Origin of the sequence: Shewanella electrodiphila (assembly GCF_023283985.1) — a bacterium.
In the GTDB taxonomy this organism is placed as follows: Bacteria; Pseudomonadota; Gammaproteobacteria; order Enterobacterales; family Shewanellaceae; genus Shewanella; species Shewanella electrodiphila.
Genome location: NZ_JAKIKU010000001.1, coordinates 634,384 through 838,309, shown reverse-complemented (window position 1 = coordinate 838,309; position 203,926 = coordinate 634,384). Strand labels below are relative to the sequence as shown.

The window sequence follows — 203,926 nt, the reverse complement described above, 5'->3', positions numbered from 1 at the left end:
CGTCAGCAAAGAAAGCAAGCTTTCTTTCTGTTACCGCTCGACTTGCATGTGTTAGGCCTGCCGCCAGCGTTCAATCTGAGCCATGATCAAACTCTTCAATTAAAGTTTTTTGAAACATTCGAAAATGCTTCGGCTCAATGAATTCTGATTACATTATGTAGACTCGGAAGAATCTACATCCTGTTTGTTACATATTGCTATGAACACTCATCATTTACGTGATTCAGAAAATATTGATAATAATTTTGATTGCCACCTAAGTGACAATTTCGATTAACTCAACACCTGTGAGTGTCCACACAGATTACTTGATAAATTGTTAAAGAGCGGACTCGGTAACTAGCGTTAGACGCCTTGTTCCGTGTCAGTGGTTGCGCATTATAGGGAAAACATTTTTTCCCGCAAGTGCTTTTATTAAATAATTTAAAAAAAACCGACCAAAAGCGTACTTTTTGAACGTTTCGAGTTAAAAACCATCATTAAACGTTCATTTTGCATTTTTATGACAGTTTTAAGAGCAAACTTTCACTACTTGGTTAGCTCAGTAAGGTAATTAGGTACATCCGCAATGCTATCTACAACTACTGTCGCAAGCTCAATTCCTGCTTCATCGACAATTTTGCCGCTTCGTACCAATATAGCGGTATTAATACCAGCAGCTTTTGCTGCGCGAATATCGTCAGCTTTATCACCAACCATAATAGAGTTAGCCATATCAATTTTTAAAAACTTTGCTGCATCTAATAACATGCCAGGTTTAGGTTTACGACAATCACAATCTTGTTTGTAATCCCCTATGCCTTTAACTGGATGATGTGGACAATAGTAGATACCATCTAAATCGACACCTTTATCTGCAAAGTTCCAATCCATCCATTCTGTTAAATGGTGAAAATCATCTTCTGAATACATTCCACGCGCAATACCTGACTGATTAGTGACAACAACTATCTTGTAGCCCATTTCTTTAAATGCTAAACAAGCTTCGAAAACGCCCTCTATATACTCAAAGTCATCGACAAGGTGAACATATCCCTTATCAACATTAATGACTCCGTCACGATCTAAAAAAACGGCTTTATCCACGATACCACTCCAAAATTCTTTATTATTACGATTATCCCATTACTGAGAAAATTATGCACTTGTATTATAAAAGGAACATTTTTTACTGTTGTACTTTATAATGCGTGCAGTAAAGGTTACCCTTCCGTAGATATTTTGTGACACTTATATAAGAAGTAATGAGTCAAATAAAACCAATAATTCATAAAACACGCACTCAGGCGGTTGTTGAAGTACTTAGAGAACGCATTTTGTCTGGTTATATAAAAGCAGGCGAACCTCTAAGACAATCAGCTATTGCTGAGCAGCTCAATGTAAGCCGTATTCCGGTACGTGAAGCATTAGTTCAGCTAGAAGCCGAGGGCTTAGTTAAATTTGAAGCGCATAAAGGTGCAACTGCGACTGAACTTTCTGTAGAGCAAGTCACAGAATTATTTGAATTAAGGGTTATGATTGAAACTGACTTACTTGCAAAGGCTATTCCTAACTTGCAAGAAGAAGACTTCGATAAAGCTAACAAAGTACTAGCTCAATTAGAGTCGGCATTAAAGTTACAAGACTCCGTGGCAACATGGAGCGAACTCAATACTCAGTTTCATACCTGTTTATACGAAGCCGCGAACAAACCACATACACTCGAAGTCGTCCATGGATTGAACACTAATTGCGATCGTTATATTCGTTTGCAGCTATTATTAACCGGTGGGATCCCAACTGCGGAAAAACAACACCGCGAATTATTCGAGTTATGCAAAAACAAAGATATCGATAAAGCGACCCAGCTTTTGCGAGAGCATATTTTACATGCCGCAAAAGCGATAAAAAAATTAGTTATTCAACAAATCGATGAATAACATTATTTTAGTGTCGTTTTAGAAACAATTTAATTTTTATTTGAGAGATAAACACATGCAGTATGCTCATATTACCGGGTGGGGAAAATGTGTCCCACCAGCAAAGTTGACCAATGACGACTTAGCCACCTTTATGGAAACGTCAGATGAGTGGATTAAAACTCGTACTGGCATCAGTGAAAGACATATCAGTCATGTGAACACATCTGAACTTGCCACTGTTGCTGCGCAAAATGCATTATTAGCTGCAGGCATTGATGGTAGTGAATTAGATTTAATCATTCTTGCTACTGCAAGTCCTGATACGCTTATTCCAAATATTGCTTCTACTGTCCAAGCTAATGTTGGCGCAACCTGTGGCGCATTTGATATCAATGCTGCATGTAGTGGTTTCTTATATGCCCTTGGTATGGGTAGCTCTATGATAAAAAGCGGCCAAAACAAGAAAATTTTGGTGATTGGCGCTGAACGCTTATCTTTTTATTTAGATTGGTCTCGACGTGAAACTGCAGTCTTATTTGGTGACGGTGCAGGCGCGGTTGTGATTGAAGCAAGTAATGAACCTGGTGGCGTATTAGGCTATGAGCTGAATAATGACCCAGCTGCACGTGACATTTTGTCTTCGGGTTTTGGTACTCAGATGGATCGATTTGACTCATCTTCTTTAGATTTCTTTATCAACTTAAATGGCCAAGAAGTCTTTAAGCGTGCTATTCACGGCATGGGCGGACTCAGTACTAAGGTGCTGGAAAACTGCAACATGAGCAAAGAAGATGTTGACCTTGTGATTCCACATCAAGCTAACGAACGTATTATTGATACCTTAATTAGCCGCATGAAAATTCCAAAAGAAAAAGCTTTTGTTAACATCGCTAATTATGGCAACACATCTGCAGCGACGATTCCAATCGCGATTTGTGATGCATTAGAACAAGGTCGAATGACCTCTGGTCAAACAATTTTATCTTGTGCATTTGGCGCTGGACTTACATCAGCTGCGTTACTACTAAAATGGGGCGAACGCACAACCCCAATCAATGCGCCAACAGCTGAGCTTCCACCATGTGAAGTGTCGGCATTAGAGTTGATTAAACCTGCTGTGGATTTCTTTACTAATCGTAAGTAGTCGCTACAGCGGTTTTCAATAATAAGAAACCAGCTTAATGCTGGTTTTTTTATACCCAAAAACCTTCAACTTCTTATTAGAAAATGCACTCATATTGATATAAATTCTGCAGCTGACAACGTATTAATGTCGCCAATGGAATTAACTTGTGCAACAAACAATTCAGCACAAGCCAATGCGTCTGTCAGTGCATCATGTCCTGAATATGTCGGTAAACCATAGCGCTGCCTACAGGCATCTAAACGCAAACTCCCCTCTTTCAATACATCATGTTGACGCAGTAATCGCTGTTTCTCTAGTGCCAGCGTATCGATAAAAGGAAGCTTTATAGCTCTACCGTTGGTTTTATATAAATGGGATTGTAAAAAACCAATATCCATGGGCGCATGATGTGCCACGAGTATATGTCCTTTAGTTTTCTCAACAAACCATTCCATGGCTTGGGATAATGTTAACGCGCTAGATAAATGATGATCAACAATACCGTGTACCGCAGCACTTTGACCGACACTGCCGTCAATATTAATCATGATCTGCTGCGCTTTGGCTAATGGAATCGATAATGGCATTAAGCTTGGCTCAATGGGAACGATACCAATACTGATGATTTGGTCTTGTTGAGGATCGAGTCCTGTCATCTCAAGATCGATAGCCATTAATGGTGCTGATGTTATTGGCTTATTAATCACACTCAAGTAAGCCTGTTGGTATTCAGATAACAGATCACTTTGGCCAAATATTTCATAATACAATCGCGCTTTTAGCCATAATTCATTCACAGATTAATAGCTCCGCATAAATTTCATTCGCAAACCAGATTGCGCGTCATGAACCACTTTAAAGGCATCCCGTAGTTGGTGCCGTATAAGCGAAGACATCTGTTGAGGCTTTAAGTAATTCGTCACATCTTGCTGACTGGTATATTGTTCGCCCTGATTAGCAAGGCGCATATGTGCAATAAATTCATGCGCATCTGCAAGGTTTAACGCATCTTTACGATTAATAATATTCGCGTCCATCAAAGCCCGAATACGCTTTGGGGTATTCACTTCAGTTATCCCAGCACTTAATGCATACACGCGAGCAATATCATTAATTAACGCTACGCCTTTATGCTTTAAGTCCATCCCTTTTACTTCACTACCATCACGCTCAAGTACGAATTTTCTAAAGAAGCCTAATGGCGGCGATTCAACCAAAGAGTTACCCGCCATTCCAGCAAGGAAAATGTCATTATCTTTAGTGCGCTCAAGCACATGGTTTTGCAATTGCTCGAATAAGTTTTGAGGGCCATACACCGCGCGCATATCAAAAAAGATACTTGCATGCATCAATGCCTTAGGCTCAGGTGCATTTAACCAACTTTCAAAATGACGCTGCCATTTATCAAGTGATAATCGCCATTTCGGGTTTTGCGCCATAATATCGCCTGGGCAATAAATATAGCCACACTTATCAAGGCCTTCACACACAGCATGGGATAAAGCATTGAAATAACCTTTAGCATGTTCATCGGGTTCATGAGCAAGCAGTAAACCATTATCTTGGTCGCTACATGCAGCTTGATCTTGTCTACCTTGAGAACCAAAAGCTAACCAACAAAAAGCCATTGGCGCTGCTCCTAGTATTTGTTGATTTAGAATGATCAAACGTCGAGTTAACGCATCCGTTACCGACGTTAATACTCGGCCAACTTCTTCAGCCCTTGCATCGGCACTGATCAGGTTTTGCAGTAATACTGGGATTTGTTTACTGACATTAATCAAACTATCAATATCTTGCTGTCTTTCAATTTCCCCAATGAGCAATAAAGGTTGCGAGCTTTGGCCACGCAGAATATCGGTACTGGTCAGCATCCCAACTGCAGGCGCTTCAGTGTTATCATCAATGGGGGTTTCAGCCATGATAGGTAAATGGTGTATTCCATGCTCACTCATTAAAAGCATCGCTTCAAACACTAATGCGTTTGCCGATAGCCTTTTAGGATTAGTTGTCATTGCTTGATGCACTGCTAAATTGCCATCGAAACCTTCAGCTAATACACGGTTACGTAAATCTCTATCAGTTAAAATGCCAATTAATTTATGATTATCTATCACTAGTACAGATGACACTCTTGCCAGACGCATTTTTTTAGCTGCATCACTTACACTGGCATGGCAATCAATCGTTAAGGGATCAACTGACATCAGGCTATTAACCCGATTGGTGGTGGTTAAGTCTTTGGCTTTAAACCTCGCTTGGTGACGCATTCTTTTTGCAAATGCACGATTAAAAAACCGATCGAAGACTCTACTTTCATTTCTTAAATAATTGAATGTGTCTGGATCAAGGTGATAAACAAGACTATCTTCTAGGATTTGCACCTGATTACTGACTTTTTCACCTGACAACAATGATGGAAAACCAAAGTAATCACCTTCGCCTAACCTATCAAGCAATTCCCCCTGCTCATCTCTGACCTCAAAGGCACCACTTCTGACGATGTATAATTGCGGGTGACTTTCATCTAAAGGTACGACTTTGCTCGTTTTACTGTAATAGCCGATGGTTAATTGCTGGCAACACCTGACTAAACTTGAATCGGAGAGTGAATCAAATGGCACTAATGCGGAAATAAACTGTTGTATTGGTTGAAGCTCGCTATCATCTTTCATATTAGCCTCATCAGAAAACTCAATTTGTCAGGGTGTTGATAGACCTTGTTATATTGAACTATACGGAATTGTTTAATTGAGCACTATTCGACTTAAGGTTAGTGATAAGGTTAGTGATAAGGTTAGTGATAAGGTTAGAGATAACGAGTGCGATGTTATGAATAATCAACAAGTTTTCAAAAACAAAAAGAGCGCCGAGGCGCTCTTTTTAATGAGTGAGTATTATCAACTCATGCATCATGATTAATGATCTTGTGCTTCACCTGATCCTTTAGGGAAACGAATAGATTCAACCATTGCAACCACATCATCAGGAATTTTCTTAGTCACTTTAGTCACTGCAAATGCAACACCAAAGTTAATGAACATACCGACCAAACCAAAACCTTCAGGTGAGATACCTAAGAACCAGTTATCGCTAACGTTGGCGCTTGGATTAACAAACTTAAAGTAAACAATATAAGCCGCGGTACAAAATAGACCAGACAACATACCGGCAATCGCGCCTTCCTTATTCACTGTTTTAGAGAAGATACCCATGATAATCGCTGGGAACAGTGATGATGCAGCAAGACCGAATGCAATCGCCACCACCGCAGCCACAAATCCTGGAGGATTAATCCCAAAGTAACCCGCCATTACAACACCTAAACCTGCAGCAATTCGAGCGTATTTGAGCTCTTCTTTGTCGGAAATATCTGGCATTAAATTCTTCTTCAATAAATCATGTGAGACTGAAGTTGAAATAACCAATAACAAACCTGCTGAAGTTGAAAGTGCAGCTGCTAAACCACCCGCTGCAACCAGTGCTATAACCCATGCTGGTAAAGAGGCAATCTCAGGCGTCGCGAGTACCATGATATCGCGGTCAATCTTCATTTCATTGGCATCACCATTGGTGTAATAGATGTTACCGTCACCGTTTTTATCATCCCAAGTAATTAAACCTGTTTTTTCCCAGTTCTTAATCCACTCAGGCGCAGCCTTATAAGATACACCCGTAGAGTCTGGTCCATTAATGGTTTCAATCATATTTACACGAGAGAATGCCGCTAGAGCAGGAACAGTAGTATACATAATCGCGATAAAGACTAAGGCCCAACCCGCTGATACACGTGCATCTTTCACACGAGGTACAGTAAAGAAGCGAACAATAACGTGAGGCAAACCAGCCGTACCGAACATTAATGCACCCGTGATAAAGAACACATCAATCATGCTCTTTGAGCCTTCGGTATACTGGGCAAATCCAAGCTCTGCCGACAATCCGTCGAGCTTATCAAGTAAGTACACCCCCGTGCCATTACCTGCGGCATCCACCATTTCAGCACCAAAGCCGATTTGAGGTAAAATATGACCTGTCATCATCACTGAGATGAAAATGGCTGGCACCATGAAGGCGAAAATCAGCACACAATATTGAGCAACCTGCGTGTAGGTAATTCCTTTCATACCGCCTAGTACCGCATAGAAGAACACCACAGCCATACCTATGTATACGCCGGTTTCTACATCTACCTCTAAGAAGCGGGAGAACACCACACCTACGCCACGCATTTGACCTGCAATATAAGTAAAACAGATAAAGATGGCACACATGACAGCAACTGTACGTGCAGCTTGTGAGTAGTAACGGTCACCGATAAAGTCTGGCACAGTAAACTTACCAAACTTACGAAGATAAGGAGCCATACATAGCGCTAGCAGAACATAACCCCCCGTCCAACCCATTAAATAAACTGAGCCGTCATAACCTGTAAAAGACACAATACCTGCAAGCGAGATAAATGATGCCGCTGACATCCAATCGGCTGCAGTTGCCATACCATTCATTACTGGTGGAACCCCACCACCAGCAACATAGAATTCTTTAGTTGAACCAGCACGAGACCAAATGGCAATACCGATATATAGGGCAAATGTGACCCCAACAATGAGATAAGTTAACGTTTGAACATCCATGATTTATTCCTTAGTCTTCGTGTACGTTATATTTTTTATCTAAAGCATTCGCTTTCGCTACATACACAAAAATTAGTGCAACAAACACGTACATGGCACCTTGTTGTGCAAACCAAAATCCTAATTTAAACCCCATAAAGGTAATTTCGTTTAGTACGTCCACTAATAAAATGCCGCACCCAAAAGATACAAACGCCCAAATTGCGAGTAGTTTTAAAACTAGTCGTAAGTTTTCGCTCCAATATCCATTTGCCTTGTCTTCATTTTCAAAAGCCATTGTGACTCCCCTGTGCTAATTATTTTTAAAGTCGATAGTTAATCTAGCAACTCAAAATGTGACGACAATCACGACCTTAGTCTATAGCGGCAAATGCCACTTAAAACTGAATCTCACATAGTGCAATCTATTCAATACCTTACACAGGGTTAACCAATAGTTTACAAATGTAATGACTTAGCTCGGTTTAGACCAAGGTCGAATTAGAAAAGTGATAAAAAGAAGGCAAACAGCCAACTATTGAATGAATCAGATGCCCTGCCTAAACAGGTTTATAGCCTGAGGTCACTGTAAAGTACGGTACGGAAATGGATGCTAGTATTAGGTTTTCATAGTTAAAGATGGGAAAGGAGTATGTTAAGTCATCACAACTGTGAGTTGGAAAATTTCAAATGAACGTAATGACTCGCTCATCATAATGTCTCTTTCAGCGATGAATAAGTGGGAGTAACCCATGTCACTCTCACTCATTTTGAGCTAAATTAAGAAAAGCATTCGTTAATCTGAGCGTTGACCTAAGCGTTAACCTAAGTGTTAACTTAAGCGTTGACCTAAGCGTTGGCCTACGACTTAGTCAGTGAGTGGTCAGTCAGTGAAATAATCAGCGAGTTATTCGAATTCGAATTTCGCTGATATCTTGTTTGAGTATGAGTATGAGTTTGAGTTTGAGTTTGAGACTCAATTTCCAGATACTCATTTTATATTCAATCTTAAGTGTAATTACTAGATACAAACTTTTAAGTATCTATGATTAAAATCAGGCTTTATAGCTCGCTTATACATTCTCCTTTTTGGCTAAGCCTCTGCACTCGAACCCTTCTATTAGCCAGCGACGTTTCATACAATTGAAGCAACTTATTAGCTCATCATCAATCATCTCATCTTCATCATCTTCCATGAATTGATCGCAGTGCTTTGCGGCTTGTTGAGCGTGATGGTCATCTTCGTTGGTAAATCGAAATAGCCATTTTCCCTGCTGTTGATAAAACCAGTTTTCTTTATCCGAAAAGCCTTCCACTTTTTCTGACATGACATTCTCACTGTTAATAGTTTTTCAATTGCTGTTTTAATGCATTGCGCCAACTCGGCTCGCCTGTCAATTCATCTCGGTGCTGATACACAAGCAGTGCAAACTGGTTATTTTGCAGCACAGCTTTAATTTTTCCGCTCACCAATACTGATTCTTCATCGTTTAACAAAAAACCATTAAGCTCAATGACCGCATCTAACCCTGTGAGTTTTTTGATTTGATGTACTGATAACATTAGCTCTTTGGTGGAATTTGTTAACCCCACATCAAGTTGGCCTTTTACCCGGCCATCTCGACCAGATAAACGTAGACCAATACCTGCAATAGCACCGATAACGCCTTGACCTGTTCCTCCGTGCTCCGATAAATCGATCCCTAGATTAGCCGCTAATTCATAAGCATCAGATTTAGTTTTTACTTGCCTCTTTGTTTCAAAGCCAAAGGCCATCAAACGTTGAATTGCACTCGTAGTTAATAAACTTTTTTCTATAATAGCCAGCCCAGGATCGGCAGCTAATGCACTTTCAGCTTTTAAATGAATAACACAAATATCTTTTATTTCTGCAAGTGTTAGCGAAGATAAGATTTCAAAACACATCGCACTATTATGAGATGTATAAGGAATATCTGGATGCACAAACAACTGATGACGAGTCACCCATGCTGATGATGAAGTTAACCTCACTTTACCTTCAACATGATCACCTAAGGCCTTTGAGTTCAGTAAATCCATTATTTCTTCAGCAATTTCACCCGTGCCTTTAGTACCAATATCATCGGTATCATCGATACAAATTAACCAAGACTTGATCATTTGTGTGCCGCCTTATTCGTTGTTAATAAATCATGGGCATCTAAGCGATTAATAATAACTGGCACCAGCAAAGCACCTGCTATTGCAAATACACCGCCTTTAACACTACTTAACCCAAATTGAATAAATGCCACTTGCGGATCCATTCCAACCAGTAAATTTTGAATCCAAGATTTGCTCGCCCATGCAATGCTGCCGATAATGGCAAGTAAAATACATCGCCAGCGCAAAGTGAACATATTGGCCATAAAGATTAAGACTAAATCCATTGCTAATGCTGGCAATGCAAACTTGAGTAATATAAAAGGCCCACCTTTTCCTACACCCAAAATCATCGCCAACATCCCTGTAAGTAAGCCGCATAAGGTCATGCTGCCGACTTTATTTGTCGCACCATAGCAAACGAGATAAAACAAGCTGATTAAGAACATTGAATGACCGGTTAACCCCAGCTTCATTCGCATCATGCTTTTTATGGCCACCAATAATGTGGCGCAGAAGCCTATGAATAATGCATTGTGTAACGTGAAGCCTTGCTTCATTGATTAATCCTCTTGAGTGGTAGTAATTAACTTAATGGCCAATGTGTATGTTTACTGTGCTTATCAAAATGTCTTTGTTGTGCTGATTTAGCGATATGTTTTGACAAGCTCAGCAGTTGAATGAGTAAAGGAAATAACACGCAGCGAACTAGCTCGATCCAATTAATAGGATTAATTAATTCTTTAGGCATGATTCGAGCGCCGCGTAAGCACTGAATATGATAAATATCTCTCACTTCTTGTGTGATAAACGGTAATAATTTAATCGATGTCGTGATAACAAATGCCCACTTACTGGGCAGGAATAAGCACAAAACTTGACTCATATGGTGCGCTTTTTGTGTACTCGCAAGCCACCAGCTTGGCAGCATGACAAGGATAATCCTTAGCACCACAATTAAGGCTTCAAGTACTCTTTCGCTGCCATAAAACAAAGCATACAAACTGACCGTGATGACAGATTGAATAGCAAATAATTTAACAAGGGGCTTTAATCGCGCTTTACAAATCCAAGCATGTATCATTAAGCCCAAATTAATCACAGCCAAATAACCCAGCTGCTCTGTGGTGACTAAAAAAGCGCTACTGGACAAAACAATACTGAAAATAATCGCAACGCCACAAAGCCAACGTTTTCTTTTAGACTCGGTTAATCTAGCCTTGTAGCTTGATGCATTAGGTGATGTATTAGTTGATGCATTACTTAGTGTATTAATCGATTTTTTACCTAAATTCTTGTTCATTGTGATATCAAGGTTGTTGACATCAGAATCGTCGCTTTTAAGGCAAACCCGTTTACTCATAACAGTGCCTTTGTTGTTAATTGACCGTTCTCGATTTGCCAATATTGAGTCAATAGCGCCTCTAAAATCGGTCGATGACTGGTAATTATGATTGTGCCACCGTGCCTAGCAAAAGCCGTTAACATGCTAATGATATTGGTAAAATATTGTTCATCTAGCCCTGCAAATGGATCATCGAGTAGCAATACTTTGGGCTTTACACACAGCACTGAAGCCAACGCCACTAAATGTTGCTGGCCATAAGAAAGTTTGTGCGGAGACTGAGTCTCTAAATGGCTTATTTCTAATTGTTCTAGTATTTCATTCACTCTCGATAGCGGAAGGTGAAAACGTTTTAAGCTGAACTCTAACTCTTGTCGAACCGTTACCTCAAACAACTGCCTTGATGGCCGCTGCATCAGTAAGCCCAAGTCTTTATTAAAACGGCCAAATTTAGCAGGCTTACCAAAGAGCAAAATATCCGCTTGATTGCTGTCATCAATGCCAGCAATCTGATTAAGCAGGCTCGACTTACCGCTTCCGTTTTCACCAAACAGACCAACTATATCTCCTGCATTTAGATGCAAGATTTTTCTAATCTCTACCACTGGAGTTTGGTTTTCAAACTGAACTTTTAAGGGGAAAATACTTAACCTGTTTTCGGTTGCACATACTTCATCAGTAATTAAAGACTGAGTATTTGCAGCGGAGTTAGTATTTGGAACTGAAAAATCTAAGTCAGGTTCACAACATTGGTCCTTGAGAATTGAAGATGCGCTTACCACATTAATTGAATTAGCTTCGACGTGAGTCAATTGACCTTGTGCTAATAGCCAATAAGTCTGAATGACTTCAGCAAAAGCGTCAGCATGATGTTCTGTCATGATCACACTCACTCCTGAATCGACTAACCGCTGAAGCACCAGGTTTAACTCGCTAACCCCAGAGTTATCTAGTTGTGCCCAAGGTTCATCGAGCAAGAGTAAATTAGGATTAAGTACCAATTGCGCAGCCAACATCAAGCGATACTTTTGTCCTAAGGACAGATGGCTAACTAAGGTATCTAATGGTAAATCAAGCCCAACAATGGCTAATGCATGTTCCACTAAGCTAAACATCTCATTGACTGAATATGCTAAGTTTTCTAATCCAAAAGCTACTTCAGCGCCAATAGATTCACGAATAAGCTGAATGTTGGGATCTTGCATCACCAAACCTAAACGAAGGTTTGGGTGATGGATGATTTGACCGTCAAAGTCGACATCATTTGGCATTGCTATTAACTGTAACAAGGTCGACTTACCCGCTCCGGTGACGCCCAAAATACAGTGGCACTCACCAGCAGCGACCGTAAGGTCTAGCTGGTTAAACAAGTCAATTGAGGATGAGTGGTGTCGATAACTCACCCCATGCAATGCCAATAGCGACATGAGCTACAGCTGCCAGTTAATACCAACAAAGATCTGTCTTCCTGCTTGAGGCAAGGCTTCACTTTGGTAGTAGTTCACATCGAGTAAGTTTGTCGCACGGATATACGCTTCTAAATTATCTACCATCAACGGTTGCACAATATTGATATCAACTAACGTGTAGTTATCAACTTCATTTCGTACGGATATGGTTTCGTCAGCGACCTTTTCACTGGTGTAGTAAATTTGATCTGCAATATACTCAACATTAAAATTTACATTTAAACCAAAATCAAATTGGTATGCGCCCTGAAATCTAAACTGATGTTTTGGGCGGTATTCTAATTCGCTCATGACATCATTATCTGAATCTTCTGAGTCTAAGTAGCTATAAGAGACCGTTAGATCTAGATCATCGAAGTATTCATTTTTAACTGAAAAATCCACCCCTTTAAAAGCGTAGTTACTGATGTTTTGATAAACGCCATCAGTATCTTTAGCAATGTAATTCTCAGCGTCAGTATAGTAACCAGTGATATCCATACTGGTGTTATAGGCAAAACCTTGATTTAGGCCTAATTCAAAATGGGCTGATTCTTCTGGTTCAAGGTCGCTATTACCAGATGATTGAGAATAGAGGTTTCTCAATGAAGCGAAACGTACTTTACGGGCAATACCTGCGTGTAATTTGCTATCTTCTGCTACTCGCCAATAACTAGAAATTTGGGCTGAGTAGTTGGTGTCGTCACCTTCGTCACGTTCCTGACTATGAGCAGCACCACCAATAGTCACACCATAGTGATCATTATGTTGATACTGATACTCAACAGCTAAAGTATTCAGCCAGCCATCTTTATTAAAGTCATCACTTGAGCCAGAACCTGAACCGCCACCAGAGCCACCTCCCGAACCCGAGCCTGAACCCGAACCTGAGCCTGAACCAGAACCAGAACCAGAACCACTAGATGCTGTATTAGTGTCGCTTTCAGCTTCAAAGTTTACCGACTCCCAGCTTTGTTTTTCACTGATAATTGAGCCTGTTAATAAACCCGCAGTGTCAAAATCTGCAATCAGTTGTAAATTACCACCTTGAACAGTGGATATGCCGTCTTGAGTTGAAGAAATATCGCTGTAATCACTGCTGGTATATGCGGTTTCAAAGACCTGACTCTCATTGTGGTAGCCGTAGCCACGTAACGCTAAAGTATCCGAAAATTTATGGGCGAAACCTAACTGCATGATAGTGCTTTCAAAGTCATCAACACGTTCATATTTTGATTTATTCGTGCCAGAGCCATCGACACTCGGTTTGCCCCAGCTTCCAGATTTATAGTTTAGATTAGCGGTTAACATAGTATCGTCAGAGACAAAATAGCTGCCTTGGGCATAGAAATTATCCAAGGTTTTATCTGAATTTAAGCGAGTATCACCAGATTGTTCATCTGTGTCTTCTAAATCTGACGACACAGGGAAACCATCTGTTTGCTGACGGTTGTAACTCATAAATCCTTGCCACTTTTCGCCGCTGCCCGCTAAATTGATGTTGCCATTAAAGGTGTCATTTTCAGCAAACTCAATATTGCCAGACACACTCGGCGCACTATCACCTTGTCTGGTGATAATGTTGATCACACCTCCTGCGCCACCAGGACCATACAAGACTGATGAAGGGCCGACTGAAACTTCAACAGACTCTATTTGTGAGGCAGGAATGACACTGGGATCAAACTGACCATCTTCAGCATCATTTGCAGGCACTCCGTTGATAAGATAAATAACATGACGCGCTTTAAATCCACGAATATCTACTCTCGGGGTGCCTTGACCGCCAACTCGTACGTATATTCCGGGTACATTAGCTAACAGCAAATCAAGACTTTGCACACCAGATGCTTCAATCTCTTCTCGGGAAATATTCCAGTGAGTCATAGATGCTTCTGCAGCTGTTGGTCCTTCTCCCTTCACAACAATCACTTCTTGGATTTTTAATAAAGGATCTCTTTCAAAGCTTTCAGCATGAAGGGTAAAGCTCGCTAAAACAGCTAGGGAAAGTATCGAAAAGTGCAGTGGTTTATGCGCAGACTTGATCATATTCATTGTGTAACAACGTCCTAATTGTGCAATCTCATTTGATTGCGAACATTGTTACGTCCACTCAGATAAAGCTCAACAAAGAGGCATTAAAACTACTACAGACACGACAAAAGCTAATAAAATGGAAATTAAAAAACCAAAAAAGGACAAAATGTCCTTTAATCATGTTCAAAAAATAACAAATGCTTTAATAAAGATAATGTGACCCAGACTAGTGCATCACTTCATCAGTCCATTCCGTTATCTTTCTATCGATGGTTTTACGAGATATGCTTAAATGTTTTGCCGCAAGTTGTCTATTACCCTGGTAAAGTTTCATAACACGTAATATATGGGCTTTTTCTATTTGCTTAACGTCCCATTCAATAGGGAAAAAGTGTTGATTCGCATTATTCGGTTCATCACTGGCTTTGGCTTCTGTTTGCTGACAATCCGTTTGGGCGCTTTGCTTAAAATATTCATTGGGTAATAAATCCATCAATAAGCATTGTTCTACCGCATTCTTAAGTTGTTGAATGTTTCCCGGCCAGCCATATTCCGTCAGGCTTTGGAAATCTGTCACTCGCCAGCTTTGATAACGATTGAGTAAATCTACTCGACAGCTTTCACTATTAGTCATCAATTGATTGGCAAATAACTTGACCAATAGGACAATATCTTCACTACGCTGGTGTAGTAATGGGATTTCTATGGTTAACCCTGCAAGTTTAAAATACAACTCTGATGAAAAGGCACCATTTTGAACGCGCTTTAACAAGGAAGTACAGCTTAAACTCACCAATCTTACTTTGGATTGATTCAGCGGTATCGTGTCTAACCATTGCATCAAGGCAATTTGGCCTTCAATTGAAATCTCGTCTAAATGGCCCAGTACAATGAAAGTAATCTCATTATTGCCGCAAATAAGTTCATCATTTAACTTATGTAATAACTCACCTCGACAATCTATATTCACTCGTCTGCTTGGGGTTTGAGATAATAACAGTAGCTGCCTAACAGCCAATTTTTTACCTGTACCTGATTGACCCTCAATCAATAAAGGACTGCGACTTAAGCTTGCATGGTACAAGTTTGCCTTTAAATCTTGCGCCGCTTTGCTGTCACCGATGCATAAAGACAGTTCAACATTAGGCAGACTTGCGCTAGTTTGTTTCGAGGTAAAACAATCTGAATTTGATAAGGTATTAGGCTGAGTAAGCGCCCAACGTGATAACACACGCTCAAGTTGCGACGTCTGAACGGGTTTATTAATCCAATCTCTTGCACCAACCTGCATCATGGCCAGCAAGTTCTCTGCTTCAAATGTACGGCTTAACACCATGAAGTTTTGGGGATAGATAGGCTCTAATTCGATAGGGGCTGGTTCTATAGACTTTGGTTCTAAAGACTTTGGTTCTAAAAACTCTGATTCTATAAAATCTGGTTCTATAAAATCTGGTTCGCTTGAATAAGCAACATATGGTGGTTGATGTCTACTTGCTAACACTTTGGCAAATGTGTCAACTTGCTTAATATCAATAATAGTTAAATGAAAATTAAATCGTCTATAACAGACTACCGCTAATTCTACCGTTCTAGCATGTTGAACTAAGCCAAAATACTGAGACAAGGTGGGGGCCATTTTTTGCCATACACTTAAATCCGGCTCTATCACTAAGACTGCTGCATCTAACTTTGCACTTATCACATCTGAAACATTAGCACCAAAGCTATGGTCAGTTAAGTTTGCCTTATTCATTAGCTGGTACCATAAGCATAAGTCATTAAATGAGATCTATTATCAAAAAAAGTTTATGCAAGTATCATCTCAAAGCATAGGCTAAATACAAGTAGCAAAAATCCAACATTGCCCACAAATATTAACTTTTGCTGATAAGTTCATTTGCAAGTTAAACGGCAATAATTACACTAACTTATGTCGACCCCATGCCTAACTTCCTAGGAATATTATGCCGATTGATTCCAACATCATCTATATGAGCACTAAGCAAGTTGCTGAATATTTGGATTTAAACGAGAAAAAAGTTTACTCGATGGCAAATCATCGTATTTTACCAGCGACAAAAGTCACTGGTAAGTGGTTATTTCCTAAAGTATTAATCGATAGATGGTTAATGGACTCATGCCATAGCGGTATGTTGTCAGATAGAATGCATATCACTGGCAGTGATGATCCTCTACTGTCTATGTTAGTTGCGCAGTTAATGTCTGAGGGCGACCATCAAGAAATCATCAGTTACAGCTCCACAGGTTCTAAATCAGGTTTAGAGTTACTTTCTCGCGGATATGCCGATGTGTGCAGTATTCATTGGGAAAGCCAACAGGGAAACCGAGACAGTTTATTCAAACTATTAAAAAGTTACCCAAATCATCAGCAATGGATACTCGTCAGTGGTTATGAAAGACATCAAGGTTTGATGGTTCGTAAAGAAATGGCATCACTTTTTGACAGCAATATTGCCGTGCCTGAGCAGCCACTTAGATGGGTTTCTCGTCAAAAAGGTGCTGGTAGTCAACGTCATTTGGAGCATTGGTTAACGCAGCAAAATGTGAATATCGAGACCTTGTTATATACCGCCACCGCGCAATCTGAACGTGAATTAGCGGGATATATTGCTCGAGAGAATGCCGATATCGGTTTTGGCTGTCAGGCTGTAGCAGCAGAAAGTGGTTTACACTTTATCCCCAAGCTCACTGAATCATTTGATTTTGTTATGTCACAGAGCATCTTTTTTAGACGACAGCTACAAGCCTTGCTGGGATTACTAAACCAGCCACAAACTGCACAACTTGCAAATTTACTATCGGGTTATCAATTAAATAAAAGTGGCGAGCTGCTTTGGCGTGGTCAATAATCAATCGACATCATCAGGTACATAAATAGCATCACAAACTAAATCATCCTCAAATACTTCAAAGGCTTGTACATGCTGAATAAGGCAGGTAATATTTTTTAGAATAATGAAAAGGATGACTCATTGAATAACAAAAGCTTCAACTCTCAACACCTCGTATTTGCACTTGTTTTAGGTGTGATTGGTTTTATTATCAATTGTTACCCCATTCCTATTTTTGCCAATGTCCAATTGGTGCTTGGTAACACCTTTACAATTATCTCTGCTGTAATTTTAGGTCCTGGATACGCCCTAATTACCGCACTCTTGAGTGCTTCAGGGTTAATGTTCACCTGGGACAGCCCGCACGTCTATTTAATTTTTGGTGTCGAAGCCCTGTTTATCGGCTATTCCCGCAGAAAAGGGGTATATCCATTATATGGTAGCGCTTTATATTGGCTAACCATTGGCATGCCATTAACATATCTTTATATGACAACCTTCAGTGACCTTCCCGACAGTCATATGTTGTTTGCCATCATCAAACAAAGTATTAATGGGCTCATCTACGCGAGTTTAGGTTCATTATTGATTGTGTTAATCCCTAAGCTTTGGTCAATCAACGGTCAAGGCACTCCCAAAGCACGTCGCTCTTTTAATGGCCAAGTCACCTACTTCATGACTTTGATGTTGACCCTATGTTTACTTATTTCTGCTTTAACCTTTAACTATTTATTTTTAGCAAAGCAGCAAACCTTATTGCAGCGTAACTTAACCGATACCACAGTGCATCTAAGCTCTGCTACCGAGCAGTATATTGAAAATCACAAGAAGGTCATTGAAAACGCGGCAAACTTCCTTAGTTTGGCTAATAGCAATGCCGACTCTTGGCAACCAATGATAAGTAAGTTACACAGTAATTATCCGAGCTTTATCACCATGTTGATTGCAAATAATGATGCAAAGGTCGTTGCAGGCAGTCCAGGTGCGATGATGTTGGACGAAAATAACCAACTCAAAGATATGTCGATAAAGGATAGAGATTATTTTATTGAATCATTCCACAATCGTCGTTTGTTTGTCTCATCAGTTTTTCAAGGACGCGGATTTGGTAACGATTCCATTGTCGCAATTAGCGCACCGTTTTATAGCGATAATAATAAAATCCATGTTACAGGTATTATCGAAGGCTCATTAGATTTACGTTTCTTCTCCAGTATTGATAATAAGAATACCTTTGGAGATAAAGAGATGCTGATATTGGTGGATGAAAATAATCACATTATTTATGCTACTCCAGAACTTGAATTAACAGAACATCAAGAGTTTCAGTATTCTGATGATAAAGGTAACTATCACACAGCCTTAGACGTGATAAAAATTAGTAATTTCGAATCGACATCACCCGATCATGTCTATGCTAAAAAGCAGTTAAAAAATGGCTGGCAGCTTTATGTACTTCAACCTTTATCTCCACTGTTAAAAACGGCAGAAACCCAAATGCTGGGGACATTTATCCTGCTCATTATCTCAATTATATTAACTTCACTCATTTCGAGGAAGGTATGTAAGCTACTGACAGCCCCATTAGAAATCGTCGCCAATCAATTTGGTGAAATGAGTAATGAGGAATTAAAAAGCCAAGTTGTCGATGAGAACTCATCGAAAGAAGTGTTTAACTTATATCAACGCTTAACCTCAAGTAAACGAGCCTTGTTAAAGCATCAACTTGAGCTTGAAGAAACCGTTGCTATCCGCACTGATGAATTAGAACAAGCCAATCAAAAGTTACTCGCTTTAGTTGAGGAAGATCCACTAACAGGTTTGAAAAACCGCCGTTATGCTGAAGATAAATTTGATGCATTATTGGACTTTTGTTTACGCGGCGAGCATGCAATAACTATCGTTATTCTTGATTTGGACTTCTTCAAAAAAGTGAATGATACTTATGGTCACCTTGCTGGTGATGAGTGTTTACGTGTCGTCTCTACATTACTTCAAAATGAATTTAAGCGTGATACCGATATTGTATCCCGTTACGGTGGAGAAGAGTTTTTACTTATCTTGCCACTGTCTAACGCACTTAAAATTGAGCAACATTTAAATAATTTCAAACAAAAATTATCTGAGTTGGTTATTACCTCCCCTACAGATAACCAGCAGTTTTCAGTCACGACCAGTATTGGTGCGATTACAGCTAATGCGAGTTTTTCCGCTGACATCGATGTCTGGATAAAAGTTGCCGATGACAACCTTTATGCAGCTAAAGAGCAAGGCAGGAATAAAGTTATCATTAATGTCGTGAACGATGACACTATTGAGCAGAAGGTTTAATAAACTGTTCCATTTGTTCAATCATATAAGGGTAAAAAGGGTTCCATTTTTGCCTTAACATTTCAGCAGCGGGGATCCCAAATAGGCCTCGCTCCCCCTTAAATATGGCTTGGCCAATTTGAATATGAGGGTTTTGCTTTTGATAATGTGGTCCATATAAAGGATCTAATTCAGGAATCGGCAAAGCCACATGTGATAATGAATAAACGCCTAATGGCCATGTTAATGGCATCCCATTTTCAGCTTTAACTTCTCCTCCTACGAAGATCCGCTCCTGAACATAATGATCGCGTTCATGATCATTCTCAATCATATTCAGCTGATAATTCATCGGCAAATCAGCCCAAAGTGATGCCATTTCATTAAGTGGATCATTAGTGATTAACTGATGGTTATTGGGGTTACGGTTAATATCAAATACAACTAAACGATGTTTGTTTTCTGGCAGGTATTGATATAAATTCTGGATCACTGCAGCTGAAGAAACCGTATCATCAGCGATAGATTGAAAGGTCAATACAGGCGGGATATGTTGCTTCTGTTCTTGCGTTAGTAATTGGACAATATCAAGGTTACGCTGGGCTAATTGATAAACCACATCACCCGCATTAACTGCAAATGAAGTATATTTAAACGGGTCATATTCAACCGATATACTATTCCAAAATAGCTTTTCATAACCTAATACATTTCCAAGCAATGCTTGCCATTTTGCTCCAGCAGCAATTGGTGCAAGCCCTATCGCTGGCGAGATAAACACCATACCTTGGTAATCGGCTGACTTATTCGATGCAATGCGTTCGAGCTCTAGGTTTAACGCCAGCGCTGCTCCCGTTGAAAAGCCCACGACATATAAAGGTTTACCATTCAGTTTAGCCTTCATATGACTGGTTGCTAGTGCTACTGCGCTCACAAGATCTGGCCAAGTGATTTCAGCCAATCCAGCAGGAATAGTGCCATGTCCAGGCAAGCGTAAACCTAGTACATGCGCAGATTGTTTAAACTCTTTTGCCAAATGCGATATAGCATAAGGTGAGTCAGACATACCGTGAATGAATAACACACCAAACTCGGCTTGTTCATTTTGCCATTCAAAAGAACGGTTCCAATTAATGTCCCAAATATTAGGATCTGACAAACTCCCCGACTCATAACGGTTAATCACTGAAGGTATCTCGGGAATATATTGTTGATAAATTTTGCTATCAAGCTCTGCAAAGAGTTTGTCTTCTAGAGTGAGGTACTCTGTAAAAGTGTTTATACCAGATTGCTGATGAAACTCTTGTGTTAAATGGGTGGTATGCCAAGGGTCTAATTCTGCGCGAGCATTCAGTAACCAAACGATGGCAACCAATAAAGCGATGACACTGCCTATAAAACCGTAAATAGCAAAAAATAATGCATGTTTTGTTGAGCCTATAACAATGGCTTTCATCAATCTGTCCTTGATACTATTTACAATTAAACAACTAAAAATTGAGCTTACTGATATGGCTAATAGTGAGTTATAGTCTAGCTTATATTAATGATAATCTAAGAAAATGATTGAATTAACAGACAATAATATGACATCAAACCTCTCGTTAGAAAATACCCAATCGACTTGTATCGGTAATAAAAATACTGACATCGCATTTTACTTACCTAACCCACCGACTCTACCAGCCAATATTCACTATGATAACCCGCACTTTATCAAACAAATTATTGAGCTAAACGGCAATCATTGGCGAAAAATTGTCACTATTATGGCTAAAATTATTGCCCACTCTGATTCTGCGGATGCGTGGCGAGAATGCCGAGAAGAACTATTTTTACCATCAACCCAAAAGTTTACCGTTAAATTATTAATCAACCACACCACGCTTAATCCTGATGCAAAAGTGCATATCATTTGTGGTCAACAGGCGTTAGAGGAGTTGCAACAGCACGCTTTGTCAAAGGCTGAGTCATTAAACAATTTCGATATAAATCAAGCTATATTGCACGCTAAGCCAATAGATGAAAAACAAAAAATAATGGCGCATAAGCAGGTGCTTATTACGCCATATTTAGATTATCGTCAATTTTCGAATCAACAAATAAGTGTCGTCAGAGATTACATTAACAAGCTGCTTTAAAGGATACTCGTTTAGTCAGTCGCCACAAATGTTAATCATAAATCGTTGGGATCGGCTGACGTTTATGCTGAGTGCGTTTATAGATGCCAATTAATTTGTCTTCTACGCTCGAATCAACGGTTTTACCTTCTAAAAAGTCATCGATTTGATCATATGAAAGCCCAAGGGCGACTTCATCTTCAAGTTGCGGTTTATCATCTTCTAAATCCGCTGTTGGTGCTTTCTTAACAAGTACATCTGGCGCACCTAAAAAGCTCGCTAGCTGGCGTACTTGGCGTTTATTTAAACCAAATAATGGCGCTAAATCACAAGCGCCGTCACCAAATTTGGTGTAAAAACCAGTAATATTTTCAGCGCTATGATCGGTACCAACCACTAGACCACCAGTAAGGCCAGCAATATGATACTGAGCAATCATTCGCATACGGGCTTTAACGTTACCACGAACAAAATCGAGATTGTCATTTTCAGCTACCGCGATCCCAGCATCCTCAAGCCCGGATACTGTAGCGTTATGCACACCAACCACACCATCAGCAATATTGACGGTCACTTGCTTTGAAGGCTGGATAAATTGACACGCCAATTGCGCTTCATCTTCATCTTTTTGAACTTGATAAGGCAAGCGCACTGCTACGAATTGATAAACTTGCTCTGAATTTGATTCATTTAAGCTATCAACCGCTAATTGACATAATCTTCCCGTGACAGATGAGTCAACACCACCACTGATACCTAACACTAAACAGCGAGCGTGCGCTTCAACTAATTTAGTTTTAAGAAAAGCCACTCGGCGCTCAACTTCATAAGCTGGTTCAATAGCCTTAAGTACTTTCATCTCTCTTAAGATTTGTCCCTTCACAATGCTCTCCAATTAGCTATTAGAATTTGATTTAGTTGCCATTTTTATTAGCAGTTGTTCACTGGCCAATAATTCTACTTACTACGAGGTAGTTGCCAGTTACCTCAACATCCTACTGAACTTTGTCTCATCAACCAAGTACATCTTGTGCTTATTTACTTATTATCAATGCCAATAAAAAAGGCGACCATACTGCTATGGTCGCCTTTTAAACAAATTTAAAAACATTGTAAAACTGCAGAAATATTATCTTTCCCAGTATGACTCTTCTAAGCTATCTTCTCGTTCTGGAAGACCGCGAGACAATCTTGGGCTATGTTGTGCTAATACTTCATAAGCCACACGGTTAGCGTATTTACATACTTGCGAGAATGACGAATAACACAAACCATCACGCTGATGTTTACTTGAACCAGGTACATTGGTTTTATGGAAGGTATTCGCCGATAAATCATGCAGTAATGCAGCTAATGCGCCATCGCCTGCACCATTGGTATTTCTGATTAATTCAGGTCCGCCCATATAAGGAGAAATATGCGCAAATACTTTTATCGGCGTTTCACAATCTGCTTTTAATTTAGGACGTGAGAACTCGAAACGGTTAAATTCTGGAATGGCGCCCGGCAATAAAGTATGGCTCGTTGCACGTTTTTCAGAATCTTCAGTATAACCTGCAGTGTATAAGCCTAACGGACCTGCTGTACAAAGTACCATATCAGCCCACTCTAGTGCTGCATCGCTCGCTAGTAACGGGTCACTAAAGCCTGTTAACGCTTCGCCTTCATCTTCATTCATCGCCAAAATAGTCACATTGTCACGAATGAAATCCTGCCACCATTTTGGATCTTCTTGAATTAAAAAGCGCGTACCTAATGTAAGCACTACTGGCACATCTGCCGCTTTAGCATACTCGATCGCTTGCATCGCAGCTGATGTCATGCCATCGCCTTCACTTGCTCGCATTAAATACGCCGTGATCACTAAAGCTGAACTGTTTTGTACCACGTCCTTATCGATATACTCAGGGGTGAGTTTATCCATTGAACCTTTACTAATCGCAAATGTTCTTTCGCCATCTTCAGAGATAAGGGTAAAACAACGGCCAATAGGGCCATCAACGGGTTGCAGGTAGTTTAAATCAACTTTCGAAGAAGTATTACATAGATAACGATATGCATAGCTACCAACCATGATATTTTGGCTCATCACGCCGAACAATACTGAACGGTCATCAGCCAATATGGAGTAGTTGTGAACTGTATTGCCAATGGTGCCACCAGCAAACTCGTCACTGATCATCTCATTGTTTTTTAGCTCATGATAAAGCTCATGGGCTTGTTGGTCATCAATCAGGGTTGAATTCCCTTTTGGCAGACCATAACGGCTTAATAGCTCGTCTTCTACTTTAGCTTCAATATCTACCAAGGTTTGGTCGATACCACAAATATAAGTCGATACTGACTGCTCTTGTTGGGTTAACTGAGCCAGTAACGGATCTCTGTTATTTACCGGAAAATAATGCTTAGATTTGCGTTGACCAGGAAACTTCATCTTAAACTCTCTGAGTAGGCATCCGTGCTATAAAGGATAATGGATTGAAACGGCATTTTGCTTATTACCAAACGCTAATTTTAACACAAAAACAATCAACACCAAGATAGATATCTATCTTTGTTATATTTTGTGATGTTGATTTTATTTATGCCATAAAAAAGCCTGCAATGCAGGCTTTTTTATGAACAACAGCAATTGGATACCGTTGTTTAACACATAACGTAGGCGATTAACCTAGTAACTGTTTAACTTGCTCGCTTACAGCGGCAACAGTTTGTGTTCCATCATACTTAGTGTACTGAGTATTACCTTCAGCAGCCACTTTACCGTAGTACTCTACTAACGGTTTAGTTTGCTCGTGGTAAATACCTAAACGCTTACGTACTGTGGTTTCTTCGTCATCAGGACGGATAGCTAAATCATCACCCGTCACATCATCTTTACCTTCCACTTTTGGTGGGTTGTAAACGAGGTGATAAACACGACCAGAACCAGAGTGAACACGACGGCCACTCATACGTTTAACGATTTCTTCGTCTGGTACATCAATTTCGATAACGTGATCAATTTCGATACCATTAGCAACCATCGCATCTGCTTGAGGAATTGTGCGTGGGAAACCGTCTAATAAGAAACCTTTAACACAATCATCTTGTGCAATGCGTTCTTTAACTAAACCAATAATTAGATCATCTGATACTAACTGGCCCGCATCCATCACTGATTTGGCTTCTAAGCCTAATGCTGTGCCAGCTTTAATTGCTGCACGAAGCATGTCACCAGTTGAGATCTGTGGGATACCGTACTGCTCCATAATAAACTGAGCTTGTGTACCTTTACCGGCACCAGGGGCACCCAATAGTATAATGCGCATCTCAAAAGTCCTCTTTATTGCTTTCATATTTTTAGGCCGCGATTCTCGCACATTTAACCTCTGTTTAGAAGGTTAAAAGCGAAAGAGTTAGACCAATATCTAATACGTCATGACGTACATAAAAGGGTTGCGTTTAATACAGTAAGCTATATAAACGACGGCGATACTGATTAGCTAAGGTGTTGCCTTGGCCTAACGCTGTAAGTATTTCCATAAACACTTGTTTGACTTTGCCATCAGCTGCCGACAAATCTTTTTGTAAAATCACAAATAAACTGTCTAGTGCTTCTTCACCGCGATTAGCTTGATTAAGCGCTTTGGCTAAATCAATTGAAAGTTCAGCATTGTCTGGTTGCTGCTCAAGGGCTTGTTGTAACTGACGAATTTCTGGAGTGTCAGCGGCATCTTCAGCCAAAGTCAGTTTAGCTTTAAGATTTTGATAATAACTGTCTTGATCGGCAAGGCCTATGGTTGCTAGCAGTGTTTTGGCTTCAGCTAATACCCCCAGTTGTAAATAGGTATCAACAAGATATAACCCAACCTCAGCTTTTTCACCTGAATCGGCGTAACCGCTTTTTAGTAGTGCTAACGCTTCTTCTAACTTTTCTTTAGTGACATTTTCGTCAGCTAAAATGGCTTTAGCGGCGTTCACATCTTGAACCCACAGTGCGGGTAAATGCTTATTCAATAGTTCATTAACTTGCTCGGCACTTTGAGTACCAGCAAAACCATCTATCGGCTGGCCTTTATTTAACACAAGGTGCGTCGGTAAACTTTGAATTTGAAAGTAGTTGGCAATTTCTAACTCAGCTTCGCAGTTCACTTTAGCGAGAATAAAGCGACCCGCTTGCTCGTTGGCAATTTGCTCCATCAGCTGCAGCATTTGTACACTTTCAGGCTGTTGCTGCGCCCAAAAAGACATAACAACAAAGTTATCCATTGAGGCATCAACAACCTGCTGAATGTTCTCTTTGGTTAAATTAATAATATGTTCCATCGTGGATCCTTGTTAGCTATCCTTCAAACCAGTATCACACTGGCTATAAATGAATGCTAATAAAAAGCGGACACTCGGTCCGCTTTTTTATAATGAAGAATGTTTACTTCAAGCTAGCAACTAGCATTTCATTGGTTAGCTTAATGAATGCAGATGGATCCGCTAAGCTGCCTTTTTCAGAAAGTTGTGCTTGCTGAAGCAACAAGTCAGCCCAGTTAGCAAATAACTGCTCATCTTGCTCATTGTTCAAACGCTCAACAAGAGGATGATGCGGGTTAATTTCAAACGTTGGCTTAGACTCAGGTACTGGCTGACCAGCTGATTGCATCAACTTGATCATTTGCGATGACATTTCACCTTCACCAGCAACAACACACGCAGGCGTATCAGTTAAACGAGACGTCACTTTAACGTCTGCAACTTTAGCGCCCAACGCTGTTTTCATACGCTCAACTAGCCCTTCAGCTTCACCAGCCAATTTTTCTTGAGCTTCTTTTTCAGCTGCATCTTCAAGTTCGCCAAGTTCTAAATCACCACGGGTTACTGAATGCAGTTTCTTATCTTTAAATTCAGTTAAATGGTTAATTAACCACTCATCGATACGCTCTGACATTAACAGTACTTCAATGTCTTTCTTACGCAGCAATTCAAGGTGTGGGCTGTTTGCTGCCGCTTCATGGCTGTCTGCAACGATGTAATAAATCTTGTCTTGACCTTCTTTCATACGGCTAATGTAGTCATCTAGCGATACGTCAGTGGCTGCTGTGTCATTGTGCGTTGAAGCAAAACGAAGTAAACCAGAGATGCGTTCGCGGTTCGCGAAGTCTTCTGCTGGGCCTTCTTTCAACACTTGACCAAATTCAGCCCAAAATGTTTGATACTTCTCAGCATCATTTTTAGCCATTTTTTCAAGCATGCCTAATACACGCTTAGTCACGCCACCACGAAGTGCTTTGGTTACGCTGTTGTCTTGTAAAATTTCACGTGACACGTTTAATGGTAAATCGTTTGAGTCGATTAACCCTTTAACGAAACGTAAGTAAGTCGGCATGAATTGTTCTGCGTCATCCATGATGAATACACGTTGAACAAATAATTTAAGACCGTTTTTCGCATCACGGTTAAACATATCCCACGGCGCTTTACTTGGGATATACAATAAGCTTGTGTACTCTTGCTTACCTTCAACGCGGTTATGAGACCAACTAGCAGCATCACCATAATCGTGCGAAATATGCTTGTAGAATTCTTGATACTCTTCATCAGAAATATCTGACTTGCTACGAGTCCAAAGCGCAGTGGCTTTGTTCATTGGCTTCCACTGACCTTCAGTGGCAGGAATCGCTTCACCGCCCTCTTCAGTCGCTTCAACCGCAGGTGTGCCTTCTTCAAACATTTCTACTGGTACTGAGATATGATCAGAGTACTTAGTAATGATTGAACGTAAACGTGTATCGTCTGCGTATTCTTTTTCTTCATCACGTAAATGTAGAGTGATTTCAGTACCACGGCTGTTTTTAGTAATGGTATCGACAGTAAAGTCGCCTTCACCTTCTGATTCCCACACAACACCTTGGTTAACATCGGCGCCTGCTGCACGAGTACGAACCGTTACTTTGTCTGCAACGATAAATGCAGAGTAGAAACCCACACCGAACTGACCAATAAGTTGCGAATCTTTTGATTCTTCACCTGACAAGTTTTTGAAGAAATCAGCCGTACCTGATTTTGCAATCGTCCCTAAATGTTCAATTACACCATCACGTGTCATACCGATACCATTATCTTCAATCGTAACGGTGCCTTTTTCTTTATCGGTACTGATACGAACACGCAGTTCAGTATCGTCTTCAAATAAGGTGTTGTCGGTTAATGCAAGGTAACGCAACTTATCAGCCGCATCGGCCGCATTTGAAACTAGTTCACGTAAGAAAATTTCTTTATTTGAATATAAAGAATGGATCATCAGATGAAGAAGTTGTTTTACTTCGGTTTGAAAGCCATGTGTTTCTTGTTGAGACATGAAAATTTCCCTTGGTTTAACGTTAATACTGCAATTGCACTGAAACCGGTTAAGTTTTCAATACAATTAAAATTCTTTGTTACCTAGGAAATGGGGCGTGAAAATGAGTTTTCAAGGGGATTTTTTTCTGATGCCTAAAAAAAACGCAAAAAGGGCTAAATTAGCCCTTTAATATTCAATTTTGCTACGAAGATGATAATTAGACCATTCTTTAGGTAAGTATTAACTCTAGATTCGGGACATATTCACAGTTTTGAATTCAAACAATCAGCTTAGAAGTGTTAAATCAAAAGCATCAGTTTATAGCGGAATACGACCATTAAATGATAAAGCCAGTGTGGTGCTGTCGACATACTCAAGCTCTCCACCCACAGGAACACCATGGGCAATGCGGCTAATCACCACATTATGACGACGAGCAATATCAGCGATAAAGTGCGCAGTTGCGTCGCCTTCGACTGTTGGGTTAGTCGCTAAAATAAGTTCGGTCACATCTTCTGATGATAAATGCTTTTCAAGTAAAGCCAGACCTAACTCTTCTGGTCCGACGCCATCAAGGGGCGACAAATGGCCTAACAGAACAAAGTAACGCCCCATAAAGTGGCCGCCAGCTTCGATAGCCAACACATCAGCAGGGGTTTCTACCACACAAATGGTTCCTGCAGTACCGCGTTTAGGGCTACTGCAAATAGGACATAAATCTTGTTCTGTAAAGGTTCTACAAGCCTGACAATGGCCAACTTCACTCATCGAACGCTCTAGCGCAGTGGCAAGCTTTTGCCCAACTTTGCGGTTACGCTCTAATAATTGAAACGCCATACGTTGAGCAGACTTAGGCCCAACACCAGGTAAACAACGTAACGATTCAATTAACTCATCGACAAGAGGACTAAATTTCATAACCTAAAAACTGCCTTAGCAGTGCAAGTGCACTAAAAAATGGTATCAGCATCGATAATAAACATCGGCTGAAGAATGGGTGAATTATTATCGTAAGCGTTAAAGATTGCAAAGAGTATCTTGGCTATTGGCTTTAGAATTCGCCTTTATAAGACTCATTAATAAACTCACAGCCTGTTAATCAGCGGTTGAGCGATACCGAAAAACCTCCTCTAAGGGCAAATTAAACACCTCTGCAATTTTAAAGGCGACTTCCAGCGTGGGTGAATACTTATTTGACTCTATGGCCATCACGGTTTGTCTTGTAACACCAATTAATTCAGCTAATTGTTTCTGTGTCATTTCATCATGTAAAAAGCGTAAGGTGCGAATAGAGTTAGATATCCCTACCCCTGCATCATTTTTACCCATAAATATCACCCGTACGCCCTTTATATAATTGTACGCCATAATGAGCGAGTTCTGCGGTTAAAAAAGCCACCAGTAAGATATGCAGCGGCAAATGAGGAATCGTTTCAAACAGTATCGTCTCAGCCTGTTGTTCAATACCATATTGTACCATTGCCAGTACAACACCAACTTGTAAGATCATCGCAGAGTATTTATAACCGACTAAATTAATTTGCTTTTCACGTACATCCATAGGTTGATTAAGTTCATCATCGCTCACAAACGCTAAGGCGATATAACTGATGACCATCAGTACAACCGAATAAATGATCACCTCCAATAACACTCCAGAAATCCATACGGTTGAGGCCAATTCTTCAGCTGATGCATAATACATTCTGCTTAAATAAATATAAAAAATATAACCCGTCACAATTAAATCCACTGACAGCGTCACTTCTCTAAAACTGGTTTCTTGCAACCACTGATGTACCTTTTGCAAATTACTCATGTTAACTATACCCCACTCCATGTAAAAAATATTTAACCTGCATATAATTTATGCTTACTTTTTAGACGTGTCAAATATTTTTAACCTGAGGTACAGTATTGAATACTTAAGTTGGATCTCATATGACCTCAGTAGCCTGCCATACCTCAATGAGATTTCATCGATGAATGACATATTAAATCATTAAATTTTAAGACAAATATTTTAAAAAATATAATGTAAAACAAATAAAACAGATGGGTAAAAACGAATAAAGGGAATGATGGTGAGTAAATCTTATTGAGTGGCGAGATGGCTTACGTCACAGAAGACAGAGAACCCAGATGGCAAAATCACAGGGGCTAAAACCACAGGGCTAGCATCACAGAGCATATTAAGTAGAGAGTCCCGCTGCAGGGGCTCTCTGCTTCAAGCACTTAGCACTTAGCACTTAGCACTTAGCACTTAGCACTTAGCACTTAGCACTTAGCACTTAGCACTTAATAAAATCAGTTAAACGAGTTTTATGAGTGAAATGACTTACGCTAGTGCGACATTATTCGTAGATTGGGGCATCATACTCATAGCCTTCATCGGTGTATGCAGTAACGATAGCATCGTCAACCAACCCCGTTTCAGCCTTAACTTGAGTTTCAAAGAAATGTTGAATTTGCTTCCTACGACCATGTGCGGACCATGAATCTGCATTATCCCAAATTTCATTAAAAACGATTGGGTATTCATTTCGACTTGCACTTGAATGATCGATTTGTCGAGTAAGCATGTATTGAATACAACCTTCTTCACGATATGAGTCAGGCTCAAGCGCTTTCAGTATTTCAAATAATTCAGCTTCCTTACCCGCTTTCGGCTTAAACTGAGCCAATACATATACACGACTTGTCATTATATTCCCCTACTTTCCAATTGGTTACTTCCGATGCTAGTACAGTACCTTACAATGCATTATTAACACAACTCGCTATAAGTCATCGCACACTAGCACATATAAAAAATGTATATAAAAGTACAATGATATTTGTGAAGATTTATACATATAACCGACCGCTGCACACCTCAAAGACAACCAAGGGTTTCTTTATATTATAAATTTAATCGTCTGCTATGTTTTAACTTTAGTTGTTAAACCAAACTTCAATGGGGAACGTATTAGAAATAAACAATGAATCATCAGGTGAACCACATGTTGTCAATATTCAAACGTGACCCATTAAAGAAGCTCAAGAAAGCCTATGAAATCAAGCTTGAACAAGCGATGCATGCCCAAAGGAAGGGAGATATTAAATCCTATTCAATGATCACAGCTGAAGCTGAATTAATTGCAGATGAAATACAGGCGCTTGAGAACACATCGAACACTTAACGCCGCTTTAAGCGAAAATGCCCAAGTTATTATCCTTTTATGTAAACACCTATTATCTAAACACTTATTATCTAAACTTATTAAAATGGGCAACCATTATGCTGGCGCTCAACGTCCGCTGGGGGCATTGTAAAAGATGGTTGAAATCAGCTTCTAACAAAAAGCCCAAGTCGATGACTTGGGCTTTTAATTGATTCAACAATCTAGCTTAGCTAAATGCTTAGCCAGTAATTTGTTGTCTTAGAATGGCATTTTCATTCCTGGCGGTAATTGCATACCACCGGTGACTTCTGCCATTTTAGTCTTTTGATTTTCTTCGATGCGACGTGCTGCGTCGTTGAATGCTGCAGCAATAAGGTCTTCCAACATCTCTTTGTCATCTTCCATCAAGCTTGGATCGATATCCACTTTACGGATGTTGTGTGCACCTGTCATAGTGACTTTAACTAAACCTGCACCCGCTTCACCAGTCATTTCTGATTGAGCGATCTCTTCTTGCATTTTAGCCATTTTGTCTTGCATCTGTTGGGCTTGTTTCATTAAGTTGCCCATACCGCCTTTTCCAAACATAGTCTTTTCTCTTAATTAGGTTATTAGCAAGCAGCCAAAGTGGGGCTAATCTTACTGAAAAAAAATAAATTGGCAATAAATCTCAGTTTATTGCTATCAAACTTTTGAAGCTGCTACCGCTTTAGCCCATTTAATGTGCAACTAAAGCTGGAATTTGTTGACCAATGGCCTGTAATTTCTCTGCGGGATACACCAGGGTATCCGGATTTAACTGCGCAGCCAATCGTGTGAACATCCATTGTACTTTGTCATCATTAATTAAAGCGTAATTTGCATTAGCTAATAATTCACGATGGAATCTTTTTCTTAATTCTAGGGGCGTTTCATGTTTTCTGTCTAAACCGACTGTCACTTCAACAGTTGTTGGCTCACCAAAATGCTCTGTTAACGCAATCTGTAATTGGTCAATAGCCACATCTGCTGCTAGATGCTTCTGATCAGGCTTTAACAATAACGGAATGGGATTATCTAAGCGCTGACAAACAGAATTGACCGCTAATTGTCTTACACGACCGCCAATACTCAGCGATGCCATCACTTTATACCAATGTAAGTCTAGCTCATCACCAGATATATCGTGCTCACCGTTTACCGCCAGTGCCGTTGAAGGCTGTGTTTCCTTCGTGGCAGTTGGTACTAATGATTGAGGTGCTAATGACTGAGGTGCTAATGACTGAGGTGCTGCAGTCGTTGCAGAAACTGTCTCAGATTGACCATGTCCTACCGGTTCGACGTAATTCGTAGCAGAATGTGCCTCACCACTCGAACTTGTATCACTATTAAGGGCAACTTTCTCAGTATCTTGAGCATTGTCAGTGATGCTTTCTTTTGTTAATAAGGCTTGAGCCATAGGCGGCTCAATCGCCCCTTCTGGTTTAACCCACGGCGCTTTATCGTTTTCATTATTAACAGAGTCAACAGCACTATCAACCGACGTTTTTGCCTGATTGCTGTCACCTATATCAGATGACTCAATTGTTGCATTTCCTTCTGCGGCATTTTTACTGCGTGGTGCGGGTACCTTTATACTAGGACTCGCTGCCGCCTGTTGCTTTTTTGCTTGCTCACCTTCTGTTGCCAGTGAGTTTACGTCAGCTTTTAATGAATCATTGGTGGCCAACACGGCATCAAGCAAAGCATCTAAATCTGCCGTTTCTTCCGCCGTTGGCTCTGGTGTAGGGTTTGGTGTTGCTTCAGATGCTGTTTCTGAAATAACGGCCGCGTTAGTTTCAACAGCTCGCGTTTGTTGCGAGTTCGCTGTTAATGGAGCATCGGTATACTGACTGTCAGAGAAAGCACTCATATCATCATGCTGATAATCATCCATTGAGCCTTCAGCGCTTGCTTGCGCAAATTGCTCATAAGCATCCATCGGCATGCCATCATGCTCATTTGATGGTAACTGAGGCTGCGACTCTGGTGTTTGCACCTCTTGTACCGGTACTTGATTTGTTACTTGTTCAGTCTTCGACTCTACTTCTTGCTCGGGCTTTTGTTCGGGCTTTTGCTCAAGCTTTTGTTGAGTGACTGCTTGTTGCTCAAAGCCTAAACTGCTGGCTTGGCTTAACAATATGGCTTGTTCAGCCGCAAGCGCTGCATCAGACTTATCTTCTGTTGCAGGAGCATCAGCTGATTGAGCCATTAACTCAGGTTTGGGTTTAAGTTCTGGTTTAAGTTCCTGTTTAAGCTCTGGTTTAAACTCTGGTTTAAGCTCTGGTTTTGGTGTTAGTTCTGGTTCTGACTTTGGTTTAAGTTCAGGCTTAACTTCCGCTGTCGCAACTGATTTAATCGCTGATGCAGCAATTGTTTCGGCGCTAGGTGCTGCAGGCAAACTTATTTGCGCGGCATCATCTGTATGCCAACGCTTTACTGGTTTTTCAGGTACAAAGGCAATTGCGCGCAGCAATGCCATTTCTAACCCTGATTTAGGATCAGGTGCAAACGCCAGTTCTTTGCGGCCAGTTAACAATAACTGATAGTAGAGTTGAACTTGCTCAGGCGTTAGTTGCTCAGCAAAAGCTAAAATATGTTCGCTGTATAATGATTGCTGCGCTGCAGCGGGGGCGAACTGGCTCAAGGTTATCTGATGCAATAGCTCTAATAAGCTGCGTAACACTTCGTCGGCATCTGCGCCAAAACTTAGAACCTGTTGAATGGTCTGCATCAAATTGGCGACATCTGCATCACATAGCGCTTTTAATAGTGCCAGCACTTGCTGCGCATCAATACTGCCCAACATAGATTGAACTTGTTGATGCATTACTTGGCCACTGCCAAATGCGATTGCTTGATCCGTTAGGCTTAATGCATCTCGCATACTGCCGTTCGCAGCTTTAGCCAGTAAGTCTAGTGCTTGAGGTTCGTACTCTAATTGCTCTTGAGTCAATATGAAGTCTAATTGCTTAGCAATTTCATCTTGAGAAAGGCTTTTTAAATTAAACTGCAAACAGCGAGATAATACCGTAACTGGTAGTTTTTGCGGGTCAGTTGTAGCAAGCAGGAATTTAACATGCTCAGGCGGCTCTTCAAGCGTTTTAAGCAAAGCATTAAAACTACTGCGAGAGAGCATGTGCACTTCATCGATAAGGTACACTTTAAAGCGACCACGTGATGGCTTGTACTGTACATTGTCCAGTAATTCACGGGTGTCATCCACTTTGGTGCGCGACGCCGCATCGACTTCAATTAAGTCGACAAAACGCCCTTGGGCAATTTCAACACAACTAGAACATACACCACAAGGCGTTGATGTTACGCCTTGTTCACAGTTTAATCCTTTAGCAAATAGCCGAGCTAAACTGGTTTTACCGACACCTCGAGTGCCGGTAAATAAGTATGCGTGATGTAAGCGCTGCTGAGTTAATGCATTTGTTAGAGCTAATAAGACGTGTGATTGTCCTACCATTTCTTCAAATTTTGCAGGGCGCCACTTACGGGCTAACACCTGATAAGACATGGAATTCCCCAAGCTTTAATAAAACGGGATGATTACGATTAATTTTACCCGAAAATAAAAATAACAATAACATGCAAGTGATTCTGGCGCTATTGATACACTATTTGCTGGGTGGGTTTGGCGAAGTATTATACCAATTCCATCAAATCGAATCGGAACCTTGAACAGCGTGATGGGTTTAATCTGAAGAGTTTCAACTTATTCGTTAATCGTTGCGATAGTCAATGCCATAACCGATGTAACAAATAGAGCAAGCAGAGCAATGTTCAACACTGCCCTGCCCAGTAGAGTGTTAAAGAGGTTTACTCGCCCTCAAACTCACATAAGGTTAGGATATCGATACCTAACGCTTCGATACGCTTCTCGCCGCCAATATCAGGCAGTGAGATAACAAATGCAGCATGAGCAACATCGCCACCGAGTTCACGAATTAACTTTACAGTAGCTTCGATAGTGCCGCCAGTTGCAAGCAAATCATCAACTACAAGTACTTTATCACCTGGTTTGATGGCATCAACGTGGATTTCTAATGTGTCTTTGCCGTATTCAAGATCATAGGTTTGCGAAATCGTCTTTCTTGGTAGTTTGCCTGGCTTACGTACAGGAACGAAGCCAATACCCAGTTCCAATGCTAATGGTGCACCAAATAAGAAGCCACGCGCTTCAGTGCCAACCACTTTGGTAAATCCAAGCGACTTATAGTGTTCAACAAATAATGCGATGGTCGCTTTATAAGCCTCTGCATCTTCTAATAAGCTGGTGACATCGCGAAACATAATGCCTGGAATTGGATAATCAGGAATGGCTTTAATGCTGTCTTTGATTAACGCTAAGCTGGTTGGATTCATAGTCATATTGATTCGTCTATTTAAAAAGGAATGGATTAATAGCCATGGTGCAATTCTGATTAAACTGAATTTGCAAATATAGTATCTGGCATATCACTCGATTTGGCTGATAGTAAGCATGTTTGAGAAGAGTTGCAACTAACGAGCAAAATACCAGCAACTTTTAATCTAACTCTGGGATCTGCCACATAAAAAGCAATAGCACACATAACATACAAACCAACATGATTTGTACCCACAATAATGGCACGATAGCAATACTGACGACGAAACTTAACGTTGTCATAATCATGGCTTTGCGCTTTAACTTTTTATTTATTGATCGTTTGTTTTGCCAGTCATTCAAACCTTGAGAAAACCATGGATGGGTCATTAACCAATGATGAAGTCTGTCACTTGAGCGTGCAAAACAATATGCCGCAAGCAAGATAAAAGGCACTGTGGGTAGCAATGGCACGACAATACCAATTGTACCGAGCGTTACGCTGGTTAAACCAACAATCACAAAAAAGCCGCGCTTTAACGACATATCTCTCCAGGGCCAAATCAAAAAAACCATTCAATAGAATGGTTTTTGGGTAACCGATACTATCAAAAATAGTCCGATATAATAACTGAGATTGGCAGTTAAATTAAGCCTGCAAGTCTCAAAGCTGAAATAGAAGCTGGTAATGTTGGTAATAGCAAAACAAGGATAAAACCAATAAAATACAAAATGTTAAATGGGTCTTTAAACGGCTGACTCATGTTATTAGATTCCTAAGAGTATTGTTAACCACCTTCTGGCAGCGTGAACTGGATCACAAAATTCGCGCTATTGTAAGTAAAAAGGTCGTCAATAAAAACCATAAAATAACTGTGCCATTTATTCTGCTTTATCTAGATTATTTATCGTGCAAATAATGCCCTTCTCTGCCAATTGCTGCAGCATCTGCAAGCAACCATTTGATAAGGCTTCACTGCTCATTTGCGGGTAGGAAGTTTGTAACCAACCAATAATATCACTCAAGTAGCAATTATCGGTTTGACTGATAAAACCGAGGACTTGGGCCGTAAGCGGGTTTAATTGTAAAAACACCACTTCATCATCAACATCTCGATATACGCAAAAACTGTATGCTTGTTCACTAGGCTCTGTTGGTTGATAATCAACACTAATATGCTGCACTTCATAGTGATACTGAGTCACAGTAGCCTTAGAAGATAAGCTTAGGGGCAACTCCGTTATCATTTCAGCTGATAGAGGCTGTTCGTTTTCATTATCAAATACGGTGGCAATGTATAACTCTAACCATTCATAATGCGCCAACTCCACCATAAAAGCTGGATCGTAATCTACCGTTTGATAACTGGTTTGTAGGAACGCAATAAACTCTTGAGATATTTCGATGAATATCGGTGTTTTACAATCAAAACTAACAAAAAATGCCTGTATAAGCTTACGCCATGCGTCATCAGTATAAAGTGACTTTAAAACTGGAAACGCACCAGAGACAAAGCCATCAACATTATTGAAAAAAAGTTCTCTGTATACTGTCATCCGCTCTAACGTCAACCCATCTGGTAATGGGTTACTAGGGTCGCGAATGTAATCCATAAAGGATTGTTGAGTGTCAATAAAGTTCATTAAGCACTCCTGATCTTTGTTGCAGTTAACGCTTGCTGCTGATATTGATGGATTTGATTAATCTCAAGCAATAACTCTGGTGTTTTAGGAATGTTAAAGTCTCGCTCTAATAATGTCGGAAATACCCCATGCAATTGGTAACTTTGTTGTAAAAGGGCCCATACAGGATCGATAACATCTGCGCCGTGAGTATCTACCATCAATTCAGGTGTTTCTTCATAATGACCTGCAATGTGCATGTATTCGATACGATCAGTTGGCATTGACGCTAAAAATTGTGCAGCGTCATATTGGTGATTAATTGAGTTCACATAGATGTTATTGACATCGAGTAGTAATTTACAGTCAGCCTCAGTAAGCACCGCATTAACAAACTCTTGTTCAGTCATCTGCGCACCAGGCGCTGCATAAAAAGAAACATTTTCAAGAATAAAAGGCCGTTCTAAAATATCTTCAACTTGCTTAATTCTTTTGGCTACGTAACTGACCGCTTCTTCTGTAAACGGGATTGGCATCAAATCATACATATGGCCCGTACCAGAACAGTAGCTAAGATGTTCTGAGTAAATATTGATTTGATGTAAGTCGAGAAAGGCTTTGATGTTTTTAACGAAATCAGTATCAAGCTTTTCAGGGCTACCAATTGATAAAGAAAGTCCATGACAAAAAAACTCGTGCTGTTCAGTTAACTGCCTAAACTGTTTGCCAAATTTGCCACCCAGAGTCATCCAATTTTCAGGTGCGACTTCAAAGAAGTCGATTTCATCAGGTACTTGCTGACAAAACTCATCAAGCATCTCTCGGCGTAAACCCAGTCCCACTGTTGCTTGCTTTGCCATTACAACACTCCATTTATGACTTTTTATCAATTAAAAAGGCCTGCATAACAGGCCTTATCATGACGTACTTTACGCTGACAATAAACACTCAATGGGGTAAAAAAATGTTTATCCGCTAAAGTAAATAAATAAGCAAACTAATTACTTAGCACCGCCACATTTACCTTCACCACACTTACCTTCTTTAGCTTTACCTTCAGCAGCTTTTTTCATATCGCCGCCGCATTTACCTTCACCACATTTGCCTTCTTTGGCTTTTTTCATGTCGCCGCCGCACTTACCTTCACCACATTTACCTTCTTTGGCTTTTTTCATGTCACCGCCGCACTTACCTTCACCGCATTTACCTTCTGCAGCTTTTTTCATATCGCCGCCACACTTACCTTCACCACATTTACCTTCTGTGGCTTTTTTCATGTCGCCGCCACATTTGCCTTCACCGCACTTACCTTCTTTAGATTTGCTTTCGCCACCATCAAGTTGGTAACCGGCATTCATTTGCTCAAAACCAAATGGGTTCGCTTCAACAGAAGTTGATACACCTGCAGTTAATACCACTGCGCCTAAAGCCATTGCTACTGTAGTTTGTTTTACTGAGTTCATAATAATCTTCCTTATATTCAAACTTTATAATGGTGACCAACAACTAACAGTGCTGGCTTACACTTTAATAGACCTACAACCGTTTACTTTTATTTCACAAAAATTGATCTAAATCATAATTATTTTCAAAAATTCTTGCTAGAAAGCCCAGACTATTTGTAATCATAGTGTAAATTTATGATGTATCAACCTGATATTTAAGATTAATATTACTTTTTCAACTTATTTGTATTTTTTCACTGTATTGAAATGAATTTGTATATAAAGCTAAAGTCGCTAGAATGGCGCTCCTTTAATTGACAACAGGTTGAACCGTGCGCGTAGTATTAGCTCCGATGGAAGGCGTCATTGATGATTTGATGCGAGAAATATTGTCTGAAATTAATCCATATGACTTAGTGGTCACTGAGTTTGTGCGAGTAATCAGCCAATTGCTTCCTGAAAAAGTGTATTACAAACTTTGCCCTGAACTCCATAACGGCGGGTTTACCGCATCAGGTACCCCTGTTCGTATCCAATTATTGGGGCAACATCCAAGTGTAATGGCTGAAAATGCCCAACGAGCCGTTGAGTTAGGCTCACAAGGTGTTGATGCTAACTTTGGTTGCCCTGCAAAAATGGTCAACCGCAGTAATGGCGGCGCGGTATTACTGCAATACCCAGATACCATCCACGATATAGTAAAAGCCATGCGAGATGCTGTACCTGCTGAGCAACCTGTTACCGCAAAAATCCGTCTAGGCTTTGAAGATAAGTCTTTGTTTATGGAAAATGCGTTAGCTGTATATGAAGCTGGCGCCACAGAGTTAGCAATTCATGCACGCAGTAAAGTCGACGGTTATAAACCTCCTGCTTATTGGGAATACATAACCGAAGTACGTGAGCGCTTACCGATTCCAGTGATTGCTAATGGTGAGATTTGGAATGCTGATGATGCCAAGCGCTGTATGGAAGTGACAGGCTGTGACAACATCATGCTTGGTCGCGGGGCTATGTCGCTACCAAACTTAGCGGCAACCATTAAAGATGGCGTAGCACCTTATACCTGGTCACAAACCTTAAGTTTACTGCTGAGCTACACCCAAAAACAGCTTATTGGCAAAAAATCTGATTATTATCCAGCACGGGTGAAGCAATGGTTCACCTATCTTAATAAGCAATACCCAGAAGCAGACATATTGTTTAGAGAGTTAAGAGTGATGAAAACAACAGATGATATTGTGGCGATTTTAGAAAAAGCATACGAGCAAAATAATAAATAATGGAATTAGTTATTTGGTTACCTGCACTTTATATGAATAAAGCTTAATATTAGATAACATAAATGAAGCCTTGATTTGATCTCCATCATAACAATACTGCTGTATAGCGTTAGACTACATACCCAGTAAAATGATTAAGTAATTAGGCCCTTTTGTGAGTACTCAAGAGATACAACAAACATTAATGCAAAAAGAAGCACAGCTTAAATACGAGCTAGTGCATCACCTGAATCAGCAGGTTAATGTAAATAGTGCAGCTCAAATTCATTTTAATATGAGTTTGACAGAGCTGATTGAGTTAATGAGTAGCCAAAATTTAACAGACAGCCCTCTTTTCAGCCAACTGACTCGCCTTGATGCTGCTCTTTGCCAACTAGAATTAGGTCTGTATGGTTTGTGCTCTGATTGCGAATCTGAAATAGAACCAGATAGATTAGCAATCGATCCTACTGAGCAGCGCTGCGCTCATTGTGATGCAAAACACCGTCAAGAACACCGCCAAGAACTTCGTTTAAGTCACTAACCTTTTTTATTTCTATTCTTCTTTATTCTCTCATTTACGTTCTTTGTTGAATTAAAACCAATCAAAAAACCTCCGACTCGCGGAGGTTTTTTAGCTTTAAACTTTAGAAAAGTTTAGAAACGTTGGCTTAAGCGAATGTAATAAGTACGACCTAATACATCATATAAACCTACGTTTACATCGCGGTAATCAGCGTAGTCATAATATGTTGGTGCTTCTTCATCAAGTATGTTGTTAACACCTACTGTGATAGAACCATTCATTGAGTGATTGTAAGCAAACTGCACATTATGTTTGAAGTAAGTATCATAGTCTGTGTAGTTGTCATACTCTTCTAGTTCACGCCAGTATTCAGCTGATTGGCTACCAATATATACTGTAGTCCATGCTGCACTGAAGTCATCGTAACTCCAACCTACTGCAAAGTTACCACGTAAATCTGGATAATCAGTAGAGCCTGAATAATCAATCATTGCAGATTCTGCATTATCCTGTTTCTTGAAATCAAGTACTTTTGATAGGTCAAGTTTGAAGTTCCAGTCACCAACACTACTTTCTAAGTTATACGCTGTGACAAAATCAATACCTGAAGTCTCAACGGTTGCAATGTTACGCACACCTGATTCAATGTACTCAATTTTTCCGTCAGCACCACGAGTAACGAAGTCAGATGTACCTTCACGTAACTCATCACGTAAGATGTCATCTACACCCACTGATTCAATCTTATTGTCATAAGTAATTGAATAGTAAGAAACCTCTACATTCCAATCATCATTAACATTCCAAACACCACCGACAGTAAACGAATTACCCTCTTCAGCTTCTAGATTTGGATTGCCACCGAACCAAGTTTTATGTTGTTGGTTAGGATCACAATATGTATCGTCATCATTACCTGCAGTATTACACCATAAGTTATCAAGTGACGACTCAAAGCTTAATGCTTGTGAAGAGAACATCTCACCCATGTTTGGTGCACGGAACGAGTCGCCATAACTTGCACGTAGTAATAATGAATCAACTGGACGCCAGCTTAAACCAAGCTTAGGCACTACAGCATCAAAGGTTGAAGAATTGACAATATCACCCGTTGCACCAGTAAGCTTACCTTCTTGCTCGTAACGTTCATAACGAACAGCAGCTGAAACTTCAAAGTTCGCAGGTAAGCCCATTTGGAATTCTAAGTAACCAGCTGTACGATCACGAGTTGCGTTAACATCGTCACCACCAGAACCACCAGAAATAATTCCTGCAGCAGACTCAGGATCTGAAGTTTGTTTAAAATCAATCATTTCATACTCAGCACCCGCAACCATTGCTAAGCTAAAATCACCTTCATCAATAAGTAAAGTAGAGACTAAACCATCAATTTGGGTACTTTCAAATTTACCTTGATAAACCCCTGTATGCGCAGCAGCGCCATACAGTTCAGACATTTGGCCATTCCACTCTTCATAGCTCATGCCTGAAGTGTTGAAAATATCATAATTACCAGTATCAATTTCACGCTGAATGATACTGTCATTAATCAAGTTATAGCCAAATGAGTTAGTTGTAGAAGATGAGCTTTGTACATTAAACTCCCAATCTAAGCCGTTACCTACATCAGCAAAACCAACAAAACCTGCTAAGATATCGAAATTATTCGTTTCAGTTAAAGTGTCACGTTCACCGATTTGAACTGAGCGCATGTAAACAGTAACGTCTTCTCCACCCGTTGAAGCATAAGGGTTATAAGGGTTATCTGCTGACATTACTGGATAGTTAGTTGATACTGGCGTACCCGCATAACGCGTTTCTGTTTCAGCTAAAGAAGCGGTTGCACGTCCACGGAATTGAATATCATCTGTAATATCGTAACTGAAATTAGTTAAGAATGAGTTACGGGTCGAATCACCAAATAATTTTGTCACTTCTCCATAACTGTATAAACAGCGTCCATCAGAGTTTAATACTGTATTATCTACTTGATCACAAAACTCTGAATTGTCTACCCAGCCAGAATCTGAAATACCATTAGGAACTGAACTAAATGTACTGTATGCACCATAAGATGGATCGTCTAACTTCCAAACATCACGATCCATAACAGCTTTAGTATCATAATACTCATAGGTAAAAGTGATATTCCCTTTATCAGTATTGTAACCAGTCGCTATTGATAAACGCTCTGCATCACCGCCTTCTACATCAGGCATCTCATAGCTGTAATCAAGTTGTACGCCATCAAATTCTTTCTTGGTAATAATGTTAATTACACCAGCTACAGCATCTGAACCATAAACAGCAGATGCGCCATCACGTAAAATTTCAATTCTTTCTACGATAGACATAGGAATTGAAGATGTATCTGCTACTGCGCCAGAACTTGAACTGGTTCCAGGCATACGACGACCATCCAGCAGTACTAATGTTGCAGAAGCACCAAGACCACGTAAGTTAACACTACTAGTTGAACTTGCGCCTGAGCCATAACCCGACACACCACGCCATGAGCCAAAGCTGTTAATAGCTGAGTTATTTAAAACATCTGCTACTGTTTTTTCACCGGTCATTGCGATTGCTGCTGCATCGATTACTGTGACAGGCGAAACGGTTTCCATATCGACTTGCTTAATACGTGAACCTGTTACTTCAATTCTTTCTACTTTCTCTGGTGCATCTTCAGCAAATGCAACACCTGAGAAAGCAACTGATGCTGCTGTCGCAGCTAGAATACTGCGACGAATCGCCTTAGCTGTTAACGTTAATGAACTCATGTAAATCTCCCTGGATGTTAGTTTTACTAACACATTGACTTTTTATTGTTTTATTTGGTTAAACCGAGGTTATAACCTCAGCTCGATACTGTTAAAACAACGTAAATCATTCAATGAGGGATACATTAATTTAACGATTTAGGTACAAATTGATACACGAAATAGTGAGCTAAATCACCATAGGTCGGCAAATAACCTTGAAAAACATGTGGTTGATTTTCACCAAGATATTACACCTTAAAAGCTGAGGCTGAAGATACAAAAAGAAACACCTGATACATGAAAGTAAAAACAACTTAACATACTGATACAACTGTAAATAATAAGAATAAAATCGACAGATACACCTTACATATGTTTAGGAAAAGTTAACTGGTTATTTTGTTTTAAAAACAAAAAATCCCAGCCGACATCTCGACTGGGATTTTATTAACAAGATTTCTTAAAAATTAAGACTTCTTGATTAGAACTTCACGCTAGCACGAACGAAGAAGTAACGACCTAATACATCATAAGTGTACGGATCGGTATTCGAATCGTTATTACCTGTGTAGTAAGGAGGCTCTTCATCTAATACGTTATTCACACCACCTGACAATCTAACTGTTTCGTTGATGTCGTAAGATGCTGAGATATCGTGGTAAACAATTGAGTCAACAGAAGGCGCGTAACACTCACTTGGATCATCTTTACAAGCGAATGAATCCATACCGTCAATGTAACGAGCTTCATAAGTCGCTGACCAATCGTCACCTGATGCAGTTAAGTTAAAGTTAGTTTTTAACTCAGCATATGCACCTACACCACCAGTGATGTAGCCAGTGTAATCAACTGCATTGCCATCTTGGTCAAATTCTTCGTATGTATCTAAGATAGAAGTATCAAGACCTGCTTTCCAATCTAAACCTAAGCCTTCGAAAGTATAAGCAAGGTTGATATCAAAACCAGAAGTGTTGGTTTCACCAATGTTTTGCAAACCATTATCAAATGCAATACGACCTGTGTTATCAATCGAGATATTCGCTGACTGACAAAGAGCAGTACCTTCATTGATCTTATTGCCATTAGCATCTAAACACTGGTTAGCAACATAGTTTGAATCAACTGAAGTAATTGTATTTGTAATAGCAATATCGTAGTAATCAACAGTTAACGATAAGCCTTCAACATAGCTTGGAGAATAAACTAAACCAAGAGTTGTGATATCAGCTTCTTCAGGAGTAAGGTTAGGATTACCACCTACTGTGACTTCTGCCTGAGTTTGCTCTGTAGCTGGATGAACAATTTGATCGAAAGATGGAGACTTACCACCGTATAATTCATCTACAGTTGGTGCACGGAAAGCGGTAGATTGAACACCACGAACCATCAAGTCATCAAATAAACGCCAAGTTAGACCTAATTTCCAAGTGCTGTCATCACCAAATGTGCTGTAATCGAAGTAACGAATTGCAGCGCTCATATCAACTTGTTGAGCTAGTGGTAAGTCACTTAATAAAGGAATCGCTAATTCAGCGTAAAACTCACTAACATCAAATGAACCCGATGTAGCTTCTACACGTGGGTCATTAGCAAGACCTTGAGCAGTTAATGAATCAGGAGTGAAGTATGCAGATTCTTTACGGAATTCATAACCCGCAGCAAAACCCATGGTACCAGCTGGTAAATCTACGATGTCGCCTGAAAGTGACAAAGCTGCGATATCCAGTTCACTACCACCTGCGTTAACTTCTGTATAAACAAATGGAGAGATACTATCACCCATCCAAGAAGACTGTAGGAATGGGTCAAAATCACCAGCTTGAACAGCATCATTGATAGAGCCGATGTTGTGTAGGTTTGCTAATGTGTCAACTGAATCATTCTTACCTTTGTTGTAAGAAGCATCCCAAGTCCAACCATTTTCGAACTCTCCTTCAAGGCCAACAACTAAACGAATAGTGTCAACAACCTGAGAAAAGTTACGAGTACCAGATTCAACCATACGACGACCATAGCTTACTTCTTCGCCAGCTTGAACCCAAGGTAATAAATCGTCAGTCATGAAACCGCCAGCTGACATTGGCTTGTATTCCCAAGCTGCTGCGTTCCAAATAGGCTGAGGTGCCATTTGTTGATCAGACCAACGCTTAGAGTACATCGCTTCAGAGAAGAACATAATGTTGTCTGACAGTTCGTAAGTACCTGCCATGCTTAGATTCAAACGCTCCATTGGCGTTGAAAGGAAGCTGTCTGCAGAATAGTTATAACGGTCATCATTTGTGAAGTCATGGTATTCACCATCACGACCACTTAAGTCAGCTGCTGATTTTCCATCAAAATACTGGAATTTAGCCTTGCCTTCACCATCATCAACATATTCACCGTAAAATCCAGAATCACCGATAGCATAAGCGCCATCAACACCAGTGCCTACGATGTTAAAGTTTTTATCACCCCAAACGTGTCCACCTTGTGAGTATGAAGAACCGGCACAATATAGGCCGTCAGCACCTTCAGCGATAGGACATTCTGAGAAATCACGATCTGCTTGGCTCGCGTCACCACGTTTGGTGTACTGAGCGTTGATGACAACGTTACCTTTATCGAAGGTATTACCCATAGTGAAATCAATGCTTGATTCGTCAGCGTCGCCTTGACCTGACATACCTGTTTGAACATTCAGTTCAAAACCATCAAAATCACGCTTTAAAATGACGTTAACAACACCAGCAATTGCATCAGTACCATAAACAGCTGAAGCGCCATCTTTAAGTACTTCTACACGTTGGATCATTGAAACAGGAATAGTGTTCAAATCAACTGAAGATGCAGCGCCTGTACCTGAAGCGATCATACGACGGCCGTTAACAAGAACTAGAGTACGATTAGCACCTAAACCACGTAAATTTACATTTGTGTTACCGCCAGAGCCATTATTGATACCAGCATTTGTCATAGCGCCACCAGAAGAAGTCATCTTCTGTAATACATCATCAATAGATGTAGCGCCTGATGCTATAATTGCTGACGCATCGATCACTGTAACTGGGCTAGCCGTTTCCATATCGGTACGTTTAATACGTGAACCAGTTACCGCAATTCTTTCTACTTTTTCAGCTTGTGCTTCTTCAGCAATTACACTGCCTGAAAAAACTGAACCTGTTGCAACGGTTGTTGCTGCTATTGTCAAAAAGCCACGGCGGATTGCCTTAGCTGTCAAAGATAATGAACTCATTATTAAACTCCCTTCGTCATAATCAAACATAAAGTCATGACGTTATATTTTTTTATTTTTAGGTTAATTATTTAATCAACCGAGAGCATTATTGTTAAATAAAATGACAATAGTCAACATCTATTACAAATTAATAACCAAGTATCATTACATTGATACAGACTTAATATTAACATGTGTTAAATTATTGTTAAATCGAGATATAACAAGCACTTATCGAATTTCAAGCTCACCAGGTTAAATATAATATTATTTTTTGTTAATTTTAAGTTATTAAAAAGATTAAATCAGATCAAATATTAGCCAATCAACCCAACCCCAATATTAATAAGTTAAATTATAGATCTTAAAGCCACGAATTAATTAACAAAAAATTAACTTAAGTAACAATTATTATTAAAAAAATAATTTTAAAATCACAATAAAATTAATAATTAGAAGTTTAATTTGCTTATTATTTAACAAATAAGCGACATTCAGCCAGATTAAAAAAGAGTAATTACTCAAGCTGATTAGAATAGGATTGCAACAATTGAATTTTTAGCAGGTAGAAAAGCAATACTTATTCACATATTTGGTAATAAGAAAGCCTCGATGTCGATTGGAAGTACAAAGAAAACCAATCTATAAATCACCTACAAGCTCGGAACTGGGGCTAGAGTAGAAGATCGAAAAGTTATCAGCAATTTTTAGACACAAAAAAGGAGCCATATGGCTCCTTTTAATCTAATTCAATTAAGAATTAACGAGTACGTGCACATAACTCTTCAGCACTGAAGAAGTAAGCAACTTCACGTTCAGCAGATGCTACAGAATCAGAACCGTGAGCAGCGTTCTCATCGATGCTTTCTGCGAAATCTGCACGGATAGTTCCTTCAGCAGCTTCAGCTGGGTTAGTAGCACCTAAGATTTCACGGTGAGCTAGAACAGCGTTTTCGCCTTCAAGCGTTTGAACCATGATAGGACCAGAAGTCATGAATGCAACTAAAGCACCAAAGAAAGGACGTTCGCTGTGCTCAGCGTAGAAGCCTTCAGCTTGTTCTTTGCTTAGGTGAACCATTTTAGAAGCGATGATTTTCAGGCCAGCAGTTTCAAAACGGTTGTAGATAGCGCCAATGTGGTTTTTTGCAACAGCATCAGGCTTAATGATAGAAAAAGTACGTTCGATAGCCATGAAAAGCTTCCTTCTTAATATAGGGTTTTTAAATTCGCGCGGATTATACGAAATTTACGCCTAGATGCATAGGGCTAATGGTGTCACATAATCAAAATGTCATCATGTGACTTAGCTTCTAGTCAAATTGTGATTCAACTCAAGTGATTCAACTCAAGCAAATCAACTATACAAAAGTAGCTGCAGCACCGCTTTATCGAAAACGAGGAAAACAGCAGATTAATCTTTAACCTGGATTAACAATTGGCTGTAAGTAGTTAAGTAACATCTTAGGTAATTGCTGCACGAATTGCATCTGTGTCATTGAGCAAGCGATTGCTGGTGTCAGGTTTGGATACAGAATTTTATCAAGCAGGCCATTGATCATCATATATATCGCCATATCTGCAGCTTGCTGCTTTATTGATGTAATATTAGCAGCCTCGTTGCTATCAACAGATTGTAATAGCAAATGAGACAAGCGGCTATACGCTTCATTTCTGTCTAAAGTAGGATTTGCAAACATGGTGTCAGGATGTAACCGCGCATTTAGGTGAATGGTCCTAAATACACTTTTTCTATCGTCAAGGAATGTATAAGTGGACTCGCATAGTGATATCACTCGCTCCTCGAGCGTGTCGCACTCAATTGCTTCCATTTCCTCAATCCACTGCCCAAGCTCTTTCCCAAATGCATCATATAGAAGTGGTAGTAATGCTTCTTTGTTCTCAAATCGACGATAAAACGTCCCTACCGACACCCCCGCGCCTTCAGCTAATTCTTTAATACTGATATGTTCAAAGTACTTAACCTTTAATGCATCTTGTAAAGACTGCAGAAATTTATCATGAGTCACTTGGCTACGTTTTTGTTTTGGGCGTAAATCTATGGCTGACATGCATTTTTCCAGTTCGAAATCAGGGAGGAAACCAAGGTAACAATTCCAGTGTATTGTCACCTTAAGCATCATACAATTTCTACTGGCTAAACTCTAATTCAACAGGTCATTTACTGCGCTGTTAAGTTAATGTAACCCTACTATCGCTTTATTATCAGCAACGATTTTTTTAGTGTCATAGCCAATGCCATTTTTAAATACCACTGGCATGTCTTGAATTCGACTAATATCAACACTCAAATCACCATTTATTAATACGAGATCAGCATTCTTACCGACCTCAACTGAGCCAATAGTTTGCTGCTTATTAAGATAGTTTGCTGCATTCAAGGTGGCGATTTTAATCACTTCTTCTACACTAAAGCCTGCTTCATAAAGTAGCTCAATCATACGTTGATTTGAAAATCCAGCAACGACCCCGCCATAGCCGGTAGGGTCCGTTCCGGCCATCAACAAGCCGCCAGCTGCAACAAACTTCTTTTCTAATTGCATCATTTTATTAAACACGACTGGCCAAGTAGCGTCTTCTTGCTGAGAAATAGTGAGCCAACGATTTTGATACTGCTCTCTAACTTGTGGAATGAGCGCTTCTAATGCTAAAGGGTAAGCTTGTGGTCGCCCTTTTGTGAACGTTTCATAAATAGTTAGCGTAGAAGTAATAGCGACTTTCTTTTCGACTAAATAGGCAATGAGATCATTGACCTCAGGTGAATCAATATCTAAATCAACTAATGACTGATGTGCCCCTTCTGGGCACATATCTTTCTGTTTGTCTTTAACAAAATCAGTTGCGGCAAAGAAACCATGTTCAAGGTTATCGATTCCCATCTCAGCGGCTTCTCGATAAGTTATAGAGCAAAGATGTGCTGTCACTTTATGATCCCGCAAATGCGCTTGCTCTATGACTGTTTCAAGCTCTTTTGTACGAATATTAATATAGGCTTTATATGACGTTACCCCTTCAGAAACCCAGTAATCTATCATCGCCTTAGCATTTTCTGCATCCCGCAGCGCTTTGAGTTTTAGAATTGGCAGCCCAGGACCATTTAAATACGGTGCAGTAACATCCATAGCAGGCCCAATAGTATCACCTGAGTTAATGGCATCTCTTACATTTAAATCCCCATAAGGTGAAGTGGTGCCAGCAGTCCTTACCGTGGTTGCACCGCCAGCTAGGTATAGTTTGGGAAAGCTATGGAGCATTTCGGTGTAATGGGCTTTTCCGGTGGGATAAAACATATGCTCATGCATCATTATCAGGCCTGGAATTAAGGTTTTCCCCTTACCATCGATGATAGTGACGTCCTCTGCAATCGTTGTCGAAGCAGAAGCCATTATCGTTTTAATTTTCCCAGCCTCAATAACAACAGTTTGCGCTTCCTTAATTTTATTGCCAGTGCCATCGATGATATTGACATTGGTAATTGCAATTTTAGGTTGATCATAAGATATATAACCACTCGCCACAGCACTTAAAGAAATACTGTAAAGCAGCATACCTAGTGTGCAAAACAATTTAGATTGATTCATCCTTAACCTTATTCAAATATATTTTGAACAAGATGATATAGTGCAAACAGATTTATGTAAATCTAGATTCACATTAAGGGTGATTTTTAATGTTATTTTGCAGCAATACATTCAATTTCAATGCTGGCACCAAGAGCGAGACCTTTGACTGCCATAGTACTTCTTGCGGGATAAGGGGAACTAAAATGCTGCTTATATACCTGATTAAATGCTGAGAAATCTTCAATATCCGTAAGCATCACAGTGCACTTAACCACATCTTTCATTTCATAACCCATTCGACCTAAAGACCCTTTAATGCCTAATAATGTCGATTGAGTTTCCGCAACGATGCCACCTTTAACTAAGGTCTTAGTCTCAGGGTTAAATCCTATTTGACCAGATAAATAGACAGTCCCGCCGACTTTCACCCCTTCAGAAAATGGCAAGGTCATGTCACCTTGCTGGGTATTTAAAAAACTAACTTCACCCTCTGAATAGCTACCAAGATTTACTGGCAGCACTTTCTGTTCAGAACTCTGCACAGCATTAACATAAAAACTCGCTAAAATAGATAAACTGACCATCAATTTCATTGTCATCCCTTAATATTATGGTGTTGTTGAAAATGTGCTTATGCCATGTAAAGTATTCAACCAAGGTTGTGCTGAACGATGCCAGATTTGCATAACCGGCGTTAATTCATTTCTTTGATCCACAACGCCTAAACGAATTCCATACACCCTCGACTTATCACCAACGGAAGTGGCGTACATTGCTGAGCCACATTGCTGACAAAAACCTTGGGCTCGTTGATTGCCACTTTCGGCAATTTTGATGTATTCCTTTGGCGTGCCTTTGATAAAATTCATACCGTCAACTTCTGACATCACTACCGTCCTAAAAGCACTAGCCGATAGTAATTGGCAATCAGTGCAATGACAGATGACAACTTTTTCTGGTAAAACCTTGGCAGTAAAAACTAACTCACCACAATGGCAATGTCCGGTGATGTTCATATAGTCCTCTAGATAAAATGGTGCCAACTTAATTTGCGAACTTAGGTTCACAAATAAGGTAGTTACATCGATCCAACATTGCAACTTAATATCGTGTCAATGGATAAATAAGTAAATTGCTTGGAGATAAATAGAATAACCAACTTAAAAATAACGATCGAAGGGGTTATGAATGAAGGGGGACTATGAATTAAGGCGGTTTTGAATGAAGGCGGTTATGAATAATGACGTAAAGAATAGTAAAAAAATTCCAAAAAAAAGCAACGACTATGAAAACACATACACCGTTGCTCAATGAAACTGTCCTATTGAATAACGATAGGACGTTGCCAGTACCTGAAACTAGTTTAGTGCCCTTCAGACACCATGTTGACAGTGTACTTAGGGATATCAATCACTAAATCACAATCAACCACTTTAGCCTGGCAAGAAAGACGGCTTTCAGGCTCTAAGCCCCATGCTTTATCTAGCATGTCATCTTCTAACTCATCACTTTCTTCAAGTTGGTCGAAGCCTTCACGCACAATACAGTGACAAGTAGTACATGCATTCGACTTTTCACATGCATGCTCAATGTGGATGCCATTTTTTAGCGCGACGTCTAAAATGGTTTCACCGACTTCGGCTTCAACAACTGCGCCATCTGGACACAGCTCTTCATGTGGTAAAAAAACTAACTGTGGCATTTCATCACCTATATATTTTCAACAGACTGACCTTTCAGTGCTGCTCGAATTGAATTATCCATACGACGATTAGCAAACTCTTGAGTTTGTGCATCTAATGCTTCAATCGCTTTTTCAATGGCGTCAGTATCATCACCTTGAGCAGTCAATTGTAACTGTTCAATTGCAGCGTTGATATCAGCAAGTTCTTGTGGGTTTAATAAATCAGCATCTTTAGCAAGTGCTGCACTTAAGGTTTCAACAACTCTTGAAGCCTCAACTTGCTGCTCAGCTAACATGCGACGAGTAATATCATCTTTCGCATGCTTCATTGAGTCTTTTAGCATTGTAGCAATTTCAGTATCAGATAAACCGAATGACGGTTTAACCTGAATCGTTGTTTTCACTTCAGTGGACTTTTCCATTGCTGTCACACTCAGTAACCCATCCGCATCGACCTGGAATGTGACTCGAATGTGCGCTGCGCCAGCCGCTAATGCAGGAATACCATTTAAGGTAAAGCGAGCTAATGAACGACAATCATCAACTAGCTCACGTTCGCCCTGCACTACATGAAATGCCATTGCCGTTTGGCCATCTTTAAATGTTGTGAACTCTTGCGCACGGGCCACTGGAATTGTGGTATTGCGCGTCACCACTTTTTCAATTAAGCCACCCATGGTTTCAATACCAAGGGACAGTGGAATAACATCCAATAATAATAAATCTGACTCAGGCTTATTACCTACCAAAATATCAGCTTGGATTGCCGCGCCAATGGCAACGACACGATCAGGGTCAATTGACGTTAGTGGAGTCTTTTTAAAGAAGGTTTCTACTTGCTCACGCACTAATGGTACACGAGTCGAACCACCGACCATGACTGTCTCAATGATGTCATCTGCAGTCACTTCGGCATCACGTAATGTACGGCGACAACTTGCAATCGTCTTTTTAACAAGCGATGCAATTAACGATTCAAATTCAGCTTTCGATACTTCCGCATTAACTGTATCGCCATTTTCTAGCGTAACAGATGCAATACAAGTATCTGCATTGGTTAACTGCTCTTTGACACGACGAGACTCAATTAAAAGCTGACGAGACAAAGAAGCTGAAAGCTCAGTCAGTCCAAAAGCTCGTTGTAAGTGCGCTTGCAACAGGTGGTCAAAATCATCACCGCCTAGCGCAGAGTCGCCACCTGTGGCTAATACTTCAAATACACCACGATTCAGACGTAAAATTGAAATATCAAATGTACCGCCACCTAAATCATAGATAGCAATCACACCTTCTTGTTTGGTGTCTAAGCCATAAGCAATCGCTGCTGCAGTAGGCTCATTCAATAAGCGTAATACTTTTACACCCAAAAGCTCTGCTGCATCTTTAGTACCTTGACGCTGAGCGTCATCAAAATAAGCTGGTACGGTAATGACAACCCCTTCTAAATCTCCGCCTAATGTTTTTTCAGCGCGGCTAATAAGAGGTTTAAGTATTTCAGCGGAAACTTGCACAGGGTTAACAGCGCCCTGAGCAGTATTAAAAATAGGTAGACCATTATCACTAGCAGTCAGCGAATATGGGAGTTGTTGCTCGCCAGATTGAATATCAGCAAGACTGCGTCCCATAAAGCGTTTAACAGAAACGATGGTATTTTGCGGATCTTTTACAGATAGTGCTTGGGCTGCTAAACCTGTTTCGATGCTGTCGACACTATAATGTACAACTGAAGGTAAAGAATGTTGATTACTGTCATCAGGTAAAGTCAGTGCTTCACCACTTCTGACAGCCGCAACTAATGAATTTGTTGTACCTAGATCGATACCCACAGCAAGGCGGTGCTGATGAGGCGCGGCGCTTTGACCGGGCTCAGCGATTTGAAAGAGGGCCATAGTATTCCAATTATTTATTAGTCTGGACTCAATTAGAGACAATTTAAAGGCGCTGTTATATTAACAGCGCGAAATTAATCTAATAATGAATCTTCGACTCTTGCGAGTTCATCCTGCAATTTTGCCATAAATTTTAGCTTTCTTATTTGATCCGCTGCAGATAAATTATTTTCATCTGATTCGGTTGCTAATAATGTGGCAAGTAATTGCGAAAGTGTCTTTTCAAAGCCAGCAAATGACTGATATAAATCATCGATTAATTCATCAGCTTGTTGACTATCTTTAATATCTTCTAGGGATTCACGCCATTCCATTTGCTGCATCAAAAAAGCAGTATCTTTGACTGTCGTCGTTTCATGGCTTATATCAATGCCACGTAAACTTAACATGTGCTCTGCACGTCTTAATGGATTTTTTAGCGTTTGATAACCGTCATTTACCTGCGCAGTGCGTTGCACAGACAACAACTTTTGTTGTTCTGACTCGTTAGCAAATTTATCGGGATGAACCGCCCTTTGCAGCTCGCGGTAGCGCTCTGCAAGGTTGGCGGTGTCGATATCAAAGGAAGGTGTTATTTGAAATAATTCAAAGTAATTCATTGGCAGATATCATGCTCTTAGTTGGTAAATTAGAGTGAAGCTTCACAATTAAACAGTAAAGCTTTCACCACAACCACATTCACCTTTGGCATTAGGGTTGTTAAATTGAAAACCTTCATTAAGGCCTTCTTTAACAAAATCTAATTCAATGCCTTGAAGATAGATAAAGCTTTTAGCATCAATGATGATATTAACGCCTTCAATCTCAAAAACGTCATCATCATCATTTGCTTCATCAACAAACTCAAGCACGTAAGCCATACCAGAACAGCCAGATGTTCTTAACCCTAGGCGTAAACCCAAGCCTTTTCCTCGATTAACTAGGAAAGATTTCACTCGTTCAGCCGCAGCTGGGGTCATTGTTATTGCCATCTTAACTCCGGTATTACTTGTCTTGCTTTGATTTGTACTCATCTAATGCTGCTTTAATAGCGTCTTCGGCTAAAATAGAGCAATGGATTTTAACTGGTGGTAATGCAAGCTCTTCAGCAATGTCAGCATTCTTAATCGTCGCTGCTTCATCTACACTTTTACCTTTAACCCACTCTGTTACCAGTGAGCTAGAAGCGATTGCGCTGCCACAACCATAAGTTTTGAATTTAGCATCTTCAATGATACCGTCTTCGCCAATTTTTAGTTGAAGCTTCATCACGTCACCACATGCTGGTGCGCCAACCATACCTGTTACCACTGAAGGGTCATTCTTATCAAATGAACCTACGTTACGTGGATTTTCATAATGTTCGATTACTTTTTCGCTGTAAGCCATAACAATTCTGCTCCGTTTATCGCTATCGATAATAATGTATTAGTGATGTGCCCACTGAACTTGGTCCAGATCGATACCATCTTTGAACATCTCCCAAAGTGGAGACATTTCACGTAACTTACCGATAGAATCATCAATTACTTTAATTGCATGCTCGATATCTTCATCAGTGGTAAAACGACCAATTGAGAAGCGAATTGAGCTGTGTGCCATTTCATCATTTAAGCCTAATGCACGAAGTACATAGCTAGGCTCTAAACTTGCAGAAGTACAAGCTGAACCTGATGATACGGCTAAATCTTTAAGGGCCATCATTAATGACTCACCTTCAACAAAATTGAAGCTCACATTAAAGATACCGCAGTAGCGTTGTTCCATATCGCCATTGATATAGGTTTCTTCGATATGCTTAATGCCAGCCCATAATTTGTCACGTAGACGAAGTATGCGAGCATTATCTTCAATCATATCTTGCTTAGCGATAGCAGCGGCTTCGCCTAGGCCAACAATTTGATGAGTTGCTAATGTACCACTACGCATACCACGTTCATGGCCACCACCATGCATTTGCGACTCTAAACGAATACGAGGTTTACGACGCACGTATAATGCACCAATCCCTTTTGGTCCATACATTTTATGGCCAGAGATAGAAATCAGATCAACTTTAGTGGTTTTCACGTCAATCGGTAATTTACCTGCACTTTGTGCAGCATCCATATGGAAGAAAATACCTTTTGAGCGACATAACTCACCAATTGCATTAATGTCTTGAATAACACCAATTTCATTGTTCACATGCATGATGCTCACTAAAATTGTGTCATCGCGCATTGCACCTTCAATCACTGATAATGGAATAAGTCCATTGTCACTTGGTTCAAGGTAAGTCACTTCAAAGCCTTCACGCTCTAATTGGCGACAAGCATCAAGTGTGGCTTTATGTTCTGTCTTGCTCGTGATGACATGCTTGCCTTTCTTGTTATAGAAATGCGCAATACCTTTAATAGCAAGGTTGCTTGATTCAGTCGCACCCGATGTGAATACGATTTCGCGGTGATCCGCGTTGATTAAATCAGCCACTTGATTACGAGCAATATCAACTGCTTCTTCGGCTTGCCAACCATAACGGTGAGAACGAGATGCAGGGTTACCAAACACACCGTCCATTGTCATAAATTGGACCATTTTGTCGGCAACACGTTTGTCGACTGGGGTTGTTGCGGCATAATCTAAATAGATAGGAAGCTTCATCATACACTCCGTACTGAGCAGCCATCTTTGTGACCACTTACAACGTACATATAATTGTTATCGATACAACTACATAAAATTACAATGTAACTCTATGCTCATTCTGCATTTCGTCTTGCTTTAACGAGATAAATTGAACATCTCTTTTATCCATTAATCCAGCAAGCGTAATGCCATCTAAAAATTCTGAAATTTGTTTACTTAAATCTCCCCATAATGAATGGGTGAGACAACGGGAGCCACTTTGGCAATTCCCTTTTCCCTGACAACGAGTCGCATCAACTGACTCGTCTACAGCATGCACGACCATGCCAACAGAGATGTCATTCGCTTCTTGTCCAAGACGATATCCGCCTCCAGGACCACGAACACTAGATACAAGACCATGTTTACGAAGCTTAGCGAAGAGTTGCTCAAGATAGGAAAGCGATATTCCCTGTCTTTCAGAGATATCCGCTAAGGGAACTGGCCCGGTGGCTGAGTGAATAGCAACGTCCAGCATAGCTGTCACTGCGTAGCGACCTTTTGATGTCAGTTTCATAACGTTATTTGCTCCCATATACTATAGGGCAATTTCACCATACCCGAGTAAATTAGTCAAGTATTTAACCTAGTAAATCACTCAAGTATTATCTCTCGTTCGCTGCTAACAATTTAGGTCTACAATTTTGCACAGGTATTTAACCTTTTTATACAACAAGATTCAATGCTAGTACGGCATTAATTGAGCGAATATGTGATAAAACTGCAGTAAGTCAAAAAAAACAGGTTAATGTGAAAAGCTCACGACTCAAAAATAAAAAAGTCGATACCTTTAAGTGGGTATCGACTGGATATTTTTCAAGTCTAATGATTAAATTATCGGATCAAACTTATCAATTTCTTGAATTCGCTTTTCTGCAGCTTCTTGCTCTGCTTCATTAAAGTCACCCACATTCAACTCTGGTAACTTTTCAGTGCAAACTTCACCGCCCATAGTTTGTACAGCTTGACAAATCTCTTGCACTTTAGAATCCATCAAATGCATATGATCAAGCATTTGACCAATCGCACTGGCAACTGGATCTGGATTATCAGGAGATACTGCATAAGCATCAAACCCATATTTCTTCGCCATCGCACTGCGACGTTCAGTTTGTTCTTTCGATTGCGCCGAAGGCTTAGCAACTACCCTTGCAGGAATACCCACAACAGTCGTTTCTTTGGCGACATCTTTAACTACAACAGAATTTGAACCGACTCTAGCACCGTCATGCATGGTGATTGGGCCAAGAATTTGAGCGCCTGCACCAATAACCACATTATTTTCTAATGTTGGGTGACGCTTACCTGCTTGCCATGTTGTGCCACCTAAGGTCACGCCGTGGTAAAGAGTACAATCATCACCAATTTCAGCAGTTTCACCAATAACAATGCCCATGCCATGGTCGATAAAAAATCGGCGACCTATTGTAGCCCCAGGGTGGATCTCAACCCCAGTGAACCAACGAGAAAAAGTAGACAAACATCGCGCTAACAGATGCCATTTAGCATTCCAAAGCTTATTACTGATGCGATGAATCCAAATCGCATGCATGCCTGGATAATTGACTAAAATCTCAAAGCTATTATTCGCCGCTGGATCTCGGTGATAAATAGATTCAATATCTTCCTTTATTCGCGCTATCACGCCCATGTCACAGTCCTTCTTTCTACCACTATAAAATTATGACTTTTTTACTAAAAAATAAGTTATGACTCTTTATCGTTGCTGCTTTCTTCTTTCGGCATTTTTTTATCTATTGAGGTCAAAATACCTCGAAGAATATTCATTTCAGCCGTTTCAACACGAGCACGGCTAAATAAGCGTTTAAGCTTGGTCATGATCTGACCTGGGTGATTTTTAATAATGAAATTTGTCTTAGTTAGTGTCGACTCAAGATGAACATAAAAGCGTTGTAAGTCTTCTGAGAGTGGGTATTCTTCTTCAAAAGTCGCCTTTTCATCTAATGCTAAATGCGCCATACGAGTTTCATAACAAATGATCTGCACCGCTTGCGCTAAATTAAGCGAGCTATATTCAGGGTTTGCAGGTATAGACACGTGATATGTACACTCTTGCAGCTCTTCATTACTTAAACCGTGGTTTTCACGACCAAATACAATAGCTACAGGCCCTTTAATACTTTCCAGAGCCAACTTTTCGCCCGCTTCTTTCGGGACTAAGATAGGCCAATCTAGTGTTCTGCTACGTGCACTCGTTGCAATCACTAAGCTACAGCCAGCAATCGCTTCTGAAAGTGAGTCAACAATCGTCACGTCTCTAATCAAATCGGCTGCACCTGCAGCGAGTGCAATAGACTGTCCATCAGGCTGCACTCTAGGTTCAGCAAGGTATAAGTTTGATAAGCCCATGGTTTTCATGGCTCTAGCGGTAGAACCGATATTTCCGGGATGCGATGTCCCAACTAAAACAACACGTATATTACTCAGCATGAAACTACTTTAATCGTCTAAAAATCTATTTGCGGATAGTAACACAAGCTGCAAATAATTCCTTATATGAAAATCTGCATTTGATAAACCTGTCAAAATGCGTATAATTACGCGGCTGATTTATTCGTTCTTTAACATCCAGGGGATTGCTATGCATCCGATGCTGACTATTGCCACGCGCGCTGCACGCGCTGCGGGCCAAACTATTATGCGCGCCTATACTGAACTCGACAAAGTTGAAGTTGATTCAAAAGGTCTAAATGACTTTGTTACAAGTGTAGACAAGGAAGCAGAAGCTACCATTACATACCAAATTCGTAAATCTTACCCAGATCATACGATTGTTGGCGAAGAAGACGGTGAGAACCGTGGTTCAAATAAAGATTATGTATGGATAGTCGATCCTTTGGATGGGACCAACAATTTCGTTCGTGGTATCCCTCATTTCGCAGTATCTATCGCAGTTCAATATAAAGGCAAAATTGAAGTTGCCGTTATTTACGATCCTGTTCGTGAAGAATTATTCTCTGCTGTTCGCGGTCAAGGTGCTAAAGTAAATGACTTCCGCCTACGTGTAACTGGTGTAAATGAACTCGCTCATACCATGATTGGTACTGGTTTCCCGTTCAAATCTCGTCAACACACTGAAACTTACATGAACATCTTAGGTGAAGTATTCCCTGTATGTGCTGACATACGTCGCGCAGGTTCAGCGGCACTTGACTTAGCTTATGTTGCTGCAGGCCGTTTAGACGGTTTCTTCGAAATCGGTCTTAAGCCTTGGGATATCGCAGCAGGCGACTTAATCTGTCGTGAAGCAGGCGGTACCGTAACAGATTTCACTGGTAACCATAATTACCTAACTTCAGGTAACGTTGTTGCAGGTTCGCCTAAAGTGACTTCAGAATTAGTTAAAATTATGCGTCCTTTACTCAATGATGGCCTTAAGCGCTAATCATTAATCTGACCAATAACGGTTAGAACAATTAAAACCGCCTGACTTAAACGTCATTGGCGGTTTTTTTATGCCTGAAATTCCTAAACCGTCTATTAAGGCGCTAGAAAGTGATGATATTAGAATAAATTTATAATTTTTGACCTAGATCACTCAGTAAAACACGACCTAGCAGAATATACTGAATTATCAATTAAATTAATAATAAGAGATGTAATAATCATGCCGCTTCCAATACTCCGTCAAATAGGTGTTAAAAGCCTAAAAAGCGTCGAACATGTCGTTTTATTCATTATTTCTCTTGCGACGGTCTTCGCCATTGGCGAGGAAGTGTTGCACATGTTTCACATCAAAACGGTAGAACTTGCTGATCTGCTATTACTGTTTATTTATCTCGAAGTCTTAGCCATGGTGGTCAATTACCTTGAGTCAGGTAAATTGCCCATCCGTATGCCTTTATATATCGCGATTGTGGCACTCGCCCGTTACTTAATTCTTGATATGAAGGATATGGATGATTGGCGCATACTGGCTATATCACTATCAACAATCGTGCTAGCAGCAACGGTCATTGTCATTCGATGGGGCCAACTAAAACTCCCATATCCAAAAAATAAAGATATGGAACATTAAAAATTGATGAGTAACTATTCTTAAGAATTGATATTTTAATTTGAATAATTAAGCGATAAGTGACTAACTTATCGCTTTTTTTATAGATGTTGATTAGTATGAATTAGCGGATAAATTATGCTCATTAATAAAAGTAAATACGGAGTAAGGCGGTTATGTCTAACGAACCCACAGGATTTGAAGAAAAAAGAAACTCATTACGAGTGGATATGGAAGCCGAGCGCATTTTATTGCATTGGATAGATTCATCTGGCGAGTCTTGTGAAGATTATGGTGTATGTATTGATTTGGCGCGCAAAGGTATCCTGATTGACTATAAGAGTGCGTTCAATCTTGGAGATTTAGTCGCTATCACTTTTAATCACAATACTGAAAAACAAAACACGATTAAAGGACAAGTCTGCCGCTGTACCGAAGCTAAGCCGCAAAGCTTTCATATTGCCTTACAGCTTGTTTAATACCGTATAAATTCTCACACAGTAAACGTATTTAATGGATAGCAGACTTGAATAGAAATTGATTTCAAAACTTATGATTTAATGAGTTATTTTGAACTATGATTAATTTAAGGTGGTAGAAATCTCATAAAATAAGGTTGCGCTATGATAATACTGGTCGGTGGTGAAAAAGGTGGCAGTGGTAAAAGTTGTTTAGCTCAAAACCTTGCTGTATATGTTACCGAAACCTTCAAAGCCAATGTATTAATGGTGGACTGCGATCCACAACGCACCACATCTGATTGGATCCAAGCGCGCAATAACCAAACCGACTTAAAGCCAATAAACTGTATTCAGCTCTACGGTAAAATTCGTAATGACCTATTAAGTTTGGGTGAGCGCTTTGACTATGTCATTGTTGATTGTGGTGGTCAGGATAACTTAGCGATGCGCGCAGCGATGTCAGTTGCCAGTTACGTTGTTATTCCATTAAGACCAAAACGCCGCGACTTAAAAACACTCCCCCACATGGAAGATATGCTCAGTACCTGTAAAATGGTGAATCCAAAAATGGTGGCTACTGTGGTTATCAGTCAATGCCCAGCCCTTCCCTCGCAATTTAAACGCATACTTGAAGCCAAAGATGTCGTCAAATCGTTTGGACTCACCGCTTTGAATGCTGTCACTTTTAATCGCAATATTTATGATGACAGTGAAGAAAGTGGTTCATCAGTACTAGAAATAGATCCTCAAGGTAAAGCCGCCCAAGAAATCACAAATATTGCTGAAGAGTTATTTGCGATACCGCCCGATGACAGTTTTGAATTTTAAACTCAAATTCATACTCGCTTATTAGCAATAACGGCAATCAGTAACGCCAAAATGTGATCATGACTCATAAATGAACTAAAAATCGTTGCCCATTTCAGCTTGGTGCGCCAAGATCACAGCAGCATTTAACCGTGCACTAAATTACCCTTCGCTGAGATAACAGCTCTTTATCCAATAGGTTAACCTCTATGGCACTAATCCTCCTCTTAACCCAACAGATGTGCCTTTACCTCGTCATCGTTTATCTGTTCAGCAAAACGCCCTTATTCAAAATGTTTGCCGAAACATCAACTCGCTTGCCTCATAAGGTTTTCATTTATGTGGTTTTTTCAGGTTTTTGTATTATGGCAACCTACTTTGGTGAACAAACCACAGGCGCCATTGCTAATACCCGAGCAATGGGAGCTGTACTTGGCGGATTGTTAGGTGGGCCAGTAACAGGATTCTTTATCGGATTAACGGGAGGGTTACACCGCTACAGTTTAGGTGGGTTTACTGATTTAGCTTGCGCCATTTCAACCACCCTAGAGGGCCTATCGGCGGGCATGGTCAGTTATTACCTCAAACGCAGCGGTAATCTAGAACTGATTTTTAATCCTTTACTGGTATTTTTAGTGACTTTTTGCGCCGAGTTAATGCAGATGAGCATCATCTTGCTAGTAGCAAAACCATTTGATCATTCCTTTGAATTAGTTTCAGAAATCGCTATGCCGATGCTATTGGTCAACGCCATTGGCGCTGCATTGTTTATGAGCATGATTCTGGATCAAAAAACCATGTTCGATAAACTTTCTTCCGCCTTCTCGACTAAAGCCCTCAAAATTGCAGAACGCAGTGTCGGGCTACTTTCCAAAGGGTTCAATCAACAATCCACCAGCAAAGTAGCGCAAATTATTATCGAAGAAACCCAGGTGGGCGCTGTGGCAATTACTGACAGAGAAAAGTTATTAGCTTTTATTGGTATAGGTGATGATCATCATATTCCAAATACACCTATTTCGTCGCAAATTACCTTAGATGCCATTGCTCAAAATAAAGTTATGTTTGCTGATGGCGTGGAAAGCAGTTATTGCTGCTCCATAGACCATAAGAACTGCCGCTTAGGTTCTAGTTTAGTGATACCGCTCCGCAGCGATAATGAAGTTATCGGTACGATTAAATTGTATGAGCCAAAAAACAAATTATTCCTCAATATCAATCGTACTTTAGGTGAAGGAATAGCTAAGTTACTTTCAAACCAAATATTATTTGGACGATATGAGCAACAGCAAAACTTGCTCACTCAATCAGAGCTTAAATTATTGCAAGCACAGGTTAATCCACACTTTTTATTTAATGCGTTAAACACTATCAGTGCTATTATCAAACGCGATCCACAAATGGCAAAGCAGCTACTTCAGCAACTGTCACAATTTTTACGCATCAATTTAAAGCGCACCACAGGCCTTGTGAGCCTTAGTGATGAACTTGAACATATTGACGCTTATTTAGCGATTGAACGAGCAAGGTTTATCGATAAGTTACAATTAGATATCGATATACCAGCTAGCTTACATCACTACCGTCTGCCTGCATTTACGTTACAACCCATCATTGAAAACGCAGTTAAGCACGGCACCTCACATTTAATTGAGCAAGGTATTATTTCTGTCACAGCATACGTCACTGACGATGAGTTAGTATTGAAAGTCACCGACAATGCCGGATTATATAACCCGCCTGAACGCTCGGAAGGTTTAGGAATGAACATAGTGCATAAGCGTATTCAAAACCAATTTGGCGAACAATATGGCGTTAAAGTGGATTGTAAGCAGGATAAAGTTACCTGTGTTTCGATTCACCTCCCTTACTCTGGAGATAAACCATGATTAGCTGTTTAATCATTGACGATGAACCCTTTGCTCGGCAGCAATTAGCTGACCTGCTAGCAACTGAAACTGACTTCAACATTATAGAAGAATGCAGTAATGCCATTGACGGACTCCACGCCATTAATAAACATCAGCCACAAGTAATATTTCTCGATATTCAAATGCCGAGAATTACCGGTATTGAGCTGGTTGGGATGTTAAATCCACAGAAGATGCCCAGAGTGGTATTTGTCACAGCTTTTGATGAGTATGCGGTAAAGGCATTTGATAACAATGCCTTTGATTACTTACTTAAGCCAATCGAAGAAAATCGATTCAAAAGAACAATTGATAAAGTCAGAAACGATTTAGCTCCACAAGCAATTGAAACTATTGCTCCAGAGCAAATTGAGCATTTACCTTGTTATTGTGGCAATAAATTAAAAGTGGTGGCGACAGAAGATGTTGAATACATTTTTAGTGATGTAGGCGGAATACATGTTAATGCGACTAACAGCTATTGCCATACCCAACTCACACTAAAAGTTTTAGAGGAAAAAACCCCTCTCGTGCGCTGTCATAAGTAATATCTACTTGCACCTCGTGCGATTTCAGAAATTGAATTGCTCGACACAGGCGCTGAAGTGACCACCCATAGTGGTAAAAAAGTACCCGTTTCTCGTCGCTACCTTAAGCAGTTAAAACAAGTCTTAGGCTTTCAGTAGCCGCCTCCCAAAGCTTGCGACACCTGCAACATTGAGTAATTAATCCTCTTAAAGGTAAATCTGTGTGAATATTAAATGTTGAGCTAGCGCCGCTTAATCCCAGATAATACCGCTTACCCTCCTAAATCGACCTATTAGTCAGTTTACGCTTTTTTATTGTCTTCAGCGCGATAAAGTCGCACCATTGAAAATGGGAGATATTTAAAATGACTTGGTTTTTACTTTGTGTAGGCTTGCTAATTGGCGGCTACTTTATTTACGGTGCTTTTGTTGAAAAGGTATTTGGGGTTAATGCCCAAAGACAAACCCCAGCATTCACTAAAACTGACGGCGTGGATTACGTGCCAATGTCTAAAGGTAAGGTGTACTTAATCCAGCTCTTGAATATTGCAGGTGTCGGCCCTATCTTCGGTCCAATTTTAGGTGCCCTTTATGGCCCTGCTGCCATGTTATGGATTGTATTTGGGTGTATTTTTGCAGGTGCCGTCCACGATTATTTTTCTGGCATGTTATCGGTAAGAAATAACGGTCAATCAGTGCCTAACCTTGCTGGCAAATACTTAGGTAAACCTGCTAAACACTTTATGAATGTGTTTGCCATAGTCTTACTATTGTTAGTTGGTGTGGTATTCATTTCAGCCCCAGCAGGCTTATTAAGTAAGCTAACTGGCTACGACATGGCAATTTTTGTTGGCATCATCTTCAGCTATTATCTTATCGCAACATTGGTTCCTGTAGATAAAATCATCGGCCGCCTATACCCATTTTTTGGCGCGCTACTGATGTTCATGTCAGTTGGCTTAACCTTAGCGATTATTGTATCAAGTGAGCACACTTTATTGCCTGGCTTTGAAGCTAAGGACTTCTTAACTAACTTGAATCCAAATGACATGCCATTATGGCCTGCCTTATTTATTACCATTGCATGTGGTGCGGTATCGGGTTTCCATGCAACACAATCACCACTTATGGCACGTTGTGTTGAAAATGAGTCAAATGGTCGCTTTGTATTTTTTGGCGCTATGATTGGTGAAGGTGTTATCGCCCTAATTTGGTGTGCTATCGCATTATCATTCTTTGGTGGCATCGAAGGCCTTAACGCAGGTATGGACGGCAACCCAGCTAATGTGGTTTATGCTGCTTCAAACGGTTTATTAGGTGCTGTAGGTGGTTTCTTAGCTATCTTAGGTGTGATTGTTTTACCGATTACATCTGGTGACACAGCATTTCGTTCTGCACGATTAATCTTGTCAGAGTTTTTCAAGATGCCGCAAACTCAAATATCTAAACGCTTACTATTAGCGATTCCATTATTCGCTATTGGCGCAATATTGACTCAAGTTGATTTCGGTATTATCTGGCGCTATTTCGGCGTAGCCAACCAAACAACGGCTGTATTAATGTTATGGACGGCATCAGCTTATTTGCTACGTCATAATAAACTGCACTGGATTTGTACCCTACCAGCGATGTTTATGACCTGTGTTGTGATTAGCTTTTTACTCAGCTCGCCAACTTTAGGTGCAGGACTAAACATGACGGTATCAACCATCGCAGGTCTGGTTTCTACTCTAGTTATTACCGCTTTGATTATGGTTAAAACTAAGGGTAAAGCAGTCGAAGATGAAGCTGAGTTAAATGTTGAATTAGCCAATAAAGCCTCTACTGAAGCTTAATCACTGGCATTGGTTGTATTTCAAAATAAAACAATGTAGATAGAGCAAATAAATCAGAATATCCAAAGGCCGATAACCCTGTTATCGGCTTTTTTATGGGCCTTTTTATGGGCAGAACAGCCTACTTTTAATCTCTCATCAAAAGGAAACTCAATGGAATACTTAATTCCGTCCTTTAGATTTCAGCTTTTCTGATAACATTTGTTATAATAACCGCAAATTAGTTAATCAAGCCTGAGTAATGACACAAGCAAACAACCCGCTACATGGTATAAAACTTGAAACCATCGTTAATGATCTCGTCGATAAGTATGGCTGGGAAGAGTTAGGTAGCCGTATTAATATTCGCTGTTTTAACGATAACCCTAGCGTTAAGTCGAGCTTAAAGTTTTTACGTAAAACCGAGTGGGCGAGAGACAAGGTCGAATACTTGTGGCTTAAAATGAATAAACTTCCCTTGCCTGCACCAAAGCCTTATGTTGAAAAAGAGCAAGAACCTTCAACGAGCAACGCAAAGTCAGGTCACAGTAATAAAAGCACTGAAGGCGTCAACGCGAGTATTTGGGGAAAGTAAGCTTTAAAATTAAAGCTAAACAAAACAGGCATGAATATTCATGCCTTTTTTATTGATAAAATTTGATTCAACATCTTAGCAATGCATACTCGATAATCAATGTTATAACCATCAGGGTTAATTACATTGGAAACTCAAATATCAAACGCCACACTTGCAGTTCACCATCAGTTTGATAACTCACCCCAAATCTATCGGTACTGAACCAGCCCCAACCTAATGGCTTGGATAAAGCTAAGGTTGCACCCACTTCATAAGTACTCGAAGTATGAATATCATCTTCTAACGGTGTAATAAACTTAAGCTTGTTAAAGTACCAACGCCCAGCCACAAACAATCTAGGTTCAATAGTATAATCACCCCAATCCCACTGCTGTCCAACACCGAAATCAATGCCAGATTGCAGTACTGAATAGCTTTCTGAGCTGTCGTTTATACTGCTTTTATAACCTGCGTAGTAAACTCGATTAACCCAAATGGGTGTATATTTAGGTTGCGCTAACCCGTATAACGCAGATATACCCGTAGAGACAATTCCCACGTTACTACTATTAGAAAAATTGTGACCGTAGCCTAAATCTAAATAGCTTTGAAAAGTCAGTTGTTCATCATAAAGCCATTTGTATTCAATTCCAGGTGTGATGGTCATAGTGCCAACATTATCTGGGATATCGCCTTCTGGTAAGTCACTAAACGAGTAATCAAAGAAACCTAATGAAATGGGTAATCTTAAGGTGAGAATATGATCGTCTGACTCTTCAATATCAAAAGCAAAGGGAATATTAACTACAGCAGCATTCTGCCCAGAGGTGCGATATATACCGCTGCCAATGTAATTTGCAAAAGCATAATGAGAGAGATCGGGATTTTTCGACTCACCAGCATAGCTTTGAGACGGGGTAAAAAAACTAACAAAAAGCGCTGCAAGAATAGTTGCAACGCTTTTAGGATGAATAAAGCGACACGCTTTCAATGTTGATAACCCATATGTTTTAAGCAACTCTTATCATGTCTCTAATAAGCGACGAAAGAGGTCTAGGCTAAAGCATCAACCGTTATTTATCTTCTTCGATAAAATGATGTTCTGTCATCATATGACCTAACTGGGTTGATTTAGTTTTTAAATAATCTTCATTATAACGGTTTTTACCCACTTGCAAAGGCACTCTTTCAGCAACTTCAATGCCCATCGATTGCATCGCTTTGACTTTACGTGGATTATTCGTCATAAGCTTAACCTTGCTTACGCTAATTTGCGCTAACATAGGCTCGACCATATCGTACTTACGCATGTCAGCTTCAAAGCCTAAACGCTCATTCGCTTCAACCGTGTTAGCACCTTGGTCTTGTAACTCATAAGCACGGATTTTGTTAAGTAACCCAATACCACGTCCTTCTTGACGTAGGTAAAGAATAAACCCTTGACCATTTTCAGCGATATTTTGCATTGCTGTTTGCAGTTGGAAACCACAATCGCAACGTAAACTAAATAAGGCATCACCAGTTAGACATTCTGAATGAATTCGGCCTAACATAGGCTCGGTGGCATTAAGCTCACCATAAGTTAACGCCACATGCTCTTTGCCAGTTTCTGTATCTTCAAAACCATGCATAGCAAATACGCCCCAAGGCGTAGGTAACTTAGAAGTGGCGATATATTTAATCGACATGGATAAACCTTTAAGACAACGCTCAATCCTTGAGACTTTTCATCCTTGAACTGACTTTTATGTCATGACTATTTCGAATACTGGACTAGAATTTTGCTGGAGCAAATCCTGTGACAACAGTGATATTCATTTCGCGGCCCATAGCAGTCATTGGGTGAACAACTACAAGTCCTTTTACTGATTTTTTAAGCTTGCCCATATCAGCTTGTTCAGCTTTAGTCAGTGCACGGTTGAATTTTAAGCCTTTAACTTCTTGGCCTTGCTTATTCAATTGACGTGATTGCTGATTTTTCAAGCTCGCAATACGTTTAGTGACTGTGGCAATTTCTTTCTTAAACTGCATGATAATAACTTTGTCTTCACGCGCTTCTGCGGCAGCAAGCTTACGACGAAACTTCTCTGCTTTATCATTTAATGCTTGCAGTTCTTCTTTTAAATTCATTTCTTTACCTTAAATTCTTTCATGTTATCGATAGCAATGAGTTGTTTTGATATCGAACAACACTTTTTCGAACGCAAATTATATACCTAAAGGGGTTAAATTAGCTAACTTGAAAACTTGTTACAGCGCATAAATTTATCATTTCATCACTGCTATGGGAGTTTCGTTGTCTGATGGCTATAAATTGAACTTTGATTACTATACTGTTTTTATAACATTCAAGTTGAAGCGAGGCTAAACAACAACGTAATTATTGGCGAGGACAACTCTGATTGTTCGTGTCGCAGTTATTGAAGTTGTTAAATAAGAGCATTATAAATGAGTTTTAAAAGCTCGCTCATGACAATTAACAAGCCAATACCAAAAGTTAACCAACAGCAATAAGCGAACTCATGTCATGGATAACTTGGTTTGAACTACCCCGCCATTTAAGGCTTGGATCAGCTAAATCTTGTTCAAATTTTCCATCAACCAATACGTCAACATACGACAATATTTGTTGTTGCTTAAGTGACATCTCATCCAGTTTATAACCACTCCAAAGCCAAATATCTTTATCAGGGCATTCAGCTTTAACTCGTTTAACCAAAGACAAGATAGCGGTTAAGTTTGCAGGGAATAATGGGTCGCCGCCTGACAAAGATAATCCACGACGTTTGATTCTCGTGTCATTTAAATCAGCAATGATTTGATCTTCCATTGGCTTATCCACTTTATGACCTGAACGCGGATCCCAAGTCGATTGGTTATAACAACCACGACATTGATGTTCGCAACCCGATACAAACAAAGTGCAGCGCGTTCCGGGACCGTTTATCACATCGACTGGATAATACTGATGAAAATTCATAACACTTACCTTTCAAATAAATAAGGCGCTAATCAGCGCCTTATTTGATTCTATGTTAACTCAATGACGCGACTAGATATGCTTAACGCGGCGCTTCACTTCTTCTTGCTTACCATAGTTAAACGGTCTTGCATCAGGACTACCTAAATAACCACATACACGACGTGTTACAGATACACGGCTTGGTTCATGGTTGCCACATTTAGGACACACAAACCCTTTACTAGTACAATTAAACTCGCCTACAAAACCACAGTCATAACACTCATCAATCGGTGTGTTAGTGCCGTAATATGGCACACGGCTATAGCTGTAATCCCAAACGTTCTCTAATGCTTCAATGTTGTGTTGCATGTTAGGGAACTCACCGTAACAAATAAAGCCACCGTTAGTGATTTCTGGGTACGGTAATTCAAAATCAATTTTATCGTATGGGTTAACTTTCTTTTCTACATCTAAATGGAAGCTATTGGTGTAATAACCTTTATCAGTCACACCTTCAACCACACCAAACTGTTTTGCATCTAACTGACAGAAACGGCTACACAAGTTCTCACTTGGTGTACTGTATAAGCTAAAGCCATAACCTGTTTCAGCTTTCCATGATTCTGTAGCACGCTTCATCACATTGATAATTTCAACAGCTTTAGTGCGTAAAAGCTCACTGTCGAATACATGCTCTTCTGTGCCATATAATGCATTAATCGTTTCATGAAGACCGATGTAGCCTAATGAAATAGACGCACGGCCATTTTTGAAAATTTCAGAAATATCATCATCCGCTTTTAAGCGAACACCACAAGCACCTTCCATATAAAGAATTGGCGCAACCCGTGCTTTAACTCCAACAAGACGAGCAATGCGGGTATCTAATGCTTTACGAGCCAATATCATTCTTTCATCAAGTAAGGCGAAGAATGCTTTTTCATCGCCTTTAGCTTCTATGGCAATTCTTGGTAGGTTAAGACTAACCACACCTAAGTTGTTACGGCCTTCATGGATAAGCTCGCCATTTTCTTCGTAAGTGCCTAAGAAAGAACGACAACCCATAGGAGTTTTGAATGATCCCGTAACACGCTCTACTTGTTCATAGTTAAGAATGTCCGGATACATGCGCATTGTTGCGCATTCTAAAGCCAGCTTCTTCACATCGTAATTACTATCAGTCGCTTTATGGTTAACACCATCACGAATAGCGAACACAAGCTTAGGGAATACAGCGGTTTTACGGTTTTTACCTAAACCTGCCATACGCACAGTAAGAATCGACTTTTGAATTAAACGTGATTCCCAGCTTGTGCCTAAACCAAAGCCAAAAGTTACGAATGGCGTTTGACCATTTGCAGTATGCAATGTGTTCACTTCATACTCTAAAGACTGGAATGCGTCATGACATTCTTTCTCAGTTTGCGCCATGGCAAAAGCTTCAACATCGCTTACGCCCCACTCTTTACCTATCACTAATTGTTTTTGGTAACTTTTTTGCACAAACTCAGCTAACACTTCGTCAATGCGGTTAATCGTGGTGCCGCCATAGATGTGGCTAGCCACTTGAGCAATAATTTGCGCTGTCACAGCGGTCGCTGTTGAAATAGATTTTGGTGTATCAATCTCAGCATTACCCATTTTAAAGCCATGGGTCATCATGCCCGCTAAATCAATCAGCATGCAGTTAAACATTGGGAAGAAAGGTGCGTAATCTAAATCATGGTAATGCAGTTGGCCTGATTCATGAGCAGCCACAATATCTTTTGGTAATAGGTGCGATTTAGCATAATGCTTAGCTACAATACCGGCTAATAAGTCACGTTGTGTTGGAATCACTTTTGCGTCTTTATTGGCGTTTTCATTTAGAATAGAGCTGTCGCTTTGTTCAACTAAGCCACGAATTTCGCAGTTAAGTTTACTTTTTGCTTCACGACAAATATCGCGATCATGGCGATACTCAATATAATGACGAGCCACTTCTTTGTGAGGCCCTTCCATTAATAAGTTTTCTACCAGACCTTGTAGGTGGTGAATGTCAACTTCTTGCTTGTCGGAGACTTGATCTCTAATCACACAAGCAACAGTTTCAGCGTAATCACTATCAGCACTACCTGTAGCAGTTTCCATCGCAGCAACAATGGCATCCTTAATTCTAGACTCATCAAATAAAGTCCGACAACCGTCCCTTTTAATTACTACAGGCATTACTTTCACTCCATTTATGCACAGGATATAAACACTATATATCCACAACAAAAAACCAATAAACACTAGATATGGTGTATTAAGCAATAATGGAGACTAGAAATCTATGATCTAGATCATATTTAACTGACGAGGTGAGAAATGAAAAATATTACTGCCAAGCTCTGCACTGTTTAGACAGACAAAGCTTGACCATACAATTGAAAACCGTTATCGGCCTAATGCAGAGTTGATTAAATGCGCAGTTTGACGAACAGATTGTCTGCCAGCTTCTATCGCTTCAGCTGCACGGTGAAACTCCATCGTACCGATATCTGCTAACTGTGGCACTAAACACACATCGGGGGGATCGCCCATTAACCGTGCGCGTTTATGGCGTTGTTCTAAAATGTCCATTGATTGAGACATCACAGCAATCATCCCAGGGTGTGATTTAGTCGACATAGAAAACTTTTCAGACAAACCTGCGATGTACTCTTTACCCTTACCTAAAATATCCATAAAAGCGGACTCTGGTTCAGCGCCTTCTTGCTGCTGCTTTTCTAGTGCAGTCGGAGCCCGGCTTTTCATCTGCTGTGGCAACATGTGCATGCTATTACGGCGGTGACCATTTAAATCAACGGCAATCACCACATCAACATCCATTGCACGGCACATTGATACAGGAACAGGATTCACTACAGCACCATCAACTAACCAGCGATCTTGTAATTGCACTGGCGGTAAAAAGCCTGGCATTGAACAAGAAGCTCTGACAGCGTGGCGTAAATCACCTTCTTTAAACCAAATTTCTTGACCTGAATATAAATCAGTCGCTACCGCCGAAAAAGGTTTTTTCAATTGCTCAATACTTAGCTCACCAATACGACCAGCCAAAACATCAAACACCTTTTCACCACTAATTAAACCGCCTTTGCGCCAGCTTAAATCCATTAGACCAAGTACATCCCAGCTTGAAAAACCTCGAACCCAACCTTCTAACTCATCGAGATGATCATTGGCGTACGCAGCACCGACCAATGCCCCTACTGAACAACCGGCCACTTTATCTGGATGCACACCCATTTCAGCAAGTTCTTTTAATACCCCAATGTGGGCCCAACCTTTAGCCGCACCACTGCCTAACGCTACACCAATTCGTAATTGTTTAGTGTTAGGCGGATCCTTGGGTACATCTGACATGTTTGTTTACATCCTTAAAAATACATTGAAATTAAAATGCTAATACTCAGCATAACTGAGGCTTAAGCTGTTGGCTATCTCAGGCTTACACGTTATAATATCTGGCTATCATTTTTTAGGGGATTTACCTTTGTTATTTACCGATTTTTCTTTAGACAAACGCTTACTTGAAAGTCTAAAGCATATGGGCATTTCTGAGCCAACTGAAATTCAGCAGCAAGCCCTGCCGATTGCCCTAGCGGGTAAAGATTTAATGGCATCTTCAAAAACCGGTTCAGGTAAAACCCTGGCATTTTTATTACCTGCTTTGCAGCGCGTAATATCAACAAAGGCCTTATCTAAAAAAGATCCGCGTGTGCTCATTTTACTGCCGACTCGAGAACTTGCCCAACAAGTTTATGGTCAACTGCGTTTATTGGTGGCAAACACCCAATATAAAGCAGTGAGCATTTTAGGCGGCGAAAACTTTAACGATCAAGCAAAGTCATTATCTCGTGACCCACATTTTATTGTGGCAACGCCTGGTCGTATTGCGGATCATCTAGCACAACGTCACCTGTACCTTAATGGACTAGAATTGCTAATTCTTGATGAAGCCGATCGCATGCTTGATTTAGGTTTTGCGCCGCAATTAAAAGCCATCAATGAAGCTGCCGATCACAAACGCAGACAAACACTGATGTTTTCAGCAACGCTTGATCACGATCATATCAATGATATCGCGGCAACCTTATTGAAAACACCAAGTCATGTCGCTATTGGTGCATCACATAACGAACATAAAGACATTAACCAGCGCGTATTCTTAGTTGATCACTTAGATCATAAACAAGCGCTACTACAACATGTGTTGAAAAATGAACAACACAAGCAGGTGATAATTTTCACTGCGACCCGCTCTGATACCGATAGATTAGCTAAACTGCTTGCAGAAGAAGGCTTAGAAACGGCGGCATTAAGTGGTGACTTAAATCAATCTGCCCGTAATCAGATTATGGATAAGTTCAGCCGTGGCCAACAAAAGATTTTGGTAACCACTGACGTTGCATCGCGCGGGTTAGATTTATTAAACGTGTCATTAGTGATTAACTTTGACATGCCAAAATTTGCCGAAGAGTATGTTCACCGTATTGGCCGAACTGGCCGAGCTGGCGCTAAAGGTGATGCGATCTCATTAGTTGGCCCTAAAGACTGGGAAAGCTTTAAAAAGATCCAAGTATTCTTACGTAAGAATTTTGACTTCTCGACCATTGAAGGTCTACAAGGCAAATTCAAAGGCTTAAAAGACAAGCCAAAAGCTGGCAGTAACAATGCGAAAACTGCCGATGTTAAAGCATCTAACAAAAAGCGCAGCACAGCGAATAAACCTAAAACAGCACCCAAACGCGATAAGCGTTTTATTACAGGTGTTGATATTGGTGACGCGCCAATGCGACGTAAGGCAAAGCCAGCCAAAATTTTAGAAAACGATAACTCAATTGTTCAAGATGATGAACAAGAGCTTGGCGAAGATTAAACCCATTTAAGCCTAATGAAGCATATGCTCTGTTAGGCAAAACAAACTAGTTCAAAAGTAAGGTGAAACATGAAAATTTGTGGCGTGGAATTAAAAGGTGGCGAAGCCATCATTAGCTTATTAACTTACGAAGTTGAAACATTCAATGTACCTGAATGTCGTCAAATCTCTTTCAGCATTTCTAAATCTGCTGAAACAGAATCTATTCGTGAGTTTCACTTTGCTTTCCACAAGTTAATGGAAGACTACAAAGTTGACGAAATCGTCATCATTGAACGTGAACAAAAAGGTAAATTTGCAGGTTCTGCTACCAGCTTTAAATTAGAATCAGCGATTCAAATCACTGAATTACCAGTAAGCATTATTAGCCCTGTTATTATTAAAGAAGAGTTAAAACGTAACCCGCCTCAAGCGGATTTAGAAACTCTTGGTCTTAAGCGCGTGCAAATGGCTGCATTTGATGCTGCATACGCACAGCAAAACCGTCGTATGTACGGTAAAGTTTAAGTCAAATACCGACTTAAGCTTACGTAAACAATAAGCCTATCGATTTCCTTAATCATCAATTTGATGAAAACATTAAGATGAATTGGTAGGCTTAGTTTTATCCGCTAATTAACCATATTCCATTGGGCAAACTAACAAGCTATGAGCTCAAAAAAAGCACCCAAAAATCTAGCAGACAAACCCGCTCGTAAAGCGCCGCCTAAAATGGCTGTAAAAAACAGCTCGGCTAAAGTTGCAGCCGCAAAAGATACCTTAGCAGGCCTTGTAACCAGTAAAGATGTGCAAGCAAAACAAAAACAGCAAGCCCAGTTAAAATACCTTAATGGTTATTCAGCCAGCACCATTGAACAAGTTAAACGTCATATTGAAAATGACACCCTCGAAAACCTGCTACTAAGTCGATATCCAACTATCCATGACATACGTACCGATAAAGCCTTATATGACTATGCCATGGAGTTTAAACAGCAATTTTTAAAGCAGTCTGACCCTATATCGAAAGTCATTTTTGATGAAAAAATCAGTTTAAGTCATCAAGCTTTGGGACTTCACACCTATGCTAATCGCGTTCAAGGTAATAAGGTCAAAGCCAAAAACGAGATTAGAATATCTTCTAGACTGCGCCATGTACCCGAACCATTATTAAGAATGGTTGTTGTGCATGAACTGGCTCACCTTAAAGAAAAAGACCATAACAAAGCTTTTTATCAACTGTGCAAATATATGACTGCTGATTATCATCAGCTCGAACTCGATTTACGCTTATTGCTCACATGTATTGAATTGGGTAAGTCGCCATATTAGTCTGAATGAATCATAAAGTATTGGAGCCTTATCATGTACGTAGCAACCTATAGAGGCGAAGGGCGTAGAACCAAACATTATAAATCAGAAAAAGCAGCTTTAAAGTCTATTCGCAATTGGCTAAAAGATAATCTAGATAAAGGTTACTCTGTAGGATAAATGGGGCCAGACATTCCTCCTACTGAATACAATGACTGGGAACTGATCCCATTTGAAGAGCCAAAAGCTGCTTCCTTCTACTCTAGTAAAGAATGGAGCAATCTAAAGGCTGAAGCATTTGAAAAGTATGGAAACAAGTGTGCATGTTGTGGGCGTAGTCCATTACATAATGTCATCATGCATGTTGATCATATTAAACCACGCTCAAAATACCCAGCACTCGCTTTAGACATTAACAACCTTCAAATCCTTTGCGATATTTGTAATATCGGTAAACCCGATAAGTTCGAAACACAATGGCGTGAATAAAAAACTCGTATAAACAAAAAAGCCACGTTTTAACAACGTGGCCTTGTTCAATATAATGGCTGACTAACCTAAATCCATCATCATTTGTTTACTACTGACTAATTGTTTGAATTCTGCCATTTGCTTCTTAGGCAATACCGAAGCCTCCACTATGCTAACTTTCATTGGGTTCGCTGGGCGGCCGTTTACATGGAATTCATAGTGTAAATGCGGGCCTGTAACTCGGCCTGTATTACCGGTTAAGCCAATCACTTGACCACGCTTAACTCGCTGACCTTTTCGCACTAAAAACTTTGATAAATGCAAATAACGGGTTCTGATATTGTTATCGTGTTCAATAACAATATATTTCCCTGCAAAGCGATGGTTAGTGATCATCGACACTACACCATCACCAGGTGCCACAACACGAGTACCAATTGGTGTCGCAAAGTCAGTGCCGTTATGGGGTGATACTCGACCTGTTACAGGGTGCTTACGATGAGGGTTAAAATGCGACGATAAGCGGAACTGACGTTCTAACGGAATACGTTGGAATGCACTGGCTAAGCCTTGGCCACGATCATCATAATAATTGCCATCAACATTTTGAAATGCATTGACGTTATTTCTACGGGAATTAATCCTAACGGCTTGTAGTTGCGAGATCCCAGTTGACTCACCTTCAATATATTGATCATTCATCAATACGTTAAAGGTGTCACCGGCACGTAAATCGCGAGAAAAATCTAATTTGCTCGAAAGTAGCGTTTCAATGGTTTGAATATTTGCCGCACTAAGGCCTGCTCGTTGCGCAGATAAATAGAATGAACCATTAATCTCACCGCTAATAATACGGTTTTGCCAAATGCCTTCGATATTAATTTCTTCAACGCCATAACTACCATCATCAAAGCGAGTAAAAATGACCTGATAAGCGGGGTTAAAGTACAATTCAAGTTTAGTGAGATTTTGTCGTTCGTCCTGGAAGAACTGAATTCTGTTACCCAAAGACAATGTATCTAATGCAAGCACGTTCAAATCGGCTTCAAGCACTTTATACATGGTTTGCTGACCAATACCCGCTAACTCGAATAAATGACCTAAGGTATCGCCATTTTGAATCACACGTTCAAAGTTAGGTTTTATAGGTTCTACAATTTCAAATGTTGAAGCACTCGTCCCATTGGGTAAAAAGGACTCAATGTCCAATGCCACTGGGATGCGCTGCGATGAAAACTCTTGCGGCGTTGGCCATAGCAAAGCCGCAGCAACAACAAATACGCTGGCAAGTAATAATTTTCGATGTAATACAGGTAAGTTAGGCACTTTATTCAAGCGCGCCTGTAACTGACCCCTTTTAGCTGAAAGCAATCTGGGTACCGCCATAAATACGTAAAAAAGTAATACCTTTTAGCTAAGTCGAGTCAACAATAAGATGACCTAAAGAATGCGTACTTAAGCACTAGAAGATATAGTAACGACCCGTTATACCAAATAAATAGCCTAAAAAAAATATAATCTATCATTTAAACTGCATAAATTTGAACTCAGTATAAACCGATTGGACACTCTAGCGGCACTCGATAACTGAACGTAATCAGCTTGAGTTAACTCTGTTATCAAGATTTAACGGCCTATTATATATTGAATTTTCAAATGGCTAAGAGCGAGTAAAATATATATTCACCTGCAATTGCTTTGCTATTAAGTCCTGTTTATTTTGGTTTTAAAAGAGCGAAACCGTCCAATGCTCTGCCCCCTAAAATTTAAACTCTAAACTCTAAACTCTAAACTCTAAACTCTAAACTCTAAACTCTAAACTCTAAACTCTAAACTCTAAAACAAATTAAACATTAACAGTCTTTTTTAAAGGTATTGGGGTGATTATCGAATTAGCAGCTTTCAATGCAGTAACCCCCAGTTAAACAAAAAGTACTCTCGACATACAAGGGCGGGAAGTTCCACACTGAACCGCCCTTCTAAGCTGCAAATTTGCTTTTACTCAGCAGCAGTCTCAACTTTGTATTCAGTTTGTAAACGGCTCACCCCAAGCCCGTTCATTTTATTCACTTTGATTTGCACGCTTATCCGCTCTTTCATCGCTTCAATATGACTAATGACGCCAATCATTTTACCTGATGCATTTAAGTTATCTAGCGCATCTAACGCAGTGTCTAATGTTTGGCTATCTAAGGTGCCAAATCCTTCATCTAAGAATAATGAATCAATACTGGTTTTATGACTGACTAAATCCGATAGTGCCAGTGCTAAAGCCAAACTCACCAAAAAGCTTTCACCGCCTGATAAAGTCCGCGTGTCGCGCACAGCATCGCCTTGCCAGGTATCTAAAACTTGTAACTCAAGCGCTTCCGATTGTTTTCTTTCCAGCAAATAACGACCTTGAAGCCTATCTAACTGACGATTAGCGAGGGTCACTAAATGATCTAATGTCAGTCCTTGAGCGAATTTTCGGAATTTATCGCCTTTTTGCGAGCCAATCAGCGAATGCAAATAAGCGATGTCATCATAATCTTGTTTTGCTTGATTGAGCTGCTCAACCAGCTGTTGCTGACCTTGACGTTTACTTTCATCTTCTTTAAGCAAATGCGCAATTTGCCATAGCTGTTGTTTAACTTCCGCCAATGCCGTTTCAGCTTGTTTGCTCAATTCACTGACTTCTGTAATTACCTGTTCACTAAGACTTGCAATTGTTTGCTCAGTTAACTTCTCCGAGTCGTTTTGGCTAAAGCCGAGTTCCTTAGCTTGGATAATCAATTGCGCCAGTTGTGTTTTCGCTTGTTCAACTAAGGTGCTGGCTTTAACCATGCTTTGATCTAATTGCTGCTTGAGTTGCTTAAGTGCTTCTCGTTGCTCGCTTGGCATCACAGCTTGTTCAAACTCAGCTTGGCTGGTAAATGGACTGGTTAATAACGCCTGTTCAAATGCGCTACCAGCCTCGTTTAACTCAATGGTTAATCGCTGAACTTGTTGCTCATTGGCTTGACGCTGCGCAACTAACTTGTCCAGTTGCTGCTGCATATTGACTCGAATATCATTTGCTTGGCTTAACCTAAGTTCAGCTTGCTGCAGTGACTGGTGACTGGCTTGTTTCTCTTGAGGACATTGTTTGTCGGCAAATAGCGCAAAACGCTGCTTGCTGGTGTTGTTCTGCTCAGCTGTCAGTTGTTCAAGCTGAGAGTCAAGGACACTGTTTTTAGCAGTCATGTCTTGATGCTGGGTCATTAACGCTGCAATCTTTTGTGAGCATAACTGATGCTCTTGCTCTAATACTCCTTGCTGCTCAAACGCTTTTTGCCATTGGGTAATTTGAATGTCTAATTCAACCAACCACGACTCAAATAGGCTAATTTCAGGCATGGTTATGCCTGCTTGAGAGACACTGGTTTGGCTATCACCCAATAAGTCAGCAATCTGCTGCTGAGCTTCAGTCTGATGTTGTTTAAGCTCTTGTAATTTTTGCATCTGAGTTTGCGATTGCTGCTTCGTTAACATCAGTTGACTTTGCAGCTGCTCAGCATGAGCCTGTGCTTGCTGGTATTGCTCATTACATTGCTGGTGCGAAGTAGATTGCTGCCTAATAGTTGCAAGTTGCTGGTGTAATTGCTGTTGCTGCTGCGTTGCTTGTCGAATAAATTCAGCTAGCGATAGCGCATCAATCTCGCTCTCATTTGATGCTAAATGCCCAATCAACAATTGCTCAGTAATCTGTTGATACTCTGATAAATATTGAGTAATTTGATGTTGGTTTTTTTCTTGCTGTGCTGTTAATAATTCAACTTGATGTTGGCGCTGTTTCTTTTCAAGGCTTAACTGCTCACCTTGAGTTTTAATCAGTTGCAATGCGTCAGACTCGCTTTGAAAACGCACTTCGGTGTCACTCACATCAATGGCTTGATAATGGTCAACTAAAGGGTGCTCTTTAGCGCCGCATAAAGCACAAGGTTCACCCTGGATCAATTTAGCCCGCTCAGCGGTTAAGTTTACAATTTGCTGTTCTTGTTTAAGTAACGATTGTAAATCTTTAACCTGTTGGTTCTTTGATTGCCATTCCGTGCGCACTTGGTGAAGCTGCTGGTCAATTTGCCCTAGCTGCTCAGACAATTGCTGTGCCTGTTTTAGCTCATTATTCAGTTCTTGCTGACTTTCAAGATGCAGTTGTTGCAATTGCTGTAATCGGCTGCGAGAAACCTGCTGATCAATTAATTGTTGATACTGAGCCTGCAGTTGCCCTTCTGTGCTGCCAGCAAGTAATTGGGCAAGTTGATGCTCGCTAGCATTTAGCGCAGTTAATTTATGCTGTACTTCAACTTGCTGCGATTCAACGTTTTTCTGGTACTGCTCAAGCTGCTCTGTATGCTGTATACCTTGCACCGATTGAGCTTCGATTGCCTTGACCAGCTCAGCATCTTTTTGGCTTAACCTAGCATAGTTGCTTGCTTGTTGTTTCCACACGGCAATATGACTTTGGATCAACTGGCCTTGTGGGAAACGTTCAATTAACTGCTGGTTGGTTAACTTAGCTTGATTATTTTCAGTTAACTGTTGATTGAGTTGATGCTGCTCACGCTCTACTTGTTGTAATTGCGTTTGCTGTTGCTGCTTGGATTTTTGCAGCTCGGACAATTGAAAATTTAACTTTTCTATTTGCTTATCTAAAGGTTCAACCTGCTGCTCAACTAACTCGATTAATTGTTGATGACTTTGCTTAAGTTGTAAATTCTCTTGTTGTTTATTCTCATGCTCAATAACAGCATCATTAAATGTCACTTGCGCATCTTGCCCAGCTTGTTTTAGCTCTTCTTGTTGCTCATCAAGTTGGCTTTTTTGTTCATTTAACTTATTAAGCGAAGTGAATAAAGGCGTAATGATCTGCGCAGGCTCGCTGGCATTTAATTTTGCTAATGCTGGGGCTTGTGCTGAAATATCAGCTTCAGCTGCCGCTAACGTTTGCTGGCTATCAGTAAGCTGCTGGCTAGTTTTAACGCATTGCTGCGCCCAAGTTAAGTGCTGCTGAAATTGTTGCGTTTTAGCTTGCAATTGCGTCTCTTGCTGCTCTAATTGTAATGCTTCAGCACGCTTATCTACTATCGCTTCGTCCGTTAGCAGCTCAACACTGTCTGTTTTGGCCTCTAACAGTTTTAATGCTTGCTTGGCTTCACTAAAATTCAGATGGACTTGCTCTGAGATCAAGCCATAAATTTCTGTACCTGTTAGTTCTTCGAGTAACTCAGCGCGATCATTGGCATCGGCATTTAAAAAAGCCGCGAATTGCCCTTGAGATAGCATCATTGATTTAGTAAAACGCGCAAAGTCTAGGCCAGTAACGGCTTCGGTTAACTCGGTTTTTTGTTTCACTTGGCTGGCGAGTATTTTGCCTGAATCAAGTTCGGCAAGCTCTACTTGCGCATCTTGCAAATTGCCATCAATTTGACCCCGTGAGCGACGTTGGCTCCAAAAAGCGCGATAGCCTTTACCTTTTACTTCAAACTCAACTTCAGCCAAACAATCACTGGTACCACGAGTCATTAACTCATTAGTGGTTTTCGAGATAACCTTTAATCGCGGCGTTCGATGATATAGGGCTAAACAAATGGCATCTAATATGGTGGTTTTACCTGATCCTGTCGGGCCAGTAATCGCGAATAAACCATTTTCTTTAAACGGCGATTGGGTGAAATCGATTTTCCATTCATTTTTTAACGAGTTGATGTTTTTAAAACGTAAGCTGAGGATTTTCATGCTTTAGCCTCCTCAGTTGTACTTGTTTCAACTTGGGCACCTTGCTCAACAACCTGTTCAACGACTTGATTGAATTGCAGTTTGATCCTTTCTAGCCTTTGTTGCTGTGCGAGCTCTGAAAAATCCTCTTGGGCTAAACGCCGCTCAAACACATCATTCACAGAAAGCTCTGATAAAGTTTCATTATCAAGCTGCGCTATTTGTTGCTGACGTTGACTGCGAGCACGCTTAAGTTGCAACACCTCAACCGCTAAAGGTTCTGTGATATCAGCAATACGACTCTGTAAATCACTCAAAAAGTCTTGCTGTGCAACTTCAATACTCAGCCAAGTCGTTTCTGGCTCGGCATCAGTCGATTTCACTGTAAATTCAGCCAAGCTTGCCTCAATATCAATTAAACTGCCTTTTAAGCTTGCCATAGCCTGAAATCGAGGCACGTCAATAGCGTTTACTTCAGCTAATTTATCTTGCTTAAATTCAACCAGAAAGACACTTTTTTGCCCAGTCAATTCATCAAAGCTTAATGGGATCGGTGAACCGCTATAACGAATGTGCTCAGTCTTAGCGATTTTTTGTGGCCTGTGAATATGACCTAAGGCAATGTAGTCCGCTGCGGGAAACAGAGATGCATTAAATGCATCAAGACTGCCGATGTAAATATCCCTGACAGATTCACTGGTGCTAGCTCCAACCGTGGTTAAGTGCCCTGTAGCAATAATAGGTAATGGCTTATCCTGTTGCTGATTAAGCAGTTGTGCACGCTCAAAACATTGTTCATACAAAGAGGCGATTTCATTACCCAGCTTGCGTTGTTTATCAGTACTAGACTCACCAGATTGACTTAGCACCAAATCCCTAGGGCGCAAATATGGCAATGCGCAGATAATGGCACAAGGTTGTTGATGTTTATCCTTTATCACTAATACATGCTCATCAACATTGTTGAGTGCCCCTGGAATAACAGTGGCATTAAGACATGCAAGCAATTGCTTGGACTCACCTAAGGTGGCTACAGAATCATGGTTTCCGCCCAATACGATGAGCTGACAACCTGTCTGTTGAATATCGACAATAAATTGATTGTAAAGGCTACGAGCATAACTTGGCGGCGTTCCAGTATCGAAAATATCACCCGCAACAATTAACGCATCAACATCATGTAATTTGATCTGCTCAAGCAACCACTGCATGAATAATTGATGTTCGTTGGCACGGCTTTTTCCGTAAAAATTCTGCCCTAAATGCCAATCTGATGTATGAATAATGCGCATAGCAACCTATAAAACTGAATGTGGTAGTTAACCTCAGCACAAATGAGCTGAGTTAATGTATTTGGACAACGCCAACCATACTAATTTACCGTAATCGTTAACCGTATTAGTTAACCGTATTGGGCCCATAATAATTTAAAGCTCATTAAAAACGACATTGTTACAACAAGAGGCTTAATAATCTTCACGCCTTTCGACATCACTAAACGTGAACCTAACGTTGCGCCAATGGCTTGGCCAACCAGCATAATCAAACCTAAAACAATGAAGACTTGCCCGCCAATCAGAAAGAAAATCAATGACGATATGTTAGTGGCAAAATTCAGGATTTTTGCATGGGCCGTTGCTTTAGCAAGCCCGTATCCTGCTAGTGATACAAATGCCAAAGCAAAAAAACTGCCTGTACCTGGGCCAAAGAAACCATCATAAAAACCTACCCCAAGCGCTGCGGTAAAAGCAAACATGGTAGGGGTTAATACTTGTTGTTTATCTTCTTCAGATATCTTTTTTGAAAATAAAAAGTAACAACCAATCGCTAATATCAGAAATGGCAAAACCAGCTGTAAAATACTGACATCAATCATTTGTACTATGATGGTGCCCACTGCAGCGCCAACGAATGCGCAAATGATAGATAGCTTTGCCTGTTTTAGATTAATCATCCCTTTGCGAATAAAATATAAACTGGCAAAAAAGCTGCCACCACAAGCTTGAAGCTTATTGGTTCCTAATGCTGCAGCTGGGGGCAATCCAGCCCACATCAATGCTGGGATGGTCAAAAGACCTCCACCACCAGCTATGGCATCAATAAAACCTGCAAGAATGGCAACAAAAAATAATATGATGGCGAGTTGTAGGGTCAGTTCGAACATGAGGTGTGTCTTTAATTATTATTTATAGGCCATTAGACCTGCTTTACATATAAATTTCAAAAGCTATCTAAAACAAATGTGTTTTTGTGTTTTGAAAGCTCAAACTTGTATAAAACCTTTAACGTTTATGCTGTTAAATTGTTCTTTTTCGATGAAAAAGATAATAAAAAAGGCAACCTAAGTTGCCTTTCTTGCTATCCGAGTATCTTGTGACTTACTCGTTTAAAAACCCCAAAAGAAGTTGGTTATTAAAAACAGTATCAACATACTAATAAAGTTAATAATCAAGCCTGCTCGCATCATTTCAGATTGTTTGATATAGCCAGAGCCGAAGACAATGGCATTTGGCGGTGTGGCAACCGGCAGCATAAACGCACACGATGCCGCGATACCAATCACCACAGAAATCATCACAGGTGATAGACCTAAAGGTTCAGCAATTGCGGCAAAAACGGGTACGAGTAATGCGGCACTCGCGGTATTACTTGCAAACTCAGTCAGCATTACGACAAAAGCAATCACGGCAATCACAAATAAAGCCATATGTGCGTTACCAAAAATGTCGGTAACAAAGTGAGCTAAAAATACACTGGTGCCAGTCGCTTTTAGTACTGCACTTAGTGTTAAGCCACCACCAAATAAGATGAGTACGCCCCAGTCTGTAGTTGACTCAATCTTCTTCCAATCAACTAATTTAAGGCCTGCAAGCACCACCACTGCGCCAAGTGCGACAATAGTATCAAACTTACTGATCCCGCCTAATGCCTGAGCTAGAGGTTTACTGAATATCCAGCAACATACTGTGGCTAAAAAGATGACTAAGGTCAGTTTGCCACTCATAGACAGTGATTCTGTTTCAGCCTTTATTTCACATTTCGCAGATAAGCCTGGCTTTAAATACAAGTACAATGCAATCAACATGGCTGGTAACATTAACGCCACAGTTGGCAAACCAAACGCTAACCAGTCACTGAAAGTCAGTCCGACTTGCGCAGCGGCTATGGCATTAGGTGGACTACCGACTAATGTTCCTATTCCACCGATATTAGCCGAATAAGCGATACCCAGAAGCACAAACAAGTAAGTGGTTTTATGATCTTTAAATTCAAGTTGATGCAATATCCCTAAGGCAAGCGGCAACATCATTGCTGCAGTAGCAGTATTACTGATCCACATTGATAAGACGGCAGTTACTGCAAAAAGTAAAAAACACGCGATACTGAGCTTACCTTTAGAAAGTTGTAATACCTTCTGAGCAATCAATTTATCTATACCCTGATGATTTAGCGCTGCTGCTAAAACAAAACCACCAAAGAATAAATAAATGATCGGGTTAGCAAAGTTACTCATTGCCGTTTGAGTATCAAACACCCCTAAAAAAACCGCGATAATAGGAATTAAAATCGCAGTAATACTGATATGAATGGCTTCGGTTAGCCATAGAACTGCCGCAAAAATTAGCAACGACAAGCCTGTATTGACCCCTGGTTCAAACGGTAAAAATTGATAAAGCAAAGCGAATAATGCAATGTTGCTAAACAAGATAATAAAATCTTTTTTGTTCTTCGCTGTTGTTGATGACTTATTCGGTATGTTTTCCATTAAAGCGCCCTCCTTTTGTTTTTTATGGAGAACAATGTAAAGCACACCGATGACTAAGATAAAGTTCTGTTTTATGGTTGCTTTATTACACCCCAAAGAACCATTTGTGTGATACAAGCAACAAGCAACAACTCATTTGTGACTCAACCGTACAACCATATGACTAAATATGTGGTTATTAAGTGTCAAAACAACAAATCTATTCATATAATGTGATTATTGTGAATGTTTATTAGCATCCAAATTTGTGATGTAGATCTAAATAGCCGCTAGAAAGTTGGGTGTAGAGCAAAGTTAACAACATTTACGTGAACCCAAACAAGCTTAGAAAATTAGCATATCTCAGTTCAATTAGAGTTTTAGTTCTGTGGCGAAAGTCCACAACAGCAATATACCTACACAGAAATTACCTATTAATTCATTGAAAATATTGAATAAATTCCTAACACCGTTTCCTGAGTTAAACATTGGACAACATAATTGCTCATACTTACCTTTCATTCTCTCTTAACCTATTGAATTAAAATATAATTATGTTAGGTTATTGAAACTTTAATGAGTTGTTCACTAGAGTGCACATTCAATAAAGTACTACGTCAATGCAGTACTAAATTAATGAAGTGCTTAATCAATGAAGTGCTTAATCAATGAAGTGCTTTTACAGTGAACAGCTACTTGCAAGAAGTTCTAATCTAGTTAAAACCCGAAAAAGGATTTTCATGAAAACATCTTTACTTGCTCTATCGTTTGTTACCTTAATGTGCTCCCCAGGATTAAGTTCTGCAGGCGAATTTGAGCCCGCCGTTGGCTTAGGTCATCAATTTGGTGGTGTTTTAGGGGGACAATTTGCCTATAAAACCGCATCAACCAAATATTATGCTTCTGTAGGCTTAGTCGGCTTTGCTGCTGGCTTGCAAACCACTTTTAGTGAAAACTCAAAGCATGCTTACGGAATTGTTGTAGGTAGAGAGGAATTACAAAGTGAAGATGGCTTTGCCTTCATCACCTATGATTACCATTTTGATGGCTTTGCACAAAAAGGCTTTGTCATTGGTACCGGTATTGGTGTTACACGAGAAGATGAAGGTGGCTTATATGCAGATAAAGGCGACACTGACACATCAACCTCTATTACATTAAATTTTGGCTATAAGTTTTAATAAACACAGAAATAAACTCTGATATGAAAATTGCGATATAAAGTCGCTAAACTCATGTAACATGTGCCCCATAAATAACGTCTCCATATTGAGGCGTTTACCTCTTCCGGAGCTCAATTACATGCCTCATGTAGAAATCAAATATTCAGATAATGTCGATATTGATACCGATAAGATATTTGATGTCGTAGAGAAAATAATTAACGGCCATGATGCGAGTGCTGGCGTATGTAAATCTAGGGCTTATCCCTGCTCACAGTATAAATACTCCCACATGCTGATAACCGTGTCTCTATTAACCAAACCTCACCGAGATAGTGCCTTTACGCATCAGCTCAGTGTCGACATTGAACAAGCCATTAAGGCTCATCTTAAGCAAAGCGTTTATTTCTCTTTAAATATTGAATATAGCTTGGCTTACTACACGACCAATACTCATATTGTCGAAGGTGATGAATTACTCGGATTATCAGATTAACGGTGCTAATGATAGAAAGAGTATTGTTAAGGGTGGATATCGATTTAATAATAAACCTGCCAAATAGCAGGTTTATTTAATCAGAAGTCAGCACCTAGCGCTTATGGCAACAAGGTTTACGTTTTATTTAGGCTAAGCTTGAATCAAATATTCCAAGCCACTACAAATCGCTGCGACTTGCGCCAAAATACAGTTTTCAGCATCAGATAAAGGACTATCAGGATATACTTCTGTCGTGGTTTTGTACTGGGCTTGAGTTAAGCCTGCACATAGACCTAGTTCACCACATGGATAGTTTATTACTCCAAATTGAGCTAATTCAACGCCGATTAATTTGCCGTCATCGTCAGCGGGGGCGATATGAGTAACTTCCTCTACGCCTTTAATAATGGCTCGTTGAAACTCTGCTTGAGGGTTTTCAGTATCGCCTACTAAATAAAAACCATCAGGAATATTCCAGTTATTATTCACGATGCCATCTCTGGCAGCTAAAGCTGGTCTAAATTCTGAATTATCAGTGTCAGTAGTTTCATGCAAGTCAATATGAGCAAGCACATCGACATTGAGCTCTGCCATCACTTTGAGCAAGGCTGCGGACTCTTCTGCAGGACTATTAGTATAGAACGAGCGATTAGGATCGACTGCATTTGGGTTCCAGCGGTTAATGGTTTCGTATCCCCAAGGACTGACACAAGGTGCTACGATAATATTAAATTGCTCTGCATACTGCTTTGCTTTGGTTTCTACAAAGCGAATAGCGCCTTGAACGCCGCTGGTCTCGTAACCATGCACACCACCTGTGATTAAAACCACTGGTTTACTCTCGTCCCATGCACTTCGGATCAAGAGTAAAGGATACTTGTTAGCATCATATGACAGTGCGCCATATTGAGAAACGCTAAATTGTTCACGCAAAGCATCAATCTTGTTGACGACCTCTTGCTGATAACTGCGTTTAACCTGTTGCTGTGACAACCAATGCTGCTTATGTTCATCAGACCATTTTTGGCCAGTGACACCAATGCTATAAGGCTCGTTAGTTTGCATATCCATCCTAGTATTGTTTTTATTTTGATGTAATTAACCGTTTTGCTAGTTTACCCTAGCTCATTAAACAAAGGTTTTATCACTTAACAAGCCCCTGTTACAAGAACTTAGGCAACGGGAGAATGATCCTTCACTGATAAGCTGTAAGAAAAAAAGCGCGTGTCTTTAACAAATCCTATTTTTTCATACACTGACTGAGCAGGAAAGTTAACTTTAGCAGTCCCTAAATCCACCCGCACAGCACCTATACCTCTGGCAAGTTCAATTGAACATTCAATCAGTTTGTTCGCAACGCCTTGATTTCTTGAATCAACATCAACAAACAAATCATTTAGCACTAATACCTTTCCTAACTCTACTGAAGAAAACGTCTGATAATTAAGTACAAAGCCAACAACTTGGTTTTTATCGTTATAAGCTGCAAAGATGAATGCTTCCTGATTTTTTAAACGATCTGATAAATAACCTACATACTCACTTTCTGGCGAATTAACACTGTAAAACGCCATATATTGGCTAAATAAAGGCAAAATATCATTAAAGTCGGTCAAAGTTATACGGTTAATAATCATCGTTTCCCTCGTTGATTGTTTTACGTTATTGCCTCTTGATTGTGGTTAGTATTTATCCTTAAGACTCTAACCACATCATTGTTTATCAGCCGCACTGAATAAGGCATTTTATAAATTTAAGTGTTATAAACCTGAGTTCTCTAGTTCTAATTCATCTAACCCTAACTGCTTGGCATAACTCATGTTAGCCACAATTCTGAGCTCAAATCTCAAAATCTTATGGCAAGCCTCATAAAACGCTTCACCAAGCCATTGCTTATCATATTGTTCCAGCGCCCTTAATATCGCATCAGCCCCAGAGCCTTGCTTAATCGAGTCAGGCGCCATTGCATCAATAAAACTTGCCACTAAACCATACAAATCTTTTTCTGCATCACCTTCCACCGACCATAAATTAGGATCCGCGTATTGAGCAGCATAATGGCTTGCAGCAATATCAGAACCAATACCAAAATTAACCAAAGTGGCTTTTTCATCACGGCAGATTATATTTTTAGGACAAATTGCTCCGTGGTGGATATCAAGACTGTGAAGGTACTGTAATGCCGTAAGTAGTTGCACGAACCACAAACGTGGTTGGCCAACTTCAATCGATGGTACTTCATCAAGACCGACACCTTGTACCCAATCCCTTGCAATAAATAAATCATCTGATTGCGGTAATTGTCCGAAAGCTAAAACACGCTCAACATGCGGGTGATAGATTTTAGCTAAACTGCGGTACATATTACTTAAAGTGTGCCATTGATTATCAACATCTTGGTAAACGCTCACACAACATGGATAATTACCTTGAAGGTGCATAGCACGCCAGAGTTGGCTTCGTGATGTTGCTGAAATGAATTTGTCTAAGCGGTAATGATGGTCAACCACTGCGCCTTGTTCAACGTCGATTTTTTGCGGCAAAGTATCACACACACCTAAATCAATTAGGGCAGATAAATCGCAACGAATTGCATCTAAATCGATTGTGCTGCCTTTGGCAGCTGCGCGATACCATTGATAAATACGTGGTTGGAGCGTTTTCTCGGCCAGTTCCAGAAATGCTTTGGCATAAGCTTTAATATCTTCACTGGTATTAAGAGAGTCTTTAATATCAATAAATTCTACATCTGCATCTTCTGAGATAAAAATACAGTTTTCAGCCCAACCACCAATGGTGTATCCACGGCGATGGATTTGCTGAAGTCCCGTGACACTGCGTCGTAAGATTTCTAATAATTGATAAGTGGTTTGTTGCTCAATATCGAAAATATTAAGTGGTACGCCTCGCGGCATTCTAATCGGTAGCACCACTTGCTCACCGTCTTGAATTAATGGCGCACAAAATGGCACACAGCTACAGCCTGACAACGACTGAATGCGCTTAAATTCATCACGCAATTTCTGCTCATGGGAGTTCGCTTCAATAGCATCTTCAAACTGGCTTGTTACTAATATCTTCAATAACCAGGGTGCAGTCCAACCACCTGGATTATATTCTGACTGCCAGACCTCTAAGCCTTGCTGTAAGAATAAACATTTGAGTTTAATAAAGTCCTGAATTTTATTATTTCGCTGCTCAACTAATGCCACCTGGCCTATGGTATCTAACACCATTTCTTTTTGGGTTTCAGTAACAGGATGAATATGAGGCGCTGTTAAGCCCCATTCTTTGGTTAGCGCTGCGATAATTTTTGCAGGGGTGTAAATACTCAGTTTACCAGTGTCTTTCTCTACAAGGATTTCTTCGCCTTTTCGGCCAGTGACAAATACCATCCCCTGACACCAAGGCGCATATACACCAACAGGAATTTTGTTCTTTAATTTTCCGGCTAAAACCCGTGCAACATAATTGGCTTTCGATAAGCTATTGTCCACATGGCGACCATCTAAAGACCACGCATGAAGTCCGGCATTTAAGCGACCAATATAGCCTTTCACATCGACAACATAGACGCCAAATTCACCGACAACGAGCGCATCGACTTCCATAGCTTGACCGGTATGAGTAGGGATCTCTACATTGGTTAGGAGTAAATAATCTTCTGGGAGTTCGTCGGATAAAAGAGAAAATGCCCAACGTTCGGCGTCGTTGACTGGGGTACCAAAACTAATATGTCTTGCCATTGAGAATGCGACTCCATTAATAATTATTGTTATCTATCTTCTGCATATGGCTACATCCTATAATAGAAAGACACAAAAAAACCACCTAAAAGGTGGTTTTTGTTTTCATTAACTTAACAGTCATTAATTGGTTAAATGATGAATCAATTATCTAACTGAATAATCTTCATATTTCTTGCAGTATTTTCTGCAGAAAATGATATTACCATCTGTTAGTTTGACGATATTAATGAGTGTGTGAACAATGACCACTTTCATGATCATCGTCAGCAAATTCATCATCACCTTCTTGATGTTGCATTACGCCCCACCCGTCAGTCATGCCATCAAACTCTTGTGCAAACGTGTTTAGCTCTATTTCTTTTGCGACTAAATCATCATAAGTAGGCACCATGTTTAAACAAACAATCAGCTCCCACTTTTCGATTTCTTCACTGAAGTTAAGCTCAAGCTCACCGTTAACATCTTTTTGAGCTAACGCTTCAAGTGCAGACTCTGCATCGCGTTGGTCATCAAAAATAAGAAAGAAGTCAACATCCAAGGCTACCGATAAATCGATGCCAGATTCAGCCATTGCGGCTAACATTTTACCATTATCATCATCAGGGAATTGCATTATTCTGTCCTTATGCACTAGCAACAATTTTAATGAACTCGCCATTGAATTCAATGACATCGCCCACAACACATTTCTTACGCTTGCGAGTATCTATTTCGTTATTTACTTTAACGAAACCTTCAGAGATAACGTGCTTAGCTGCGCCGCCGCCATCTACTAAACCTTGTACTTTTAATACTTTATATAACTCTACAAACTCATCACCACTTAATAGTGGGAATTCTGCAACTTCGCTGCTCATTGGATATTGGCCTTTGCTCATAAATATGTCGGCTATTATACCTGAACATGAATTAATACCAATCTTAAAACCCACCGACTCATGTAAAGGCTAACTCAATTCCTATTAGCAGGCGTCGAGCATACTGACAGGATCCGGATGAATATAGTTGAAACCAAGCTGCTTGCAAATTAAATCGCCGATTATTGTTTTACTCGGTAATGTTTGTTGATTGAATTCAGGAGCGCTCAAACTTAAATGAATCGCTGCAGCCCGATAAAACTCCGCTCTTGTTGGGTGATGAGGTGCTGCTAAATTATATATGCTCGCAACTGGTTTACCTTGCTCAGTCGCAGATAGAATGGCTTTAATAGCCTGAATACAATCATCAAGATGAACAAGGTTTACCGCTACATTCCCACCTGCAATATCTTGCCTTCCAGCAAAAAACTTACCAGGATGCCTTTTAGGGCCTATTAAACCTGAAAAGCGAATAATGCAGCTATTATTCATCGCAGTAAAATAAGACTCAGCCTTGAGCAAAACTGCACTTTTATCGTCATAAGCTTGAGCATCGCTTTCATGCATATGTTGATCACTAGAAGGGTACACCCCCGTCGTACTGATAAATATTACCCGCTTATAATTTCGGCCATCAATGAGTTGATGTAGGCGATCAATATGATTTAGATATTGGTTCTCACCCCGCCTAAGACCTGGTGGAATATTCACAATCAGCACTTCTGCGTCCAATAAAGGGGTTAAGCGAATACAATCTTGAGCGAGAGTTTGTTGGTTAACCAGGCTCAAATCCAGTTCAAAAGGCGTAATGCCATTCAGGGAAAGTTCATCGCAACCCTCTGGGCTTCTTTTAGTACCAGCAACGGGTATTCCAGCACTCACTAACGCTTTAGCTAAAGGCAGACCAAACCAACCACAACCGACAATTGCAACTTTATTCATGATTTTTCCGTGTTTAAAATGGTGAGATGAGCGAGGCGATGAATTTAAAGTAAATTTATTTAGCGATTCAATAAACCATTAAATCGCTCACTCAATGATATGACTTGGATAAAAACACACAGGACTTTGCACTTGCAAGGTGCTAACAACTTTCTCTGACAAAGAGTCGGCTTTAACCGTTTCTACAACACTGACATCTTCATCAGTTAAACAACGAAACACGGCTTGGCTGCCGCGATCATTACAGCTATAAACATGAGGTTGTTTTGAATCTCTTGACGTCATCATGACTTTAGCAATAGAACCGTCTGATAATTTCACAATCGAACCCGGAGGGTAAATGCCCAACACTTTTACCAACACTTGAATAAGGTCTTTTCCATGCTTACCCACACGTGTTTTAAAGAGAGTACCAAGGGCAACTTGCGGCGAGCCTGTTTTAAGCAACAAGCCTGCATAGTCATTTGCCAGTGCCGCTATTTGAGTCAGTTTAGGAATCATGACTTCATTCAGCTTATTCGGATAACCGCTGCCATCAAGACACTCGTGGTGATGCAATACAATGTCTAACATTGGCGCTGGAAATAGCCCACTTCTGTCTAGCATTTCATAACCAAGATTAGGGTGGGTTTTCATATAGTTTAATTCGACAGTGGTTAAATCCTTGCGTTTACGTCTAATTGCGTCTGGGATTTTAAGTTTGCCAATATCGTGGAACACGCAACCCAAGGCTAAATCACGAAGTTCACTGTGACTAAGACCAAGACTATTAGCCATCATCATAGATAGCACAGCCACTGACACACTGTGCTGAGTTAGGCTGGGCTCTTTATCCACACTGGTAACAAAAACAATTTCAGGTTGCTTGCTTTCCAAAAGGTGGGTCATCAATTGCTCAACAACACTCGCCGATTCACGATAAGACAATTGCGGATCGCTGACGACCTTACTGAAAGCTGGCCTGAGATCACTTGCTGCTTGGTTAAACCTTTTCTGACCTGAATGAACGGATTTCTTTATTGCACCTTGGATATCAAATTCTGGAACAGCATCTTCTACAACAACGTCTTTTATCTCTTCATCATTAGCCAGTAAATGCATGCCATCAATCACGGTGACATATGTAATATCTAAACTGTTTATCAATTCGATTTCGGCTTGAGAGGTCACTGGGACTTTGTTTCTAAAGAAGGGGTTATTGAACCACGAAAGGGGCAGTTTGACTGTTAAGCCAACCACTAGTTGTGACAAAGGTATGTTAATTGATTCCGTTTTTGACACTATTGCTTACCTTCGAAATATCCATTTAATCCATTGGGTAATTGCACTGAGTAGGGTTAGCGCCCTACTCTTTAAGCTTATTTGCTATCAGTCTTCTCATCAGTACTTTCAATATTTGCTGTTAATGGCTGTGACGATTGCTGTGACGATGATTGTGCTAATGGTTGCGTTAACTCACTGCTGTTTCTTGGTCGATTATAATGTTTAATATGATGATCATCGACCGCTTGTTCTAACAGCTGTTTATCATTATCCGTATCAAGCGCAGAAGTTGGCTCTTGTGTTGGCTCTTGTGTTTGCTCTTTTAAGCTTTCTGCTTGCTGATAGTTTGTCTCTTGTTGCCAATCATTAAAATAATAGTTCAATCGTTTTGATTTAAGTAAATAAATACAAGACCAAAAGATAAATAACGCATCTAATGCAAAGCTCACTCGAAACAAAAAGTCATCATGCATAAGCCGTTGATTTAATATTATGGCATCGACGGCTAATAATAGCCAAAGTCCATATTTAATCTTATTAAATAATGGCCTAGCAAACTGAGGGGCTCGTTTTCTTTCTGCGATAACCAATGCATATATAATAACGGCACCGACACCTGCCCCTAACGCCATTAAGAAATCGATTTTGTCAGGGTAAAATAATCTGACTAATCCTGTTCGGTCGTTGAACTGCGTTAACGAGGCAGCAAAGACACACCAACCACGAGCAAGAAATATCAGTATCAAATACAAAAAAATGGGCGGTTTAATGTGGCCTTTGTCATCTAGCCAAGTGATATTACTGAAATTCACTGAATACCTATTGTTAGCTTATTAACGATTAAGATTTTCAAATCTTTTACTTATCTAGTAAACATGAGGGCAAATCCTCATAAAACAAGCAATGGGTTAAATCTACACCGCAAAACCAGTGTAAACCAAAAGTATAAGCTTACTGAATTTAATTTAATGACATTTGAGACTTTTGCAGAGCACAACCCACCATCGCGAGTTGAGCTCACATCAATAATTAGTTAACCGTTTAGTAATGCCAGTAGTTGATCTTCATCCATGACTTTAATGCCTAAATCCTGTGCTTTAGCAAGTTTAGAACCTGCCGCTTCACCAGCAACTAAACAATCAGTATTTTTTGAGACACTCCCAGCCACTTTGGCGCCCATTGCCTGTAATTGCGCTTTAGCATCATTTCGATTTAACTGAGTTAACGTACCCGTTAATACCCATGTTTGACCTTTAAGGCTTAACTCAGCTTCATCGACAGCTTCTATTGCAGGCCAATTGACCCCTGCTTCAATGAGCTTATCTATTACTTCAAGGTTATGTGGCTGAGCAAAAAAGTGACTAATATGTTTTGCCACGATAGCACCTACATCGTCCACTTCCATCAACTCATCTACATTCGCAGCTTTTACTGCATCTAAGGTTTTATAATGACTTGCAAGATTAGCCGCTGTTGCTTCACCTACTTCACGAATACCTAATGCATAAATAAAGCGCGACAAGGTCGTTGTTTTAGCATCATCTATTGCGGCAATTAATTTAGTGGCTGATTTCATTGCCATTCGCTCAAGCATAGTGACCATTGATGCGGTAATGGTGAACAGCTCTGCTGGGCTTTGCACCAGTTCTTTATCAATCAGCTGCTCAACCACTTTATCACCCATACCATCAATATTAAGCGCTTTACGTGAGGCAAAATGTTTGATGGCTTCTTTTCGTTGCGCTTCACAAAAAAGTCCGCCACTACATCGAGCAACAGCCTCGCCTTCAAGACGTTCAACTAAACTCTGACAAACTGGGCACTGGGTTGGAAATGTAATATCTTTAGCATCTTCAGGCCGCTTTTCAGGCACGATTGCAACAATTTGCGGAATCACATCTCCCGCGCGCCGAATAATCACAGTATCACCCACTTTTACGCCTAAACGAGCGATCTCATCGGCATTATGTAATGTGGCATTCGATACAGTGACGCCGCCAACGAATACAGGCTTAAGGCGAGCTACAGGCGTGACCGCACCTGTACGGCCCACCTGAAAATCGACCTCTTCAAGTAAGGTCATTTCTTCTTGCGCGGGGAATTTATAAGCAATTGCCCAGCGCGGAGCACGAGCAACAAAGCCCAAAGTCGTTTGCTTGGCAATGTCATTGACCTTAATCACCACACCATCAATTTCATAAGACAGTGCGCTTCTTCTGGTCATAATATCAGCGTAGTAGGCAAAGACTTCAGGCAGTGTGCTGCACACTTTAACTTCTTGGCTTAAAGGTAACCCCCAGTCTTTTAACTGGTTCAGTTGGCCAAAATGGCTATCAGCTAAAGAAGCAACTTCACCTTCAACGACACCCAGTGCGTATGCATAAAAGCCTAATGCTCGGGTCGCGGTGATTTTGCTGTCTAATTGACGCAAGCTACCTGCAGCAGCATTACGCGGATTAACAAATGCCTTATCCCCTTTACTTAATTGACGCTCGTTTAATGCATCAAATGCGGCTTTGGGCATAATCACTTCACCGCGCACTTCTAGTAATTCAGGAAAGTTATCACCACGGAGTTTAAGTGGCACAGAATTAATCGTACGGACATTGTCAGTAATATCTTCACCCACTGCACCATCGCCACGGGTCGCTGCACGCTCTAATATGCCATTACGGTATAAAATACTGACGGCTAAGCCATCAAGCTTTGGCTCACAGCAATAACTTACCGTATCCACTTTGTCGGTAATACGCTTATTAAATGCTTCAAAATCTGCCTCTTCAAAGGCGTTATCTAAACTCAGCATCGGTTTTAAATGAGTGATTTGATCAAACTTAGCCAGTGGTGCGCCGCCAACACGTTGTGTCGGAGAATCACTACTGATTAATTCAGGGTGAGCGGTTTCAATGGCGATTAAGCGCTGCATTAACCTATCGTATTCTGCATCTGGAATGCTTGGCGCATCATCAACATAATAACGAATGTTATGACCATGAAGTTCACTGCTGATTTGCTGTAGTTCGTTTTTAATGTCTTGCATAAAATCACTCATCTAAAGACAAATAAGGCCGCAAGTGCGGCCTCATTTAAAAAGGTTAAATCTAATTAGGGGTTAAGATACAGCCCTAATTCTAGCTAAATATTGTTGTTTGTTGGTTTCAGTCCAGGCTAAACGTTTATCGTCCATCACTTCTGCGCCTAAATCATCAGCCAGTTGCTGTGCTGAATTAAGCATAATGGAGAAGTTCATTAATGGATCACCATGACAAGGAAGCGTCATAAATAACACCACACCTTGAGTAACAAACTGCTCCATATTATCAGGATCAAATACGCCCGGCTTTAGCATGTTCGCCATAGAAAATAGTACTTTACCATTGCCAGCGTTATCTAGATGACGATGGAATATGTCCATATCGCCGAACTTAAAGTTCAATGATAATAAGCAAGGTAATAGCTCTGCACCGTGAAGTTGCTCGCCATCACGTGCGATAACGTGTAGCACTAATACATCTTGTGGGTCGCCTAATGGCTCTTCTGTTTCGGCCACAGGTTGCGAAATAGCAGGCTCTACTGGTGCTGGCTGTGCAATAACTTGTTCTGCTTGAGGTTCGGCGCCAAAATCAGCCGAAGTTTCATCTACATAGGTATCTTCAACATAGGTATCTTCAACATAGGCGTTATCATGGGTTTGGTAATTTTCAGCGGTGAGATCAAGTTTAACGGTATTCTCTGTTGTCGTCACTTTTGTACTGGTTGAGGCACCAACAACTTGCTGTGCAGGTTCAAAGCTGTCTTCAGCAAATAACGCCTGTTGAGTTGGAACATGCGTTTCAACCTCTTGGGCTGCAGTTACATTGATTGTTTCAGCAGAAATTTGTGGCTCTACAGCGGCGGTTTTTAATACCGGTTCTTTGCGGCCAGGATTATAACTTGGTGCTTGAGCATTTACAGCCGATTGATTTTGTAACCCAATGCCCTTTTTAGAGCCCGCTTCATTGACTTCAACATCGTTATGCGAAGTCCCTGTTTGCATTAGTGGCGGAGTGATATTTGCAGTGTCGTTTGCAGTGAAAGTATCATCGTCATCGTCACTTTTAACACGTCTTACTTCACCAATACCATCGGCATCAAAACCTTGTGAGTCACGTTGCTGTGATTGATCTTTATAAAACCCAGTCATTGGGTTGTCTTTTAGTGTTTTAGGTTGTTGTTTACGAATTGACCAAAAACCATGAACTAGTACTGCGATAATTGCTATTGCACCTAGTACAAACAAAACCAGTTGAAAATCTTCCATTGGTGACCCTGTAATCCTGTTTATTCCGCGTCGGCTAGTGCCACCGCTTCATCGATATCTACTGCGACTATACGTGAAACGCCCGGTTCATGCATAGTGACACCTATTAATTGATCAGCCATTTCCATCGTTATTTTATTGTGGCTGATATAAATAAATTGCACACTTTGTGACATCTCTTTTAGTAAGCGACAAAAACGCTCAACATTGGCATCATCTAAAGGTGCATCAACTTCATCCAACATGCAAAAAGGTGCTGGATTGAGTCTAAATATGGCGAATACTAATGATAAAGCGGTTAGCGCTTTTTCTCCACCACTAAGAAGGTGAATTGTACTATTCTTCTTACCTGGTGGTTGCGCCATAATGGTCACCCCCGTTTCAAGTAAGTCATCATCAGTTAATGCAAGGTAAGCTTTACCGCCTCCAAACACTTTCGGGAACAATTTTGATAAGTCAGCATTAACCGCATCATAAGTCGTTTTAAATCGACTGCGGGTTTCCTTGTCTATTTTTCGAATAGCTTCTTCAAGGCTAGCTAAGCCTTTATTTAAATCATCATCCTGATTATCTAAATAGGCTTTACGCTCACTTTGCTGCTCAAATTCTTCAATAGCGGCAAGGTTAATTGCCCCTAAATGGCTAATTCTAGCTCTAACTTTATCTAGATCTTTCTGCCAAGCACTGACTTTAGCTGCTTCAGGGATCTGTTTTAGCACCGCCTGAATATTTATTTGTTGCTCTTCAAGCAATTGGTATTGGCCATTGGCCTGACCTTTTAAACCTTCACGACGTAACTTTAACCCGCTGAGCGTTTGAGTCAAGTTTTGAAGCCCACCAAGCTGTTGTTTTTGAATCAATACCGCACTATCTAGCCGAGATTGTAGCTCAGCCTGTTGAGTACGGTTTGAATTTAACAATTGTTGCTTTGATTGCTGAATATCAAGCTGCTGAGCAAGCTGTTGCTGAAGTTGTTCCAGCTGTTTATCACCTAAACTTTCACTGCTTTGTTGTTGAGTCAAGCTCAACTGGCTAGCTTGTTCTACCAATACATCACATTGCTGCTGTTGTTTAGTGAGCTGTGCTTGCGTCACCGCAGCTTGAGTTTGCAATTTTTGCAATTGCTGACGCAAAAGCGAGACCTCTCGATCATGCTGGCTTCGTTTAGTTTTATACTCACGCAATTGATGACTTGTGGTTTGCCAGTCTTCATTAGCTTTTTGCTGTTCAGTCACCTGCTGTTGATGTAACTGGCTAAGTCGCTCAGTTTCTGCGGTTAACTGTTCTACATTGCGTTTACCAAGAGCAATTTGTTTGATGCAGTTTGCTACCTGTTCATCCAGGTTTGCTCGCCTACGTTGATTATCATGTTGCTGCTTAAGCAGGCTTTGACGTTGAGCATCAAACTTACTGCAATCAAGCTGCAATTGATGACATTTTGCTTGCGCCGCACTCATTTGAGCATGAACATCGGCAACTTGCTGTGTTAACTCACTTACAGACACTTGCTCATTGAACAATTGTTCTTGTAATTGTTCAATTTGAGTCAACAGTTGCTGACGTTCATTTTTCAGTGCAAGCTCTGACTGTTTACCTTCAGACTTTGTGATAACAAAGCCATGACCAATTAGATTGCCATCTTTACTAGCGATTAATGCGTGTTCATTGGTTGCTTCACTCGTCGTCAATAATTGTTTCGCATGACCGATACTGTCAGCCCAAATCACTTGTTCTAACCATGGGCTTAAATTAACTGGTGCGCTTAATTGCTCAGTTATATAGGCAGATTCACGTAGATTAAAACCTAAATCATCTTTCACACCTACATCAGTATTTAATGACTCTTTTTGCACTGAAGCAGCAAGTACACCTTGAAGAACTAAGTCAACCGCTTGCTCCCAACCTTGGGTCACCTCAACAACTTGCCATAGTGCTTGACGATCTTCGGGTTCATTATTGCTAAGCCACTGATCAATTAACTCATGACGGGCAACCACCGAGGTTAAGTGTTGTTTGTTTTGCTGATACTGCTCACTGATCTGCTGTAAACTTGCTTGCTTAATCGCCAGCTCTTCAAAGAGCTGATGTTTTACTTCATCTTCTATTTCAAGCTGCTGGGTAAATGCTTTTATTTGCCTATCGAGTTCAGTTAACTCAGCTTGATTATTCTCATCATTATTGTGTTGCAGCTCTGTATTGAGCTCAATCAATTGCTGCTGTTGCTGAGATAAACTCAATTGCTGATGCTGTAATTTGTTTTGAGTCAGTGCAGCTTCCATTTTTGCATTAGATACCGTATCCGATAACACGCTTAAATGTTGTTGAAGATCAGAAGCTTTTTCATCAACATCTTGTAACTGCTCGTCAATGATTTGCAATTCATTTTCGCCAAGCTCTAGAGCAGGCATCAGCTCTGCAACATGATGAGTAAGCTGCTTTTCTTGTACAGTCAGAGCCTGCAGCTCTTGTGCTGCAACCCCTTGTTGATTGATTATGTCTTTTAATTGTTTTTCAAGCTGAGAGTCTTGTTGCTGTTGATGCTTTAATTGCTGCTCAAGCTTAGCAAGCTCGGTTCCAGCTTGATAAAACTGCGCAACAAGGTTTTGCTCCGAATCTGATAAATCAGCTAACTGAGATGTTAATTGTGTAACGGTGAGTTCAGTGCTTTCGCCATCAGCATTGGCGGCTGCAATGCTAACATCAAGCTGCTGCATTTCTTTGGCTAAGCCATCGGTTTGATTTTGCAGTTCTTGATAACGCATGACTAACAGCTGAGCATGTAAGTCACGCTCTTGTTGTTTGAGCTCTCGATATTGTTTTGCAGCTTGTGCTTGCTGATCTAATTTTTCTAACTGGCTGCCAAGTTCTAGTCGTATATCGTTTAAACGCTCAAGGTTTTCACGGGTATGTCGAATGCGGTTTTCTGTTTCACGACGACGTTCTTTGTAACGAGATATTCCTGCCGCTTCTTCTATGAAGACTCTTAATTCTTGAGGTTTAGACTCAATCAGTCTTGAAATGGTCCCTTGCTCAATAATGGCATAGCTGCGCGGTCCAAGACCTGTTCCCATAAATAGATCAGTAATATCTTTGCGACGACATTTTTGACCATTGAGAAAATAATTCGAATCGCCTTCACGACTCACTTGGCGCTTAACAGAGATTTCTTGATAACTGGCATATTGGCCCGACAATCTGCCATCTAGGTTTTCAAAACTGAGCTCGATACTGGCGACAGATACGGGTTTACGGGCACTGGAACCGTTAAAAATAACGTCCATCATTGAGTCGCCACGTAAATGTTTGGCACTGCTTTCCCCAAGTACCCAACGCACAGCATCAATCACATTGGACTTGCCGCAGCCGTTCGGGCCAATAATCGCCGTAAGGGGTTGGTTAAAGGGAATTTTTGTTGGGTCAACAAACGACTTAAAGCCAGCAAGTTTTATTTGTTTTAATCGCATTGTGCTTGTTTGGTCGTCCGTAAGGATGAAAAGTATTATTTTATAAGAAAGACTTATATGACTAACTTTACCAATCGCGCTGCATTTTGTAACGATTTTTATGACTTAAACACACTTTAAGGCTTGTTTTCCGACCAATGCGTCACCACAATCAGTAATAAGCAGTTTTTTCAAGGACGTATTAGATGGCAATCCAACCCGTAAAAAGTGGCGTTAACTATTTTCTAGATGGCTTTAAGCTGATTAAACAGCCAGGTCTTCGTACATTTGTATTCATTCCATTAATGGTTAACTTAATCTTGTTTTCAACCGCGATCTATTTTGCCGTAGGTAAACTAGACGATCTTTTTGGCTGGATGAATAGCCAAATTCCTGAGTATCTTACTTGGCTCAACTTTTTCTTGTGGCCTCTAGCGATTATTAGTTTACTGGTGGTGATGTCATTTGTATTTAGCTCAGTGATGAACTGGATTGCTGCGCCATTTAATGGGTTGTTAGCTGAAAAAGTGGAAATGCACTTGACTGGTAAGTCATTAAACTCGGGTACTACAATTGATTTAATTAAAGATTTACCACGTATTCTCGGACGCGAATGGATAAAACTTAAATACTATTTGCCACGAGCATTAATCTTTTTAGTTTTATTTATCGTTCCAGTGGTTGGCCAAACCGCTGCGCCAATTTTATGGTTTTTGTTTAGTGCTTGGATGATGGCCATTCAATATTGTGATTTTCCATTTGATAACCACAAAGTGCCATTTAACGATATGAAGTTCGCCCTCAGCCAAACCAAAGGAACCAGTTATACCTTTGGCGCTACCGTAACGTTATTCTCAATGATCCCTATTGTGAACTTTATCGTGATGCCTGTGGCAATATGCGGTGCAACCGCTATGTGGGTCGACAAATATCGAGAAGCATATAAGCACCCAGAAATAGCACCAGAATAAAGCTGAACTAATAAGGCTAAGTAACAAATACCTCAGTTTTAGAAGCCTTGTTTATCAAAAAAACAAATGAAAGCCTCAGCGCAATGTTGGGGCTTTTTAGTGTTTTTACTTCGAGTGATTTAAGCTTTTGATACGCCAACTCTCTTTCTTTGTAAAGCGCTGTAACAATTTGAAACTATTAAGCTACAAATAATTAACGATATTTGACGGCGTTTTTGCGACAATTGCGCAAACTAATTTTAAATCAGCGTGACTTGTGAATAAAACCTTTACGATTCAGACTCTTTGTTATGCAATTTTATTGGCGAGTAGCGCCATATCAACACCTGCTTCGGCCGGTGATCCCAGCCAATTTACAGTTAACATTCCCACTTTATCTCAAGGTGTTGAGATTGATGGCGACTTATCAGAGCCTCAATGGCAACAAGCGACAACAGTCCAGCTCAATTACGAAACCTCACCAGGTGAAAACATCCCTGCGCCAGTGAGCACTGATGCGAAAATTTTCGCCACTGAAACCAGCTTATTTGTTGCCTTTATAGCCCATGATGTTGACCCATCAAAAATAAGAGCCAATTTACGCGACCGAGATAACTCTTGGGGTGATGACCAAGTAGGGATCAAACTGGATACGTTTAATAACGCCCGCCTTGCCTATCAGTTTTTTATTAACCCTTATGGCGTACAAAATGACTCTATAGAAAATGAATTAACGGGTGAAGAAAGCGATGCATGGGATGGTATTTGGTACAGCAGCGGCAAGCTGACTGACCAAGGCTATCAAGTCGAAGTAGAATTGCCACTGCGGCTGTTCAATTTTGATGACAATAAAGATATTCAAACTTGGGGAATAGAACTAGTACGTTTTTACCCGCGTAACGAAACCCATAGAATTTCAAGCCACAAGATTGACCGTAATGTATCTTGTCAGTTATGTCAGCTAGGTACCGCTACTGGTCTTGCTGGGGCCCAGCAAGGACAAGATATTCAAATTACTCCTTCTGTTGTGGGCTCTCGTAATAGTCAGCGAGAGCTTAACCCTAATCAACCTTGGGAAGATGAAGATAACGTTGAAGTCGGCCTCGACTTACGTTGGGGAATTACGCCAACAACCTTATTAAATGCCACCATTAATCCAGACTTTTCACAGGTTGAAGCCGATTCGGGTCAGTTAGATGTAAATAATAATTTCGCTCTTTTTTACCCAGAAAAACGTGCTTTCTTCTTAGATAATAAAGACTATTTCGATACTCAGTTAAGTTTACTACACACCCGTAATATCAGCTCTCCTGATTACGGAGTAAAACTCACCAGCAAAACCGATGATCACACCCTTGCTGTGCTGGCTGCTAACGATGAGAAAACGCAGTTTTTAGTGCCTGGCAACTTAAGCTCTGATGTGGCCACCATTGATGAAGAAAGCTATAACCTTGCTGCTCGTTATCGTTTCGACCCCAGTAAAGAACTCTCATTTGGCGGCTTAGTCACGGCAAAGCAATCTGAGAATTATCATAACTATGTGGCCAGTCTTGATACTAAGTGGCAGCCAACCGACCAAGACACCTTTACCGCACAGTATGTGTTTTCAGATACTGAGTATCCTGAGGATTTCTTTCAGCAGTTTTGTAACGGTGATGATTGCTCAACTCCGCCACAGGACTGTGAGCTTGGTAATTGTGATTACAATGAGCGAGTACTGCGTACAAAAAAACAAGATAACTTTTCTGACAATATGTACCGTGTTAGCTATGAGCATGAAAAACGCAATTGGCGCGCTTTCTCTCGTTATGAATCAATTGGAGAGGACTTTAGAGCGGATTTAGGTTTTATTGAACGTATAGATGCAAGCAAGTTTGTCGCTGGCGGTAATTATTATTGGTACCCAACTGACAGTTTCTTTAACAAAATTGAATTTGGTGGTGATTGGGATATTACCCATAACCAAAACAATGAAAAAATTGAACAAGAAGCAGAAGCGGCCATCAGACTGAATGGCGGCTGGCAAAGTTATATCGCCAGTGGTTTTGTCCATAAAGACCGTGTTGGTCGTCGTCAAGACAGCTCATCATTGGCCATTGACGATAACACCACAATGTATACGTTAGATTTAATGTGGTTTTATACCAACTTTGTGCCAATTGAATCACTTAAGCTCGAGTTTGATATGAACTACGGTGATGACATTGATTATGCCAACGATCGCCCTGCGACTCTAACCATGTTCAACCCAGGTGTTGAGTGGAAAATCACTGAATCAATCATCTTAGACGTTAATCACAAATACCAAGCATTGGATGTAGATGAAGGCCGTTTATTTACCGCAAATTTAACTGACCTTCGCCTTAACTGGCAAATTACACTAAATAGTTTTTTACGTTTAACCAGTGTCTATACCGACATTGAACGTGATACTGATTTATATTTACATCAGTCGCCTAATGAACAATACCAAAATCTAGGTAATGAAATTTTATACGGTTATAAACTTAATCCACAAAGTGTGTTTTATTTGGGGTACTCAGACGGTTTAATTGCCAATGATGATATCGACTCTTTAACCCAAAAAGACAAAACCTACTTTATGAAAGTCAGCTACGCGTGGTTGCTTTAATCGATAAAATAATTAAATTATAAGTAGTAGACTGGAATGAAAAAACAAAAAGGACTGCCATGGCAGTCCTTTTTATCTGTGTCTAATTCATGAATTAAACATCATTAATTCACACTAAAAAATCACTCTATTACGGCCCGCTTCTTTCGCTTCATATAAGCCTAAATCCGCACGATGAAGTAAAGTATCTAAATTACTATCAGTGCTTTCAGCACTTGCAATACCGCAACTAAAATTAATCTTTAGCTCACCCGCATCAGTAATAAAAAGCTGCTCGTCAATTTGTTGTCTGAACTTATCCATGACAGTGAATGCACGATCGCCATCTAAGCCTTTAAATGCAACAACAAACTCTTCACCACCAAATCGGGCTACGGTAAAATGTTGGCCAAAGGCATTTTTTAATCGCTTAGCGAACTCAAATAACACTTGATCGCCGACATCATGGCCATAGGTGTCATTCACATTTTTAAAGAAGTCAATATCGATTAAACCTAAAGCAAACTGCCCTGCTTCATTGACATCTTTTTCATGTTGCTTGAAAAAATAACGACGCGTATACGCCTTTGTCAGATAATCTCGGTTGGCTTGCTCCCATAAACTGCGCAGCATATCGAGCGAGTCTAAGGTATTTAATACACGGCAATGAAACTCCTCATGCACAAATGGTTTTTGCAAAAAGTCATTGGCGCCATTTTTAATAAAACGTGCAGATAAACTTTCATCAGTATCATTCGACAAACCAATAATCGCCAAATCTTCACGGCTGAATTTTTCACGCACTTTAAGAATTAATTCAAAGCCATCAACATTCGGCATATTGTAGTCAGTAATAAGTAACTGAATATCTGGCGTGTCGTTCAGCACTTGAATCGCTTCTGCGCCATCGCAGGCCTCTAATACAGTAAATAATTGCTGTTCTAAAAGGACTTTAACGAATTTACGGCTCACGACTGAATCATCTGCTACCAGTACTTTTACATGCTGATTTTGATCTAATCTGGCCACCAGCTTCACCACATACTCATAGCTAAAGCGGTTTTCTTTTAATACATAGTCCGCAATACCGAGCTTCAGTAATTTCTTACGCTGACGAGAATCAAGGTTAGATGACAAGACAATACAAGGGGTTTGATAAGACATCAGCACCAGTTGAGCAATTTCGCCATCTGGTGCATCTGGTAAGTTTAACTCTGCTACAACGACAAAGTATTTGTGCTGTTCTAATAAGGCATTCGCTGAAGCGACATCAGCGGCAACATCTACCTCACAATGCAGGTCTTGCATTAATAGATGCCGAAGTACCTTCGATACCGCTTCATTATCTTCAACAATCAGAATTCGCAATTAATTCACCCATTTACTATTAGGTCTTTTCTAAAATGATGCTCCCAATAGAGTAGCCAGCACCAAATGAACACAATAGCCCTAAATCACCAGTTTTAAAGTCTTGATTATACTTATGAAAAGCAATAATAGACCCGGCAGAAGCAGTGTTAGCATATTCATCTAGCACCACAGGAGCTTTACTTTTTGTAACATTATCACCGAGAAGTTTACGAACTACAAACATATTCATATTTATATTCGCTTGGTGCAACCATAGTCGTTTAAATTCATTAGCTTGGATCTGCTCTTCCGACAACTGTTTATCTAAATGTTGATAAATCATTGGCAGTAATTCTTTAAACACTTTACGGCCTTGTTGATGAAACAACTTGTCACTATCGTTACTTGCTACTGGGTCGCAGCGATTAAGGTGACCAAAGTTACTGCGAATATTATTTGAGTAGTCGGTAAAACACTGACTCGATAGCACATTAAAAGCATGTTCTGACTGTGCAATGGATGCTTTCTCTACAACCACTGCTGTTGCCACATCACCAAAAATGAAGTGACTATCACGATCTCGGTAATTCACTTGTGGGGAACAAATCTCAGGATTAATCACCAATACCCGTGATGCTGTACCAGATTGAACCGCATTAACCGCATTAACAATGGCAAAAGTCGCCGATGAACAAGCCACTAGCATGTCGTAAGCAAAACCTTTTGTGCCCATGGCTTGCTGAATTTCAATCGCAATAGCAGGATAAGAACGCTGAGTATATGCACAGGCAACAATCACTAAATCAATATCTTCAGCATTCACTTTTGCTTGCGCTAATGCTTGCTTTGCTGCAGCAATGCCGATTTCAGCTTGCATTGATAACGCATCTGATGGCCTATCTTTAATTAATGGCATCATCACTTTAGGGTCTAAAATGCCCTCTTTGACCATCACGTAACGGCTTTTGATGCCAGATGCCTTTTCAATGAACTCTGCTGATGAGTGAGCTAATGCATCAACGTCACCAGCAGCAATCGCTGTTTCATTTAGCTGATTATGTTCATTAACGTAAGTATTATAACTTTCAACCAACTCTTCATTACTGACACTGTGCGGCGGTGTATATAAACCACTTCCTGAAATAACCACTTTATTCATATTATGTCTGCCGTATCTATATAAAGGAAAACAACAACTTATCTAAAAACACTCAAAAAAATGAAGCTGATAACTCAATGACCAATAGATATCTATAATCAATATAAGCCAGCAGGAATGAGGATAAATTGCGCTTTTGTAACCTCAGTCTATTACCTTCTAAACCAATCACTAAGCATTAATTACTGCTTTAACCGATGGTCAGACCATCAATGTTCATTAAGGGTGTATAACTAAGACACTGTTATATAAGAAAATGCTTTATTAATATATTTGGCTATAACCTAATAACTAAAAGGCATAACGAATAACAAACTATCACTGTTAAAGCACCTTAAACCGATTATCATTAGACAATGCAAACATAGGAGCAAACCATGAGCAACATCTACGAAGACAATTCATATACGCTAGGTAATACCCCACTAGTGCGCCTTAATCGAGTAAGCAATGGTAAAGTGTTAGCCAAAGTTGAAGCTCGCAACCCAAGTTTCAGTGTTAAGTGTCGTATCGGCGCAAATATGATTTGGGATGCTGAAAAGAAAGGCACCCTAACTAAAGAAGTAGAGCTAGTCGAGCCAACTTCAGGCAATACAGGTATTGCACTTGCGTATGTAGCAGCTGCTCGTGGTTATAAGCTAACCCTAACCATGCCTAATACTATGAGCCTTGAGCGTCGTAAACTGTTAAAAGCGTTAGGTGCAAACCTCGTGTTAACTGAAGGCGCTAAAGGAATGAAAGGTGCGATTGATAAAGCTGAAGAGATCCGTCAATCAGATCCTGCTAAGTACCTTATCTTAGGTCAATTTAGCAACCCTGCTAACCCTGAAATCCACGAAAAAACTACCGGCCCAGAAATCTGGAATGATACTGATGGTGAAGTCGCTGCATTTGTTGCAGGTGTCGGTACGGGTGGGACGATTACTGGTGTTAGTCGTTATTTAAAAAGTAAAAACAAAGACCTTGTGTCTGTTGCAGTAGAGCCAGTTGACTCACCTGTTATTGCACAAGCTAAAGCAGGTCAGGAATTAACTCCTGGACCTCATAAAATTCAAGGTATTGGCGCAGGTTTCATCCCAGGTAACTTAGATTTAGATTTAGTTGACCTTGTTGAAGCGGTCAGCAATGACGATGCTATTGCAATGGCACGTCGTTTAATGGAAGAAGAAGGTATCTTAGTGGGTATTTCTTCTGGTGCTGCTGTCGTCGCTGCAAACCGTATTGCTGAGAAGCCAGAATTTGCGGGTAAAAACATCGTTGTCATTCTGCCATCTGCAGCAGAGCGTTACTTATCATCTGCGTTATTTGCGGGTGAGTTCGGTGATAGCGAAAACGTTCAATAAACGATTCACCACATAATCGTCTTTGACTGTTTTTGGTAAATGTAAGCCCAGCAATTGCTGGGCTTTATCGTGAGTGATAGTGCTTAATAGTACATGGTATTAATGGCTCATTGATTAAGCTAAATACCGCCCAATCACCCTTGCTTAAATAAAATCAAGCAGGTTATTCATCTCATTTATCACTACTGATCTCAACAGAACTGAATTCGTGCGTGCTCATTAGTAATGTCGGTTCTTGCTCATCACCCCATAAGATTTGTTGCTGATACAGCAAACCAAGCTTTGTTAATAAGTTAATCGATGCGGTGTTTTGTAGGTTGGTTATAGCCCATATAGGCGAAAGAGATAATGTTTCATTGGCATAATTCATGACAGCCCTCGCCGACTCATATCCGTAGCCCATCCCCATATATTGGGGTAAAAAGCCAAAACCGATATCAGTGTGCTCAAGCCCATCTCGATTCACTAAGCCACACATACCGACCAACGCCTTATCTTCATTGCGAATAACTGCGTATAAACCGTAACCGTGAAGCTGATAACTTGGAATGAGCTTAGTCGATAAAAAAGTCTTAGCATCATCTCGATTTTTGATATTTCTATCACCGATGAACTTGATATACAGTGGTGAATTCATTAGCTGATAAATGAATTCAGCATCTTCTAGCGTAAACTCTCTGAGTGTCAGTCTCTGCGTGGTAATCATTAACAATCCCTATTGCATTCCCTTTGAAAGAATAATCCTATTTACATGATTAAATCATGACAGAATGACAGAATGAGGTCTTATTTCAACACATGAGCTGGATCAATTTCTTATTTCATCGCGTTTGTTAACATCGCCACACTTAATTACAATGCAAGAAATTGACTCACTTTATGTCTTTTTACCAATCCCCTAAAAAAATCTCCGCTTTTGAGGCAAAATTTGAAGCACAAAAAATTGCTTTTGCCCCTGTCAGCTTTCAAGTTGCTCGTTGTCTTAGCCAGTTTGGCATTCTAAAACAAGTTGATGATGCGGGTGAAAATGGCATTTCGTTACCACAACTTATGGATTGTAATGAATTATCAGAATATGCCATCCACGTATTACTGGATATGGGACTCAGTATGGGACTATTTTGGTGTAAAGATGACCATTATCACCTAGATAAAACGGGCCATTTTCTACTGCATGATGACATGGCATCTAAAAATTTAAATTTCATTCATGATGTCTGTTATCAAGGTTTGTTTGAGCTTGAAGCGTCCTTGAAACAAGGAAAAGCAGCCGGTTTGAAACACTTGGGTGATTGGGAAACCATTTACCCTGGATTAAGCCAATTGCCAGAGCAAATCAAGCGGAGTTGGTTTGAGTTTGATCATTATTATTCTGATCACGCTTTTGACAGTTTACTGCCAATGATTTTTAAATCTAAGCCTGAGCATATCGTTGATGTTGGCGGTAATACCGGCAAATGGGCATTTGCTTGTACCAGTTTTGACAGCAAAGTTAATGTCACCATTATGGATTTACCAGGGCAACTCGCCGTCGCAATGGAAAACGCGCGTAATAATAACGTTGCGGATCGTGTGTTGCCATTTGAAACTGACTTGTTAGATGAAACTAAACCTTTTTGTCAGCATGCAGACTTGTACTGGATGAGCCAATTTCTAGACTGTTTTTCTAAACCGCAAATCATCACAATATTAAAACGCACAGTGGCTGCAATGAAGCCCAATAGTGAACTGTGTATTTTAGAAACCTATTGGGATAGACAGCCTTATGAAGCTGGTGCTTATTGCGTTAATGCAACCTCGCTATACTTTACTGCTATTGCTAATGGCTACAGTCGAATGTATCACAGCAAAGATATGCTCAAAATGATCAATGAAGCTGGGCTTTACGTCGATGAGGATATCGACAATATTGGATTAGGCCATACATTACTGCGATGCAAAATAAAGCCCATCTAAACTTTCTTTAACATGTTAACTTATCCAAAAGCCCTTCAAGGGCTTTTTTTAACATTTAACACCCACCATTTTTAAACAAGACTCCAGCTAACAGCCGTTTCAACGGCGATGACAGCACATGTTAAATAGTGATTAACTTCACAAATCCAATTGCGCAACATTAAATTTCCAATGTAAAAATGATGCATATTGTAACAATTGATAGTTCGGTTGAATTAAACCGGCCTCAGTCACATCACAAATAAATCAACAAACAGGCAACCAATTAAACACATATTTATTAAGTTTGCTTACACAAATCTCTTAACTTATTCAGCAAAGCCCCCCATCAAGCCCAAAATCAATATCAGCACTCAAAACCACGTTAATCAAATGATCACAAAAAACAACCTGACACATAACAATTACAACATCTAACACATGTAATCAGTCCGTTGTTTATGTTGAATAAGTATGGTTTTATCCGTTTTCCGCAAACTCCCGTTAACGCAATTCACAAGTTAGCAATGAGATCTACTAAATAAAAACGCGGTTTAAATAAAAGTTATAAGGAAGAGATGAGATGCAGCTTAATACAAGATTGGCCAACGCAATTCGCATTGCATTGGTAGGCGGTGCTTTTACCGCTGCCATTAGTTCGCCAGTAGTTCTTGCAGCTGAAGAAGGCGCTGATGTAGAACGAATTCAAATTACCGGTTCACGTATTAAAAGAACCGACCTAGAAACAGCAACGCCTGTCACGGTGTTGAGTGCTGATGATATGGCAAAGCAAGGCTTTACCACTATTCAAGATGCCCTTCAAAATCTCACCTCAACTACGGGTGCGATGACCACACAAGAAGTACATGGTTTTACCCCTGCAGCTTCATCAATCAGTTTACGTAATGCTGGTGCAAGTCGTACTCTGACGCTTATTGATGGTAAGCGTTTGAACCAGTACCCAAAACCAGCTGGCGGTACTGATAACTTCGTCGATACAGCAAACCTACCAATGGAAGCTGTAGAGCGCATCGAAGTATTACAATCTGGCGGCTCAGCGATTTACGGTGCTGATGCAGTGGGTGGTGTGATTAACATTATCCTTAAAAAAGATTTTGATGGCGTTGCACTTAAATATCGTCATGGTGATACCACTGAAGGCGGTGGTATGAATGACCGCATCGCATTATCACTGGGCTCTTCAAACGATAAGGGTAATGTCTCAACCTTTATCGAATTCAGTAATAACGAAGCGTTAAAAGCAACAGATCGTGAGAATTTTGGTCTCCATACCGATAAAGTGCCGCACAGTGATTACTCAGCGTATAGCTCATACGGCGCTAGAATTGCAGGAGTTAAAGATCAAGATACAGGAGTAACACCGAGCGGTCAGCGCCAGTTAAGCCCAGAACAATGTGATGCTCGTGGATTTCTATGGACTGGAAGTTTATGTGGATTTGATCGTTCAGAATGGCGCGATCTAGAGCCTGAAAGCTACCGCTTTATCAGTACCACCAATTTTAATTACGAAATCGCAGACGATATTACCTTTTTAGGTCGTCTTGATTTCGCTAATGCCAAATCAACAACAAACTTTGAACCGATGGCCATTAATGACTACGATATCAAGGTTGCGGGTGATGACTTAACGGTCAGTTACGGCGATAGCATGAGCAAGACATTCAACAAGTCAACAGGACTTGGCGGTGACTTTGCCAACGCTACTGATGGTGATTATTACTATGCTCGTCGTTTACACGAGTTCAGTAACCGAAGCGGTGAAACCAACACCAGTAACTACTTCTTCTCTGCTGGCCTTCAGGGCGTATTAGTTGATGAGTATGACTGGGATATGTCAGTAAACTACGGCCGTACTAACGTCGATGTTTACCGTAGTGGTTTTGCCACTGTAGGCGGTATGTTCGATTACATCACAGCTGGTGAGAATGGTAATTCGTTACTTGAGAACATGTCAGATGCTGATGTAGAAGCCGCATCTTACTCTCCATTTGAACGCGCTCAATCTACTCAAAAGAACATCCAAGCTAACATCACTGGTATGGCGTTTGAAATGCCTGAAGGCGATGCCATGTTTGCATTTGGTGCTGAGTATACTGAACAGGATTATGAAACAGAGTCTGATACCGAAACCCAAAATGGATCAGTATTAACAACTGGTGGTTCATCTGGTGCTGGCGAACGTGACTTCTGGGCAACTTATGCTGAAATCAGTGTTCCGGTACTTGACGAGTTAACTGTTGCTGCAGCGCTACGTTACGATCATTACAGCGACTTTGGCGGTAACTTATCACCACAAGTAACGGTAGAATACCGTCCAGTTGATGAGTTATTGATTCGTGGTGCTTGGAGCAGTGTATTCCGTGCACCAGACATGCACCGCGTGTATGGTGATGCCACAAATGGTTTCACTCAAGTCATCGATTACAAGCAATGTCAGGCTATGGGCGGACAACCTGGTATTAAAACCGGTAATGAAACCCTTGATGAAATCTGTAATGAATTACACATTGATACGACCACTGGTGCTAACAAAGAACTTGAAGCTGAAACAGGTTATACCGCTAACATTGGTGCGGTTTGGGGCGGCGATAGCTTAGAAGCCTCTGTTGATTTATGGGAATGGAAACTTGACGACATGGTAAGCGATATTAGCGCTTCTACTGCCGCACAAGAATACGATACCTATGAAGATATGATTACCCGTGACGCAAGTGGCACTATTACCCACATCAATACAGTGGCACAAAACTTAGCATATCAAAAAGTACGTGGTATTGATTTAACAGCTGGTTATAGCTGGGATTTCAATGACATGGGTGAACTAAGAGTAAACTTCAACGGTACTTATATCCTACTATCTGAAGGTCAGTTAAACCCGACCTCAGGTGTGGATGATGACATTGAAGATGGTGGTTTACCTCAGTACCGCGCTAATATGATCTTTAGCTATTTTATCAATGATTTTGAAACCACATTAGGTGCTTATCATACTGCTCGTATGCATGGTTCATCTTACAGTTCATTCATTGATGAAGACGGCTTTAATGAAGAAGATTTAGAAGTCGCCTCACAAACTAAGTGGAACCTAACAGGTGCGTACAACTTCTCTGACAACATGAAGTTAACTGCAGGTATTGTAAATCTATTTGATGCTGGTCCTAACTTTGACCCAACCAATACATCATGGCCTCACTACCCTCGTGGTGTTTATAACGCTCGTGGACAAGAGTGGTTTATTGAAGGTGAAGTGAAATTCTAATCAAACATTAGCTTCTGATTAGACAATTAAAAAAGCGGCATCTTTCGATGCCGCTTTTATTAGAATAATTTTAATATCACAACTTGTCGCATAACTTTTGCCATTAACAAACTCGTTTAGCTAAACCCTAAGTAGTGCGCTAACACCACGATAATGCTCGAAATAACAAATAAACCCAGCATAAAGCGCCAGATAAACTTAATCCAATTTCCCCAATCAACACGGCACACACCTAATGTCGCCATTAATGAAGCTGATGTCGGTACTAATACGTTGGTAAAACCATCACCAAGTTGAAACGCTAATACCGCCACTTGGCGAGTCACACCGACAATGTCAGCCAAAGGTGCCATGAGTGGCATGGTTAACGCCGCTTGTCCTGAACCTGAAGTCACAAAAAAGTTGAACACTGATTGAAATAACAACATAAACCAAGCTGATAATGCCGTCGGCAATTGACCAATCACATTACCAGCGCTGTGTAAGATGGTATTTAATACGCTCGGCTCTGTCGCCCCCGCACCACCAAGTAACAATAAAATACCTGAAGCACACCCCACTAAAACCGCTGGTTCTAACATGGTGCCTGCACCTTGCTTAAAGCTAACCGCGACTTTGTTCATGTCCATTTCATTAAGCTTAAATACCACCCCAATGATGCCAACAATGATCCCCATGGTAAAAAACTGACTGGCAATTTCAGGGATAAACCAAGCATGAGCAATCACGCCCCAAATAACCCAAGCAATAGTAGCTACAATGGTAAGCAGTACTAAAATATCGCCGAGATTAAAACGACTATCTTTGACATTACCTTGCTGATTATCGCGAAAGAATTGATCCGTTTGATAACTAAAGGATGCACTTGGATTACGTTGAATTTTACTCGCATAGCGCATGGTAAAACCAATACCTATTAAGGTAAAACCAAGCCACATAATAGAACGTACACCCGCACCTGAAAGCACTGGTACACCAGCAATACCTTGGGCAATAGCAACACTAAACGGGTTCATCCAAGAACTGGCAAAACCGATTTGGGTCGCCACATAAGTGACCATCACTGTACAAATAGAGTCATAACCTAATCGAATCATTAACGGACAAATGATAATGGCAAAGGCTATGGCTTCCTCCCCCATCCCAAATACCGCACCACCCAACGAGAACAAACTGAATATGACAGGAATAAACAGCTTTTCATTGCCTTGAGTTTTATCTATTAACCGTAATATGCCGTTATCAATCGTGCCCGTGGCCATGACGACGCCAAAAGAGCCGCCAATGACCAACATAAACATGATAACGCCAATCGCACTGCCCCATTTAGAGCCAGAAACCATCCCCTCAAAAGCAAAATTGAAAAAGCCGATTTCGCCATTTCCTTTAAATAATGAAATGGGATCAAGTTTTGGCTCACCCGCTTCATTCAAGGCATATTGAAAAGAGGTTGGATCGATTACACTGCGTGTTTTCTCAACCCCATCGATAACATAATGCGCATCTTGGGTTGAAAATGAGCCTATGGGAACGACAAAGGTCAATAATGCGGCAGCAAGAGCAACAAAGAAAATGATCACTAAGGTATCGGGCATTTGCCGCGCGGTGGCACTCGATTGTGCAGAAGAAGGGCTTGGGTGTGGAGAATTCATTAACAGTCCATTTATAAGTTATTGTTTTATGGATTGATGCCTAACGCCTTATACGTATTGGCAGCCAATGGCATACTACAATAGCTAATGGAAAATTCCCATCACCCTAACTGTCTTATCTATCTTAATTAAGGTAGCAAGTAAGGTTAACTGACTGCAGTTGATGGTAAAGATATTATCGATTCGAAGTGAGCATGGTTTTACTGCCTGCAAATTGCTCAAATAGTCTTTCATGCGCAACTTTAGAGAAGGTATCAATACGACTATCATACTGCGCAATCCAACCGATTAGCATAGTTAAATTTTCATCTTGAGCTTGTTTACTGGCATATTTATGAGGTTCCCAAGGACGGTTTTTAGCATTTTCAATACACGCTGAAATGGGTAAATTGAGAAAGATAACCTCATCGGTTTGTGGAAAGACTAATTCAAGCAAGTCGCTGTAACAGCCTTCAATAACCCATGATTGATTAAGGTTTAAAAACTCATCAATTAAAGTTTTTGAATCCGCTATTGGCATTCTTTGAGGAGGATTAACTGGCAACCAAGCAATAGTATCTAAATCTAGGTGTGCCAGCTTTTTGTTAGCTGCAAGTTGTTTTGCTAGTGTCGATTTACCCGAGCCTGAATTACCAAAAATGACCACTTTACTCACAATAACTCCTCACAAAAGCACCTCATAAAATCACTTAATTAAGCAACCTATCTCAACAGGTATTTTAGAGTAACATATTCAATTTGGCTGATTAACTTAATGCAAAGTGGAAATTAAAAGGCTTCATTTACGTTAAAGTAAAAGCCAGTATCACCGTCGCCAAAGGCTAAATCTAATCTTAGGTTTACGCGTGGTTTAACTTCGAATCTATAGCCTATACCCGTATTGGGTAGTACACTCGCCGAAGTCAGTTCACTGAATTTTTCCGAAATTACCCCAGCACCAACCCAGTAAACCATCCCATGACGGCCAGATAAGTTCTGTCGATATTCCACTTGTGCTAACAACATTTGCTTGTCGCGGTAACGACCTGAAGTATACCCTCTAAGTAAATCTCCGCCACCCGCTTTTGACAGCTGATCCCAAGGCACATCACCGTGAGAAAAACGGCCACGAATTTGCCACGCTAAAACATCATCATCTGCAACCTGATAATAGGTACTGTAGAGTGCATTAACAATTTCAAAGTCGGTCTTACTGCCTAATTCTTTGCGATATATCCCCGTATCAATTTGGGCAATTCTCCCTTGTTCAGGATTAAGTACATTATCTCGACTATCGTAGTTGATTAAAAAATTCACCCCGACACTGCGTGATGTCTCTAACAAAGGGTTGAGCTCGACATCTGAATCTAGCATATCAATACTGCTGGCTTTAGCGTAATTAAAATCAAAGCCTGCACCAATAAAAACGTTGGATGATAATCGGTTCAAGAACATTGGGTTTACACGGACAGTTCGACCATTAAAATCAACTCGGTTATCGTCTTGATGGTTTTCATCATAGCCAACGCCATAGAACACATCAGGAATATCAAACATCTCTGCAGTTAGATAAAAACGCTGTTGATCTTCATTCAAAAACGTTTTATTTTCAATTGATACACCAAGTGCACCATTAATGGAAGCTAAACCGTTAATCACTAATGACGATAATTGACTGACTTCATCAGTAGGATCCACTTGATATAAACCTACGGCTGAAATGCCTACACCTAAGTCCATTTCGGGATTATAAAAAGGCCCAGGAAGATAACTAAAATCAATCAATTTATCAGCGTCAAACTCACCATCTGCACCAAGCTTTTGTAAAAAGCTTTCCATCCAACTCAACTCTTCATCAGAAGCTAGCGTCTCAGTTGTTTGCTCAACACTCGCTTTTTCTGAAGCAAATGACGCTGCACAAGCCAATAACCCTATCGAGAAAAAGCCGATTCTCATGCCGTGGAATAAGCTCATTTCAACTCACCTTGTGATGTTTGTTCTATCGCTAACGGTAAGTGAGAATGTTGAGATAAATGCTCACTCAATAATGTCTCATCCAATTTTTCGTTATATCGAGTTAACGCTAAAAATGATTGCTGAGTAAAACCATCACGCCATAAAGACTCAGGTACATGTTCAAAATGCGATTCAAATTTTGCATCTACATGTAACCATTGCTTAGCGACATTATCGATAGTAATTCCGTGGACGTGATTGGCTAAACTTAAGTCGTGAGCGACGTTAGGTGTTTCATAAACACCTACAACATCGGACCAAGTATCACTGTTTTTCGCCATATCCATCGGCACTAAATAAGGGGATTGATGCTCGCCCAGATCATAATGGCGTTTAAGTAACATAAATTTGTTAGGCATAGGTTCATTTGAGTCCCACCAATAGCCATCAATAACATCAAAAAGTGCATCCGTTTCTGCTGCAGTGACAGGCTCTAACCAATCTAATGTTGCGGCAATCCATGACGTCATATGATAATTATATTGCTGTCGAGTCATGGCCAAATTATTGGTCAGTACTGCAAGCGCAATTTTTGCACCTAGCATATTGGAGTAAAGATCTTCTGGTGAGTATGCCGAAACATCTTCGGTCCACGGTCCAAAACTACGATAACCGTGGTACTGAGCAATTTCATGAGCTTCAGCCATCGAATAGGCAAGACGCACAGCCATTGCCGCTGCCAACTCCCAACGTTGAGTTGCGGTTAAAAGCTTTACTTCAAAACGATCAATTTCAATAGTTCGAGGACCAATTTCAAATGGCAATGCAATGGATTGCTTTTCACCAAGGTTTGGGTGGATTTGGTAAAATAGCGCCACCGCGTTGTCTGCAGTGTCTCTTACATGAGCTAAATCAATAAAGCCGCCCTTTCTGGTATAAATAATACCGTTGTTCTCGCCACTGCGGCCTTCATCAGGTGCCGACTTTTGATGACTAAAACTGCCTGCTTCATAAGCATGAGCACCTAAATCTTCTAACGAGATAGTATTGGCATGACGATAAAAAGGGATGGTCATAGCACCAAGCTTTACCTTCTGACCATTACCAAATGCACAACATGGTCGAACACTTGTCGGTAAAGTCATAGCCGCTTGTTGAGGTAATGCAATATCACGTAAAAGAGCAGGATCGGGTTGATTATCTAACGCCGCAGATACAGCGGAGTCAGATGGGGTTGCACTCACCTGCCATTCGCTACTTGAGCATGCTGACACTAGCGAAACCATTAAACCTACACTCAATAAGATGACGCGCTTTTGAGAATGAAACATCATTGAATAAAGTCTCTTATCATTTGGCTAATTGACTCAGGAAAATCATTACTTAGGCCATGGGATGCATCAGGGATAATTATGATTGGAGCATTTAAAAATTCAGAAAATTCAATGCCTTTTTCAAGTGGGAACACACTGTCATTTTCGCCCCAAATTAATAATGAAGGCGGAAGCTTACCTTTAAATTCTGCAGGGTTAAGTTGATCTCGATATGCAGGTAAAGTGGTAATCAATGATTTTTTCTGTACATGAAAATCTGCAAAGTAGCTTTGATAGATTTGCTCATCGATAAAACTTGGGTACCAAGGGTGATCAACAAACGTATGCTCAAGTAAATGTCTTACACCTTCTTTATTCTCAGGCACAAACACAGCTTCTGGCACACTTTGTCCAAAACGTTGACTCATGGCATCCATGTCTTCATCGCTAAACACAATACCTGGACTTGCCAACATAATAGCTTTATTGACGGTAGGTTCTTTGATCATTAGGTCAAACGTAATAAACCCGCCAAACGAAATACCCACCACATTGACATTTTCAAGCGCGAGCTCTTCAATCAAATGTTGAATAGCTTGGGTTTCGCTACTGATAGTTGCTGGAGCGTTACTGAAAGATGCACCAAACCAAAGTAAATCAGGCACGATAACGTGATAATCAGACGCAAGCTGTTGCATAATCTCATACCAGCTAGTTAAGCCCGTACCGCCAAAACCATGAAGCAAGATAACAGTGGGAGCACTCGTATCTCCACCTTGCCAGTAGTGCAATTCGCCTTGACTCTCTAGCGACAACTGATGCAGTTCAAAACCCGCTTTCATTAATTGGTTTTGCTGATAATTATCCACCATAGAAACTGCTGAGCAGCCACCTAGGAAGAAAATAAATACACTAACAATCATTAGTCGCATCATGGTTAGAACCTATAGCCAATGCCAGCCATAAAGCTTGTGCGTGTGCCAAAACCACCTTCAAGTAACAAATCAAACCCCTTACCTAAGTTGATTTGACCACCAATCAAGCTATTCCACTTATCTTCGAGGTGTTGGGTAACTTCAAATTTACCATTACCTAAAGGAATGCCGATATCTTTAAGGTAACCACTAAAAGTTTGCTCAACATTTTGATACATAGCACCGACCCAGAACTGGCTTTCATGGCCATAAACAGTGGTGCGGTAACCTACACGCGGTGAAACAACAATTGAACTGATCTCACCATCAAGAATATCAAGATCAGTATTAGTGTAATTAACATCTAATAAAGCAAACCAATTGCCTATGCCACCCACGATTGTGCCGCCCGCACCGTATGTAGTACCTTTAAAATTCAGCTCAAAATCAAATGGGTCAGAAACCACTGGCGGCAAAGGCCATGGCATTTCTACTTCAACTTGAACATTGGCGACACTACTGCCTTTTGTTTGGCCAATCACGCCATAAAGGTTTAGAAATGGTAGTACCCACATATCAGCTCTTAAAGTAATGGTTTCTGAATCTTGCATCGCTTCACTACCATTAATACTCACTCTGTCATCAATAATATTACCAAGACCTGAAAAGGTGACACCATCAACCACTAACGGTTGTTCCATCGACATATAGTTAACAGTAAAACCATATGGCTTAGGTAATTCATGGCCTAAATCCATCGCTTCTTGTGCCCAAATAGGAAATGCGCGTTGATATTTTTGCGATACTTCTATGGCTTCATCAGCCACTACAAACTGACTGTATAGAGTGAAAATAGATAACAGAATAACGGAGGAATTTCTTAGCATTCGAACAGGTAATCCTTATACAACTCAACAATAAGCTTTAAGTTGCTCTCAATATTAATTGCTCCGCATGTCATCAACTCTGAGGCAGTTCCTGTAACAAGGTTGTAGATAATTTAAACAGCGGAAATCTGGGAGGAAGGATAATAGAGATAGAATATTAATTTAAACTTAAAAGAATTGAATATGAATTATTTCTAATGAGGCACATATGTTATCTGGTTAACCCGATAACAGTCGTGGTTAAAGACTTAACACTCAACACGTGCGCTCACCTACGAGTAACAGCTGTATCCAAGGTGATACATAAAGTTGATAAAGCTACGAGCAGTTGAATAAACCACTACACTATAATAATAAAGGTTTTTACTCTAGCACTTAAACTTTACCAGATTTGATTAGCCAAACATTTTCAGTCAAAGTTGTAATCAAGGTGCCAAGGTGCAGTGTATTGGCTTAGCTTTATGATTTAATGACAAGCCAAAAACACCACGCTATTATTGATTAAAAGAATAAAGCGAAGATTAAAATTGACAGCTAATTTCACCAATATCATTCAAAACAAGCACTACCCGCTTATTAATTTCAAAATTAGTGATATAACCACAAGTTCCTTCGAGTAAATCGCCACTATCAAGCAGCAAATGGTACTCATATTGTCCATCTAGCTGAGCTAAATCATAATAAATGGTATTGTCCTGTGATGTATGAATCTCGCCAAAATCAAGTCGACTCAAAGGCAAATTTATAATCGCTGACTCAATAACAAACTCTGAACGATTTTCAACCGTGACACTTGGGCTCGCATAAAAGTAACTTAAATACATCAACACTATGACTGCTGAGATACCTGCAGCGACTTTGATAAAAATACTGCCCCAACGATTGGTCACATCCAGTTTTTGTTGTGATTCAAATAGCATTAACACTTAGTTCCTTTGATGGAAAAAACCAACGGAATGGGTTGCCCCTTCACAATGGATTGAAATTGTTTAGGCTGTTTTTCTATTAGGTTTTCAAAGCAATTGTAAGGGCTGAATGGAAATTCGTTAACCGCATCAATTCGAATCCCCGCTTGAATTAACGCATTAATCACTTCGCTTAATGAATGCGCCCACGTCACCATAGTCTGCTCATGGTCTGAATTATTACCCGCTTGTGTATAACTCCCCTCAACGACCACATCAGGCTCAGCTTGATGAAAGTATGGGTAACCATCTAGGACGTCCTGAACTGGATGAAACTCAGCCATATAAAATGTACCGCCTTGGTTCAAGCTGTCACTAATGACCTGCGCCCACTTAGTTAAACAAGGTAACCAACAAATTGCGCCAAAAGACGTGAACACAATGTCGAAACTTTTCGAGCGCTTATTTGCAAATTCATAGACATCAGCACAAACGAACTCAGCCTCAATATTACACTGAGTCGCGAGTTCACGTGCCTTATCAATCGCTTCATCAGATAAATCAACACCAGTGACATTCGCGCCCAGCCTTGCCCATGACAAAGTATCTAAACCAAAGTGGCATTGAAGGTGCAGCAAAGACTTACCCGCTACATCGGTGAGTTCCGCGGTTTCAATTTCTGTTAATGAAGAATTACCTGCAAGAAAGCTCGGCACATCATAAAAAGATGAATCAAAATGTACTTTTGCTCGTTCATTCCAAGCTTGTTTATTGATGTTGAGGTAATCCATTACTCGTCCTTTATTTATCGGCAATCGTTTATCGACAATAGTTTATCGACAATTGTGTATCGACAATAGTTAATCGGTTTCTAATTTAGGCGTCATGTTAGCAAAGTATAATTAAGATTCACATTTTGTCGCATAAGTTTACTTTTTCTTGTCCATAAAAAAACCGACGTAAATCACGTCGGCTTTAAAATACTGATAAAAAATACTGATTATAAATCAATTATTTCTATTTCATTTTTCTCATTGGTTAACGATTGCTCAATGTAAACTTCTGCACTTGCTCAGACATTGCTGCGGCATCTTCTAGTAAGCTGTCATTTAGTAGGCTCAGCGATTCGGCAATTCTTTGAGTTTGGCTATATATTTCACTGATCCTCATCGCGTTTTGATTCACTTCTTCCGCGACTGCAGCTTGCTCATGAGTTGCAGAAGCAATTTGCTGATTCATGTTGTCAATAATATCGACATCGGCAACAATCTGTTGTAACTCTTTACCAGCATGCTCTACTTCATTGACACTTTCTTCAGCACTGACCATGCCTCGTTGCATGGTTTTAACCGCCAACTGCGCACCTGACTTTAATCTTTCTGTCATGCGCTTAATGTCATCAGTTGAAGACTGAGTGCGTTGAGCAAGCGTTCTGACTTCATCAGCGACCACAGCAAATCCTCTACCTTGCTCGCCTGCCCTTGCCGCCTCAATAGCCGCATTTAATGCCAGCAAATTGGTTTGCTCTGAAATGGCACTGATCACATCTAAAATGGTGGCAATAGACTGCACATCTTGATCTAATGTTTCAATGGCATTTGACGCTTCATTAATTTCTGATGCAAGGTGCTTGATTGATACGGTGGTTTTTGACACCCCTTTGTTACCAATGTGCGCTTCTTTATTGGCTGAAGTTGAAGCGTCAGAAGCTTGTACTGCATTGGCTGCAATTTGCGTCACTGTCGCACTCATTTCTGTCATTGCTGATGCAACTTGCTCAGCTTCAAGGTAACCGGTTTCAACATCTTTTTGCATAGTATGAGCATGACCATTCACTTCTTCTACGACCTTAACCACCTGCGTTGCACTTTGACGAACCTGCAAGATAATGGTTTCAAAGTCATTCATCATGGCGTTAAATGCATCAGAAAGTTGCCCAAATTCATCTGCTGATTGATGTTCAATCCGGGTGCTTAAATCAAAGTTATTTCCCGCATGAGTGACCTTACTGAATAAATGACTCAGACTGCGATTAAGGTATTTCGATACAGATAAGCTTAACCAACCTAATAATACAATTGATATGGTTAAGGTTAGCAAAGATAACCACATATGTTGGTTAGCTGAATTTAAACGTGTTTTGGTCAATAGAATTAAATCATCCACAAGAAAGTGCTCGAAATCAGTGAGTACGTTAATTCTCGCAGTCGAAGTTTTAAACCACTCTTCTGGATTTTGCGCACTGATGTCACTGGCAACTTGCGCTAAAGCTATTTGACGCATCTGCTCTACTTCACTCACTTCCCGTGAGCGAGCCACTTGTGAAAATCGAGATAACCAATCTGCTGTCGCTAAGGCATTAAAGCGTTCGGCATAGGTATTTTGCTCTGACATTAACGTAACAAAGCGCGCATACACGCCATCTTTGAAGCCTTCTTGTCCAAAGGTGGTACTTAACACTGCTCGCTCAATGCCTGCACGCTCTTTTAACTGTAAAAATGCGCCAAAGGATGCAAGCTTTAAAGATAATTCGCTATCAGGGCTTTGCATGGCTGCTTCATCAACCACAGACAATAAAGCCGTATTCAACCCCGTGTAATATTTCACTTCTTCAGCCACAGAAATGGTTAAGTTATCGACAGAACGTCTAATGGATTGTAATTGCTGTAACTGATTGTGAATTTGCTGCAAGGTTGAGCTGATTTGTACTGGGAAAGCATTGATATCAGGAATATTGTTAAACTGGCTGATTTGTCTATCGGCTGCAACTCTCTGATTAGGTAGCAAACTTGCAAACGATTTACCTTGTGAACCAATAAAACCTGCACTCATACCACGCTCAATTTGTAATTCATGCACCAAGGCACTATTGATTACGGCCAGCTCGCTTAATGAAAGTACTGTGGTCAATTCCGATTTGGTTTCATATTTATTATGAACAAACATGCCACCATATATGAGGCAAATAACCAAGGGTGGAATAATCAGTAAAAGAAGTTTATGTAGCGTTTTGAGATCGGTAATCCATTTCATTATATCTTTACCCTTAGAGTAAGTGCTCCATGCAATTTTGCGATAAATTGCATGCTTTGATGCAAATAAGGCGACTTAATTCTAGAACAAAAAAAGTTGCTGAGTATCGTTCACGCAAAAAAAAACCTGTATCAGCTAAATAACTAGCCTTACAGGTTTCTTATCGGCGATTAAAGTAAAAGCTTTAAGCTTATCCTTCAACACCTTTGCTTGCTAAGAACTCATCATAAGTTCCTTTGAAATCGTTAATGCCGTTTGGTGTCACTTCTAAAATACGTGTAGCAAGTGATGATACAAACGCACGGTCGTGAGAAACGAATAACAAAGTACCTTCATACATTTCTAAGGCATTGTTCAATGATTCAATTGATTCCATATCCATGTGGTTTGTTGGTTCATCAAGAAGTAGGATATTTGGCTTTTGCATAATCAGCTTACCAAAGTACATACGGCCTTTTTCACCACCAGAAAGGACTTTGACAGATTTTTTAATATCGTCAGAACCGAATAGCATACGCCCTAAAATACCACGAACAGATTGATCATCATCTTCTGGTTTGCGCCACTGGCTCATCCAATCAAATAACGTCATGTCGTTAGCAAAATCTGCTTCATGATCCTGAGCATAGTAACCAATGTTTGAATTTTCAGACCATTGGATAGTACCAGCATCTTGAGGCAAGTCATGTACTAAGGTACGTAATAGTGTCGTTTTACCCACACCGTTTTCACCTAAGATAGCAATACGCTCGCCTACTTCAGCCATCATATCGAAGTTGCTGAATAATGGTTTTTCATCAAAGCCTTTAGCGAGTTGCTCAACCACTAATGCGTTACGGAACAATTTCTTTTCTTGTTCAAAACGAATGAATGGGTTAACACGGCTAGATGCTTTGATTTCTTCAATTTTAATCTTATCGATTTGCTTAGCACGTGACGTTGCTTGCTTTGCTTTAGACGCGTTAGCAGAGAAACGAGCCACGAAGCCTTGAAGTTCAGCAATTTGTGCTTTCTTCTTAGCATTGTCAGACTGCAGACGCTCACGAGACTGCTGCGCAGCCATCATGTATTCATCGTAGTTACCTGGGTAAACACGTAATTCAGCGTAATCGATATCAGCCATGTGAGTACAAACAGAGTTTAGGAAATATCTATCGTGCGAGATAATAACCATGGTGCTGTTACGCTGGTTCAACATTTCTTGTAACCAACGAATAGTGTCGATGTCCAAGTTGTTGGTTGGTTCATCAAGTAACAAAACATCTGGATCGGAGAACAATGCTTGTGCAAGTAGTACACGTAACTTGAAACCTGGTGCGATTTCGCTCATCAGACCGAAGTGTTGGTCTACACCAATCCCGACGCCCATCAGTAAGTCACCTGCACGAGATTCGGCAGTGTAGCCGTCCATTTCAGCAAATTCCATTTCAAGCTCAGAAACTTTGATACCGTCTTCTTCACTCATTTCTGGTAAAGAATAAATACGGTCACGTTCCTGCTTCACTTCCCATAGCTCTTTGTGACCCATGATCACAGTGTCTACGACAGAATAGGCTTCATAAGCGAACTGATCTTGATTCAGCTTACCCATGCGCTCACCTGGATCAATCGACACATTACCGCTTGTCGGTTCAAGGTCGCCAGTTAAGATTTTCATGAAAGTGGATTTACCACAGCCATTGGCTCCGATAAGACCGTAGCGATTACCGCCACCGAATTTAACTGAGATATTTTCAAACAGTGGCTTTGAACCAAACTGCATGGTGATGTTAGCTGTAGTAATCAAAATGAGATTCCAAAATTCAAGTTATGACAAAAACAAAAAACCAGCGCTGACTTTATTAGCTGCTTTGTTAAACAAGTCAGTGTTCATTGACGAGTATAGCGGCTGTACGTAAATAGCACTGGTTTTAAACCACCCTTAAAACAATAAGCATGGTCACAATAATTAGGCGGCGTACTATAGCATTTCAGCTTATTTTTTCAACTTAACTTAACAGAAGTAGAGGATAATTCGAGGGAGATTTGATGAATTTAATGTGTCTGTTAACACCAAAGACAAAATAGCCGACACACTCGGCCATTTTTACAACAATGAACAGCAACTAAGGGGTTACTTTTTAGCTGTGAACTTTTTGAAGGAAAACTTTTTCGTGAACCACGCAAGCGTGTCGATTTGCTGTTGTTGGTTCAAGCCAAAATAAACACAAATCCAAGGTGACAGCAAAAAGTACCAAGGCATAGTCATCCCCAGTTGGTCATTGAATTGCAGATAGAAAAAACCAAAATAGATCACTGCGATGCCTGCAATTCCTACAGTCATCATCGTCATCCTCATTGCCTTTTCTAGCCTATCCATCTGTTATTCCTGTTTATCATGTCTTTTTATTAGTTTTATTGTGACGACTTTTATGAAAATATGCATCTTGGTTAATGCTGCCAAGATGGTAGCAATAAATCCACCAATAAAAAAGCCAACCTTTAACAGGTTGGCTTTCATTTAATAACAGAGAACTGACACTAGCATCAATCCACCATTATCACCGCCAGCAGATTACATGCTTAAGCCGCCATCAATTTCAAATACACGGCCATTAACGTAATCGTTTTCAACGATAAATTTAACTGTCGCAGCCACTTCTTGCGCTTCACCCAAACGGCCTACTGGCACCATTTTCTCTAGACGCTCTAGCGCTTCTGGTTTCATGCCTGCTGTCATTTCAGTAGCAATCACACCTGGCGCTACTGCTGCACTGCGAATATTGTAACGTGCAAGCTCTTTTGCCCAACCCACACTCATTGCTGCGACGCCTGCTTTAGATGCAGAATAGTTAGACTGGCCCATGTTTCCGGCTTTAGCGATACTAGAGATATTGATAATCACACCCGCTTGTTGTGAGTGGATCATCGCTGCAGCGGCTTCACGACCACAAAGGAATGTGCCGGTTAAGTTAACATTAATCACTGACTGGAATTGGTCATAAGACATGCGGTCAGTGACCTTGCCTTCTTTCGCTTTAACCATTAAACCGTCACGTAAAATACCAGCGTTGTTAATTAGCACGTTAACTTGACCAAAATCTTCCAAAATGTAGTTAAAGCCAGCAACCACATCTTCTTCGTCAGTAATATCCAGTGCATAGCCTTGTACTTCCGTTGAAGCGCCAAGATCTGCACAAGCACGTTCTAATTTTTCTTGGTCTACATCGATAAGCGCCAAACGAGCACCTTGGGCCGCAAAGTCTTGCGCCATCGCTAAACCTAACCCACCAGCACCGCCAGTAATGACCACAACCTTATCTTTAATTTCCATTAACTGGATCCTTAATACGCTAAATTAACCTGAGGTTTCTTAATCAAACCTCAGTATTCAAATTCTCTATTTTTTATCAGCAGGTGTAAATTGCTCAAATATGCTTGAGAAATCACGGCGACCATTGCCTTGTCGAGCATGGTTTACATACATGCTGCGTGCTAACGAACCCATAGGTGTACTTGAATTCGATGCCACTGATGTTTGCTGTGATAATCCTAAATCTTTCACCATCAAGTCAACCATAAAGCCGCCTTGATAATCATTTGAAGAAGGCACATTTTCCATCACATCAGGACAGGGATTATATTTCTCTAAGGTCCAATTGCCGCCACTGCTGACTTTCATGATATCAGATAACACTTTAGGGTCTAAACCATTATCAATACCTAATTGTAATGACTCACTGGTGCCGACCATTAATACTGATAACAGCATATTATTACAAATTTTAGCGATTTGACCTGCACCAGTGGCGCCAGCATGAAAAATATTGGCTCCCATGACAGTTAACACGGTTTGGGCTTTTTGGTACGCCTTATCACTGCCACCACAAATAAAGGTCAATGTACCTGCTGCTGCGCCAGCTGTGCCACCTGATACAGGTGCATCCATAAACTCGATGCCTTTAGCTTGTGCATGCTTACCAACCACTTGTGCAGACTCAGCATCAATGGTGGAGCAATCAATTAACACAGCTTCTTTTGATACAACATCCAACAGGCCTTTTGTATCGTCGTCACCCAAATATAAATGACGTACATGTTTGCCTGCAGGCAGCATGGTTATGACAAAATCTGCTGAGGCCGCTGCGCCACAAGCGGTTTTAGCACTCAACGCACCTTGAGCTGTTAACGCTTCAACCGCCGCAGGTACTAGATCAAAAACGGTGACTGTCATTCCCGCTTTAATCAAGTTAGCCGCCATCGGGCCGCCCATATTACCTAAACCAATAAATGCTACTGTGGCCATAATAAATTCCTTTTAGATGTCTTTTAAAGGGTGCATATCAGCATCCCAAGGTGATGTCAGTAATTGAGTAACGGCTTGTGCAGTGACGTCACTTGCATGACTAAAATTCCATTGAGGCTGACGGTCTTTATCAATTAATAGTGCACGAACACCTTCACAAAAATCACCATGAGAACAACAATTAACGCTTACACCTAATTCCCATTTAAAAGATTCTGCCAGTGTTTTAGTCGTACCAAGATTGGCTTGAGCAAATATCAGGAACCAACTTAATGGGCTGCCAGCCAGAGCTGTTTTTTGCGCGCGTTTAAGCCAATCAAGCTCTGTTTCTAAACTGGTAATTTGATGATGAACTTCTTCAATTTCACCTGTCATCAATTGATCAATTTGCGGCTGAAAATCAGACAATGGACTTTGACCTATTTCAGCGTTCGAGCTGGTTTGCATTTTATTAAGCAATAAACTCAATTGCTGATGATTTAATGCAGCGTCGTCACTCCAGCTCACTTCAGCAATGGCATCAAATAATGGTTCTTTGTCATCACTTGCCATGAAATGATTACCGACATTGACAAACAATGCATCGGCCGCATTCATGTTATATGCAGTTAGCCCTAAAAATAAGCCGATTTTACCAGGCATTCGATTTAGAAAATAACTGCCACCCACATCAGGATATAACCCAATGGTGATTTCAGGCATAGCAATGCGGCTTCGCTCAGTTAATACCCGGTGACTGCCTCCAGCCATTAAGCCAAGCCCGCCACCCATCACGATACCGTCGCCCCAGACTAAGACAGGTTTTTCGTATTGATGCAGCAAATAATCTAATTGATATTCTTGACTGAAAAAGTCACACGCTTCTGCGGTCATGGTATTAGGGTTAGCAATTGAAGCATGATAAATTGCCCGAACATCGCCACCGGCGCAAAATGCTTTATCACCAGCGCCATCAAGCACCACAAAGGCAATATTGTTATCGTCTTTCCAAGCCTGTAATTGCTTGGTCATGGCTTGCACCATATCAAGGTTTAATGCATTTAAGGCTTTTTCAATATTGAGCGTAACCACACCAATTGATTTACCGGATAACGTCCCTAAGGTTTGAAATATTACATCTTGAGTCATTAGCAATTCTTCCATTTAGCTGCACGTTTATCTAAAAAGGCATTAACCCCTTCAGCTTGATCTTCAGTATCAAATAAGCCGACAAATAATTCCCGTTCTAAAGGTAACGCTTGTGTGCGTGGTTGGCTACGGCCTGCTTGAATTAAGGTTTTACACACACTCACACTGCTTGGAGATTGACGAGCCACTTTCTCAGCTAGCGCCATTGCTGTGACTATTCCTTGACCTTGTTCGACAACTTCTTCGACTAAGCCTATTTGCAGTGCTTTATCAGCTTTGATTCTTTCGCCACACAAAATCATCCGTTTTGCCCAACCTTCGCCAACCAATGCTGTTAAGTTTTGAGTACCACCCGCACAAGGGAGTAGGCCAACAGTGGCTTCAGGTAATGCCATTTGAGCATGGGATTCTGCAATGCGTAAGTCACATGCCAGAGCCACTTCTAGCCCGCCCCCCATGGCATAACCGTTAATCGCTGCTATCGACACACCACGAAAAGCACTTAGAGCTTCAAACGCTTCACCAAAATGTTGTGCCATTAATGCTGCATTTTGTTTGTCACCATCAGCAAAAATATTTAAATCCGCGCCCGCTGAAAAAAACTTCTCGCCCGCTCCGGTAATCACTAAAGCATAAATGTCTTTATTGTCATTTAGGCGCAGTACTATGCTTTTTAATAATGAAAGGCTTTCTGCCGTCCATGTATGAGCAGGTGGGTTATTGAGGGTTAATACTGCAGTGTTACCCTCAATGGTTTCAATGATAGCTGTCATAATTTTCCCTTTATGAAGTCGTTAAAGAATCGCGTGAGCATTTTCATCTAATAAGCGACGCGCAATAATTAAACGCATGATTTCATTGGTGCCTTCAAGAATTTGATGCACTCTTACATCTCTGAAATGACGTTCAAGTGGGTATTCACGAATATAACCATAGCCACCATGAATTTGCAGCGCGCTATCACACACTTGAAAGCCAATATCTGTGGCAAATCGTTTCGCCATTGCGCAATATGCGGTAGCTTCAGGGTCGTTCTGGTCAAGTTTAAATGCCGCTAAACGCACCATTTGACGGGCAGCGACTAACTCAGTTGCCATATCGGCTAACTTGAACTGTAATCCTTGAAAAGCAGCAATAGGTTTGCCAAATTGCTTACGTTCATTCATGTATTCGGTTGCACGCTCTAAGGCTGCTTGAGCAGTGCCCACTGAACAAGTCGCAATATTGATTCGGCCGCCATCCAGTCCTTTCATCGCAAAAGTAAAGCCTTGGCCTTCTTCACCAAGTAAATTTGCTTGCGGTATACGGACATTCTCAAAACTAATTAAACGGGTCGGCTGCGCGTTCCAGCCCATCTTGTCTTCAGCTTTGCCGTAAGTCACCCCAGCGGCATCGGCAGGAATCGCAATAGCTGAAATACCTTTAGCCCCTGCATCGCCTGTGCGGCACATTACGACTAATAACTCAGTTTCACCCGCACCTGAAATAAACATTTTTGAACCATTAATGATGTAATCATCACCATCTTTAACGGCTTTGGTTTGTAATGATGCCGCATCACTTCCCGCACCTGGTTCGGTTAAACAGTAAGATGCCAATAATTGACCAGTAGTTAACCCCTCAGACCATTGCTGGCGTAAGGTTTCGGTGCCCCATGTTGTGACCATCCATGTGGCCATATTATGAATCGTTAACATCGCAGTTGTCGCTGTACAACCATGAGATAACTCTTCAAAAATGATTGATGCATCAAGGCGAGATAAGCCCATGCCACCTTCAGATTCTGGTGAGTACAATGAGCAGAAACCAAGCTCGCCTGCTTTTTTTAATACGTCTTTTGGAAAATGATGTTCTTCATCCCATTGAGCGGCAAAAGGCGCTAGCTCTTCTGCTGCAAATTGACGAGCAAGATCGGCGAATTGGCGTTGGTCTTCGTTGAAATTAAAATCCATGGTCTGAATCCTTTTTTACTATGACTCTTAGGTCATTTGGTGCGCTTAACATCCCGCGAAATTATTAGGTGGAGCTATACTGCTCGATGTGCGGTGATGCTATACGTGAATGGTTGTTGTCGCAGCGTCTTGCTGACTTGTTATTTACGTTGTAAAAGGCCTTCTCCCAAAAGAAGGCCTTGGTGAAACGATTTACGCTAAGCATGTTAGCTCATGACTTAAGCATGACTTAAGCATGATTTAGACATGATTACTTAAGCATGACTATTTAAGATCGATACTCATATTCGGGCCACTGACCACTTCGTCTGCAAACCAGCGTGAAGTAATGGTTTTTGTTTCAGTGTAAAAACGCACAGCTTGCTTACCATAAGCATGCTGATCGCCATAGAAACTGCCTTTCCAGCCGGTGAAAGAGAAAAATGGTAGTGGTACAGGAATAGGTACGTTAATCCCTACTTGTCCTACTTCGATATGATGTTGATACTTACGCGCCGCGCCGCCAGATGCAGTAAAGATTGACGTGCCATTGCCATAAGGGCTGTTATTAACCAGTTCAATTGCTTCATCTAAATCGTCAGCTTCCATACAACACAGTACTGGGCCAAAAATTTCTTCTTTGTAAATCGCCATATCAGTAGTGACATTACTGAACATTGTTGGTCCAATCCAATTACCCGACTCGTAACCTTCAACAGTAAAATCGCTGCCATCAAGTAAGCACTCAGCGCCTTCTTCTTTACCTTGAGCAATCAACTTAAGGACTCGATCTTTAGCTGCAGGGCTTATTACCGGACCATAAGCTGCATTTTTATCATCCCATAAACCTGGACGTACTTTGGCTAATGCTTCTTTAAGCTCTGGGATCCATTCTTTTGCAGCGCCAACAAATACCGCCACAGAAATAGCCATACAACGTTGACCTGCAGCGCCAACCGATGCACCAACCATGTTGTTGATCACTTGCTGTTTATTGGCATCAGGCATAATCACGCAGTGGTTTTTCGCACCTGCAAAGGCTTGAACGCGTTTTAGGTTATCTGTACCTGTTTTGTAAATGTATTGCCCTACACCGACAGAACCCACGAATGAAATAGCTTTGATGGCAGGATCATTTAATAAAATATCTACCGCAGCTTTGTCACCGTGAACAAGCTGCAACACACCTTTTGGCGCGCCAGCTTCAACAAACAGCTCAACTAAGCGTTGCGGAGTCATTGGATCTTGTTCTGACGGCTTGAGAATAAAGGTATTACCGCAAGCAATGGCGAGTGGGAACATCCATAAAGGGATCATTGCAGGGAAGTTAAATGGTGTAATACCCGCACAGACACCTAATGGTTGAGTGTAGCTGTAGGTATCGATATTACGGGCAACATTTTCAACGGTTTCGCCCATCATCATAGAAGCGATATTACATGCATGCTCAGCCACTTCAATTCCGCGCCAAACATCACCTTTGGCATCTTCAAAGGTTTTACCTGTTTCTTGCGCTAGAATCGTAGCCAGCTCATCATGGTGTTCTTTTAAAAGGTGCTGGTAGCGAAGCATCACGCGCGCACGTTCAGAAACAGGCACTTCTTTCCATGTTGTAAATGCTTCTTTAGCACTATGAATTGCTTGATTCACTTCGTCAGCAGTGGCTGCATTGATGTTAGCAATGACCTGGTTATCTGCTGGATTAGTAACTGATATAACCTGTGAACCTACGCCTTCGGTAAATTCGCCATTAATATAATGTTTAACTTGAACCGTCATGTTGCTTCCTAAATCCCTGTTGAGCCCCAAAGCTCATTTAAAGTTAAGTACTGGCTGCTGTTTTATTGTGGCTATTTAAATTGCCAAGCTAGTCCAGTACTTACGTCTTGTTGAATTTCTAATCTTTTACCACTGTACTTTTTGTCATTAAAAACGTTATGACTAGACTTCAATCGCCATCGCAGTGGCTTCGCCGCCACCGATACATAATGACGCCACACCTTTGGTTAATCCTTTCGCTTTAAGCGCATGGATTAACGTCACTAATACACGTGCACCAGAACAACCAATTGGATGACCTAAAGCGCAGGCACCGCCATTAATATTTACTTTTGATTCATCAAGTTGTAGCTCACTGATTGCAAGCATGGTCACCATTGCGAACGCTTCGTTGATTTCAAATAAATCAACGTCAGCCTTAGACCAGCTCACTTTGTCGAATAATTTGTTCATTGCGCCTACAGGCGCGGTGGTAAACATTGATGGTTCTTGCGAATGAGTTGTGTGGCCTTTAATTGTGGCCATCACATCAAGCCCTAACGACTCCGCTTTTTCGCGGCTCATTAACATGAGTGCAGCTGCACCATCTGAAATTGAGCTAGAGTTTGCCGCTGTAATCGTGCCGTCTTTAGCAAATGCAGGTCGCAGAGTTGGAATTTTTTCAGGACGGGCGTTACCCGGTTGCTCATCAGTATCGATAGTGACATCACCACGGCGACTTGAAATGGTCACAGGCACAACTTCTTGCTTAAACGCGCCTGAATTAATCGCAGCGTTGGCTTTTTCAAGTGAGTTTAGGGCGAATTGATCCATACCTTCGCGGGTTAAACCAAAGTCATCTGCCGTTTGTTGTGCGAAAGTGCCCATTGCCCCGCCAGTGTAAGCATCTTCAAGTCCATCAAGGAACATATGGTCTAACACTTTGCCATGCCCCATACGCATCCCGCCACGCGCTTTATCAAGTAAGTATGGTGCTTGTGTCATGCTTTCCATGCCACCAGCAATCACCACTTCGCTTGAACCCGCTTTAATTAAATCATGCGCCATCATGACGGTTTTCATACCTGAGCCGCAGACTTTATTAACTGTGGTAGCACCAACACTTAATGGCAAATCAGCCCCTAAGGTTGCTTGACGTGCAGGCGCTTGGCCTAAACCTGCTGGTAACACACAGCCCATTAACACTTCATCAATTTGTTGAGTATCGATATTAGTTTGCGCCACTAAGCCTTTGATTGCTGTCGCGGCTAATGTAGGAGATGTAACGGCTGACAATGCGCCTTGAAAACCACCCATTGGGGTACGTTTTGCTGCAACGATAACGATATCTTGTGGTGATGAAAGTGTTGTACTCATAACTTCTCCGCTGTAACCCGACTTAACATGGCCGAGATTAATACACAGTAAAATGTGATCTAGTTCAATAATCACACTCTGACGTTTACGCTAACGTAAAGCAAGAGAAATCAGTTAAATAAACATTAAGAATTTTAAATCGCTGTCATTGAAAATTTACAAACAGGATAAGCAATTGAAAAAATTACATTTTAAAGGAGGAGGAATGGCTTGGATCTCGTTTATCAATCTGACTACCAGGTCGTATGACTGCCAGCATTGTAGTTATTTGATCTTTATTTTTGTTTGGTTAGCTCATCATGCAGAAAACACCTGATTACGACCGCTGTTTTTCGCTTTATATAAGCCAGCATCGGCCGCTTTAATCATTTGAGCTAAGTTGTCAGAATCATCATGCTTAATACTCACCCCTAAGCTTATTGTAAACTCAAGGGTAATATCATTAAATTTGAATTGATGTTGTTCAATGCTGATACGTAATCGTTCAGCAACCTCAACGGCTTGGTCTAAGTCAGTGTTAGGCAAAATGAGTAAAAACTCTTCGCCACCGATACGACCCAGAATATCCGATTTTTTAAACCAGTGTCTTGCTTTACTCGCGGTCGCTTTAATGGCTAAGTCACCTACTGCATGCCCATATGTGTCATTAATAATTTTGAACTTATCAATATCAAAAATGATAACAGCGAGTGGTTCATTGCGCTTTTTAGCCAGTGCAAATAATTTATTGCCTTGTTCCATGGTATAGCGGCGATTGGAAATACCAGTCATATAATCAGTTTGAGAACGGCGTTTAAAAAAGCGTCGTGACTGCACTAAAAATGCCATCATTACCAATAAAACGGCAATGATTAACGCTGTTACCGTTAAGCTCAACTTAGAGATTTGCTGTTTATCTATTTCAGATTTTAATTTCAACAGATTAATCGACAGCTGGTTCTCGAGAATTTTAACCTCATACTCCGCAACTTTAGCACTGTGCTCTAACGAAGAATAAATCACATCTTTGTCCATAATCGACGCATAAGTTTTGCGTTCATTGCCTAAGCTAGTGAGTAAAATATTAAAACTGTTTTGATAGTCTTTTTGCGCAAATTTATCTAAAGCTAGGACCGATGTTTGCAAAAATTTGGGGCTTGATTGATAGCTATTGGAATGAATAAATTGTGACGCCATTTCAAATGCTTTATCCACTTCGTTTTGCTGCATATAACTTAAGGAAAGATAGCCGATGGTAATATCGATAAAAAATGTTTCATTGGTCTGCGCTTTAAGCTGCAAAGCACTGTGTAAATGCTCCACTGCTCGTTGAAAGTCTTGCTTAAAAAAATAGCTACGCCCCGCGTTATGATGAGCAAAAAACATAAAGTCATCGAATTCAGGGTGCTGCCTCGCCAAATCAAATAATCCAGCAACGGCTATTTCAGCCTGTTCCCAGTCAGACACTTTTATCGATTCACCCACCATATTGTGGAGCATATTAAACACATCTTGATGATCGTCGACTGAACTCCATAAATTATATGCTTCACGAAAGTATTCGTAAGCGTATTTATGTAATCCGTTTGCGCGATAAATCGCTCCCGTGGAGTTATAAATCATTGCTTGTCGGTTAGCTGTAAATTGATGCTTCTTGGCTAACATCAAGGCTTCATCTAACCTTGATAAGCCTTCTTCAAAAATATCCACATCGGCATAGCAAAATGCGCTTTGGGTTAACGCTTTTACCAGAGTATCAGGTGAGTTTAATTGGCGAGCAAGCCCCAGCGCATGCTCTCTATCAGGGCAATAATCGGCTTTCGAATTTGTTTGTAAATATTTGATAAAAGAACGCTCAATATACGCAATTACCAATAAGTCAGAAATGGGCTCTCTTTCTAGCATACTAACAATATGACTATAGCTATCGTAAGCACTATCAAGTTGATCAACAGCCTCTTGCTCTATTGCTAATAACACATAAAATTCGGCTTGTTGATGGACATCCCAATAGGCTGTTTCGCTCTTTTTCTCCATAAGAAAAGCTAACTTTTCATCAGCCAGCTCAATAGAGGATAAGATTAATTTTAGTTGGCTAATGTCAGTGGCGGATAGCTCTGTAGGTTTAGGTTTTGATATTTCTTTTTTAGAAACTGGACTAGCGTCTGGATTATTAGCTTCATTGGCTAATATAGGAAAACTGAATGACATGATGCATAGCAACATGATCAAGATGACGATAGGTTTATTGCTCGCGTTTAATTTATTCATGAAGGAATGAATTAGCACCGAATTTCCTTTTTATCTGCGACAACCATGTTTAACCTACGACAACTATTTTTAACCTGCTATAACCATATCAGTATAACAATTTAGCGGCATAATAAGTTAACACTATACCAACATGGCTAGAATGTAATAAATACAACGATAAAACATATAGGTGTATACGCCAGTCTCAGCACCACTATTGAGTCGATAGAACTAAATCGAGGATAGTTAACGTTTGAATTAACTAAAAAGAGTCAATTTTCTGCAGGTATCACCCAAATTGCTGTTTAAATAATTTTCTAAATTAAAATGTAAAAAAGCGCTGAAATCAGCGCTTTTGTTTAATTTAATCCAATTCAATTTGAGTAAATCTACTTGGTAATCATTACTGCACCAACACTTCTGTCTTCACTTTGGTTTATTAACCGAATAGTTAAACCATACTCAGGAATATTACGCCCAGCATCTAACAAGTCACCGCCGGTATAATCTCTTGAGTCTCTGAAGGTACGTTGAGCACGAGTGCGGTTGTCATACATAGTAATGCCGTATTGCTCAGACAAATCGATAAACATTTTCTCTGGTCTATCTATTCTGAACGTTGCGTCGTGAATTTGATAACGAGTCGTCGCAATATTGCCATTACTCCAAGACAAGGTATTTTGATCTGCATCGACCACACCTAAGAAACCATCGCCAGGATGCACTCCAACCCAGTTGTCAGAATATTGATTATCAACATACCAAATCAACATACCTTTCTCATAGGTCATTGGCTGTCCGGCAACATTAATATGCTCTAAGCCGCTATCAACGCCATGATGTGTACGCCACTCAACCAGATAGTAATGCTCTGTTTCCGATGAACCTGAAGACACCTCAAAACCATTTAACATCATCACTTCTGGTGATGAATCTGCATTCGCAGTAAAGGTCTCAACGTCATCAACGACTAGATTAATATCATCAACATACATACCTGGGTTCGTTACCGCGCCATCAGTTTGATACATCACGTAAAGATTAAATGCATTGCCTGCAAGTGAGGTTAAATCAAACTCTGCATTAATCCATCCAGCTGAAACTCCGGTAATACCGTTACCTAGGTTGGTATCATTTGGATTGGTTGTAGAGGTAATATTGCCCTCTAGCATCACTTGTCCAAACTCGCCTACAGCCATGACATAGGCGTAATCCCAGTCTGTTTCGATGTCGTACCAAGCTTGAAATTGCAGTGAAGCCGTCGTTGCATCGCTAAGATCAACAGCAACGCCCATTAGATTTTCCAAGTTATCGCCTGAACCACTGAAGTAAGCATATTCGCCACTCGTAGGCTCGGTAATCACTTGAACTTTATTAGGAAGAGTAATCTTAATGACATCATGATTTGTTCCTTTACTAGATGCTTGATCAAGTAAACCCACCACTCCACGACGAGGAATATCATCGAAATTAACGATTGCACCGTGCTGCCAATTTCCGCCTAAAGTGGCTTGAAGATGCTCTTTAGCAAAGGGACTAAAGCCAACAGGCTCAGTACCACCTAACTCACCAGCCCAGCTTCCTGAAGACATGACTGACCACATGGACACTGGCTCGCCTTCACCAGTGTATTGGGTATCATATTCATCAGGTAATCCTAAATCATGACCGTACTCATGGCTTATCACACCCACAGCACTATCGATGGGTGCAATGGTGTAATCAAATGCTCCCATTAAACCGCCCCAATATGGTACATCAGTATTTGAGTCTGGAATGCCGTATACGCCACCGAGGTTCCAGCGATGTGACCAAATAGCATCTTCGCCTACTTGACCGCCACCAGCCTCTTCACCCACGGCAGAATGGAACACCATTACGTGATCCACTAATCCATCAGGTTCCCAATAATTACCATCACCATCAAGATCATAGCGATCTTCTATATCAAATTGGCTTAAATCTAAACTCGGATCTAATGAGGCTGCAGTCAGCGCTTCTCGAATTAGGCTGCGGGCATCACCATCAACATTGTTGCCGTAAAATGCTGCTGGCATCGTTGCCATATACCAACCTGCAACATCACCAGTTACTGTGTAGCTATCACCAGATTGTTTTTCATAGAATTGTCTAAATGAATTGGCATGATGACCATTCGGAGCAACCCAACCATCATCACCAAATAAGATTTGGCGGTAGTGGTCTTGATTGTAATCCTCATAATACATGCCTGACTCTTCTGGCAAAATTGAGTTATGAACAAAGTCTGGAAACTCCATTAAAATAGCCAAAACTCGCGCTTCTCGAGTTGATCCATCATAAAGTTCTTCTTGAACGTTTTCAGGTGCGTTTCGAATCGAGCGCCCCGTTAAACTGCCTTTCGACGCTTCATGGCGGCGTTCCATTTTAGTTTTACTTTTAATTTCACTGGTCATTGAATAATGGCTGGTGATATTTGCATCTTGAGCTGCAGCGTTCACTATCGCTTCAGCTTGACGCTTTTTAAGATAGGTTTTTAATGCCGACTCCGCTTCTTTCAAGCTAGCTGACTGTGGGATTTTTCCTGACTTCTTAAGCATTTGAATCAGTTTTTGCTCATCAGCAATCACCATATCAAATGCGCCAGTTTGTGGTATGGGAGCATGCTCTGCTGCTTGCAAGCTTCCTGAGAGCCCAGCAATAGCTAAGGCTAGTGGGATTAATTTGTTGTTATTCAATTGAATACCCTCATGTAAAATTCAGTTCCGTTTGAAATTTCTACTCAGAAAGACTCAGCTGCGCTAACTAAGTATTCAAAAACCCTAACTGAAGAACTGCTGAGACGAAATAGACACAAGGACATTTCATTCCCAAGTATGAACCCAAGCTTAATACCTAATTCTTATGGGTATTTTACTGGTTTCAACATATACAAAAAGAGCCATCTAGTAAGACTAAATGGCTCAAATATTGAGGGCTATTTGTATATGATTTTGATAAGGCTACAAGTTAAACCATAACGAAGTTAACTTTTTGACTCCCAAGGCGTTCGACCACTCATATCTGAAAGGTCATAAGGGGTAAGCTGATACACATAGTAGTTAAGCCAGTTACTCACCAACAAACTGCCATGACTATGCCACCTCGCAATGGCCTCTTGACTGGGATCATCATTTCTAAAGTAATGAGTCGGCACTGATGGTTCAAGCCCTTGTTCAAGGTCACGTAGATATTCATCTTTCAAGGTCGATTTTTGATACTCAGGATGCCCCATCACAAATAAATTACGACTATTACGGCTCAGTACAATGTAAGCGCCCGCTTGTTCTGATTCTGCAAGTACCTCAAGATCTGGATGTTGCTTAATGTCTGCTACATTCATTTCAGCAAAACGAGAATGTGGCGCAAAGAACTCATCATCGAAACCACGTAGCAACGGGTGTGGCTTTGTGCTGCGGCGGTGACAAAAAACCCCAGAACGTTTTTCATCTAACAATTTTCGATGTAAATCATAAAGATGAAATAAACCTGCATGTGCAGCCCAACAAAGAAAGAGTACCGAAGTGACATGTTGCTGTGACCAATCAATAATTTCTTTAATGTGCTCCCAGTAAACTACATCTTCAAAATCTAACTGACCGAGCGGTGCCCCTGTAATAATTAAGCCATCGTAGTTTTTACTTTTAACCGCTTCAAAATCACGATAAAAAGTATTCATATGGTCAATAGAGGTGTGTTTAGAGGCTTTATCATGAATGCGCAATAAGTCTACATCCACTTGCAGTGGCGTATTTCCTAGTAAGCGAAGTAACTGAGTTTCGGTTTCAATCTTATTAGGCATAAGATTTAAGACAAGTACCCGCATAGGACGAATATCTTGATTAGCTGCCCGGGTTTCGGACATCACAAAGATATTCTCTGATTCTAAAATTTCTGCAGCAGGTAAATTATCTGGAATTCTAACCGGCATTAAAAGCACCTTTTTTTACTGAATATTCGGTGCCATTAGCCTGACTGCAAATAATCACAAGTATTGGTAATAACCTGTGATTTTTGAAGTTACGCTTATCCACCGACCTTATTAACAACAACATTAACGGGTTGCACCTCGTCAATATTGACAATGTAAGACTGAGTATTGATAAACCACAGCTCGCCATTGACTTCTATTCTTGCGCCTATCGCATAGGTGTGACCCTGCTGAAACTGATCTCTGGTAATTTGGAACTCAAATGAATATGGCGTCATTGCGTTCTCAGACATCATTTCAGCCAACACAATGGCTTTGGTATCTTGTAAAGACACATCTTTAAGCTGCACTTTAATGACAGCATCTGCTGGTAAAGCGATACGTTCTCGGTAAGTGACATCACCAGAAACCGTCACTAAGTCATTACTAGAAGCACAAGCTCCAAGACCGACAATGATAGCTACCGATATCAACATTTTGCTTAAAATTCGCTTCACTGCATTACTCATGTCACTCTCCTTTATCATACATTAAGACTTCTGGAAGTCTATACGTCTCACGTTGAATAATATTCTTGCTTGTTATCGAAAGCAGTTGTTTTTATCATAGGTCATCATTTCGAAGCCATAAAGCGTATGACACAAGCAAACGCAATAATAGTGGGCGCTAGCTCACACCTTAGTAAAGAAATCGCCACTCGATTAGCGCAACAAAACGTTTCATTGGTGTTGTTTGTTCAAAACCCTGAAGATATGCAAGAGTTTGCAGATCAATTACCCACTAAAGTTGAAGTTTTACCTTTAGATATTGAGAACCCAAGCGCAATTATTAGCCAATTAGAAAAGGTTTGGTTAAGCATAGATGGCGCACATTTGGTTTTAGTCAATACAGGGCTTAATGGTTATCATGAATCGCTACCTTGGCAATTAGAGCAAGATATCATTGATGTCAACGTCAGTGGTTTTACTGCGATTTGCAATACCACCTTCCGTTTAATGCGTGAACAAGGTTATGGCCAAATCGCTGCGATCAATTCAATCGCTGGATTACGTGGTGGCCCTAGTGTGGCTTACCATGCATCAAAAGCCTATGCACAAAACTACCTCGAAGGTTTGAGCATGCATGCGCAGCGGTTAAAGCTTCCTATTACCATTACCGATATTCAATTAGGTTTATTGGATAAAGCAGCAATGCAGCAAAGTAAACTGTGGTTACCGCCTTTGCCTAAAGTGGCGGCGCAAATTATCAAAGCTATGCAAAAAGGTAAGCGAAAAGTATATGTCACCAAGCGCTGGCGCCTAATTGCTTGGATGACAATGTGTTTACCAGAGTTTATTTACAATACTCGCCATTGGAAAACGAAAAAGAAGAAATAAGTTGATATCTGGCATATATGCTAATGCCCCATCATCTAAAACAAAAAAACAGGAGCTTAGGCTCCTGTTTTAATGGTGTCAGCTATCTCGTTTAAGATAATTAGAACTTATAACCCACACTCACCATATAAACCCATGGATCGATATCAGTTTCAATCGTCACTGGGACAGAAACATCACCGCCTTCTGGAGCATAATTAAAGCTAGCATCGGTTGAGATCTGTGCGTACCAAACTGACGCATTCACCAACCAGTTATCATTAATGTTGTAATCTAATCCGACTTGAGCAGCCAATCCCCAAGAGTTAGACAAACTTAAATCAGACAAACGATCACCAACGCTATCGGTAATTTCATTATCAAAGAAATTGGTAAAGTTAACACCCACTCCCACATAAGGACGTAATTTAGATTGAGCATTTCCAAAATAGTATTGAGCGACTAAGGTTGGTGGTAAGTGTTTGGTTTCAGCCACTTTCATACCAGCAATTGAGATATCATGAGTAAATGGTGTTGCCGCTAGTAATTCAAGCCCCCAGTTATCAGTCAACATATAGCCAAAATTCAAACCAACTTGCGTATTATCATCAACAGAGAATTGTCCCAAATCACCTAAATCTGGAGTGACAACATTTTCGCTAGAATCGTTTGGTGCAACAGCGACTGCGCCCACTCGAAAGATGAAATCACCTGCTTGATGAGCAAAAGCTGAAGAAGAAATCCCAGCAGATAGTAAGCTAGCGGTAACGAGGCTAAGGGCTAATTTTTTATTCATTATGACGACTCCATGTATGCAACATAATTAGTGCTTTTACGTAAACACATTTAACAATTGGCGCTACACTGCCAGAAATTCCTCGTAACAATATTGATATAGATCAATAAAAAACCTTACAACTAAATAGGTAGTTACCAGCGTTGATCAAGATCACAAAAACCAAGCTTACTTTGATAAAGATGCTTTATATTTAGATGTTTAAAGTGATTATTCAGAGGTTTGATCTGCAAATTTCATTGATTATGCTTTTTGTATGTAATGCTTAAAGCCCGCTTAAAAATCACAATTTGTTAACACCAACCCCTGTAATTAATCATACAAACACTTTATTTACAGGAGCAATTGTTACTCTTAATCGATAGAGAAATGATACGATTGCGATACAAATGGAATTTACAGTAATAAGGCAGTGATCATTTTCAATGACATTACGATTGAACAGCCATTTATGGAAGATAATTTGCTCACTAGTGTTAACTGCTAGTCAAGCCGTTTCAGCAGCGCATACAGACCTCAGCCAATCAACAACCCTTGACCAAGCGTTGACAACAAGTACTGATAATAAAGTCAGCACAATTGCACGTGCTACAGATGAAACAGCTCTTGAGGTCAATGAATCTGATGACATTCACACTAATGATAATGTGCTTGTTGAGACAGAGCACTCCCCCTGCTACGATCATGCGCAATCAGACACTCGATTAGACAAGACCTTCGCCTACTTAAATACCAAGTTCTGCGAACCCGCCATTTGGTTTGATAGTTTTTTTGTTGACGAGCGAATAACAGATGATGCAAGAGCTGGCACTATTGTTCGTTGGTATAATGACTTTTCCTATTTTGAAAAAGAAGGTTTCAAATACCGCTCTAACGTTAAAGCGCATTTAAACCTGCCAGGTATGAGTAAAAAGCTTAAAATAATACTTGATTCAACAGGTGAGGACGACCCCTTTTCATTCATTAAAAGTCCTGATGATGACAATGAACGTGAAGTCGGTTTACGTTATGATTGGTATGCCAAAGAGCGAACCAGCTTTAATATTAAGGCAAGCTTTAAACCTAAAATTGAAGCGCGTTATCGTTATACCTACCCTATTTCTCAAAATACATTATGGCGATTTACACAAACGCTATATCAAGAAAAAAAAGTCACTGGCGAAACCTCAGAATTTGATTTCGAACATGCTTTTAATGAGTCATTTCTATTGCGATGGAATAGTGCGGCTCAATATGAGAACAAAAATAATGGTTGGGAATTAGGTACAGGATTGCAACTTTATCAATATCTTAGCGATACTAAAGCAATCAGTTATCAAGCGAGGATCAATGGTGTAACTGAGCCTTACCATTATATTGAAACCGCCAGTATCGGCCTAACATATCGTCAAAACTACGCTAGAAAATGGTTATTTTTCGCAGTAACACCTGAATATACATGGACTAAAGAAGACGATACCGCTGAGCGGTTAAACCAAATGGTCATTACATTCACCATAGAAATCCTGTTTCAGAATGTCTAAGATGAATCAATTGAGGCCGTCACCTACAACTCTAACGATAATCTCGGGTAATGATTAAACCAAGGTTTGCTGGCTACACGCTTCATGAATGCTGACTCATCCGCTTTGGGGTTATAGTTAACCGTCAAGTTAAATACGGTTTCTAAACCAAATACAGACTCTACACATAGCTCACCGTCTTCATCTAATTTAACGGCTATAGCGGTTTGCTTTTCAGGCCAATATGACATGGCGTTCATGCAAGATGTATAAGCTGGGTGGTTATTTTTCTTATGCATTCTCGCCTGATTTTTGACAGACCAAGGTAAATTTATTTGCTCTGTTAATGCCAACTCAATCAGTTTGTCTCGATAAATACTGGTTTCTTCATGGCACCAATAAATAACGTCAATATCGTTCAATTTAGACGCAGGAGCATCGTGTAATTTGTCCCAGACTAAATTACGAACAAAGCCTGCGGCAATGAACCAATCTTCGACTTCATTTTCAGCAAAAAACTGCGCAGTTAACTTAAGCGCAGACATTCTCATTGCATCACTTAACAACCAATCTTTTAATTGTGCTTCATAGTCCATAATCAGTACCGACATTATCACATGAGCAAAATTACCTAACGTTGATAAAAGATAGTCTTATCAAGACATAGATAATACTCACTGAAAACCTAGATTTAGTCGGTAAAGCTAGCACATTATTTTTGATGGTTCACTGATTAAAATGTAAATATTAACGATTGCTAATACAAATAATTCAAACTGATTATTATTTACACCTGTGCTCATTATACTTTTAAGTTAACTGGCATCATGTTGTTGCTCAGGTGCGGCCTGTGCAAACGCTGGTAACTGATTACATTCGTTCCATATTCTAACAATGTTCGGATATTGTGATAAATCCACATTAAAGCGATAGGCATTATAAACCTGCGGTATTAAGCAAATGTCAGCCATTGTCGGGCTATCACCAAAACAATATTTTCCCGCCGTTTTAGACAATTGAATTTCGAGCGCTTTAAAACCAAGATGGATCCAATGGTTGTACCATTTCATTTTATCTTCTTCACTTACGCCCATTTCTTTCACTAAAAATTGTAATACTCGCAAATTATCCAAAGGATGAATTTCACATGCAATGGATTGCGACATAGCACGAACAACGGCTCTGTCTTTAGCTGTGCTAGGAAAAATGATTGCACCCCATGCAAGCATACCCCTTACTAATAAGTAAACATCCATATTAATGTAATCATACATTTTTTTAGATAATGGTTACGAGCTAACTTACCCACCTCTTATTTGATGTGCTAATTCATTTCACATTTGTTTCACGAACTAAGCCATACAGTATCAAACATTATAAGCATTTAATGAGACTTACTATGAGCAATCACATCGCCTTAGAAAATGTTAGCCAATCATTCTCGGCAGAAGAAACCAAGGTCGAACTATTCAACAATCTCAACTTAACCATTAATCAAGGTCAGTCTTACGCCATCACTGGGCCCTCAGGAACTGGCAAATCAAGCTTGTTAATGTTGATGTCTGGCTTAGAAAATCCTAGCTCAGGTAGTTGCACATACGTTGAAAACGGGCAAAAAAAATCGCTAACTTTACTGCGCGAAAATATAGGCTTTATTTTCCAGCAGTTTCATTTATTACCTGAATTAACCGCACTTAATAACGTTGCATTACCGCTCAAACTACGTGGTGATAAGCAAGCACTGACTAAAGCAAAAACGTGGCTCGATAAAGTAGGTTTAAGCCATCGTTTAGCTCACAAACCCCTACAACTTAGTGGTGGTGAACAACAACGAGTGGCAATTGCAAGGGCATTAGTCTTTGAACCTAAATTTATCTTTGCTGACGAACCTACCGGCAATTTAGATCAGCATAATGCGACTGAAATTGCGGATTTACTCTTTGCTTGCTGTCAGGAAAACAATGCTGGCTTAATCCTTGTAACCCACAGTCACGCCCTTGCCAATAGAGCCGAGCATATATTTTCATTAGCAGATGGACACGGTATAGCAACCGCCATTGAGCAATTAGAGGCGGTGTCATGAACAGTGCAAATATAAAACTTGCAGTTCACTTTTTTCAACAGGAAAAGACACTGGCTCACCAAAAGTACCTTCGGTTTATCCAAGGCTTGTTAATGGTTTTTATTATTGCGTTAAGCCAAAGCAGCGATACGGTTCAAAGCTACTTACATGAGAATTTACAGAACCTATTAGGCGCCGATGTTGTCATTACTCAGCAAGAATCTTTGAACAATAATCAACTGCAAGAAATTGAAAATATTGCTCGAGCTCTAGTAGTCACTCAACAAGTATCATCCACCCTAACCCATAATGGTTTGTGGCAACGAGCCCAAATAAAGGCCGTTGGTGATGGCTACCCATTACAGGGGCAACTGTCTATTGCAGACAGCCCGCAAGGTGATGTGCAAGGCGTATATTCAGGGCCTAATATTGGCGAAATATGGCTAGATGCAAGATTGCTTGTTGGTTTGTCTGTCAATGTTGGCGAGTATCTAACATTGGCAGAGCAATCATTTTTGGTCGCTAAAGTCTTGGTCCATGAACCAGACAGATTAATGGAGGGCCATAATGTTGATATGCGCGCGATGATAAACGCTGCAGATATCACTAAGCTTGGCTTCCCAGCTGAACAGGTACAATACCGCTATCTTATTACAGCCAACAAACAACAAAGCACAGCACTTATTCAATGGCAAAAAGACAATTTACCTGGGGCACAACTCCATCATAAACAAGGGGCTCATCCGCTTGCATTATTTTGGAAACGTACGGAAAATTTTATTGGTTTAACGTCGATTATCTTATTCTTTATGGCAGCCATCGCCCTTGAACAGTTAAGCCAAACACAAATCCATAAAGAGCAGTATTTTTCTGCAATTTGCTTAAGTTTAGGAAGTTCGTTAAAAAGCTGTATTCAGCTTTCAGTGGTTAAGTGGTGTTTGAGTTTCGCAACACTCTTACCCGCAGTATTGGTGGTTTCGGCATTGTTCTATGGTGCGGTGGTAATATGGTTACAAGCAACATTTGTTGAAATCACTTGGCAATGGAACACTTGGCTTGCAATAAAATCTGTGGCGGCAATAGCCATTATTTTAATGATAATGCAGTTACCCGTATGGCTGTCTTTAAAATCGTCCACCGTTGCTCAGTTGGTTAATCCCCCTAAAACAGACAGCAACTTGTTGCTAACTAAAATAAGCAGTGTCGTTGTTTTATGTGCCATCGCCTTTGCCTATTCAGACAACGGCTTATTGACTGCGATGGTGGTATCTTCAATCGCGGTCAGCATATGTTTGATGATCATCATCAGCTGGTTGAGCTTAACAATAGGTGAAAAAGTGTCGCAGAGGTTCTCTGGCTTAGTTCCATTCACCTTATTCATGATGAAACAGCGATTACTAGCAAAAAGCACCCAAATACTAGGTATTGGCTTATGCACTTTTTTACTGCTATTTACCTTAATGCTTTTAAAAGACCTCGGAAACACAATGTCTGCCTATCAGCGCCAGCATGATGGCAACCTGCTTATTTCCCAAGCAACGCAAACTCAGATGCTAGATATTGAGCAACTTGCGTCGACTGAAAACATTGAAGTACGCCAAGTTAAGCCCTATTTACGCGCCAAACTAATAAAAATAAATGACACACCATTAGATGAATTTAGCCAAAAACCAAGTGATAGCTTATCAACTTTAGGCCGTGCTATTAGGCTACATTGGAGTCAAGATATACCAGCTAATAACCGCATAGTTGAAGGTAGCTGGTGGGCTGAAAACACTGAAAATTGGCAGCAAATTTCTGTTGAACAAGAAATAATGACAGATCTTGGTTTGAACATAGGTGATCGTTTTACCCTATTTATAAACCAACAAGCCATTGATTTTACCATTGTCGCCAGCCATGTTTATCGCTCTGGCGGAGGTTCGATTACTTTTTGGCTGCAAATGCCAACCGCAGCAATTGACCACATTCATGCACCAATTTTTAATATGGCAAGTATCGAGCTGAGCCAAACTCAATGGCCTTTATTAAATCAACTATGGCAAAAACACCCCACATTGCGCATGGTTTCACTAAAAGAAATGACCGAACGCTTTGATCGTATTCTGGCAATGGTAACCCAAGTAATCAGTGGGTTTTCACTGCTCATCATCATTCTAGCCAGTGTGGTTATTTTGGCCTCCGTTCAAACATTAGAAGACAAAGAAAAGAAAAAGAACAGTATTATCATGAGTTTTGGTTTTAACAAACCTACCTGTTTAAAACTCAATATCATTGAATGGTTATTTACCGCTGCAATTGCAGCTCTTGGGGCGATTTCTGGCACTTACCTCGCAGGCATGATGATTTACCAATCGCAATTTTCAATTGCTTACCAACCTAATTTCTGGTGGCTGCTGGCAACACTCACCTTAATATTAGCCCTAGTGACATCATTTGGTATTTACGCCAGCCGCAAAAGTTTAAAAACATCTATTCGACAATTATTAGCAGAGAATTAATCGCACTAAGTGGTAACGAATAGTGTTAAGTGGAAACGAATAGCGCTAACTGAAAACGAATAGCGCTTAGCAAGAGCTAATCGCTATTAATATGAACTAACAGCATTAATATGAACCAACAGCATTGGGGTTTCACATCTGTTTCACATCAAGGTTGGCAATATATAGGCAACCTAATGGAGGAAACATTATGTACCACTTTAAAAAACAACTCATCCAAGCTCTCGCACTTATCACTCTCGTTATTTCCACCTTTTCATTTGCCATGCCTTCACAGAAAAAAGTGCTCCTGGTAGTGACCAGCTATGGCGAGCAGCAAGGTAAAGTCAGCCCAGGTTATGAGTTTGATGAATTCAGTAAAGCCTATTTAGTGTTTAAACAACATGACATTGCCATTGATGTTGCGAGCCCAAAGGGAGGAAATGTGGAAGCCGACCAATACGACCCAACCAAACCTTTTAATGCTGCAGTTTTAAACGACAAAAAGGCAATGGCAAAACTAAGTGATACCTTAAAAGTGAAGTCGCTTTCTGCAAGCCACTACGATGGTATTTTCATTGTTGGTGGAAAAGGAGCCATGTTTGATCTTCCAAAGAACCAAGCATTACAGCAATTAATCGCTGATGTGTATCAGCAGCAAGGTTCAGTTGCTGCCGTATGCCACGGACCTGCAGCACTCGTTAATGTGAAACTCGATAACGGTCAATATTTAGTAGCAAACAAAGCCGTTAATGGGTTTACCAATCAAGAAGAACATTTATTTAGTTCAAAATGGATTAATGACTTTGAGTTTTTACTTGAAGATAAGTTAGTTGAACGCGGTGGCCTGTTTCAATCAAGCGAAATCATGCTAAGCCATGTGACTGTTGATGGTCGTTTAATGACAGGGCAAAATCCAAGTTCAACAATTGCTGTCGCAACTGAATTGGTTCGTTCTTTAGGAATAGCTCCACAACAAATTAAGCAAGACAAAGAAGATAAGACAATGACGGTCATTGCCGAAATACTCGCAGGTAATAAGCAAGCTATTGCTAAGCTCAACAGCGAACAATCTCAGTACCAATTACCTTTAGTTGGTATGTATGGTTTTTACTACCTAAAAATTGCAACAACCAATCAGCAGCGTGAAAACGCATTAACCTTAATGAAGCTGGGGCAAGAAGCGATCAACAAGCCTAGTCTCGATATGAAAATAGCCAATACCCAAGTTGAACTCGATAAGCATGAAGCAGCCATCTCAACTTTGAAGCAGTTACTTACGAAAAAACCTGATTTTAAACCCGCATTAGACTTGTTAAAAACCTTGTCTTTATAATAAGTTACTTTTAGTCATCAAGAATAATCGGAGTGTTCATGACGCAAAAGGCCAATTCACTGAATATTTTACTGGTAGAAGATCAGCTTAATATCGCTAACAACATAGCTGATTACATGGAGTCAAAAGGACATATTTTTGATTTTGCGACTCAAGGTAAACAAGGTTTATCATTGGCACTAGAGCAATACTACGATTTGATTATTCTTGATTTAAATTTACCCACAATGGACGGCCTTGAAGTGTGCCAGCAGATAAGAGAAAAAGCTGACCGCTATATCCCTATCCTGATGCTTACTGCACGCGACAGTGTTGAAGATAAAGTATCTGGTTTTACAGTCGGTGCTGATGACTACCTTACTAAACCATTTTCATTGCAAGAATTAGAAGTACGTTGCCTCGCTCTTTCAAGGCGGCACTTATTACAAACCAAGGATGTAATCCATATCGGCCCTTTATCTATCAACAGAAAACAAAAAGAAATTCAACGAGATGGTAAAATATTGGCACTTCACTCTATGGGCTATCGTATTTTAATCATTCTAGCCGAAGCTTACCCGCAAGTGGTCAGTCGCTCAGAGCTAAGTCATAAACTCTGGGGCGATACCCCAACAGAATCAGATGCGATACGCTCACATATCTATCAATTACGTACAGTGCTTGATAAACCATTTCCACAACCGCTGTTAAAAACAATACACGGTGTCGGTTTTTCACTTCACATTCCAGTTCGAGATTAATCTTATGACTAACAATACCGGTAGATTTCATAGTTTAAGTCGACGAATCGTCATCATTTTTTGCATGTTTACTTTAGCACTATCACTGGTTTTTAGTTCCATAGCCTTTATTTTAATGTATACCTTAGAGGACAGTTTCATTGAAAAAACCATTGTTCAAGAAGCGGAATACTTAAATCAGGTATACCAGAGTACGGGACAGTGGCCATCAACAAGGCAAGGTAATATGCAGCTGTATTTCTCAAAAGAAAGCTTCCCTGAAGATATTCGACAAACCTCAATTGCTGAACCTAGACGTAAAGAGTTTTACGGACATAACAATCGCCATTACCACTTACACACACTCACCGAACAACCAAATACATTTTTAGTTGCTGAAGTAAGCGCCGACTTGTTAGTACGCCCCATAAGAGGCGAGATAATCAAGTTTCTTCTAATGAGTACACTTATAGTCACCATAAGTGCGTGCCTTATTGCATGGTTGATGGGAAGAAGAACGACTCGACCTTTAAAACAATTAGCGCAATTAGTTAACGGCGTTGCGCCTGAAAATATTCCAGAAAAATTTGCTCACCATTATCCGAATAACGAGATTGGTATACTAGCGACAACCTTAGAACGCACACTAAAAAATATGAGCAATGCATTAGAGCGAGAAAAATGTTTTACCAGAGACACCAGTCACGAATTACGCACACCTCTGGCAATCATTAAAAATGCAGTTGAAGTATACATGTGCAAAGCCACGCTCAATAATCAAGATAAACAAGTACTTAATCGAATCAATGAAGCCTGCCAACAAATGGAGCAAACTGTTTCTACGTTACTAATACTTGCTCGCGAAGAAAATACCCAAGTCACGCAAGAAGCAACAAAGCTCATGCCAATGATTGAAGCATCAGTGATCAACAATCATTATATCTTGGCAAATAAGCCGGTAGAGGTTGAAATAGACAACTCATGCAACATTACAATCACTTGTCAGCCTGGCATGTTAAAAGTATTAATCAACAATCTTATTAGTAATGCATTTCAATATACTGAACATGGCAAAGTCAGTATTTTATTCATGGACAACCAAATCATTGTCAAAGATACAGGCCCAGGTATCGAGGCAGAAATTTCAAATAAAATAACCGAACCCGCCATTAAAGGCAGCCAAAGTACAGGCTTTGGCTTTGGTTTGTCTATTGTAAAACGACTATGTGACCACCAAGGTTGGCTGCTTGTAGTAACCAGTGACCAAGGCACAACTGTCTCAGTCACATTAAGTTAATTCTATGATTATTAACGCGCACCAATGTATTGATAATCTGAAAAGGTATCAGTTGAGGTTTCATCAATGTCGGTAAAAAAGGCAAAATGGCCTTTCATTGCCAGTTGGTTTTGATATAGCAACACTGACTCTTGTAATTTAATGAAGCTAAACACTAATTTAAAATCGGTTATTTTGGCGCTAAACATTGGCGAAAATGATTCCGTATTAGTAATAATCAAGGTTTCAATAAACTGGTTGTTTTTATCGTAAGTTAATTGGCCATGGAGTTTTTTACTGCCCTGCTCACCTAGCTTTTTAAGGTATACATTAAAGTTTGCTTGCAGCTTAAATTCATCTTCAGCAGCAAAGGTTAAACTGCCTTGCTGAATCAAATCTGTTGGTTTAATCGATATGTTATGGCCATTGTCTTTATTTTCAGCCGACTCTACTTTGCCCGCAATAAAGTCACTAGTTTGCTGTTTAGTCGGCAATTGGCCATTAATTAATTCGAGTGACCACCGCTGATAAATGTCTTTATGCGGGGTAAAACGCTCAAGGCTGCTAGTGACATTACCCTCTTCATTTTCAAAGCGCGATACTTCATACGACCATTCATTTCGACGAGTTTGTTCAAGGTTTTTAATTGCTTTAGCAATTGTTGTTTGCAAATAGTGAGGGTTTTCAAACAAGCTACTTTGTACATGTTGAGCATTGTCATTAGCGGCTAGCTGAAAACTGATACCAAGAGACAACACAATGAGCAAATATTTAAACTTCATTAGAATTCCTTGTAGATATTTTAGTGAAGAAAACTTACGCCAGCCGATGTGAAACGCTTGTGAAATGACAGGCTTAATTAACAAGAGCACAAGCATAGGCTTGGAATACCAATGAGGAAGCAAGTATAGATTGGTTGTGGGTGATAAAGAACCAAACACCTCAGCTTGATGTGGTTCTTTTTTACATTGTGATTTAGTTATAGAAAACGCTTTAGCTATTAAGTTGCATCGTGTTGTTTTTCTGGAGATGCCGCATCGAACGCTGCCAGATCAGTACACGCTTTATCAATACGTAAAATATTGGGATATGCTGCCATATCGACGTTAAAACGTCTGGCGTTATACACTTGTGGTATTAAGCATAAGTCTGCCATTGTGACCGAATCGCCAAAACAGAATTGCCCTGCATGTTTATCTAATTGTGCTTCTAGTGCTTTAAAACCGAGGTGGATCCAATGGTGATACCACACCATTTTATTTTCTTCGGTGACATTCATGTCATTAACTAAATATTTCAACACCCTTAAGTTATCCAGCGGATGAATTTCGCAGGCTAATGTTTGCGCCATCGCGCGTACAATTGCTCTTTCTTGGTGACGTTCAGGCAATAGTGGAGATTGCGGGTAACTTTCATCTAAGTATTCAATAATCGCCATAGATTGTGTAATGCAAAAATCACCATGTTCGCCAATATCAATTAAAGCCGGTACCAAGTTCTGTGGGTTCAAACGTTCGAAAGATGCAGTATGTTGCTCCCCACCATTGTTAACTAAATGGACTGAAACATGCTCAGCGGTTAGTTGTTTTAAATTAAGTGCAATTCTAACTCGGTAGGCTGCGCTTGAGCGCCAATATCCATAAAGCTTCATCGTCTTTCCTTATTACTTTTGCCGACATTATATCTACGCAAAATATCACTCATATTAAAAAAGCAATAACGAATCGCTATTGCTTTTTGGTAAATATCTTATCTTAATGATATACAACTAAAGGTACTAGCCTTTATATTCAACAACTTTCTGATCAATCGAACCGAATATGCTGCTGTCATTGTCATCGAACATTTCGATGCGCACTGTATCACCAAAACGCATAAATGGTGTGCTAGGTTTGCCATCAGCAATGATTTCTAACATGCGTTTTTCAGCCAAGCAGCTTGAACCAGCACTACGATCATAATTAGAAATTGTGCCTGAACCAATCACAGCGCCAGCACATAGTGGGCGAGTCTTAGCAACATGAGCCACTAATTGACTGAAATCAAATGTCATATCAACACCAGCATTTGGACGACCAAACAGCTCACCATTTAGATGGGTAACGAGTGGTAAATGGACTTTACTGTCTTGCCATTTTTCACCTAATTCATCAGGGGTAATCGCCACTGGCGAAAATGCGCTTGATGGCTTAGATTGGAAAAAACCAAACCCTTTAGCGAGTTCACCTGGAATAAGGTTACGCAGTGAAACGTCATTAACCAGCATCAATAATTTTATGTGTTGCTGTGCATTTTCAGCGCCAACGCCCATTTTTACATCATCAGTGATCACTGCTATTTCAGATTCAAAATCAATACCGTATTCTTCACTGGCCATTTCAATATCAGCTTTAGGGCCAATAAAGCAATCAGAACCACCTTGATAAACCAGTGGGTCAGTCCAGAATGTTTCTGGCATTTCAGCGCCACGGGCTTTACGCACTAATTCCACATGGTTTACATAAGCACTGCCATCAGCCCATTGGTATGCGCGTGGTAAAGGCGATAAACAACGTGCTTCGTCAAAATCCACTGCATTATCCATTTGACCCGCATTCAACGCTTCATACAGCTCTTGTAGCTGAGGATTCAGTAAATCCCATGCATCAAGTAATTGTTGCATTGTTTTCGCAATAGCAGGTACTGCAACGGTTTTAGTTAAATCTTTGCTAACCAACATCAGCTGGCCATCGCGGCGACCGTTGTTATAACTTGCAAGTTTCATTCTGACTCCTAAATAGGTACAAATAAGGTTGATATCAAATAAATAAAATTGTCATCACTGCTGAGTGTGTAGCTGAATAAAACATAGCTTATGTTCCACTTTTAACCGATACACATCGCAGGTTAATACCAACAAAAATAGCCTTCTTAAGGCTAGAAATACCTTAAGCTTAGCCAAATTAATATAGCGTGAGGCAAATCACATTTTTGCAAGGTAGCCTAGGTTTTGTAAACCTTTTGATACATTGCTCAAGATAATGCCAATTAAAGCAATAAACGTCTTGAAAACACGACAATGCCAGCGTATTGCTGGCATTAAATCGTTACACAAGATTTGAGTCTCAGTTTCTACACATTGACCTTTACCGCTAATTATCGTTTTTTGGTAATTTTGTAATCTCGTAATTTATTAGCAATTGCGGTGTGGGAAACCCCCAGTTTTTTCGCCAATTGACGCGTACTTGGGTAAGCAGGATATAAGCGCCTTAGTAAGCTTGCTTCATATTCTTTCATGGCTTGATCTAAACTGCCTTCGAACTCTTCGTCAAAGTAACCAAAACCTTCTGCATAAGATGGCAGTTTTAATTGTTCAACGGTTAACTCCGCAGAGCCATCCCACATTGAAACAGCTCTAAATATCGCATTTTTTAATTGGCGAACATTGCCAGGCCAAGCGTAAGTGAACAGATAATCACGACAACTGGCAGAAATACGTCGAAGCGGACTAGAGAGTTGCTGGCTGTAATGCTCTAAGAACATCTCCGTTAACGGTATAACATCGACTTTACGCTCACGCAAAGATGGCATGTGATAGCTCAAGACGTGAATGCGATAATATAAATCTTCTCTAAACTCACCTGATTGACATAACTCAGCTAAATTCTTCTGGGTTGAACAAATAATACGTACATCAGCACGCACTTCTTCATCACCGCCGATACGTCTAAATGTACCGTCTTGCAACAGACGCAGTAATTTAACTTGCGCCGCTTTCGACATTTCAGCGATTTCATCTAAAAATACCGTACCGCCCTTTGCTTCTTCAAACAAACCGCGTTTAACGACTTGGCCTTCATTAGAAACAAAGCCAAATAACTCTTCTTCGGCAACACTGTCTGGGAGCGCGGCGCAATTAATTGGGATAAAGGGGTGTTCACGTCGCATGCTGGCATCATGGCTGGCTTTCGCCATTAACTCTTTACCTGTGCCCGTTTCACCAGTGATGAGTAACGGTGCATCAAGTTGCGCCATTCGCTTAGCTTGCTTAAGCACATCTTTCATTTTATCGCTAACAGCCAATACATTATCAAAACCAGTGGTTTGATTCTGTAATGCATTGAATTGCTTACCGACTCTTGCTGGAGATTTAAGTGACACCACTGCGCCCGCAAGAATGCTGGCATTATTTTCATCGGGTAGATAAATCGGCAGCATTTCGGCTAAGTATTCATTGGTACCAATTTGAACCCGTGTAGCTTGTGCAAGCACTGGGGCTTCGGTTAACCAACGCGAAAAGTTAAATCCTTGCACCCAATGATTTAACGACTCATCAATCACTTCATGTTCTTGCATATTTAACGTCAATAAAGCCGACTCGTTTACAATACGAATACGTCCTTTAGCGTTGATGGAGAACACAGAATCAGGTAAGGTTTTTAATAAGGTTTTTAACGCATAATGTTCTTGCTCTGAGGGCATAAACGAGACAGTACGAACATCATGTACGCTTTCTACTTTACGAATAAGAGGCATTAATTCGCTTAAGGTTTCGAAACCGATTTCAGCAAATTGTAAGTATAGAAATCCCCGGTTACTGGCATCAATTGCAATTAAGTTAATGCCATAATTTTCTAGCACTTCGAGAATATCTTTCGCAAGGCCGATGCGATCTAAACAGCTCACTTCCAAACGCATATACAACTATTCCCTATCAGTCATTTTTTCTGGAATATACGAGGATTAATGAAAATCTCATTTAAAAATAATGAGAAATACCATCCTTCTTTATTTGTGAGCGATACGTTAAAAGGTTATGAGGCGTGTGGCAAGTGTTGTTTACAGTGGAATTGTAACAGGGGAAGTATTATAGCAGGTTACGTTAACGTAACCTGCTGAAATTCATGATGAAGATAATTAACCAATTAACTGGTCTGTTTTCGCCGCCATGATGAAATCATTCTTATGTAAGCCTTTTATTGAATGTGACCACCACGTTACCGTGACTTTTCCCCATTCAGTTAAAATTCCTGGGTGATGAAATTCTGCTTCAGCAAGCTCGGCTAATTGATTAGTAAATACCATCGCAAGTTTGAAGTTTTTAAACTTATACACGCGTTCTAGTTGATTAATACCATCGCGATTTTCAACACGCCATTCAGGTACCATTTTACTGAACTCAACCATTTCTTGCTCAGTTACTTTCGGGGCATCAATTTGGCAAGCTTCACATTTCAACTCTGATAAATCAGACATAACAACTCCTGGGTAAAGTAATTTATTCTTATTAAATTTAATTCTGTCGCTTAACTGGCAATGGTTTTGGGTGCAAATTTGGGTTCAAGCAGTCCCAACTTACGTGCTTCAGTCACGGCTGCCATAATATCCATCTTGGCAATTTCATCAAGATAATCAACACTGTCGATAACGTAATAAACAGGCTGCATGATATCGATGCGATATGGCGTTCTTAGCACTTCAATCAGATCAAATGGCTTACGCTCAGGTTCATCGCTTAATGCATATAAGGTCTCACCGGGAGAGCTTAAAATGCCGCCGCCGTAAATATTCAATTCGCCATCTGCACCTTTTACTAAGCCAAACTCTACAGTGAACCAATAAAGTCTCGCTAAAAAGACTCTCTCTTCTTTTGTCGCAGCTAACCCTAATTGACCATAAATATGCGAAAAACGCGCAAATGAAGGGTTGGTTAATAATGGGCAATGACCAAAGATTTCATGAAAAATATCAGGCTCTTGTAAGTAATCAAACTCTTCCTTAGTGCGAATGAATGTCGCCACTGGGAATTGTTTATTTGCCAACAGCTCAAAGAACTTTCCAAATGAAATAAGTGCAGGCACGCCAGCCGTTGTCCAGCCAGTTGCCTCAAGTAGCACCTTATCGATTTCTTTTAATTGTGGCACTCGGTTGCTTGGCATAGCCAAAGCATCCAATCCTTGCATGTAGGCATCACAAGCGCGGCCAGGCATATTGATGGCTTGTCGCTGATACAGTTGATGCCATACATCATGTTCTTCATCTGTGTATTGAATATAGCCCTGATTGTCAGGGATCTTAGCGGTATAGTTTGTTGCTTTGCTCATAAGTTTCACTTTACGTAAACTGCTCTCCCTTCATAGTGTGCTAAGGTTTCAAATTTGTTAACAACCTCAGGGTTTATTCTTGGTCCATGTGGTAGCAATAAACGTAAACTATTCACTACAAGTTACCATAATTATAAAATTACTCTTTTAAAATCAATAAACTAAAATGTAGTTAATGTTTGACAAACGAGACACCAACTTCAAAATCACTTTGTTGGCATTTTGCTTTAGCTTCTAGCTGAGACGCTAAAATAGATAAAAGACAACAAATGTTATATTCAGCTCGATAACTTCAGTACAATAAGTTTAATTGTATAATTCAATCGAATAGTTTGTCGTACGACAGCGTTAAGGAAAGACCATGGCAATTTTAGTTACAGGCGGTGCTGGGTACATAGGAAGCCATACTGTTGTTGAACTTTTGAATGCCGATCAGCAAGTCATTATCGTAGATAATCTATCGAACGCCAACGTTAACGCCCTTGAGCGTATCGAAACCATAACTGGTAAAGCCTGTGTTTTTTACCAAGGCAGTGTGCTTAATAAAGCCCTATTACATAAGATTTTTACCGATCACCCTATTGAATCAGTGATTCATTTTGCAGGTCTTAAAGCTGTAGGTGAGTCTGTTATTAAGCCTCTGCAGTATTACGAAACCAATGTCACTGGCACCATTATTTTATGTCAGGTGATGGCTGAGCATAACGTAAAACAGCTGGTGTTCAGTTCGTCCGCGACCGTTTATGGCATCCCTGAAGGTTTACCTATTCGTGAAGACTTCAGCACAGGTGCAACCAATCCTTATGGGCAGTCAAAATTAATGGTTGAACAACTGTTACGAGACTTACAGGTGGCCGATAATCAGTGGAATATTGCCGTACTGAGATACTTTAACCCGGTTGGCGCCCATCAAAGTGGTTTAATTGGTGAAGATCCAGCTGATATACCCAATAATTTGATGCCATTTATCTGCCAAGTTGCTGTGGGGAATATCCCTGAGCTAAAAATATTCGGTAATGATTATCTAACGCCAGATGGCACCGGAATTCGCGATTACATTCATGTCGTTGATTTAGCTCAAGGTCATTTACAAGCGTTACAAAAGTTATCAGAGCAACCTGGCATAGTGACCTATAACTTAGGCACAGGAAGGGGCTACAGTGTTATCGAAATCATTAAAGCGTTTGAACTGGTCAGCGGTAAACAGATCCCCTATCGTTTTGCCCCACGCCGTGATGGCGATCTTGCTGCATATTTTGCCGATGCAAGCCTTGCTTATGAAGAATTAGACTGGCAACCATTGCACACGCTTGAATCAATGGTTGAAAGCAGTTGGTTGTGGCAATCTAAGAACCCTAATGGTTATAACGATTAGCCTAACTTAATCTATTTTGTGTTACCGGAAGAAATATGAGCCAATCAATTAATCACAGTCGCAGAAACTTATTTCGTCGTAAAAAATTTGATGCGCAAAGACCACCTTGGGTAAAGTCTGATATTGAATTTACCGATGAGTGCACCCGCTGTAATGCCTGCATCGACGCATGCGAGACCAAGGTATTAGTTAAAGGCGACGGCGGTTTTCCGGAAATCAAATTTACTGAAGAAGAATGCACCTTTTGTCAGCAGTGTGCCACTGTGTGTAAAGAGCCCATTTTTGACCTAGCTCAAGAGCAACCATGGACGATTAAAGCGACTATTAATGACTCTTGTTTGACCTATAAAGGGGTTTGGTGTCAAAGCTGTAAAGATGCATGCGACCCAGGAGCGATTAGTTTTAAGATGGCGGTTGGCCAGGTACCAAAACCAATTATTGATACTGAAGCTTGTACTGGATGCGGCGCTTGTGTTTCGCCTTGTCCATCAGTGTCAATTAGTATCAATGAGTCAAAAATCGGCGATTAATGGTGATTTCTACTGAGCAGCGTCAGAAAAAGTCAGTGTCGTCAAAATATAATGGTTTTTTTTGATTTTATTTGCCGTTATATTAATGTTAATTTTTATAATAAAGCCATTTCGGTCGCTTATGTATAGTGGACTAATTTGCGAAAAAAGAGAGCCTACATGTTTAGTAAAAAAAGCCCTACCAGTAACTTAAGTTTCATCGCTAATGATTGTGAATTAACGGGTAATATTAAAGTCGCTGGAGATGTACTCATCGCGGGTAAAATCAATGGTGAAATTCGTGCATCAGGCAATGTAACTGTAGAACCTTCTGGCGTGATTACAGGTGGCGTAGTCTGTGTTGAAGCCACCGTTTCAGGCTTAATAAATGGCAATATAACTTGTGAGAAGCTTTCGATTACTAACACGGGAACCTTTGACGGTGAAGTGTACAGTAAACGTATGGAAATATTAGATAATGGGCAGTTTATTGGCTACCGTAAGGCCTATGACGAAAGCCTAGAATACAAGAGCTTGCTTAATGAAAAAGTGGTTAGCCCAGAAGCTGATAAATCAACTGATAACCCTCAGCTGTCAGCAGTTAACGCGTAACTGACAGCTAAAAACTAATAATTTAGTTATCGTTTGTATTGATAAAATACACTTGCTGCCACTCGCGAAGTAGCTCAACGAACTCTGCGGGTGGTCTATCAAGACTATCGATCGAAATATACAGATGAAACCCCAAATGACTTTCTAGGGTTTGACAACGATGCCCGAACATCGCTAATACACCTCGATAGCGATCCCCGTTCACCACTAATGGGGTAAATTCAGCCCCAAGATACGTTTCTAGACTCTGTAAATCTTCATCTTGTGTCGCAGCTGTCATTAATAACGGACGTTGTTCCCCTAATAACCCGGTTGCCAACCTCGGTGAAATACAATCTAAAATCGGATTAATTTGCTTTAATTTAAAACCAATATAAGGCAGTTCGATTAACTCAAGGTTTTGTGTCACTCTAGATACATCAACACGTTGAATATTGTCCCAACTAACATGCACTGTGCCACGTTGATGAAAGTAATCTAGTCCCGTCTCGGTCAGTTTAAAGCTTGCTTTAGGCTGATTAACTTTGGCTATCCCTAATATTAAACTCACACTGCCAAAACCAAATAACACAATGCCGATACCAAAAAGGTGCTGGGCATTGATAAACAATACCAGGCTGATAATCAGCGCTATTGCGCCAAAAACACTCAATGTGATGCCATTTCGTTTGCCAAATGGACTGATTACTAATGTTTTATCGTCTAGGTTTGCTTCATTAGACATTGGCAACTAACCCTTTGACTTTTATCCATAAAATACCGATATATTCGTGAATGGAGCGTTGCGATGTAAGCAAGTTACCAGCACTAAAACGCCACCAGTAACCAGGAGAACTTAAAAAGTTAGTTGGTGCAGCAACCGGTGAGAGTTCATTAGCAGTAAAAATCATCATCGAGCGAGGCATATGGGTCGCTGATGTCACTAAAATAAATGGTTTTTTACCAACAATGCTTTTCATTGAACGTGCTTCTTCGATGGTATCAAGTGCATCAGGGAAAGTGACGATGCTATCTTCGTTAACGCCTAGCTCAATTGCCGCTTGTTTCATGATGATGGCATGTGGTGTTGGGGTTAAGCCGCCGCTCCAGCCACTCACCACTAAAGTACACTGTTTATCTGAAAGCGACAGTTGCCTAATGCCCTCAGAAAGTCTTGACAAAGCGGTAGCCGATAATTGCTGAACTGCACTGATAGCGTTATTATCTCGATGGCCAGATCCCAGTACCATCACAAAACAAGCATCATGATTAATTTGTGTCAACGGTAACTCGTTAACTGGATATCTTGACTCTAAACTGTTCGCGAGGTTGGCAGAAATGAAAGAGTTACTAAATAGCATTAAGCAGGATATACCAACCAATAAACATAACTGGCCAAATGACTTAAATTTTTTAGCCTGAAAACGCCAAATAAAAAGTGCGAACAATAAACAAATTAAAATAAACGGCACCGGCATTACAAATTGCGACAGGCCTTTTTTAAACCAAAACATCAATTTCATCTGCTGTTTATCTGCTCAATTAGAAGGGACTAAAGTAAATTAGCTGTATTGTATCTTTTGCGACAGCAGATTGCGAAAATTACCGATATTCAATTAGATTTTGCAAATAAACCCAATAAAAAAGGTGCTCACGGAGCACCTTAATATCAGCTATTTATACTGGCAAAGCTTATTAATTGATGAGTTCCAACTAAGCGTTACTCTTTGCCCCACAACCATGCAGCGCCACGAACACCTGATGAAGCGCCAAATTCATTCTTAACCACAATTGTGTTGCACTCACGGCCGACTACGTATTTAGGTAACACTTTTGGTAGCTCAGTATAGATTGCATCAATATTTGACACCCCACCGCCTAATACAATCACATCAGGGTCTAACATATTAATCAGATGCGCTAATGAACGTGCTAAACGGTCGATATAGCGAACAAATGCTTGGGTCGCTAACGGATCACCTTCTGCCATCATTTGTGAAATTTGAATACCACTGTCTGCCACGCCGCCTGCTCGGCGAAAATCTCGCACCCAACCCGTGCCCGATATAAAGGTTTCAATACAATCTTTATTGCCACAAAAACATGAAGTGGAGTTGAATTCATCAGATGTCATCCAAGGCAGTGGATTATGTCCCCACTCACCTGCAATACCATTGCCGCCAGCATGCACTCGACCATTTATCGATAAACCGCCGCCACAACCAGTGCCAATAATAACCCCAAAGACCACACCTTTACCTGCAGCTGCGCCATCAACGGCTTCAGATACAGCAAAACAGTTTGCATCATTTGCAATGCGCACTTCTCTATCAAGACGTGCACTTAAATCTTTATCTAATGGATGGCCATTAATCCAAGTAGAATTTGAGTTTTTAACTAACCCTGTAAAGGGTGAAACCACTCCAGGGATCCCAACGCCAACCGAGCCTTTTTGTTGAGTCTCAGCTTCAGCCTCATCTACTAAACCAATAATGGCATCTAAGGTATCAGGATAATTTCTCGGGGTAGGAACACGTTTACGAAACAATTCGCTACCATCTTCAGCTAATGCCACTAATTCAATTTTTGTCCCGCCAAGATCAACACCCATGCGCATCATAGCTTTACTCTCCATTTAATTATAATCTGTCATTCGATACGCATTTGATGCTGCAACCCTGATGGCTCATAGAATGTTTAATGACTTAATCTCTGTGTGCTACCACTTCAATACACACAAATATGTTAGCCAATAAACAATACTAAGCTATGTACGCTCAAACCATTTTGGTGATGCTGCTATAAAATACGGATTTAAAATATTTTCTTTTTGGTTGTACTCAAGCGGTGTGAGTTCAGGGTAAATAAGCACCTGACCACCCGCACTTTCTAATACCGCTTGCGCCGCACCGGTATCCCACTCGCTAGTTAAGCCTAAACGTGGATATACATCAGCATTGCCTTCAGCAACTAAGCAAAACTTCAGCGAACTCCCCACACTTTGCATTTGGTGGTCGCCGATATTAGCAACGTATTCAGCAAGGCCAGGGCTAATATGTGAACGGCTACCGACCACAATAGGCTTATCATTAATCTGTTGCTGACTGATATCCAACACTTGCTGCTTTGCGTTGCTTTCTAACCATGCACCCTCGCCTAAGAGGCCTGAGTAGCATTTATTTAATACAGGGGCGTACACGACACCCGCCACGGCTTTGCCGTTATGGATAAGCGCTATGTTGACCGTAAACTCGCCATTGCGTTTAATAAATTCTTTGGTGCCATCTAATGGATCAATTAACCAATAGGTTGACCAGTTTCTTCTTACATTCCAATCAATGTCAGCAGCTTCTTCACTCATCACTGGTATATCAACAAAATGTTTTTCAAGTTCAGCGACAATCACATTATGGCTGGCGATATCGGCTGCCGTAACAGGGCTGTCATCTTGCTTTTGCTCAATTTGCAAGTCAGGCTTTGAATACACTTGCATAATCGCATCACCTGCCTGCTTGGCAATGGTAATGACGGTATCGAGCTGTGCTTTAGTTAAGCTTGTATGTTGTACTAATTTTTTATTACTCAAAGGGAATTCCTTAGAAAATACCGACATTTAAGCCAGAAAATTATCAACATACATTATGCCATCTTGCTTATTAAAGATTTATAACTATTTTGTTTGTCTTAGACATTTAACATGATTGAAATTAATGCCATTAAATGGCTTGTACCACGGGTTTTCTTTATTCACTCACACTAGATTTCTAACGTGATGTAATCTGATTTCACTCAAGGCTAAAACTTTATTGTTACTTATTTGTAACGCCAGCTTGATAGTAAGCCAAGAGCGATGAGCTTAAAACCCTCATCGCCTTGACTGCATTCGTATTCAAACTTATTTAGTCAACATCACATTATCAACTTGCATCACGACACCACTTTGATTACCCCATGCAGGAAAGATAACTAAAGGTGTATCCACTTGAGTTAAATCTAAACTAGAACCTGTATTGGCTACGACATCTGCAAGCGCTATTTTGTAGTGAGTCCAAACACCAATTTCAGGCGCATCAATCGCAAAGTCGCCTGAACTGCATGGATGACCACAGTCGACTTTAATATTAAATTCTTTTACTTCACGTGGGTCGCTGGTGACATTCAAATCAAACTCGACAAAGTTAAAGCTACTGACGTCTTGCTGAAAATTTGCACTTTGAAAATACACCACGGCTTCATTAGTATTAAAGCTAAATTGGCTCACAAGATTATTGTCACCACCAACATCAACCTGTTCAATTGCAACACTCCCTGTTGCCGCATAATGACCAATTTCAAAAGGCGCTTTAACTGCATCATCATAAACAATTAATTCATCAGATTGAGACACTTCATATTCATAGCGCACATTATCAATTTGCAGGCTCATATTGCCTAAAGGCTCTATCACAAAAGGGTTGGCTACCGAGGCTAAATCAACAAAGCTTCCCGGTGAAAATCGATTACCACTGGCAACAAGGTCGGCAATAGGTAAGCGAATTTCACTCCAAGTATTTAACTCGGGTAAAACCACGCTGGTGTCGCTAACATTGGGCCAGCCACTGTCTATTTTAACCAATAGTTCCACGTCATTATCGGTGCTAATGACATTCAAATCGAAAACTAACACGCCATTCGTCGCCCAATGGGATAAATCAGCCGTGGGAGGGTATGCAAAATACGCGTTCCCCGTTGCGCCAACCTTGTCTAACTGAAGCACTTCGCCGCGCCCTTCAACCTCAACAGCAGCAAGCGTGACAGAACCATCAGGGTTATAGCTGTCTAAGCTTAGCCCTTCGCTGAGCTCATCATCATATAAAATGAATTCTGGCCCAGCTCCAATATCAGTCGATGGCGTGGTGATTTCAGGTGCTGTATGGCCTTCGACCATTTCAGCGCTTTCGCTAATAGACGCACAGCCTTGTCCTGTTTCTGGCGAAACACTGCATTCATACACTCGTACATAATCCACTTCTAACGTCTGTGGGAATACGCTTTCATCCACCCCAGTATTATTGACATTCGCCGCCCACGTGCCGCCAACTGCTAGGTTTAAAATCATATGAAATGGCTGATTGTAAGGCGCATCTTCTGGAGCTCTTTGAAGGTTCCCATCTGCATCCGTGTATTGGCTATACCAGCCTGCTGAAGTTTGAGTGGCAAAATGTACCTCATCAACGTACCAACGGATCTCATCTTTTTCCCATTCCACTGCGTACACATGAAAATCGTCAGCAGGGTTTGCTCCTTCTGGCAGTGAGTATTCTGCGCCAGAATAAACATTTCCAGGCCATGCTTTGCCATAATGCAAAGTACCGTGAATACGAGACTCAGGCTCAGAACCTTCGGTAACTACTTTTAAATTCACCGCTTCCATGATGTCGATTTCGCCCGACCCCGCCCAAGGGCCATACACCCAATCCGTCGGTAACATCCAGATTGCAGGCCACGTTCCTTGGCCTTGAGGCATTTTGGCGCGGATCTCAAAACGGCCGTATTTCCAATCCCCTTTATGGGTGGAATCTAATCTTGCCGAGGTATAAGGTTGCTGCTTAGATGTATCGGTTGCATCGTAATTAGGATCGCCTAAAGCCACGGCTGGACCGCTAAAATCTTCTCGCTCAGCCGTTATCACTAACATGCCATCAGCTACTTTGCTGTTTTCATCACGCTGGGTATAACACTGATGTTCTTCATTGCCCCCGCCATAACAGTTATGGGCAAGATTCCATTTTTCTAGATCAATCGCAGTTCCGTCAAACTCATCACTCCAAACTAATGTCCACAGGCTTTCTTGTGGCTGTTCGACGGTGTTATCAACCGGTGTAATATCATTTTCTGTTGAGCTATCTGAACCACAACCAACTAGCAATGCTGCGGCGATACTCATACTGGTGAAGGTTAAAGTTGATGTTAATTTTTTCATTTTCCCCCCAAGGAAATAGTAAAATGACTTGAAAAAAATCCAACAAAATCCCTTACAAAGTTAATTGCAAGTTCACAACAGTGCAGGAGTTATTGCCAGTTGATTGTCTTAACAATCAACTGGCAAAGATTAATTAAGGCGCTGGACAGGTAATCGTGGCGTCATTAGCCGCATTAGGCACAATCAGTAAATCACTGAAATTAATTTCGGCTTTACCTTCTGTCGCAATATAGAAAGGTGTATTGATATTGCCAAACTCAACTTGCTGATTTGCAAAACACTTCAAATCAACACTAATAGTTTGCCAAGTTCCAACTGACTCATTTAAGGCTCCTGCAATATCAACATCTGCGCGGCAATCTCTATCGCACGCCACACCTAACATGACCGGTTTTTCAACCTTGTTGGTGGTTTTAATTAATACAGATAAAGCGGCATTACTGTTTGAATAAGCACGTAAGTCACGTGGGAAGTTACTGATTAACCCAACAAAGCCCATGCCTGTTCCGTTAAAGTTCACTAACCTTGCGTCTTCTTGCACTGCTTTATCAAAGGTTCTTAAGGTCAATGCATCATTTTTTTGAATACTGCTACTTACTGTCTCCATTGAGGTTTCTGTACCAATAATCAGTTTCCAAGGTGCTTTTACAGCTCGCTCAAATAAGGCTAACGTTTCAAGCTTAGCGTCAGATGCAAAGTTATCTTCTGAAAGCGTATCTGACACCTGGCTTTTTTCACCGTATTTAAGACCATAACCATAGGCAAATAAGGGTTGGTAGTCTTCATCATTCACATTAACCGACGTTTGCTGCGGCGTTGTTGGCCATGAGAAAGATAGCTTACCGACAAAGTCAGCATTGACTTTTCCATCTATCTCAGTGAAAAGTACTTGAGCTACGCCATCACCTTCTGTGCCAGGTAACCAAGCAGCGACAAAGGCGTCTGATGCGTTTAATTCAGGGTTAACCCACATAGGACGGCCACTGATAAATACTGAAACCACAGGAATACCCTGAGATTTTAATGATTGCAGTAAAGCTAAATCACGCTTATCTCCACGTTGGTATTCAAGGTTATCAATGTCGCCATTACCTTCTGCATACGGCTCTTCACCAAATACCACAATTGCCACATCAGGTTTGTTTGTTGCGTCAAATTGACCATCAACACTTAACCAAGCTTGACCACCCGCAGCATCCACAGTTTGCTCAATACCCGCAAAAATCGAAGTTGCACCTGGGAAATCTTCATTTAAGTTATCAGTACCCTGCCAAGTAATACTCCAACCACCAGATTGCTTACCGATATTATCGGCTGCATCACCCGCCACTAAAACTTTGGAATTTGGCGCTAATGGTAAAATGTTAGCGTTATTTTTAAGCAGTACTAGTGACTCACGCACCGCTTGTCTTGCGACATCTCGATGCGCTTTAGCACCAATTAATTCTGTTTTGCCTGAAATAGCGCGATTAGCAGGACTTGGCTTTTCAAATAAACCAGCTCTGAATTTAACTCTAAGAATACGTCTTACAGCATCATCAACACGTGCTTGACTAATTTCGCCATCTTTAACTTGGGCAATAGTGTTTTCGTAAAGAGGTTTCCAAGCACTGGTTGGCACCATGAATACATCTAGGCCTGCATTGGCAGCTTGAGCACATGATTCATTAGTACAGCCGTCAACTTGGCCATGACCGTTCCAGTCACCTACCACAAAACCATCAAAACCCATTTTGTCTTTTAATACATCATTAAGTAGGTATTTTTCGCCGTGGATTTTTTTACCTTGCCAGCTATTAAATGACGCCATGACGGTTTGCGCGCCAGCAGTTAAACCGCCAACATAACCCTGAGCATGGATATCAAATAAGTCTTGCTCTGAGTCTAGGTTTTGCCCCTGATCAATACCCTTTTCTGTTCCACCATCACCCAAGAAATGTTTTACCGTTGAAATGACATGTTGGTCAGATAAAAAGTCATCACCGACTTTTCCCTGCAAACCTTCAACAATCGAGTGCGAGTAAGCTTTAACAATGCGTGGATCTTCTGAGTAACCTTCATAGGTTCTTCCCCAGCGATCATCCCTTACAACCGCAACCGTTGGAGCAAACACCCAATCAATACCTGTTACCATTACTTCTTTGGCTGTAATGGCAGCAATATCACGGATCAAGTCTGGATTATTCGCCGCACCCAAACCAATGTTATGGGGAAACAAGGTAGCACCAATGACATTGTTATGACCATGAACCGCATCGGTTCCCCACATTGTTGGAATAGCGATACCATCAACGCTGTCGTCCATAGATGCTTGGTACATATCTTCAGCTAACTTAATCCAGTCCGCAGGTGTTGCGTGTTTATCATCATTTGGATAAGCTCCGCCGCCATTCAAATAAGAACCAAATCCATACTTACGCATATCTTCAACGGTGATATCACGGATTTCAGGCTGGATCATCTGAGCAATTTTTTGCTCTAAGGTCATTTTTTCCATTAACGATGAAATGCGCTGTTCAAGTTCAGCATCTTTCGCTAATGGAATCGCAAGCTTTGGCCAAATATCAATATTATTTACTGTCGCTACGTCAGTGGTTTTGGCTGCAATTTCTACTTCAACCACAGGCTGTTTATCCGCTTTAACAGATGCCATTGGCACATCCTTGTTTTCACCTGAACAAGCCGATAGCCCCATCAATACGGTTAATACTTGCAGTGGCAATGCTAATTGCTTCCTTGCGATAACCTTATTTGCCTTTTTCATAAAATTTGCCTTATGTATTCTTGTCATAAATTCTATATTTGTTTTTAAATGTTTCATCATTTAGCGTTTCAGTCGAATATTACGCAGCTTCTGGGCGTTTAGCTTTACTGCCCACTAAACCGTAATAAGCAATAAAGGCGTAACACACTAGCGGTAAAACAAACGCCAATTGAATGCCAAAGGTATCAGCTAGCATGCCTTGCAATAATGGGACAATCGCACCACCAACAATCGCTAAACACAAGACACCAGAACCTTGACTGGTATGCTGCTTTAAATCTGTTAACGCTAAGCTAAAGATCGTTGGGAACATAATAGAATTGCATAGTCCAACCAATAGCAATGCCCACATTGCTGTTGTGCCTTCAGATAACATCGCTACTGCCACTAATAAAACTGCGCAGGTAGCGTTAAATGCTAGCACTTTGCCTGCAGCTATTTTTTGCATCACCAAAGCACCAATAAAGCGACCAACCATTGCACCACCAAAATAATAAGCAATGTACTTAGCAGCTTGCGATTCAGTAAATCCACCAATGTCAGGCTGAGTCAAAAAGTTAATTAAAAAACTACCTATGCCAACTTCGGCGCCAACATAAACAAAGATACCTACAGCGCCTAATACCAAATGTGGATATTTCCACGCACTACCTGTGCCCTTTTGTTGTTTGGTTTTTTGCTCGCTAATACCAAGAACGGGTAACTTTAAAATGAAGAAAATAATCGCTAGCACACACAAGGCGCCAGCTAACATTAAATAAGGAACTTGCACTGTACTAGCTTGATGTACAGCTGCAATAGATGACTCTGCCGCACTAGAAGCTGCTTCATGGGGTTGATTACTTAAAATCAAGTAACTGCCAAAAAATGGCGCGACTGTGGTACCAAGCGCATTAAATGCTTGAGTCATGGTTAATCTTGAAGACGCGGTTTCTGCAGGGCCTAATGCACTCACATAAGGATTAGCGGCAACTTGTAATATGGTGATACCCGATGCTAATACAAAAAAAGCACTTAAGAACATCCAATAAGAGGCATAGCTCGCTGACGGGTAAAAGAGTAAGCAACCTGCGCAGGCAATAGCCAGTCCGGTAACAATCCCTTTTTGATATCCAATTTTACCGACTAAAGAGCCCGCAGGAATTGATACAATAAAATAGGCGCCAAAGAAACAAAACTGAACTAACATCGCTTGGGTATAGCTTAATTCAAACATATTTTTTAAATATGGAATTAAGATGTCATTTAAACAGGTTAAAAAACCCCACATGAAAAATAGTGAGGTTAATGCCATCAAAGCAAACCGAAAATTCCCAGTTTGATGAACACTCCCCATTTCTGCAGCATCTGCATTTAACGGTGCGTTAGCCATGACATTTCCTCTTTAATTATTATGTATTTATGGTTTAAGTCTATCTAAGCACCCTTGTTCTACATCTTTGGTAGTACATGGATAGGCCGTTTCGAGAATTATCTAAATCAATTATTGACGTTTGGTTAATTAATCACTAATCTCGATGTAAGCGCTTTCATTTTTAACATACCGATAACGAAAGTCAACGATTTTTATCAGTAAAAATTGTAACAGCACCTCAGTAACCGCCTGTGTTTAGGCCTTTGAAGCGCTGTAGGCAGAATTACATCAGAAACATATTAAGTGAATAATAAATATGAAAATATCATTACCATCAGATTCTAAAATGCACTCAAAAGAATTTACTTTTGGTGTTGCAACCGCCTCTTTTCAAATTGAAGGAGCGGCTGATTCTCGCTTACCTTGTATCTGGGATACCTTCTGCGCAACACCAGACAAAATCCGTGACGGTTCTGACGGCAAACAAGCTTGCGAGCATGTGGCATTATGGAAAGATGATGTTGAGCTGATTGAATCTTTGGGAGTTGATGCTTATCGATTATCTATTTCTTGGGGGCGTGTGATTAATCAAGATGGTAGCCTCAATCAAGAAGGTGTGAGCTTTTATACTAACTTGATGGATAATCTTATCGCCCGAGGGATAAAGGTATATGCCACGCTTTATCATTGGGATCTACCACAACATATTGAAGATCAAGGTGGTTGGTTAAATAGAAAGACTGCCTACCTCTTCCAAGACTACGCCGATAAAATCACTCAAGCACTTGGTGATCGCGTACATTCTTACGCCACATTAAATGAACCTTTTTGTAGCTCTTATTTAGGCTATGAGATTGGTATTCATGCACCAGGCCTTGCAACAAAAGCCTATGGTCGTAAATCTGCGCACCACTTATTGCTTGCTCACGGTCTTGCCATGCAAGTGATTCAAAAGAACTGCCCAAACGCATTAAACGGTATCGTGCTTAACTTCACTCCTTGTTACCCTTATTCTGACAAGCCAGCTGATATCAAAGCCAGCCAAATTGCTGATGACTACTTTAATCAGTGGTATATAAAACCAATAATGAATGGTAAATATCCTGAAATAATTAATGATTTTGATGACGGTGACAAACCAGATATTGAACCTGGGGACATGGACATTATTAGTCAACCAATCGACTTTTTAGGAATTAACTTTTATACCCGAGCCGTGTATCAAGCTTGCAGTGAAAACCAGTTTGAACAAATTGATATGAAAGATGCCCCTAAAACTGATATCGGTTGGGAAATTTACCCTGCTGCCTTCACCGACTTATTAACTAGCTTACATAACACCTATACATTACCGCCAATTTACATCACTGAAAATGGCGCAGCTATGGATGATAAAATTGTTGATGACGCGGTAAATGATTTAGACAGACTTGAATATTACCAAGCGCATTTAAATGCGGTTAATGATGCTATTGAGCAAGGCGTTAAAATCGATGGTTATTTTGCATGGAGCTTAATGGATAATTTTGAATGGGCAGAGGGCTATTTAAAACGCTTTGGGATAGTGTATGTTGATTACCAAACACAAAAACGAACAATAAAACACAGTGGTCTTGCCTACCGCGACTTTATCAGCCAAAGAGCTGAATAATAGCAAAATAAAAATAATGCCCAACACCCTACATTAGAAAAATAATAACCCGAAAGAGGTTTGCATGATTAGCGTTAAAGAGAAGATAGCCTATGGATTAGGTGATACAGCCAGTAATATCGTTTTCCAAACGGTGATGTTATTTCTTACGTTTTTTTATACTGACATATTTGGTATTTCACCTGCATTTGTCGGCACAATGTTTCTGGCTGTTCGTTTTATCGATGCAATAACCGACCCCTTAATGGGCGCACTCACTGATAGAACAGAAACCAAATGGGGTAAATTCCGTCCTTACCTTATGTGGTTTGCTCTGCCTTTTGGCTTAATTAGTGTTTTAGCATTTACGACACCTGACTTAGCTGAAGAAGGCAAAATGATTTACGCCTTTGTCACCTATACAGCATTAATGATGGTCTATACCGCGATCAACATTCCTTATTGTGCATTAGGTGGTGTATTAACAGCCGATCCCAAAGAGCGAGTTTCAGTACAGTCTTACCGCTTTGTGTTTGCCATGATTGGCGGTTTAATGGTGTCAGGATTAACATTACCTTTAGTTGAATATTTCGGCCAAGGCGATCAAGCTAAAGGTTATCAACTGACCATTGCAGCAATGAGCGCATTGGGCGTGGTGATGTTTATTCTGTGTTTTCTTGGCACAAAAGAGCGCTTACACCCGCCGAAAGATCAAAACTTAAGCTTTAAAAGAGATTTCAAGTTACTGTGGCAAAACGATCAGTGGCGTATTCTATCTATAGCCGCTATATGGCTGTTATCAGGCATGGTGCTTAAAACCAGCTTAGCAATCTATTACGTTAAGTATTATTTGCATATGCCAGACTCAATCACTTTATTCATTACTCTTGGTATGATTGGTAATATATTTGGCTGTATTTTAGCTGAGCCTTTAGCTAAACGAGTCTGTAAGGTCAAAGCTTATATCACCATTCAATTCATTGCTGCTGCTCTGTGTATTGCGGCCTATTTTGTCTCAGGCGACCAAGTTGAACTCGCATTTGCACTATTTATAGTGTGGGGCTTTACGTTTAATATGGGCACCCCACTACTATGGGCGAAAATGGCAGACGTAGTTGACTACGGTCAGTTTAAGACTGGCGTAAGAATTACCGGAATGATTTATTCTTCAGTTATTTTCTTTATCAAGTTAGGTGTTGCGATTGGTGGTGCAGCCGCTGGTTGGTTGCTGGCATTATATGGTTACCAAGCTGATGTTGAACAAACCCAAGCAACTCAACAAGGGATTTTGATTTCATTTACTATCTACCCTGCAGTGGGATCAATTATCGTGGCTATCGTCATGAAATGGTACAAGTTAGACAATGAACAAGTTGAGAAAGTGCACGCTGCAATTACACAATAAATATGCTCAATAGTCACTAATGAATATATATTCATAAATTGTAGAAACTTATTAATTACAGAGCTTGATATAATTGATAAGCACAACAGATAATACTGTTTATTTGGCGAACTGATTTATTAATGTTCGTCAAATAAAACCGTTTTTTAATGAATGTGCTAAATAGTTCATGCTAGTCTAACCGACGTTTTGACTCTCATCATTAGCTAGACAGTATTAAATAGGGATATATGGCGACAATATATGACGTATCAGTTTTAGCAGGCGTTTCACTCGCGACAGTGTCCCGAGTGATGAATAACAACACTAAAGTCAGCGAAAAAACGAAACAGAAAGTATTAAGTGCAATGGATCAATTGGGATATCGTCCAAATACCATTGCGCAGTCCCTTGCGTCTAACCGTTCAAATAGTGTCGGTGTGTTAGTGTCTCAATTAGACGGCCCCTATTACGGCCCAATGATGACTGAGATTGAAACTGCACTTCGAGCGGGCAATAAACACGTTATCATTGCAGCTGGACACAGTGATGAGTCCCAAGAAAAAGACGGTGTTGAGTTTTTAATGAGTCGAGGCTGTGATGCGTTAATTCTTGACGTAGAAGCTGTTGATGATGAATATCTGATTAAGTTGCACCAGGGTGATACTCCCATCGTGCTGATTAACCGCTACATCGAAGAAATCAGTGATGCTTGTGTTTATTTAGATAATGATCTTGGTGGTTACCTGGCCACCAAACACATTCTCAGCCATGGACATAAAGACATTGCGTATATCTCAGGCCCCAAATTTAAACTCGACGCTCAAGACCGATTACATGGTCATCAACGGGCATTAACTGAATTTGGTGTCGAATTTGATGAGCAACTGTGCTTTGAGGGAGACTTTAAAGAGCACAGCGGCTGTTTAGCAATGGAGCACTTACTTAGCGTCAAAAAGACTTTTACCGCAGTAGTGTGTGCTAACGATCAAATGGCCTCTGGTGCCATTGCAGTATGCCTTGAAAAAGGCATGAAAATCCCACAAGAGTTGTCATTTGTGGGATACGATAACATCCCTTTCCCACAATATATCTCCCCTAAACTCACGACAGTGAATAACCCGATCCATGAAATGGGCAAAATGGCTGCATTTTGGGTATTAAAGCATGTTTATAATGACCCTAAAGCTGAAGTTGAAAATACCTTTACACCACAGTTAATAGTTAGAGATTCGGCAACTAAGCCTTCTGACAACCACAACAAACAATTATAAGCCCAACAAACAATTATAAGTGCAAAGCACCAATCCCTAGATGATTGCCTGTCAGACCCAATTTAGCCGCGACTTATGCGGCTTTTTAATTAGCAGCATTCAAGCTTGCTACATCAAAAATCAATTCTTATACCTTACTTCGCATTTCTCAAGTTATTGCACAACTAGTCTTATTTCAATATGGGGATCTGCCACCAGTTTCAGGCCTGCTTTTCTGCTTACTGCTTACTGCTTACTGCTTACTGCTTACTGCTTACTGCTTACTGCTTACTGCTTACTGCTTACTGCTTACTGCTTTGCGTATTTTCTAAAATAGTATCTAAATTCATGGCAATTTTTGACTCCGAAATTGACCTAATACTCATTTAAAAACACTATTCATTTGTCATACAATATGTGTAAAAACAAGCATGTAACTGCACTAAACTGTCTTTATATTGAAATTAGCTTCCATAATCTGCAACAACCACCTTCCCTAGCGTATTTATTTCAAAAAAAATGTAAGCGCTATCACAAAATTATTTCTTTTTTTATTTTAGATAAAACTGCTAAATAGTAAATTATTAATGTTTTTATTCAGCAACTTAAGATTTCTTGTTTTGTTTTGCCACAAAAACAAAGTTAACAACTTGTGATTTTTTGTAGCAATTATTGTTGACGCTGTTAACAAATTAATCTAGTTTTATGTAAGCGCTTACATTAACTTTTACATAAAGGCTTTTCAAAGCGTTTACAAATGATGAATAAAACATATTACGTGAATGCGTAATCCGAATAAAAAAATCAGAGAGTAGTAGCCTGAGATCTAGTCGAGGGGAGACTTAGATGAAATTTAGAACATTTAAAAAGACCAGAATTGCCACTAGTTTGTCGGTAGTACTGAGTGCAAGTACCATGATGCCAGCATTCGCAGCTGATGAAGCCGCTGCAGATGAAAACATTGAAGTACTTCAAGTCACGGGTATTCGCGGAAGCTTAATTAAATCAATGGATTTAAAACGTAGCTCTAACGGTATCGTTGATGCAATTAACGCTGAAGACATTGGTAAGTTCCCAGACAGTAACTTAGCTGAGTCTTTGCAACGTATTACGGGTGTATCAATCGACAGACAAAATGGTGAAGGTAGCCGTGTTTCTGTTCGTGGTTTCGGTGCAGACCAAAACTTGGTTATGCTCAATAACCGTCAAATGCCAGTAACAACCGGTTCTCGCTCTTTTGACTTCGCTAACATTGCATCAGAAGCAATTAGTGCTGTTGAAGTTGAGAAAACAAGCCAAGCGAAAAACTCAACTGGTGGTATTGGCGCAACAATTAATGTTCTAACTCATCGCCCACTAAGCTCTCCAGGCCTTAAAGCGACTTTCGGTGTTAAAGCTGTTGATGATCAATCAACTGATGAAGGCTCTGTTACACCAGAACTATCAGGTTTATATTCAAATACATTTGCTGATGGCAAATTTGGTATATCTATTTCTGCGAGTTACCAAGAACGTGAAAGCGGTAACCAACAAGCTCAAGTCGGCACAGGCTGGCGTAGCTTCCCAGGTATTGTTGACCAAGACTGGGGCGGCGATAATGCAGAATGGGGCGGCGTACCAAAAGATGACAATCAAATTAACCGTCCAGGTGAAGATGATGTTTACGCAGTGCCACAAACAACGGTTTACCGTTTTGAAGAGCAGCAACGTACCCGTACTAATGGTCAGTTAGTTTTACAATACGAGCCAATTGACTCGTTACGTGCAACTCTAGATTACACTTATATGCAAAATGATGTTGATACCCAATCACATGATGTATCTGCATGGTTTAACTTTGTTCCTACTCAAGAAAGTACTTGGTCAGATGGCCCAGTATCATCTCCATTGGTTTACTCTGAAACTTACCCTGATGGCGGCGCTGATTTATCAATGGCCGCGGGTGATTACGGAACACGTGATGAAAGTGGCTCTTTAGGCTTTAATTTAGAGTGGGATGCAACTGATAACTTATTCTTATCATTGGATTACCATACTTCAGAAGCAGAGCGTTCACCTAATAGCCCTAACGGTAGTAACAGTAACTTAAGTACTGCAGCATTTATTCGTACAAGCGCTGCAACTGATTTCACCGGTGACGTACCAGTACTCGCTGTTGGTGGTGGTAATGCTGTTCGTCCTGAAGATATGCGTGTTACTGGTTCAGTATTTGGTAATGCTCGTAATAAATCAGAAGTTGAACAACTACAAATCAATGGTACTTACGTCTTTGAAGAGGCTGGTAGCATCGACTTTGGTATCGCAGCAACTGACGTAAATAATCACTCTCAATCAGTAAACGTACAACGTAATGACTGGGGTGGTGTTGGCGCTGAAGGCGATTTTGACCCATCATGGTTCCCAGCGGGTAGCGTTCAAGATAAATTTGACGGTTCACAAGGTGACTTCTCAGATTATGAAGGCTCAGCCTCTATTGACCCACAAGATGTGATTTTCCTTTGGGATTTTGAAGCGGTTCGCGCTCGCGCTGCTGAACTATACGGCTCTACAGCTGTTGGTGATTGTGGTAACGGTTTCTGTCCATCTACTGATTATGCAAGTGATACCGACCGTTTCACTCAAGAAGAGTCACAATCAGCATATGTTCAATATAACTACGAAGGCGAATGGGGCGATATGCCATTTGATGTTCACTTCGGCGTACGTTATGAAAAAACAGATGTTGAATCTAAGTCAGCGGTTTCATCTTATGACCAAGCAACTTGGATAGCAGAAACAGAAATTGCACTTCAAAGCACTACATCTGATAACCGTGTATTTGGTACTCAAACAGGTTCGTATGATTACTTTTTACCAAGTTTCAACTTCAATATTGAAGTCGTAGAAGATATTTATTTACGTGCTGCATACAGTGAAACAATTGGTCGACCAGACTACACCTCTATTCAAGGTGGTACGACAGTTGGAACACTAGCTAACCGTGGTGGTGGTAGTGGTGAATCAGGTAACCCAAGCTTATTACCACTTGAATCAACTAACTATGATTTCTCTGGTGAGTGGTACTACGCAGATGCGAGTTATGTCTCTGTCGGTTACTTCCGTAAAGACGTAACAAACTTTATTGATAGTAACCCTGTAAATTCTACTATTTATGAAATTGCAGATCCATCAAATGGTGTTTACGTTGCAGAAGCTATTGCCGCTGGAAATGTAACAGCCATTGATCAGCGACAGTGGATTTACGACACTTATGGTGCAACCGATCCAAATGTCACTCTAAACCCAGATAACGGCAATATTGAAATCACTGGTAACCCTGGTGACCCAAGCCTTAACTTTGTACTAACAACGCCTTCAAACAGTAGCGACAGTTCTGTGATTGATGGTTGGGAATTTGCAGTACAGCACTTCTTTGGCGAGTCAGGTTTCGGCATGCAAGCTAACTACACGTTAGTAAATGCAGGCGACTCTTATGACAATTACAACCTAAACCGACCTGGTGATGATCCGCAAAATGTACTAACCAACATCAGTGATACGGCTAACGTTGTTGCCATCTATGAAAACTATGGCTTCTCTGCTCGTTTAGCATGGAACTGGCGTGATGAGTTCTTGAACTCAACAGGTGACGGCACCGGTGCTAACCCATCATATACTGAAGAATATTCGCAAGTTGATTTCAATATTGGTTATGACATCGCTGCAGTTGAAGGCCTAACAGTATTCTTCGAAGGGTTAAACATCACTGAAGAAAATACGCGAACTCATGGTCGTTCAACTACTCAAGTATTGAACTACACCCAAACAGGAGCTCGATACAGTCTAGGTGCACGTTATACATTCTAACTTGAACACGTTTTAAAAAATGTAAACTAAGGTCGTTTGAGGTGACTATCATGGTCACCTCTTTTTTAAGCTACATCCGTTAGCAACATGGACGTTGCACCTTTTTTATGAATTTACAATTCTCTCTCATTATTACAAATTATTACTTACAAACACTTGTAAGCGATTGAAAAATATTCAATGCTAGTCAAGCACTAGCCGAAAAAATGACTCTATCGATACGAATTAAAGTTATTAAAACTGGCCTTAACTACAAAATATAAAATAGGCATTTTATGGCACAAGCGATTCAAAACATTATTATTGTTGGCGGCGGCACTGCAGGTTGGTTAACAGCAGGAATACTGGCTGCTGAGCACAACGCTGATAATGGCAAGCTATCGCCCTCTCCTAAGCTCAATATCACTTTAATAGAATCTCCAGATGTGCCGACCATTGGCGTAGGTGAAGGCACTTGGCCTTCAATGCGCAGCACACTCAAAAATATCGGCATCAGTGAAACTGAGTTTTTAATCCATTGCGACGCAAGTTTTAAGCAAGGTTCGCGTTTTTTCAACTGGACTCACTCAGCTGATACACACAATCGCTCCGGCGAGCAATATCTTCATCCTTTCAGTTTACCTATAGGAACAAACGAATTAGATCTTTGTTCTTACTGGATGCCACACAGAGAGCAAGTCAGCTTTGCAGATGCTGTTGGTCAGCAAAATCAATTAAGCCAATTATTTTTAGCGCCTAAACAAATCACTACAGGTGAGTATCAATTTCAAAATAATTACGGCTACCACCTTAACGCAGGTAAGTTTAGCCAGCTGTTGCAAAAGCATTGCACCGAAAAACTTGGCGTGACTCATATTCAAGACCATGTCACCAGTATTCACAAAAACGACAATGGGGATATTAGCCACTTAGCAACCAAGCAATCAGGCATCCTCAAGGCTGACTTTTTTGTGGATTGTACTGGAGTCAAATCTTTACTGCTTGGTGAGCAGTTAAGCGTTCCATTTATATGCCAAAAGTCGGTGTTATTTAATGATTCCGCTTTAGCGGTACAAGTCCCCTACCCAAGCCCTGACTCAGAGATTGCTTCATGCACTCATTCTACTGCGCAAACAAATGGTTGGATTTGGGATATTGGTTTACCGACAAGACGAGGCGTCGGTCATGTCTATTCATCGAGTCATACCGATCAAGAACAAGCAGAAAAGCAGCTTATCAATTACCTTAGACCCACAGTCAATATTGATGTGGATAATCTAGAGTTCAAGAAACTTTCTATTGCACCGGGGCATCGACAAGTCTGCTGGAAAAACAATTGTTTGGCTATCGGTATGGCTGCAGGCTTTATCGAGCCTTTAGAAGCATCAGCGCTAGCATTAGTTGAATGGAGTGCCAATACCCTTGCTAAGCAATTACCTGCGAATAGACAAGTAATGGATATTGTTGCCTCTCGAGTCAATCAACGTTTTAGCCAACATTGGCAGCAAATTATCGAATTTTTAAAGCTGCATTATGTCCTGAGTAAAAGAAGCGACAGTGACTATTGGCATGACCATCGTGAGTCATCAACGATACCGGATTCTTTACAACAACAAATCGAGCTGTGGCGAACTCAAGCGCCGAATATACACGACATTCAACATACAGATGTGTTATTTCCAGCTGCGAGTTTTCAATTCGTGCTTTATGGTATGGAATTTCAGACCATGGTGCCAACTCAACTAAAGCCGTCATTGCAACATAAAGCTCAACAATTTTTCAGTGAAAATATAAAACGTACACAAGGCTTAAAGCAAATATTGCCCACCAACCGAGAGTTGCTGGCAAAAATTTCACAATATGGATTACCTAAGATTTAGTCGAAATACAATAATAAACGACAAATTACACTCGCTATTACAAGACCAATTACACATAACAATAAACACAGCTAAGACTGTATTTGATTAGGATGTCAGCATGAATAAACCAGTATTACTCAATAGTGTCGATCATAAAGACTTAAAAATTATTACTGAACGCTCAGAAAAATTCGGTGATAACCTTTGGTACACAGTGACCTTTCCAGCCGAATTTAGAAGTGTACAGGCGCATTATCCAATCTTTTTTCAAAAAGACAGTAATACCGGCCAATTCTATTCTGTTGCTATGTTTGGCTTCCAACATAAAGAAAACTTGTTTCTTCAAGATGGTAAATGGCAAGCGGCCTATATTCCATTAACTGTCCGCCGCCAACCTTTTTTAATCGGTCAGCAAACTGTACAGGAAGATGGTGTTGAGCAGGTTCAACGTGTGATTCATTTAGATCCAAACCATCCTAGAATCAATGAAGCCGAAGGTGAGCCGCTATTCTTCCCATACGGTGGTAACACCCCTTACCTTGATGAAGTCGGTGAAATGCTTGAAACCATTCACCATGGCTTAATCGATAGCAAAAACTTTATTGAAACCCTGATCAAACTTGAATTGCTTGAGTCATTTACTCTAGACATTGAGCTTGATAACGGTGAAAAGCACCAAATGATTGGTTTTTACACCATCAATGAACAAACCCTTGCCATGCTTCCCGCGGAAACACTCGCTGAACTGCATCAGCAAGGTTATCTCAGCGCTATTTATATGACGTTGGCATCACAATCAAATATAAGACAGCTTTTGAACTTCAAAAATGCTCAGACAAGTGCTTAACGCTGTATCAGGCACATCTATAAGGTTGTTGTAAATGGATACGAAACAGACAGTAAGAGTGATTGAAAACAGCTCAATGAGTGACATCATTGATAAGATTGAGTCAATCGACGAACCCGTTATTTTTAAAGGAGCTTGTGCCCACTGGCCTTTAGTGGAAGCTGGCCTTAAAAGTGCTGAAGATGCGGCTCAATACTTACTGTCTTTTTATCAGCAAACCCCAGTAACTGCCTATTACGTGGCACCAGAACATAAAGGCCGCGTATTTTATAACGATCAAGTTAATGGCTTTAATTATCAGGCCGCCCAGCTTAATTTACATCAGGTGATTGATAAGCTATTTACCCATAAAGATGATGACTTTCCGCCAAGTATCTATATGGGTTCAACTGAGATTAATCAGTTTCTGCCAGGTTTAGCAGATAAAAACAGCCTAAAGCTTGAGTCTATTAAGCCGCTAACCAGCGTCTGGTTAGGTAATCAATCTCGAATAGCAGCACATTTTGATTTCCCGCAAAATCTTGCCTGTAACGTTGTTGGCAAGCGTACTTTTACCCTATTCCCACCCGAACAAGTCGGTAATTTATACATTGGCCCGATGGAGTTTGCCCCTGGTGGCCAAGAAATTAGTATGGTCGACTTTGATGCGCCCGACTTTGATAAATACCCTAAATATAAACATGCCCTTGCAGCGGCTCAAACCGCTGAGCTTGAGCCAGGTGATGTGCTATATGTTCCTAGTATGTGGTGGCATCAAGTAAGTGGTGTAGAAGCCTTTAATGTGTTGATAACCCATTGGTGGCGAGACACGCCAGCTTATCTAGGTAGACCGAATAACGCGCTGGCAATGGCAATGTTAAGTCTTCGCTCACTGCCTAAAGCACAACGACAAGCTTGGAAAGCCATGTTCAATCACTACATATTTGATCATGATGACGATGACGTCAGTCATATCCCGAAAGATGCTCAAGGGATGCAGACTAAACCTCTGGATGATATCAATGCTCGAAAGCTTAGAGCGGACTTAATTAATAAGTTAAAGCGATAAACTCATAAAAAAGCGAGTTCATTAATTTTCAAACAACGAATAATAAAGAGTTAATCACTATTTTGTGAATTGATCGTAAGGAAATTCTGTTATGCAAAAGCAAGCCTCTGAAAAAGCAAACGCTTCAAACAAGCCAATTAGAAAAGTTGTCATCGCAGGTGGTGGCACCGCTGGCTGGATGGCCGCTGCTGCATTAACAAAACTGCTAGGTAAAAACTTAGAAGTGGTACTGGTTGAATCCGATCAAATAGGCACTGTAGGTGTCGGTGAAGCCACCATTCCTACGTTACATATTTTTCATCGTTTATTAGGCATTAAAGAACAAGATGTCATGGCTGCCACCAATGCCACTTTTAAATTAGGTATTTCATTTGAAAATTGGCACGATGTGGGAAAAGATTACATTCACTCCTTTGGTTTTCTCGGCAAAGATTGCTGGGCCTGTGGTTTCCAACATTTTTGGCTGAAAGGCCAACAACGTGGCATCGTCAGTGAAATCGGCGACTATTGTACTGAGCATTTAGCGGCGCGAGAAGGTCGCTTTGCTGTACTGCCGAATCAAGATTACAACCATGCGTATCATATGGATGCGACGCTTTACGCTAAATTCTTACGTGCCATTGCCGAGCAACATGGCATCACTCGTATAGAAGGCAAAATTAATGATGTCTTGCAACATGAAGATAGCGGCAATATTAAAGCCTTACAACTTGACTCAGGCGAAATCGTGGAAGGTGATTTATTCCTTGATTGCACGGGTTTTAGAGCCATGCTTATCGAAGGCACACTCAATACAGGTTTTGATGATTGGAGCCATTGGTTACCGTGTGATAGCGCGATTGCAGTGCAAACCAAAACCACCGAAAAACCGATTCCTTATACTCGCTCAATCGCTCGTGATTCAGGTTGGCAATGGCGGATTCCACTTCAAAGCCGTACCGGTAATGGCATCGTTTTTTGCAGTAAATACATGAGTGATGAAGATGCCAAAACCACGTTAATGAACAATATTGAAGGTGAGCCGTTAACTGACCCTCGTGTGATTAAGTTCCGCACTGGCAGTCGCCGTAAAACATGGCATAAAAACTGTGTCGCAATTGGTTTATCATCTGGTTTTTTAGAGCCGTTAGAGTCCACCAGCATCCACCTTATTCAACGAGGTATTGTGCGTCTTCTGCAAATGTTCCCTTCACAAGGTATTGTTGAAGAAGACATTAATGAATTTAATGAGCAAACTCGCACAGAAACTGAAAACATCCGCGATTTTATTGTATTGCATTATAAGGTCACAGACCGCACTGATACTCGCTTCTGGCGCTATTGTAAAAATATGAGCGTACCTTCATCGTTGCAACATCGTATCGATATGTTTGATGCTTCTGGCAAAGTGTATAAACACGGTAATGAATTATTTGGCGAAAGTTCTTGGATACAGGTAATGATTGGCCAAGGTTTAGCACCGAAACAATATCACCCAATCGTCGATATGATGGAAGATGAAGAGCTGGAACACTTCTTAGGCTCAATCAAAGCAAAAGCGAAACAGAAAGTCTCGAATTTGCCTGATCATTATCATTTTGTGCAGCATTACTGTAAGTCAAAAATGCTTTAACTAATCATGATTGAGTTTATTTAGAATTAAGCCAGTAAGGTTGTTTATGACAGAACCACATTCGCAAACAGTGCCAAAGCAAGTATCTAGTGCTAAGCCAACAGATCTCAATCCAATGGTACGCGTCAACAAGCCATTGAAACCAGAGATCCATTATATTGGTGAACAAAAAACACCTGTGATTGTTATCGATGACTTTACTGCTGACATCTCTGAACTACAACATTGTGCTAATCAAATCGACTTTAACTTAGACAAAGGTTCTTATTATCCTGGGATAAGAGCCAAACTGCCTAGAGATTATGTGATTGAAGTATTAAACCACGTATTTCAATTGATTTATGATGTTTACAAAATACCCACTAACCTTCGCATCAAACCTCAAGCAACGTACTTTTCGTTAATCAATCGCCAGCCAGAAAGTTTGACGACGTTACAACGTATTCCACACTTTGATACCCCGGCCCCCTATTATTTTGCATTACTGCAGTACCTTAACGAAGAAGACCATGGGGCAACGGCATTTTTTAAGCACATTCCCACACAATTCGAACGTATTACCCAAGCCAATATGGATGAATACTTCCGAGCTGCAGAGCCCTATTTACAAGAACTAGCTCCGCATCCGGCAAAATATTTTGTCGAAAGTAATCAGTATTACCAACAACATCATCAAATCGAATATAAACAACATCGATTGGTGATATATCCGGGTAATTTGTTGCATTCAACTTTAGTCTGTCCTAAAACAGATATTGATAGTAACCCCCAAACAGGCCGCTTAACGGCCAATATATTCATCAATGTCAGCTAATTATGCTGGTGAACTCTTTGCCAATTGACATTGTTAACCTCATAAAAAATATCTTTTATTAATCTATCAAGGAGCCTCAGATGACACCGATATATCGGCCAAAAATGAAAGCGCTTACAAAAAATAGACTTCGAGCAGTTTCAATTTCAGCTTCAATACTGATGTTAAGCAGCTCGGTAGTCATTGCTGACTCATCAAGTACTGCAGATTCATCAAATACAGTGAAACAGTCACATGCATTATCATTACTGAGTCAAAGTGAGCAACAGCGTTTACAGCACCGTTTATCTCAGGTTGAATCTGAAATTGAACGTCTTTTACCTCAACTCTCTCTAGAGGAAAAAGTGTCTTTAGTCCATGCAGGCGGAAAATTTCATATCCCAGCAATTGAGCGATTAAATATTCATGAAATGTGGATGTCTGACGGTCCTCACGGGGTTCGTTACGAAATTGACAGAAACTCTTGGGCACCTGCCGGCTGGACGAATGACTACTCAACTTATTTGCCGCCACTCACCGCAGTAGCCGCAAGTTGGGATCCTAACATGGCCAGTTTGCATGGGAATGTTTTGGGGGCTGAAGCGCGTCATCGTAATAAAGACCTTATTCTCGGCCCAGGCGTTAACCTTGCACGCCTGCCATTGTATGGTCGCAACTTTGAGTACATGGGTGAAGACCCATACTTGGCTGCCACATTAGTCGTGCCAACAGTCAAAGCCATTCAAGCTAATGATGTCGGAGCAACCGTTAAGCATTATGCGTTAAACACCCAAGAGTTAAACCGTACTGGAGTGAATGCCAAACCTGACGAGCGAACCCTACGAGAGGTATACCTGCCCGCATTTGAAGCTGCAGTTAAAGAAGCCAATGTGCATGCCATCATGGGCGCATATAATGAGTTTCGCGGCACTAATGCTAACCAAAGCCATCATTTGATTAAAACCATTTTAAAAGGTGAATGGGCCTACGAAGGTGTGCTCCTTACTGACTGGAATGTCGATATCAATACCTATGATGCTGCCATGAACGGCCTAGATATTGAAATGGGCACCGCTGTCGAAAGTTATGATGCATACTTTTTAGCTGATCCACTCCTAGCAATGATAAAAGCAGGTAAAGTGCCTGAATCTGAGCTTGATGATAAAGTACGCCGTATTCTTAGAGTGCAATTAAGCATTGGCATGATGGATAAACAACGCTTATCAGGTGAGCGAAATACCCAAGCCCATCGTGACGATGCTCGCACCATTGCGACCAATGGCGTAGTGCTATTAAAGAACAATAAACAGGTATTACCCCTTGATGCGGATAAGGTCAAAAACATCTTAGTGTTAGGGCCTAACGCGGATAAACGCCATGGCTTTGGCGGCGGGTCATCTGAGGTAAAAGCCTTATATGAAATCAGTCCACTTGATGGCCTTAAAGCAAAATTTGAACAAAATGGCCGTAAAGTTAATATTCAATACATGCGCCCTGCCAGTAGTGCATTTATGCCAATCCCAAATGACTACTTAACCACTCGTCATTGGACTGGGACCCCATCATGGCAAATTAACTATTATACAGATAATCAACTTAAACAATTAAGCAGCGAATCATGGATTGCAGATCCGCAGTTTGATGCCAAAGGTCAGCAACAAAACGTTGAAATTCTTGCCAATATCAAACCGATGGAAACAGGAAAGCACACATTAAAGCTAATGGCGCAAGGTAAAGTAACCCTGTTGATTAATGACAAGGCCATTGTCGATGATAATGCTAAACCTGCCAATATTATTAACGCTGAAGTAGAGCTGAAAGCTGGTGAAACTTATGCCTTTAAGCTTATTTATCAAGGTAAAGATAAAGTCACTTTAGGTTGGGAAACGCCAAACAGTTTATACAATTCAGAAGATGAGTATTTAGCCGCTGCGAAAAATGCTGATGCGGTAATTTACTTTGGCGGCTTAAGTCATGCAGACGATCGTGAATCGATTGATAGACCGGATATGAAGTTACCAGGCCAGCAAGATGAAATTATCGAGAAACTATTAACGGCAAATCAGAATACTGTCGTATTTATGATTGGCGGCTCGGCTGTAGAAATGCCTTGGGCTGAAAAAGCGAATGCTATTGCTTGGGGCTGGTATGGCGGAATGGAAGCGGGTAATGCCTATACAGACATCTTATTTGGGGATGTAAACCCAAGTGGAAAAATGCCGATAACCCTTCCTAAAAAGCTACAAGATACTGCACCTATTGCGCTAAATGATTATAACGAGAAAGAGTCGTTATATTCTGAAGGGGTATTTATTGGTTATCGCTGGTTTGAGCAACAAAAAATTGCGCCTGAATTCCCGTTTGGTCATGGTTTGTCTTACAGTGAATTTAGCTATGACGACATTAACTTCTCAAGTAGTAAACTAAGCGGAGATGATACGTTAACTGTCACTGCCAGTATCACTAACACTAGCAAAACCGATGGTGCTGAAGTTGTGCAGTTGTACCTTAATGATGTTAAGGCTAGTGTGCCTCGTCCGCTGAAAGAGTTGAAAGGCTTTGATAAAATTTGGCTAAAAGCTGGAGAAACGGGACAAGTTAGTTTCACACTGTATCAACGTGATTTATCATTTTGGGATATTAACACCAATGATTGGTTAGCTGAATCGGGTGAGTTTAAGGTTATGCTTGGCTCGTCAGTGGAAGACATTAGACTCCAAAAAAGTTTTAATTATCAGCAGTAATCAAAAGCTATAAGAATCAACTTAGATATAGTTATTGTTATTGTTATTGTTATAACACTGCATTTGCGGGAATTGAGTCACTCAATTCCCGCTTTTAAATCTCAAATGTATAAAGCTAACTTGTACCTGTCATTTGTTATCACTGCATTTTATGAGCGATTTGCTCCTGTAAACATTTCATAATGCTTTCAGCAGATTCTAACTCTCCAACTTGAGATAATATGTGCGCAGCGCATTCAGCCGTACACAGGCCTCCTTCAAGCTGATTTCTTCTTAGCTGATAAATGGATTCAACCTTGGTATCAATTGAGACTTTTTTAAGTTGCTTGAGATAAGGACTACGATTGTATATTTTGCGCGCTTCTTGCCACGTAGAGTCAATAATCACTAATGCGTCAAAATTTGAAAATGTATCGGATTCAAGCCTAATACTGGTATCAATTCTCTCTGCGGAATCAATTGAACCTACTACGAGGCTGGGCTGGGCTGGCAATTCAGGAAATAATAATCCCACTTTCGCTGACGCGATTAACTGAGTCAGTTCCGAGTTGGGATTCACTCTGTCCCAAGGTATCACCAGTGCACGCTCTTCTAATACAGCTTTCACCCAACGACCTGTATTGCTCGGTCTAGTGAGCTCTTTTTGATGTGTAAGCAAGATGATTTTCAATACTTGTATACCTTTAACGAGAAAGAGACATATAACTACAGATAAGCTCGGCTGATTATTATATTCTATTCACAATATAGAAAAGCATAATGCCTCAGGAAGCGCGATTATAATGGAACTACAGCAATCACTCAGCCTTTTATTTACCATGTTCATACTAGCAATAGTTCCAGGCCCTGTTGTATTTGCGATAATTTCACGTTCTTTCTCTCATGGTTTAATGCCAGCAATGCAATTATTTCTCGGGGTACTCATCGCTGATTACCTATTTATCTGTATTGCGCTATTTGGCCTTACAGCACTTGCCAGTGTTATGGGCTCTGCATTTATTATTATCAAATATTGCAGCGCCGCTTATCTGTGCATTTTAGGCTTTCAGCTTATTAATGAGAAACCACAAGCAGCTCAAATTGCAGATATAGGAGAACATAATAATTTCAAAGGGATAAAAAATACCTCAACAGGCTTAATGATAGGACTAAGTAATCCCAAGGCTCTTATATTCTACATTGGGTTTTTCCCTGCATTTGTCCCCTCAACCAATATTAGTGTCAACGATGCCTTGATCGTTATGAGCATCGCAACGATTGCCTTTGGAAGTATTAATCTTTGTTATGCATTAATGGCGGTGAAAGCGAGAAAAGTATTTAAATCAGCAAAAGCCAATCGCGTGATTAACCTAATAGCCGGAAGCATCATGATAATAGCGGGAATCTTAATAGCACTTAATATATAACAACAGCATCCACAAATAGCTAAAAATGTATTTAAAAATGTGAAACCATTTACTTTAGCTTTTCCTTATATGCAGCGCAAATCCTTATTCAAACTGCAAAAATAACTCCAACTCCTAGCGACATCCACACGGTCAATTTACCTATCAAATTTGCACATATTGTAGAGTTTGTATGTTGCAAAAAGGATTTGTTGTTAATAAATGGTTTGAATATCATTGTTTCACCCACTCATATGTTGCATAACTTGCACTTAATCTACTGTATATAAATAAATCAATTACCTTTCTTATTGCTCGCGCTAAAATAAGTCATTAACTAGACTTAATTATCTATAGGGTTACCAATGATTGTAGAAGTCAAAGTACATTGCAGTCACTGTAAAGAACACCTAATGACAAACAATGAATACTACCCTGATCGTTTCACTGATTGTGAGTGTCCAAGTTGTCTTACAAGATGCGAGTTTACTCAAAGTATTCAAGAGATGGTGTCTGTATCAAAATGGTACAAACCATTGAGTTGGGGTAAGCGAGTTCCTCTAACTGAAATTAAGTCATAATTTAAAGATTTTAAATTGGTTCAATCGTTGTTCAGGTATTGTTAGCTATAGTTAGCTTACGATAATGACACTTTGGTAAGAGCTTATTGAGCTAGGCTAAATTTACTCAGCTTAATCTGTAAATCAGAAGCATTTAAAAAGAGCCATGTAAAAAGAGTCATTGTCCATTCTTGCTCGCTCAGTAAAAGCCAACTGAGAATATGCGACGTCATTTAATACCTTGATTTATCCGTTACATTTTGGAGTTCAATATGCAAATTCAATCGTCAGTTAGTACTCAACAAGTCAATGATGCAAGTGCAACTAATACGAGTATTACACCAGCAGAAAGTGCCAGTATTGCGACTTCAAAATCAAGTGCAAGTACATCTCAAGTTGATAGCGTAAATTTAAGTGCTCAAGCTATAGCGTTATCGAACCAAGCCGCAACAATACCTAACCAAGCAGCTCAGGCCAAGCAAACTAATTCTACTTCCTCTGAGAATAATACCCAACCATCATTACCCAACGATGGAGAAAAAGTAGAAAACTATGTCCACTACAAAAAGGCTCAAGCTCAGTATCAGTTCTATTCTGACTTAGCGGGTGTTGCTAATGGCAGCGATAATTCGATGAGTGCGACATCTGCGTATATGGTGAAAAATAACGATGATGCAAGAGCCGCCACCGTGCAGGCAGCCAACATGAACAACCAGCAAAATATGTTAGATACTTATATGCAAACCACTCAAAGTATTAATGAAAGTGTGTGAAGTGATAATTAATAACATTGATATAAAACATTCCCATCAGCTCAGACATTGTTATGTAACAAACAGTAAAAAATAAACTTCTCTCATATCTCAATACTCAATAGGCTGTTATTATTGCGAATAACAGCCTATTTTTATTATTTGATGTAATACTTTCATCTAAATGAGTACAAAATGAAGTTAAAAATACTAGCAGGGATTGCATTACTAAGCAGCTTTTCAACGCAAGCCGCTTGGTGGATTGAACCTACCGATTTACCTCTTCGCGCCGACATTCAACTCTTAGCTGATACAGGCATTATTCTTCAGCCTGTTACTACATTTCCATTAATGTGGTCAGGGATTAAGTCTGATCTTGATAACGCAGCTGAAAGCCCGATGTCAGTGCATCAAAAAGATGCCTTTCATCGCGTCATGCGTGCCTACAACAAAGATCATAAAGCGGTGAACTTAAGCGCAGGTCTCTCTGGAGCCAATGAACAAGCACGCTTTATTGGTTACGGTAATGATTACCGTGATAAAGCTGAAGTTGAATTCACGGCAGAAGTCACTCAAGACTGGTTCAGCGGACGTTTAGCGGCAAGCTACCATTACGATGCCATCGATGGTAATGAATCACGCCTTGATAACAGTTTCGCAGCGGTAAAACTCGGCAATTGGATTGTTACCGGTGGCGCAGTACAGAAGTACTGGGGGCCAGGCTGGGATTCAGGTTTAATTCAAACGACAAACGCTAGACCTATGCCTGGTGTGACATTTTCAAGAAACAACAGTAATGCCTTTGAGACGCCATGGCTTAACTGGATTGGCCCATGGACGTTCACTACCAGCTTTAGTCAAATGGAAAGCGATCGTTATGTCGCTGATACTCAACACTGGGGCGCACGCGGTACCTTTAAACCTATTTCAAAGTTAGAAGTTGGTTTTTCATGGACTATGCAGTGGGGCGGTGAAGGCTACGGAAATAGCTTATCAGACTGGTGGGATGGCCTAACAAATGGCGGCGTTCACGAAAGTGAAGAGGTAAATGGTCAAGAAAACATGCTTGCGGGATATGATTTTAAATGGTCAGATACCGCATGGGGCGTGCCTTATGGCATTTATTACGAACGCATCCATGAAGATTATCACAATGGTAAAAACAAACTGATCAATGCGTCTAACATGGGCGGTGTTGATATTTACATTGCTGATTTAAGCACCCGTTTTTTTGCAGAATACTCTGATACTGCAGCATCATGCGGCTTAGAATCTGATGTGTACAACTGTATGTACGAACACGGTTTTTATCAAAGCGGCTATCGATATTATGGTAGAAGTTTAGGTAGCACTTACGATAACGATTCGCGTGTGGTGGTGTTAGGCGGCATTACTCAACTTGAACATGGCCAAAGCCTAAGCACTAAGTTCCGTTATGCTAAATTAAACTTTGATGGTGTAGATACTTCTAGACCTGAAGGTGGGAACCCAGTATCACCTGGCCGATATGAACGCTTATACCAAGCTGATGTTAGTTACCATCGTCCATTTTACGAAGGTAAATTAAAAGTCGGCGGTACTGTGGGCTATAGTGAATACCCTGAAATTGACACCAGTAGCGATTGGGAAACCACTTTCTACGCTGGTTGGGAACGTGATTTCTAAGCTGTAAAAGTTTATAAGTGATTGAACATTAGCCCATCAAACTTGATGGGCTTCTTTTATTTATAAGCAAAAATTTACAACCTGCTTTATAGCCCTTTATCTTCCCACTGCTGCTTTTTACGGTAAATCGTTGAAGGACTTACATCTAACAATGCAGCAGCTTTTGGGATATTGCCATCACATTGCTCTATCGCTGTTTCAATGGTGATTTTTTCTGTTAGCCAAAGAGGTTGAATATCTTCTGCTGATCCGATGACATCGACGGGTTCAGCGAGTGCAACAGAAGCACTGGTTACATGACTCTGACTCGCGCCTGTATTGCCCCCAATAGCCGCATCACTTGCGGTAAGTGAACCATCACGTATCAATTCTTGCGATTTGGCATTAATCTCTGTGACAGTGGAAATAGCAATGGGGTTCACTTGCGACTCGCTTTTAGAGTCAAGTTTAGCTTGCGATAATGCCGCAGTTACCTGTGCAGGTAACATGTTAATTGCCACCTCATCGGCAATATTTAGTACTACGACCTGACGGATGACATTTTGCAGTTGGCGCACATTACCCGGCCATGAATACTGAGTAAAACACCTTTCAACTTCTGAGCTGAAACGTTTAAATGTTTTTCCTTCTTCTTTGCTATATTGTTTGAGCAATTTTTTAGCAATAGAAATCACATCTTTACCGCGCTGGCGTAGTGGCGGTAATTCGATAGGAATAACATGAAGGCGATAGTATAAGTCTTCTCTAAATCGGCCATCTTGTACTTCTTTCCATGGGTCACGATTTGTTGCGCTGATAAATCGCACATCGACTTTTTCTTCTTTACTGCCGCCCACACGTTGAAATACACCAGTCTGAATAAAGCGCAGTAATTTGCTTTGCAGCTCTAAATCCATCTCACACAATTCATCAAGAAATAACGTCCCACCATCAGCACGAGTTGCCGCGCCGTCTCGATGACTTACTGCTCCAGTAAAGGCTCCTTTAGTGTGACCAAAAATTTCACTTTCAATCAAATCTTTTGGAATTGACGCACAATTAAGCGCAATAAAAGGCTCTTCAGATCTGATCCCCGCTTCATGAATTGCTTGGGCACAAACTTCTTTACCGGTGCCACTTTCACCAACGACAAAAACTGATGCCTTACTATTGGCAACACAATCAATCGTGTTATACACCGTTTGCATAGCCAGAGAATCACCAATAAAACCATGGAAATTAGTTTTAGGAAGGCTGTTTTCATAATTAGACACTAATGCCAATAAGTCTCTTTGCTTCAGAGCATTACGTACGGTTATTGATAACCTTTTACTGTCGAAAGGCTTTATCAAAAAATCAAACGCCCCCGCTCGCATCGCATCAACGGCTAAATCAATCGTGCCGTGAGCAGTAATCATAATCACTGTAATATTGGGGTATTCTTTTTGCACCTTAGTCAAAATATCCATACCCGACATGTCCGGTAATTTGATATCCAGTACTAACAAATCAGGCTGTTTACGCGCTAATTCTTTTAATGCATCTTCGCCAAAATTAACATGGGTCACTTCCGCGCCTTCTGCGCAAAGGTACTCACTGTATAACGCACCTAATGACATACTGTCTTCTACTAGAATGGCACTAAATCCCATGTGATAATTCCTTTTGGTATTCAACTATATTATTCATCGGTTTCTATTTTAAACCTTTGCTTAATTTCAGATAAACTTTGTTCGGACACGCTAAATATTTGTTCAAATAACGCCGATAGTGGTTCATTGCTTGTTCTAGAAGCCGCTTCTAACTGTGTTGCCACTTCAGATAATTTCTGCGCGCCAAAACTACCTGCACTGCTCTTAATAGTGTGCACTTGGTCTTCGATCTCATCACGGTTTCCATCTGGAGTGAGCGCTTTTAAGGTGTCAATTCGCATTAACGTTTCACCATAAAAAACCTTCATCATTTTAGCCAAGCTCGCTTTACCTACCGCTTGTTCTAATTCATCAAAGACCCGTTGATTTAATAATGTATTATCAGTTGCACTGTCATCTTGAATCTCAGCCTTGTTTTCAGAAACTTCATCGCCGATACCATCAGTCACATTATCACTAAGTTCATTGGTGGCAACAGCCAAATCTATATCTGAGCCTAAGTCTACATCTAAATCACTGCCTGTATCAGAGCCAGCATCAGAGTCTGTATCAGAGCCAGAATCAGCAAGCGTAAATTGCATCCCCATTGTCATAACGCTGTCTTGTTTTACCTGACCAAGCCAATGACTCACACCAGAAATCAAATCAGATTTGTTAACCGGTTTACCAATACAATCCAGCATACCTACCGCTTTACAAGCAGCAATTTCTTCACTAAAGACATTGGCCGTCATCGCTAATACGATTTGATCAGGCTTATGGGCTAAGATTTTTTGGCAAGCTTCTAGTCCATCCATTTCAGGCATTCTGATGTCCATCAATATCAAGTCAAATTCTTGTTTCAGCGCGAGTTCAACCGCTTCAACGCCATTATTAGCGTAAGTCATCACAGCGCCTTCATTGGTCAGCATAGTCCCAGCAACCATTTGGTTTGCAGGACTATCTTCGGCCAATAATATGCGGCAACCGTCAGGTAAGGTGGCAATTTTCTCTAATGGTTTTTCATGAGTATTATCAGCCGTTGCGCCTTTAATTAAACTCAATAACATTGCACGGCTTAATGGTTTGCTTACTGACTCTTCAATACCTAATGCAGAAATAAGCGTTTGAGCATCATTATTCACTCCTGAAGATAAGGCTGAAATATAGCCAGACTCAAATAAATAGTCGCTACGCAGTGAAGTAACTTCTTTTTCTTGTGCGGCAAGTAAACAAGTATCATCTAACATCACTAAGTCAAAACGGCCACGGATTCGAGCGTTTTTAAACACTGAGCTAACCTGGTGTTCGTATTTAGTCTCAACACCATATTGACTATATTGTTTCTTAATCAACTTACATACCGTTTCATCAGGGTGGAGTAACAGCACTCGAGGGTGTTCTGGTAGTCGGACATTATGGTTTGTCGCCTGACTAGACTCATCTAAAAGAACAGAAAGCGTAAACTGACTGCCCTCTCCTAACTTACTGGTCACTGAAATTGAACCGCCCATCATTTTTGCCAGTTCAGAACAAATTGCCAAGCCTAATCCCGTACCTGCATAACTCGTCGTATGAGTGTCATGAACTTGTGAGAACTCACGGAATAGTTTCTCTTGTGATGCTTCACCAATACCAATACCTTGGTCTGTCACGCGACAGCATAATTCCACTTTGTCATTACCACGATTAGGGATCCACACTTCAACTGAAATACAACCATGGGTCGAAAACTTAATCGCATTATCCACTAAGTTCTGAACGACTTGCCTAATTCGCTGCGCATCCCCCACCAGCATTTGCGGCACATTACGATTAATATAACTGGCTAAATGCACGCCTTTATCGTGGGCTTTATGGGATAAAATTTGCAGTACCTGAGCCACAAGCTGATCAGGCTCAAATTCTTTGGGATCTAACACCATTTGACCCGCTTCAATTTTAGAAAAATCAAGTATGTCATTAATGGTGCTGAGTAATACCGAACCCGCTTCTTTAGCAGTTCGCGCATACATGCGCTGACCTTTTTCAAGGCTGGAGTCCAACAACAAATCAACACTGCCTAAAACAGCATTAAGCGGCGAGCGAATTTCATGGCTCATGGTTGCCAAGAAACGAGATTTCGCTTTACTGCCTTCCTCCGCTTGCTCTTTAGCTTGGCGTAACTCTTCCTCTTTGGTTTTTTGCTCTGAAATATTACGTAAAAATGCGGTGTAATACATTTCATCACCTAGCTGAATTGGAATCACCCTTAATTCAACAGGGAACTCGTCGCCCGCTTTATTATGTGCAGGGACTTCTATTCGATTATTCAATACAGGGCCTTCACCGGTCTTACGATGATGGTCCATGCCATTTTTGTGCGCCTTATGAAAGCCATCTGGGATAATGAGGTCTTCTAGTAATTCGCCTAGTGCTTCTTCACGTTCATAACCAAATAGTTTTACCGCAGCAGCGTTAAACTCTTCTACACGGCCGGCAATATTAATGGTGATTAATGCATCATGACTGGCTTCTAAGGTCGCTAAATGAATTGACTGAGTTCTTGCTGCTGAAGCTTGCTCTTTTTTAAGCTCAGAGACGTCTTTTATAAACCCGAGGAACAACACTTGACCATCAATTTCCATTTTGGAAATTGATAACTCAATAGGAAATAAGTGGCCATCTTTATGTTGGGCTTGTAACTCTCTACCTCGACTGAAACCGATTATTTTTGCATCGCCACCATTTAAATAGTCTTGAATGTAACCGTCATGCATAAAACGATCAGCCATCGGCATTAAAATCGACACATTCTCGGAAATTAATTCATCTTTCTGATAACCAAATAATTTACTGACAGCTTTATTAACTTCATTAATCACACCATCTACATCAATAATAACAAACCCATCAGCTGCAGAGTCTAGAATGGTATTTAGGCGAACATTGGCTCCTTTTAAATCGTGTCGTTCTTCATCCACGGTTTTTAGCATTTCATTAAATGCATTGGTGGTATCGGTAATATCTTGAGTACCAGGCTCATCCACCTGCACTCCCATTTCACCATTCAATACTCTTTTTGAAGCATGCTGAATATTAAATACATGCTTAATTAAGCGTAAGCCTTGAAACCAAGACAAAATAGAAATCAGAATAATAACCAGCAGCATCAGAGCACTATATTTCATTGCAACACTGACAACACTGTCATCAAATTCTTCAGTGTTGACCATCAGTTTAATTTCAACCCCAGTTCCATTATTGGACTGCGCTTCCACTAAAACTAAATCCTCAACATTTACTGGATCAGTAGATTCGAGTAACTCAAAAATACCTTGGTTATTTCTTTGGGCAGCATAAAGTCGGTTGTCACCTTTAAATACTTGAACAGACTCAATATGGCTGATGTGATGTTCTTCTACAGATTGTTTAAGCAGTAATATAGATTCACGTGGATTATTGACATCAACACTATTGGCCACTAAAACGGCGGACAAGTGACCTTGTTGTTGAATTTCAGTTTGATTGGCAATTTGGATTACTCCGAGGCTGTTAAAAATCAGCAGCAAAAGTAAAGCCGCTTGCATTAACCCTATCGCGATAATAGCTTTTAATCTAAAAGACAAATTCCTTCTCCTAATGCCGCTTGCAAATCTATCCATGTTATTGAGAAATAACCACTATAAATCCAATATAAAGCATGCCACAACTCACTATGGAACACCTCGTTGCATTTTGCAAAAGTTAATTTGCAAAATGAAAATACGCAATATTGCATATTGCGAATAATCGAATATAACTTTGATAATCAACAACAAATAAATTTGGGAACATAAATTGCTATAACTCACTATACCTCTTTATTTTTAGGAAACAGCTATGCAAAATGCAAGTGCTCCTGCAAAAAGAATGTCGATTTTATTAGTAGAAGACACTTTTAGTGAGCGTTATTACATTGCTAGCCTCATACAGAGCTTTCAGCCAGAAGGCGTAGAATTCATTATCACTCAATGTGAAGATGGGCTAACTGCATTTGATACTTGTAAATTACATCACTTTGATTTAATCATCAGTGATTGGCGCATGCCTAATATGAGTGGTGTAGAGCTATGTAAACGCTTAAAAGAGGCCAATAATCCTGCATTTTTCTTATTACTTACCGGAAATGATAAAACTGAGGATATGGTCTTCGCCATGGAAACAGGCGCTGACGACTACATAACAAAGCCATTTCTCGCCTCTGTTCTTAAAGTAAAAATACTTGCAGCAGTAAGGTTAATACAAGCCAAAAAGTTAATTATTGATAGTAATCTTGAACTCGAATCAATCCTCAGCCAAAAACAAACAGAACTCAAACAAGCCGCAGCACTGCAGCAATCTTTATTACCCAAAGACAATTTGATATTTGATAACTGGGAAATTCAACACTATTTTGAACCAGCAGCAGAACTGGCTGGTGACATTTTCCAATGTTTTAGAATTTCTGAAGACTGGATAGGCTTTTATGTCATTGATGTATCAGGTCATGGGGCGCCTTCAGCAATGTTGAGTTTTACCTTGGCACAAGGATTATCTCCGCAGCGAATGGACTGGAAACTCCCACCAGAAATCTTAATGCAACGGTTAAATCTGTTGTTTGACGACCCTGCCAATTTAGGTCAATTCGCCACTGTCATTATCGGAAAAATTAATACTCAAACGCACACAGTACAAATGTGTAGCGCTGGTCACCCTATGCCATTTTTACTATCTAAACTCGGTGTTAACACTCTTGAAATCCCATCGGGCCTCCCTATTGGGATAGACAATAATAGCCAATATAAAAGTGCTGAATATCAACTCAATTCAGGTGAACAGTTATTACTTTTCTCTGATGGCGTTTATGAAGTTAGCCACCCCTTACACGGCATGTTTGGCTTAGAACGATTTAAACAACGTTGTTTAGAAGCCAAAGCAATGCCAGCGCATCAACTGCTTAAGCATCTTATATATGTGCTTAATCTTTGGAAACAGAATGACCCCCAAGATGATATGTCTTTACTGCTTTTTTCAGCACCTTAATATCTATTACTGATAGTAATCATATGGATAAATACGATGCCTTAAATAGATTGTTCTAAGGTTCTATCTGAGATGAAAGAAATCGAGAATGAAATGAATGAAAACTGAACATAATGACTCTAAGGTAAATAACTAAACTTTAACCAGCAAAGTCAAAATGAAAAATAGCTACATCGGCTTTTAAGGATTAATTATGAATAGCTTACAAATGAATACATTATCAATGAATGCAAAACCAATGGATAGCTTGCAGATAAATATTGCTTTAAACGAAATGACACCAGAGCAAGTTTATGACGACATTGAAGCCTTTTTCATTGTTAATAATATTGATTCACAGCAAAGATTTAAGCTCATGTTATGTATTTTAGAGTCGGTTAATAACGTGGTTCAGCATTGCCCAGAAGATGCAGAAACTGTCACGGTGATGCTACAAAACCATCAAGATAATATTGTCATTGATATATTGGACAATACCAAATATGTAAAACTATCAGCGCCCCAAAAGTGTCCAGAAATCACCCAGCCCAATGGCCGTGGTTTATGGATAATGGAGCAATGGATGGATCAAATCGAAAAGCAAGCCACAGTGCTTGGAACACATTTAAGGCTTTCTATGCAAAAGCAGCCAGCCTAATACTGTTCTAAAACTTGTTCCATAGTGCTGTACTAGTGCTGTATTAGTGCGATATTAGTGCTGCTGTTTTTACAATAGTTTAGGCCAGAATCTGGACTCGAGACTAAGAGCATAAAGTGATGCACTCATTAGTTTTGCTGATATCGTTTGGTCAGTATTTGAGATGACAAGAACCGAAATAGCGTTTTATATGAACTGACTAATTAACCATGTTTTTAAGATCATTTAGACATAGGCAAGGTTAGCATCAAATGGTTTTGTGGCCACAATGCGAACGATGCCACTTATGTAGTCATTCACTCAGTGGCCCGTTTTATTTTTTCGCTTCCAAGCTAGGCAGATTAACTTCCTCAACACGCCTTTAGTGATATCGCGCGAACAAGCGTTCAGCTATTTTAGCTGCGATTAACATCTCTACCCAACATATTGGGATCAAGATAAAGGCCATGTCCCAAGTTCCCAAACCTGAATTAACAGAAGCCACCCAAAACACGCCTATAGTCGCTAAAGTTGTTACCGTTGCTGATATGAAGATAGATTTCGAATTCCGACCGAAAACTTGAGAACATAGCCAGTATATGAATACTAATGTACTCGCCATCATGGTGTCCCATAAAACCCAGATAAGCGCGTTACTTACTCCCATTGGCCCGATTTCGACCTTGCCTGCGTAGAACTCTTCCATCATTGGAAAAGCGACCAATATCGCTCTTGCCACCTCCGCAACATGAATCCAGATGCTTGTTAGCAACATGACGATAATAAATTTTTTCAGATTGAAGCTTGAGTTCACGATTTATCCCATTCTAAAGTGATCGTTCCATAATTGACATTCTAAAGTGATCACTTCAGAATATCAATGATCTAGATCAGTAGTTGTTTTAGGAGGTGCAAATGAGCGCGGGTAGAAAAAGAGCATTCGACAAAGAGCTAGCACTAAAAACAGCAATGTATGTTTTCTGGAACCGAGGGTATGGAGGGACGTCTGTTGCACAGCTTTCAACGGCATTGAACATTAATACCTCTAGCCTTTATGCTGCATTCGGGAGTAAAGATAAGCTCTATAAATCCTGTCTTGAATACTATTTAGAACACTATATTTCGCCTGTTTATGCGGAAATTCAGCTCCCGAACGATGCAACGGGAATGAAAGGGCTTAAACGTTATTTTGAGTCTCTAATCGATTTGTTCGTGAGTTTAGAAACGCCAAAAGGCTGTTTGCTGATTAAAAGTGCAGGTGAAACTGAAAACCCTCTGTTTCCTTCTGATGTAAAAGAGTTTTTGATAAAACAAGGCGAAAGGATATATCAAATAATGCTTTCTTTTGTGCAAGCATCCTTTACTGGACGAGATAGCGAATACCAAGCATCACTCGCTAATTTAATCACAATGGTAAGCAATGGCATTGCTGTGCAAGCAGCGGCTGGGCAGTCTAAAGAAACGTTGAATAAATGTGCTGATCAGTTCACCTGCATTTTACAATAATATTAGGCAGAAGATGGTTCTAGCAACTCACTTTGGGGCAGAAATGAGCTAGTCCTCTAACCCATTTTTGGGCAAAACCGAGTTGCGCCCTTTCTAATTTAGTAAAGCATAAATTAACTACAGTAATGAAAACTAGCCTTAGTGAGTGTCCAGTTAATGGGATCAATTCATAGACTAGTGTAAGCACTGTAACTTAAAGTTTGATTCTCTTAAGTCTCTAGAACACTGGATACTCAAACCCTGTCATCTCCTCACTGATTGTCCATAATCGTTTGGCCGCTGCCATATCTTCGCCAACGGGTTTTAGTTGGACCAGTTTAGAATCGACAAAGTACTTGCCTGTGATATTGGCTACATCTTCACTTGAAGATAAGTAAACGGATGTCGCTGCGCCTTGTTCAGGTGTTTTGAACATAAACGGAAAGTACTTAATCAAAAAAGCAGCAATACTTAGAACTAAGCCTTTATCATCAGAGCCTAAAGTCGTTCTTACAGCTCCCGGATGTAAAGTATTACAGGTGATCCCTCTCGATTTCAGTCGCTCAGCAAGCTCTTTTGTAAACAACACATTAGCTAACTTTGAGTATGCGTAACTTTTATTCGGTTCGAAGTTTTTTGTTTTAGGTAAATCATCGAAATTCATCCCATCAACTATACCGTAGGCCATTGCTGCAACGTTCACGACTCGGGCCCCGTCGTTGCGCAGTAATGGTGACAGAATGCCCGTCAAAAGAAACGGTGCTAGATGATTAACTGCGAATAGCTCTTCATAACCGTCCGTTGTTTCACGATATTCAGAGCTCGCGATACCTGCATTATTCAGCAATACGTCAATGCTATCGTTCCAGCTCAAAATTTCTTCTGCCGCACTACGAACCGATGTCAAGTTGCCAAAATCAGCTAGTACAAATCTATGTGTATCATTTCCAGAAACCGCTCTAATCTCTTCTAACATCTCTTCCGCTTTTTGCTGGTTGCGTACAACAATGGTGATTGTTGCTCCTGCCGTTGCCAACGCTATCGCCGACGCTTTACCAATACCAGCTGTTGCACCTGTTATAACTATATGTTTATTTTCGAGACTCATACTTTTACCGTGTTCATGTTGGGTGTTTGCATTCTTTTCCCTTCAGACTTACTGCTATCACTCGCTAAAGAATGCTAAATTCTAGGAAGCTTTCATTGAAGCTCCTTATCATGTATAACCAAATTATAACTACCAAAAATCATTTTAAATAGACTAAATAGCGCCTAATAATTGCCTAATCATTCCAATTTAGATTAAATTTCATTCTAGAGGCTGTGTATGAGTAAAGAAAAGATCAAACAGATCATTGAAGACAGAGTTCAAGAAGATGGTGTCTTTGAAACCGGATTGAGCGGTGTTCAATTGTTCCGAGTATCTGAGCCCTTAGAGTGCACACCCGGCATCTATGAACCCTCAATAGCGATTATTGTGAGTGGCTCAAAGGAGTTCTTCTTTGATGGAAAGATGCATTCCTACAACAGTGACAACTATATGTGCTGCACCGTAACCATGCCGCTCCAAGCGGGTACCCCCAATGCGAGGCCAGAAAATCCACTGCTAGGTGTATACATATCTCTAGATTCTCGCATTATGACTGAGCTTGCTATTGAGATAGACAGTGTTGCTGCAGTGAAACGTACTCAGAAAGGTGCACCTGAACCCCATGGAATTACTCTTGCTAACTGGGATGCTTCATTCACAGATGCTGTTCTAAGGTTACTTGAACTGGAAGATAGCCCAATTGCAACAGCCGCATTAGGTGCAGGCAGGTTAAAAGAGTTGTATTTCGCCATATTAGAAGGCGATGCTGGTGAATCGGCTAGGCAAGCATTTGGCGCTGGGAACGGTATTGCGCGAGCGATTGAGTACATGTCGTCTAATCTC

Annotated in this window: 164 protein-coding genes, 1 rRNA gene and 3 pseudogenes (1 of these 168 cut by a window edge); 54 read left to right on the top strand and 114 right to left on the bottom strand. The window is 40.4% G+C overall.

Going from position 1 to position 203,926, the window contains the following annotated elements; translation table 11 throughout:
• Nucleotides 1-102, bottom strand: a 16S ribosomal RNA gene (locus tag L2737_RS03610); the annotation flags it as partial.
• A 426-nt stretch (nt 103-528) separates the two neighbouring features.
• Complete coding sequence (gene gmhB, locus L2737_RS03605; protein ID WP_248954803.1) at nt 529-1,086, bottom strand: D-glycero-beta-D-manno-heptose 1,7-bisphosphate 7-phosphatase; 558 nt, start codon at nt 1,084-1,086, stop codon at nt 529-531.
• Nucleotides 1,087-1,244: 158 nt separating this feature from the next.
• Here gmhB and L2737_RS03600 point away from each other — a divergent pair, with 158 nt between their 5' ends.
• Both L2737_RS03600 and L2737_RS03595 read left to right on the top strand, forming a co-directional pair.
• On the top strand, nt 1,245-1,919 hold the full coding sequence (locus L2737_RS03600; protein WP_102528394.1) for a GntR family transcriptional regulator: 675 nt from the start codon (nt 1,245-1,247) through the stop codon (nt 1,917-1,919).
• A gap of 55 nt (nt 1,920-1,974) precedes the next feature.
• Nucleotides 1,975-3,045 (top strand): ketoacyl-ACP synthase III, encoded by a 1,071-nt coding sequence (locus L2737_RS03595; RefSeq protein ID WP_248954802.1) that lies wholly within the window; start codon nt 1,975-1,977, stop codon nt 3,043-3,045.
• Between the two features lie 89 nt (nt 3,046-3,134).
• Here the strand turns inward: L2737_RS03595 and L2737_RS03590 are convergent, their stop codons facing one another.
• The 11 genes from L2737_RS03590 to L2737_RS03540 form a co-directional block, all read right to left on the bottom strand.
• Nucleotides 3,135-3,824, bottom strand: a complete 690-nt coding sequence (locus tag L2737_RS03590) for a 3'-5' exonuclease (protein ID WP_248954801.1) — start codon at nt 3,822-3,824, stop codon at nt 3,135-3,137.
• A 3-nt stretch (nt 3,825-3,827) separates the two neighbouring features.
• Complete coding sequence (locus tag L2737_RS03585) at nt 3,828-5,702, bottom strand: DUF294 nucleotidyltransferase-like domain-containing protein (protein WP_248954800.1); 1,875 nt, start codon at nt 5,700-5,702, stop codon at nt 3,828-3,830.
• A gap of 243 nt (nt 5,703-5,945) precedes the next feature.
• Nucleotides 5,946-7,664, bottom strand: a complete 1,719-nt coding sequence (locus L2737_RS03580) for a sodium:solute symporter family protein (protein ID WP_248954799.1) — start codon at nt 7,662-7,664, stop codon at nt 5,946-5,948.
• Nucleotides 7,665-7,674: 10 nt separating this feature from the next.
• Entirely contained in the window at nt 7,675-7,941 is a 267-nt protein-coding gene (locus tag L2737_RS03575; RefSeq protein WP_102528398.1) for a DUF4212 domain-containing protein, read from the bottom strand.
• A 775-nt stretch (nt 7,942-8,716) separates the two neighbouring features.
• Complete coding sequence (locus L2737_RS03570) at nt 8,717-8,971, bottom strand: hypothetical protein (protein ID WP_248954798.1); 255 nt, start codon at nt 8,969-8,971, stop codon at nt 8,717-8,719.
• A gap of 13 nt (nt 8,972-8,984) precedes the next feature.
• Nucleotides 8,985-9,782, bottom strand: a complete 798-nt coding sequence (locus L2737_RS03565) for a DNA-binding protein (protein ID WP_229368907.1) — start codon at nt 9,780-9,782, stop codon at nt 8,985-8,987.
• Nucleotides 9,782-10,327 (bottom strand): core component of ECF transporter, encoded by a 546-nt coding sequence (locus L2737_RS03560; RefSeq protein WP_248954797.1) that lies wholly within the window; start codon nt 10,325-10,327, stop codon nt 9,782-9,784. The genes L2737_RS03565 and L2737_RS03560 overlap by 1 nt, the downstream gene beginning before the upstream one ends.
• Before the next feature lie 26 nt (nt 10,328-10,353).
• On the bottom strand, nt 10,354-11,130 hold the full coding sequence (locus tag L2737_RS03555) for an energy-coupling factor transporter transmembrane component T (protein ID WP_248954796.1): 777 nt from the start codon (nt 11,128-11,130) through the stop codon (nt 10,354-10,356).
• Complete coding sequence (locus L2737_RS03550; protein ID WP_248954795.1) at nt 11,127-12,539, bottom strand: ATP-binding cassette domain-containing protein; 1,413 nt, start codon at nt 12,537-12,539, stop codon at nt 11,127-11,129. Before L2737_RS03550 ends, L2737_RS03555 begins: the two co-directional genes overlap by 4 nt.
• 3 nt (nt 12,540-12,542) lie before the next feature.
• On the bottom strand, nt 12,543-14,615 hold the full coding sequence (locus L2737_RS03545; RefSeq protein WP_248954794.1) for a TonB-dependent receptor plug domain-containing protein: 2,073 nt from the start codon (nt 14,613-14,615) through the stop codon (nt 12,543-12,545).
• Nucleotides 14,616-14,823: 208 nt separating this feature from the next.
• Entirely contained in the window at nt 14,824-16,350 is a 1,527-nt protein-coding gene (locus tag L2737_RS03540) for a helix-turn-helix domain-containing protein (protein ID WP_248954793.1), read from the bottom strand.
• Between the two features lie 211 nt (nt 16,351-16,561).
• Between L2737_RS03540 and L2737_RS03535 the strand changes: the two genes are divergently transcribed.
• Nucleotides 16,562-17,467: a substrate-binding domain-containing protein gene (locus L2737_RS03535; RefSeq protein ID WP_248954792.1), complete on the top strand. Its 906-nt coding sequence runs from the start codon at nt 16,562-16,564 to the stop codon at nt 17,465-17,467.
• Nucleotides 17,468-17,590: 123 nt separating this feature from the next.
• Entirely contained in the window at nt 17,591-19,780 is a 2,190-nt protein-coding gene (locus L2737_RS03530) for a sensor domain-containing diguanylate cyclase (RefSeq protein WP_248954791.1), read from the top strand.
• Here the strand turns inward: L2737_RS03530 and L2737_RS03525 are convergent.
• Entirely contained in the window at nt 19,761-21,215 is a 1,455-nt protein-coding gene (locus L2737_RS03525) for an alpha/beta hydrolase (protein WP_248954790.1), read from the bottom strand. The genes L2737_RS03530 and L2737_RS03525 overlap by 20 nt on opposite strands.
• A gap of 106 nt (nt 21,216-21,321) precedes the next feature.
• Between L2737_RS03525 and L2737_RS03520 the strand changes: the two genes are divergently transcribed.
• On the top strand, nt 21,322-21,900 hold the full coding sequence (locus L2737_RS03520) for a DUF6942 family protein (protein ID WP_248954789.1): 579 nt from the start codon (nt 21,322-21,324) through the stop codon (nt 21,898-21,900).
• A 31-nt stretch (nt 21,901-21,931) separates the two neighbouring features.
• On the opposite strand, the gene nadE is transcribed toward L2737_RS03520, so the two are convergent.
• The 9 genes from nadE to L2737_RS03475 form a co-directional block, all read right to left on the bottom strand.
• Nucleotides 21,932-22,762: an NAD(+) synthase gene (gene nadE, locus L2737_RS03515; protein WP_229368815.1), complete on the bottom strand. Its 831-nt coding sequence runs from the start codon at nt 22,760-22,762 to the stop codon at nt 21,932-21,934.
• Nucleotides 22,763-23,008: 246 nt separating this feature from the next.
• Nucleotides 23,009-24,313, bottom strand: a complete 1,305-nt coding sequence (locus L2737_RS03510) for an inosine/guanosine kinase (RefSeq protein ID WP_248954788.1) — start codon at nt 24,311-24,313, stop codon at nt 23,009-23,011.
• 232 nt (nt 24,314-24,545) lie between these two features.
• Nucleotides 24,546-25,190, bottom strand: a complete 645-nt coding sequence (gene adk / locus L2737_RS03505) for an adenylate kinase (protein ID WP_102528409.1) — start codon at nt 25,188-25,190, stop codon at nt 24,546-24,548.
• Nucleotides 25,191-25,323: 133 nt separating this feature from the next.
• Nucleotides 25,324-26,187, bottom strand: coding sequence for a co-chaperone YbbN (locus L2737_RS03500; protein WP_229368817.1), 864 nt, complete (start codon nt 26,185-26,187; stop codon nt 25,324-25,326).
• 103 nt (nt 26,188-26,290) lie between these two features.
• Nucleotides 26,291-28,210 carry a molecular chaperone HtpG gene (gene htpG / locus L2737_RS03495; RefSeq protein ID WP_102528411.1) on the bottom strand — a complete coding sequence of 640 codons (1,920 nt, stop codon included), beginning with the start codon at nt 28,208-28,210 and terminating at the stop codon, nt 26,291-26,293.
• 300 nt (nt 28,211-28,510) lie between these two features.
• Entirely contained in the window at nt 28,511-29,110 is a 600-nt protein-coding gene (gene recR / locus L2737_RS03490) for a recombination mediator RecR (RefSeq protein WP_248954787.1), read from the bottom strand.
• A gap of 177 nt (nt 29,111-29,287) precedes the next feature.
• On the bottom strand, nt 29,288-29,521 hold the full coding sequence (locus L2737_RS03485; RefSeq protein ID WP_102528413.1) for a helix-turn-helix transcriptional regulator: 234 nt from the start codon (nt 29,519-29,521) through the stop codon (nt 29,288-29,290).
• Entirely contained in the window at nt 29,514-30,011 is a 498-nt protein-coding gene (locus L2737_RS03480) for a hypothetical protein (protein WP_102528414.1), read from the bottom strand. Before L2737_RS03480 ends, L2737_RS03485 begins: the two co-directional genes overlap by 8 nt.
• Before the next feature lie 535 nt (nt 30,012-30,546).
• Nucleotides 30,547-30,897 (bottom strand): putative quinol monooxygenase, encoded by a 351-nt coding sequence (locus tag L2737_RS03475; RefSeq protein ID WP_102528415.1) that lies wholly within the window; start codon nt 30,895-30,897, stop codon nt 30,547-30,549.
• A gap of 297 nt (nt 30,898-31,194) precedes the next feature.
• On the opposite strand from L2737_RS03475, the gene L2737_RS03470 reads away from it, so the two are divergent.
• Complete coding sequence (locus L2737_RS03470) at nt 31,195-31,374, top strand: DUF6435 family protein (protein ID WP_248954786.1); 180 nt, start codon at nt 31,195-31,197, stop codon at nt 31,372-31,374.
• Between the two features lie 240 nt (nt 31,375-31,614).
• Here the strand turns inward: L2737_RS03470 and L2737_RS03465 are convergent, their stop codons facing one another.
• The 7 genes from L2737_RS03465 to L2737_RS03435 form a co-directional block, all read right to left on the bottom strand.
• Complete coding sequence (locus L2737_RS03465) at nt 31,615-31,944, bottom strand: YbaB/EbfC family nucleoid-associated protein (protein ID WP_102528417.1); 330 nt, start codon at nt 31,942-31,944, stop codon at nt 31,615-31,617.
• A 130-nt stretch (nt 31,945-32,074) separates the two neighbouring features.
• Nucleotides 32,075-34,900: a DNA polymerase III subunit gamma/tau gene (dnaX, locus tag L2737_RS03460; RefSeq protein WP_248954785.1), complete on the bottom strand. Its 2,826-nt coding sequence runs from the start codon at nt 34,898-34,900 to the stop codon at nt 32,075-32,077.
• A 302-nt stretch (nt 34,901-35,202) separates the two neighbouring features.
• The gene (gene apt, locus L2737_RS03455; RefSeq protein WP_198589576.1) at nt 35,203-35,754 is read right to left on the bottom strand and encodes an adenine phosphoribosyltransferase; all 552 of its coding nucleotides are present in this window, start codon (nt 35,752-35,754) and stop codon (nt 35,203-35,205) included.
• Between the two features lie 157 nt (nt 35,755-35,911).
• A complete protein-coding gene (locus tag L2737_RS03450) occupies nt 35,912-36,277 on the bottom strand; it encodes a YbaN family protein (RefSeq protein ID WP_102528419.1) in 366 nt (121 codons plus the stop codon).
• Nucleotides 36,278-36,613: 336 nt separating this feature from the next.
• Nucleotides 36,614-37,375: an HvfC family RiPP maturation protein gene (locus tag L2737_RS03445; RefSeq protein ID WP_248954784.1), complete on the bottom strand. Its 762-nt coding sequence runs from the start codon at nt 37,373-37,375 to the stop codon at nt 36,614-36,616.
• A complete protein-coding gene (locus L2737_RS03440) occupies nt 37,375-38,214 on the bottom strand; it encodes an HvfB family MNIO-type RiPP peptide maturase (RefSeq protein ID WP_248954783.1) in 840 nt (279 codons plus the stop codon). The genes L2737_RS03445 and L2737_RS03440 overlap by 1 nt, the downstream gene beginning before the upstream one ends.
• A 141-nt stretch (nt 38,215-38,355) precedes the next feature.
• Complete coding sequence (locus tag L2737_RS03435) at nt 38,356-38,817, bottom strand: HvfA family oxazolone/thioamide-modified RiPP metallophore (RefSeq protein WP_229368824.1); 462 nt, start codon at nt 38,815-38,817, stop codon at nt 38,356-38,358.
• 314 nt (nt 38,818-39,131) lie between these two features.
• On the opposite strand from L2737_RS03435, the gene L2737_RS03430 reads away from it, so the two are divergent.
• Both L2737_RS03430 and L2737_RS03425 read left to right on the top strand, forming a co-directional pair.
• The gene (locus L2737_RS03430) at nt 39,132-40,079 is read left to right on the top strand and encodes a tRNA-dihydrouridine synthase (protein WP_248954782.1); all 948 of its coding nucleotides are present in this window, start codon (nt 39,132-39,134) and stop codon (nt 40,077-40,079) included.
• 154 nt (nt 40,080-40,233) lie between these two features.
• Entirely contained in the window at nt 40,234-40,602 is a 369-nt protein-coding gene (locus L2737_RS03425; RefSeq protein ID WP_102529633.1) for a TraR/DksA family transcriptional regulator, read from the top strand.
• A gap of 113 nt (nt 40,603-40,715) precedes the next feature.
• Here L2737_RS03425 and L2737_RS03420 read toward each other — a convergent pair whose 3' ends face one another.
• The 16 genes from L2737_RS03420 to trmJ all read right to left on the bottom strand — a co-directional run bounded on the left by L2737_RS03420 (nt 40,716) and on the right by trmJ (nt 58,814).
• Nucleotides 40,716-43,364, bottom strand: coding sequence for a TonB-dependent receptor (locus L2737_RS03420; protein WP_248954781.1), 2,649 nt, complete (start codon nt 43,362-43,364; stop codon nt 40,716-40,718).
• Nucleotides 43,365-43,827: 463 nt separating this feature from the next.
• Nucleotides 43,828-46,581, bottom strand: coding sequence for a TonB-dependent receptor (locus L2737_RS03415; RefSeq protein WP_248954780.1), 2,754 nt, complete (start codon nt 46,579-46,581; stop codon nt 43,828-43,830).
• 742 nt (nt 46,582-47,323) lie between these two features.
• Nucleotides 47,324-47,755 carry a nucleoside-diphosphate kinase gene (ndk, locus tag L2737_RS03410; RefSeq protein WP_102526368.1) on the bottom strand — a complete coding sequence of 144 codons (432 nt, stop codon included), beginning with the start codon at nt 47,753-47,755 and terminating at the stop codon, nt 47,324-47,326.
• A gap of 226 nt (nt 47,756-47,981) precedes the next feature.
• On the bottom strand, nt 47,982-48,632 hold the full coding sequence (locus L2737_RS03405) for a TetR/AcrR family transcriptional regulator (protein ID WP_248954779.1): 651 nt from the start codon (nt 48,630-48,632) through the stop codon (nt 47,982-47,984).
• 126 nt (nt 48,633-48,758) lie between these two features.
• The gene (locus L2737_RS03400) at nt 48,759-50,162 is read right to left on the bottom strand and encodes an amidohydrolase family protein (RefSeq protein WP_248954778.1); all 1,404 of its coding nucleotides are present in this window, start codon (nt 50,160-50,162) and stop codon (nt 48,759-48,761) included.
• 92 nt (nt 50,163-50,254) lie between these two features.
• The gene (locus tag L2737_RS03395) at nt 50,255-50,737 is read right to left on the bottom strand and encodes a Rid family detoxifying hydrolase (protein ID WP_248954777.1); all 483 of its coding nucleotides are present in this window, start codon (nt 50,735-50,737) and stop codon (nt 50,255-50,257) included.
• Between the two features lie 15 nt (nt 50,738-50,752).
• The gene (locus tag L2737_RS03390) at nt 50,753-51,160 is read right to left on the bottom strand and encodes a GFA family protein (protein WP_248954776.1); all 408 of its coding nucleotides are present in this window, start codon (nt 51,158-51,160) and stop codon (nt 50,753-50,755) included.
• Nucleotides 51,161-51,507: 347 nt separating this feature from the next.
• On the bottom strand, nt 51,508-51,846 hold the full coding sequence (gene fdx / locus L2737_RS03385) for an ISC system 2Fe-2S type ferredoxin (RefSeq protein WP_102526364.1): 339 nt from the start codon (nt 51,844-51,846) through the stop codon (nt 51,508-51,510).
• Nucleotides 51,847-51,854: 8 nt separating this feature from the next.
• Nucleotides 51,855-53,717, bottom strand: coding sequence for a Fe-S protein assembly chaperone HscA (gene hscA / locus L2737_RS03380; RefSeq protein ID WP_102526363.1), 1,863 nt, complete (start codon nt 53,715-53,717; stop codon nt 51,855-51,857).
• 74 nt (nt 53,718-53,791) lie between these two features.
• On the bottom strand, nt 53,792-54,316 hold the full coding sequence (gene hscB, locus L2737_RS03375; RefSeq protein ID WP_102526362.1) for a co-chaperone HscB: 525 nt from the start codon (nt 54,314-54,316) through the stop codon (nt 53,792-53,794).
• Between the two features lie 48 nt (nt 54,317-54,364).
• Complete coding sequence (gene iscA / locus L2737_RS03370; RefSeq protein WP_102526361.1) at nt 54,365-54,688, bottom strand: iron-sulfur cluster assembly protein IscA; 324 nt, start codon at nt 54,686-54,688, stop codon at nt 54,365-54,367.
• Nucleotides 54,689-54,701: 13 nt separating this feature from the next.
• Nucleotides 54,702-55,085: a Fe-S cluster assembly scaffold IscU gene (gene iscU / locus L2737_RS03365; protein WP_102526360.1), complete on the bottom strand. Its 384-nt coding sequence runs from the start codon at nt 55,083-55,085 to the stop codon at nt 54,702-54,704.
• 39 nt (nt 55,086-55,124) lie between these two features.
• The gene (locus tag L2737_RS03360) at nt 55,125-56,339 is read right to left on the bottom strand and encodes an IscS subfamily cysteine desulfurase (protein ID WP_102526359.1); all 1,215 of its coding nucleotides are present in this window, start codon (nt 56,337-56,339) and stop codon (nt 55,125-55,127) included.
• A 79-nt stretch (nt 56,340-56,418) separates the two neighbouring features.
• A complete protein-coding gene (iscR, locus tag L2737_RS03355) occupies nt 56,419-56,880 on the bottom strand; it encodes a Fe-S cluster assembly transcriptional regulator IscR (RefSeq protein WP_055024669.1) in 462 nt (153 codons plus the stop codon).
• Between the two features lie 312 nt (nt 56,881-57,192).
• A complete protein-coding gene (gene cysE / locus L2737_RS03350; RefSeq protein WP_248954775.1) occupies nt 57,193-58,014 on the bottom strand; it encodes a serine O-acetyltransferase in 822 nt (273 codons plus the stop codon).
• Between the two features lie 56 nt (nt 58,015-58,070).
• Entirely contained in the window at nt 58,071-58,814 is a 744-nt protein-coding gene (trmJ, locus tag L2737_RS03345) for a tRNA (cytosine(32)/uridine(32)-2'-O)-methyltransferase TrmJ (protein WP_248954774.1), read from the bottom strand.
• A gap of 151 nt (nt 58,815-58,965) precedes the next feature.
• Here trmJ and suhB point away from each other — a divergent pair, with 151 nt between their 5' ends.
• The 8 genes and pseudogenes from suhB (at nt 58,966) to L2737_RS03305 (ending at nt 66,495) form a co-directional block, all read left to right on the top strand.
• Nucleotides 58,966-59,769 carry an inositol-1-monophosphatase gene (gene suhB / locus L2737_RS03340; protein WP_229368835.1) on the top strand — a complete coding sequence of 268 codons (804 nt, stop codon included), beginning with the start codon at nt 58,966-58,968 and terminating at the stop codon, nt 59,767-59,769.
• A gap of 222 nt (nt 59,770-59,991) precedes the next feature.
• The gene (locus L2737_RS03335; protein ID WP_102526355.1) at nt 59,992-60,402 is read left to right on the top strand and encodes a phosphate-starvation-inducible protein PsiE; all 411 of its coding nucleotides are present in this window, start codon (nt 59,992-59,994) and stop codon (nt 60,400-60,402) included.
• Nucleotides 60,403-60,557: 155 nt separating this feature from the next.
• Nucleotides 60,558-60,860 (top strand): PilZ domain-containing protein, encoded by a 303-nt coding sequence (locus L2737_RS03330; RefSeq protein WP_248954773.1) that lies wholly within the window; start codon nt 60,558-60,560, stop codon nt 60,858-60,860.
• Between the two features lie 144 nt (nt 60,861-61,004).
• The gene (locus L2737_RS03325; protein WP_102526353.1) at nt 61,005-61,670 is read left to right on the top strand and encodes an AAA family ATPase; all 666 of its coding nucleotides are present in this window, start codon (nt 61,005-61,007) and stop codon (nt 61,668-61,670) included.
• 188 nt (nt 61,671-61,858) lie between these two features.
• Nucleotides 61,859-63,538, top strand: a complete 1,680-nt coding sequence (locus L2737_RS03320; protein ID WP_248954772.1) for a sensor histidine kinase — start codon at nt 61,859-61,861, stop codon at nt 63,536-63,538.
• Nucleotides 63,535-64,245, top strand: a pseudogene (gene btsR, locus L2737_RS03315) (two-component system response regulator BtsR). The gene L2737_RS03320 and the pseudogene btsR overlap by 4 nt, the downstream one beginning before the upstream one ends.
• A gap of 206 nt (nt 64,246-64,451) precedes the next feature.
• Nucleotides 64,452-65,921, top strand: a complete 1,470-nt coding sequence (locus L2737_RS03310) for a carbon starvation CstA family protein (protein ID WP_248954771.1) — start codon at nt 64,452-64,454, stop codon at nt 65,919-65,921.
• 241 nt (nt 65,922-66,162) lie between these two features.
• Nucleotides 66,163-66,495: a VF530 family protein gene (locus L2737_RS03305; protein WP_248954770.1), complete on the top strand. Its 333-nt coding sequence runs from the start codon at nt 66,163-66,165 to the stop codon at nt 66,493-66,495.
• 121 nt (nt 66,496-66,616) lie between these two features.
• Here the strand turns inward: L2737_RS03305 and L2737_RS03300 are convergent, their stop codons facing one another.
• From L2737_RS03300 to rssA, 6 genes are all read right to left on the bottom strand, one after another.
• Nucleotides 66,617-67,468 carry a hypothetical protein gene (locus L2737_RS03300; protein ID WP_248954769.1) on the bottom strand — a complete coding sequence of 284 codons (852 nt, stop codon included), beginning with the start codon at nt 67,466-67,468 and terminating at the stop codon, nt 66,617-66,619.
• Nucleotides 67,469-67,550: 82 nt separating this feature from the next.
• Nucleotides 67,551-68,165: a GTP cyclohydrolase II gene (gene ribA, locus L2737_RS03295; protein ID WP_102526349.1), complete on the bottom strand. Its 615-nt coding sequence runs from the start codon at nt 68,163-68,165 to the stop codon at nt 67,551-67,553.
• A gap of 85 nt (nt 68,166-68,250) precedes the next feature.
• Nucleotides 68,251-68,607 (bottom strand): YibL family ribosome-associated protein, encoded by a 357-nt coding sequence (locus L2737_RS03290; protein WP_248954768.1) that lies wholly within the window; start codon nt 68,605-68,607, stop codon nt 68,251-68,253.
• A gap of 367 nt (nt 68,608-68,974) precedes the next feature.
• Nucleotides 68,975-69,457 carry an anaerobic ribonucleoside-triphosphate reductase-activating protein gene (nrdG, locus tag L2737_RS03285; RefSeq protein ID WP_248954767.1) on the bottom strand — a complete coding sequence of 161 codons (483 nt, stop codon included), beginning with the start codon at nt 69,455-69,457 and terminating at the stop codon, nt 68,975-68,977.
• 72 nt (nt 69,458-69,529) lie between these two features.
• Nucleotides 69,530-71,650: an anaerobic ribonucleoside-triphosphate reductase gene (gene nrdD / locus L2737_RS03280; protein ID WP_102526346.1), complete on the bottom strand. Its 2,121-nt coding sequence runs from the start codon at nt 71,648-71,650 to the stop codon at nt 69,530-69,532.
• Between the two features lie 210 nt (nt 71,651-71,860).
• Nucleotides 71,861-72,832, bottom strand: a complete 972-nt coding sequence (gene rssA, locus L2737_RS03275; protein ID WP_102526345.1) for a patatin-like phospholipase RssA — start codon at nt 72,830-72,832, stop codon at nt 71,861-71,863.
• A gap of 130 nt (nt 72,833-72,962) precedes the next feature.
• On the opposite strand from rssA, the gene L2737_RS03270 reads away from it, so the two are divergent.
• From L2737_RS03270 to L2737_RS03255, 4 genes are all read left to right on the top strand, one after another.
• Nucleotides 72,963-74,348 carry a DEAD/DEAH box helicase gene (locus L2737_RS03270; protein WP_102526344.1) on the top strand — a complete coding sequence of 462 codons (1,386 nt, stop codon included), beginning with the start codon at nt 72,963-72,965 and terminating at the stop codon, nt 74,346-74,348.
• A 69-nt stretch (nt 74,349-74,417) separates the two neighbouring features.
• On the top strand, nt 74,418-74,855 hold the full coding sequence (locus tag L2737_RS03265) for a DUF3010 family protein (protein ID WP_102526343.1): 438 nt from the start codon (nt 74,418-74,420) through the stop codon (nt 74,853-74,855).
• Between the two features lie 204 nt (nt 74,856-75,059).
• Entirely contained in the window at nt 75,060-75,659 is a 600-nt protein-coding gene (locus L2737_RS03260; protein WP_248954822.1) for a M48 metallopeptidase family protein, read from the top strand.
• A 159-nt stretch (nt 75,660-75,818) separates the two neighbouring features.
• The gene (locus tag L2737_RS03255; RefSeq protein ID WP_248954766.1) at nt 75,819-76,127 is read left to right on the top strand and encodes an HNH endonuclease; all 309 of its coding nucleotides are present in this window, start codon (nt 75,819-75,821) and stop codon (nt 76,125-76,127) included.
• 63 nt (nt 76,128-76,190) lie between these two features.
• Here L2737_RS03255 and L2737_RS03250 read toward each other — a convergent pair whose 3' ends face one another.
• The 5 genes from L2737_RS03250 to L2737_RS03230 all read right to left on the bottom strand — a co-directional run bounded on the left by L2737_RS03250 (nt 76,191) and on the right by L2737_RS03230 (nt 85,614).
• Nucleotides 76,191-77,495 carry a peptidoglycan DD-metalloendopeptidase family protein gene (locus L2737_RS03250; RefSeq protein ID WP_248954765.1) on the bottom strand — a complete coding sequence of 435 codons (1,305 nt, stop codon included), beginning with the start codon at nt 77,493-77,495 and terminating at the stop codon, nt 76,191-76,193.
• A gap of 612 nt (nt 77,496-78,107) precedes the next feature.
• Entirely contained in the window at nt 78,108-81,869 is a 3,762-nt protein-coding gene (locus tag L2737_RS03245) for an AAA family ATPase (RefSeq protein WP_248954764.1), read from the bottom strand.
• Nucleotides 81,866-83,140: an exonuclease subunit SbcD gene (gene sbcD, locus L2737_RS03240; protein ID WP_248954763.1), complete on the bottom strand. Its 1,275-nt coding sequence runs from the start codon at nt 83,138-83,140 to the stop codon at nt 81,866-81,868. Before sbcD ends, L2737_RS03245 begins: the two co-directional genes overlap by 4 nt.
• A gap of 110 nt (nt 83,141-83,250) precedes the next feature.
• On the bottom strand, nt 83,251-84,012 hold the full coding sequence (locus L2737_RS03235; RefSeq protein ID WP_102526338.1) for a TSUP family transporter: 762 nt from the start codon (nt 84,010-84,012) through the stop codon (nt 83,251-83,253).
• A 222-nt stretch (nt 84,013-84,234) separates the two neighbouring features.
• Nucleotides 84,235-85,614, bottom strand: a complete 1,380-nt coding sequence (locus tag L2737_RS03230) for an SLC13 family permease (RefSeq protein ID WP_248954762.1) — start codon at nt 85,612-85,614, stop codon at nt 84,235-84,237.
• A gap of 719 nt (nt 85,615-86,333) precedes the next feature.
• On the opposite strand from L2737_RS03230, the gene L2737_RS03225 reads away from it, so the two are divergent.
• A complete protein-coding gene (locus L2737_RS03225) occupies nt 86,334-86,774 on the top strand; it encodes a hypothetical protein (RefSeq protein WP_248954761.1) in 441 nt (146 codons plus the stop codon).
• Between the two features lie 121 nt (nt 86,775-86,895).
• The gene (locus tag L2737_RS03220; protein WP_248954760.1) at nt 86,896-87,252 is read left to right on the top strand and encodes a tautomerase family protein; all 357 of its coding nucleotides are present in this window, start codon (nt 86,896-86,898) and stop codon (nt 87,250-87,252) included.
• Between the two features lie 132 nt (nt 87,253-87,384).
• Here the strand turns inward: L2737_RS03220 and L2737_RS03215 are convergent, their stop codons facing one another.
• From L2737_RS03215 to smc, 11 genes and pseudogenes are all read right to left on the bottom strand, one after another.
• Nucleotides 87,385-88,299 carry a M14 family metallopeptidase gene (locus L2737_RS03215; RefSeq protein ID WP_248954759.1) on the bottom strand — a complete coding sequence of 305 codons (915 nt, stop codon included), beginning with the start codon at nt 88,297-88,299 and terminating at the stop codon, nt 87,385-87,387.
• A gap of 107 nt (nt 88,300-88,406) precedes the next feature.
• A complete protein-coding gene (locus L2737_RS03210) occupies nt 88,407-88,871 on the bottom strand; it encodes a GNAT family N-acetyltransferase (protein WP_248954758.1) in 465 nt (154 codons plus the stop codon).
• Between the two features lie 123 nt (nt 88,872-88,994).
• Complete coding sequence (locus L2737_RS03205; protein WP_248954757.1) at nt 88,995-90,980, bottom strand: NERD domain-containing protein kinase family protein; 1,986 nt, start codon at nt 90,978-90,980, stop codon at nt 88,995-88,997.
• A 226-nt stretch (nt 90,981-91,206) separates the two neighbouring features.
• Nucleotides 91,207-91,596 carry a ribonuclease E inhibitor RraB gene (locus tag L2737_RS03200; RefSeq protein ID WP_102526333.1) on the bottom strand — a complete coding sequence of 130 codons (390 nt, stop codon included), beginning with the start codon at nt 91,594-91,596 and terminating at the stop codon, nt 91,207-91,209.
• A gap of 10 nt (nt 91,597-91,606) precedes the next feature.
• A complete protein-coding gene (locus tag L2737_RS03195) occupies nt 91,607-91,840 on the bottom strand; it encodes an RNA-binding S4 domain-containing protein (protein WP_248954756.1) in 234 nt (77 codons plus the stop codon).
• A gap of 105 nt (nt 91,841-91,945) precedes the next feature.
• Nucleotides 91,946-92,782 carry an SDR family oxidoreductase gene (locus tag L2737_RS03190; protein ID WP_248954755.1) on the bottom strand — a complete coding sequence of 279 codons (837 nt, stop codon included), beginning with the start codon at nt 92,780-92,782 and terminating at the stop codon, nt 91,946-91,948.
• 87 nt (nt 92,783-92,869) lie between these two features.
• Nucleotides 92,870-94,063, bottom strand: a complete 1,194-nt coding sequence (locus L2737_RS03185; protein ID WP_248954754.1) for an HD-GYP domain-containing protein — start codon at nt 94,061-94,063, stop codon at nt 92,870-92,872.
• A 332-nt stretch (nt 94,064-94,395) separates the two neighbouring features.
• A pseudogene (locus L2737_RS03180) lies at nt 94,396-94,857 on the bottom strand (DUF2919 domain-containing protein); the annotation flags it as partial.
• A 221-nt stretch (nt 94,858-95,078) separates the two neighbouring features.
• Complete coding sequence (gene ligA / locus L2737_RS03175) at nt 95,079-97,085, bottom strand: NAD-dependent DNA ligase LigA (protein WP_248954753.1); 2,007 nt, start codon at nt 97,083-97,085, stop codon at nt 95,079-95,081.
• Nucleotides 97,086-97,157: 72 nt separating this feature from the next.
• The gene (gene zipA, locus L2737_RS03170; protein ID WP_248954752.1) at nt 97,158-98,345 is read right to left on the bottom strand and encodes a cell division protein ZipA; all 1,188 of its coding nucleotides are present in this window, start codon (nt 98,343-98,345) and stop codon (nt 97,158-97,160) included.
• 20 nt (nt 98,346-98,365) lie between these two features.
• Nucleotides 98,366-101,809 (bottom strand): chromosome segregation protein SMC, encoded by a 3,444-nt coding sequence (gene smc, locus L2737_RS03165; RefSeq protein ID WP_248954751.1) that lies wholly within the window; start codon nt 101,807-101,809, stop codon nt 98,366-98,368.
• A gap of 185 nt (nt 101,810-101,994) precedes the next feature.
• Between smc and cysZ the strand changes: the two genes are divergently transcribed.
• Together cysZ and L2737_RS03155 are read left to right on the top strand one after the other, a co-directional pair.
• Nucleotides 101,995-102,759, top strand: a complete 765-nt coding sequence (gene cysZ / locus L2737_RS03160) for a sulfate transporter CysZ (protein WP_102526327.1) — start codon at nt 101,995-101,997, stop codon at nt 102,757-102,759.
• A gap of 256 nt (nt 102,760-103,015) precedes the next feature.
• Complete coding sequence (locus L2737_RS03155; RefSeq protein WP_248954750.1) at nt 103,016-105,370, top strand: carbohydrate binding family 9 domain-containing protein; 2,355 nt, start codon at nt 103,016-103,018, stop codon at nt 105,368-105,370.
• 114 nt (nt 105,371-105,484) lie between these two features.
• Here L2737_RS03155 and L2737_RS03150 read toward each other — a convergent pair whose 3' ends face one another.
• Nucleotides 105,485-106,717, bottom strand: a complete 1,233-nt coding sequence (locus tag L2737_RS03150) for a response regulator (protein WP_102526326.1) — start codon at nt 106,715-106,717, stop codon at nt 105,485-105,487.
• A 19-nt stretch (nt 106,718-106,736) separates the two neighbouring features.
• Entirely contained in the window at nt 106,737-107,858 is a 1,122-nt protein-coding gene (locus L2737_RS03145) for a beta-ketoacyl-ACP synthase III (RefSeq protein WP_248954749.1), read from the bottom strand.
• A 377-nt stretch (nt 107,859-108,235) separates the two neighbouring features.
• Between L2737_RS03145 and cysK the strand changes: the two genes are divergently transcribed.
• The gene (cysK, locus tag L2737_RS03140; protein ID WP_102526324.1) at nt 108,236-109,201 is read left to right on the top strand and encodes a cysteine synthase A; all 966 of its coding nucleotides are present in this window, start codon (nt 108,236-108,238) and stop codon (nt 109,199-109,201) included.
• A 172-nt stretch (nt 109,202-109,373) separates the two neighbouring features.
• Here the strand turns inward: cysK and L2737_RS03135 are convergent, their stop codons facing one another.
• Nucleotides 109,374-109,907 (bottom strand): GNAT family N-acetyltransferase, encoded by a 534-nt coding sequence (locus tag L2737_RS03135; protein WP_248954748.1) that lies wholly within the window; start codon nt 109,905-109,907, stop codon nt 109,374-109,376.
• A 173-nt stretch (nt 109,908-110,080) separates the two neighbouring features.
• Here L2737_RS03135 and L2737_RS03130 point away from each other — a divergent pair, with 173 nt between their 5' ends.
• Nucleotides 110,081-111,157: a methyltransferase gene (locus tag L2737_RS03130; RefSeq protein WP_229368861.1), complete on the top strand. Its 1,077-nt coding sequence runs from the start codon at nt 110,081-110,083 to the stop codon at nt 111,155-111,157.
• 562 nt (nt 111,158-111,719) lie between these two features.
• Entirely contained in the window at nt 111,720-114,416 is a 2,697-nt protein-coding gene (locus L2737_RS03125; protein ID WP_248954747.1) for a TonB-dependent receptor plug domain-containing protein, read from the top strand.
• A gap of 116 nt (nt 114,417-114,532) precedes the next feature.
• Here L2737_RS03125 and yfcC read toward each other — a convergent pair whose 3' ends face one another.
• From yfcC to L2737_RS03015, 22 genes are all read right to left on the bottom strand, one after another.
• Nucleotides 114,533-116,068 carry a putative basic amino acid antiporter YfcC gene (gene yfcC / locus L2737_RS03120; protein ID WP_248954746.1) on the bottom strand — a complete coding sequence of 512 codons (1,536 nt, stop codon included), beginning with the start codon at nt 116,066-116,068 and terminating at the stop codon, nt 114,533-114,535.
• Between the two features lie 175 nt (nt 116,069-116,243).
• The gene (locus tag L2737_RS03115; RefSeq protein WP_248954745.1) at nt 116,244-116,723 is read right to left on the bottom strand and encodes an AAA family ATPase; all 480 of its coding nucleotides are present in this window, start codon (nt 116,721-116,723) and stop codon (nt 116,244-116,246) included.
• A 113-nt stretch (nt 116,724-116,836) separates the two neighbouring features.
• Complete coding sequence (locus L2737_RS03110) at nt 116,837-118,021, bottom strand: BamA/TamA family outer membrane protein (protein ID WP_248954744.1); 1,185 nt, start codon at nt 118,019-118,021, stop codon at nt 116,837-116,839.
• Nucleotides 118,018-119,337 (bottom strand): DUF4056 domain-containing protein, encoded by a 1,320-nt coding sequence (locus L2737_RS03105; RefSeq protein WP_248954743.1) that lies wholly within the window; start codon nt 119,335-119,337, stop codon nt 118,018-118,020. Before L2737_RS03105 ends, L2737_RS03110 begins: the two co-directional genes overlap by 4 nt.
• Nucleotides 119,334-120,251 carry an alpha/beta fold hydrolase gene (locus L2737_RS03100; protein ID WP_248954742.1) on the bottom strand — a complete coding sequence of 306 codons (918 nt, stop codon included), beginning with the start codon at nt 120,249-120,251 and terminating at the stop codon, nt 119,334-119,336. The genes L2737_RS03105 and L2737_RS03100 overlap by 4 nt, the downstream gene beginning before the upstream one ends.
• 2 nt (nt 120,252-120,253) lie before the next feature.
• Complete coding sequence (locus L2737_RS03095) at nt 120,254-121,117, bottom strand: virulence protein (protein WP_248954741.1); 864 nt, start codon at nt 121,115-121,117, stop codon at nt 120,254-120,256.
• Between the two features lie 521 nt (nt 121,118-121,638).
• Nucleotides 121,639-122,037 carry a hypothetical protein gene (locus L2737_RS03090; protein WP_229368869.1) on the bottom strand — a complete coding sequence of 133 codons (399 nt, stop codon included), beginning with the start codon at nt 122,035-122,037 and terminating at the stop codon, nt 121,639-121,641.
• Nucleotides 122,037-122,813: a class I SAM-dependent methyltransferase gene (locus tag L2737_RS03085; RefSeq protein WP_248954740.1), complete on the bottom strand. Its 777-nt coding sequence runs from the start codon at nt 122,811-122,813 to the stop codon at nt 122,037-122,039. Before L2737_RS03085 ends, L2737_RS03090 begins: the two co-directional genes overlap by 1 nt.
• 247 nt (nt 122,814-123,060) lie before the next feature.
• Complete coding sequence (locus tag L2737_RS03080; protein ID WP_248954739.1) at nt 123,061-125,055, bottom strand: methyl-accepting chemotaxis protein; 1,995 nt, start codon at nt 125,053-125,055, stop codon at nt 123,061-123,063.
• A 190-nt stretch (nt 125,056-125,245) separates the two neighbouring features.
• Entirely contained in the window at nt 125,246-126,841 is a 1,596-nt protein-coding gene (locus L2737_RS03075) for an ABC-F family ATPase (RefSeq protein WP_102526313.1), read from the bottom strand.
• Nucleotides 126,842-127,168: 327 nt separating this feature from the next.
• The gene (locus tag L2737_RS03070; RefSeq protein ID WP_102526312.1) at nt 127,169-127,414 is read right to left on the bottom strand and encodes a hypothetical protein; all 246 of its coding nucleotides are present in this window, start codon (nt 127,412-127,414) and stop codon (nt 127,169-127,171) included.
• A 195-nt stretch (nt 127,415-127,609) separates the two neighbouring features.
• Nucleotides 127,610-128,368: an SDR family oxidoreductase gene (locus L2737_RS03065; RefSeq protein ID WP_102526311.1), complete on the bottom strand. Its 759-nt coding sequence runs from the start codon at nt 128,366-128,368 to the stop codon at nt 127,610-127,612.
• A 66-nt stretch (nt 128,369-128,434) separates the two neighbouring features.
• The gene (gene mmsB, locus L2737_RS03060) at nt 128,435-129,340 is read right to left on the bottom strand and encodes a 3-hydroxyisobutyrate dehydrogenase (RefSeq protein WP_248954738.1); all 906 of its coding nucleotides are present in this window, start codon (nt 129,338-129,340) and stop codon (nt 128,435-128,437) included.
• A gap of 12 nt (nt 129,341-129,352) precedes the next feature.
• The gene (locus tag L2737_RS03055) at nt 129,353-130,468 is read right to left on the bottom strand and encodes an enoyl-CoA hydratase/isomerase family protein (protein WP_248954737.1); all 1,116 of its coding nucleotides are present in this window, start codon (nt 130,466-130,468) and stop codon (nt 129,353-129,355) included.
• Nucleotides 130,468-131,241, bottom strand: coding sequence for an enoyl-CoA hydratase (locus tag L2737_RS03050; RefSeq protein ID WP_248954736.1), 774 nt, complete (start codon nt 131,239-131,241; stop codon nt 130,468-130,470). The genes L2737_RS03055 and L2737_RS03050 overlap by 1 nt, the downstream gene beginning before the upstream one ends.
• A 21-nt stretch (nt 131,242-131,262) precedes the next feature.
• Nucleotides 131,263-132,420, bottom strand: coding sequence for an acyl-CoA dehydrogenase family protein (locus L2737_RS03045; RefSeq protein ID WP_248954735.1), 1,158 nt, complete (start codon nt 132,418-132,420; stop codon nt 131,263-131,265).
• Nucleotides 132,421-132,684: 264 nt separating this feature from the next.
• Nucleotides 132,685-134,178 (bottom strand): CoA-acylating methylmalonate-semialdehyde dehydrogenase, encoded by a 1,494-nt coding sequence (locus L2737_RS03040; RefSeq protein WP_248954734.1) that lies wholly within the window; start codon nt 134,176-134,178, stop codon nt 132,685-132,687.
• Between the two features lie 162 nt (nt 134,179-134,340).
• Nucleotides 134,341-135,534, bottom strand: a complete 1,194-nt coding sequence (locus tag L2737_RS03035) for a thiolase family protein (RefSeq protein WP_248954733.1) — start codon at nt 135,532-135,534, stop codon at nt 134,341-134,343.
• Nucleotides 135,535-135,831: 297 nt separating this feature from the next.
• A complete protein-coding gene (locus L2737_RS22425) occupies nt 135,832-137,802 on the bottom strand; it encodes a tetratricopeptide repeat-containing diguanylate cyclase (RefSeq protein ID WP_248954732.1) in 1,971 nt (656 codons plus the stop codon).
• Nucleotides 137,803-138,155: 353 nt separating this feature from the next.
• Nucleotides 138,156-140,483, bottom strand: a complete 2,328-nt coding sequence (locus L2737_RS03025; RefSeq protein ID WP_248954731.1) for an immune inhibitor A domain-containing protein — start codon at nt 140,481-140,483, stop codon at nt 138,156-138,158.
• 287 nt (nt 140,484-140,770) lie between these two features.
• Nucleotides 140,771-141,715, bottom strand: coding sequence for a homoserine O-acetyltransferase MetA (metA, locus tag L2737_RS03020; protein ID WP_248954730.1), 945 nt, complete (start codon nt 141,713-141,715; stop codon nt 140,771-140,773).
• 95 nt (nt 141,716-141,810) lie between these two features.
• A complete protein-coding gene (locus L2737_RS03015; protein ID WP_102526302.1) occupies nt 141,811-142,224 on the bottom strand; it encodes a YbaY family lipoprotein in 414 nt (137 codons plus the stop codon).
• Between the two features lie 126 nt (nt 142,225-142,350).
• On the opposite strand from L2737_RS03015, the gene L2737_RS03010 reads away from it, so the two are divergent.
• The gene (locus L2737_RS03010) at nt 142,351-143,091 is read left to right on the top strand and encodes an SDR family NAD(P)-dependent oxidoreductase (RefSeq protein ID WP_248954729.1); all 741 of its coding nucleotides are present in this window, start codon (nt 142,351-142,353) and stop codon (nt 143,089-143,091) included.
• A 100-nt stretch (nt 143,092-143,191) separates the two neighbouring features.
• Here the strand turns inward: L2737_RS03010 and ompW are convergent, their stop codons facing one another.
• Complete coding sequence (ompW, locus tag L2737_RS03005; RefSeq protein ID WP_102526301.1) at nt 143,192-143,866, bottom strand: outer membrane protein OmpW; 675 nt, start codon at nt 143,864-143,866, stop codon at nt 143,192-143,194.
• Between the two features lie 425 nt (nt 143,867-144,291).
• Between ompW and L2737_RS03000 the strand changes: the two genes are divergently transcribed.
• Nucleotides 144,292-145,389 carry a hypothetical protein gene (locus tag L2737_RS03000; protein WP_248954728.1) on the top strand — a complete coding sequence of 366 codons (1,098 nt, stop codon included), beginning with the start codon at nt 144,292-144,294 and terminating at the stop codon, nt 145,387-145,389.
• 23 nt (nt 145,390-145,412) lie between these two features.
• On the opposite strand, the gene L2737_RS02995 is transcribed toward L2737_RS03000, so the two are convergent.
• Both L2737_RS02995 and L2737_RS02990 read right to left on the bottom strand, forming a co-directional pair.
• Entirely contained in the window at nt 145,413-145,964 is a 552-nt protein-coding gene (locus L2737_RS02995; protein WP_248954727.1) for a nucleotidyltransferase family protein, read from the bottom strand.
• Between the two features lie 219 nt (nt 145,965-146,183).
• Nucleotides 146,184-146,576, bottom strand: a pseudogene (locus tag L2737_RS02990) (glutathione binding-like protein); the annotation flags it as partial.
• Between the two features lie 191 nt (nt 146,577-146,767).
• Between L2737_RS02990 and L2737_RS02985 the strand changes: the two are divergent.
• The 5 genes from L2737_RS02985 (at nt 146,768) to L2737_RS02965 (ending at nt 153,262) form a co-directional block, all read left to right on the top strand.
• Nucleotides 146,768-147,451, top strand: coding sequence for an ABC transporter ATP-binding protein (locus L2737_RS02985; protein ID WP_248954726.1), 684 nt, complete (start codon nt 146,768-146,770; stop codon nt 147,449-147,451).
• A complete protein-coding gene (locus L2737_RS02980; protein WP_248954725.1) occupies nt 147,448-149,931 on the top strand; it encodes an ABC transporter permease in 2,484 nt (827 codons plus the stop codon). Before L2737_RS02985 ends, L2737_RS02980 begins: the two co-directional genes overlap by 4 nt.
• A 190-nt stretch (nt 149,932-150,121) precedes the next feature.
• A complete protein-coding gene (locus L2737_RS02975; protein ID WP_248954724.1) occupies nt 150,122-151,246 on the top strand; it encodes a type 1 glutamine amidotransferase domain-containing protein in 1,125 nt (374 codons plus the stop codon).
• Nucleotides 151,247-151,284: 38 nt separating this feature from the next.
• A complete protein-coding gene (locus L2737_RS02970) occupies nt 151,285-151,986 on the top strand; it encodes a response regulator transcription factor (protein WP_248954723.1) in 702 nt (233 codons plus the stop codon).
• A 115-nt stretch (nt 151,987-152,101) separates the two neighbouring features.
• A complete protein-coding gene (locus L2737_RS02965) occupies nt 152,102-153,262 on the top strand; it encodes a sensor histidine kinase (protein ID WP_248954722.1) in 1,161 nt (386 codons plus the stop codon).
• Between the two features lie 11 nt (nt 153,263-153,273).
• Here L2737_RS02965 and L2737_RS02960 read toward each other — a convergent pair whose 3' ends face one another.
• From L2737_RS02960 to phhA, 6 genes are all read right to left on the bottom strand, one after another.
• Nucleotides 153,274-154,023, bottom strand: a complete 750-nt coding sequence (locus L2737_RS02960) for a hypothetical protein (RefSeq protein ID WP_248954721.1) — start codon at nt 154,021-154,023, stop codon at nt 153,274-153,276.
• Between the two features lie 218 nt (nt 154,024-154,241).
• Nucleotides 154,242-154,892, bottom strand: a complete 651-nt coding sequence (maiA, locus tag L2737_RS02955) for a maleylacetoacetate isomerase (protein ID WP_248954720.1) — start codon at nt 154,890-154,892, stop codon at nt 154,242-154,244.
• 126 nt (nt 154,893-155,018) lie between these two features.
• Nucleotides 155,019-156,005 carry a fumarylacetoacetate hydrolase family protein gene (locus tag L2737_RS02950; protein ID WP_102526298.1) on the bottom strand — a complete coding sequence of 329 codons (987 nt, stop codon included), beginning with the start codon at nt 156,003-156,005 and terminating at the stop codon, nt 155,019-155,021.
• Between the two features lie 371 nt (nt 156,006-156,376).
• Nucleotides 156,377-157,918, bottom strand: a complete 1,542-nt coding sequence (gene tyrR / locus L2737_RS02945) for a transcriptional regulator TyrR (RefSeq protein ID WP_102526297.1) — start codon at nt 157,916-157,918, stop codon at nt 156,377-156,379.
• A 219-nt stretch (nt 157,919-158,137) separates the two neighbouring features.
• Nucleotides 158,138-158,476, bottom strand: a complete 339-nt coding sequence (locus L2737_RS02940) for a 4a-hydroxytetrahydrobiopterin dehydratase (RefSeq protein WP_102526296.1) — start codon at nt 158,474-158,476, stop codon at nt 158,138-158,140.
• A gap of 50 nt (nt 158,477-158,526) precedes the next feature.
• Entirely contained in the window at nt 158,527-159,333 is an 807-nt protein-coding gene (phhA, locus tag L2737_RS02935) for a phenylalanine 4-monooxygenase (protein ID WP_346349186.1), read from the bottom strand.
• Nucleotides 159,334-159,685: 352 nt separating this feature from the next.
• Between phhA and galE the strand changes: the two genes are divergently transcribed.
• The 3 genes from galE (at nt 159,686) to L2737_RS02920 (ending at nt 161,820) form a co-directional block, all read left to right on the top strand.
• Nucleotides 159,686-160,699, top strand: a complete 1,014-nt coding sequence (gene galE / locus L2737_RS02930) for a UDP-glucose 4-epimerase GalE (RefSeq protein ID WP_248954719.1) — start codon at nt 159,686-159,688, stop codon at nt 160,697-160,699.
• A gap of 35 nt (nt 160,700-160,734) precedes the next feature.
• A complete protein-coding gene (gene napF / locus L2737_RS02925; protein ID WP_248954718.1) occupies nt 160,735-161,229 on the top strand; it encodes a ferredoxin-type protein NapF in 495 nt (164 codons plus the stop codon).
• Nucleotides 161,230-161,388: 159 nt separating this feature from the next.
• Nucleotides 161,389-161,820, top strand: coding sequence for a bactofilin family protein (locus L2737_RS02920; protein ID WP_248954717.1), 432 nt, complete (start codon nt 161,389-161,391; stop codon nt 161,818-161,820).
• A gap of 22 nt (nt 161,821-161,842) precedes the next feature.
• Here L2737_RS02920 and L2737_RS02915 read toward each other — a convergent pair whose 3' ends face one another.
• The 7 genes from L2737_RS02915 to L2737_RS02885 form a co-directional block, all read right to left on the bottom strand.
• Nucleotides 161,843-162,544, bottom strand: coding sequence for a DUF2982 domain-containing protein (locus L2737_RS02915; protein WP_248954716.1), 702 nt, complete (start codon nt 162,542-162,544; stop codon nt 161,843-161,845).
• Nucleotides 162,537-163,082, bottom strand: coding sequence for a YdcF family protein (locus L2737_RS02910; protein ID WP_346349185.1), 546 nt, complete (start codon nt 163,080-163,082; stop codon nt 162,537-162,539). Before L2737_RS02910 ends, L2737_RS02915 begins: the two co-directional genes overlap by 8 nt.
• Before the next feature lie 437 nt (nt 163,083-163,519).
• Nucleotides 163,520-164,419, bottom strand: a complete 900-nt coding sequence (gene mak / locus L2737_RS02905) for a fructokinase (RefSeq protein ID WP_248954821.1) — start codon at nt 164,417-164,419, stop codon at nt 163,520-163,522.
• A 147-nt stretch (nt 164,420-164,566) separates the two neighbouring features.
• Nucleotides 164,567-165,385 (bottom strand): 3'(2'),5'-bisphosphate nucleotidase CysQ, encoded by an 819-nt coding sequence (gene cysQ / locus L2737_RS02900; RefSeq protein WP_229368896.1) that lies wholly within the window; start codon nt 165,383-165,385, stop codon nt 164,567-164,569.
• A 309-nt stretch (nt 165,386-165,694) separates the two neighbouring features.
• Complete coding sequence (locus L2737_RS02895; RefSeq protein WP_248954714.1) at nt 165,695-167,761, bottom strand: glycoside hydrolase family 16 protein; 2,067 nt, start codon at nt 167,759-167,761, stop codon at nt 165,695-165,697.
• 133 nt (nt 167,762-167,894) lie between these two features.
• Nucleotides 167,895-170,525 (bottom strand): glycoside hydrolase family 3 protein, encoded by a 2,631-nt coding sequence (locus tag L2737_RS02890; RefSeq protein ID WP_248954713.1) that lies wholly within the window; start codon nt 170,523-170,525, stop codon nt 167,895-167,897.
• Between the two features lie 79 nt (nt 170,526-170,604).
• Nucleotides 170,605-171,897 carry a sugar MFS transporter gene (locus L2737_RS02885; RefSeq protein ID WP_248954712.1) on the bottom strand — a complete coding sequence of 431 codons (1,293 nt, stop codon included), beginning with the start codon at nt 171,895-171,897 and terminating at the stop codon, nt 170,605-170,607.
• A gap of 298 nt (nt 171,898-172,195) precedes the next feature.
• Here L2737_RS02885 and L2737_RS02880 point away from each other — a divergent pair, with 298 nt between their 5' ends.
• From L2737_RS02880 to L2737_RS02835, 10 genes are all read left to right on the top strand, one after another.
• Complete coding sequence (locus L2737_RS02880; RefSeq protein ID WP_248954711.1) at nt 172,196-173,530, top strand: GH1 family beta-glucosidase; 1,335 nt, start codon at nt 172,196-172,198, stop codon at nt 173,528-173,530.
• A 64-nt stretch (nt 173,531-173,594) separates the two neighbouring features.
• A complete protein-coding gene (locus L2737_RS02875) occupies nt 173,595-174,914 on the top strand; it encodes a glycoside-pentoside-hexuronide (GPH):cation symporter (protein WP_229368900.1) in 1,320 nt (439 codons plus the stop codon).
• A 230-nt stretch (nt 174,915-175,144) separates the two neighbouring features.
• Nucleotides 175,145-176,167: a LacI family DNA-binding transcriptional regulator gene (locus L2737_RS02870; RefSeq protein ID WP_102526283.1), complete on the top strand. Its 1,023-nt coding sequence runs from the start codon at nt 175,145-175,147 to the stop codon at nt 176,165-176,167.
• A gap of 825 nt (nt 176,168-176,992) precedes the next feature.
• Entirely contained in the window at nt 176,993-179,992 is a 3,000-nt protein-coding gene (locus tag L2737_RS02865; protein WP_102526282.1) for a TonB-dependent receptor, read from the top strand.
• 275 nt (nt 179,993-180,267) lie between these two features.
• Nucleotides 180,268-181,851 carry a tryptophan halogenase family protein gene (locus L2737_RS02860; RefSeq protein WP_248954709.1) on the top strand — a complete coding sequence of 528 codons (1,584 nt, stop codon included), beginning with the start codon at nt 180,268-180,270 and terminating at the stop codon, nt 181,849-181,851.
• Between the two features lie 100 nt (nt 181,852-181,951).
• A complete protein-coding gene (locus L2737_RS02855) occupies nt 181,952-182,680 on the top strand; it encodes a SapC family protein (protein ID WP_102526280.1) in 729 nt (242 codons plus the stop codon).
• Between the two features lie 34 nt (nt 182,681-182,714).
• Nucleotides 182,715-183,728 (top strand): cupin-like domain-containing protein, encoded by a 1,014-nt coding sequence (locus tag L2737_RS02850; protein ID WP_248954708.1) that lies wholly within the window; start codon nt 182,715-182,717, stop codon nt 183,726-183,728.
• A 91-nt stretch (nt 183,729-183,819) separates the two neighbouring features.
• Nucleotides 183,820-185,340 (top strand): tryptophan halogenase family protein, encoded by a 1,521-nt coding sequence (locus L2737_RS02845; RefSeq protein ID WP_248954707.1) that lies wholly within the window; start codon nt 183,820-183,822, stop codon nt 185,338-185,340.
• Nucleotides 185,341-185,386: 46 nt separating this feature from the next.
• Complete coding sequence (locus tag L2737_RS02840; RefSeq protein WP_248954706.1) at nt 185,387-186,154, top strand: DUF6445 family protein; 768 nt, start codon at nt 185,387-185,389, stop codon at nt 186,152-186,154.
• An 80-nt stretch (nt 186,155-186,234) separates the two neighbouring features.
• The gene (locus L2737_RS02835; protein WP_248954705.1) at nt 186,235-188,877 is read left to right on the top strand and encodes a glycoside hydrolase family 3 C-terminal domain-containing protein; all 2,643 of its coding nucleotides are present in this window, start codon (nt 186,235-186,237) and stop codon (nt 188,875-188,877) included.
• A 139-nt stretch (nt 188,878-189,016) separates the two neighbouring features.
• Here the strand turns inward: L2737_RS02835 and L2737_RS02830 are convergent, their stop codons facing one another.
• Nucleotides 189,017-189,580, bottom strand: a complete 564-nt coding sequence (locus L2737_RS02830; protein WP_346349187.1) for a tRNA-uridine aminocarboxypropyltransferase — start codon at nt 189,578-189,580, stop codon at nt 189,017-189,019.
• Between the two features lie 79 nt (nt 189,581-189,659).
• On the opposite strand from L2737_RS02830, the gene L2737_RS02825 reads away from it, so the two are divergent.
• The 3 genes from L2737_RS02825 to L2737_RS02815 all read left to right on the top strand — a co-directional run bounded on the left by L2737_RS02825 (nt 189,660) and on the right by L2737_RS02815 (nt 193,239).
• Nucleotides 189,660-190,283 (top strand): LysE family translocator, encoded by a 624-nt coding sequence (locus L2737_RS02825; protein ID WP_248954703.1) that lies wholly within the window; start codon nt 189,660-189,662, stop codon nt 190,281-190,283.
• An 811-nt stretch (nt 190,284-191,094) separates the two neighbouring features.
• Nucleotides 191,095-191,595, top strand: coding sequence for a hypothetical protein (locus L2737_RS02820; RefSeq protein ID WP_248954702.1), 501 nt, complete (start codon nt 191,095-191,097; stop codon nt 191,593-191,595).
• 174 nt (nt 191,596-191,769) lie between these two features.
• Nucleotides 191,770-193,239: a capsule assembly Wzi family protein gene (locus L2737_RS02815; RefSeq protein ID WP_248954701.1), complete on the top strand. Its 1,470-nt coding sequence runs from the start codon at nt 191,770-191,772 to the stop codon at nt 193,237-193,239.
• Between the two features lie 86 nt (nt 193,240-193,325).
• On the opposite strand, the gene L2737_RS02810 is transcribed toward L2737_RS02815, so the two are convergent.
• Nucleotides 193,326-194,870, bottom strand: a complete 1,545-nt coding sequence (locus L2737_RS02810; RefSeq protein ID WP_248954700.1) for a sigma-54-dependent transcriptional regulator — start codon at nt 194,868-194,870, stop codon at nt 193,326-193,328.
• A gap of 29 nt (nt 194,871-194,899) precedes the next feature.
• The gene (locus L2737_RS02805) at nt 194,900-198,457 is read right to left on the bottom strand and encodes a hybrid sensor histidine kinase/response regulator (RefSeq protein WP_248954699.1); all 3,558 of its coding nucleotides are present in this window, start codon (nt 198,455-198,457) and stop codon (nt 194,900-194,902) included.
• A 253-nt stretch (nt 198,458-198,710) separates the two neighbouring features.
• Between L2737_RS02805 and L2737_RS02800 the strand changes: the two genes are divergently transcribed.
• Together L2737_RS02800 and L2737_RS02795 are read left to right on the top strand one after the other, a co-directional pair.
• Entirely contained in the window at nt 198,711-199,892 is a 1,182-nt protein-coding gene (locus L2737_RS02800) for a SpoIIE family protein phosphatase (protein WP_248954698.1), read from the top strand.
• Nucleotides 199,893-200,085: 193 nt separating this feature from the next.
• Nucleotides 200,086-200,529 (top strand): ATP-binding protein, encoded by a 444-nt coding sequence (locus L2737_RS02795; RefSeq protein WP_248954697.1) that lies wholly within the window; start codon nt 200,086-200,088, stop codon nt 200,527-200,529.
• A 361-nt stretch (nt 200,530-200,890) separates the two neighbouring features.
• On the opposite strand, the gene L2737_RS02790 is transcribed toward L2737_RS02795, so the two are convergent.
• Nucleotides 200,891-201,232 (bottom strand): hypothetical protein, encoded by a 342-nt coding sequence (locus L2737_RS02790; protein WP_248954696.1) that lies wholly within the window; start codon nt 201,230-201,232, stop codon nt 200,891-200,893.
• Between the two features lie 191 nt (nt 201,233-201,423).
• Here L2737_RS02790 and L2737_RS02785 point away from each other — a divergent pair, with 191 nt between their 5' ends.
• A complete protein-coding gene (locus L2737_RS02785) occupies nt 201,424-202,014 on the top strand; it encodes a TetR/AcrR family transcriptional regulator (RefSeq protein WP_248954695.1) in 591 nt (196 codons plus the stop codon).
• A 217-nt stretch (nt 202,015-202,231) separates the two neighbouring features.
• On the opposite strand, the gene L2737_RS02780 is transcribed toward L2737_RS02785, so the two are convergent.
• Entirely contained in the window at nt 202,232-203,101 is an 870-nt protein-coding gene (locus L2737_RS02780) for an SDR family oxidoreductase (RefSeq protein WP_248954694.1), read from the bottom strand.
• 219 nt (nt 203,102-203,320) lie between these two features.
• Here L2737_RS02780 and L2737_RS02775 point away from each other — a divergent pair, with 219 nt between their 5' ends.
• Nucleotides 203,321-203,926, top strand: the 5' portion of a protein-coding gene (locus L2737_RS02775; RefSeq protein WP_248954693.1) for an AraC family transcriptional regulator. The gene runs 273 nt beyond the window's last position; 606 of the gene's 879 nt are visible here — the first part of the coding sequence; it begins with the start codon at nt 203,321-203,323; its stop codon lies beyond the right edge, outside the window.

Excerpts from the sequence above, each read along its gene's own strand:
- ndk (WP_102526368.1), bottom strand. The coding sequence starts at position 47,755 with ATGGCTATCGAACGTACTTTTTCTATCATTAAGCCTGATGCTGTTGCA.
- L2737_RS02840 (WP_248954706.1), top strand. The coding sequence starts at position 185,387 with ATGACAGAACCACATTCGCAAACAGTGCCAAAGCAAGTATCTAGTGCT.
- L2737_RS03470 (WP_248954786.1), top strand. The coding sequence starts at position 31,195 with ATGTTGTCAATATTCAAACGTGACCCATTAAAGAAGCTCAAGAAAGCC.
- zipA (WP_248954752.1), bottom strand. The coding sequence starts at position 98,345 with ATGGAAGATTTTCAACTGGTTTTGTTTGTACTAGGTGCAATAGCAATT.
- L2737_RS03600 (WP_102528394.1), top strand. The coding sequence starts at position 1,245 with ATGAGTCAAATAAAACCAATAATTCATAAAACACGCACTCAGGCGGTT.
- L2737_RS02860 (WP_248954709.1), top strand. The coding sequence starts at position 180,268 with ATGGCACAAGCGATTCAAAACATTATTATTGTTGGCGGCGGCACTGCA.
- L2737_RS03475 (WP_102528415.1), bottom strand. The coding sequence starts at position 30,897 with ATGACAAGTCGTGTATATGTATTGGCTCAGTTTAAGCCGAAAGCGGGT.
- L2737_RS02920 (WP_248954717.1), top strand. The coding sequence starts at position 161,389 with ATGTTTAGTAAAAAAAGCCCTACCAGTAACTTAAGTTTCATCGCTAAT.
- L2737_RS03405 (WP_248954779.1), bottom strand. The coding sequence starts at position 48,632 with ATGTCAGCCATAGATTTACGCCCAAAACAAAAACGTAGCCAAGTGACT.
- L2737_RS03325 (WP_102526353.1), top strand. The coding sequence starts at position 61,005 with ATGATAATACTGGTCGGTGGTGAAAAAGGTGGCAGTGGTAAAAGTTGT.
- L2737_RS03250 (WP_248954765.1), bottom strand. The coding sequence starts at position 77,495 with ATGGCGGTACCCAGATTGCTTTCAGCTAAAAGGGGTCAGTTACAGGCG.
- L2737_RS03070 (WP_102526312.1), bottom strand. The coding sequence starts at position 127,414 with ATGGATAGGCTAGAAAAGGCAATGAGGATGACGATGATGACTGTAGGA.
- L2737_RS02885 (WP_248954712.1), bottom strand. The coding sequence starts at position 171,897 with ATGGCTAACGCACCGTTAAATGCAGATGCTGCAGAAATGGGGAGTGTT.
- L2737_RS03080 (WP_248954739.1), bottom strand. The coding sequence starts at position 125,055 with ATGAAATGGATTACCGATCTCAAAACGCTACATAAACTTCTTTTACTG.
- L2737_RS03400 (WP_248954778.1), bottom strand. The coding sequence starts at position 50,162 with ATGAATCAATCTAAATTGTTTTGCACACTAGGTATGCTGCTTTACAGT.
- L2737_RS03510 (WP_248954788.1), bottom strand. The coding sequence starts at position 24,313 with ATGAAGTTTCCTGGTCAACGCAAATCTAAGCATTATTTTCCGGTAAAT.
- L2737_RS03125 (WP_248954747.1), top strand. The coding sequence starts at position 111,720 with ATGCAGCTTAATACAAGATTGGCCAACGCAATTCGCATTGCATTGGTA.
- trmJ (WP_248954774.1), bottom strand. The coding sequence starts at position 58,814 with ATGCTGAGTAATATACGTGTTGTTTTAGTTGGGACATCGCATCCCGGA.
- L2737_RS03360 (WP_102526359.1), bottom strand. The coding sequence starts at position 56,339 with ATGAAGCTTCCTATCTATTTAGATTATGCCGCAACAACCCCAGTCGAC.
- L2737_RS03570 (WP_248954798.1), bottom strand. The coding sequence starts at position 8,971 with ATGTCAGAAAAAGTGGAAGGCTTTTCGGATAAAGAAAACTGGTTTTAT.
- L2737_RS03480 (WP_102528414.1), bottom strand. The coding sequence starts at position 30,011 with ATGAGTAATTTGCAAAAGGTACATCAGTGGTTGCAAGAAACCAGTTTT.
- L2737_RS03015 (WP_102526302.1), bottom strand. The coding sequence starts at position 142,224 with ATGAGTAATGCAGTGAAGCGAATTTTAAGCAAAATGTTGATATCGGTA.
- L2737_RS03010 (WP_248954729.1), top strand. The coding sequence starts at position 142,351 with ATGACACAAGCAAACGCAATAATAGTGGGCGCTAGCTCACACCTTAGT.
- L2737_RS03245 (WP_248954764.1), bottom strand. The coding sequence starts at position 81,869 with ATGAAAATCCTCAGCTTACGTTTTAAAAACATCAACTCGTTAAAAAAT.
- ligA (WP_248954753.1), bottom strand. The coding sequence starts at position 97,085 with ATGCAAGACATTAAAAACGAACTACAGCAAATCAGCAGTGAACTTCAT.
- L2737_RS03540 (WP_248954793.1), bottom strand. The coding sequence starts at position 16,350 with ATGAATAAGGCAAACTTAACTGACCATAGCTTTGGTGCTAATGTTTCA.
- L2737_RS03260 (WP_248954822.1), top strand. The coding sequence starts at position 75,060 with ATGGCTGTAAAAAACAGCTCGGCTAAAGTTGCAGCCGCAAAAGATACC.
- L2737_RS02850 (WP_248954708.1), top strand. The coding sequence starts at position 182,715 with ATGGATACGAAACAGACAGTAAGAGTGATTGAAAACAGCTCAATGAGT.
- L2737_RS03545 (WP_248954794.1), bottom strand. The coding sequence starts at position 14,615 with ATGAATATGATCAAGTCTGCGCATAAACCACTGCACTTTTCGATACTT.
- L2737_RS03055 (WP_248954737.1), bottom strand. The coding sequence starts at position 130,468 with ATGACTCAAGATGTAATATTTCAAACCTTAGGGACGTTATCCGGTAAA.
- L2737_RS02960 (WP_248954721.1), bottom strand. The coding sequence starts at position 154,023 with ATGAAGTTTAAATATTTGCTCATTGTGTTGTCTCTTGGTATCAGTTTT.
- maiA (WP_248954720.1), bottom strand. The coding sequence starts at position 154,892 with ATGAAGCTTTATGGATATTGGCGCTCAAGCGCAGCCTACCGAGTTAGA.
- L2737_RS03195 (WP_248954756.1), bottom strand. The coding sequence starts at position 91,840 with ATGAGCAGCGAAGTTGCAGAATTCCCACTATTAAGTGGTGATGAGTTT.
- iscU (WP_102526360.1), bottom strand. The coding sequence starts at position 55,085 with ATGGCTTACAGCGAAAAAGTAATCGAACATTATGAAAATCCACGTAAC.
- L2737_RS02950 (WP_102526298.1), bottom strand. The coding sequence starts at position 156,005 with ATGAAACTTGCAAGTTATAACAACGGTCGCCGCGATGGCCAGCTGATG.
- L2737_RS02825 (WP_248954703.1), top strand. The coding sequence starts at position 189,660 with ATGGAACTACAGCAATCACTCAGCCTTTTATTTACCATGTTCATACTA.
- sbcD (WP_248954763.1), bottom strand. The coding sequence starts at position 83,140 with ATGCGCATTATTCATACATCAGATTGGCATTTAGGGCAGAATTTTTAC.
- L2737_RS03085 (WP_248954740.1), bottom strand. The coding sequence starts at position 122,813 with ATGGATTACCTCAACATCAATAAACAAGCTTGGAATGAACGAGCAAAA.
- L2737_RS03415 (WP_248954780.1), bottom strand. The coding sequence starts at position 46,581 with ATGAGTTCATTATCTTTGACAGCTAAGGCAATCCGCCGTGGCTTTTTG.
- L2737_RS02890 (WP_248954713.1), bottom strand. The coding sequence starts at position 170,525 with ATGAAAAAGGCAAATAAGGTTATCGCAAGGAAGCAATTAGCATTGCCA.
- recR (WP_248954787.1), bottom strand. The coding sequence starts at position 29,110 with ATGAAATTTAGTCCTCTTGTCGATGAGTTAATTGAATCGTTACGTTGT.
- L2737_RS03580 (WP_248954799.1), bottom strand. The coding sequence starts at position 7,664 with ATGGATGTTCAAACGTTAACTTATCTCATTGTTGGGGTCACATTTGCC.
- L2737_RS03465 (WP_102528417.1), bottom strand. The coding sequence starts at position 31,944 with ATGTTTGGAAAAGGCGGTATGGGCAACTTAATGAAACAAGCCCAACAG.
- L2737_RS03435 (WP_229368824.1), bottom strand. The coding sequence starts at position 38,817 with ATGAACTCAGTAAAACAAACTACAGTAGCAATGGCTTTAGGCGCAGTG.
- L2737_RS03215 (WP_248954759.1), bottom strand. The coding sequence starts at position 88,299 with ATGCAAACTAACGAGCCTTATAGCATTGGTGTCACTGGCCAAAAATGG.
- L2737_RS03485 (WP_102528413.1), bottom strand. The coding sequence starts at position 29,521 with ATGGGTAAAAATGATGCAGGGGTAGGGATATCTAACTCTATTCGCACC.
- cysE (WP_248954775.1), bottom strand. The coding sequence starts at position 58,014 with ATGGGCGTGATAGCGCGAATAAAGGAAGATATTGAATCTATTTATCAC.
- L2737_RS03110 (WP_248954744.1), bottom strand. The coding sequence starts at position 118,021 with ATGAGCTTATTCCACGGCATGAGAATCGGCTTTTTCTCGATAGGGTTA.
- L2737_RS03520 (WP_248954789.1), top strand. The coding sequence starts at position 21,322 with ATGATTGAATTAACAGACAATAATATGACATCAAACCTCTCGTTAGAA.
- L2737_RS03305 (WP_248954770.1), top strand. The coding sequence starts at position 66,163 with ATGACACAAGCAAACAACCCGCTACATGGTATAAAACTTGAAACCATC.
- L2737_RS03555 (WP_248954796.1), bottom strand. The coding sequence starts at position 11,130 with ATGAGTAAACGGGTTTGCCTTAAAAGCGACGATTCTGATGTCAACAAC.
- L2737_RS03145 (WP_248954749.1), bottom strand. The coding sequence starts at position 107,858 with ATGAATAAAGTGGTTATTTCAGGAAGTGGTTTATATACACCGCCGCAC.
- L2737_RS03045 (WP_248954735.1), bottom strand. The coding sequence starts at position 132,420 with ATGGATTTTAATTTCAACGAAGACCAACGCCAATTCGCCGATCTTGCT.
- L2737_RS03035 (WP_248954733.1), bottom strand. The coding sequence starts at position 135,534 with ATGAGTACAACACTTTCATCACCACAAGATATCGTTATCGTTGCAGCA.
- cysK (WP_102526324.1), top strand. The coding sequence starts at position 108,236 with ATGAGCAACATCTACGAAGACAATTCATATACGCTAGGTAATACCCCA.
- L2737_RS03450 (WP_102528419.1), bottom strand. The coding sequence starts at position 36,277 with ATGTCGTTAAAGCGCGGCTTTTTTGTGATTGTTGGTTTAACCAGCGTA.
- L2737_RS03310 (WP_248954771.1), top strand. The coding sequence starts at position 64,452 with ATGACTTGGTTTTTACTTTGTGTAGGCTTGCTAATTGGCGGCTACTTT.
- L2737_RS03225 (WP_248954761.1), top strand. The coding sequence starts at position 86,334 with ATGAAAACATCTTTACTTGCTCTATCGTTTGTTACCTTAATGTGCTCC.
- L2737_RS03200 (WP_102526333.1), bottom strand. The coding sequence starts at position 91,596 with ATGCAATTCCCTGATGATGATAATGGTAAAATGTTAGCCGCAATGGCT.
- L2737_RS03330 (WP_248954773.1), top strand. The coding sequence starts at position 60,558 with ATGTCTAACGAACCCACAGGATTTGAAGAAAAAAGAAACTCATTACGA.
- L2737_RS03585 (WP_248954800.1), bottom strand. The coding sequence starts at position 5,702 with ATGAAAGATGATAGCGAGCTTCAACCAATACAACAGTTTATTTCCGCA.
- nrdG (WP_248954767.1), bottom strand. The coding sequence starts at position 69,457 with ATGAATTTTCATCAGTATTATCCAGTCGATGTGATAAACGGTCCCGGA.
- L2737_RS03220 (WP_248954760.1), top strand. The coding sequence starts at position 86,896 with ATGCCTCATGTAGAAATCAAATATTCAGATAATGTCGATATTGATACC.
- L2737_RS02975 (WP_248954724.1), top strand. The coding sequence starts at position 150,122 with ATGTACCACTTTAAAAAACAACTCATCCAAGCTCTCGCACTTATCACT.
- L2737_RS02820 (WP_248954702.1), top strand. The coding sequence starts at position 191,095 with ATGCAAATTCAATCGTCAGTTAGTACTCAACAAGTCAATGATGCAAGT.
- L2737_RS02810 (WP_248954700.1), bottom strand. The coding sequence starts at position 194,870 with ATGGGATTTAGTGCCATTCTAGTAGAAGACAGTATGTCATTAGGTGCG.
- L2737_RS02795 (WP_248954697.1), top strand. The coding sequence starts at position 200,086 with ATGAATAGCTTACAAATGAATACATTATCAATGAATGCAAAACCAATG.
- L2737_RS02870 (WP_102526283.1), top strand. The coding sequence starts at position 175,145 with ATGGCGACAATATATGACGTATCAGTTTTAGCAGGCGTTTCACTCGCG.
- L2737_RS02780 (WP_248954694.1), bottom strand. The coding sequence starts at position 203,101 with ATGAGTCTCGAAAATAAACATATAGTTATAACAGGTGCAACAGCTGGT.
- L2737_RS02970 (WP_248954723.1), top strand. The coding sequence starts at position 151,285 with ATGACGCAAAAGGCCAATTCACTGAATATTTTACTGGTAGAAGATCAG.
- L2737_RS03290 (WP_248954768.1), bottom strand. The coding sequence starts at position 68,607 with ATGAATTTAAAAGAAGAACTGCAAGCATTAAATGATAAAGCAGAGAAG.
- L2737_RS03095 (WP_248954741.1), bottom strand. The coding sequence starts at position 121,117 with ATGCTAAGAAATTCCTCCGTTATTCTGTTATCTATTTTCACTCTATAC.
- mmsB (WP_248954738.1), bottom strand. The coding sequence starts at position 129,340 with ATGGCCACAGTAGCATTTATTGGTTTAGGTAATATGGGCGGCCCGATG.
- L2737_RS03230 (WP_248954762.1), bottom strand. The coding sequence starts at position 85,614 with ATGGAAAACATACCGAATAAGTCATCAACAACAGCGAAGAACAAAAAA.
- L2737_RS03190 (WP_248954755.1), bottom strand. The coding sequence starts at position 92,782 with ATGAATAAAGTTGCAATTGTCGGTTGTGGTTGGTTTGGTCTGCCTTTA.
- htpG (WP_102528411.1), bottom strand. The coding sequence starts at position 28,210 with ATGTCTCAACAAGAAACACATGGCTTTCAAACCGAAGTAAAACAACTT.
- L2737_RS02995 (WP_248954727.1), bottom strand. The coding sequence starts at position 145,964 with ATGGACTATGAAGCACAATTAAAAGATTGGTTGTTAAGTGATGCAATG.
- L2737_RS03575 (WP_102528398.1), bottom strand. The coding sequence starts at position 7,941 with ATGGCTTTTGAAAATGAAGACAAGGCAAATGGATATTGGAGCGAAAAC.
- L2737_RS03210 (WP_248954758.1), bottom strand. The coding sequence starts at position 88,871 with ATGATTATTAACCGTATAACTTTGACCGACTTTAATGATATTTTGCCT.
- ompW (WP_102526301.1), bottom strand. The coding sequence starts at position 143,866 with ATGAATAAAAAATTAGCCCTTAGCCTCGTTACCGCTAGCTTACTATCT.
- L2737_RS02800 (WP_248954698.1), top strand. The coding sequence starts at position 198,711 with ATGCAAAATGCAAGTGCTCCTGCAAAAAGAATGTCGATTTTATTAGTA.
- rssA (WP_102526345.1), bottom strand. The coding sequence starts at position 72,832 with ATGTCAGATGTACCCAAGGATCCGCCTAACACTAAACAATTACGAATT.
- ribA (WP_102526349.1), bottom strand. The coding sequence starts at position 68,165 with ATGTCGATTAAATATATCGCCACTTCTAAGTTACCTACGCCTTGGGGC.
- L2737_RS03390 (WP_248954776.1), bottom strand. The coding sequence starts at position 51,160 with ATGAACATCACCGGACATTGCCATTGTGGTGAGTTAGTTTTTACTGCC.
- nrdD (WP_102526346.1), bottom strand. The coding sequence starts at position 71,650 with ATGCCTGTAGTAATTAAAAGGGACGGTTGTCGGACTTTATTTGATGAG.
- L2737_RS03065 (WP_102526311.1), bottom strand. The coding sequence starts at position 128,368 with ATGGAAATTAAAGATAAGGTTGTGGTCATTACTGGCGGTGCTGGTGGG.
- cysZ (WP_102526327.1), top strand. The coding sequence starts at position 101,995 with ATGGCAATCCAACCCGTAAAAAGTGGCGTTAACTATTTTCTAGATGGC.
- L2737_RS03205 (WP_248954757.1), bottom strand. The coding sequence starts at position 90,980 with ATGGCAAGACATATTAGTTTTGGTACCCCAGTCAACGACGCCGAACGT.
- galE (WP_248954719.1), top strand. The coding sequence starts at position 159,686 with ATGGCAATTTTAGTTACAGGCGGTGCTGGGTACATAGGAAGCCATACT.
- L2737_RS02835 (WP_248954705.1), top strand. The coding sequence starts at position 186,235 with ATGACACCGATATATCGGCCAAAAATGAAAGCGCTTACAAAAAATAGA.
- L2737_RS03550 (WP_248954795.1), bottom strand. The coding sequence starts at position 12,539 with ATGTCGCTATTGGCATTGCATGGGGTGAGTTATCGACACCACTCATCC.
- L2737_RS03420 (WP_248954781.1), bottom strand. The coding sequence starts at position 43,364 with ATGAGTTCATTAACGTTAACAGCTAAGGCGATTCGTCGCAGTATTCTA.
- L2737_RS03265 (WP_102526343.1), top strand. The coding sequence starts at position 74,418 with ATGAAAATTTGTGGCGTGGAATTAAAAGGTGGCGAAGCCATCATTAGC.
- L2737_RS03050 (WP_248954736.1), bottom strand. The coding sequence starts at position 131,241 with ATGACAGCTATCATTGAAACCATTGAGGGTAACACTGCAGTATTAACC.
- hscA (WP_102526363.1), bottom strand. The coding sequence starts at position 53,717 with ATGGCCCTCTTTCAAATCGCTGAGCCCGGTCAAAGCGCCGCGCCTCAT.
- L2737_RS03135 (WP_248954748.1), bottom strand. The coding sequence starts at position 109,907 with ATGATTACCACGCAGAGACTGACACTCAGAGAGTTTACGCTAGAAGAT.
- L2737_RS03090 (WP_229368869.1), bottom strand. The coding sequence starts at position 122,037 with ATGCTATTTGAATCACAACAAAAACTGGATGTGACCAATCGTTGGGGC.
- L2737_RS02785 (WP_248954695.1), top strand. The coding sequence starts at position 201,424 with ATGAGCGCGGGTAGAAAAAGAGCATTCGACAAAGAGCTAGCACTAAAA.
- fdx (WP_102526364.1), bottom strand. The coding sequence starts at position 51,846 with ATGCCACAGTTAGTTTTTTTACCACATGAAGAGCTGTGTCCAGATGGC.
- L2737_RS03535 (WP_248954792.1), top strand. The coding sequence starts at position 16,562 with ATGCCGATTGATTCCAACATCATCTATATGAGCACTAAGCAAGTTGCT.
- L2737_RS02875 (WP_229368900.1), top strand. The coding sequence starts at position 173,595 with ATGATTAGCGTTAAAGAGAAGATAGCCTATGGATTAGGTGATACAGCC.
- L2737_RS02815 (WP_248954701.1), top strand. The coding sequence starts at position 191,770 with ATGAAGTTAAAAATACTAGCAGGGATTGCATTACTAAGCAGCTTTTCA.
- metA (WP_248954730.1), bottom strand. The coding sequence starts at position 141,715 with ATGCCGGTTAGAATTCCAGATAATTTACCTGCTGCAGAAATTTTAGAA.
- L2737_RS02965 (WP_248954722.1), top strand. The coding sequence starts at position 152,102 with ATGTATACCTTAGAGGACAGTTTCATTGAAAAAACCATTGTTCAAGAA.
- L2737_RS03500 (WP_229368817.1), bottom strand. The coding sequence starts at position 26,187 with ATGGAACATATTATTAATTTAACCAAAGAGAACATTCAGCAGGTTGTT.
- napF (WP_248954718.1), top strand. The coding sequence starts at position 160,735 with ATGAGCCAATCAATTAATCACAGTCGCAGAAACTTATTTCGTCGTAAA.
- L2737_RS03255 (WP_248954766.1), top strand. The coding sequence starts at position 75,819 with ATGGGGCCAGACATTCCTCCTACTGAATACAATGACTGGGAACTGATC.
- L2737_RS03595 (WP_248954802.1), top strand. The coding sequence starts at position 1,975 with ATGCAGTATGCTCATATTACCGGGTGGGGAAAATGTGTCCCACCAGCA.
- L2737_RS02985 (WP_248954726.1), top strand. The coding sequence starts at position 146,768 with ATGAGCAATCACATCGCCTTAGAAAATGTTAGCCAATCATTCTCGGCA.
- adk (WP_102528409.1), bottom strand. The coding sequence starts at position 25,190 with ATGCGCATTATACTATTGGGTGCCCCTGGTGCCGGTAAAGGTACACAA.
- L2737_RS03100 (WP_248954742.1), bottom strand. The coding sequence starts at position 120,251 with ATGATGCGACTAATGATTGTTAGTGTATTTATTTTCTTCCTAGGTGGC.
- suhB (WP_229368835.1), top strand. The coding sequence starts at position 58,966 with ATGCATCCGATGCTGACTATTGCCACGCGCGCTGCACGCGCTGCGGGC.
- L2737_RS02940 (WP_102526296.1), bottom strand. The coding sequence starts at position 158,476 with ATGTCTGATTTATCAGAGTTGAAATGTGAAGCTTGCCAAATTGATGCC.
- L2737_RS02855 (WP_102526280.1), top strand. The coding sequence starts at position 181,952 with ATGAATAAACCAGTATTACTCAATAGTGTCGATCATAAAGACTTAAAA.
- iscA (WP_102526361.1), bottom strand. The coding sequence starts at position 54,688 with ATGGCAATAACAATGACCCCAGCTGCGGCTGAACGAGTGAAATCTTTC.
- apt (WP_198589576.1), bottom strand. The coding sequence starts at position 35,754 with ATGACTATGAATCCAACCAGCTTAGCGTTAATCAAAGACAGCATTAAA.
- L2737_RS02845 (WP_248954707.1), top strand. The coding sequence starts at position 183,820 with ATGCAAAAGCAAGCCTCTGAAAAAGCAAACGCTTCAAACAAGCCAATT.
- L2737_RS03235 (WP_102526338.1), bottom strand. The coding sequence starts at position 84,012 with ATGTTCGAACTGACCCTACAACTCGCCATCATATTATTTTTTGTTGCC.
- L2737_RS03440 (WP_248954783.1), bottom strand. The coding sequence starts at position 38,214 with ATGGCAAAGCAAGCAACAGTGGGACTGGGTTTACGCCGAGAGATGCTT.
- L2737_RS03130 (WP_229368861.1), top strand. The coding sequence starts at position 110,081 with ATGTCTTTTTACCAATCCCCTAAAAAAATCTCCGCTTTTGAGGCAAAA.
- L2737_RS02980 (WP_248954725.1), top strand. The coding sequence starts at position 147,448 with ATGAACAGTGCAAATATAAAACTTGCAGTTCACTTTTTTCAACAGGAA.
- L2737_RS02915 (WP_248954716.1), bottom strand. The coding sequence starts at position 162,544 with ATGTCTAATGAAGCAAACCTAGACGATAAAACATTAGTAATCAGTCCA.
- tyrR (WP_102526297.1), bottom strand. The coding sequence starts at position 157,918 with ATGCGTTTGGAAGTGAGCTGTTTAGATCGCATCGGCCTTGCGAAAGAT.
- iscR (WP_055024669.1), bottom strand. The coding sequence starts at position 56,880 with ATGAAACTGACATCAAAAGGTCGCTACGCAGTGACAGCTATGCTGGAC.
- L2737_RS03525 (WP_248954790.1), bottom strand. The coding sequence starts at position 21,215 with ATGAAAGCCATTGTTATAGGCTCAACAAAACATGCATTATTTTTTGCT.
- L2737_RS03105 (WP_248954743.1), bottom strand. The coding sequence starts at position 119,337 with ATGATGTTTCATTCTCAAAAGCGCGTCATCTTATTGAGTGTAGGTTTA.
- L2737_RS03560 (WP_248954797.1), bottom strand. The coding sequence starts at position 10,327 with ATGAAGCAAGGCTTCACGTTACACAATGCATTATTCATAGGCTTCTGC.
- L2737_RS03445 (WP_248954784.1), bottom strand. The coding sequence starts at position 37,375 with ATGAACTTTATTGACACTCAACAATCCTTTATGGATTACATTCGCGAC.
- dnaX (WP_248954785.1), bottom strand. The coding sequence starts at position 34,900 with ATGTCTTATCAGGTGTTAGCCCGTAAGTGGCGCCCTGCAAAATTTGAA.
- L2737_RS02880 (WP_248954711.1), top strand. The coding sequence starts at position 172,196 with ATGAAAATATCATTACCATCAGATTCTAAAATGCACTCAAAAGAATTT.
- smc (WP_248954751.1), bottom strand. The coding sequence starts at position 101,809 with ATGCGATTAAAACAAATAAAACTTGCTGGCTTTAAGTCGTTTGTTGAC.
- L2737_RS03335 (WP_102526355.1), top strand. The coding sequence starts at position 59,992 with ATGCCGCTTCCAATACTCCGTCAAATAGGTGTTAAAAGCCTAAAAAGC.
- L2737_RS02865 (WP_102526282.1), top strand. The coding sequence starts at position 176,993 with ATGAAATTTAGAACATTTAAAAAGACCAGAATTGCCACTAGTTTGTCG.
- L2737_RS02895 (WP_248954714.1), bottom strand. The coding sequence starts at position 167,761 with ATGAAAAAATTAACATCAACTTTAACCTTCACCAGTATGAGTATCGCC.
- mak (WP_248954821.1), bottom strand. The coding sequence starts at position 164,419 with ATGATGCGCATGGGTGTTGATCTTGGCGGGACAAAAATTGAATTAGTG.
- hscB (WP_102526362.1), bottom strand. The coding sequence starts at position 54,316 with ATGAATTACTTTGAATTATTTCAAATAACACCTTCCTTTGATATCGAC.
- L2737_RS03320 (WP_248954772.1), top strand. The coding sequence starts at position 61,859 with ATGGCACTAATCCTCCTCTTAACCCAACAGATGTGCCTTTACCTCGTC.
- L2737_RS03000 (WP_248954728.1), top strand. The coding sequence starts at position 144,292 with ATGACATTACGATTGAACAGCCATTTATGGAAGATAATTTGCTCACTA.
- L2737_RS03040 (WP_248954734.1), bottom strand. The coding sequence starts at position 134,178 with ATGACGGTTCAAGTTAAACATTATATTAATGGCGAATTTACCGAAGGC.
- yfcC (WP_248954746.1), bottom strand. The coding sequence starts at position 116,068 with ATGAATTCTCCACACCCAAGCCCTTCTTCTGCACAATCGAGTGCCACC.
- L2737_RS03395 (WP_248954777.1), bottom strand. The coding sequence starts at position 50,737 with ATGAAATTGATGGTCAGTTTATCTATTTTAGCGAGTTTTTATGTTAAT.